163 protein-coding genes, 5 tRNA genes and 5 pseudogenes (2 of these 173 running past the window's edge) are annotated in these 230,686 nt (G+C 70.6%); 67 read left to right on the forward strand and 106 right to left on the reverse strand.

Annotated elements, in window-relative coordinates:
* Together EV375_RS07785 and EV375_RS07790 are read left to right on the forward strand one after the other, a co-directional pair.
* Positions 1 to 1,078: the final stretch of an ATP-binding protein gene (locus tag EV375_RS07785; protein ID WP_130298801.1), read on the forward strand. 1,499 nt of this gene lie to the left of the window's left edge; only the last 1,078 of its 2,577 coding nucleotides appear in the window; its start codon lies beyond the left edge, outside the window; its stop codon occupies positions 1,076 to 1,078.
* Positions 1,075 to 1,752, forward strand: coding sequence for a response regulator (locus tag EV375_RS07790; RefSeq protein WP_130298802.1), 678 nt, complete (start codon positions 1,075 to 1,077; stop codon positions 1,750 to 1,752). The genes EV375_RS07785 and EV375_RS07790 overlap by 4 nt, the downstream gene beginning before the upstream one ends.
* 223 nt (positions 1,753 to 1,975) lie before the next feature.
* On the opposite strand, the gene EV375_RS07795 is transcribed toward EV375_RS07790, so the two are convergent.
* On the reverse strand, positions 1,976 to 3,895 hold the full coding sequence (locus EV375_RS07795; protein WP_130298803.1) for an AMP-dependent synthetase/ligase: 1,920 nt from the start codon (positions 3,893 to 3,895) through the stop codon (positions 1,976 to 1,978).
* A gap of 260 nt (positions 3,896 to 4,155) precedes the next feature.
* Positions 4,156 to 6,033 carry a translation elongation factor 4 gene (gene lepA / locus EV375_RS07800; protein ID WP_130298804.1) on the reverse strand — a complete coding sequence of 626 codons (1,878 nt, stop codon included), beginning with the start codon at positions 6,031 to 6,033 and terminating at the stop codon, positions 4,156 to 4,158.
* A 329-nt stretch (positions 6,034 to 6,362) separates the two neighbouring features.
* On the opposite strand from lepA, the gene rpsT reads away from it, so the two are divergent.
* On the forward strand, positions 6,363 to 6,629 hold the full coding sequence (gene rpsT, locus EV375_RS07805) for a 30S ribosomal protein S20 (protein WP_130298805.1): 267 nt from the start codon (positions 6,363 to 6,365) through the stop codon (positions 6,627 to 6,629).
* Between the two features lie 392 nt (positions 6,630 to 7,021).
* Here the strand turns inward: rpsT and holA are convergent, their stop codons facing one another.
* A complete protein-coding gene (gene holA / locus EV375_RS07810; RefSeq protein WP_130298806.1) occupies positions 7,022 to 8,011 on the reverse strand; it encodes a DNA polymerase III subunit delta in 990 nt (329 codons plus the stop codon).
* Between the two features lie 55 nt (positions 8,012 to 8,066).
* Between holA and EV375_RS07815 the strand changes: the two genes are divergently transcribed.
* The gene (locus EV375_RS07815; protein WP_130298807.1) at positions 8,067 to 8,315 is read left to right on the forward strand and encodes a hypothetical protein; all 249 of its coding nucleotides are present in this window, start codon (positions 8,067 to 8,069) and stop codon (positions 8,313 to 8,315) included.
* Positions 8,316 to 8,777: 462 nt separating this feature from the next.
* On the opposite strand, the gene EV375_RS07820 is transcribed toward EV375_RS07815, so the two are convergent.
* The 6 genes from EV375_RS07820 to EV375_RS07845 all read right to left on the reverse strand — a co-directional run bounded on the left by EV375_RS07820 (position 8,778) and on the right by EV375_RS07845 (position 18,264).
* Positions 8,778 to 11,483 (reverse strand): ComEC/Rec2 family competence protein, encoded by a 2,706-nt coding sequence (locus EV375_RS07820; RefSeq protein WP_165434696.1) that lies wholly within the window; start codon positions 11,481 to 11,483, stop codon positions 8,778 to 8,780.
* Positions 11,480 to 12,145, reverse strand: coding sequence for a ComEA family DNA-binding protein (locus tag EV375_RS29615; RefSeq protein WP_486588354.1), 666 nt, complete (start codon positions 12,143 to 12,145; stop codon positions 11,480 to 11,482). The genes EV375_RS07820 and EV375_RS29615 overlap by 4 nt, the downstream gene beginning before the upstream one ends.
* Positions 12,146 to 12,992: 847 nt before the next feature.
* Complete coding sequence (locus EV375_RS07830) at positions 12,993 to 13,850, reverse strand: DegV family protein (protein WP_130298809.1); 858 nt, start codon at positions 13,848 to 13,850, stop codon at positions 12,993 to 12,995.
* Positions 13,851 to 13,870: 20 nt separating this feature from the next.
* Positions 13,871 to 14,530, reverse strand: coding sequence for a hypothetical protein (locus EV375_RS07835; protein ID WP_207228014.1), 660 nt, complete (start codon positions 14,528 to 14,530; stop codon positions 13,871 to 13,873).
* A gap of 215 nt (positions 14,531 to 14,745) precedes the next feature.
* Positions 14,746 to 17,616, reverse strand: a complete 2,871-nt coding sequence (leuS, locus tag EV375_RS07840; protein ID WP_130298810.1) for a leucine--tRNA ligase — start codon at positions 17,614 to 17,616, stop codon at positions 14,746 to 14,748.
* 575 nt (positions 17,617 to 18,191) lie between these two features.
* Positions 18,192 to 18,264 (reverse strand) — tRNA-Ala (locus EV375_RS07845).
* A 207-nt stretch (positions 18,265 to 18,471) separates the two neighbouring features.
* Between EV375_RS07845 and EV375_RS07850 the strand changes: the two genes are divergently transcribed.
* Positions 18,472 to 19,860, forward strand: coding sequence for a glycosyltransferase family protein (locus tag EV375_RS07850; RefSeq protein WP_486588355.1), 1,389 nt, complete (start codon positions 18,472 to 18,474; stop codon positions 19,858 to 19,860).
* An 18-nt stretch (positions 19,861 to 19,878) separates the two neighbouring features.
* On the opposite strand, the gene EV375_RS07855 is transcribed toward EV375_RS07850, so the two are convergent.
* From EV375_RS07855 to EV375_RS29060, 7 genes are all read right to left on the reverse strand, one after another.
* The gene (locus EV375_RS07855) at positions 19,879 to 20,112 is read right to left on the reverse strand and encodes a hypothetical protein (RefSeq protein ID WP_028435094.1); all 234 of its coding nucleotides are present in this window, start codon (positions 20,110 to 20,112) and stop codon (positions 19,879 to 19,881) included.
* 892 nt (positions 20,113 to 21,004) lie between these two features.
* Positions 21,005 to 21,077, reverse strand: a tRNA-Ala gene (locus EV375_RS07865).
* A 137-nt stretch (positions 21,078 to 21,214) separates the two neighbouring features.
* Positions 21,215 to 21,889: a histidine phosphatase family protein gene (locus EV375_RS07870; RefSeq protein WP_130298812.1), complete on the reverse strand. Its 675-nt coding sequence runs from the start codon at positions 21,887 to 21,889 to the stop codon at positions 21,215 to 21,217.
* Positions 21,886 to 22,395 (reverse strand): RsfS/YbeB/iojap family protein, encoded by a 510-nt coding sequence (gene rsfS / locus EV375_RS07875; RefSeq protein WP_486588356.1) that lies wholly within the window; start codon positions 22,393 to 22,395, stop codon positions 21,886 to 21,888. Before rsfS ends, EV375_RS07870 begins: the two co-directional genes overlap by 4 nt.
* Before the next feature lie 77 nt (positions 22,396 to 22,472).
* Complete coding sequence (locus EV375_RS07880) at positions 22,473 to 24,194, reverse strand: LCP family protein (protein ID WP_130298813.1); 1,722 nt, start codon at positions 24,192 to 24,194, stop codon at positions 22,473 to 22,475.
* The gene (gene nadD / locus EV375_RS07885) at positions 24,191 to 24,820 is read right to left on the reverse strand and encodes a nicotinate-nucleotide adenylyltransferase (RefSeq protein WP_130298814.1); all 630 of its coding nucleotides are present in this window, start codon (positions 24,818 to 24,820) and stop codon (positions 24,191 to 24,193) included. Before nadD ends, EV375_RS07880 begins: the two co-directional genes overlap by 4 nt.
* A gap of 133 nt (positions 24,821 to 24,953) precedes the next feature.
* On the reverse strand, positions 24,954 to 25,121 hold the full coding sequence (locus EV375_RS29060; protein WP_165434697.1) for a hypothetical protein: 168 nt from the start codon (positions 25,119 to 25,121) through the stop codon (positions 24,954 to 24,956).
* Positions 25,122 to 25,498: 377 nt separating this feature from the next.
* On the opposite strand from EV375_RS29060, the gene EV375_RS07890 reads away from it, so the two are divergent.
* The gene (locus tag EV375_RS07890; RefSeq protein ID WP_130298815.1) at positions 25,499 to 26,602 is read left to right on the forward strand and encodes a M48 family metallopeptidase; all 1,104 of its coding nucleotides are present in this window, start codon (positions 25,499 to 25,501) and stop codon (positions 26,600 to 26,602) included.
* 180 nt (positions 26,603 to 26,782) lie between these two features.
* On the opposite strand, the gene EV375_RS07895 is transcribed toward EV375_RS07890, so the two are convergent.
* Positions 26,783 to 27,820 carry an NAD(P)/FAD-dependent oxidoreductase gene (locus EV375_RS07895; RefSeq protein ID WP_486588357.1) on the reverse strand — a complete coding sequence of 346 codons (1,038 nt, stop codon included), beginning with the start codon at positions 27,818 to 27,820 and terminating at the stop codon, positions 26,783 to 26,785.
* Between EV375_RS07895 and EV375_RS07900 the strand changes: the two are divergent.
* A pseudogene (locus EV375_RS07900) lies at positions 27,786 to 28,038 on the forward strand (leucine zipper domain-containing protein); the annotation flags it as partial. The gene EV375_RS07895 and the pseudogene EV375_RS07900 overlap by 35 nt on opposite strands.
* A gap of 12 nt (positions 28,039 to 28,050) precedes the next feature.
* On the opposite strand, the gene EV375_RS07905 reads toward EV375_RS07900, so the two are convergent.
* From EV375_RS07905 to proB, 6 genes are all read right to left on the reverse strand, one after another.
* Positions 28,051 to 29,214 (reverse strand): SCO2583 family membrane protein, encoded by a 1,164-nt coding sequence (locus EV375_RS07905; RefSeq protein ID WP_130298816.1) that lies wholly within the window; start codon positions 29,212 to 29,214, stop codon positions 28,051 to 28,053.
* Between the two features lie 168 nt (positions 29,215 to 29,382).
* Positions 29,383 to 30,249: an SCO2584 family spore wall biosynthesis protein gene (locus EV375_RS29345; protein WP_207228424.1), complete on the reverse strand. Its 867-nt coding sequence runs from the start codon at positions 30,247 to 30,249 to the stop codon at positions 29,383 to 29,385.
* Between the two features lie 105 nt (positions 30,250 to 30,354).
* Complete coding sequence (locus EV375_RS07915; protein WP_130298817.1) at positions 30,355 to 31,617, reverse strand: glutamate-5-semialdehyde dehydrogenase; 1,263 nt, start codon at positions 31,615 to 31,617, stop codon at positions 30,355 to 30,357.
* Positions 31,618 to 31,837: 220 nt separating this feature from the next.
* Positions 31,838 to 32,806, reverse strand: coding sequence for an IS481 family transposase (locus EV375_RS07920; protein ID WP_130298818.1), 969 nt, complete (start codon positions 32,804 to 32,806; stop codon positions 31,838 to 31,840).
* A 103-nt stretch (positions 32,807 to 32,909) separates the two neighbouring features.
* Positions 32,910 to 33,317, reverse strand: a complete 408-nt coding sequence (locus EV375_RS07930; protein WP_486588709.1) for a hypothetical protein — start codon at positions 33,315 to 33,317, stop codon at positions 32,910 to 32,912.
* Between the two features lie 378 nt (positions 33,318 to 33,695).
* Positions 33,696 to 34,823: a glutamate 5-kinase gene (gene proB / locus EV375_RS07935; protein WP_130301691.1), complete on the reverse strand. Its 1,128-nt coding sequence runs from the start codon at positions 34,821 to 34,823 to the stop codon at positions 33,696 to 33,698.
* A 534-nt stretch (positions 34,824 to 35,357) separates the two neighbouring features.
* Here proB and EV375_RS07940 point away from each other — a divergent pair.
* Positions 35,358 to 37,466 (forward strand): hypothetical protein, encoded by a 2,109-nt coding sequence (locus EV375_RS07940; RefSeq protein ID WP_130298819.1) that lies wholly within the window; start codon positions 35,358 to 35,360, stop codon positions 37,464 to 37,466.
* Positions 37,467 to 37,613: 147 nt separating this feature from the next.
* On the opposite strand, the gene EV375_RS07945 is transcribed toward EV375_RS07940, so the two are convergent.
* Positions 37,614 to 37,784, reverse strand: coding sequence for a response regulator transcription factor (locus tag EV375_RS07945; RefSeq protein WP_486588710.1), 171 nt, complete (start codon positions 37,782 to 37,784; stop codon positions 37,614 to 37,616).
* 636 nt (positions 37,785 to 38,420) lie between these two features.
* On the opposite strand from EV375_RS07945, the gene EV375_RS07955 reads away from it, so the two are divergent.
* Positions 38,421 to 39,140 (forward strand): type 1 glutamine amidotransferase domain-containing protein, encoded by a 720-nt coding sequence (locus EV375_RS07955; protein WP_130298820.1) that lies wholly within the window; start codon positions 38,421 to 38,423, stop codon positions 39,138 to 39,140.
* Between the two features lie 333 nt (positions 39,141 to 39,473).
* On the opposite strand, the gene EV375_RS29620 is transcribed toward EV375_RS07955, so the two are convergent.
* The gene (locus EV375_RS29620) at positions 39,474 to 39,809 is read right to left on the reverse strand and encodes a DUF1206 domain-containing protein (protein ID WP_486588711.1); all 336 of its coding nucleotides are present in this window, start codon (positions 39,807 to 39,809) and stop codon (positions 39,474 to 39,476) included.
* A gap of 78 nt (positions 39,810 to 39,887) precedes the next feature.
* Positions 39,888 to 39,962 (reverse strand): annotated as a pseudogene (locus EV375_RS29625) (hypothetical protein); the annotation flags it as partial.
* Here EV375_RS29625 and EV375_RS07965 point away from each other — a divergent pair.
* Positions 39,944 to 40,108, forward strand: a pseudogene (locus EV375_RS07965) (RNA polymerase subunit sigma-24); the annotation flags it as partial. The pseudogenes EV375_RS29625 and EV375_RS07965 sit on opposite strands and share 19 nt — an antisense overlap.
* 146 nt (positions 40,109 to 40,254) lie before the next feature.
* Here EV375_RS07965 and EV375_RS07970 read toward each other — a convergent pair.
* The gene (locus EV375_RS07970) at positions 40,255 to 41,553 is read right to left on the reverse strand and encodes an erythromycin esterase family protein (protein ID WP_130298822.1); all 1,299 of its coding nucleotides are present in this window, start codon (positions 41,551 to 41,553) and stop codon (positions 40,255 to 40,257) included.
* Between the two features lie 282 nt (positions 41,554 to 41,835).
* A complete protein-coding gene (locus EV375_RS07975) occupies positions 41,836 to 42,747 on the reverse strand; it encodes a hypothetical protein (RefSeq protein ID WP_130298823.1) in 912 nt (303 codons plus the stop codon).
* Positions 42,748 to 42,901: 154 nt separating this feature from the next.
* Between EV375_RS07975 and EV375_RS07980 the strand changes: the two genes are divergently transcribed.
* A complete protein-coding gene (locus EV375_RS07980; protein WP_130298824.1) occupies positions 42,902 to 43,123 on the forward strand; it encodes a hypothetical protein in 222 nt (73 codons plus the stop codon).
* Between the two features lie 62 nt (positions 43,124 to 43,185).
* Here EV375_RS07980 and EV375_RS07985 read toward each other — a convergent pair whose 3' ends face one another.
* The 3 genes from EV375_RS07985 to EV375_RS07995 all read right to left on the reverse strand — a co-directional run bounded on the left by EV375_RS07985 (position 43,186) and on the right by EV375_RS07995 (position 45,589).
* Positions 43,186 to 43,947 (reverse strand): hypothetical protein, encoded by a 762-nt coding sequence (locus EV375_RS07985; RefSeq protein WP_130298825.1) that lies wholly within the window; start codon positions 43,945 to 43,947, stop codon positions 43,186 to 43,188.
* A 25-nt stretch (positions 43,948 to 43,972) separates the two neighbouring features.
* Positions 43,973 to 44,485, reverse strand: coding sequence for a DinB family protein (locus EV375_RS07990; protein WP_130298826.1), 513 nt, complete (start codon positions 44,483 to 44,485; stop codon positions 43,973 to 43,975).
* Positions 44,486 to 44,593: 108 nt separating this feature from the next.
* Positions 44,594 to 45,589, reverse strand: coding sequence for a chitinase (locus EV375_RS07995; protein ID WP_130298827.1), 996 nt, complete (start codon positions 45,587 to 45,589; stop codon positions 44,594 to 44,596).
* Between the two features lie 180 nt (positions 45,590 to 45,769).
* Between EV375_RS07995 and EV375_RS08000 the strand changes: the two genes are divergently transcribed.
* From EV375_RS08000 to EV375_RS08010, 3 genes are all read left to right on the forward strand, one after another.
* The gene (locus tag EV375_RS08000) at positions 45,770 to 46,216 is read left to right on the forward strand and encodes a hypothetical protein (protein WP_130298828.1); all 447 of its coding nucleotides are present in this window, start codon (positions 45,770 to 45,772) and stop codon (positions 46,214 to 46,216) included.
* Positions 46,217 to 46,231: 15 nt separating this feature from the next.
* Entirely contained in the window at positions 46,232 to 48,388 is a 2,157-nt protein-coding gene (locus EV375_RS08005; protein ID WP_130298829.1) for a bifunctional polysaccharide deacetylase/glycosyltransferase family 2 protein, read from the forward strand.
* Between the two features lie 218 nt (positions 48,389 to 48,606).
* Positions 48,607 to 49,365, forward strand: a complete 759-nt coding sequence (locus EV375_RS08010) for an ArsR/SmtB family transcription factor (RefSeq protein WP_130301692.1) — start codon at positions 48,607 to 48,609, stop codon at positions 49,363 to 49,365.
* A gap of 153 nt (positions 49,366 to 49,518) precedes the next feature.
* On the opposite strand, the gene obgE is transcribed toward EV375_RS08010, so the two are convergent.
* The 6 genes from obgE to EV375_RS08040 all read right to left on the reverse strand — a co-directional run bounded on the left by obgE (position 49,519) and on the right by EV375_RS08040 (position 59,398).
* Positions 49,519 to 50,961, reverse strand: coding sequence for a GTPase ObgE (obgE, locus tag EV375_RS08015; RefSeq protein ID WP_130298830.1), 1,443 nt, complete (start codon positions 50,959 to 50,961; stop codon positions 49,519 to 49,521).
* Between the two features lie 235 nt (positions 50,962 to 51,196).
* Complete coding sequence (rpmA, locus tag EV375_RS08020) at positions 51,197 to 51,454, reverse strand: 50S ribosomal protein L27 (protein WP_055484987.1); 258 nt, start codon at positions 51,452 to 51,454, stop codon at positions 51,197 to 51,199.
* 14 nt (positions 51,455 to 51,468) lie between these two features.
* Entirely contained in the window at positions 51,469 to 51,795 is a 327-nt protein-coding gene (gene rplU / locus EV375_RS08025; RefSeq protein WP_055484988.1) for a 50S ribosomal protein L21, read from the reverse strand.
* A 446-nt stretch (positions 51,796 to 52,241) separates the two neighbouring features.
* Positions 52,242 to 56,897 carry an Rne/Rng family ribonuclease gene (locus EV375_RS08030; RefSeq protein WP_130298831.1) on the reverse strand — a complete coding sequence of 1,552 codons (4,656 nt, stop codon included), beginning with the start codon at positions 56,895 to 56,897 and terminating at the stop codon, positions 52,242 to 52,244.
* 269 nt (positions 56,898 to 57,166) lie between these two features.
* Positions 57,167 to 57,916 carry a TIGR03936 family radical SAM-associated protein gene (locus EV375_RS08035; protein ID WP_486588358.1) on the reverse strand — a complete coding sequence of 250 codons (750 nt, stop codon included), beginning with the start codon at positions 57,914 to 57,916 and terminating at the stop codon, positions 57,167 to 57,169.
* 192 nt (positions 57,917 to 58,108) lie between these two features.
* Entirely contained in the window at positions 58,109 to 59,398 is a 1,290-nt protein-coding gene (locus EV375_RS08040) for a hypothetical protein (RefSeq protein WP_207228016.1), read from the reverse strand.
* 301 nt (positions 59,399 to 59,699) lie between these two features.
* On the opposite strand from EV375_RS08040, the gene EV375_RS08045 reads away from it, so the two are divergent.
* A complete protein-coding gene (locus tag EV375_RS08045) occupies positions 59,700 to 60,512 on the forward strand; it encodes an arsenate reductase/protein-tyrosine-phosphatase family protein (RefSeq protein ID WP_486588359.1) in 813 nt (270 codons plus the stop codon).
* A gap of 2 nt (positions 60,513 to 60,514) precedes the next feature.
* Positions 60,515 to 60,907, forward strand: coding sequence for a VOC family protein (locus EV375_RS08050; RefSeq protein ID WP_130298834.1), 393 nt, complete (start codon positions 60,515 to 60,517; stop codon positions 60,905 to 60,907).
* Positions 60,908 to 60,985: 78 nt separating this feature from the next.
* On the opposite strand, the gene EV375_RS08055 is transcribed toward EV375_RS08050, so the two are convergent.
* From EV375_RS08055 to EV375_RS08100, 10 genes are all read right to left on the reverse strand, one after another.
* Positions 60,986 to 62,911, reverse strand: coding sequence for a TIGR03960 family B12-binding radical SAM protein (locus EV375_RS08055; protein WP_130298835.1), 1,926 nt, complete (start codon positions 62,909 to 62,911; stop codon positions 60,986 to 60,988).
* Positions 62,912 to 63,078: 167 nt separating this feature from the next.
* Positions 63,079 to 64,278 carry a rod shape-determining protein RodA gene (rodA, locus tag EV375_RS08060; protein WP_130298836.1) on the reverse strand — a complete coding sequence of 400 codons (1,200 nt, stop codon included), beginning with the start codon at positions 64,276 to 64,278 and terminating at the stop codon, positions 63,079 to 63,081.
* A complete protein-coding gene (mrdA, locus tag EV375_RS08065; protein ID WP_130298837.1) occupies positions 64,275 to 66,437 on the reverse strand; it encodes a penicillin-binding protein 2 in 2,163 nt (720 codons plus the stop codon). Before mrdA ends, rodA begins: the two co-directional genes overlap by 4 nt.
* On the reverse strand, positions 66,434 to 67,186 hold the full coding sequence (mreD, locus tag EV375_RS08070) for a rod shape-determining protein MreD (protein WP_130298838.1): 753 nt from the start codon (positions 67,184 to 67,186) through the stop codon (positions 66,434 to 66,436). Before mreD ends, mrdA begins: the two co-directional genes overlap by 4 nt.
* Positions 67,187 to 67,189: 3 nt before the next feature.
* Complete coding sequence (gene mreC, locus EV375_RS08075; RefSeq protein ID WP_130298839.1) at positions 67,190 to 68,128, reverse strand: rod shape-determining protein MreC; 939 nt, start codon at positions 68,126 to 68,128, stop codon at positions 67,190 to 67,192.
* 143 nt (positions 68,129 to 68,271) lie between these two features.
* Positions 68,272 to 69,291 carry a rod shape-determining protein gene (locus EV375_RS08080; RefSeq protein WP_028431807.1) on the reverse strand — a complete coding sequence of 340 codons (1,020 nt, stop codon included), beginning with the start codon at positions 69,289 to 69,291 and terminating at the stop codon, positions 68,272 to 68,274.
* Positions 69,292 to 69,594: 303 nt separating this feature from the next.
* Entirely contained in the window at positions 69,595 to 70,008 is a 414-nt protein-coding gene (gene ndk, locus EV375_RS08085) for a nucleoside-diphosphate kinase (RefSeq protein WP_055484998.1), read from the reverse strand.
* 120 nt (positions 70,009 to 70,128) lie between these two features.
* Entirely contained in the window at positions 70,129 to 70,479 is a 351-nt protein-coding gene (locus tag EV375_RS08090; RefSeq protein WP_130298840.1) for a DUF4233 domain-containing protein, read from the reverse strand.
* Complete coding sequence (folC, locus tag EV375_RS08095; RefSeq protein WP_486588712.1) at positions 70,479 to 71,951, reverse strand: bifunctional tetrahydrofolate synthase/dihydrofolate synthase; 1,473 nt, start codon at positions 71,949 to 71,951, stop codon at positions 70,479 to 70,481. The genes EV375_RS08090 and folC overlap by 1 nt, the downstream gene beginning before the upstream one ends.
* Before the next feature lie 347 nt (positions 71,952 to 72,298).
* Positions 72,299 to 74,950 (reverse strand): valine--tRNA ligase, encoded by a 2,652-nt coding sequence (locus tag EV375_RS08100; protein ID WP_130298842.1) that lies wholly within the window; start codon positions 74,948 to 74,950, stop codon positions 72,299 to 72,301.
* A gap of 156 nt (positions 74,951 to 75,106) precedes the next feature.
* On the opposite strand from EV375_RS08100, the gene EV375_RS08105 reads away from it, so the two are divergent.
* Both EV375_RS08105 and EV375_RS08110 read left to right on the forward strand, forming a co-directional pair.
* Positions 75,107 to 76,060: a hypothetical protein gene (locus EV375_RS08105; protein ID WP_130298843.1), complete on the forward strand. Its 954-nt coding sequence runs from the start codon at positions 75,107 to 75,109 to the stop codon at positions 76,058 to 76,060.
* 74 nt (positions 76,061 to 76,134) lie between these two features.
* Positions 76,135 to 76,863 (forward strand): hypothetical protein, encoded by a 729-nt coding sequence (locus EV375_RS08110; RefSeq protein ID WP_130298844.1) that lies wholly within the window; start codon positions 76,135 to 76,137, stop codon positions 76,861 to 76,863.
* 279 nt (positions 76,864 to 77,142) lie between these two features.
* Here EV375_RS08110 and clpX read toward each other — a convergent pair whose 3' ends face one another.
* From clpX to EV375_RS08135, 5 genes are all read right to left on the reverse strand, one after another.
* The gene (gene clpX, locus EV375_RS08115) at positions 77,143 to 78,426 is read right to left on the reverse strand and encodes an ATP-dependent Clp protease ATP-binding subunit ClpX (RefSeq protein ID WP_130298845.1); all 1,284 of its coding nucleotides are present in this window, start codon (positions 78,424 to 78,426) and stop codon (positions 77,143 to 77,145) included.
* Between the two features lie 151 nt (positions 78,427 to 78,577).
* Positions 78,578 to 79,240: an ATP-dependent Clp protease proteolytic subunit gene (locus EV375_RS08120; RefSeq protein ID WP_130301693.1), complete on the reverse strand. Its 663-nt coding sequence runs from the start codon at positions 79,238 to 79,240 to the stop codon at positions 78,578 to 78,580.
* A 118-nt stretch (positions 79,241 to 79,358) separates the two neighbouring features.
* Positions 79,359 to 79,961 carry an ATP-dependent Clp protease proteolytic subunit gene (locus EV375_RS08125; protein WP_107097596.1) on the reverse strand — a complete coding sequence of 201 codons (603 nt, stop codon included), beginning with the start codon at positions 79,959 to 79,961 and terminating at the stop codon, positions 79,359 to 79,361.
* 247 nt (positions 79,962 to 80,208) lie between these two features.
* The gene (gene tig, locus EV375_RS08130) at positions 80,209 to 81,675 is read right to left on the reverse strand and encodes a trigger factor (RefSeq protein ID WP_130298846.1); all 1,467 of its coding nucleotides are present in this window, start codon (positions 81,673 to 81,675) and stop codon (positions 80,209 to 80,211) included.
* Positions 81,676 to 81,786: 111 nt separating this feature from the next.
* Positions 81,787 to 81,863 (reverse strand) — tRNA-Pro (locus EV375_RS08135).
* Between the two features lie 513 nt (positions 81,864 to 82,376).
* Here EV375_RS08135 and EV375_RS08140 point away from each other — a divergent pair.
* Together EV375_RS08140 and EV375_RS08145 are read left to right on the forward strand one after the other, a co-directional pair.
* Entirely contained in the window at positions 82,377 to 83,255 is an 879-nt protein-coding gene (locus EV375_RS08140) for a serine hydrolase (protein ID WP_130298847.1), read from the forward strand.
* Between the two features lie 282 nt (positions 83,256 to 83,537).
* Positions 83,538 to 83,608, forward strand: a tRNA-Gly gene (locus EV375_RS08145).
* Between the two features lie 178 nt (positions 83,609 to 83,786).
* Here the strand turns inward: EV375_RS08145 and EV375_RS08150 are convergent.
* Positions 83,787 to 83,981: a hypothetical protein gene (locus tag EV375_RS08150; RefSeq protein WP_055485007.1), complete on the reverse strand. Its 195-nt coding sequence runs from the start codon at positions 83,979 to 83,981 to the stop codon at positions 83,787 to 83,789.
* A gap of 611 nt (positions 83,982 to 84,592) precedes the next feature.
* On the opposite strand from EV375_RS08150, the gene EV375_RS08155 reads away from it, so the two are divergent.
* A complete protein-coding gene (locus EV375_RS08155) occupies positions 84,593 to 85,906 on the forward strand; it encodes an acyltransferase family protein (RefSeq protein WP_130298848.1) in 1,314 nt (437 codons plus the stop codon).
* Between the two features lie 254 nt (positions 85,907 to 86,160).
* Here the strand turns inward: EV375_RS08155 and EV375_RS08160 are convergent, their stop codons facing one another.
* Entirely contained in the window at positions 86,161 to 87,318 is a 1,158-nt protein-coding gene (locus EV375_RS08160) for a PP2C family protein-serine/threonine phosphatase (RefSeq protein ID WP_130298849.1), read from the reverse strand.
* A gap of 148 nt (positions 87,319 to 87,466) precedes the next feature.
* Here EV375_RS08160 and EV375_RS08165 point away from each other — a divergent pair.
* Positions 87,467 to 88,704: pseudogene (locus EV375_RS08165) on the forward strand (GNAT family N-acetyltransferase).
* A 104-nt stretch (positions 88,705 to 88,808) separates the two neighbouring features.
* On the opposite strand, the gene EV375_RS08170 reads toward EV375_RS08165, so the two are convergent.
* The 3 genes from EV375_RS08170 to EV375_RS08180 all read right to left on the reverse strand — a co-directional run bounded on the left by EV375_RS08170 (position 88,809) and on the right by EV375_RS08180 (position 90,881).
* Positions 88,809 to 89,642 carry a DNA-formamidopyrimidine glycosylase family protein gene (locus tag EV375_RS08170; RefSeq protein ID WP_130298850.1) on the reverse strand — a complete coding sequence of 278 codons (834 nt, stop codon included), beginning with the start codon at positions 89,640 to 89,642 and terminating at the stop codon, positions 88,809 to 88,811.
* A 4-nt stretch (positions 89,643 to 89,646) separates the two neighbouring features.
* Positions 89,647 to 90,132: a ribose-5-phosphate isomerase gene (locus tag EV375_RS08175; protein ID WP_130298851.1), complete on the reverse strand. Its 486-nt coding sequence runs from the start codon at positions 90,130 to 90,132 to the stop codon at positions 89,647 to 89,649.
* Between the two features lie 131 nt (positions 90,133 to 90,263).
* Positions 90,264 to 90,881 (reverse strand): biotin transporter BioY, encoded by a 618-nt coding sequence (locus EV375_RS08180; protein WP_130298852.1) that lies wholly within the window; start codon positions 90,879 to 90,881, stop codon positions 90,264 to 90,266.
* 492 nt (positions 90,882 to 91,373) lie between these two features.
* Between EV375_RS08180 and EV375_RS08185 the strand changes: the two genes are divergently transcribed.
* Positions 91,374 to 92,870, forward strand: a complete 1,497-nt coding sequence (locus EV375_RS08185; RefSeq protein ID WP_130298853.1) for an amino acid permease — start codon at positions 91,374 to 91,376, stop codon at positions 92,868 to 92,870.
* Positions 92,871 to 93,008: 138 nt separating this feature from the next.
* Positions 93,009 to 93,650, forward strand: coding sequence for a superoxide dismutase (locus EV375_RS08190; protein WP_130298854.1), 642 nt, complete (start codon positions 93,009 to 93,011; stop codon positions 93,648 to 93,650).
* A gap of 163 nt (positions 93,651 to 93,813) precedes the next feature.
* Here EV375_RS08190 and EV375_RS08195 read toward each other — a convergent pair whose 3' ends face one another.
* The gene (locus tag EV375_RS08195; protein ID WP_130298855.1) at positions 93,814 to 94,446 is read right to left on the reverse strand and encodes a mycothiol-dependent nitroreductase Rv2466c family protein; all 633 of its coding nucleotides are present in this window, start codon (positions 94,444 to 94,446) and stop codon (positions 93,814 to 93,816) included.
* 227 nt (positions 94,447 to 94,673) lie between these two features.
* Here EV375_RS08195 and pepN (EV375_RS08200) point away from each other — a divergent pair, with 227 nt between their 5' ends.
* Positions 94,674 to 97,373 (forward strand): aminopeptidase N, encoded by a 2,700-nt coding sequence (gene pepN, locus EV375_RS08200; protein ID WP_130298856.1) that lies wholly within the window; start codon positions 94,674 to 94,676, stop codon positions 97,371 to 97,373.
* A gap of 52 nt (positions 97,374 to 97,425) precedes the next feature.
* On the opposite strand, the gene EV375_RS08205 is transcribed toward pepN (EV375_RS08200), so the two are convergent.
* A complete protein-coding gene (locus EV375_RS08205) occupies positions 97,426 to 98,430 on the reverse strand; it encodes a LysR family transcriptional regulator (RefSeq protein ID WP_130298857.1) in 1,005 nt (334 codons plus the stop codon).
* Between the two features lie 206 nt (positions 98,431 to 98,636).
* Here EV375_RS08205 and snpA point away from each other — a divergent pair, with 206 nt between their 5' ends.
* Positions 98,637 to 99,302 (forward strand): snapalysin, encoded by a 666-nt coding sequence (gene snpA / locus EV375_RS08210; RefSeq protein WP_130298858.1) that lies wholly within the window; start codon positions 98,637 to 98,639, stop codon positions 99,300 to 99,302.
* 283 nt (positions 99,303 to 99,585) lie between these two features.
* Here the strand turns inward: snpA and pepN (EV375_RS08215) are convergent, their stop codons facing one another.
* Positions 99,586 to 102,165 (reverse strand): aminopeptidase N, encoded by a 2,580-nt coding sequence (pepN, locus tag EV375_RS08215; protein WP_130301694.1) that lies wholly within the window; start codon positions 102,163 to 102,165, stop codon positions 99,586 to 99,588.
* A gap of 583 nt (positions 102,166 to 102,748) precedes the next feature.
* Here pepN (EV375_RS08215) and EV375_RS08225 point away from each other — a divergent pair.
* From EV375_RS08225 to EV375_RS08235, 3 genes are all read left to right on the forward strand, one after another.
* Positions 102,749 to 104,494: a TIGR03767 family metallophosphoesterase gene (locus EV375_RS08225; RefSeq protein WP_130298860.1), complete on the forward strand. Its 1,746-nt coding sequence runs from the start codon at positions 102,749 to 102,751 to the stop codon at positions 104,492 to 104,494.
* A gap of 63 nt (positions 104,495 to 104,557) precedes the next feature.
* On the forward strand, positions 104,558 to 105,892 hold the full coding sequence (locus tag EV375_RS29630; protein ID WP_486588360.1) for a DMT family transporter: 1,335 nt from the start codon (positions 104,558 to 104,560) through the stop codon (positions 105,890 to 105,892).
* A gap of 10 nt (positions 105,893 to 105,902) precedes the next feature.
* Positions 105,903 to 107,027, forward strand: coding sequence for a serine hydrolase domain-containing protein (locus EV375_RS08235; RefSeq protein ID WP_207228018.1), 1,125 nt, complete (start codon positions 105,903 to 105,905; stop codon positions 107,025 to 107,027).
* A 42-nt stretch (positions 107,028 to 107,069) separates the two neighbouring features.
* Here EV375_RS08235 and EV375_RS08240 read toward each other — a convergent pair whose 3' ends face one another.
* From EV375_RS08240 to EV375_RS08250, 3 genes are all read right to left on the reverse strand, one after another.
* Positions 107,070 to 108,188, reverse strand: a complete 1,119-nt coding sequence (locus EV375_RS08240; protein WP_130298861.1) for a hypothetical protein — start codon at positions 108,186 to 108,188, stop codon at positions 107,070 to 107,072.
* Between the two features lie 273 nt (positions 108,189 to 108,461).
* Positions 108,462 to 108,719 (reverse strand): hypothetical protein, encoded by a 258-nt coding sequence (locus EV375_RS08245; protein WP_130298862.1) that lies wholly within the window; start codon positions 108,717 to 108,719, stop codon positions 108,462 to 108,464.
* A 111-nt stretch (positions 108,720 to 108,830) separates the two neighbouring features.
* The gene (locus EV375_RS08250) at positions 108,831 to 109,124 is read right to left on the reverse strand and encodes a hypothetical protein (RefSeq protein WP_130298863.1); all 294 of its coding nucleotides are present in this window, start codon (positions 109,122 to 109,124) and stop codon (positions 108,831 to 108,833) included.
* Positions 109,125 to 109,833: 709 nt separating this feature from the next.
* On the opposite strand from EV375_RS08250, the gene EV375_RS08255 reads away from it, so the two are divergent.
* On the forward strand, positions 109,834 to 113,109 hold the full coding sequence (locus EV375_RS08255; protein WP_486588713.1) for a glycoside hydrolase family 84 protein: 3,276 nt from the start codon (positions 109,834 to 109,836) through the stop codon (positions 113,107 to 113,109).
* 114 nt (positions 113,110 to 113,223) lie between these two features.
* Here EV375_RS08255 and EV375_RS08260 read toward each other — a convergent pair whose 3' ends face one another.
* Positions 113,224 to 113,763: an HNH endonuclease gene (locus tag EV375_RS08260; protein ID WP_055485022.1), complete on the reverse strand. Its 540-nt coding sequence runs from the start codon at positions 113,761 to 113,763 to the stop codon at positions 113,224 to 113,226.
* Positions 113,764 to 114,106: 343 nt separating this feature from the next.
* On the opposite strand from EV375_RS08260, the gene EV375_RS08265 reads away from it, so the two are divergent.
* The 4 genes from EV375_RS08265 (at position 114,107) to EV375_RS08280 (ending at position 119,008) form a co-directional block, all read left to right on the forward strand.
* On the forward strand, positions 114,107 to 115,303 hold the full coding sequence (locus tag EV375_RS08265; protein ID WP_130298864.1) for a mechanosensitive ion channel family protein: 1,197 nt from the start codon (positions 114,107 to 114,109) through the stop codon (positions 115,301 to 115,303).
* 161 nt (positions 115,304 to 115,464) lie between these two features.
* Complete coding sequence (locus EV375_RS08270; RefSeq protein ID WP_130298865.1) at positions 115,465 to 116,709, forward strand: ROK family transcriptional regulator; 1,245 nt, start codon at positions 115,465 to 115,467, stop codon at positions 116,707 to 116,709.
* Between the two features lie 23 nt (positions 116,710 to 116,732).
* Positions 116,733 to 118,025 carry a 6-phospho-beta-glucosidase gene (locus tag EV375_RS08275; protein ID WP_130298866.1) on the forward strand — a complete coding sequence of 431 codons (1,293 nt, stop codon included), beginning with the start codon at positions 116,733 to 116,735 and terminating at the stop codon, positions 118,023 to 118,025.
* Positions 118,016 to 119,008, forward strand: coding sequence for a BadF/BadG/BcrA/BcrD ATPase family protein (locus EV375_RS08280; protein WP_130298867.1), 993 nt, complete (start codon positions 118,016 to 118,018; stop codon positions 119,006 to 119,008). The genes EV375_RS08275 and EV375_RS08280 overlap by 10 nt, the downstream gene beginning before the upstream one ends.
* A 100-nt stretch (positions 119,009 to 119,108) precedes the next feature.
* Here the strand turns inward: EV375_RS08280 and EV375_RS08285 are convergent, their stop codons facing one another.
* From EV375_RS08285 to EV375_RS08310, 6 genes and pseudogenes are all read right to left on the reverse strand, one after another.
* Positions 119,109 to 120,713, reverse strand: a complete 1,605-nt coding sequence (locus tag EV375_RS08285) for an FHA domain-containing protein (RefSeq protein WP_130298868.1) — start codon at positions 120,711 to 120,713, stop codon at positions 119,109 to 119,111.
* A 62-nt stretch (positions 120,714 to 120,775) separates the two neighbouring features.
* Positions 120,776 to 120,984 (reverse strand): annotated as a pseudogene (locus tag EV375_RS08290) (hypothetical protein); the annotation flags it as partial.
* 178 nt (positions 120,985 to 121,162) lie between these two features.
* The gene (locus EV375_RS08295) at positions 121,163 to 122,485 is read right to left on the reverse strand and encodes a PP2C family protein-serine/threonine phosphatase (protein ID WP_486588361.1); all 1,323 of its coding nucleotides are present in this window, start codon (positions 122,483 to 122,485) and stop codon (positions 121,163 to 121,165) included.
* A gap of 357 nt (positions 122,486 to 122,842) precedes the next feature.
* Positions 122,843 to 124,210 carry a hypothetical protein gene (locus EV375_RS08300; protein ID WP_486588362.1) on the reverse strand — a complete coding sequence of 456 codons (1,368 nt, stop codon included), beginning with the start codon at positions 124,208 to 124,210 and terminating at the stop codon, positions 122,843 to 122,845.
* 523 nt (positions 124,211 to 124,733) lie between these two features.
* Positions 124,734 to 125,468, reverse strand: a complete 735-nt coding sequence (locus tag EV375_RS08305; RefSeq protein ID WP_130298870.1) for a sulfite exporter TauE/SafE family protein — start codon at positions 125,466 to 125,468, stop codon at positions 124,734 to 124,736.
* Positions 125,469 to 125,664: 196 nt separating this feature from the next.
* On the reverse strand, positions 125,665 to 126,633 hold the full coding sequence (locus EV375_RS08310; RefSeq protein ID WP_130298871.1) for a methyltransferase domain-containing protein: 969 nt from the start codon (positions 126,631 to 126,633) through the stop codon (positions 125,665 to 125,667).
* A gap of 71 nt (positions 126,634 to 126,704) precedes the next feature.
* Between EV375_RS08310 and EV375_RS08315 the strand changes: the two genes are divergently transcribed.
* From EV375_RS08315 to EV375_RS08325, 3 genes are all read left to right on the forward strand, one after another.
* Positions 126,705 to 127,433, forward strand: coding sequence for an ABC transporter ATP-binding protein (locus tag EV375_RS08315; protein WP_130298872.1), 729 nt, complete (start codon positions 126,705 to 126,707; stop codon positions 127,431 to 127,433).
* Positions 127,430 to 128,509 carry an ABC transporter permease gene (locus EV375_RS08320; RefSeq protein ID WP_130298873.1) on the forward strand — a complete coding sequence of 360 codons (1,080 nt, stop codon included), beginning with the start codon at positions 127,430 to 127,432 and terminating at the stop codon, positions 128,507 to 128,509. The genes EV375_RS08315 and EV375_RS08320 overlap by 4 nt, the downstream gene beginning before the upstream one ends.
* A gap of 276 nt (positions 128,510 to 128,785) precedes the next feature.
* A complete protein-coding gene (locus EV375_RS08325) occupies positions 128,786 to 129,199 on the forward strand; it encodes a globin (protein ID WP_130298874.1) in 414 nt (137 codons plus the stop codon).
* A gap of 82 nt (positions 129,200 to 129,281) precedes the next feature.
* Here the strand turns inward: EV375_RS08325 and EV375_RS08330 are convergent, their stop codons facing one another.
* From EV375_RS08330 to EV375_RS08360, 7 genes are all read right to left on the reverse strand, one after another.
* Positions 129,282 to 129,944: a DUF8185 domain-containing protein gene (locus tag EV375_RS08330; protein WP_130298875.1), complete on the reverse strand. Its 663-nt coding sequence runs from the start codon at positions 129,942 to 129,944 to the stop codon at positions 129,282 to 129,284.
* A complete protein-coding gene (locus EV375_RS08335; RefSeq protein ID WP_486588363.1) occupies positions 129,913 to 130,356 on the reverse strand; it encodes an acyl-CoA thioesterase in 444 nt (147 codons plus the stop codon). The genes EV375_RS08330 and EV375_RS08335 overlap by 32 nt, the downstream gene beginning before the upstream one ends.
* Positions 130,357 to 130,375: 19 nt before the next feature.
* Positions 130,376 to 132,040, reverse strand: a complete 1,665-nt coding sequence (gene ettA, locus EV375_RS08340) for an energy-dependent translational throttle protein EttA (RefSeq protein WP_130298876.1) — start codon at positions 132,038 to 132,040, stop codon at positions 130,376 to 130,378.
* A 147-nt stretch (positions 132,041 to 132,187) separates the two neighbouring features.
* A complete protein-coding gene (locus EV375_RS08345) occupies positions 132,188 to 133,690 on the reverse strand; it encodes a thioester domain-containing protein (protein ID WP_486588364.1) in 1,503 nt (500 codons plus the stop codon).
* A gap of 210 nt (positions 133,691 to 133,900) precedes the next feature.
* Positions 133,901 to 134,383 (reverse strand): single-stranded DNA-binding protein, encoded by a 483-nt coding sequence (locus EV375_RS08350; RefSeq protein WP_130298877.1) that lies wholly within the window; start codon positions 134,381 to 134,383, stop codon positions 133,901 to 133,903.
* 277 nt (positions 134,384 to 134,660) lie between these two features.
* Positions 134,661 to 136,622 carry a GTPase gene (locus tag EV375_RS08355; protein ID WP_486588714.1) on the reverse strand — a complete coding sequence of 654 codons (1,962 nt, stop codon included), beginning with the start codon at positions 136,620 to 136,622 and terminating at the stop codon, positions 134,661 to 134,663.
* A 416-nt stretch (positions 136,623 to 137,038) separates the two neighbouring features.
* Positions 137,039 to 138,787, reverse strand: a complete 1,749-nt coding sequence (locus EV375_RS08360; RefSeq protein ID WP_486588365.1) for a P-loop NTPase family protein — start codon at positions 138,785 to 138,787, stop codon at positions 137,039 to 137,041.
* 341 nt (positions 138,788 to 139,128) lie between these two features.
* Between EV375_RS08360 and EV375_RS08365 the strand changes: the two genes are divergently transcribed.
* A tRNA-Arg gene (locus tag EV375_RS08365) sits at positions 139,129 to 139,201 on the forward strand.
* A gap of 174 nt (positions 139,202 to 139,375) precedes the next feature.
* Here EV375_RS08365 and ggh read toward each other — a convergent pair.
* Genes ggh through EV375_RS08390 form a run of 5 tightly spaced genes read right to left on the reverse strand, consistent with a single transcriptional unit; the run spans position 139,376 to position 144,910 of the window.
* Positions 139,376 to 140,710, reverse strand: coding sequence for a glucosylglycerate hydrolase (ggh, locus tag EV375_RS08370; protein ID WP_130298879.1), 1,335 nt, complete (start codon positions 140,708 to 140,710; stop codon positions 139,376 to 139,378).
* A 1-nt stretch (position 140,711) separates the two neighbouring features.
* Positions 140,712 to 141,815, reverse strand: coding sequence for an ABC transporter ATP-binding protein (locus EV375_RS08375; RefSeq protein ID WP_130298880.1), 1,104 nt, complete (start codon positions 141,813 to 141,815; stop codon positions 140,712 to 140,714).
* A gap of 8 nt (positions 141,816 to 141,823) precedes the next feature.
* Positions 141,824 to 142,711 carry a carbohydrate ABC transporter permease gene (locus EV375_RS08380; RefSeq protein ID WP_130298881.1) on the reverse strand — a complete coding sequence of 296 codons (888 nt, stop codon included), beginning with the start codon at positions 142,709 to 142,711 and terminating at the stop codon, positions 141,824 to 141,826.
* Positions 142,708 to 143,589 (reverse strand): carbohydrate ABC transporter permease, encoded by an 882-nt coding sequence (locus tag EV375_RS08385; RefSeq protein ID WP_207228020.1) that lies wholly within the window; start codon positions 143,587 to 143,589, stop codon positions 142,708 to 142,710. Before EV375_RS08385 ends, EV375_RS08380 begins: the two co-directional genes overlap by 4 nt.
* 1 nt (position 143,590) lies before the next feature.
* A complete protein-coding gene (locus tag EV375_RS08390) occupies positions 143,591 to 144,910 on the reverse strand; it encodes an extracellular solute-binding protein (RefSeq protein WP_130298882.1) in 1,320 nt (439 codons plus the stop codon).
* 210 nt (positions 144,911 to 145,120) lie between these two features.
* Here EV375_RS08390 and EV375_RS08395 point away from each other — a divergent pair, with 210 nt between their 5' ends.
* Positions 145,121 to 146,221 (forward strand): ROK family protein, encoded by a 1,101-nt coding sequence (locus EV375_RS08395; RefSeq protein ID WP_165434698.1) that lies wholly within the window; start codon positions 145,121 to 145,123, stop codon positions 146,219 to 146,221.
* Between the two features lie 332 nt (positions 146,222 to 146,553).
* On the opposite strand, the gene EV375_RS08400 is transcribed toward EV375_RS08395, so the two are convergent.
* The 14 genes from EV375_RS08400 to EV375_RS29640 form a co-directional block, all read right to left on the reverse strand.
* On the reverse strand, positions 146,554 to 146,892 hold the full coding sequence (locus tag EV375_RS08400; RefSeq protein WP_130298884.1) for an MbtH domain protein: 339 nt from the start codon (positions 146,890 to 146,892) through the stop codon (positions 146,554 to 146,556).
* A gap of 67 nt (positions 146,893 to 146,959) precedes the next feature.
* Positions 146,960 to 147,175: an MbtH family NRPS accessory protein gene (locus EV375_RS08405; RefSeq protein ID WP_130298885.1), complete on the reverse strand. Its 216-nt coding sequence runs from the start codon at positions 147,173 to 147,175 to the stop codon at positions 146,960 to 146,962.
* Positions 147,176 to 147,298: 123 nt separating this feature from the next.
* Positions 147,299 to 147,910, reverse strand: coding sequence for a 3-isopropylmalate dehydratase small subunit (gene leuD / locus EV375_RS08410; protein WP_130298886.1), 612 nt, complete (start codon positions 147,908 to 147,910; stop codon positions 147,299 to 147,301).
* A gap of 16 nt (positions 147,911 to 147,926) precedes the next feature.
* On the reverse strand, positions 147,927 to 149,330 hold the full coding sequence (gene leuC, locus EV375_RS08415) for a 3-isopropylmalate dehydratase large subunit (RefSeq protein WP_130298887.1): 1,404 nt from the start codon (positions 149,328 to 149,330) through the stop codon (positions 147,927 to 147,929).
* Between the two features lie 45 nt (positions 149,331 to 149,375).
* A complete protein-coding gene (locus EV375_RS08420) occupies positions 149,376 to 150,767 on the reverse strand; it encodes a beta/alpha barrel domain-containing protein (RefSeq protein ID WP_130298888.1) in 1,392 nt (463 codons plus the stop codon).
* A gap of 47 nt (positions 150,768 to 150,814) precedes the next feature.
* Positions 150,815 to 152,266, reverse strand: a complete 1,452-nt coding sequence (locus EV375_RS08425) for a pyridoxal phosphate-dependent aminotransferase (RefSeq protein ID WP_130298889.1) — start codon at positions 152,264 to 152,266, stop codon at positions 150,815 to 150,817.
* 121 nt (positions 152,267 to 152,387) lie between these two features.
* Positions 152,388 to 153,509, reverse strand: coding sequence for a 3-isopropylmalate dehydrogenase (gene leuB / locus EV375_RS08430; protein WP_130298890.1), 1,122 nt, complete (start codon positions 153,507 to 153,509; stop codon positions 152,388 to 152,390).
* Between the two features lie 93 nt (positions 153,510 to 153,602).
* On the reverse strand, positions 153,603 to 154,880 hold the full coding sequence (gene fes / locus EV375_RS08435) for an enterochelin esterase (RefSeq protein WP_130298891.1): 1,278 nt from the start codon (positions 154,878 to 154,880) through the stop codon (positions 153,603 to 153,605).
* A gap of 59 nt (positions 154,881 to 154,939) precedes the next feature.
* Positions 154,940 to 164,635 (reverse strand): non-ribosomal peptide synthetase, encoded by a 9,696-nt coding sequence (locus EV375_RS08440; protein ID WP_130298892.1) that lies wholly within the window; start codon positions 164,633 to 164,635, stop codon positions 154,940 to 154,942.
* Positions 164,628 to 175,487, reverse strand: a complete 10,860-nt coding sequence (locus tag EV375_RS08445; protein ID WP_486588366.1) for an amino acid adenylation domain-containing protein — start codon at positions 175,485 to 175,487, stop codon at positions 164,628 to 164,630. The genes EV375_RS08440 and EV375_RS08445 overlap by 8 nt, the downstream gene beginning before the upstream one ends.
* 1,332 nt (positions 175,488 to 176,819) lie before the next feature.
* Positions 176,820 to 177,746 carry a mycothiol conjugate amidase Mca gene (gene mca, locus EV375_RS08450; protein WP_130298894.1) on the reverse strand — a complete coding sequence of 309 codons (927 nt, stop codon included), beginning with the start codon at positions 177,744 to 177,746 and terminating at the stop codon, positions 176,820 to 176,822.
* A 393-nt stretch (positions 177,747 to 178,139) separates the two neighbouring features.
* Positions 178,140 to 179,555: a metallophosphoesterase gene (locus tag EV375_RS08455; protein ID WP_130298895.1), complete on the reverse strand. Its 1,416-nt coding sequence runs from the start codon at positions 179,553 to 179,555 to the stop codon at positions 178,140 to 178,142.
* Positions 179,537 to 179,812 carry an SCO4848 family membrane protein gene (locus EV375_RS29635; RefSeq protein ID WP_486588367.1) on the reverse strand — a complete coding sequence of 92 codons (276 nt, stop codon included), beginning with the start codon at positions 179,810 to 179,812 and terminating at the stop codon, positions 179,537 to 179,539. The genes EV375_RS08455 and EV375_RS29635 overlap by 19 nt, the downstream gene beginning before the upstream one ends.
* Before the next feature lie 57 nt (positions 179,813 to 179,869).
* Entirely contained in the window at positions 179,870 to 181,192 is a 1,323-nt protein-coding gene (locus EV375_RS29640; protein ID WP_486588368.1) for a M23 family metallopeptidase, read from the reverse strand.
* A gap of 1,031 nt (positions 181,193 to 182,223) precedes the next feature.
* On the opposite strand from EV375_RS29640, the gene EV375_RS08465 reads away from it, so the two are divergent.
* From EV375_RS08465 to EV375_RS08485, 5 genes are all read left to right on the forward strand, one after another.
* On the forward strand, positions 182,224 to 183,420 hold the full coding sequence (locus EV375_RS08465; RefSeq protein WP_130298896.1) for a S8 family serine peptidase: 1,197 nt from the start codon (positions 182,224 to 182,226) through the stop codon (positions 183,418 to 183,420).
* 762 nt (positions 183,421 to 184,182) lie between these two features.
* Positions 184,183 to 185,151: an ABC transporter ATP-binding protein gene (locus EV375_RS08470; protein WP_207228022.1), complete on the forward strand. Its 969-nt coding sequence runs from the start codon at positions 184,183 to 184,185 to the stop codon at positions 185,149 to 185,151.
* On the forward strand, positions 185,132 to 185,869 hold the full coding sequence (locus EV375_RS08475; RefSeq protein WP_130298898.1) for an ABC transporter permease: 738 nt from the start codon (positions 185,132 to 185,134) through the stop codon (positions 185,867 to 185,869). Before EV375_RS08470 ends, EV375_RS08475 begins: the two co-directional genes overlap by 20 nt.
* 412 nt (positions 185,870 to 186,281) lie before the next feature.
* On the forward strand, positions 186,282 to 186,866 hold the full coding sequence (locus EV375_RS29065; RefSeq protein ID WP_165434699.1) for a hypothetical protein: 585 nt from the start codon (positions 186,282 to 186,284) through the stop codon (positions 186,864 to 186,866).
* A 6-nt stretch (positions 186,867 to 186,872) separates the two neighbouring features.
* Positions 186,873 to 187,889, forward strand: a complete 1,017-nt coding sequence (locus EV375_RS08485) for an SRPBCC family protein (RefSeq protein WP_130298900.1) — start codon at positions 186,873 to 186,875, stop codon at positions 187,887 to 187,889.
* A gap of 171 nt (positions 187,890 to 188,060) precedes the next feature.
* Here EV375_RS08485 and EV375_RS08490 read toward each other — a convergent pair whose 3' ends face one another.
* From EV375_RS08490 to EV375_RS08500, 3 genes are all read right to left on the reverse strand, one after another.
* Positions 188,061 to 188,768, reverse strand: a complete 708-nt coding sequence (locus EV375_RS08490; protein WP_130298901.1) for a hypothetical protein — start codon at positions 188,766 to 188,768, stop codon at positions 188,061 to 188,063.
* A 61-nt stretch (positions 188,769 to 188,829) separates the two neighbouring features.
* A complete protein-coding gene (locus EV375_RS29350) occupies positions 188,830 to 189,531 on the reverse strand; it encodes a DUF6114 domain-containing protein (RefSeq protein ID WP_207228024.1) in 702 nt (233 codons plus the stop codon).
* A complete protein-coding gene (locus EV375_RS08500) occupies positions 189,522 to 190,142 on the reverse strand; it encodes a DUF6230 family protein (RefSeq protein ID WP_130298902.1) in 621 nt (206 codons plus the stop codon). Before EV375_RS08500 ends, EV375_RS29350 begins: the two co-directional genes overlap by 10 nt.
* Positions 190,143 to 190,660: 518 nt before the next feature.
* Here EV375_RS08500 and EV375_RS08505 point away from each other — a divergent pair.
* The 12 genes from EV375_RS08505 to qcrB all read left to right on the forward strand — a co-directional run bounded on the left by EV375_RS08505 (position 190,661) and on the right by qcrB (position 208,164).
* The gene (locus EV375_RS08505; RefSeq protein WP_130298903.1) at positions 190,661 to 191,755 is read left to right on the forward strand and encodes a LacI family DNA-binding transcriptional regulator; all 1,095 of its coding nucleotides are present in this window, start codon (positions 190,661 to 190,663) and stop codon (positions 191,753 to 191,755) included.
* Positions 191,756 to 191,923: 168 nt separating this feature from the next.
* Entirely contained in the window at positions 191,924 to 193,174 is a 1,251-nt protein-coding gene (locus EV375_RS08510; RefSeq protein ID WP_130298904.1) for a sugar ABC transporter substrate-binding protein, read from the forward strand.
* A 4-nt stretch (positions 193,175 to 193,178) separates the two neighbouring features.
* Positions 193,179 to 194,177, forward strand: a complete 999-nt coding sequence (locus tag EV375_RS08515) for a carbohydrate ABC transporter permease (RefSeq protein WP_130298905.1) — start codon at positions 193,179 to 193,181, stop codon at positions 194,175 to 194,177.
* Positions 194,174 to 195,049 (forward strand): carbohydrate ABC transporter permease, encoded by an 876-nt coding sequence (locus EV375_RS08520; RefSeq protein ID WP_130298906.1) that lies wholly within the window; start codon positions 194,174 to 194,176, stop codon positions 195,047 to 195,049. Before EV375_RS08515 ends, EV375_RS08520 begins: the two co-directional genes overlap by 4 nt.
* Before the next feature lie 195 nt (positions 195,050 to 195,244).
* Positions 195,245 to 197,101, forward strand: coding sequence for a GH39 family glycosyl hydrolase (locus tag EV375_RS08525; RefSeq protein WP_130298907.1), 1,857 nt, complete (start codon positions 195,245 to 195,247; stop codon positions 197,099 to 197,101).
* A 67-nt stretch (positions 197,102 to 197,168) separates the two neighbouring features.
* Positions 197,169 to 198,572, forward strand: a complete 1,404-nt coding sequence (locus tag EV375_RS08530) for a glucoamylase family protein (protein WP_130298908.1) — start codon at positions 197,169 to 197,171, stop codon at positions 198,570 to 198,572.
* 441 nt (positions 198,573 to 199,013) lie between these two features.
* Positions 199,014 to 200,462, forward strand: coding sequence for a sulfatase family protein (locus EV375_RS08535; RefSeq protein WP_486588369.1), 1,449 nt, complete (start codon positions 199,014 to 199,016; stop codon positions 200,460 to 200,462).
* Positions 200,463 to 200,686: 224 nt separating this feature from the next.
* On the forward strand, positions 200,687 to 201,511 hold the full coding sequence (locus tag EV375_RS08540) for a formylglycine-generating enzyme family protein (RefSeq protein WP_486588715.1): 825 nt from the start codon (positions 200,687 to 200,689) through the stop codon (positions 201,509 to 201,511).
* A 211-nt stretch (positions 201,512 to 201,722) separates the two neighbouring features.
* Complete coding sequence (locus EV375_RS08545) at positions 201,723 to 204,293, forward strand: beta-galactosidase (protein ID WP_130298910.1); 2,571 nt, start codon at positions 201,723 to 201,725, stop codon at positions 204,291 to 204,293.
* Between the two features lie 153 nt (positions 204,294 to 204,446).
* On the forward strand, positions 204,447 to 206,150 hold the full coding sequence (ctaD, locus tag EV375_RS08550; protein ID WP_130298911.1) for an aa3-type cytochrome oxidase subunit I: 1,704 nt from the start codon (positions 204,447 to 204,449) through the stop codon (positions 206,148 to 206,150).
* Positions 206,147 to 206,530 carry an aa3-type cytochrome oxidase subunit IV gene (ctaF, locus tag EV375_RS08555; protein ID WP_130298912.1) on the forward strand — a complete coding sequence of 128 codons (384 nt, stop codon included), beginning with the start codon at positions 206,147 to 206,149 and terminating at the stop codon, positions 206,528 to 206,530. Before ctaD ends, ctaF begins: the two co-directional genes overlap by 4 nt.
* Before the next feature lie 32 nt (positions 206,531 to 206,562).
* Complete coding sequence (gene qcrB / locus EV375_RS08560) at positions 206,563 to 208,164, forward strand: cytochrome bc1 complex cytochrome b subunit (RefSeq protein WP_130298913.1); 1,602 nt, start codon at positions 206,563 to 206,565, stop codon at positions 208,162 to 208,164.
* A 67-nt stretch (positions 208,165 to 208,231) separates the two neighbouring features.
* Here qcrB and EV375_RS08565 read toward each other — a convergent pair whose 3' ends face one another.
* From EV375_RS08565 to EV375_RS08580, 4 genes are all read right to left on the reverse strand, one after another.
* Positions 208,232 to 208,849 (reverse strand): SAM-dependent methyltransferase, encoded by a 618-nt coding sequence (locus EV375_RS08565; protein WP_130298914.1) that lies wholly within the window; start codon positions 208,847 to 208,849, stop codon positions 208,232 to 208,234.
* A 132-nt stretch (positions 208,850 to 208,981) separates the two neighbouring features.
* Positions 208,982 to 210,091 carry a non-homologous end joining protein Ku gene (ku, locus tag EV375_RS08570; protein ID WP_130298915.1) on the reverse strand — a complete coding sequence of 370 codons (1,110 nt, stop codon included), beginning with the start codon at positions 210,089 to 210,091 and terminating at the stop codon, positions 208,982 to 208,984.
* Between the two features lie 224 nt (positions 210,092 to 210,315).
* Complete coding sequence (gene gad / locus EV375_RS08575; RefSeq protein WP_130298916.1) at positions 210,316 to 211,776, reverse strand: glutamate decarboxylase; 1,461 nt, start codon at positions 211,774 to 211,776, stop codon at positions 210,316 to 210,318.
* 238 nt (positions 211,777 to 212,014) lie between these two features.
* The gene (locus EV375_RS08580) at positions 212,015 to 212,857 is read right to left on the reverse strand and encodes an SAM-dependent methyltransferase (protein WP_130298917.1); all 843 of its coding nucleotides are present in this window, start codon (positions 212,855 to 212,857) and stop codon (positions 212,015 to 212,017) included.
* Between the two features lie 272 nt (positions 212,858 to 213,129).
* Between EV375_RS08580 and EV375_RS08585 the strand changes: the two genes are divergently transcribed.
* From EV375_RS08585 to EV375_RS08595, 3 genes are read left to right on the forward strand one after another with little or no spacing between them, the layout of a single operon-like run.
* Complete coding sequence (locus EV375_RS08585) at positions 213,130 to 213,654, forward strand: (2Fe-2S)-binding protein (protein WP_130298918.1); 525 nt, start codon at positions 213,130 to 213,132, stop codon at positions 213,652 to 213,654.
* Between the two features lie 25 nt (positions 213,655 to 213,679).
* Complete coding sequence (locus EV375_RS08590; RefSeq protein ID WP_130298919.1) at positions 213,680 to 214,675, forward strand: FAD binding domain-containing protein; 996 nt, start codon at positions 213,680 to 213,682, stop codon at positions 214,673 to 214,675.
* The gene (locus EV375_RS08595; RefSeq protein WP_130298920.1) at positions 214,672 to 216,897 is read left to right on the forward strand and encodes a xanthine dehydrogenase family protein molybdopterin-binding subunit; all 2,226 of its coding nucleotides are present in this window, start codon (positions 214,672 to 214,674) and stop codon (positions 216,895 to 216,897) included. Before EV375_RS08590 ends, EV375_RS08595 begins: the two co-directional genes overlap by 4 nt.
* Here the strand turns inward: EV375_RS08595 and EV375_RS08600 are convergent.
* Both EV375_RS08600 and EV375_RS29070 read right to left on the reverse strand, forming a co-directional pair.
* Positions 216,887 to 217,366 carry a hypothetical protein gene (locus EV375_RS08600; RefSeq protein ID WP_486588370.1) on the reverse strand — a complete coding sequence of 160 codons (480 nt, stop codon included), beginning with the start codon at positions 217,364 to 217,366 and terminating at the stop codon, positions 216,887 to 216,889. The two genes, EV375_RS08595 and EV375_RS08600, sit on opposite strands and share 11 nt — an antisense overlap.
* Positions 217,356 to 217,493: a hypothetical protein gene (locus EV375_RS29070; RefSeq protein WP_165434701.1), complete on the reverse strand. Its 138-nt coding sequence runs from the start codon at positions 217,491 to 217,493 to the stop codon at positions 217,356 to 217,358. Before EV375_RS29070 ends, EV375_RS08600 begins: the two co-directional genes overlap by 11 nt.
* 207 nt (positions 217,494 to 217,700) lie before the next feature.
* On the opposite strand from EV375_RS29070, the gene efeO reads away from it, so the two are divergent.
* From efeO to EV375_RS08640, 8 genes are all read left to right on the forward strand, one after another.
* Complete coding sequence (gene efeO, locus EV375_RS08605) at positions 217,701 to 218,840, forward strand: iron uptake system protein EfeO (protein WP_130298922.1); 1,140 nt, start codon at positions 217,701 to 217,703, stop codon at positions 218,838 to 218,840.
* A gap of 10 nt (positions 218,841 to 218,850) precedes the next feature.
* On the forward strand, positions 218,851 to 220,233 hold the full coding sequence (gene efeB, locus EV375_RS08610) for an iron uptake transporter deferrochelatase/peroxidase subunit (protein ID WP_130298923.1): 1,383 nt from the start codon (positions 218,851 to 218,853) through the stop codon (positions 220,231 to 220,233).
* A 24-nt stretch (positions 220,234 to 220,257) separates the two neighbouring features.
* Entirely contained in the window at positions 220,258 to 221,130 is an 873-nt protein-coding gene (efeU, locus tag EV375_RS08615; RefSeq protein WP_130298924.1) for an iron uptake transporter permease EfeU, read from the forward strand.
* Positions 221,131 to 221,841: 711 nt separating this feature from the next.
* A complete protein-coding gene (locus tag EV375_RS08620) occupies positions 221,842 to 222,492 on the forward strand; it encodes a response regulator transcription factor (protein WP_165434702.1) in 651 nt (216 codons plus the stop codon).
* 294 nt (positions 222,493 to 222,786) lie between these two features.
* Positions 222,787 to 226,158, forward strand: coding sequence for a GH92 family glycosyl hydrolase (locus EV375_RS08625; protein ID WP_130298926.1), 3,372 nt, complete (start codon positions 222,787 to 222,789; stop codon positions 226,156 to 226,158).
* A gap of 191 nt (positions 226,159 to 226,349) precedes the next feature.
* Positions 226,350 to 227,105: a beta-phosphoglucomutase family hydrolase gene (locus EV375_RS08630; protein ID WP_130298927.1), complete on the forward strand. Its 756-nt coding sequence runs from the start codon at positions 226,350 to 226,352 to the stop codon at positions 227,103 to 227,105.
* Complete coding sequence (locus EV375_RS08635) at positions 227,102 to 229,447, forward strand: glycosyl hydrolase family 65 domain-containing protein (protein WP_130298928.1); 2,346 nt, start codon at positions 227,102 to 227,104, stop codon at positions 229,445 to 229,447. Before EV375_RS08630 ends, EV375_RS08635 begins: the two co-directional genes overlap by 4 nt.
* 394 nt (positions 229,448 to 229,841) lie before the next feature.
* Entirely contained in the window at positions 229,842 to 230,597 is a 756-nt protein-coding gene (locus EV375_RS08640; protein ID WP_130298929.1) for a snapalysin family zinc-dependent metalloprotease, read from the forward strand.
* Positions 230,598 to 230,634: 37 nt separating this feature from the next.
* Here the strand turns inward: EV375_RS08640 and EV375_RS08645 are convergent, their stop codons facing one another.
* Positions 230,635 to 230,686, reverse strand: partial view of a GNAT family N-acetyltransferase gene (locus EV375_RS08645; RefSeq protein WP_130298930.1) — the 3' portion only. Its footprint extends 596 nt past the window's final position; the window shows 52 of its 648 coding nt (coding positions 597-648); its start codon lies off the right edge, out of view; its stop codon occupies positions 230,635 to 230,637.

Here is a 230,686-nt window from a genome sequence, read left to right on the forward strand (position 1 = left end):
CCCGATGGCGCACGACCGCGGGCTGCGCTTCTCCGTCACGTCCGCGGACGATGCTCCCGGCGAACTCCACGTGGACGAACGGCGGTTGCAGCAGGTGCTGCGCAACCTGCTGTCCAACGCCGTGAAGTTCACCTCCGAGGGCGGCATCGAACTGCGCGCGGAGCCCGCGCCGGAGCGCGGCAAGGACGGCGAGGCGCTGATCGCCTTCCGGGTCAGGGACACCGGCATCGGCATCGAGCCGGAGCAACTGCCGCGCATCTTCGAGGCGTTCCAGCAGGGCGACGGATCCTCCCACCGCACGTACGGCGGCACCGGGCTGGGCCTCGCCATCAGCCGGGAGCTGGCCGCGCTGCTCGGCGGGAGCATCACGGTGGAGAGCACCCCGGGCACCGGCAGCACCTTCACGCTGTACGTGCCCGCCTCGGCGCCGGCCGCCGTGCCCGGCGCCGAGGCGGGCACCCCGCCGGTGCACGAGCCCCCCGCCGCGCTCGTACCCGCCCAGCTGCCGCCGTCCCGCAGCGAGGGCCACGCCGCGGGCAACGGGCGCGCCACCTCCGGCCGCGGCGGCGCGCGGCGCGCCGAGGGCGCCGGTGGCGTTGCCCGCACGGAGAGCGTCCAGACCGCGGCCCAGGCGCCGGAGTCCGGTCTCGCGGCCTGGCAGAACGGGCACTCCGCGCGCGTGCTGCGGGAGAAACGGGTGCTGATCGTGGACGACGACATCCGCAACGTCTACGCCCTGACCCATCTCCTGGGCCGGGTCGGGATGTCCGTGCGCTACGCGGAGAACGGAGCCGAGGCGCTGACCTCTCTGGCCGGCGGCCCTGGCGTCGACATCGTCCTCATGGACATCATGATGCCGAAGATGGACGGTTACGAGGCCATCCGCAGCCTCCGTGCCGATCCGCGCTTCGAGGCGCTGCCCGTCGTCGCGCTCACCGCACAGGCCATGCCCGGTGACGGCGAACAGTCGCTCTCAGCGGGAGCCTCCGCGTACGTGCCCAAGCCGGTGGCCGTCGAAGCGCTGCTCGGCACGCTGCTCTCCCTGCTCGACCCACACTCCTCACCGAGGCCGCGATGACATCCGAACTCCACACCCGCGTACCGCCCTCCTCGTACACGGGCCGGGCCGAGGAGGCCGGGGTCCTGCTCGTCGACGACCGCGAGGACAACCTCGTCGCGCTGGAAGCGGTGCTGAGCTCACTGGAGGTGCCGCTGGTGCGGGCGATGTCCGGCGAGGAGGCGATGAAGGCGCTGCTGCGGCAGGAGTTCGCCGTCATACTGCTGGACGTGCTGATGCCCGGCATGGACGGCTTCGAGACGGCCGGCCACATCAAGCGCCTCGACCAGACCCGGGACGTGCCGATCATCTTCCTGACCGGAGCGGACGCCGCCGCCGAGGCGGGCTACGCCTTCCGGGGATACGCGACGGGCGCGGCCGACTACCTCACCAAGCCGTTCGACCCGTGGATGCTGCGCTCCAAGGTGTCCGTCTTCCTCGAACTGCACCGCAAGAACCAGCAGTTGCAGCGGCTGCTGGCGGGGGAGCGCGACCGGCTCGGTGAGTTCGCGGTGCGGCTCGAAGCGCTGGAACGCTCTCTGCGCCCGGACGGCGGCACCGCGTCCGGCGCGGCGGACCCTGCTGGGACCCCGGAGGCAGGAGGCGCGGCGGCGGCCCCGGACGTGTCCGAACTCGCACGGCGCATAGGCGAGTTGGCGGAGGCGCTGCACGAGATGCGCGGCGAGCTGCCCTGAGCACGCCGCGCACCCGGCAAGGGCCGGAGGACCCGGCGAGGCCGCCCCGCGCGGAAGACGCGTGGAACTCCGTCGCGGAAACCCCGGTACGGGATCCCGGGTACGGGACTCCGTGCACGGGAACGGCGTGGGCCGGGCGGCGTCGCGTACCCACCGCCCGGCCCACGCCGTCCGTATCGGCCTCGCGGGGTCCCCTCGACCTGGCCTCGCGCGGACCGCTCCCTCAGCCCTCGCGCGTCCCCGCGTACATCTCCTCGATCAGATGCCCGAACTCCCGCTCCACCACGGGCCTCTTGAGCTTCAGGCTGGGCGTCAGCTCACCGTGCTCGATGTCCAGGTCGCGGGGCAGCACGCGGAACTTCTTGATCGTCTGCCAGCGCTGGAGCATGCCGTTGAGCTCCTCCACGTAGCCGTCGACCATCTGCCGCACCTCGTCGCTGGTGACGACCTCGCTGTACGGCTTGCCCTTCAGCGACTCCTGCTCCTCCGCCCACGCGGTGAGGCTCACCTCGTCCAGCGCGATGAGGGCGGTGCAGAAATTGCGATCGGCGCCGTGCACGAGGATGTTGGAGACGTACGGGCACAGGGCCTTGAACTGCCCCTCGACCTCGGCCGGCGCGATGTACTTGCCGCCGGAGGTCTTGATCAGGTCCTTCTTCCGGTCCGTGATCCGCAGGTAGCCGTCCTCCGACAGCTCGCCGATGTCACCGGTGTGGAACCACCCGTCCGACTCGAGGACTTCGGCCGTCTTGTCGGGCAGCCCGTGGTAGCCCTCCATGATGCCGGGGCCGCGCAGCAGGATCTCGCCGTCCTGGGCGATGCGCACCTCGGTGCCCGGCAGGGGCTTGCCGACGGTGCCCGTCCGGTACGCCTCGCCGGGGTTCACGAAGCTGGCGGCGGAGGACTCGGTGAGCCCGTACCCCTCCAGGATGTGAATGCCGGCACCGGAGAAGAAGTAGCCGATGTCGGGGGCGAGAGCGGCCGAGCCGGAGACGCAGGCGCGCAGCCGCCCGCCGAATGCCTCGCGCAGCTTGGCGTAGACGAGCCGGTCGGCGACGGCGTGCTTGGCCTTCAGACCGGCGGGCGCCGTGGCGTTGCCGGTACGGCGGAAGTTCTCCTGCGTGACCTTTGCGTACTCGCGGGCCACACCGGCCGCCCACTGGAAGATCTTGAACTTTGCTGCACCGCCGGCCTTCGCCTTGGAGGCGACACCGTTGTAGACCTTCTCGAAGATCCGGGGCACGGCCGCCATGTACGTCGGCTGCACGACCGGCAGATTCTCGATGATCTTGTCTATGCGGCCGTCCACGGCGGTCACGTGACCGACCTCGATCTGTCCGGCCGTGAGCACCTTGCCGAAGACGTGAGCCAGCGGCAGCCACAGGTACTGCACGTCCTCGTTCGTCACCAGACCGGACTGGGCGATGGCCTTGGCCATGTACGACCAGCAGTCGTGGGGCAGCCGCACACCCTTGGGCCTGCCCGTCGTGCCGGAGGTGTAGATGAGCGTGGCGAGCTGATCCGAACGCAGCGCCTGCACCGTCTTCTTGACGCAGCCGGAGTTCTGCAGGAGGTGTTCGTTGCCGCGCCTGGTCAGCTCGTCGAGGCTGATGACCCAGCCCTCGGGGTCGCCGTACTCGGGTCCGGCGCCGGAGATGCCACCCGACTCGGAGACGTCACCGGCGTCGATGAGGACGACGTGCTTGAGACCGGGCAGCTCCGAGCGGCGCTGGCGCACCTTTGCCAGCTGCTCGGCGTCCTCCGCGAAGAGGACGCGGCTGTCGGAGTCCGCGAGGATGTACGCGGTCTCCTCTTCGTTGGTGCTCGGGTAGACCGTGGTGGTCGCGGCGCCCGCGCACAGGATTCCGAGGTCGGCGAGGATCCAGTCGACGCGGGTGCCGGAGGCGATGGCCACGCGCTCCTCGGGGACGACACCGAGGGTCATCAGGCCCGCCGCGATCCCGAAGACGCGCTTCGCCGCCTGGGCCCAGGTGTAACTGCGCCAGTCGTCAGGTCCTTCACCGGCGGCGGAGGGCACCGGATAGCGGTACGCCTCGGCGTCCGGGGTGGCCTCGACCCTTTCCAGGAAGAGGGTCGCCACGGAGGGCGGCCGGTTCTCGATCAGGGGTTGTGTGTCGCTCACGACATCCTCCGCTGGCCCGCACCTTGAGCTCGGTGTAGTTGCGTGGGGTGAGTGCTTGTTGACTCACGAGTAACTAGAAACAGCGGCCAGCCTAGAGGCCGTCACCCTCCCAACGTAAGGGGGCCGCGACGCGTAATGTCCCGATCACCTCGCGATCGTCACAGGCTCCCCAGGAAACACAGAGAGACGGGCCGCGAACGGCCCGTCTCACCCTGTTTCTTCGTCTTTTCCGGGCAGCTCGAGTAGCCCTTTCGTTATTTTTATTTCTTCGCTTTGGCGCCCTCGGCCCCGGGCCCCGCGCTGTCGGTCGAGAGCGCGGCGATGAATGCCTCCTGCGGCACCTCGACGCGGCCCACGACCTTCATCCGCTTCTTGCCTTCCTTCTGCTTCTCCAGAAGCTTCCGCTTGCGGGAGATGTCACCGCCGTAGCACTTCGCGAGCACGTCCTTGCGGATCGCGCGGACGGTCTCACGCGCGATGACGCGGGCCCCGATGGCCGCCTGGATGGGCACCTCGAACTGCTGGCGCGGAATGAGCTCGCGCAGCTTGTTCGCCATGCGGGAGCCGTAGGAGTACGCCTTGTCCTTGTGGACGATCGCCGAGAACGCGTCGACCTGGTCGCCCTGGAGCAGGATGTCGACCTTGACCAGGTCGGCCGTCTGCTCGCCGGTCGGCTCGTAGTCGAGCGAGGCGTAGCCGCGGGTACGGGACTTCAGAGCGTCGAAGAAGTCGAAGACGATCTCCGCGAGCGGGAGGGTGTACCGCAACTCGACGCGGTCCTCCGAGAGGTAGTCCATGCCCTGGAGGCTGCCGCGCCGGGACTGGCACAACTCCATGATCGCGCCGACGAATTCGCTGGGCGCGATCAGCGTGGCCCGTACGACCGGCTCGTGCACCCTGTCGATCTTGCCGGTGGGGAACTCGCTGGGGTTGGTGACCTGGTGCTCGGTGCCGTCCTCCATCTCCACTCGGTAGACGACGTTGGGAGCGGTGGCGATGAGGTCGAGATCGAACTCCCGCTCCAGACGCGCCCGGATCACCTCCAGGTGCAGCAGCCCGAGGAAGCCCACGCGGAAGCCGAAGCCGAGCGCGACGGAGTTCTCCGGCTCGTACGTCAGCGCCGCGTCGTTGAGCTGGAGCTTGTCCAGAGCGTCGCGCAGCTCCGGGTAGTCGGAGCCATCCAGCGGATACAGGCCGGAGAAGACCATGGGCTTCGGGTCCTTGTACCCGGGCAGCGCCTGCTCGGCTCCCTTGGTGAAGCTGGTCACGGTGTCGCCGACCTTGGACTGGCGCACGTCCTTCACACCGGTGATCAGATAGCCGACCTCACCGACGCCCAGGCCGTCGGCCGCCGTCATCTCCGGCGAGTTGGTGCCGATCTCCAGCAGCTCGTGGGTCGCGTTCGTCGACATCATGCGGATGCGCTCGCGCTTGCCCAGCTGACCGTCGACGACCTTGATGTACGTAACGACACCACGGTACGCGTCGTACACCGAGTCGAAGATCATCGCGCGGGCGGGCGCCTTGGCGTCACCGACGGGCTGCGGCACCTGCCGGACCACCTCGTCCAGCAGCTCCTTCACACCCTCGCCGGTCTTCGCGGAGACCTTCAGCACGTCCTCCACCTCGCAGCCGATGAGGTGCGCGAGCTCCGCGGCGAACTTCTCGGGCTGGGCCGCCGGAAGGTCGATCTTGTTCAGCACGGGGATGATCGTGAGGTCGTGCTCCATCGCCAGATACAGGTTGGCGAGCGTCTGCGCTTCGATCCCCTGAGCCGCGTCGACCAGCAGGACGCACCCCTCGCACGCGGCGAGCGACCGGGAGACCTCGTAGGTGAAGTCGACGTGGCCCGGGGTGTCGATCATGTTCAGGATGTGCGGGGTGTCCTCGGCCCCCGTCGGCGCCCAGGGCATGCGCACGGCCTGCGACTTGATCGTGATGCCGCGCTCACGCTCGATGTCCATGCGGTCGAGGTACTGCGCACGCATCTGCCGGTCGTCGACGATGCCGGTCAGCTGGAGCATGCGGTCGGCGAGCGTCGACTTGCCGTGGTCGATGTGCGCGATGATGCAGAAGTTACGGATCAGCGCCGGGTCGGTGCGGCTCGGCTCCGGCACGTTCGAAGGGGTCGCGGGCACGCGGGGTCCTGTCGGGTCTGTCGGGGGTCGGCGGGAAGGGCCTCCGTGAGGCTCTTCGGGAAGCTCTCGTACGATTTCGCAGCCCCCATGGTCCCATGCGCGCGCGGTACGGACCGGATTGGGAGGCCACGGAGCCTGCTGGTAGCCTGACCGACTGTGCCTCGTGCGCTCTGCGGCCGGCCGGGCTGATCACTCTCATCACGCGGATCACGCCGGTCCCGGCCTCCGCGAATGTTCCGGACGCGGTGCCGGGTCGAAGCCGGCGCCCGCAGCAGAAGCTCACGGTGGCACTGAAGGCACCATCACCGAACCCGTAAAGGCTCTTTTTCGTGGCGAACATCAAGTCCCAGATCAAGCGGATCAGGACCAACGAGAAGGCGCGTCAGCGCAACAAGGCGGTCAAGTCGGAGATCAAGACGGCGATCCGCCGCACTCACGAGGCCGTCGCCGCCGGCGACGCGGCGAAGGCCACCGAGGCCCGCCGCACCGCCGACCGCAAGCTCGACAAGGCCGTCAGCAAGGGCGTGCTGCACAAGAACAACGCGGCGAACAAGAAGTCCGCGCTCGCCAAGCACGTCTCCGCCCTCAAGGGCTGACAGCCTCACCGCCGGTGCGGGTCCCACGGGCCCTCTCACTCCGTTCCGCACCGGCTGCTCACAGCGTGCACGGGCTCCGCGGACGTTCTACTGCGTCCACGGACCTCACGGTGTGATCCACGCGCCGCACGCGGCCTGCGTTCGCCACGCGGGTGCGGCGCGGAGATCGCTTCGCGATCACGTACTGAACCGACGAAGGTCCCGCGGACGCTTTCCCCGGCGTCCACGGGACCTTCGCGGCGTTTCAGCGGGGTTCGGCGGCGCTCGGCGGTGTTTCGGCGGCGTTCAGGGTGTGTACGGCAAGGGGCCGGTGCGGGCCGGAGAGCCGGGCGGTGGAAGCAGCCAGGCGGCGAGCGGTGGAGCGCCCGCACGGCTGGGCGCACGGCGGCGGGTCAACGTGAGCGGGCGGCCTCGGCGACGGCGAGCACCGCCTGCTCCAGCGCGTACTCCGGGTCGTCGCCGCCGCCCTTGACCGCCTCGTCGGCTGCCGCAACCGCGCGCAGTGCGGTGGAGACTCCGTCCGCCGACCAGCCGCGCATCTGCTGACGGACCCTGTCGACCTTCCACGGCGGCATGCCCAGTTCCCGCGCCAGGTCGCCCGCGCGCATGCCGCGAGGCGCGGAGGCGAGCTTGCCGATGCCGCGCACACCTTGCGCCAGCGCGCTGGTGATCAGCACCGGGGCGACGCCGGTCGCCATCGCCCAGCGCAACGTCTCCAGCGCTTCCGCCGCACGGCCCTCCACGGCACGGTCGGCGACGGCGAAGCCGGAGGCCTCGGCCCGCCCTGTGTAGTAGCGAGCGACGACCGCCTCGTCGATGGTGCCCTCGATGTCCGCCACCAACTGGGAGCAGGCGGAGGAAAGTTCACGCAGATCGCTCCCCACGGCATCCACGAGAGCCTGGGCCGCCTCCGGGGTCGCCGACCTGCCGAGCCCGCGGAACTCGCCCCTTACGAACGCGAGCCGGTCGGCCGGCTTGGTCAGCTTGGCGCAGGCAACCTCGCGCGCACCGGCCTTGCGCGCCGCGTCGAGCAGCCCCTTGCCCTTGGCGCCGCCGGCGTGCAGGAGGACGAGCGTGATCTCCTCGGCGGGGGAGGCGAGATACGCCTTCACATCCTTGACGGACTCCGCGGAGAGGTCATGCGAGCCGTGCACGGCGACGACCTTGCGCTCCGCGAAGAGGGACGGGCTGGTCAGCTCGGCGAGCGTGCCCGGCTGGAGGTCCGCGGAGGCGAGCTCGCGCACATCGGTGTCGGGGTCGGCCGCGCGTGCCGCGGCCACCACCTCCCGCACCGCACGCTCCAGCAGCAGCTCCTCCTGCCCCACCGCGAGCGTGACAGGGGTCAGGGGGTCGTCCGTCGTCTTCTTCCGCGTGCCAGCCATCGCCGAACAGCATCCCACGGCGCACCGACACTCCTGTCCGGAGCAGAATGCCGGTGTGACGGACGTACGACACATCCTGGTGCTGCCCGACCGCGACGCGGCCGAAGAGGTCGCTGAGGAGGTGACCCGGCGCTTCGAGGGACCGCACGGGGAACCGCAGCTGGTGCGGGAAGCGCTCGCGGGAGAGGACGACGCCGAGGACGCCCAGTGGCTGGTGGTGCTCGAGGCCCCGCAGGGCCGGTACGACCCGAAGCTGCTGGACGTGCTCGCGGACGAGTACGACGGCTGGCTGGAGTGGGACTGACCGGCCTCTCAGACGGAAGGCCGGACGGGCAGGCACAGACCGGGGCCCGGAGGCCGGACGGACAGGGACCGGTGGATCGGGGCCGGTGGATCGGGCCGGTGGATCGGGCCGGTGGATCGGGACCGGTAGTCGGGGGCCCGGGCCGGTGGACCGCTCCGGGTCCGGTGAGGCGGTGGACCGGGGCAGGTCCGGTGAGGTGGGTGGACCGGGGCAGCTCCGGCGGACCACTCCCCGGGCCTGCCCCTCCCCCGCCGGTTTTCTTGGCCGGGTCCGGGGACCGGTGGCCCCCTCCCCGCCCGTGAGCGGACCCCTCCCCCGCCCGGCGGTCCGCTCACGGGCGGGTGGTCCAGGGCTGGTGTGGGGCCGGTCGTCCGGGCCCGGTGATCGGCCCGGAGGCATGCGGGGACCGCGCCCCGCGCCCCGCTGTCGGGGCGTGCGGCGCTCCGCACCCGGTCCCGCAGGTCACCCGCCGGGCAAGGGAGGCGAACGGGGCACCGCAGGTGCGTCGTCCGTCGCGCGCTCCGTCACCACGGCCGTTGTCCCCTCTTCGCCCCCGCCGGCGCCTCCTCGTATTCGCGAGCCCGTCACCGCCAGCGCGCCACTGCGGTCCGTCCGGCGCACCAGGGCCCCCACGGCGCGCAGCGCGGCGACGGTACGGGGCGCGGGGTGGCCGTACGGGTTGTCCGGGCCGCAGCTGATCAGGGCGATGCGGGGGCGCAGCCGCGCCAGCAGCCGGGGGTCCTGATAGGCGGAGCCGTGGTGGGCGACCTTCAGCACGTCCACGGAGGGAAGCGCCGGGTACGCCGCCAACAGACCGCTCTGCGCGGCTGGTTCGAGATCTCCGGGAAGCAGCAGCGACAGGTCGCCGCTGCGGAAGAGCAGGGTGATGCTGGCATCGTTGGCGCCCTCGGACTGGAGGGCGCCCGGCGCGGGCCCCGGCGGCCCGGGCCACAGGGCCTGCCAGGACAGCTCCCCCACGCGCCGGCGTTCACCCGCCGTCGAGCCGATGACGCGGACTCCGGCACGCGCGGCCGTGCGGCGCACGAACTCCGCTTGGCCGGGCGGTTCTTCGAGGGTCGTGGTCTGGATCGCTCCGATGCTCCTGCCCTTGAGTACACCGGGAAGTCCCGCGACGTGGTCCGCATGGAAGTGGGTCAGTACGACGAGCGGAACCGAGGTGACACCGAGCGTGCGCAGGCACCGGTCGACCGCCGCCGGATCCGGGCCCGCGTCGACGACCACCGCCGTGTGCGCCTTCCCCGTCGCCAGCGCGAGCGCGTCGCCCTGTCCGACGTCGCACGCCACGAGCCTCCACCCGGACGGCGGCCAGCCCGTCAACGGCCGTACGAGCGGCACCGGACGCACCACCGCCAGCAGCATGAGCAGCACGCACGCCGCGCACAGCCAGGGATGTCCCAGCGGCGTCGGCAGCTCTGCCCTCCTGCCCAGCAGCAGCACGGCGGCGGTGAGCGCCGCGAGCAGCAGCGCACCCGTCCAGCTGCCGGGCCAGCCGATCTCCGCCCCCGGCAGGCCGGCTCCCGTGCGTGCGAGGGCGGCGATGCCCTCGGCGGGCCAACCCGCCAGCCACGCCAGCGACTTGGCGACCGGCATCGCGACCGGGGCCGCGGCCAGGGCCGCGAAGCCGAGCACGGTCGCGGGAGCGACGGCGAACTCCGCGAGAAGGTTGCACGGTACGGCGACGAGGCTGACGTGCGACGCCAGCACCACCACCACCGGCGCACATACGACCTGTGCGGCGGCGGCCGCCGCGAGAGCCTCCGCAAGGCGCCCGTTCATCCCCCTGCGCCGCAGCACACAACTCCAGCGCGGAGCGAGCGTGAGCAGCGCGCCGGTGGCCAGTACCGACAGCAGGAAGCCGAAGTCGAGCGCGAGCCGGGGGTCGTGCAGCACGAGCAGCAGCACCACGGCGGCCAGCGCGGGCAGCAGGGTGCGCCGCCTCCCCGTGACGAGGGCGACCAGAGTGATCAGCCCGCAGCCGGCCGCCCGTATGACGCTCGGCTCCGGACGGCAGACGACGACGAAGGCCAGCGTGACCAGCGCACCGAGGACGGCGGTGACCCGCAGGGAGACGCCCAGTCGCGGTGCGAGGCCACGCCGCTCCGCGAGATGGGCGGTCCCCGGCGGTCCGATGAGCACCGCGAGCATGATCGTGAGGTTCGCGCCGCTCACCGCAAGCAGGTGCGTCATGTCCGTGACGCGGAAGGCCTCCTCCAGGTCCGGCCGCAGCCGTGACGTGTCGCCCACGACCAGTCCCGGCAGCAGGCCGCGCGCGTCCCCGCGGAGGTCGTCGGCCGCTTCCCGCAGGCCCGCGCGGAGGTTGCCCGCTCCGCGCTGAAGGTCCGTGGGGCCGCGGACGACGGGTGGCGGCCCGTCGGCCCGCAGACGGACGACGGCGGCGACGTCCTCCCCGTGCCCCGCGTTCAGGGGCGCCGCGAGCCGCGCCTCGGCCCTCAGGCCCGTCGAGGGCAGAAGCCGTTGCCACCGCTTGGGCGGCGGCCCGTCCCGCTGCTGGACGATGACGAGTACCGGCGTGCGCACGGTGCGGTCGACTGGCCCGGGCGGCGTGCCGCGGACCGGCCCCGCGGAGGGCCGGGCCGTGACGCGGGTGGCCTCGGCCCGGAAGAGCAGGGCTCCCGGGGTCTGCTGGGCGCCACGCACCCGCGGCCGGAGCCGCCGCGGGTCCTCCTGCACGGTCAACTCCACTGTTGCCGTGACGTGTTGCTCGGCCAGCCGCGGCAGTGGTCCACGGCGCAGGTCCGCCGAGTGGAGCGCCGCGACCCCTCCCCCGGCGGCCGCGCAGAGCAGGGCCCCGGCGGCGGTGACGAGGACGGGAGAGCGGCTGCCCGGCCCCTCGCGGAAGCCGTTGCGGAGCCGCGGCAGACCCCCGGAAGGGCCCCCGGGGCTCCCGTGCCTCCGCCGCCCGCACCCCGCCCGCAGGAGCAGCAGAGCCGCTGCCAGCACGCATGCCGCCACCCCGGCGACGGACACGGCACCGGGCACGCCCCACGCCAGTGCCGCGGCGGCCCACGCGGCCAGCGCGAGCGGAACGAGCCGCAGGTCCGCGGCGTCCTCCTGCCGCCTCCGGGCCGTGATATCCCCAGCCGCCCCCGCCGCCCGGCTGCCGGTCGCGCAGAGGCCGCCGGTCATGGGCTCACCTTCGGCCGGATGTCGGCGAAGCGGCGGTCGCCGATGCCGTTGACCTCCTTGAGCTGGTCGACGGAGGTGAAGCCGCCGTGCTGCTCCCGGTACTCCACGATGTGCTGCGCGAGGACGGGACCGACGCCGGGAAGCGTCTCCAACTGCTCCGACGTCGCCGAGCTGAGGCTCACAAGCCCTCCCGGCGGAGCGCCACCGGCACCCGCCCCGGCTGCCGGCCCGCCGCTCACGTCCCCGCCGGTACCACCACCGCCCGGCCCGGGCCGGGCGCCGCCTCCCGCGGAGGGGCCCCCGGCGACGATCTGCTCCCCGTCGACGACGCGCCGGGCCCGGTTGAGCCCGCTGACGTCGGTGCCGGGGCGGACGCCGCCGGCAGCCTTCAGCGCGTCGGCGACCCGGGCACCGTTCGGCAACTTGTAGATGCCGGGCCTGCGTACCTTGCCGGCGACGTCCACCACGAGCCGCCCGCCGGGCAGTTGGCCCCGGACTCTCGCCGCCTCCCCCGCACGTCCCGCGGGGCCCTGCCCGTCCGGCGCCGTGCCGGTGGGAGCCCGCTCCGCCGCAGGTGCCCGCACCGCCGCGGGGCGGCCCGTCCAGAAGTGGTGGACGGCGAATCCGACGGCGACGGCGAGCACGACAGCGAGGGCGAACAACGTCCTCGGCTCGATCCCGCAGCGCAGACGCACCCACAGCGGGAGCCGTTCGCACAGGGCGAGCCGGACCCTCCCCCACGCCCCCGGCGTCCCGGCCTCCCCCGCGGGCTCAGGCGCGTCCGCGGGCTCAGGCTCGGGCGCGGGCTCAGGCGCGGAGACCCCCGCCCCGGGCGCCGGCCGGTCACCCCCGAGCCCGCCGTCCCGGGCTTCCCGTGCGGCAGCGGCACTCGGGGCAGGTGACGAAGGACGCATGGCCGCGCGCCGGGCCCGGCTGCGCCGTACGGACTCCCGCGCGCTTGCCATGGCGGCGGCACGCGGCAGAACCACCGCGCCCGGCGTGCCGCAAGCGCCGGGCGCCGGAGGATCGAGACCCGTGCCACCGCCGGGGCCGCTGCTCCCGGACACCGTCTCGCCCTTCGCCGCACCCTCCGTGCCGGCATCGGCGAGCAGCGAGGCGGCCCGGGCCCCGGGCAGGCAGGGCAGCGCGTCAGCTGTGGTCGTGCCCCCTGCCCCCGGCCGGGCGTCGCCCGCGCGTCCGGCCCGCGAGGCATGACCCCCCGGGCCGCCGGGTCGCCGAGTGGAATCCGATGAAGCTCCTGCACCTGCCGGGAAGCCCGGCCGGCTCCGGGACCGGTGACGGGCTCGCCGACGCGCCCGGGCGCCGGCGTCCGCGGGAACAGGAGCCCTGCGCTGATGACGGCCGGCCTTGTGACGGGAAGCAGGACGAGGACGGGGGACGAGACGAGATCGGGCGCTCATGCCGTCAGACGCTAGAGACCGTCACCGCCCGCATGTGATCTTGCTCAATTCCCGGGGACAACCTGCCAGTTGTGGATACCGGCGTCACTCACTTCAGCGACACGACCGTGCCCAGCAGCCCCGGCCCGGTATGCGCCCCGATCACGGCGCCCACCTCGCTCACATGCATCTCCCCCAGCCCCGGCACCCGTTCACGCAGGTGCTCGGCAAGCTGGTCGGCGCGCTCCTGCGCCGCGAGGTGGTGCACGGCGATGTCGACGTTCGCGTCACCCGCCCTCTCCACCACGATCTCTTCCAGCCGGGCGATCGCCTTCGAAGCCGTCCGCACCTTCTCCAGCATCTCGATCCGTCCGTCCGCCAGCTGAAGGAGCGGCTTGACGGCCAGCGCCGAGCCCAGGAGCTTCTGCGCGGCACCGATACGGCCGCCGCGGCGCAGATAGTCGAGGGTGTCGACGTAGAAGTAGGCGGAGATCCCCTCGGCCCGCTTCTCCGCGGCCGCCACCGCCTCGTCGAGGGAGCCGCCACCCTCGGCGGTACGGGCCGCCTCCAGCGCGCAGAACCCCAGGGCCATGGCCACCACGCCGCTGTCCACCACCCGCACCGGCACCGGCGCCTCGCGGGCGGCCACGACGGCCGCGTCGTAGGTCCCGCTGATCTCGCTGGACAGGTGCAGCGAGACGATTCCCTCCGCGCCCGCCTCCGCCGCGGCCCGGTACCGCTCCGCGAAGACCGCGGGGCTCGGCCTCGACGTCGTCACCGGGCGCCTCTCGCGCAGCGCCTCGGCCAGCGAACGCGCCGAGATCTCGTTGCCCTCCTCCAGGGCCCTGTCCCCGAGCACCACGGTCAGCGGCACGATGTCGATCCTGTGCCGCGTCAGGGCCGACGCCGGGAGATAGGCCGTCGAATCGGTGACGATCGCGACCTGGCTTGAGGTGGTGCGGGACATGGAGGGAGGCTACCGCCGTCTCAGGAGGCGCTCTGCGGACGGCCCTTCTCGATGCGCCCCTTCTCGATGCCGGGCGGCGCATCGCCGCGCTGCGGCTCCGCACCCGCCTCGACCTCACGGCCGGCGGGCGTGCCCTCCCCGTGCCAGTGGCGCAGCGCTCCCGACTCGATCTCGATCTGCTCACGCAGCGCACCCAGGGCCTCGGAGTCGTACCGGCTGGCACGCTCCTGCGCCGCGAAGCGCAGCGAGTCCGCGGACTCCTTGATCCGTGCGACGCGTTCACGGACTTCCGGCATGAGGGCGGCGGTGCGTGCCTTGTCGGGCTCACGCTCCATCAGCAGCTGCATCTCTCCGTCGAGCTGCCGCGCGTGCTCGTGCAGACGGTCGAGGAGACCGAGCGCCTCCTGGAGGGACGGGTCGCGCGAGATGTCCGACTCCAGGGCCCGGCGCGTGCCGTCGATGGATGTGCGCAGCTCCAGTCGCCTTCGCGCGAGCTCGCCGACCGGGCCGGGCTGGGCGCTCCTCGCCCGCAGCGTCGTCTCCTCGACCGTCCGGCGCACCTGGGTGCCCGTACGTTCGACGCCGCGCTGCACGGCTCGCGTCATGCGCACCGCGGCGATGACGCCGAAGGTCACGAAGAGCACGAAAAGCAGCGCCAGAACGCCGATGACGAATTCCACGAGCGAGCTCCTTCATCCGTCCACCACGGTCCGTCTTTCTCCAGCCTAAACGGACCCGCCGGGCCGGGCGTTCCACGAGTCCCTGACCCACCCCTCGCCCGGCCCGTAGGGGACGGCCGTGGAGGAGGCTTGCGAGGCGGCCGGACGGGACAGCCGCGGGGCCCGATACGACGCAGACGCGTCTTGCCGCCCGGGCCCCGGGGTGTGGAACGGGCTCAGCCCGGAACCACGTTCACCAGCTTCGGTGCCCGCACGATCACCTTCCGGATTCCCGCACCGCCCAGCGCACCGACGATCGCCGGCTCGGCCAGCGCCTGTGCCTCCAGGTCGGCCTCCGAGATGGACGGGGAGACCTCCAGCCGCGCCTTGACCTTGCCCTTCACCTGCACCACGCAGGTCACGGTCTCGTCGACCAGGTAAGCGGGGTCGGCGACGGGGAAGTCCTCGTACACGACGCTCTCTTCGTGACCCAGCCTCCGCCACAGCTCCTCGGCGACGTGCGGCGCCAGCGGGGCGATCAGCAGCAGCATCTGCTCGGCCACCGAGCGCGGCACCTCACGCACCTTGGTGACGTGGTTGTTCAACTCGGTGATCTTCGCGATGGCCGTGTTGAAGCGCAGCGCCGCCATGTCCTGGGTGACGCCGTCGATCGCCTTGTGCAGCGCGCGCAGCGTCTCCTCGTCCGGCTCCGCGTCGACGACGGTGACCTCGCCGGTCGCCTCGTCGACCACGTTGCGCCACAGGCGCTGCAGCAGCCGGTACTGGCCGACGACGGCGCGCGTGTCCCAGGGCCGCGACACGTCCAGGGGGCCCATCGCCATCTCGTACAGACGCAGCGTGTCCGCGCCGTACTCGGCGCACATCTCGTCCGGTGTGACCGCGTTCTTCAGGGACTTGCCCATCTTCCCCAGCAGCCGGCTCACACGCTCGCCGCCGTGGAAGTACTCGCCGTCGGCCTCCTCCACCTCGGCGGCCGGCACGGCGATGCCGCGGCTGTCGCGGTAGACGTACGCCTGGATCATGCCCTGGTTGTACAGCTTGTGGAACGGCTCGGCCGACGAGACGTGCCCCAGGTCGTACAGCACCTTCGACCAGAAACGCGCGTACAGCAGGTGCAGCACCGCGTGTTCGGCTCCGCCGACGTACAGATCGACACCGCCGTGCGGCATCCCCTCGCGGGGGCCCATCCAGTAGCGCTCGACTCCGGGGTCGACCAGCTGCTCGCGGTTGTTCGGGTCCAGGTAGCGCAGCTCGTACCAGCACGAACCCGCCCAGTTGGGCATGGTGTTGGTCTCGCGGCGGAAGCGGCGCGGGCCCTTGCCGTCGCCCAGGTCGAGGGTGACGTTGACCCATTCCTCGTTGCGCGACAGCGGCGTCTCGGGAACGGTGTCGGCGTCGTCGGGCTCGAATGTCCGCGGTGAGTAGTCGTCGACCTCGGGCAGTTGCAGCGGCAGCATCGACTCGGGCAGCGAGTGCGCGACGCCTTCCTCGTCGTAGATGATCGGGAAGGGCTCGCCCCAGTACCGCTGGCGGCTGAACAGCCAGTCACGCAGGCGGTAGTTGACGGTGCCGGCGCCGATGCCCCTGCTCTCCAGCCATTCGGTGATCCTGGCCTTGGCCTCGGTCACGCCCAGACCGTCCAGGGAGACTTCACCGGACGAGTTGACGATCCTCGCGTCGTAGGAAACGAATGCCTCGTCCCACCGGTCGGTGTCCGTGCCACGGCCGTCGGAGGGCTCCACCACGCACCGCATGGGCAGTTCGAAGGCGCGCGCGAAGGCGAAGTCGCGGTGATCGTGCGCCGGGACGGCCATGATCGCGCCGGTGCCGTAGCCCATCAGCACGTAGTCGGCGATGAAGACGGGCACCCGCTCGCCGTTGACGGGGTTCGTGGCGTAGGCGCCGGTGAAGACGCCGGTCTTGTCCTTGGCCTCGGCCTGCCGCTCGACGTCGGACTTCGAGGCGGCCTGCGCACGGTAGGCGGCGACGGCAGCGGCGGGGTCGGCGTGACCGCCGGTCCACACCTCGTGGGTGCCCTCGGGCCATTCCACGGGCACGACGCTGTCGACCAGGGGATGTTCGGGAGCCAGCACCATGTAGGTCGCGCCGAACAGGGTGTCCTGCCTGGTGGTGAAGATCTCGATCTTCTCGTCGCCCAGCGGGAATTCGACGCGGGCGCCCTCGCTCCGCCCGATCCAGTTGCGCTGCTGCAGCTTGATCGCCTCGGGCCAGTCCAGGCCGTCCAGGTCGTCCAGCAGCCGGTCCGCGTAGGCGGTGATGCGCATGTTCCACTGGCGCAACTCCGCCTTGAAGACGGGGTAGTTGCCACGCTCGGAGCGCCCCTCCGCCGTGACCTCCTCGTTCGCCAGCACGGTGCCCAGCCCGGGGCACCAGTTGACGGGAGCGTCGGATGCGTACGCCAGCCGGTACTCGCCCAGCACCTCGGCCCGCTGCACATCGTTCAGTTCGTCCCAGCGCCCGAATCCCTCAGGCGTCTCGCGCTCGCCCGACGCGAACTGGTCAATGAGTGTTCCGATCGGACGGGCCTTGTCCGCCTCGGGGTCGTACCAGGAGTTGAAGATCTGCAGGAAGATCCACTGGGTCCACTTGTAGTAGTCCGGGTCGATCGTGGCGAAGCCGCGTCGCTGGTCGTGGCCCAGGCCCAGGCGGCGCAGCTGCGCCTTCATCTGGACGATGTTGGCCTCGGTCGACGTCCGCGGGTGCGTGCCGGTCTGCACCGCGTACTGCTCGGCGGGGAGGCCGAAGGCGTCGAAGCCCAGCGTGTGCAGGACGTTGTGCCCGGTCATCCGCTGGAAGCGGGCGAAGACGTCCGTGGCGATGTACCCCAGCGGGTGACCCACGTGCAGGCCCGCACCCGAGGGGTACGGAAACATGTCCATGATGAACTTCTTGGGCCTGGCCACCGTCGCGGGGTCGCCGGCGAGGTCACCGTCACCGGGATTCGGCGCCTCGTACGTGCCCTGCTTCTCCCAGAAGTCCTGCCAGCGCGCCTCGATGTCGGCGGCCAGCGCCGCCGTGTAGCGATGGGGAGCCGCGCTCTCCGCGGCGTTCGTCGTCTCGGTCATCGTCCTCAAAGCTCCATCGGTCGTCTCTGCCGAGCACAAATGAAAAATCCCCTCGCACAGGAGGGGACGCCGCGCCGATTCCGGTCCTTCCGGTCTTCTGACCCGGGGACAGGGACTGATCAGCGCGGCCGGCTAAGCAGAAGGCGTACGGCACGCATGCGGTCAGGGTACCGCAAGGCCTGTGCCGCGTCGTCCGCGATTCCCCCGGGCCCCTGGGCAGCGGTGACGTGTTTCACGGGCCCTTTCCGCCGCCGCCACGAAGTCCCGGCCCGAACCTTTGAGTTGTCGCCCGCCACCCTGGGCCCACCACGCCCTGGACCCCGAACCCCACCGACCCACGAGCCTCAACCAACGCTGCGCCGAGCTCGCGACCCCGCAAGACACCCACCCACCGCAACCACAACCGGGGGCACAGGGGGTGCCGGGGGCGAAGCCCCCGCCGGGGGGTGCCGGGGGCGCAGCCCCCGTCGGGGGTGCGGGTGGCGGAGCCCCCGCCCCGCGAGGCGAAGCCTCGCAAAAACAACGAGGGCGACCCGGTCCGCGCTTTCCGCGGACACAGATCACCCTCGAACTCGTGGAGCTAAGGAGAATCGAACTCCTGACCTCTTGCATGCCATGCAAGCGCTCTACCAACTGAGCTATAGCCCCAATACTGGTCCGCCGGGGGTTCGCCCCGCGGCGGCGTCGCCAACCTTACACGGCCTCTGCCACGTTCCGCCAAATCCGATTCCCGCCGCTTCTCGCGGTCCGACCGGCCCGTCCTGCCGCCGGGTACTGTCGACGCTCTCGCCCGTCATCCCGCCGCCGTCCGCCCGTGTTCCCGATGATCACGACTCCGGGGAGCCCGCACCCGCCGTGAGCGCACTGCAGCAGTCCGCACAGAGCCGGTCCCGTGGCCGCACCCCGCTGCCGGCCGCCGTACTGCGGCGTCCGGTGCTGATCGCTTGCGGTGTCTGCCTGGTCTCCTTCGCCGCGTTCTGGACGGCTCAGCGCGTGAGCGGGGTCTCCATGATCGACCTCATGGTCTACCGGGCGGAGGGCTGGACCGTCCGTACCGGTGGCGATCTGTACGCGATGCGCGCCACCTACGCGGATCTGCCCACTACGTATCCACCTTTCGCGGCACTGCTGTTCGTGCCGTTGACGCTGCTGGACGTCGCGCAGATGCGGACGTTGGGGACGGCGGGGAACCTCGTCCTGCTGGTGGCGGTGGTCCACCTGTCCGTTACGACCCTGCGCATGAGCGGGGGCCAGGCCGGTTCCTCCCGCTTCGCCGGTCTGCCGCGCCCGGCTGCCGTGCTGCTGATCTCGTCCGTCGCCGTGTGGTGCGAACCGGTGTGGACGACGCTGCGCTACGGGCAGATCAACCTGCTCGTGACGGCACTTGCGCTGTGGGACCTCTCGCGCCGCCCCGGTCACCGCTTCGCGGGCGCGGGCATCGGCCTCGCCGCGGGGATCAAGCTGACGCCTGCTCTTTTCGCGGTCTTCCTCGCGCTGTACGGAACGGTCCGGGCGATACGGGGCCTGCGCGCCGGCAGCGGGCCGGCGGCAGCCTGGAATCGCCAGCTGCGGCAATCCGCCGTCGCCGCGGGGTCGTTCGCAGGGACCGTGCTGCTGGGCGCGCTGGTCCTGCCGTACGACTCGCGGCGGTTCTGGTTCGACGTCCTCTTCCGGTCGGACCGCGTCGGGCATGCGGAGATCACCGACAACCAGTCGCTGCGCGGGGTCGCGGCCCGGCTGCTGCACACCGGTGATCCGGGGTGGCTCTGGCTCGCGACCGCTGCCCTGGTCGCCCTCTTCGGGCTGGCCGTCGCCGTCGCGGCGGCCTCGGCGGGGAGCCGGCGGCTGCCGTTCGCACCTGCGTGGGCGGCTCTCGCGTGCGCCTTCACCGCCCTGCTGGTGAGCCCCGTCTCGTGGTCGCACCACTGGGTGTGGTGCGTGCCTCTCGTGATGCTGCTGGGTGCCGAGGCGCTGGCGCGCGAACGGACCGCGTTGTGGCGGGCGTCGGCCGGGGCCGCGACGCTGCTGTTCTGTTCGTACGCGCTGTGGTGGGTGCCGCACGGCGAACCCGGTCCGGTGAAGCCGGAACTCCACCAGACGGCCGGGGAGATGGCTCTCTCGGCGCTTTATCCGGCCGGGGGCGTGGGCTTCCTGGTGCTGGCGGGCGTGCTGTCCGTGCGGGCGCTGCGCAGGCCGGCCCCGTACGAGCCGGAGGCCAACCCCGCCGCGTCACGGACAGGTTGATTGTCGGAGCCGGTGCCGTCAGGCGGTGACGAAGGAGTAGAAGCGCTTCAGGGTGCAGTGCTCGTCGAGCAGGCGGCCGTAGATGGGCTCTCCGTCCAACTCCCTGTAGGTTTCGATCGGATCGCCCTTTATGATCAGCGCCCGCGCGCAGTCCTCACACCAGAACTGGAACTCCGGGTTGACCGGCTCCATGTCGCGGACGACCGGCGTGCCGCTGCCACACCAGTCGCACTTCCGGCTGTGTGCGCCCATCAGTCATCAGCCCCAGCTGTGGCCGCAGGTCGTGCACACGTAGGAAACTCCTCCATTGTCGCCGAGCATCTGGGCAACGTCCGATGAACCGCATGCCGGACACAGCAACGTACGTGACGACGCCACTGCCGGGCCGGCATCGGGACCTGTGCGCGGGTGGACCGTTTGCCGACTGTCCTCGATGAGGACCTCTGCCGACATCGCACACGTCCCTCCCCTCGGCCTTCCCCCTCCGGCCATCACGATTCTGCCACGTTCTCCCACTGCTCAGGAGCCCTGGTCGGCGATAGTCGACGGACCGCGTGGTGGGGCCGAGCCTCGCAGAATCGACGGAGCCGGCTTCATTCCGGTTCCGGCCTGCGCCTCAACGCACATGCCCGCGGTGACGAACCTCGTAACCAAACACCCCGCAGGCCCCTGGATATTCCGGGTACGAACCCCACGGAAACCCCACATCTGTGCCCACGGCCGCCGCGAACCCCTTGTCCACCACCCGCTGTTGCGGACGACGAAGCCCCGCAACGCCGCAGAAGCCCCGGACCACCGACCCCTGCCACAACGGAGCAGCAGGGCCCCGAAGCCCCCGCCGAAAGAGCGCCCCAACCCCAACGGGGCCCGGGTACGAGGCCCGCAAGAGACCCACCCACCGCAACCACAACCGGCGGCGCCGGGGGCGAAGCCCCCGCCGAAAGAGCGCCCCAACCCCAACGGGGCCCGGGTACGAGGCCCGCAAGAGACCCACCCACCGCAACCACAACCAGGGGCGCCGGGGGCGAAGCCCCCGCCGGGGGTGCGGGTGGCGCAGCCCCCGCCCCGCGAGGCGAAGCCTCGCAAAAACAACGAGGGCGACCCGGTCCGCGCTTTCCGCGGACACAGATCACCCTCGAACTCGTGGAGCTAAGGAGAATCGAACTCCTGACCTCTTGCATGCCATGCAAGCGCTCTACCAACTGAGCTATAGCCCCGGGCAGTTCACGCACCCCCGGACGTCACGTACATCCGGCGGCCCCGCGAACGGGAGGAAGCGTAACCCGTGACCAGGCGGGATGGGAAATCAGCACACGACAACCTGCCGGGCCGCCGGCCGGGCAGGGCCCAGTCGTCAGTCGTCGTCCCCGAGGACCGGCTGCGGAAGCGTCCCCGCGTTGTGCTCCATCAGCCGCCAGCCGCGCAGGCCCTCACCCAGCACGGACCAGCAGCAGTTGGAGAGCCCGCCCAGCGCTTCCCATGTGTGGGGCACGAGGCCGAGCAGCCGTCCGATGGTCGTGCGGATGGTGCCGCCGTGGCTGACGACGACCAGCGTGCCTCCGGGCGGCAGCTTCTCCGCGGTCCGCTCGACGACGGGCGCGGCCCGGTCGGCGACCTCGGTCTCCAGTTCGCCGCCGCCGCGCCGCACCGGCTCTCCGCGCTTCCATGCCGCGTACTCGTCGCCGTACCGCTCGACGATCTCCTCGTGCGTGAGCCCCTGCCACGCGCCCGCGTACGTCTCGCGCAGCGCTTCGTCGTGTGTCACGTCGAGCCCTGTGATGGAGGCGAGTTCGGCGGCGGTGTCGGCGGTTCGGCGCAGGTCGGAGGCGAGGATCGCGTCCGGTCGCAGGCCGGCGAGCAGCCGGGCGGCGCGGCGCGCCTGTTCCAGGCCCTCCGGGGTCAGCTCGATGTCGGTGGAGCCCTGGAACCGGCGCTCGAGGTTCCACGCGGTCTGCCCGTGCCGCCAGAGGACGATCCTGCGGTCGCGGCGCGCGGTCTCCGCGGGGGTGACGGCCGGCTGCGCCGTCACCGCGTTCCTGCGCTTCCGTCCTGCCCGGACGCGGGCCCGCCCGGCGCGGAGGCGTCCGACCGGCCGTCGCCGGGGCCGTCACCGTCGGTCTCGCCGGCGGCCTCCCTCACCGCGTGCTCGCGGCCCTTGCCGTGCGTCGCCTTGGCGTCCTCCGGCAGGTCGATCTCGGGGCAGTCCTTCCAGAGCCGTTCCAGCGCGTAGAAGACCCGCTCCTCGCTGTGCTGAACGTGCACCACGATGTCGACGAAGTCGAGAAGGACCCATCGCCCGTCACGTTCGCCCTCGCGGCGGGCCGGCTTGACGCCCTCCTCCTTCAGCAGCCGCTCCTCGATCTCGTCGACGATGGCCTTGACCTGCCGGTCGTTGGGCGCGGAGGCGAGGAGGAAGGCGTCGGTGATGGCGAGGACATCGCTGACGTCGTAGGCGACGATGTCGTGCGCGAGCTTGTCCGCGGCCGCCTGGGCGGCGGCGTCGATCAGCTCGATGGAACGGTCAGTGGCGGTCACAGGCAAAGCTTTCGAATCGGGAAGCAGCGGTCATCTGTACGTATCAGCACCAGGATCTCACGACCGGCCGGGCGCTCTCACTCCTTGTAGTCCCGGCCCAGCACGACGCTCACATCCGCGTTCGCCGCACCCTTGCCCTTGCTTACCGCGTTCCCGGGCAGACCGAGGGTCTTGGCCACTTCCTGCGCCTTGGCCTTGAACTTGCCGTCGGAGTACGTGACCTGGGACCTCGCCTGCGCCTTGCTGCCGGCCCCGCCGTTGACGACGGTGTAGCCGCTGTTGACCAGCGCCGCGTTGGCCGTGTCGTCGCTGCCGCGCTTGCCGCTCGCGTTGACGATCTTCACCCTGGGTGCCGCGTCCGGGTCGGTGTTCTTGACCGTGCCGCCGAGTACCTGCTTCACCAGGCCGTCACTCGTGCGCTCGCTGAGCGTGCCGTTCGCCCTCACGGGCAGCACCTGCGTCCTGTACGCGCCGCCCTTCGCCTGGCTCGCCAGCTTCGCGAGGGACGCGCCCAGCTCGGGCTCCGGCAGCGACGGGTCGGGGATCTGGCCGAGGGTCTCCACGGTCCTCGTCGCCGCCTCGGGGTCGCTGGAGAGCTTCCGCAGCGTCTGGTGCATGACCTCGCCGAAGCGTTCCAGCTGACGCGTCTGCGGCTCGCCCCTGCCCCGGTGGGTCGCGTAGGCGACCGCGGCGCGCCCGTCGAGCGTCTGCGCTCTGCCACGCTTGACCAGCGGTTTGTCACCCTTCTTCTCACCGGGGACGGTGGCGTTCGCGTCGATCTTGATGCCGCCGACCAGCTCGACGAGGTTCTCCAGGTACGGGGTGTCCAGCCGCCAGCTGCCCTTGATGTCGGCGCCCAGGAGCGTCCCGAGGGCCTCCCTGGTCGGTGCCGTCCCCTCGTCCTCGACGGCCTTCGCCAGGGTGGTCGTGGTGCCGTTCTCGCCGGACACGGCGAGGGAGTTGGGGAGCAGCACGGTGTTGCCGCGCTTGGCGTCCGCGTTGTCCACGAGGAGCGCGGTCGAGCTGCCGCCGCCGTTCAGCGAGCGCAGATGCACGACGATCACGTCGCGCTGCTGGCCGGCCGCCGTGGCGGCACCGCCCCGGTCGCCGCCCAGGCCGGGCAGCTTGCCCGCGTACCAGAGGTATCCGACGCCGCCGGACGCGATCATGACGAGGACCACGACGAGGAGGACGACGCGGTTGCGGCCGCGGCGCTTGGCCTCCTCGCGGCGCTCTGTGCGGCTCTCACTGAACTTGAGCCAGTCGATGACGTCCTCGGAGTCGTCCGTGGGCTCCTCGACGAAGGAGAACTGCTCCGTGCGGTATCCCCCGTCGGGGGCCTGGCCCTGGCCGCCCGCCTGGGTGCCGGTGCCGGTCGCACCCGCACCCGCGCCCGCGCCCGCGCCCGCGCCCGCGCCCGCGGAAGGCTGCTGCTGCGGGATCCACTCCTGGTGGGTCTGCTGCTGCGTGTGCTGCTGGGTCTGCTGCTGCGGCGCCGGATTCTGCGGGTACGGCTGCGGCGCCCCCTGCTGCGTGCCGTACGCGCCGTAGCCCTCGTGCCCGCGGTACTCCTCGTGCCCGCCGCGTCCGTCGTAGCCGCCGCGCCCGTCATAGCCGTCGTATCCGTACCCTTGCGGCTCGGGCTGCCCCGGCTGTGCGGACTGCTGCCCGTACGGTCCGCTCTCCTCGTAGCCGTAGACGGGCTGGCCGTGCTCGTCGTAGCCGAGGAACCGCGGCTCTCCGGGCCGCTGCCCGCCCTGCTGCTGCCCGTACGGGTCGTATCCGTAGCGTTCGTTCATGTCCGGGACGCCTCCTCGTCCCCGTACAGCCCCCGCTTGTTGATGTAGCGCACGACGCCGTCCGGGACCAGATACCAGACCGGGTCTCCCCGACTGACCCGCGCACGGCAGTCCGTCGAGGAGATGGAAAGCGCCGGGACCTCCACCAGCGACACCCCGCCGTCCGGCAGGCCCGGGTCGGTCAGCGCGTGCCCGGGCCGCGTGACGCCGATGAAGTGGGCCAGGGAGAACAGCTCGTCGGCGTCGCGCCAGCCCAGGATCTGGGCGAGGGCGTCCGCGCCGGTGATGAAGAAGAGATCCGTCTCCGGGTTGGCGGCTCTCAGATCACGCAGTGTGTCGATGGTGTAGGTGCGGCCGCCGCGGTCGATGTCGATGCGGCTGACCGAGAACTGCGGGTTGGAGGCCGTCGCGATGACCGTCATCAGATAGCGGTCCTCGGCCGGCGATACCTGCTGGTGACTCTTCTGCCACGGCTGTCCGGTCGGAACGAAGACGACTTCGTCGAGGTGGAAGCGCGTGGCCACCTCACTGGCGGCGACGAGGTGCCCGTGGTGGATCGGGTCGAACGTCCCGCCCATCACTCCCAGCCGCCGCTTGCCGGTGCCGGGCACTATGTCCTCTCCCATGCGAGCCGACCTTATCCCCTCGGTCCGCGCTCCGCTGCTCCGCCTGTACGACGCACAGGCCGCGGCCGCACCGCCGCGCGGCGGCGTCCCGGGGGCCACCGGAGCTCCGGGACGGCGGCGAACCGCGTGGAGGTCAGCGGTCCCGGTTGAAGCGGGTGGTGATCCACAGCAGCAGAAGCAGAGCCAGCAGCGCCCCGCCACCGGTGATGAAGGGGAGCACGGGGTCGTGGTCGCCTCCGTGCTCGCCGCCCTCGGAGGCCAGGACGGCGAAGGCGTGGTGGGCGGTGCTGGGAAGCGTCATCTCGGCAGGACCTATCCACGTGTGGGCCGGACAGTACGTTGTGTGCTGCACATCGTATGCGGGGGCCGCCGGCGCTCCGACGCCACCTCTCGGTTCCCCTCCCGCGCCCGGATCCGCTCCGCTCACGGTTCCGTCCGCGGCTGGGCAACTCGGCCCGGATCCCCGCAACTCCGGCCCCGCGTCCCGGTGTGTCCCAGTCGTCCCTCCGGCCACGCAACCTTCCGGAGCCCGGTGACGTCTCCTCCCGACATCCGGGGTTTCCCGCAGGGCGCGTTCGCCCCGCGATTCCGGTTCCGATCGCCCGGGCCCATTCCCGGACAGGCCCTAGGCTGACCTCAATCCACCGCGAACGGTGACGAAGCGACAGGGGGAACGCGATGAGCGACACCACAGGCACCGAGCGGCTGCCCGGCCGCAACCGGCGCCGCTTCCCCGGGATCTCCTCCCGGGCGTACGAACACCCCTCGGACCGCTCGGCGCTCGTCGCGCTGCGCAGGCTGAGCGGTTTCGACTCGGTATTCAAGGCACTGAGCGGCCTCGTGACCGAGCGCAGCCTGAGGCTGCTCTTCCTCGCCAACTCGGTGCGCGTCAACGACGACCAGTTCGCGCATCTCAACTCGATGCTGCGGGACGCCTGTTACATACTGGACCTGGAGAAGGTCCCGCCGATGTACGTCAGTCAGGACCCGAATCCGAACGCGATGTGCATCGGGCTCGACGCGCCCGTCATCGTCGTCACCACCGGCCTCGTCGAGCTGCTGGACGAGGAGGAGATGCGGGCCGTCATCGGCCACGAGGTGGGCCACGCGCTGTCGGGGCACTCGGTCTACCGCACCATACTGCTCTTCCTGACCAGTCTCGCGGTCAAGGTCGCGTGGATCCCGCTGGGCAACGTCGCGATCATGGCGATCGTGACGGCGCTGCGCGAATGGTTCCGCAAGTCGGAGCTGTCGGCGGACCGTGCGGGGCTGCTCGTCGGGCAGGATCTGCAGGCTTCACTGCGGGGGTTGATGAAGCTCGCGGGCGGCAACCACCTGCACGAGATGAACGTGGACTCCTTCCTCGCGCAGGCCGAGGAGTACGAGTCGGGCGGCGACATCCGCGACTCCGTGCTGAAGATCATGAATGTGCTGCCGCGCAGCCACCCCTTCACGGCTGTGCGTGCGGCCGAGTTGAAGCGGTGGGCGGAGAGCCGTGACTACCAGCGGATCATGGACGGCCACTACGACCGGCGTGAGGACGACAAGCAGACATCCGTGTCCGACTCGTTCAAGCAGTCGGCCGGCCACTACACCGAGTCGTTCAAGAACAGCAAGGACCCGCTGGTGGGTCTCGTCCGCGACATCGCCGGCGGTGCCGGCGACCTGGGCGGCAAGCTGCGCGACACCTTCACCGGAAGGAACAGCGGAAGCAGCGACGGCAACGGCAACGGCAGCAGCGGTGGCAGCAACGGCAACTCCGGCGGCGACAGCCCCGGTTAGGACGACGCGGGCCGGAGCCTCCGCCGGCACGGGCCGGCCCGCGGAGGTCCGTACTGGCCCTGCCCGTCGTGAACGCGACCGGCAGGGCCAGGGCGCCTCTCCCGGACCTGCGCGGTTCGGGCTGTGATTCTCGCGCTCACCTAACGCGGCGGCGTTGCCCTCGGCGCCGTCGTCACCTGGCTACGTGCTTTGCGGGTCGCGCCCCTGGAAGCGGTCGAGACGGCAGCCCGCCAGCGCCGGATCGACGGCGCCGTCGACCAGCTCCCGCGCGACCAGGCGGCCCACTGCCGGGGCGAGCGTGACCGCGGAGTGCAGCACCGCCGCGTAGAGGCCGGGCACCGGGGCGACCGGGCCGACGATCGGCTCGCCGTCGGCCGGCATGGGGCGTACGCCGACCCTGGTGCTCAGCAGGTCGGCGTTCTCGGCGCCGCGGAAGGTGGACCGGACGGCGGCGAGAGTCCGTTCGGGCGAGTCTGCGGCGGCGAGCAGCCGGTCCGCGGCGACCTGCCGGAGATCGAAGTCCCGGTTGTTGACCACGGTGCGGACCAGACCGGCCGGAGCGCGGAACTGGAAGAGCGTCGCCGGCGACGGGTCGACCGGGACGCGTATGCCGAGGGGCGCGCCCAGCGCGGCCGTGGCCGCCCCCGCCGCGAGCACCACGGTCTCTCCGGAGAGGGGACCTGCGGCCGTCTCCACCCCGACGACCCGACCTGCGGCGTCCCGGCTGACCGCGGTGACGGGGGTGTCCGGACGGACCCGGGCGCCGTGGGCGCGGGCACCCTCGACGAGCCGCTCGGTCACGCCCACCGGGTCGACGGCGCCGTCACCGGGTGCCCAGACGGCCCACTCCGGGGGCTGCCGCAGGGCGGGCTCGAGCGCCGCCACTGTGGCCGCGTCCACAATCTCCTGCCCGGGCGCCACCTCCGGCGCACCGTCCGCCGCCCCCCAGGACAGAGAGCCGGACCAGGTCACCGGGAGTCCCGGCAGCTCGGCCTCGAGCCGGTGGTACTCCTCCGCCGCGGTCACCCGCAGCGCGGCTGCTGGACCGCTGCGTACGCCGGACGGCCCGAGCCCGATCCAGGCGAACGAGTCCGCCGTCACGCCGGCGCCCGGCCGGCCGGCGTCGACGAGGGTCACGACGGCTCCGGCCCGGGCGGCGTGATAGGCGACCGAGGCGCCGACGATGCCGGCGCCGACGACCACCAGGTCCCTGCTCACCGCCGGCTCAGCACCTTTGACGACGTTTCTGCCCTCTCGACGCGTCCTGTCCGGCTGCCCGGTCGCGCACGTGGCCGCGGCGATGGGGATCTCCCGCGCTGCGGCGCACAAGTGGGCCGCAGCCGGCGCCAGGAGGGCGAAGCAGGATCGCACGACCGCTCCAGCCGCCGCATGCGACACCGCACCGGACTGCTGCCGTCGTGGAAACCCGGGTGTGCATCCAGTCGCCCCTAGTCGTCCTTCTTCGCGGCCGGGCTCGGCTGTGAGCTCGTGGAGAGCAGACCGCACAGCGAGGCCGAGGACCGGCCGCGCGCGTACGGGTCGGTGCCGGCCGCACCGTCGTCCTTGGCCTTCTCACCGGCCAGCAACGGGGCCAGCGCGTCCGACATGTCGGCGGAGCACGGCAGCGGCCCGGCCCTCATCGAGACCTGGAGCACGCTCAGTTGCTGGCGCCGCAGGTCCTCGCGGTCGACCTGGAAACGCACTTCGCGCCGCACCGTGAACAACGACGAATTGTCCGCCGCCTTCTCGTCCTTCCCCTCGTCCGCCGCCCGCACCGCGTAGACGAAGACGTGGTCCGCGACGACTTCCAGTGCGTCGGGGCCAGCCTCCTGAACGGTCATGGAGCCGTTGACCCGGATCCGCGCGTCGGCGAGCGCCGTCTTCGACGGGTCGAAGCGGACCATCCAGCCCGTCGCGGAGTGCCGCCCGTCGTTGCGCGGGTGGTCCATGCTCTGGTCGAACTGCTCGTGCTGCACCGGGTCGAGCAGTATCCGCACGTCCCGGAAGGTGTTGCCGCTGAGCACGGACGGGTCGAGCGAGCTGGTGACGATGTACTCCTTCGCCGCCGTGAGCGCCGAGAGCACTTGGCTGTCGGAGAAGTGCCGCGTGCGGCGCGCGGGCGGCAGCGTCACACCGTCGGCGCCGGCGCGGAACTGGGCGGCCGGACTGTGCTCGAAGAGATCGGCGGGCGCGGCGCCCGGCACCGCGTCGCGGGGCGCCAGGGGAAGCAGCGCGTTGCGCATGGGTTCGGCGGGCGGATCGGGCGGCGCCTGGTACGGGTTGCGGATTCCCATGTAGATCGCCGTGCCGAAGGCGAGGACGATCAGCAGCACCAGGACGATGCCCTGCCGTGAGGCGGTGATGGAGCCCCGCTGGTAAGTGCCGCCGTGGTCCTCGTCGGTGGCCTCGCCCGCGGACGGGAGGACACGGTTGCGTACGGCCGCGTGCTCCTCGTCCTCCATGCGCTCACGCGCGGAGAACTCCTGGAGCCGCGCAGCCTTGATGAACGACTCGTCGAAGACGACGGATCGGTAATCGTCTCGGTACTCGTCGTCGCCGCCCCCGGAGGCGTCGTCGGGGGTTCCCTCTGGGGGATTGCCTCGCCCGGCCATACCAACAGAGTAGGTCCGCCCGGCTGTACGTAAACGCTCCCGTGCGGCGACAACCCGGCGGATACGCGTGTTCGTGAACGCCTTGTCGCCCCGGCGTGACGAGCCGGTGACCATACGGCCCGCACGGCGTGCACCCTCGACGCAGCCGCGGCCTCGCCGCGGGTGACCTCAGCCCGGTCTCGACTGCGCGGGTATGTCCGGAGTCCGCTGCGCGCCCTCGTGCTCCTTGGCGGAGGAGCCGACACCGGTCGTCGCGGGCGGAGGCGAAGGGTCCTGCCGCTGCTGCGAGGTCCCGCGGTAGACGGCGCCGAGCGCGAGGGCGACCATGCCGATGCCCATCACCAGGGCGAGCAGCCAGGCGACGGGACGCTGCCACCGCATGTGGCCGCGGTAGGGGCGGCCGCGCGGGGCGGCGCCGTGCTTGCCGCGGCCGGGACGGCGGTGGTCGGAGCCGTGCTCCTCGCCCAGGTCGAAGCGGGGGTCGTAGCGGCGGTTGACGCCGAAGCGGATGTACTGCCCGTACTGGTCGTGCCGGCCGAAGTCGACGAACCGGCCGTACTGGTACGGGGCGTAATGGCCGCTGTCGCCGAAGGAGTTGGGGTTGTAGCCGTACGGCGCGTACGACTCGTGCGGCCCGTAGTGGTCGTACTCGTCCCCGTCGGCCGGGTCGAGGTATTCGGTGTAGTCGGAGCGGTCGAACCGGCCCTCGTCGTCGTCCGGGTCGTCCAGGTCCCCCACGCCGGCGAGTCCGTCCGGATCGCCGGTTCCGTCCGGGTCGTCCTCGTCGAAGCCGAAATCGCCCTCGGTGCCCGGCCCGTACACATAGCCGTCCTCGAAGCCGCGCACGGTCTCGCTCTCGGCGTGCGACTGCGCGGCGGCCAATATGCGTTCGGCGGCGGTGGGTTCGTGAATGGCCGCGGACCGCACGAAGTCCTCGTCGAGCACCAGGGCGGCGAACTCCTCGTCCGCGGCCCCGTAGCGGTACTCGGGCTCCTCGCCGTCCGGGAACGGCTGGCCCCCCACGTCGTCCGGCACGCTGTCAGCGTAGACCTTTGTGGTCAATAAGGGCAGGGAGAAGCGGGATTCCGTCAGAACCGGCGCAACAGCTTCAGAGACGCCCCGGCATGTGCCGGGCGCGGGTCAGCCGCGGGTGTGCCCGTCTCCCGTGACCACGTACTTCGTGGAGGTCAGCTCCGGCAGGCCCATCGGGCCGCGTGCGTGCAGCTTCTGGGTGGAGATGCCGATCTCGGCGCCGAATCCGAACTGGCTGCCGTCCGTGAAACGCGTCGACGCGTTGACCATCACGGCCGTCGAGTCGACGAGCGACGTGAAGCGGCGGGCGGCCGCGGTGTCCCGGGTGACGATCGCCTCCGTGTGACCCGAACTCCACTCGCGGATGTGCCGCACCGCTGCGTCCAGCGTCGGCACGACGGCCGCGGCGATGTCGTACGAGAGGTACTCCGTGCCCCAGTCCTCGTCGGTGGCGGGAACCACGTCCGCGCCCGCCTTCTGCCACGCCTCGTCGCCGTGCACCGTCACACCCGCCGCGGCGAGAGCCTCCACGGCGCGCGGCAGGAACTCCGCCGCCACGCCTTCGTGCACGAGGACCGTCTCGGCGGCGTTGCACACACTGGGGCGCTGCGCCTTGGAGTTGACGAGTACCGCGACGGCGGTCTCCAGATCGGCGGCCTCGTCGATGTACACGTGGCAGTTGCCGACGCCGGTCTCGATGACGGGAACGGTGGACTCCTCGACCACGGAACGGATGAGCGAGGCCCCGCCGCGCGGGATCAGCACGTCCACCAGGCCGCGGGCGCGCATGAGTTCACGCACGCTGTCCCTGCTCTCCCCCGGCACGAGCTGCACGGCGTCGGCGGGCACTCCGGCACCGGCAACGGCGTCGCGCAGCACCTCGACAAGGGCGCCGTTCGAGGCGTACGCGGAGGACGAGCCGCGCAGCAGCACCGCGTTGCCGGACTTCAGGCACAGCGCGGCGGCGTCGACGGTGACGTTGGGGCGGGCCTCGTAGATGATCCCGACGACGCCGAGGGGCACGCGCACCTGGCGCAGTTCGAGCCCGTTGGGCAGCGTCGAGCCGCGCACGACCTCGCCGACCGGATCGGGAAGGGAGACCACGTCGCGCACGTCGGAGGCGATCGCCGCGATGCGCTCCGGCGTGAGCGTCAGACGGTCGACGATGGCGTCCGGCGTTCCGGCGTCGCGGGCCTTGCCCACGTCGGCGGCGTTGGCGGCGACGATCTCGTCCGTACGGGCGGTGAGCGCGTCGGCGACGGCGAGCAGCGCCGCGTCCCTGACCGTGCGCGGCAGGGGGGCGAGCTCGGCGGCGGCCTCCTTCGCGCGTCGTGCGGTGTCGGTCACGGGCGAGTTCTGCGTTGCGCTCATGTCTCCGAGCTTAGCCACGGCGGCACCGCCGGTGCCCGGCCGTCCACCGTGCGGGACGACCGCCCCGTACTCACGAGGAGTGCCGCCGCTTCGTGGCCCGGACCGGGCTGCGAGCCGGGCATGGCCTGAAACGGGCCTGGCCTGAAACGGCCTTGCGGTGCCACGCTCAGGCAGGGGCCTGGAGCTGGAAGGGCCTGACAGGGCTTGGAAGTGGAGGGCCCTAGATGTATTGACCTGATGCGTTGTTCACACGGCTGATCGGTGGCTTGCCTTCGAGTGCGGTGTGGCAGCGATGGTGGTTGTAGCTGTGGAGGAAGTCTGTCAGCGCTGTGGCGCGTTGGTCGTTGGTGGCGTAGGGCCGCAGGTAGGCCCATTCATCGAGCAAGGTGCGGTTGAAGCGCTCCACTTTCCCGTTGGTCTGCGGCCGGTAGATGCGGGTGCGCTTGCCGACCGCGCCGAGATCGGTCAGGGCTTGCTTCCACAGGTCGCTCTTGCGGTAGGACCAGGCGTTGTCGGTCAGCACCCGTTCGATGCGGTCGATGCCCAGCGTGGCGAAGTGGGCTGCCGCCCTGCGCAGGAAGGCAGCGCACGTGGTGGCCTTCTCATCGGGATGGATCTCGCTGTAGGCGAGGCGGGTGTGGTCATCGACGGCGGAGTGAATGTAGTCGTAGCCGGTGCGGCGACGGCTTTGCGGCCGGGCCGCCCGGGCCGCCTCCCGGCCGTGGATGCGCCAGCCACCGCCGTCGGGGATGCGCCCGAGCTTCTTCACATCGACGTGGACAAGTTCGCCGGGCCGGCTGCGTTCGTAGCGGCGGATGAGCCGGCCGGTGGGCCGGTCCAGCCAGGACAGACGGTGCAGGCCATGGCGGGTCAGGACCCGGTGGACGGTGGAGGGCGGCATACCCAGGATCGGGCCGATGCGAGCAGGCCCGAGTTTGCGCTCGGCCCGCAAGGCGCAGATGCGGGCCTCAACGCCCGGCGGTGTGCGGTTCGGCAGGTGGTGCGGGCGGCTGGAGCGGTCGGCCAGGCCGGTATCGCCCTCTGCAGCGAACCGGCGTATCCACTTGTGCGCGGTGGTGCGCGAGACGCCCATCTGGGCAGCCACATGCGCTACCGGAAACCCCGAGCGGACACGTTCGACCAGCAACCGCCTGCCGTGCACGGTCAGCCGGGCATTACGGTGGGACACGAAGACCTCCGTTGTGCGGTGAAGCCTAGACACCTCCACCACACCGGAGGTCTTCGCCATGATCAAGACCTGCGGGCGTCAACAACGCTCATGATCAATACACCTAGAACGGGTGGACGCCCATGGAGGCGGCGGGCGGCGGGCCGTATCCCTCGGCCACCCGCTGGTGGTACGTCTCGCGGCCGATGACCTCGAGACCGACGATCTCCCACGGGGGAAGCTGTGCCGAATTGCGGTGCTCCCCCCACAGCCGCAGCGCGACAGCGGCGGCGTCGTGCAGGTCGCGGGCCTCTTCCCAGTAGCGGATCTCGGCGTGATCGTTCGCATACCGGCTGTTCAGAAGGAACGGATGGTCGTGGGCGAGCTGTTCCAGCGCGCGCCGTACCTCCTTGAGCGGCGCCTCCTCGCCGGCGACGCTCAACGTGATGTGCCAAAGCCTGGCTTGCTCACGCCTTTCGGCACCCGCGCCCGCACGTGATTCGGCCCGCTGCTCCGGGTCAACGCTGACCAGCCGTCTCACGGGTGGCCTCCTCGTCCGGTGGGATGCTCTCGGTTCCGGGCGCCGCTCACCTGCCGCACGACCCCCTCTACAAAGTTGACCAGCCCGCGACCGGCCGCGTGGCCGTTTTCGGGAAGCTGTCCGTGGAAAGGCTGGTCTTTTCTCCCGGCCGATGACGGTTCGGACACCACTCCCCCGCCCTCTGCACGAACATTTCACGCCAAGGCGCCGAGCGAGGGCTGACGCTCGCTCGCTCGCAGCAAGGGCATCACTCGCGGTCCACGGGCCGGCCCCGGCGCGGAGGTCCGACGCGGAGGTCCGGCGCGGAGGTCCGGCGCGGAGGTCCGGCTCGCGTCCTTCGAGGCGGGGCGCACGCACGTGCGAACGGCTTCAGGAGTCGAGCAGCACCAGGTCGTCACGGTGCACGATCTCCCGCTCGTACGCGGGGCCCAGCTCGCGGGCCAGCTCCGGCGTGGACCGCCCGAGCAGCTGCGGGAGCTCCTTCGCGTCGAAGTTGACCAGGCCGCGGGCGACGGCGACGCCGCGCTCGTCGCGGAGTTCGACGGGGTCACCGGCCGCGAACTCACCCTCCACGCCCGCGATTCCGGCCGCCAGCAAGGAGGTGCGCCGCTGGACGACCGCCCGCACGGCACCCTCGTCCAATGTGAGCGCGCCCCGCGGCGTCGAGGCGTGCGCGAGCCACAGCAGCCGCCCGGCGGTGCGGCGGCCCGTCCGGTGGAAGTACGTACCGGTGCCGCGGCCCGCCAGCGCGTCGGCGGCGTGCGTCGCCGACGCGAGCACCACCGGCACACCCGCGGCGGCGGCGATGCGGGCGGCCTCGACCTTCGTCACCATTCCGCCGCTGCCGACGCCCGCGCTGCCCGCACTGCCGATCTCGACGCCCTCCAGGTCCCCGGGACCCGTGACCTCCGTGATGCGTGACGTGCCCGGAGAGGCAGGATCGCCGTCGTAGAGACCGTCGACGTCGGAGAGCAGCACCAGCAGGTCGGCCCGCACGAGATGGGCGACCAGCGCGGCGAGCCGGTCGTTGTCGCCGAAGCGGATCTCCTCGGTGGCGACGGTGTCGTTCTCGTTGACGACCGGCACGGCGCCCATCGCCAGAAGCTGCTCCAACGTGCGGTAGGCGTTGCGGTAGTGGGCGCGCCGGCTGGTGTCGTCGGAGGTGAGCAGCACCTGGCCGACGCGGCGTCCGTAGCGCGCGAACGAGGCGGTGTAGCGGGCGACCAGGAGCCCCTGCCCCACGCTGGCCGCGGCCTGCTGGCGGGCCAGGTCGCGGGGCCGCTTCGGCAGGCCCAGCGGTGCGAGGCCCGCCGCGATGGCACCGGAGGAGACGAGCACGATCTCCCGCTGCGGGGCGCTCGTCCGGCCGTCGGCCGGTCCTGCGTGCTTGGCCAGCACGTCGACGAGGGCGTCGACGCGGTCCGCGTCCAGGCCGCCGGCCGCCGTCGTGAGCGACGAAGACCCGACCTTGACGACGATCCGCCGCGCACCCGTCACCTCGGTGCGCTCTGTACGCGCCGCGCTCCGCGCTCCGTGCGGCGCGCCGGGGGCGCCCGTCGCGGAGTCCCTGCCGGTGTCGTCCCTGCCGGTGTCGTCCCTGCCGGAGTCGCCCGAGCCCGCTGCCGTACTGGTGCCCACGTCCCGCTGCCTGCCTGTTCCCTCTGTCACGCCCGCGTGTCGTGCCTCGCCGGCGGAGCCGTTCCTTTTGCTCCCCGTGCGCCCCGCCCGGTGCGGGTGCGTCCGTACTGTTCCGGTGTGCCGCTGATGTCGCGGCGCCCGCACGGTGCCGCCTCACGCGCGTCCCGGGGGCCTCCTCTGCAATCTACGGGAGTACCCGCCGGGGCCGCTCGTCCGTTCCGACCAGTGGACGGGTGGGGATAATGACCTTTGTCCGCGTATCGACTCAGGACACCCCGACGCAGATTGTCACCGGCCCCGTGCCCGGCATACGGTCAGTGGTCATCCACGGCCGCCATCCCCACCGGCCGGTACACAGCCCGACCCCCGACCTCCTGCCAGGAGCCCAGTCCCGTGCCCTCTGCCGGTCTCTCATCACGACGCGCCGTCCAGCTGACCGCGCTTCTCGCGCTGACGGTCTTCTACGCCGCACAGCTCGCGGGCGCGCTGCTGCCGAACGTGCCCGTCTTCATCGTCGCCTCGTTGGCGGGGATCACGCTCGACATCTACCTCACGCACAAGCAGCCCGGCCTGCTCGCCCTGCTCGGCAAGGTCCGTTTCGACGTCACGACCCGCCAGCTTCTGCGCGACATGCTCATCGTCATCGGCCTTGTGCGCATCCCCGACGTCCCGCCGGACATCGAGCGCCCCCTGACACTTCTGCTGCTGGCCGGCTACGCCGCCCACTTCCTGTGCCAGGCCGTCGCCCAGTTCGTGCGGCGCAGCCGCACACTGCCGATCCTCACCCGCAACATCGACGCCTCGGACCTGCGGCTGACCGTCGCGCCGCCGCGTCTGCTGGCCCGCCAGCCCAGCCGCCGCCTGCTGCGGTTCTCCATCCCCGCCACCGTCGGACTGATGCTGAGCGCCGCCCTGTCCACCGAGGTCTGGGGCATCCTGGGCCTCGGCCTGAGCATCGCGCTCTCCCTGGGCGGTGCGTTGTACCTGGGCACGTGGATGCTGCCGAAGAAGCGTCACGCCAACGAGCAGCAGGCGCTGCAGTGGCTCGACCGCTGGCTGGCGAAGTACCAGCCGACCGTGGGCATGTACTTCTCCGGCGGCACGACTTCCGCCTACCAGGCGAACATGTGGCTCTCCACGCTCGCGCAGCTCGACGGCAACCCGATCATCGTGCTCCGGGAACGCTTCATGGTGCAGAAGATCGAGGCGACGGACGTCCCGATCATCTGCATCCCGAAGGTCGCGCACCTGATGCACCTGGAGCACTCGACGCTGAAGGTGATGCTGCACCCGGCGAATTCGGGCAAGACCTCGCAGGTGCTGCGCATCCCCACGATCAAGCACGCCTTCATCAACCACGGGGAGAGCGACAAGCTCTCCTCCTGCAACCCCTACGCGAAGGCCTACGACGAGGTGTGGGTCGCCGGTCCCGCCGCCCGCGAGCGCTACCAGCTCGCCGACATCGGCGTGGACGACCGTGACGTGGTCGAGGTCGGCCGCCCGCAGCTCTCTCCCATCGAGCCGTACGCGGGACCGCCGGCGGGGAAGTACACCACCGTGCTGTACGCCCCCACGTGGGAGGGCTGGACGAACGACCCCGGCAACACGTCGATCATCCTGGCCGGCGAGAACATCGTCCGTGCCCTGCTGGCCGACCCGGGTGTGCGGCTGCTGTACAAGCCGCACCCGATGACCGGTTCCGTCGACCCCCGTGCGGGCGCCGCCGACGTCCGCATCCAGGAGATGATCGCCGCGGCGAACTCGAAGCGCTCCGGTGAGCGTCCCGGCGCCGAGACCGCGGTTGAACTGGAGCGCCGCGTACGCGAGTTGGACGAGCTGACGACCACCGCCTTCCGCCGAGGCGCGGACGAGGTGGAGAAGATGATGCTCCAGTCCACGCCGGAGTCGGACAGGGCCGAGCGGGTCGCGGCCGCGACCGCCGCCTGGGAGGCCGCCAACTGGGCCTCGCTCCCCGAGTGGGAACACCAGATCATCACCGGCCCGCGGCCGACGATCTACACCTGCTTCAACGAGTCCGATCTGCTCATCTCCGACGTCTCGTCCGTCGTCTCGGACTACCTGTCGAGCGAGAAGCCCTACGCGGTGGCCAACACCAGCGGTCTGAGCGAGGACGACTTCCGGGCCGGGTTCCCGACGGTGCGTGCCGCCACGATCCTCTCCCCCGGAGCGGACGAGGTGCCGGCGCTGCTGGAGTCGGTGCGCGACCCTGCCAAGGACACCCTCACCAAGGCCCGTGGGGAACTGAAGGTCCACCTCCTCGGTCCTTCCGACCCGCCGTCGATGGCTCGCTTCAACAAGGCCGTGACCGACCTGTGCGAAGCCACGGCGGCCCGCAACGAGCGCGTCGCCCGCCGCACGGAGGAGATCCCGGGCCAGCGCGAGACGGAGGCGCAGGAGACCGCCGAAGAGGCGGACTGGGAGGCCGCGCCGAACGGCAACGCGCTGTCCGACTCGGAGGAGACCGACCAGGTCACCGCCTGACGGACGGGAGCGCGGGCCTCGCCCGCGCACGCAGCACCCCGACGGTCCCGGGAGGCACACCGCCTCCCGGGACCGTTCTCGTTTCCCTCCCCGGACCGGGGGCCGGAGCTCCGGCCCCGTCCCCCGTCCCCCGTCCCCGGTCCCGCGCTACAGCCAGTCGTGCTCCCGTGCGTACCGTGCCGCCTCGTGCCGGGTCCGGGTCTGGGTCTTCTGCATCACGTTCGAGAGGTAGTTGCGCACGGTGCCCGGCGCGAGGTGGAGCTGGGCGGCGATGTCGGCGGCCGAGTAGCCTTCGCCCGTCGCCCGCAGGGTGTCGATCTCCCGGTCGGTTCCCTTCCGGCCTGCGCGCCGGCGCTACCACTGCCCACGGCGGGCGGGAGCGACGGGAAACTCCTCGTCGAGACCTTCGACCTGCAGCGGGACCTGCACGTCCTGCTCCGCTGGGCGGGACGAGAACGCGGTGGATCTGACGGAACTCGAAGCCGGGCCGACGCGGCTCGACGACGTCTTCCGCTCCGTCGGCAGCGAAACGGCCACTCCCGCAACCCTCCGAGAAAAGGACCTCCACCATGCCCTCGATCACTCTCAGTGAGTTGGTCCAGATGTTCCACCCGGCTGATCGCTTGCCGACCCGGCGGCCGCCGGGCCGGGCCCGCCCCGCGCGGGCCGCCGGAGGCAGGCTCTTCGGCGGGCGGCCCCGGCACCCGCGTCGCGCCTCCGGGGAGCCCCGACGCGGGTGTCCCGTTCCGGTTCCCGCTTCCGGTCCCGGTCCCGGTTCCGGTTCCGGTTCCCGGTTCCGGTTCCGGGTTCCGTGAGATGGCGAGGCAGCAGGGACGGCACGGGCAGAGCGGATTAGCGAAAGAAATCCGAGGGACGCGGGTGTTGAAGTGAACGACGGACCGACGGGAACGACGGACCGACGCCGACACAGCGAAAGTAAGGAAGCTCTGCGCCATGGCAAAGATCCTGATGGTCGTCTCCGCCGCCGACAGGCTCACGCTCGCCGACGGCACGACCCACCCCACCGGCTACTGGGCCGAGGAGGTCGCCGTCTCGCACCGCGTGCTGCGTGAGGCAGGCGTCGACGTGGACATCGCCACTCCCGGCGGCGTGCGGCCCACGGTCGACCCCATCAGCCTCGATGAGCGCGGCAACGTGGACGAGGCCTCCGCGAAGGAGTTCCGCGCCTATCTGGACTCCCTCTCCGGCCAGTTGGACAAGCCGCTCGCCCTCGGCGACGTACGGGCCACGGACTACGACGCGATCTACATCCCCGGCGGTCACGGACCCATGGAGGACCTGGCACAGGACGCCGACCTCGCCCGTCTGCTCAGGGAAGCCGACAGCGGCGGCAAGGTCGTCGCGGCGCTGTGCCACGGCCCCGCGGGAGTGCTCAGCACCAGCGGCGGCGAGGCCGGCGACGGCTTCCCCTTCGCGGGCCGCAGGCTCACCGTCTTCACGGACGAGGAGGAGCGGCAGGGCGGACTCGGCGAAGCGGTGCCGTACTTCGTGGAGAGCAGGCTCCGCGAACTCGGCGCCCTCGTCGAGACCGCCCCCGCCTGGACGAGCAAGGTCGTGACCGACGGCAACCTCGTCACCGGGCAGAACCCGCAGTCCAGCGCCGACACGGCCCGGCAGGTGCTGCAGACGCTCAAGGAGAGGGGCGTCGCCTGACGGCGCTCAAGGAGAGGGGCGTCGCCTGACGGCGGATCGCCCTGACGAGGCGGGCCGCGCCCGCTGACGAACGAGGCCCCGGGAGGCGTGCTGCCTCCCGGGGCCGCTCTCGTCCGGGCGGCCGACCGGCCACTTCCTCGTCCCTTCGGGTCTTCCCCACCCCGGTCCCGGCGGCCGGCGGGATGTCGCAGGCGGTGCGGCTGCGGCGATCGCGTACGTCGGGCATCCGGCTGCGCAGAGGCCGCCGCTGAGGAGGACCGGCCGGGGAACGGCCCGCGCCCTCACGGCAGCAGATCGCCGACCGGCACGTACCTTCCGCTCAGGAGGCCGGCCTCACGGTAGGCGGTCTGCTGCTTCGACAGCTGCCGTGTCTCGGTTCTGAGCCCGGGGTCCTCCCGGCCAGACGCGACGCCAGCGAGCCTGCATGAAGGAGAAAAGGCCGTACAGGGTGACGCCCACGGCGATGGCCACGAGCAGCCACGGGCCCACGGGAGTGTCCGCGAACGACGGCAGCGCGCCGTCCATGCCCTTGGCTTCGTCGGCGTCCGAGGACCAGGCCGCTTCCGTCGCGAAGATTCCCAGGGCCACGAGGACCGCTCCGCGGGCGACGCCGCCGCTCACGCCCAGCAGTTCCACCCACTTGCGGCTCCGGCGAGGAATGCGCGACATCTTCAAGTGGTCGTGATACTTGCGCCGCAGTGCCTGTATGCCGCCCCAGGCCCCGAACACCGCGATGACCAGTCCGACTCCGCCGACCAGCAGCTCCCCCGCCGGCAGGGACAGCGCCCGGGCGGTGACACCCCTTGCCCCGCCACGCAGCAGCGGCGGCGTACCTCCACGAGCGCGACGGCGACCTGGCCACGGCGGCACGGCTGCACGCCGAGGCGGCCCGTAAGGCCCCCGACCACGCCGAGCGGGACCACCTCACGCGCCAGGCCGCCCGGCTCAACGCCCGTCTGCGTCACTGACGCAACGCACTCTGCCCCCGCCGCTCACGATCGCGGGGAGCAGAAGGGCCGAGAAGCCGCCAACCGGCCTGATGCGACGGTCCGCGGCCACGGAGAACGGTGGCCTTCCGCATGGCCGGCCGGGCGGGCAGGGCGGAGGAGAGCCGTCAGAACCGCACCGTCCGGTCGCGGGTGACCTCCGGGACGGCGAGCACGGCGTCGAACGCCTCCGGCACCGGGGTGGACAGGACGGAACTCTGCGTACGGATCCGCTGCAGCAGCGGCTTCCGCTCCGCGTCATGCGGCGAGGGCCGCAGATCGGTGAGCGTGATCTCGTCACCGACTCCGGCATCGACGAGTGCGGCCTCGACGCTGCCCGCCCCGGGATCTTCGAGATCGGCGTCGGCGAGGGTGAAGCCCACCTCCGCGCCGGGGTCCGGATACATCTCCGGGACGTTGTCCGAGGTGTGGACGAGGGCCACCGACCTGTAGTCCCGGCCGAGCATGCGCCGCAGGTGCTGTCCCATGGGGAGCGCCGTGAGCACGCCGTCGAACTCCACGGCCGTCTTCTGGATGTGATTGTTGTGCGAGGCGAGCACGATCCGGGCGTCCGGTCCGGCGTGATCGAGGTGCCAGCGAACGGATTCGGCCATGAAGATCTCCCGCACCGACAGGTCCGCGGCCATGACCTGTCCGGACATGAGCCCGTTCATCGCCCGGAACATGTGGTCGGTGTGGCATGCGGCTTCCACCCTTCGCAGGGCGATGTCGAAGGGTCTCCGGCCGGCGCGGGAGACACGGAGCGGTTCACCGGCTCGCAGCCGGAGCCGCAGACGCGCCAACGAGGCTGTCAGAGCGTCCTGTTCGGCGGAGGAGAGAGCTGCCCACGCGGGCGCCGCCGCGGCGCCGGAACCCGCACCGTCGAGGAAGCGGTCGCTGATCTCCAAGGCAGCGTCCACCAACGGGAGTGCGTCGGGGTCGGCCTCTCGCAGGTAGTCGGCCACCCGCTCCAGGGCGGGACGAAGGGCACCGCCGGCCTCGGGGAGGTCGATGCCGGCGAACCGGAGCGGGTGCCCGCTGGCGCGGTTGTGACGTCGTAGCCAGTGCATGAGGTCCGCCGAGCCCCACTCGGCAGCGCTCCGGCTCACGTTCGCCAAGTCGGCGTCGTCGCCCTCTCCTTGGAGCCACCGGTCGAGGGAGAAGGCTTCGCTGAAGCCGAACTCGAAAGCGAGGACTGTGAATCCGCACCGTTCGGCGAGGAAGCGCAGCACACGTCGGCGGGCCCGGGAGAACTCCTCGACGAAATGGGCGTTCTCCCCCACGGCCACGACGCGGGCGTCGCCCACGATCTCGCGCAGCGGCTCCAGATCGTCGAGAGGCTGCCGCGGATCGAGGGTCGTCAGAGTGGAGGCGTGCTCGCGGAACCAATCCGCGAGCACATCGCGGGACGGGGTCTGGTCAGGCATCGGTGGGACCTGTCTTCCGGCTCTGGGGTCGGGAGGCGCCGCGCGCCCGCACGGCGGGACGCGGCAACGTGACGATGCGCAGGGGCAACCGGCGCCGGTGCGCTGCACACGGACGCCGCGGATGCCTCGACGGGCCCTCAGAGGAAAAGACTGCCTACTGCCATGGTGACAACGTAGCGCCGAAGACCGATCCGCACATCTGAATACCGCCCTCGCCACCCCAAGTTCCCTGCCGTGTCCAGCCGTTGGGGACCGCAAGCCCGGCACGGCAGCCCGTTCCGCTCAGTACGGGCCGTTGTCGAACCTCGCTGCGACTGCCTCTTCCAGAGTGAGGCCGCTCTCGTCCCCCTCCGGCTCCAGGAACGCGTGGACGATCGCGAGAGCGACCGAGCCGAAGAGGGAACGGCGCCTCTCGTGGTCCAGGACGTCTGCTCCGGGGTCTCCGACGGCTCGGAGAATCATGCCGTCGGTGGCGGCGGACAGCGCGTTCGCCAGGTCGTCCAAGGTCAGCCCCGGACGCAGACGCAGGCCGCGTTGGCGTAAGACGTCCTCGTACAGCATCTTCCACGAACCGAGATAGTCCTCGTACATGCGGGAGATGGCACGCTTCACCTCCATGTCGCCGTCGGCCGACGTCATCAGCGCGAGGGCCAGGCGGACGGACGGCATCTCCACACCCTCGGCGGTGTGCTCGTAGGCCATCTCGTGGATGGCGCGCACGAAGTCCGGGCCCTTCACCAGTTTCTTGGTGTTCGCGGCACGCTGCCGCCGGTATTTCGGCCGGTAGTTCTCCTCCCACACCGCGAAGTTGATCAGGTCGGCGACGAAGTCCGACTGCGACCTCCACGCGTGCCGCAGTGACCGGGGAGTCCCCCTCCGCGGAAATGGACGGGGGTTGTTGGCGACTTCGTCGGCAACACCGCGCTGGGAGAGGAAGCTGACAAGGTACGGCTTGCCGTGGGGGCCGCGTTGCGCACCGGGGCCGAGGTTCCGTTCCAGCAGCCGCATCCCTGCCGCCAAGTACGCCGCCGTGAAGGGATCGTTCGCAAGCCGTACGCGGGATTCCGGCCTGCTGCGGTCGAGATGACGCAGCACCCCGGACAGGTCCTGGTTGTAGGGGAAGGGCAGCAGGCGCTTCCCGGGCCGGAATCTGGCTCTGCCGCCCGGAGGCCGCGGCTCGTTCTCATCTGTCATGCCCGCATGATTGCCGAGTCCCTTTCAGGCCGACAGGGGCGCAGGTGCGCCGTAGTCGGGCGGATCCACGGATGCGGCGCACCTGCGCCGCAGCGGGCTCACCCGCCGCCGGGCTACACATGCATCCTCCGACCGGTGAAGGGTGTGACCGAAGATGCTCACCACTGGAATGACCGCCGCGGACGCGGCATGGGTGCCGGCGTCCGTCGTTGTCAGCGGCGCGCTGGTCCGACTGGTTCTGGCCCTGGTGGCGGCTCACGCGGCGCGCAAGGCGCTCGGGCCGTCCGCCGGCTCCAGAGCCGCCGACCGGCTGCGCGCCCACCGCCTCGCGGTGCTGCGCGCGGTCCTCAACGGCCTCCGGGCGCCGCGGCGTTGAGCGGTGCGAGCCGGCACCGGCACCGGCACGAGGTGTCGTGCGGCCCGCCGGTCCGGCCACGCTCATGCGGGGCCGCCGCCCCGCCCCCGCATGAGCAGTACGTCCTCGCCCCACGAATCCAGCACATGCCCGTGCCCGGCCGCACGGGCATGCGGCTCCAGCTCGTTGAACAACTGCCGTACCGCAGCGGCGCACCGAGGCGAGACCACGTCCGAGAGAAGCCCGAGGAGATGGTCGTGAGCGAACTCGGGCCGGGTGAGCGGGTGGTGTTGCAGCTCCCAGCTCAAGTACTTGTTGTACGGACGCACCCGCGAGTGCAGAGCGAAGACGTAAGCGAGATGAAAGGGAAGACTCTCGGCGGCGTCGAGGCGTGCGGCGACGGTGTTGCCGTCCCGGTCGTTCTTCAGGCAGCGGTAGACGCTGTTCAGGAACGCGTCGAGGTGGCCCGGCGCCAGTTCCGCAGCCTCGTCGGGCTTCAACCTCCCCTTCTCCCGGACGAGTTCGGCGACGAGGCCCGCTGCCGTGTCCTTGAGCACCTTGGCACGGGTGAAGGCCGCCCGGTTCCACTCCGTACCCGAGCCGGGCAGCGCGTGCCCGCGGAACTCCGTCAGCGGCATCACCGCGACATCCAGGCGTGCGTCCCGCCGTGCTTCGCCGGCCACCCGGTCTCCCGCGTCGTCGCTCACAACGAGCAGTACGTCGTGGTCGGAGCGGGAAGTAGCCGCGCCCTCGCGGGACTGCGAGCCGCTGAGGACCACGCCGAGCACCCGCGGGTCCGTGGCCGCCCGGGCCACCAGCGCGGCGAACTCGTCCTCCGGTCTCATCGCGCCTTACCCTCGGCCGCCCTGGTCAGTAGTACCCCTTCGTCCCGTCGAGCAGTTCGCGGACGATGTCCGCGTGCCCTGCGTGGCGGGCCGTTTCCTCGATCATGTGGTGCAGGATCCACCTCAGGGACGTCTGGTCCGCGTTGTAGCCGGGGTGCCGGCCCACGGTTTCGAGCTCGTGTGACGCGGTGATCCGGTTCGACACCTCGCACTGCCGCTCGTACTCGTCCAGCAGCCGCGCAAGGGGAACGCCCTCGACCATCATCTCCGCGTCCTCGGGACCGTCCTCGAACAGTGGTCCTTCGGCGGGCGCTCCGGTCAGCAGGACCTCGAACCAGCAGTGCTCGACCCAGCGCATGTGCGAGACGAGCCCGGCCATCGTCATGTGCGGCGAGGCGGGCAGCACGGACCGGTGCGCGTCCACGCCCGAAAGCCCCTCGCACTTCCAGTGGAGGACGGCGCGCTGCATGTCGAGCCATGCGACGAGCTGCGTCCGCTCGTCGGCGTCGGAATGTGGGCGTACGCGAGGAGGCGGCATGCCGGAACGCTAGTCCTTCCGCCCGCCGCGCCGCACCGCAGTTTCGGCGCACCTGCCGGTGGTGCTTCCGGTGCGGTCGGAGACTTCCCCATCCTCACGGCCGCGCGCTCACCCCGACAGGGCGGCGGCGAAGTCGCCCCTTTCCTGGGCGACGCCACTGCAGGTTTCGTCCACCTCGGCCTTCGCTCCGCCCGCGCACTCCCGGTCACGCGCGGAGGACCACATGGACAGCCCGCCGAGGGCCCGCTTCGAAGCGAACGCGGTCAACTGCCTGGCGTCGTCCAGGGTGAAGGTCTCGGTCTCGATGTCGTTGACGCCGATCATCACCGTCAACCGCAGCGTTCGCCATGCTTCCGCGTCGGACAGACCGAGCAGCCCGGTCAGCTCGTCGTGCGCGGCCCGCGCCGCCGCCATGGCATAGTTGCCCATGTCGCCCGTGTGGGAGGGGCTGTAGCTCATCGCCATGACGTTCACGGCGGTGATCTTCACGTCCTGGTCGAGGGCGCTGCCGAGCAACTCCTTGCCCTGCGACGTCAGTCCGTCGGGCATGACGGGAAGCGTGAACGACACGTCCAGTCCGCCGCGCCGGCTCTGAAGGAGCTCGATCGCCTTCGCCCGGCGCGTGTTGGCCGCGGAGTCCTCGAGCGTGCCCCCTTCGATGTCGAAGTCCGCCGCCTTCGCGCCGGTCCGGTCCAGTACCTGCTCGTAGGCGGTGGCGAGTTCGGCCGGACTGCCGCAGGCCACAGCGAGTTCGGTGCCGGTTGCTCCGCCGAACGACACCCGGATGTCCGCCCCGGTCTCCCGCAGCTCACTGATCCGCCTCTTAGCGGCCGTGTCATCGATGGCGGTCCCGTCGTCCCACACGGGGGTGCACTCGTCGCTTCCTGACGCGACGGCGAAAGCGACGTGGTACGCCGACGGGGTGCCGGCGGTTTCCGTGGCGGCGGCCGTGGTGGCGCTCACGTACGGAGCGAAGGGGACACCGGAGCCGGCTCCGTCACGGCCGGCGTCACCGGGCGGTGCTGCCTCCGGTGAGCATCCGGCGCCGACGACCGCGAGAACGGCTCCGAGAACGGCTGCGAACCGCACGAGCAGGTGCCGCATGCCGGTCGCCCCTTCCCGCGTCGTTGCGCGTCGTTGCGCGTCGTTGCGCGTCGTTCGAAGTCGCCGTCGCAGTACGGCAGTTCGCGAGCGCGCCCGGTTCAGCAGCAACCATCGCACCGAACCTGTGCGCCTGACGGGGTCACAGAGAAATCACAAGAAAGGTCTCCAGGATGCCCGGCCATGACTCTCTCGCCTGGCGACGTGCCTCCCCACGACCACGAACGGCACCGGAGTACGGAACAGCACGCGGAAGCGGACAAGCTCGTCTTCGTCGACTCCACAGGCCGCCGGGCTCAGCTTCTGCGCCGGGCAGGGATCGTGCTCGGCGCCGCCTTCCTCGTGTACGGGGCGATGGTCGGCGTGTCCTTCATGGGAGGTCCCTCGCTCGCTCCTTCGGAACTCACACCCTTCGACAGCGTCGGCAACACACAGGAGCCGGGCACCGAACGTGTGCGCAAGGACGGATCACCCGCCACGCGCAACGCGAACAGGCCGTGCCGCAAGCAGTGCCGCAAGAACTGCAGGAAGCACCCCGGAAAGCCGTGCGGAGGAGGAGCGCCGGGAAGAACGGTCGACGGACCCGACGGTGCCAAGCCCGCGCGCTCCGCCCCTTCCACCGTCCGGTGAGGCCCACGACAGCAGATGACCTCCCCCGCCGCACCTCCCAGGCACGCCAAGCCGCGCCGGACGTCCGCCGTGCGCCGTCCCGCCTTCTTCGGGTCGCGCGCCGTCCTGGCCTTCCTCGCCCTGTTCGCGCTCGTCGGCGTCATGCTCTTCAACGGGTATCTGCACGCCGAACTCGGAGACGACTCCCGCGTGCGCGAGGACGCCTCCTCCGACCGCGTTCCGAAGAGGGTCCTGAACGGCGGGTCCACGTTGTCGTTTCCCAATGGCAAGGCGCGCAGCCGGCCCGTCCCGCGCAAGACAGTCGCTCTCACCTTCGACGACGGACCCGACCCGGACTGGACTCCGAAGGTCCTGGCCATCCTTGAGAAGTACGACGTACCGGGCACGTTCTTCGTGGTCGGCTCGATGACGGCCCGCTATCCGGACACCGTCCGCGACGTCGTCGACGGCGGCAACGAGGTCGGCATCCACACCTTCACGCATGTCGACCTCTCGTACCAGAGCGCGGAGCGTGTCGACCGGGAGTTGGCACAGACACAGCTTGCCCTCGCAGGCGCCGCAGGGATCAACACGTCACTGTTCCGGGCCCCTTACTCCTCCACTCCCGACGCCGTCGACGACTACAGCTGGCCCGTCTACCGGCGGCTGGGCACCAACGGCTACACGAGCGCCTTCATCGACACCGACAGCGAGGACTGGCAGAACCCCGGGGTGTCGAAGATCGTCGAGAACGCCACCCCTGAAGGCTCCAAGGGCACTTCCGTCCTGTTCCACGACTCGGGAGGCGATCGTTCCCAGACGCTCGAGGCGCTGCCCGAGTACATCGAGAACATGCAGGCCCGCGGATACGAGTTCGCCACCGTGAGCGAGGCGATGCGACGACCGAGCGCACACAGGCCGGCCTCCGGACCCCCTTTGTGGCAGGGCAGGGCACTCGTCGCGGCCACGGCGGTCGCGGAGTTCACCATGCCCGGACTGGTCGTCGGGCTCACCGTCGCGGGCGTCGCCGTGCTCGGCCGCTCCGCGCTCATGCTGGTCCTCGCCCGCCGCCATCACAGGCAGCGCAACCGCCCCGGCTTCTTCTGGGGCCCTGAGGTGGTGGAGCCGGTGAGCGTGATCGTCCCGGCGTACAACGAGAAGGAATGCATCGTCGCCACGGTCAGCTCGCTCGCCCGGAGCACACATCCGATCGAGATCATCGTGGTCGACGACGGTTCCACCGACGGCACTCCTGAGATGGTCGAGGCGCTCGCCCTGCGCAATGTCAAAGTCGTCAGGCAGGAGAACTCGGGCAAGGCCGTGGCGCTCAACAGGGGGATCGCGCATGCCCGTTGGGGCATCGTCGTAATGATGGACGGTGACACGGTCTTCGAACCGGACACGGTCCACAGACTGGTGCAGCCCTTCGGCGATCCGGCCGTCGGAGCGGTCGCCGGCAACGCCAAGGTGGGAAACCGCAGGACGCTCATCGGGGCCTGGCAGCACATCGAATACGTGATGGGCTTCAACCTCGACCGCCGCATGTACGACCTGCTCCGGTGCATGCCCACCATCCCGGGGGCCGTCGGCGCCTTCCGCCGCGAAGCACTCGCGCGCACGGGCGGCATGAGCGAGGGCACCCTCGCGGAGGACACGGACATCACCATCGCCCTGCAACGATGCGGCTGGCGGGTGGTGTACGCCGAGCACGCCATCGCCTGGACCGAAGCGCCGGGGTCCATGCGGCAGTTGTGGCGGCAGCGTTACCGCTGGAGCTACGGCACGATGCAGGCGCTGTGGAAGCACCGCCGGTCAGTTCTCGACCGCGGGCCCTCGGGACGGTTCGGGAGGGTCGGGATGCCGATGGTCGTTCTCTTCCAGATCCTCACGCCGCTCCTGGCGCCGCTGATAGACCTCTTCACCATCTACGCGGCGGTGTTCATCGACCCCCTCAAGTCGCTGGCGGCGTGGGGGCTCGTCCTGGCCGTTCAGCTGATGTCCGCCGCCTACGCGTTCCGGCTGGACGGCGAGAAGTACCGCTACCTGCTGATGCTGCCGCTCCAGCAGATCGTGTACCGGCAGCTGATGTACCTCGTGCTGATCCAATCGTGCGTCACCGCCGCAACCGGTGGCCGCATGCGCTGGCAGAAGCTCAAACGCACCGGAGAGGTCGGCGCGGCCGGGGCGGGCTGAGGACGTGCGCCCACGGCGGCCCCCGGCCGGTCGTCCGCCTTCACAGCTGTGACCACCGGCGTTGCCGCAGTGCCCGGTGCGGGGGGTGGCAGCGGCCTCCCTCGCACCCCCTCTGACCTGGGAACGGAAGCGACAGGGCCCCAGGAAGGCCGGTCCCGCCGTCGCACGGGCTTGAATATGCAGGTATTTACTTGCACGATTGAGCCGTGAGCACAGACGTGGACAAGGTCTTCAGGGCCCTGGCCGACCGGACCAGGCGGCACCTGCTCGACCGTCTGCACGAACACAACGGGCAGACCCTGGGCGAACTGTGCGGGCGCCTCGAGATGACCCGCCAGGCGGCGACGCAGCACCTGGCGATTCTGGAGGCCGCGAACCTGGTCAGCGCCGTGCGACGGGGCAGGGAGAAGCTCCACTACCTCAACCCCGTCCCCCTTCACACGATCCAGGAACGGTGGATCGACAAGTTCGAGCGCCCGCGCCTCCGGTCGCTGAGCGCACTCAAGCAACGAGCGGAGAACGCCATGACCGACAAGCCGCGATTCGTGTACGTCGTCTACATCGAGAGCACCCCGGAGAAGGTGTGGAACGCCCTCACCGACGCTGACGTCTCCGGCGCCTACTGGGGCCACCGCAACGTCTCCGACTGGCAGGAAGGCTCCTCGTGGGAGCACCGGCGCACGGACGGCTCGGGCGTGGCCGATGTCGTCGGCACGGTGGTGGTGAGCGAGCCCCCCACGCGCCTCGTGACGACCTGGTCCGACCCGGCCGCTCAGCCGGCGGACGAGCCCTCGCGGGTCACCTTCGACATCGAGCCGCACGGAGAGATCGTCCGGCTCACCGTGACCCACGAGGACCTCAAGGACGACAACGAGCGGGACGAGGCGGCCTCCGGCTGGGCCGCCGTGCTGTCCAACCTCAAGTCGCTCCTGGAGACGGGCAGTCCGCTGCCGCGGGAGCCCTGGCTGGTCCCCTGAGGCGGGCCGGTCGGCTCACTCGGGACGGTCGAACGCGGTTCCAGCGCGGTGCGGCCACTGATCGGCATGCCTGACGGGGATGGCCACCCGGTCGTCGACATCGACACAGTTGTCGTCGGCCGACCGGTTCCCTCCGGATAAGGGGCAGCCGGTCTACTCCTCGAACGGGTCGAAGTCCTCGTACTCGCCCAGGGCCTCGTCGCGCTCCGCCTCGCGGTCGCGCCGGCGCTGGGCGGCGGGGCGCGGGGCCTCCATGCGGTGGTCCTCGCCGCGGCGGCCGAGCATCTCCGCGCCGGCCATCATCGTCGGCTCCCAGTCGAAGACGACCGCGTCGTCCTCGCCGCCGATGGCGACGCCGTCACCCTCGCGTGCGCCCGCCTTCATCAACTGCTCCTCGACACCGAGGCGGTTGAGGCGGTCGGCCAGGTAGCCGACCGCCTCGTCGTTGTTGAAGTCGGTCTGGTGGACCCAGCGTTCGGGCTTCTCTCCCCGTACGCGGAAGAAACCGTCGGCCTCCTTCGTGACGGTGAACCCCGCTTCGTCCACGGCCTTCGGGCGGATGACGACCCGCGTGGTCTCCGCCTTCGGCTTCGCGGCACGCGCCTCGTCGACGACCTTGGCGAGCGCGAACGAGAGCTCCTTCAGCCCCTGCCGGGAGACGGCGGAGACTTCGAACACCTGGTAGCCGCGTTCCAGGAGGTCGGGACGGATGATGTCGGCGAGGTCCTGGCCGTCGGGAATGTCGACCTTGTTGAGGACGACGACGCGCGGCCGTCCCTCCAGGCCGCCGTACTGCCCCAGTTCCGCCTCGATGACGTCCAGGTCGCTGACCGGGTCGCGGTCGGATTCGAGGGTTGCGCAGTCCAGTACGTGCACGAGGACCGAGCAGCGCTCCACGTGCCGCAGGAAGTCCAGCCCCAGGCCCTTGCCTTCGCTGGCCCCGGGGATCAGGCCGGGGACGTCGGCGATGGTGAAGACCGACGAACCGGCCGTGACCACACCGAGGTTGGGCACGAGGGTGGTGAAGGGATAGTCGGCGATCTTCGGCTTGGCCGCGGAAAGCACGGAGATCAGCGACGACTTGCCCGCCGAGGGATAGCCGACGAGGGCCACGTCCGCGACGGTCTTCAGCTCCAGCACGATGTCGCGGGCCTCGCCCGGCTCACCGAGCAGCGCGAAACCGGGCGCCTTGCGGCGGGGCGAGGCGAGCGCTGCGTTGCCGAGGCCGCCCCGGCCCCCCTGGCCCGCGACGAAAACGGTGCCGTCGCCGACCATGTCGGCGAGCACCTCGCCCTTCCCGTCGAGGACGACGGTGCCGTCCGGGACGGGCAGAACCAGGTCCTTGCCGTCGGCTCCGGAGCGGTTGCCGCCCTCCCCCGGCCTGCCGTTGGTGGCCTTGCGGTGCGGGCTGTGGTGGTAGTCGAGGAGGGTCGTCACGTCGGTGTCGACGACGAGGACGACGTCACCACCACGGCCGCCGTTGCCCCCGTCCGGACCGCCGAGCGGCTTGAACTTCTCCCGGTGGACGGAGGCACAGCCGTGGCCTCCGTTACCCGCGGCGACGTGAAGCTCGACGCGGTCCACGAAGGTGGTCATGTGAAGTGCCTCCAGGCTGAGGATCGTTGCGTGGTGTGCGGTACGGGGCTGACGTGGCTCGGGGAGCGACGAGGAACGTGGCGCCTACGGCGGCCGGCCCGGGGGCGGGCCCACGAGAGTCCCAACGCACCGAGGGCGGACCCGCTTCCCGTACGTACGAGCGATGCGTACGCACGGGAGCGGCCGTCCGCCCTCGGTGGTGATGCGTGCTGCGATGCGCTGCTGGCGCGGCTGATTACTCAGCGGCAGGAACGATGTTCACGACCTTGCGGCCGCGCCTCGTGCCGAACTGCACCGCACCGGCGTCCAGCGCGAACAGCGTGTCGTCGCCGCCGCGGCCGACACCCGCACCGGGGTGGAAGTGCGTGCCGCGCTGGCGGACGAGGATCTCACCGGCGTTGACGAGCTGACCGCCGAAGCGCTTCACACCCAGGTACTGGGGGTTGGAGTCGCGGCCGTTCCGGGTGGACGATGCGCCCTTCTTGTGTGCCATCTCTAGCTCAGTCCTTACTTCTTCTTGGCCGGCGTGGGGATGTCGGTGATCTTCAGCGCGGTGTGCAGCTGACGGTGGCCGATCCGCTTCTTGTAACCGGTCTTGTTCTTGTACTTCTGGATGCGGATCTTGTCGCCCTTGTGGTGGTCCACCACCTCGGCCGAGACCTTGACCCCGTCCAGCACCCACGGGTCGCTGGTGACCGAGTCACCGTCCACGACAAGCAGGGTGGAGAGCTCGACGCGCTCGCCGGCCTTGCTCTCGGAAATACGGTCGACCTCGATGACGTCGCCCACAGCCACCTTCTGCTGGCGGCCGCCGGTGCGCACGATTGCGTACACGCGGAACTCTCTCTCGCTAGTCACGGAACCCCCGACGCCAGCCGCCCGGCGCGGATCCGGCAGACGGTGAAGACACCGCAGCCGAGCCCCACGATCTGATCCGAGTGGATTGAGCGGCCTCTCCCGCACTGGTGCCGCGGGAGGGAGTTGCTCAGGAGCGTGGCGCATCCTGATCGACACGCCAGCGGTCAAGGTTACGGGGCGCCGCACACGCTGGTCAAACCGGTGCCCGCGGCCCTCGACGGTCCGCGTGGGGGCCGCACGGCGGGCCGAGTTCCCGTACGGGTGAAGGCCGTTGCTGTGGACGGCCCGCGAGGGCTGGAGTCCGGCCGGTCTTCGCGGGCTCGCGACGGCCGAGGGCCGCTCACAGCGCGTGTGCACCATGAGCGGCCCTCTCCGCTTCGCTTCGCTTCGGCGTTTCGCCGAGGCCCGCCGCTTCCCGCCGGTCAGTCCGCGGGACGCTCCTCCTCCGCAGGGGCTGAGACGGATGACGGTGCGTCCTGCTCGGCCGCGGCCGTCTTCCGGGATGTGCCCGTCTTCCGGGCGGTGGCGGCGGCCTTCTTCGCCGTCGCCTTCCTGGCCGTCTTCTTCGCCGCGGACTTCTTCGCGACGGGCGTTCCGGACGGATCGTCCGCCGTGCCGTCCGCGTCGTCGCCCCCGGCGCCCGAGGGCCCGGACGGCCCGGACGGCCCGGACGGCCCGGACGGAGATTCCGCCGCTGCCTCGTGCGACGTCGAGGGCGGCGGCCCTGCCGGCGCGGAGACACTACGGGTCACCCTCCGCCGACCGCGCACCGGAGGAGCGGCCTCCGGAGCAGGTGCCTCCGGCACCGCCTCGACCGGCGGCTGCTGCTGCGCGGCCGGGAGTTCCGACGAGGGCAGCACGATCGCACCTGCCTCCTCGGAAGCCGAAGGCGATCCCACCGGGGCGGACACGCTGCGGCTGACGCGGCGCCGCGCACGCGCCGGCGGAGCCGCCTCCGGCGCGGGCGCCTCCGGCACCGCCTCGACCGGCTGCTGCTGCTGCGCAGGCTGCTCGTCCGCCTTCGGCGCCACCACGGTGACCACCGCCTCCTCGGAAGCGGGCGGCGACCCGGCAGGAGCCGAGACCTTACGTGCGACCCGGCGCCGGCCCCGCGCGGGGCGTTCGGCTTCCGGCCGGGCGGCCGGCTCCGGGTGACCGGCGTCCTGCTGAACGCCGCCCGCGTCGCTCACGTCACCGGCGGCGGCCCTGCCACCAGCTTCGGAGCCTTCCCGCGAGCGGCCTCGTCCGTTTCCCGGGCCGGTGGCCCCCTTCGAGGTGCTCTCGTCGGTGCCGGCGGGGCTTTCCGTTCTCGGCTGCGCGGATTTCTCGCGCTCCGTGCTCCCCCGCCCGGCAGGCTCGGACTCGGGCTGGGTCTGCTCCTGGGGCTGCGTCCGGCTCGGGGTCCGGGTTTCGGGTGCCGACGCGGAGGCAGCGGCCACCGGAACCGGCTCCCTCTCCGCCGGCTCCTCCCCGCCCTGCGCCGGTGCGGGCTGCGGGGCACCCTGCGGTGCCGTCGCCTTGCGGCTGCCCCGGCGGCGGGTGCGGCGTCCGGACGCCGCAGCGGCCTCCGCCTCTGCGACCGAGCCGTACAGCTCATCGTCCGGCGCGAACTCCTCCTGCCGGGACGCCTTCCCGCCCTCGGCTGCCGCCTTCCCGGCCTTCCGGCCCTTCGCGCCCCTGGAGTCCTCCGCCTCCGCGGCGGCCTCCGGCTCGGGCAGGGAGGCGGGCTCCGCCTCGGACGGGGCCTTGGTCTGGAGCTGCGCCTGCTTCTCGCCGCCGCTCCTGCCGCCCCGCTTCTTGCTCTTCTTGCCGCCGCCGACGGCCGCGGGCTGCTCCATGTGTACGTGCACACCGCGCCCGTTGCAGTGCACGCAGGGCTCCGAGAAGGACTCCAGGAGTCCCTGCCCGACGCGCTTCCGCGTCATCTGCACGAGGCCCAGCGATGTCACCTCGGCGACCTGGTGCTTCGTACGGTCCCGGCCCAGGCACTCCAGCAGACGCCGCAGCACCAGGTCCCGGTTGGACTCCAGCACCATGTCGATGAAGTCGATCACGATGATGCCGCCGAGGTCGCGCAGCCGCAGCTGGCGGACGATCTCCTCCGCCGCCTCCAGGTTGTTCCTGGTGACCGTCTCCTCCAGATTGCCGCCCTGACCGGTGAACTTGCCGGTGTTGACGTCGACGACGATCATCGCCTCCGTCCGGTCGATCACCAGCGAACCTCCGCTCGGCAGCCACACCTTGCGGTCCAGCGCCTTCATCAGCTGCTCGTCGATGCGGTACGTGGCGAAGACGTCCACGTCCGACGTCCACTTCTCCAGCCGCTCGGCGAGGTCCGGCGCCACATGGGAGACGTAGCCGTGGATGGTCTCCCACGCCTCGTCGCCGCTGACGATGACCTTCGAGAAGTCCTCGTTGAAGATGTCGCGCACGACGCGCACCGTCATGTCCGGCTCGCCGTACAGCAGCGTCGGGGCGTTGCCCTTCTGCGCCTTGCGCTGGATGTCCTCCCACTGCGCCTGCAGCCGCTCGACGTCGCGGCGCAGCTCGTCCTCGCTTGCTCCCTCGGCGGCGGTACGGACGATGACGCCCGCGTCCTCGGGGACGACCTTCTTCAGGATCTGCTTCAGACGCGAACGCTCGGTGTCGGGCAGCTTGCGGCTGATACCGGTCATCGACCCCTCGGGGACGTAGACGAGGTAGCGGCCGGGCAGCGAGACCTGGCTGGTGAGACGGGCACCCTTGTGCCCCATCGGGTCCTTGGTGACCTGCACCAGCACCGACTGGCCGGACTTCAGCGCGGTCTCGATGCGGCGCGGGCCGTTGGCCATGCCCAGCGCCTCGAAGTTGACCTCGCCCGCGTACAGCACGGCGTTGCGGCCCTTGCCGATGTCGACGAAGGCGGCCTCCATCGACGGCAGGACGTTCTGCACCTTGCCGAGGTAGACGTTGCCGACGTACGAGGTGGCCTGCTCCTTGTTGACGAAGTGCTCCACCAGCACGTCGTCCTCGAGCACACCGATCTGCGTACGCTCGCCGCTCTGCCGGACGATCATCTCCCGCTTCACGGCCTCACGGCGCGCCAGGAACTCCGACTCGGTGATGATCGGAACCCTGCGGCGGCCCTGCTCGCGTCCCTCGCGGCGGCGCTGCTTCTTCGCCTCGAGACGCGTCGATCCCTTGATCGCCGTCACCTCGTCGACGGGCTCGTCCTTCTTGCGGCGGGGCTCGCGGATCTTGACGACGGTCCGCTCCGGGTCGTCGCCCTCATCCTCGCGGGGCGCTCCGGAATCACCGGAGTCGCCTCCGCGACGGCGACGACGGCGGCGACGGCGGGAGCTGCTGGAGGAACCGGAGGCACCTCCGGGACCTTCGCCGTCCTGCGTCTCGTCGGACTCCTCGTCGGCCTCGGCGGATTCCGAGGTGTCCTCGCCCTCGCTCTCGGCGGCGTCGTCGCGCTGCTGCCGCCGCTCCTGGCCCTCACGGCCGCCTGCACCGGACTCGGCGGCACTCTCGTCCGACGACTCGGAGCTCTCACCGCGGCGACGACGACGCCCGCCACGGCGACGACGGCGTGCGGGACGCTCCTCCTGGCCCTCGTCGGACTCCGCGTCCGCGCCGGAGTCCTCGGCCTCATCGTCGTTCTCGTCGATCTCGGCGCCATCGGCACTCTCGTCCGCACCCTGTCCGTCGCCGGAAGAGTCCTGGAGGCGGCGCCGGCGGCGGGGACGCTCGGAGGCTGCGGGGGCCTCCTCCTCGTCCTCGTCCGGCTCGTCCGCCGCTTCCGCGGACGCGGCGGCGGCAGCCGCGGCCGCGCTCTGCGGGGTCTGGAACTCCGGCTCCGTGAACACGGGCGGCTGGAAGAGCGCCATCGGCGCCGGTGCCTGCTTGCGCTGCGCGGCCGACTCTCCGCCGTCCGTCTCCGTACCGGCGCTCTCGGCAGTGCCGCGGGCCGTGGACTCCGTCGTCTCCGCGGCCTTGCGGGCGGAGCCGCGGCGGCGCGTGCGCGCGCCCGAACCGGCGGGCTCGTCCGCCACAGCCGCTGCCGCCTTCGGCGCCTCAGCCTCCGCCGGGACTTCGGTGCCGCTCTCCGCGGACTCCTTGGCCGTTTCCTTGGCCGGTTCCCGGGCCGTTTCCTTGGCCGAGCTCTTCGCCTTGCGCGCCGGGGAACGCCGCGACACACGCGCGGGCGCCCCGGCCGCGGCCTCCTCACCGTCGGCCTGCTTGTCCTGCTTCTCGCGGCCTTCACCCTCGGCCTGCCTGCCCTGGGCCTCGGCCTGCTGGGCCTGCTCGTCCTGCTGGGTCTGCTGCGTGGCGTCCTCAGCGGCGGCAGCCGCCTTGCGCGTCGTCCTGCGCCGGGTACGCGCGGGCTGGGCGGGCTCGTCACCCGCACCGGCCTGTACGCCCTCACCGTCGCCGGCCCCGCCCGAGATGCCCGGCGCGGTCGGCGCGCCCTCGGGCGCTGCGGCCCTGCGGCGCGCCCGCGGCGGCGGCGCCGGATCGGCGACGGCCTCGGAACCGGAACCGGCGGCCTCGGGTACCGACGCGTCCGTACCGGCGGGCGCGGAGTGTTCCGACCCGGCGGGCGCGACCTGTCCGTCGGCCGCGGACCCGCTCACGCTGGGGGCACCCTCGGGAGCGCTCGCCCTGCGGGTGGCCCGTCGCCGCGGAGGCGGAGACACGGGAGCCGGCTCCGCCGCGGGCTCGGCGGCGGCCGGAGCCCCGGCCGCGCCGGACGAGACGGTTACATCGCTCGTCGCGATCACCTCGGGAGCCGCCGACGGCTGCGCCGGCGGACCGGCGGGCCGGCTGGCGGCACGGCGGCGACGCGGCGGAAGGGTGTCACTCGGAGAGGCGGGGTCTTCCCCGGCCTTCTCCTTCCCCTGCTCCGGTGCCGTCACCTCAGCAGGGGTGTGCGCGGACTGGTGCGGCTGCTGCGGCGCCGGCTGCACGGCAGATCCCGCGCTCCAGGCGCCGGCACCCTCCGGGTTCCCTGCGCGCTGCGCGCTCTCCGCGTTCGCACGGTTCTCGCCGCTCTCCGCGGCTGCGCTTTCATTCTCGTTGTTCGGTTCGAGCATGCGGGCGTTTCTCCCGTCACGCTCCCGGGCGCCGCGCCTCATCGTTTCGGCCACGGCCACGCTCTGGGCGGGCCGTGCTCCAGGGCGCGGGCGCCACACGGGAGCTTGTGTCTCACTCGCCGGTTCCGGTCTGTCTTCCGTACAGACGGCCCGGCTACGGCGAAAGTCTTCTGGTCAGTGCGCCTGCCTGCCATGACACGGACCCGGGTGGCTCCCTGGTGCCTGCATCGGCGGTGGCGCTTTCAACGCTGATCCTCCAGGCTCTGGGCCTACGCGCTGCCGCCCGGCGCCGTCGCGACGAGGGGTGCGTCGCGGTCGGGCGCCAACGGGTCGGTCACCGTGCCGGTCTCCTCATCGAGCGGCCCCTGCGCCAGCCTGGTCACCGCTGCGGGGACCGGCGGCGCCAGGTCGGCCGTAGCTCGGAGGCCGGACAGGACGTCGTCGGGTCGCACGGCAGGTGTCAAATGCCGTACCACCAGGCGCAGTATCGCACAGGCACCCTCCCCCCGACCATCGGGCCCCGCGCCGGACGCCTCTTCCGCTGAGGTCAGCGACGTCACGGCGGCCCGTGCGTCGAACGTGCGCAGCCCCTTCTTGGTCTGCCGCTCGACCTCGACCGCCTCCGCCGAGAGGAACGCCTCGACGGCCCGTTCCGCCTCGGCCGGCACGACCCCGTCCAGACGGAGTTCCCACTCGGAGGCCTCCAGCCGGTCGGTGAAGTCGGACGTGCGGGCCTCGACGGCCTCGACGATGTCGAGGCCGGGCGGCATGGACTCGTCGAGCCGTGCTCTCAGCTCTTCCGGATCACGCCGCTCGACGAGGGCGATCTCCAGGAACTCGGCCTCGCTGCCCGTACCGGTGGGTGCGGCATTGGCGTAGGAGACCTTCGGGTGCGGGGTGAAGCCGGCCGAGTACGCCATGGGCACCCCGGCCCTGCGCAGCGCCCTCTCGAAAGCGCGCTGGAAATCTCGATGACTGGTGAACCGGAGGCGGCCGCGCTTGGTGTATCGCAGTCGCACACGCTGTACGGCGGGTGCGGGCGGCGGGCCTTCGGGCTGTCGCTTGCCCAGTGGTTCTCTCCTCAGTGCTGGTGCGGGGCGGCGACGCGTGGGGGACGGCCACTCTCCGCTTGCGTAAAGATGCGAGCTTCTGTTGTGACTTCGGACGCTTCCGCCGGCCGGCGGGCCGGTGCCCGCCGGTACCGCGGTGCTTCAAAAGGTGCGGAAGTCCGCATCGTCGCGCTTCGCGCCGAATGCGTCCGGCTGCGTCGCGCTGTTGTGCGGTGATCCTGCGACCCAGGGTACGCGCCCGCGCTCGGGCAGCGCCCTCCTGTGCGGCGCGGGGCCGGCAGGGGGCTCCGGGACCGGCTCGCTCCCCGGCTTCCCCGCGGGCGGCCCCCCGAACAGCGCCCGCCGCAGCTCCGCACGGGTCTGCCGCACGGAAGCGCGTGCCGAGGCGAGGGCCGCGCGCACTCCGCGCCCGGCTTCCCGCACCGCCTGGGCGACCGGGCGCCACACCGCGTCGCGCAGCCCACGGCCCACTGGCCGCACGACGTGCCGCCACACCCACACGGCCGGGTCGACGAAGAGGAAACGCAGCACACGGCCGACGGCCCGGAACACCGTTCTCGAAACGTATCCGGCCACGCGCCACGCGTGCGCCACGGCGTCCGCGACCTCCCGCGCGACGACGGCGACGGCGCGTCCCGTGGGCCTGAGCAGCCTGCGGAGGACGAAGCCGCATGGCACGACCACCAGGTACCGCCACAGCCACGCCAGCCCCGCACCGGTGCCGCGCACCCCGGCGAGCACCCCCCGCCAGGCCGGGCTCAGCACGTACCGGTGCAGCAACCCGCACGGCGCCACCACCAGGTACCGCCACAGCCATGCGAACCCGGCGCCGACCGCGGCCATCACGGCAAGCGCGGCCAGCCCCACCGGCTTCAGCACCCAGCGGTGGAGGAAGCCCAGCGGCACCCCGATCATGGTGCGTCCCAGCCAGGCCAGCCCGGCGCCGACGGCTCCGGCCAGGGCCAGGGCACCCCGGCCCAGCGGCGCCAGCACATGGCGGTACAGGAGGGAGAGTGGCTCGACGACGAGATGCCGCCCGAGCCACGTCAGCCCGGCCCACAGGCCGCGTCCGGCCCGGGCGGTGCCCGCTCCGACGGTCCTCGCGAGCCAGAGCAGTCCACGTCCCGCCGGCGCCAGCACGTACCTCCACAGCGCGAGCCACGGCCACACCAGCAGCGCGTAGAGGACGGGAGCGAGGAGGCGCCGCCAGACCCACTGCGAAGCCCGCGCGAACGGCACCCACAGCACGCGCCTGAGCGCACGCCCGCAGACGGTGAGCGCGTCCCACAGCAACCGCACGGGGACGATGAGCACCAGCGTCACGATCCGCACCGGCATCCGGACCGCCCTTGCGAGCCACCCCTCGAAGGGCTCCTCCGCGAACGGGGCAGGGGCCGGGCCGGCTGCCTCCGGCGTGGGGCCGTCCTTCACGAGGGGCACCTGCCGCGCGGGCACCGAAGCCGCGGCCGGTTCCCCGGCGGCCGCCGGTCTTGCGTCATGTCCGGGCTGACAATCACTCACACCAGTGGGGACGCCGTTGTGCCCCCACCGGTTCGCCCCACGGAACCCTGTACGGAAAAGCCGCGCGCAGCGCCCCATTCGGCGACGGCCGGGGCGGCGCGCCCGTTTCCCCGGCTCGTCCGGCTCCGTGGCCCGCGCCATGCTCCACAGGCTCGTCACAATCCAACAAATCAGTTAGATCAATCTATCTTGTTTGATGTATTCTGCGAACGTGACTTCAACTGTCCCCCGGGACGAACCGTCAGCAGGCCCACCGGGAGTCCTGTCCCTCACCGGGCACCCGGTGCGGTGGCAACTGCTCAGTGAACTGGCCCGCAGCGACCGCCAGGTCCGGGAACTCACCGCTCTGGCCGGTGTGCGGCAGAGCCTGACCTCCTACCATCTCGGCCAGTTGCGCCAGGCCGGGCTGGTGACCATGCGGCGCAGCTCCGCCGACAAGCGCGACACCTACTACAGCCTCGATCTGGCCGTCTGCCGTGAACGGCTGGCCGAAGCCGGTACCGCACTGCACCCCGGCCTACGGCTGGTTCCGGCAGAGCCGGCAGAGCCGGTGAGCGGTTCCGGCCGGCGGAAGGCACGACGGCCGCACGTCCGGGTGCTGTTCCTGTGCACCGGCAACAGCGCCCGGTCCCAGATGGCTCAGGCGATCCTGGAGCAGCAGGCGGGCTCCCGGGTCGAAGCCGCCAGCGCCGGAAGCCATCCCAAGCCCCTGCACCCGGAGGCCGTGCGCGTGATGCGGGAACGCGGCACCGACATCGGCGGCCGCCGCTCCAAGCACCTCGACGAGTTCTCCGAGCAGCGGTTCGACCACGTGATCAGTCTTTGTGACCGCGTTCGTGAAAGGTGTCCGGACTTCCCCGGCCCTCCCACCGTGGCGCATTGGAGCATCCCCGACCCGGCCGCGGCGACGGCCGAGGAGCCCAGCCATCAGGCGTTCGTCCGCACCGCGGACGAATTGAACACCCGTATCCAGTTCCTGCTCCATGCGATCGAACGCGCCCCGACGCGTTCGGAGAGGGTCTAGCTATGTCCGACAGCCTCACGGACCTGGTCAGCGTCCGGTACATGGTCGACGACGTCGACACCGCGATCGACTTCTACACCTCACACCTGGGGTTCGCCCTCAGGATGAGCGCGGCCCCTGCCTTCGCCGACGTCGTACGCGGCAATCTGCGGCTCCTGCTGAGCGGCCCGGCCAGCTCGGCGGGCCGGCCGATGCCGGACGGCACACGGCCCGCGCCGGGGGGCTGGAACCGGATTCACCTCATCGTGAGCGACATCGACGCCGAGGTGGGCCGGCTGCGTACGGCAGGTCTCTCGTTCCGGAACGACATCGTCACCGGACCGGGAGGACGGCAGATCCTGCTGGAGGACCCGTCCGGCAACGTGGTCGAGCTCTTCCAGCCTGCTGGCACCTGACCCGGCCCGGCGGGCGTCGACCGCCGGGCCGGCGTCCCTCGACGGCTGCGAGAGTGCCGAACTCCTCGGCTGCGCCCGCTACTTGACGACGGTCAGCGGCAGCAGCTTCTTCCCGGTGGGACCGATCTGGATCTCGGTGTCCAGCTGAGGGCACACTCCGCAGTCGAAGCAGGGCGTCCAGCGGCAGTCCTCGACCTCGGTCTCGTCCAGGGCATCCTGCCAGTCCTCCCAGAGCCAGTCCTTGTCGAGGCCGGAGTCCAAGTGGTCCCAGGGCAGGACCTCTTCGTACGTACGCTCACGCGTCGTGTACCAGTCGACGTCGACGCCGAAGTCCGGCAGCGTGCGGGCGGCGGCGTCCATCCACAGCTGGTAGCTGAAGTACTCACGCCAGCCGTCGAACCGGCCGCCGCGGTCGTAGACCTCGCGGATCACGGCACCCACGCGCCGGTCGCCCCGCGACAGCAGTCCCTCGACGATGCCGGGCTTGCCGTCGTGGTAGCGGAAGCCGATGGAGCGGCCGTACTTCTTGTCGGCGCGGATCTTCTCGCGCAGCTTGCCGAGCCGCTGGTCCGTCTCCTCCGCCGACAGCTGCGGTGCCCACTGGAAGGGCGTGTGCGGTTTGGGCACGAACCCGCCGATGGAGACGGTGCAGCGGATGTCGTTGGACTTGGCGACCTCGCGGCCCTTGGCGATGACGTTGACGGCCATGTCGCCGATCTGCAGCACGTCCTCGTCGGTCTCGGTGGGCAGCCCGCACATGAAGTACAGCTTCACCTGACGCCAGCCGTTGCCGTAGGCGGTGGCGACCGTGCGGATCAGATCCTCCTCCGAGACCATCTTGTTGATGACCTTCCGGATGCGCTCGCTGCCGCCCTCCGGCGCGAAGGTCAGCCCGGAGCGGCGGCCGTTGCGGGTCAGTTCGTTCGCGAGGTCGATGTTGAAGGCGTCGACGCGGGTGGAGGGAAGGGACAGGCCGATCTTGTCGTCCTCGTAGCGGTCGGCCAGGCCCTTGGCCACGTCGCCGATCTCACTGTGGTCCGCGGACGAGAGGGAGAGCAGCCCGACCTCTTCGAAGCCGGTGCTCTTCAGCCCCTTCTCCACCATGTCGCCGATCCCCGTGATGGAGCGCTCCCGCACCGGACGGGTGATCATGCCCGCCTGGCAGAAGCGGCAGCCACGCGTGCAGCCGCGGAAGATCTCCACGGACATCCGCTCGTGCACCGTCTCCGCAAGCGGCACCAGCGGCTGCTTCGGGTACGGCCACTCGTCGAGGTCCATCACGGTGCGCTTCGAGACCCGCCACGGCACGCCCGAACGGTTCGGCACGACGCGGGAGATGCGGCCGTCCGCCAGGTACTCCACGTCGTAGAACTTCGGGACGTAGACCTCCCCTGTCTTCGCGAGACGCAGCAGGAGTTCGTCCCGGCCGCCGGGCCGACCCTCGGATTTCCAGGCGCGGATGATGTCGCTGACCTCCAGCACGGCCTGCTCGCCGTCGCCGACGACTGCGCAGTCGAGGAAGTCGGCGACGGGCTCGGGGTTGAAGGCCGCGTGCCCTCCCGCCATGACGATCGGGTGGTCGTCGCCGCGGTCCTTCGCCTCCAGCGGGACGCCGGAGAGGTCGAGTGCCGTGAGGAGGTTGGTGTAGCCGAGTTCGGTGGAGAAGGAGACACCGAGCACGTCGAACGCCCCGACGGGACGGTGCGCGTCGACGGTGAACTGCGGGACGTCGTGCTCCCGCATCAGCTTCTCCAGGTCCGGCCAGACGCTGTAGGTGCGCTCGGCCAGTACGCCCTCACGCTCGTTGAGCACCTCGTAGAGGATCATGACGCCCTGGTTGGGCAGCCCCACCTCATAGGCGTCGGGGTACATCAGCGCCCAGCGGACGTCGCAGGAGTCCCAGTCCTTGACGGTGGAGTTCAGCTCACCGCCCACGTACTGGATCGGCTTCTGGACATGGGGAAGGAGGGCCTCCAGGCGCGGGAAGACCGACTCGACTGACATTGGGGTTCCTCGGCTCGGGGCGCGTTCGCAGTGCAGGTGACCATTCAGCGTAACGCGGACGCGGGTGCGGGCTCGCTCCCGTCTCAGATCTGCCCCTTCAGGCGGGGGACACCGCGCACAGGACGGCAGCGGCGTCCCTGAAACGACCCCGGCAACGGCTACTGCCGCTACGCCGAGACGGGACGCTGCACTCTGATCGACTGCAGCAGCCCCAGCGCGATCCACACCGCGAACATCGACGTACCGCCATAGGAGACGAACGGAAGCGGAAGTCCCGCGACCGGCATGATCCCCAGCGTCATCCCGATGTTCTCGAACGACTGGAAGGCGAACCAGGCGATCACTCCGGCAGCGACGATCGTGCTGTAGAGCTCCGAGGCCTCACGGGCGATGCGGCATGCACGCCAGATCACGACACCGAGCAGCAGAATAATCAACGCGCCGCCGAGGAAGCCCAGTTCCTCACCCGCGACGGTGAAGACGAAGTCCGTCTGCTGCTCGGGCACGAACTGGCCCGTGGTCTGCGACCCCTCGAACAGCCCCTTGCCGACGAGCCCGCCCGAACCGATGGCGATGCGCGCCTGGTTGGTGTTGTAACCGACGCCGGACGGATCCAGCGCGGGGTTGGCGAAGGCCGCGAAGCGGTCGATCTGGTACTCGTCCAGCAGCCCCAGCGCCCAGACCAGCACGGCCCCGGCGGTGCCCGTGACGCACAGCCCGACGATCCACCGGTTCGAGGCGCCGGAGGCGAGCAGCACTCCCAGAACGATTATGACCATGACCATCACTGAACCGAGGTCGGGCATCAGCATGATGACCACGATCGGCGCCGCCGCGAGGCCCAGCGCCTGGAGCACGGTGCGGTGGTCGGGATACTCCCGGTCCCCCGCGTCCACGCGCGCGGCCAGTAGCATGGCCATGCCGAGGATCACGGTGATCTTGATGAACTCGGCGGGCTGCAGCGAGAATCCGCCGCCGAGATGGAGCCAGGCGCGCTGCCCGTTGATGGTCGCGCCGAGCGGGGTGAGGACGAGGAGCGCGAGCAGCAAGGACGCGCCGTACAGGAACGGCACCGCCCCCCGCACCCTGCGATGGCCCAGCCACACCATGCCCGCCATCAGCAGCAGCCCCACGAGGAGGCCGACCACGTGACGGGTGAGGAAGTAGTACGGGTCGCCCTGGTTGAGGTCGGTGCGGTTGCGCGTGGCCGACCAGACCAGGAGCGAGCCGACGATGGAGAGGCTGATGCCTGCCAGCACCATGACCCAGTCCAGCCGCCAGACCGCCGAGTCGCGTGCCGTGAGCCTGCCCCACGCCGACTTCTTCTGCGGTCCGTAGCCGCTGAGGGAGTAGGAGTGGGTGCTCATCCGGTCGCTCCCTCGGCGGGCGCGCCCTTCACCGCGCGTTCGGCACGCTTCTTGAAGTCCTCGTCCTCCCGGGCCTCGATGTTGCCGTGGCCGTCGACCTTCGGGAGTTCCTCCTCGGGGTTCGGCAGCAGTGCGGCGTTCTCGTCGAGGTTGCCGTCCGAGTCGACCCCGTAGATGGCGTTGTAGATGTTGCGCACCGCCGGACCGGATGCACCGGATCCGGTACCGCCCTGGGCGATCGTCATGACGATCGTGTAGTCCTTGGTGTACGTCGCGAACCAGGACGTGGTCTGCTTGCCGGCGACCTCGGCCGTACCGGTCTTGGCGTGCATCTTGATCTTGTCCTGGGGCCAGCCGGCGTCACCGAAGCGCCAGGCCGCGGTGCCTCGTTCGGCGACACCGGCGAGGGCCTTGTCCATCTTCTTCAGCAGGCTCTTCTTCACGGGCAGCTTGCCGTGGGACTCCGGCTCGATCTCCTTTATGGTCTTGCCCTTCGGCCCGATGGTCGCCTTGCCCAGGGTGGGGTTGTACAGGGTGCCGCCGTTGGCGATCGCCGAGTAGATGGTGGCCATCTGGATGGGCGTGACGAGGGTGTCGCCCTGCCCGATGGAGTAGTTGACGCTGTCACCGGCCCGCATCTTCATGCCGGAGACGCAGTTCTCCTTGGCGATCTTGTCCGCGTACGACTTGGGGTCCTTCGCCTGCTTGCACCAGGCGTCCTTGTTGGCCTTCCAGTAGTCCTTCTTCCACTGGCGGTCCGGGACGCGGCCTTCGACCTCGTTGGGCAGGTCGACTCCGGTCTTCCCGCCGAGGCCGAACTCGTGTGCGGCCTTGTAGAAGTGGTCCTTGGCGTTCTTCTTCGGGTTGTTGCCGCCGTCCTTGAGCCACTGCTTGTAGGCGAGGTCGTAGAAGACGGTGTCGCAGGAGACCTCCAGCGCGCGGCCGAGGTCGATCGTCCCGTAGCTCTTCGACTCGTAGTTCTTGAAGGTCTGGCCGCCGACGTTGTACGAGGAGGAACAGTTGTAGTTGCCGCCGAACTTGTTGCCGGCCTTCACCGCGGCGGCGGTGGAGATCACCTTGAAGACGGAGCCGGGCGCCGAGAGGCCCTGAATGGAGCGGTTGAGCAGCGGGTAGTTGGACTTCTTTCCGGTGAGCTGCTTGTACTTCTTGCCGGAGATGCCGCCCACCCAGTCGTTCGGGTCGTACTCGGGGTTGGAGGCCATCGCGACGACCCGCCCGGTCTTGTTCTCCATCACGACGGCCGCTCCCGCGTCCGCCTTGTAGTTCCTGTTGGTGTTCTTGTCGTGCTGCTTGCGCGCGTTCTTCATCGCCGTCAGCAACTCGTTCTCGGTGACTGCCTGCACGCGTGAATCGATGCTCGTGACGAGGCTGGAGCCCGGCTCGGCCTTGTCGCTCTTGGCCCGGCCCATCACACGCCCCAGGTTGTCCACCTCGTACCGCGTCACGCCCGAACTGCCGCGCAGTATGGCGTCGTACGTGCGCTCCAGCCCCGAGCGTCCGATCTCGTCGGAGGAGAGGAAGGGCGAGTCGGTGTTCTTGGTCTTCCTGATCTCCTCGTCGGTGACCGGCGAGAGGTAGCCGAGCACCTGCGACGTGCGGGAGCCGTAGGGCGACGGGTAGCGGCGCAGAGCGGTCGGTTCGGCGGTGATGCCGGGGAAGTCCTCGGCCCGTTCACGGATCTGCAGGGCCTGCTGGGTCGTGGCGTCGTCCGTGACCGGGATCGGCTGGTAGGGCGAGCCGTTCCAGCACGGCTGAGGGGTCTTCGCGTCGCAGAGCCTGACCTTGTCCCGCACGGTCTTCGGCTTCATGTCGAGGACGTTGGCGAGCCTGGTCAGCACGGCCTTGCCGCTGTCGTCCATCTTCATCAGTTCGGTGCGGGAGGCGGAGACCACCAGACGCGTCTCGTTGTCCGCGATCGGCACGCCACGCGCGTCGAGGATGGAGCCGCGGCTCGCGGGCTGCACGACCTGCTGCACGTGGTTGCCCGCGGCTTCCTTCTGGTACTGGTCGCCGTTGCGGACCTGGAGATACCAAAGGCGGCCCCCGAGGGTGAGCAGCAGTGACATCACCAGGATCTGGATGGCGACGAGCCGGATGGTCACCCGGGGACTGCGCCCGGTCTCAGGGATGTTGCTCACAGCCGCTTGACCCCCTTGATCTTCCCGGACCTGCCTTTGCGGGACGACCGGTCCAGCAGACTGCCCCGCTGGATGCCCATCCGGACGGCCTTGCCATTGCGGGCGTTGCGCACCGGGCCGCCGCTGCGACCCTTGTTGAAGAGGCTGCCGCCGACTTGAAGTCCCGTACCCGAAGTGAGCCAGCCGTAGGCGCCTTTGTCACTTCTGCCCATACTTCCGACCCCCGACGCGTCGGAGGTGATCACTCCGCGCTCGGTTCGGCGGGCCGCCCACATGACAAGCGGCACGACGAACGGCGCGAGCAGCAGGTCGTAGAGGGTCGCGGTGAACAGCAGCAGCAACAGCCCCACTTGGCCCGCCGCGGTGTCGCCGACGAGGGTGCCGACGCCCGCGTACAGCAGCGTCGATCCGACGGCGGTACTGGCGACGACGAGCATCGGCACCGTCGCCGAGCGGTGCTGCGTGCCCTCGGGCTTGGTCAGGCCCGCCGCGTAACCGATGATGCACAGCACGAGCGCGTACCGGCCCACCGCGTGCTCCGCGGGCGGCGCGAGGTCCGCGAGGAGCCCGCCGAGGAAACCCGTCACAGCTCCGGCGGTGTGCCCGTAGACCATGGCCAGACCGAGGATGACGAGCAGCAGCAGATCGGGCACGGCACCGGGCAGTTGAAGCCGCGCCAGCACGCTCACCTGCGCGATCAGGGCGCCGACGACGAGGACGGCCGAGAGCAGGATCCGGTTGAGGTACATCGGTCAGCTCCTGGATTCCGAAGCGTCGGGCTTCGGCGTCTTGGTGACGGTCACCGTGGGCGCGGGCTTGGGCTTCGGCGGCTTCTTCGCCCGGAGCACGTCGTCACGCGGGTCCGTACGCGGCGGCTTGACGACGACGCCCACGATGTCGAGCTTGCTGAAGCTGACGAACGGACGGACGTTGACGCTGCGTGTGAGATCCCCCGCCGTCCTGTCGACCTTGGAGACCGTCCCCACGGGCACACCCGGCACGAACGGCTTGTTGTTCCGCGAACCGAAAGTCACTATCCGGTCGCCCTTCTTCACGTGCGCCTTGCCGTTGAGGAGCTGGACCGTCATGGCGTCGCCGCCGTGGCCCGTGGCGAAGCCCAGTTCGCTGCTCTTCTCCATGCGGGTGCCGACGGAGAAGTCGGGGTCGTTGGCGAGCAGCACGGTCGAGGTGGAGGAACTGACGGTCGTGACACGGCCCACGAGGCCGTCGCCGTTGATGACCGTCATGTCCCGCGTGATCCCGTCCCGGGTGCCGGCGTCGATGGTGACCGTCCAGGAGAAACCCTGTGCGGATCCGATTCCGATGACCTGGGCGCCCTTGAGCCCGTAGCCGCCGGCGCCGGCGGTCTTCAGCAGCCTGTCCAGCTCCTGGGACCGTGCACGGTGCCGGTCGCTGGAGCCGAGCCGCTGCTTCAGCTTCGCGTTCTCGGCCTCCAGACGGCTTATGCGGTCGTGCCGCACGCCGGAGTCGCGGACGGCGGCGATGGAGTTCCCCACGGGATCGACAGCGGCCGACACCCCGTTCTCCACAGGCCCGAAGGCGGAAGCGGCCACATGCCGCGCGCTGTCCATCGGAGACTGCTCGCCCTTCCTGATGTCCACCGTGATCAGTGCGAACGCGATGGCGATCAGAAGGACGAGCAGCAGCCGGCTCTCTCGGGTGTCCCTCACGTGCGGCGGCCGTGCCTTTCCTCAGTCGGTCGGACCGTGTCCGTTCCGGAGCAGTTCTGCGGTGTCCCGGAACTGTCAACGATCCACAGGCGGACTGGTGGTCGTACATGCGGCAGACCGCACGGCGGATCGCTCGTTTCAGATCATCGCCTGGGCTGGGAATCGAGGACCTGCTGAAGCGCCTCGAATTCCTCCACGCACTTCCCGGAGCCCAGCGCCACGGAATCCAGCGGGTCCTCGGCGATGTGGATCGGCATCCCCGTCTCGCTGCGCAGCCGTTCGTCCAGACCGCGCAGCAGTGCGCCGCCGCCGGTGAGGACGATCCCGCGGTCCATGACGTCGCCGGACAGCTCGGGCGGGCACTTGTCGAGCGTGGTCTTCACCGCGTCGACGATCGCGTTGACCGGCTCCTCCATGGCCCGGCGGACCTCCGCGGCCGAGATGACGACCGTCTTGGGGAGGCCGCTGACCAGGTCGCGGCCACGGATCTCGGTGTGCTCGTCCTTGTCGAGGGAGTGCGCGGAACCGATCGTGATCTTGATGCTCTCGGCGGTGCGCTCGCCGAGAAGCAGGCTGTACTCCTTCTTGATGTGCTGGATGATCGCGTTGTCCAGCTCGTCGCCGGCGACGCGGATCGACTGTGCCGTGACGATGCCGCCGAGCGAGATCACCGCGACCTCGGTGGTGCCGCCGCCGATGTCGACGACCATGTTGCCGGTGGCCTCGTGCACGGGAAGTCCGGAGCCGATCGCGGCGGCCATCGGCTCCTCGATGATGTGCACCTGGCGGGCACCGGCCTGCGTGGACGCCTCGATGACGGCGCGACGCTCGACTCCGGTGATGCCGGACGGAACGCAGATGACCACACGCGGACGCGCAAGATAACGACGCTTGTGGATCTTGAGGATGAAGTAGCGGAGCATCCGCTCTGTGATCTCGAAGTCGGCGATGACGCCGTCCTTCAGCGGACGCACGGCCACGATGTTGCCCGGGGTGCGGCCGATCATCTTCTTCGCCTCGGCGCCTACCGCGAGGATGCCGCCGGTGTTGGTGTTGATGGCGACGACCGACGGCTCGTTGAGGACGATCCCGCGACCCCTGACGTACACCAGCGTGTTGGCGGTCCCGAGGTCGACAGCCATATCACGGCCGATGAACGACATGTTGTTCGCCATAGGATGCGTCTGGCCTTCCAACTGGAGCGATTTGTGTGGGAGGACGGCAGGAGAGGGTGATCCGCGCTAACACTGTGGAGACGCGAGGTTCCATCGTAGACGCGGACTCGAACACGTAGCGAGGGTGTCCCGCCATTGTCGGCGCAACAGCCGTCGTCCCTGCAATCAGTGACGTCGTGTCGGGGTGATGAGTTCCCCCGAAACCGGGTGCATATGCCGAGGGGCGACCGGAAAATGTCGGTCGCCCCAGGTCATCCAGGCTCTGACGACTGATGACGCGTCAGCTGGACCCTAACTGAAGTCCGGGAAAAAAATCTTCATCTCGCGCTCGGCAGACTCCGCGGAGTCCGATGCGTGAATTAGGTTCTCCCGCACAATCGTGCCGAAGTCCCCCCGAATGGAGCCGGGCGGCGCGGCAATCGGGTCCGTCGGACCGGCGAGCGCACGCACTCCCTCGATGACGCGCTCACCTTCGGCGACCATCACGACCGACGGCCCCGAAGCCATGAATTCCACCAGCGGCTCGTAGAAGGGCTTTCCGACGTGCTCCGCGTAGTGCTGCTCCAGCGTGGAGCGGTCGAGCGTGCGCAACTCCAGTGCTGTGACGGCCCAGTTTGCCTTGCTCTCGATCCGGCCGATGATCTCACCGATCAGACCGCGGCGTACGGCATCGGGCTTGAGCAGTACCAGGGTGCGCTCGCTCATGGGGGGGCTCCTCGGGATCGTGCGCCCTGCCGTCGGGGACGTCAGGCGTCGGGGAGGTCAGGGTCGGGGATGTGGCTGCTTACGGATGCCCAGAGGCTACACGGGCGGCGACGGTCACCGTCACGCAGTGTCAGGCCGGGTCTCCAGGCGGGCACGCTCCGCCTTCGCCTCGTCCACCTTCCGGCCGAAGTGGACGGACGCCCACCACAGTCCCGCGAAGCAGGCGCCCAGGAAGAACATGGCGGGAACGACGAATCCCGAGGCGATCAAGCCCAGTTGGAGCGCCCAGCCCAGCGGGATGCCGCCCGGGCGGGTCAGCACGCCGCACAGCAGCAGGCACAGGGCCATCGCCACGCCGCACACCGTCCAGACGGTGCCCGCCGGCAGATCGCTGGTGCGCATGGCGACGAGACCGGCGAAGCCGATGACGAAGAACTCACCGAGCAGCGTGCTCGCGCAGAGAGTGCGCACTAGCGCTCCTTCCCCAGCAGCAGCCGGGCCTCGCCGGCCGTGATGACGGAACCCGTGACCAGGACGCCCGCGCCCGCGTACTCGCCCTCCTCCTCGGCGAGCGTGATCGCCTCCTCCAGCGCGCTGTCGAGCCGGGGTTCGACCTGCACACGGTCCTCGCCGAAGACCTCGACGGCGACCGCTGCCAGGTCGTCGACGTCCATCGCCCGGGACGTGGAGTTACGGGTGAGTACCACTTCCGCGAAGATCGGTTCGAATGCCTCGAGCAGACCCCGTACGTCCTTGTCGCTGCTGGGACCGACCACGCCCACGAGGCGGCTGAAACTGAACGCCTCGGTGATCGCCTCCGCGGTGGCGCGGGCCCCCGCCGGGTTGTGCGCGGCGTCGAGGAGCACCGCCGGGCTGGTGCGCATCAGCTCCAGACGGCCGGGCGAGGAGACGGATGCGAAGGCCTGCCGGACGATGTCGGCGTCGAGTGTGCGGCCTTGGTCCGTCTGCCGCGTACCGACGCCGAAGAAGGCCTCGACGGCTGCGAGCGCGACGGCGGCGTTGTGCGCCATGTGCGCGCCGTGCATGGGCAGGAAGATCTCCGGATACTCACCGCCCAGTCCGCGCAGCGTGAGCAGCTGCCCGCCGACGGCGACCTCGCGCGAGACGACGCCGAACTCCAGGCCCTCCCGCGCGACCGTCGCCTCCTCCTCGGCGGCCCGCTTCAGCACGACGGAGGCCGCTTCGACAGGCTGCTGGGCGAGAACGACGGTGGCGTCCTTCTTGATGATCCCGGACTTCTCACCGGCGATCTTCTCGGGGGTGTCACCGAGACGTGCCACGTGGTCGAGCGAGATGGGCGTGACGACGGAGACGCCCGCGTCGATCACGTTCGTGGCGTCCCAGCTGCCGCCCATGCCGACCTCGACGACGGCGACGTCGACGGGGGCGTCGGCGAACGCCGCGTAGGCCATGCCCGTCAGCATCTCGAAGAAGGAGAGACGGTACGGCTGCTGCGCGTCGACCATCTCCGCGAACGGCTTGACGTCCTCGTAGGTCTCGATGAAGCGCTCCGCGCTGACGGGGGCTCCGTCGACGCTGATCCGCTCGGTGATCGACTGCACGTGCGGCGAGGTGTACCGGCCGGTGCGCAGCTCGAAGGTGCTCAGCAGCGCCTCGATCATGCGTGCCGTACTCGTCTTGCCGTTCGTGCCTGTGATGTGGATGGACGGGTAGGCCCGCTGCGGCTCCCCCATCACGTCCATCAGCGCCCGGATGCGGTCCAGGGAGGGGTCGAGCTTGGTCTCGGGCCAGCGGCCCATCAGCTCCGCCTCCACCGCCCGCAGCGCGCGGTCCGTCTCCGGGTCCTCGGGCCGTCCCGGAACCACGTCGGCCTGCGGAGTGCCGGCCTGGGCGCGGAGGGTGCGGCTGCCGGCCTCGATGACCGCGAGGTCCGGGTCGCGGTCGGTCTCCGCTCCGACGATCTCCTCGAACTCGGAGGGCGGGGTGCTGCCGTTCTCCTCGTCCGGGTCTTCGCCGGGACCTTGCTCGGGGGGCTGGGGCTGGTCACTCACGGCGCCCAGTCTACGTAGGGCGGCGGGGCCGCCTTCCCGGCGGTCCTCCTGCGGCGGCCGTACCGGAAGCGCTCCCCCGGAGACGCTCCCCCGGACGCGGAAGACGAGGCGGTCCGGCAGCGGGGGCGCTGCCCGGACCGTGACCGCGGTGATGGCCCTCTGCGGCCCGTCGGGCGGGGAGCCGCGGGACGCGCCGGCCGTGACCCGCGCGCCCGCAGCCCCAGGTCCTTCCCTGCCGGGCCGTCCGTCGTGGGGCGTTACGCGCCGGGCAGCCGCTCGAGCTGCTGCCGGAGGCGTGCGATGTCGGCCTCGGCGGTGGCGCGGCGTTCCCGGATCTTCGCGACGACGTGCTCGGGCGCCTTCGCGAGGAAGCCCTCGTTCTCCAGCTTCGCCGTCGTCTGCCGGAGCTCCTTCCCTGCGGCGTCCAGGTCCTTCGTCAGGCGCTTGCGCTCCGCGTCGACGTCGATGACGCCGGAGAGGTCCAGCTCCACCGTGCCGCCCGCGACAGGCAGCGACGCCGTGGCCTGGAAGCTCTCGCCCTCGGGCTGGAGCCGCAGCAGCTGCCGCATGGCGTCCTCGTGGGACGCCAGCGGGGAAGCCGCCACCGTGAGCCGGGCCGGGACCCGCTGGCCCGGCTGGAGCCCCTGGTCGGCGCGGAAGCGCCGGACCTCGGTCACGGCGTCCTGGAGCGTGGCGATCTCCCGCTCGGCCTCCGCGTCGCGGAATCCGGAGTCGTCGGGCCATGACGTGGTGACGAGGGATTCGCCGCCAGTGAGCGTCGTCCACAGCGCCTCGGTGACGAACGGGACGACCGGGTGCAGCAGCCGCAGCATCACGTCGAGCACCTCGCCGAGGACTCGGCGCGAGACCTCGGCGGGCCGGCCGCCCGCCGCGAAGGTGGTCTTGGACAGCTCGACGTACCAGTCGAAGACCTCGTCCCACGCGAAGTGGCGCAGTGTGTCGGAGAGTTTGGCGAACTGGTAGTCGTCGTAGTAGCCGTCGGCCTCGGTGACGACGGAGTTGAGGCGGGAGAGGATCCAGCGGTCCGTGGCGCCCAGTTCGGACGGCTCCGGCAGTGGGCCCTCGACCGTCGCACCGTTCATCAGCGCGAAACGCGTGGCGTTCCAGATCTTGTTGGCGAAGTTGCGGGACGCCTTGACCCAGTCCTCGCCGATCGGCACGTCGGCGCCCGGGTTGGCACCGCTGGTGAGCGTGAAGCGCACGGCGTCGGCACCGTAGGCGTTCATCCAGTCCAGCGGGTCGACCGAGTTGGGGTTGGACTTGGACATCTTCTTGCCGTGGTCGTCGCGGACCAGGCCGGTCAGCGCGATCGTGTGGAACGGGGCGACGCCGTCCATCGCGTAGAGCCCGAACATCATCATCCGGGCGACCCAGAAGAAGATGATGTCGTGCCCGGTCAGCAGCACGTCGGTCGGGTAGAACTTCGCCAGGTCCTGGGTCTGTTCGGGCCACCCGAGGGTGGAGAAGGGCCAGAGGCCGGAGGAAAACCAGGTGTCCAGGACGTCCGGGTCCTGCGTCCAGCCCTCGCCCGTGGGCGGCTGCTCGTCCGGGCCGACGCAGCGGACCTCGCCGTCCGGCCCGTACCAGACGGGGATGCGGTGGCCCCACCACAGCTGGCGCGAGATGCACCAGTCGAGCATGTTGTCGACCCAGTCGAAGTAGCGCGCCGACATCTCCACGGGGTGGATCTTCACGCGCCCGTCGCGCACCGCGTCGCCCGCGGCCTGAGCGAGCGGGCCGACGCCGACCCACCACTGCATCGACAGCCGCGGCTCGATGGTCGTCTTGCAGCGCGAGCAGTGCCCGACGCTGTGGGTGTACGGGCGCTTCTCGGCCGTGATGCGGCCCTGTTCGCGCAGTGCGGCGACGATCGAGGACCGCGCCTCGAAGCGGTCGAGGCCCTGGAACGGGCCGTGCGCGGTGATGACGCCCCGCTCGTCCATGACGGTCAGCGCCGGCAAGTCGTGCCGCTGCCCGATCGCGAAGTCGTTCGGGTCGTGGGCGGGAGTGACCTTGACGGCACCGGAGCCGAACTCCGGGTCCACATGCTCGTCGGCGACGACCGGGATGGTGCGGTCGGTGAGCGGGAGCTTGATGTGCCGGCCCAGCAGGTGTGCGTAGCGCTGGTCGTCGGGATGGACGGCCACGGCGGTGTCGCCGAGCATCGTCTCGGCGCGCGTGGTGGCCACGACCAGGGAGTCGTCCTCGCCGTCGCCTCCGCCGTACCTGATGGAGACCAACTCGCCGTCGTCCTCCTGGTATTCCACCTCGATGTCGGAGATGGCGGTGAGACAGCGCGGGCACCAGTTGATGATCCGCTCGGCACGGTAGATCAGCCCGTCGTCGTACATCTGCTTGAAGACGGTCTGGACGGCGCGGGAGAGGCCCTCGTCCATGGTGAAGCGCTCGCGCGTCCAGTCGACGCCGTCGCCGAGGCGGCGCATCTGGCCGAGGATCTTGCCGCCGTACTCGTCCTTCCACTGCCAGACCCGCTCGACGAACGCCTCGCGCCCCAAGTCCTGCCGGGACTTGCCCTCTTCGGCGAGTTGCTGCTCGACCTTGTTCTGCGTGGCGATGCCCGCGTGGTCCATGCCCGGCAGCCACAGCGACTCGTAGCCCTGCATGCGCTTGCGGCGCGTGAGGGCGTCCATCAGCGTGTGCTGGAAGGCGTGGCCCAGGTGAAGCGATCCCGTGACGTTCGGCGGCGGGATGACGATGGTGTACGGCTGCTTGTCGCTCTTGGAGTCCGCCTCGAAGTAACCGCGAGCCACCCAGCGCTCGTACAGCTCCTCCTCCACCTCGGACGGCGCGTACTGCGTCGGAAGGTCTGCGGGGGCTGCTGCTTTCGGCCCTCGGGAGTCGGGGCGCTGCTGAGAGTTCTCGGTCACGACGGCAGTGTACGGGCGTCAATGTCGCAGTCTCGAATCGGTTTGGGGACCGGTGAGGTAGGCACTCCGGGCGTCCGCCAGGATGTACTCACAGCGCGTGAGCGCGAGCGCGACCGCGTCGTACGCGACGCACATCAACGGAGGGGAAGCGCCGCCATGAGTCAGAACCAGCCGGGGCCGTACGGACAGCAGCCGCCCCCGCCCGGACCGTACGGACAGCCGCCGCAGGGCCCGAATCCGTACGCCCAGGGCGCTCCGGGCGGGGCACCGGGCCAGCCCGGCTACGGCTATCCGCAGCAGCCGCCCGGCCAGCCCGGTTACGGCTATCCGCAGCAGCCGGGACCGTACGGGCAGCCCGGTCCTTACGGTCAGCCCGGTCCTCCCATGCCCCCGCAGGGAGGCGGCGGCATGGGAGGCAGGACGGTCGCCATCATCATCGGCTCGCTGGTCATCGTGGGTGTCGTCATCGGCGGAGTCTTTCTCTTCGGCGGACTGGGGGGCGGCGGCGGTTCCGTCGCCGACGACGGCAAGAAGTACAAGCTGACGTCGCCGCAGACGGTCGCCGGCGAGTACGAGAAGAACGACGGTTACGGCACCACGAACCCGATGACGCAGTCCGAGCTCTCGGAGTTCGAGAAGGCGGGCGTCGGCGGCCCCAAGAGCGAACACGGCTCGTACAAGTCCGGCAGCGGCACGGCCGTGAAGCAGCTCAACTTCCAGGGTGTCTGGGGCGAGGTAGAGGACCCGGAGGCCACGGTCGACACGGCCTTCGCGAAGATGGCCGAGGACAGCGAGAAGAACGCGGAGCGCTCCGGCGGGAAGGCCGAACTCGAGGGCAGCCCCGAAAAGGTCGAGCCGGCCGGTCTTGAGGACGACGCCGTGATGAAGTGCCAGATCATCAAGGTCAGTCTCGGCGCGTCCACGTCCGCGGGAAGCGGCGGTCCGTCCGAGATCAAGGCGCCGCTGTGCATGTGGGGCGACCACAGCACGGTGGCGATGGTCTCCGCTCAGGACTCCGCCGCCGTCCTGACCGGCAGGAGCATGACGATCGATGACGTCGCCGAGCTGTCCACGAAGCTGCGCGACGAGGCACGGGTCGAGATCAAGTAGCCCACGGGGCTGCGGTACCGGGACCTCCGGCCGGTGTGCCGGGGGTCCCTCGCCTGACGGAGGAGACGCAAGCGATGAGTGACAGTCAGCCGGCCGTGCACGGACAGGCGGAGTCGGCGGCGCCCGGCGCACCGGTGCCCCCGGAGGGCGGCGGCGCCGGCCAGGACGGCACGGGCACGACGGGCGGTGGCAGGAGCGGCTTCACCGGCCCGGCCAAGGCGGTGGCCGCCGGCGCGGCGCTCGTCGTGTGCCTCGTGCTCGGCGCGTACTTCTACATGGGCGCGGACGACGCTCCCGAATACAGGCTGACGACGCCGAAGACGGTCGCGGGCGAGTACCAGCGGGACGGCAAGGGCGAGAAGGGCGACGGCGAGGCCTTCGACAACAAGAAGGTGCCCGGGATGACCTCCAACGCGGACGTCAGCGCCGAGTACAAGACCGGAACCACCAAGAAGCTGCAACTCGGCGGCGCCTACGGCTCCGTGGCGAACCCGGAGAAGGCCGTCGACTGGGTCTTCGAGCAGACGGGCAAGTCGCTGAAGACGGAGACCGGTGCCAAGGCGGAGGGCGACCTCGGGAAGTTCTCCCCGTCCGGCTTCGACGGCGACGTGCTCAAGTGCCAGGAGTACAAGATCTCCAGGATGAGCCTGGTGATGTGCAGCTGGGCCGACTCCAGCACCGTGGGCACTGTCTCATCCATGATCCTCACCAACGACGGCACGTCGACGAAGCCCGTGGACCTGAAGGAGACCGCCGAACTGACGGCGAAGGTACGCAAGGACGCACTCGTCGAGGCCGGCTGACGACTGGGTCTGCGGCTGCGGCTGCCTCTGCGGCTGAACGGCCGCGCTGCGAGGACCGAGTCGGCCGGCACGGGCAAGGGACACCGCAGGAGAACGGCACAGGAATCACAGCACGACGAGAGGGGCGCCCGGCCTCGTGCCGCGCGCCCCTCTCGGGCTTGTCTCGTCGTGCTTGTGTCTCATCGTGCTTGTTGGCTCAACTGCCCTTACTTCAAAGGCAGTTGAGCCAACAAGTTGAGCCGGGGCCCGCGGCCGAGCGCGGGCAGAAGCTCATGCGCCTTACGCGCTCTTCTCGTGCCGCTCCTGCTCGTTGCGCGAGCGGGGCACGAGCGTCGGGTTCACGTTGGAGTGGACGACCTCTTCGGTGATCACGACGCGCTCGACGTCCTTGCGGGACGGCACCTCGTACATCACCGACATCAGGACTTCCTCCATGATGGCGCGCAGTCCGCGCGCCCCGGTGCCGCGCAGGATCGCCTGGTCGGCGATCGCCTCGAGCGCGGGGCGGTCGAAGTCCAATTCCACACCGTCGAGTTCGAAGAGGCGCTGGTACTGCTTGACGAGTGCGTTGCGCGGCTCCATGAGGATCTGCAGCAGCGCCTCACGGTCGAGGTTGTGCACACTCGTCATCACCGGCAGCCGGCCGATGAACTCGGGGATCATCCCGAACTTCACCAAGTCCTCGGGCATGACGTCCTCGAACTGGTTGCTGTCCTCGATCTCGCGCTTGGAGCGGATGGTGGCGCCGAAGCCGATGCCCTTCGCACCCGCGCGGGCCTCGATGATCTTCTCCAGCCCGGCGAAGGCACCGCCCACGATGAACAGCACGTTCGTCGTGTCGATCTGGATGAACTCCTGGTGCGGATGCTTCCGTCCGCCCTGCGGCGGCACCGAGGCCGTAGTGCCCTCCAGGATCTTCAGCAGCGCCTGCTGGACACCCTCGCCGGAGACGTCACGTGTGATCGACGGGTTCTCACTCTTGCGGGCGACCTTGTCGATCTCGTCGATGTAGATGATCCCGGTCTCGGCCTTCTTGACGTCGTAGTCCGCCGCCTGGATCAGTTTCAGGAGGATGTTCTCGACGTCCTCGCCGACGTAACCCGCCTCCGTCAGTGCCGTGGCGTCCGCGATGGCGAAGGGGACGTTCAGCATGCGGGCGAGGGTCTGCGCGAGCAGCGTCTTGCCGGAGCCGGTGGGGCCGAGCAGCAGGATGTTGGACTTGGCGAGCTCGATGCCGTCCTCACGGCCCTGGGGGCCGCCGTTCTCACCGGCCTGCACGCGCTTGTAGTGGTTGTAGACCGCGACGGAGAGCGCCTTCTTGGCAGCCTCCTGGCCGACCACGTACCCCTCGAGGAACTCCGAGATCTCGCGGGGCTTGGGCAGTTCGTCCCAACGCACCTCGGAGGACTCGGCGAGCTCCTCCTCGATGATCTCGTTGCACAGGTCGATGCACTCGTCGCAGATGTACACGCCTGGCCCTGCGATGAGCTTCTTCACCTGCTTCTGGCTCTTCCCGCAGAACGAGCACTTGAGCAGATCGCCGCCATCACCGATGCGTGCCACGAGGTGCTTCCCCTTCGCCTGGGACCGGTCCATCAGCCGTCGGACCGAGGTACGTGCGTGTACGACGGTACCCTGCCGGGCCGTCGAATTGGGCCCCCCTTGGGACGACTCGATGGAGGCGCCCCAAGGGGGAACGTGACGTGCGCCGGAGTCAGACTCCCATGCCGACGGACGACTTGCGGGTGGAGACGATCTGGTCGATCAGCCCGTACTCGAGCGACTCCTCAGCCGTGAGGATCTTGTCGCGCTCGATGTCGTCGCGGATCTTCTCGATCTCCTTGGTGGAGTGCTTCGCCAGCATCTCCTCCAACTGCACACGCATGCGCTGGATCTCGTTCGCGGCGATCTCCAGGTCGGAGACCTGACCGCGGCCCGTCTCGCTGTAGGGCTGGTGGATCAGGATGCGTGCGTTGGGAAGCGCCATCCGCTTGCCGGGGGTGCCGGCCGCGAGCAGCACGGCGGCAGCGGAGGCCGCCTGCCCCATGCAGACCGTCTGGATGTCCGGCTTCACGAACTGCATCGTGTCGTAGATGGCCGTGAGCGCCGTGAAGGAGCCGCCGGGCGAGTTGATGTAGAGCGAGATGTCCCTGTCCGGGTCCATCGACTCCAGGCAGAGCAGCTGCGCCATGATGTCGTTGGCGGAGGCGTCGTCGATCTGGACGCCGAGGAAGATCACGCGCTCCTCGAAGAGCTTCGCGTACGGGTCGTACTCGCGCACGCCCTGCGAGGTGCGCTCGACGAACCGCGGCACGATGTAGCGGGAGTCGGGCTGCGGGCCCGTGTAGCGGCCCTCGGAGGCGTACGTGCTCTCCATGCCGGGGCGTCCGCCGGGGGCGGGGAGTCCGGAAAGATTGGTCATCGGAGCCTTCTCCTGGTGATGGGCTGACTGCGGTCGCTGCGCTGCTGCTGAGCCTGCTGTCCTGCGGCGCGGCTCACGCGCCCGTACCGCCGCCTCCCGGAACCTGCGACGCCCTGCCGTACACCTCGTCGATCAGGCCGTATTCCTTGGCCTCCTCGGCGGAGAACCAGCGGTCGCGGTCGGCGTCACGGGTCCACTGCTCGATCGTCTGACCGGTGTGCTGGGCGGAGAGCTCCGCCATCTTCTTCTTCGTACGCAGCAGTTGCTCGGCGTGGATCTTGATGTCCGAGGCGGAGCCCGCCAGGCCGGCGGAGGGCTGGTGGATCAGGATGTCCGCGTTCGGCAGCGCGAAACGCTTGCCGGGGGTGCCGGCGCTCAGCAGGAACTGGCCCATCGAGGCGGCGAGGCCCATGGCGATGGTGACCACGTCGTTCTTGATGTACTGCATGGTGTCGTAGATCGCCATGCCGGCCTGGATCGAGCCACCGGGGCTGTTGATGTAAAGGAAGATGTCCTTGTCCGGGTCGGCCGCCAGGAGCAGCAACTGAGCGGTGATCTGGTTGGCGATCTCGTCGTCGACGGGCTGGCCGAGGAAGATGATCCGCTCGTTGAGCAGCCGGTTGTAGACCTGGTCGCCGAGGCCACCACCAAGGTGCTCAGCGGCGGCGGAAGGCATCGGAAGCGTCACGTGTCCACCTGCTCGTGTCCGGACGGTAGCCGAGGGCGTGCCGTCTCTGGGGTCTTCATGCACTTGGGACCCTAACGCGCGGCACCGACGGAGCCATCCCGCATCGGGAGCTGTTCGCTGTCAGCGCAGGTCCCATGGGCCCTCTGTGCAGCCCCGGGGCCCGCGCACGGGAGAGGTGCGCGGGCCCCGGCCGTGATCTTCCGGTGCGGGCTGCGGGAGGGCGGGGAGAGGGCGGTCAGCCCTCCGACTTCTTCTCCTGCCCGTCGTCGGAGCTCTTGTCCGAGGCGTCCTCGGAGGCCGTCGCGGCGGCCTGCCCGGACTCGTCGCCGGCTTCGGCGCCCGCCTCGGCCTCGGTGGCCCCGGCCTCGACCGTCTCGGCGGTCTCGTCCTCCTCGTCGTCGAGGTCGACCGTCTCGCCGTTGGTGTCCTTGACGGTGGCCTTCTCGACGACGGTGGCGAGCGCCTTGCCGCGCGCGACCTCGCCGACGAGCATCGGCACCTGGCCGCCCTCGACGACGGCCTGCGCGAACTGGTCGGGGCTCATGCCGGAGGACTGGGCACGGCGCATGAGGTGCTCGGTCAGCTCTTCCTGGCTGACGTTGAGCTTCTCCTTGTTGACCAGCTCGTCGAGCACGAACTGGGTGCGGATGCCCTTCTCCGCCTGCTCCTTGAGCTCCGCGTCGAAGTCCTCCTCGGACTTGTCCTGCATCTGCAGGTACGTCGCGAGGTCGAGGCCCATCTGGCCGAGCTGGTTGTTGACGAGGTTGTCCTTGCGGGTGTTGACCTCGTCCGCCAGCAGCTTGTCCGGGACGGGGACCTCGACGAGGCCGAGGAGGGCATCGAGCACTTTCTCCTGCGCCTCGGTGGCCTGCTCGTACTTCTTCTGCTGGCCGAGGCGCTTGCGGCTGTCCTCGCGCAGCTCCCCGAGGGTGTCGAACTCGCTGGCGAGCTGCGCGAAGTCGTCGTCCAGTGCGGGCAGTTCACGCGAGGAGACCGTCTGCACCTTGACCGAGACCTCGGCCTCCTTGCCGGCGGCGGAACCGCCCTTGAGCTCGGAGGTGAAGGTGGCCTCGCCGCCGGCCTCGAGGCCGGTGACGGCGGCGTCGATGCCGTCGAGGAGCTCGCCGGAGCCGATGGTGTAGTCGACGCCTTCCGCGACGCCGTCCTCGAGGACCTCGCCGTCGACCTTCGCCTGAAGGTCGACCTTGACCACGTCGCCCTCGGCGGCGGCCCGCTCGACGACCGTGGTGGAGGCGAAGCGCTCACGCAGCTGCTCGACGGCCTTGTCCACGTCCTCGTCGGAGACCTCGGCGGCCTCGACCTCGACCTCGATGCCCGAGTAGTCGGGGATCGTGATCTCGGGGCGGATGTCCACCTCGGCGGTGAAGGACAGCAGCTCGTTGTCCTTCAGGTCCGTGATGTCGACCTCGGGCTGACCCAGCGGGTTCAGCTCGCCCTCTTCGACAGCCGACTGGTAGAGCTTCGGAAGCGCGTCGTTGACCGCTTCCTCCAGCACCGCGCCGCGTCCGAACCGCTGGTCGATCACCCGGGCAGGGATCTTCCCCTTGCGGAAACCGGGGACGGTGACCTGCTGGTTGATCTTCTTGTACGCCGCGTCGAGGCTGTCCTTGAGCTCCTCGAAGGGCACCTCGACTGTGAGCCGAACCCGGGTGGGGTTCAGGGTCTCCACGGCGCTCTTCACGGTCGGTCTCCTTGGGGCTGACTGCTTGGGGAATTCGCGCTCTGCCGGGTGTCCCGCAAACCGCTCGGAATCCGGACACGACACAGGCACGCGCGCGTCTTGCATAGTACGTGGTCGGGGTGGCCGGATTCGAACCGACGACCTTCCGCTCCCAAAGCGGACGCGCTACCAAGCTGCGCCACACCCCGTCGGTGCGACACGTAGAGTACATGCCCTTCTACCGGGCCGCCCCCGGCTCTTGCGCCTCCCCCGGCCTCCCCCTCCGGGCGATATCCGCTGTCCGCCCGTCCCCTTGTTCGCTCCGTCCCGGCACTCGGGATGTGATCACAAGCCCGCCCCCTCGGAGGCGAGGGCGGGTGACATCGCCCACGGCAGGAGAGCGGCGGTAGTGGGTGACACTGGGAAATGTCCAGCGCGACGCCCACGGGCCGGGCCGACAGGCCCACGGTCGGCAGCCCCGGGCATTCCCGGCAGCGGGACGGCGGCGGGACGCCCGCGGAAGCCTCCCTGGCACCGCCCCGCCCGCGGTTCTCACCGTCCGTGCGACACAAGCCCGCGGAAGACCTCGACTGCCACCCGAGGGCCTCCAGCACATGTGACATTCTTCGCAGAATGAACAACCCGGACCGCCGGCCGCCTCCTTCGTGACCGGAGCCGGGAGGTCACCACCACAGAGCAACCCAGACCGGGACGGAACCTCCATGTTCGGATCGCACACATCGGGCACCGGGAGACGGGCGGCAGCGGCGGCCGTTGCCGCCGCGTCCGCGCTCAGCGTCCTGACGTCGGCCGGCCCCGCCGCGGCGAGCACAGCACAGGCCCGGGTGGGGGGCTCGCAGGTCGTGTGCACCTCGGCCCAGCCGGGTCTGGCCTCGCGGCTGGCGCAGGACGTCGCCGGCGCGGTCCGCGACCGCAAGGACAGCCCGGCGCTCGCCGTGTACGACCGGCGCACCGGGAGCAGCTGCGAGTTCAGGGCCGACGCGCGCTACGACTCGGCCAGCGTCATCAAGGTCTCGGTGCTCGCGGCGCTGCTGCGCAAGGCCCAGGAGGAGCACCGAGCGCTGACGCCCCGCGAAGTGCGCCTGACCACCGCGATGATCACCAGGTCGGACAATGCGGCGACGTCCACGCTGTGGCGCCGGATCGGCCCGGACCGCTTCGCGCAGTTCCTGTCGCTGGCCGGCATGCGGGACACCGCTCCCGGCCGGAAGATGTCCTGGGGCCTCACCCAGGTCACCGCCCGGGACCAGGTGAGGCTGCTGCGGCTGCTCACCGCGCCCAATCCGGTCCTCGCGCCGGCGTCGCGCGCGTACGCCCTCAGACTGATGAACCGGGTTGTGCCGAGCCAGCGTTGGGGCGTACCGGCCGGAGCACCCGGCTCGGCCACGGTCCACGTCAAGAACGGCTGGCTGCCGCGCAGCACGGGAGCCTGGCGCGTGCACAGCGTCGGGGCGTTCACCCACGGCGGCAACGACTACGGCATCGCCGTTCTCTCGCAGGGCAACAGGACGATGGGTTACGGCATCGCCACCATCCAGGACGTCGCAGAGGCGGTCCACCGGGACCTCCGCCGGCGCTGAGCGCCCTGGTCCGGGCCGGGGCGGGCCGGGAGAACGGTGGGGTCGAACGAGTTGGGAGACCGGGCGCAGGGCCGCCGCCTCCCGTTCGCCGGGGACGCGTACCGGCAGGTCGGCGGTGCCGGGGCCTGCTCGTCGGCTCCCCGGCACCAGGTCACGATCGTGAGCCGGGTGAGGATGCACTACGATGCAGTGCGTACCGCTTCGACGGACGTACCGGCCGAGGCCGTGACGGCGTCGAGCAGACGCCGGGATCGTGCGGCGGACGTACGGAGCGGGGTACTTGCGGGCGTAGCTCAATGGTAGAGCCCTGGTCTTCCAAACCAGCTACGCGGGTTCGATTCCCGTCGCCCGCTCGGAACGCGAAGGGCCGGCCCTGACAGGGCCGGCCCTTCGGCGTGCTGCGGGACCCGCGCTCCGCGCGGAGGACGATGTCCGCCCCCAGGTGCTCGGCGGGGCCCCGTGCCTGTGTGCTGTTGTGCCGCGGGCGCGCGAGGGGTGCGCGGCCGTGGAACGCGCGGGGGTGCGGCCGCGCTAGAAGCTGATCTGATTGACCATGTCCGCAAGGGAGTTCATGAACCGGTTGACCGACGGCGCGATGTCGGTCGAGGCCAGGAAGAAACCGAAGAGCACCGCCACGATGGCGGGCCCCGCCTTTATCGAGCCGCCCCTGATCATCACCACCAGGATCACTGCCAACAGCAGCACCACAGACAGTGAAATGGCCACAACTGATCACACCCTTGCGGTCGGAACGCGTCACCGGTCGAGGGGCCGTCGCCATCGCTCCCCCGCCGCGGACCATCGTGCCACCAAGTCGCGTGTGCGTGGAGTTGAGTGACGAATCGTCGGCCGTGGGACCCTCCCCGGTCGTTGCGGTTCTCCCCCGTGCGCACATGCTCTACACGCTCCGGACACACCCGTGACGCATCTCCCACGGCGTGCCGGACGCCAATACGTACGGTATTTCGGGACGCACCACACCGATCATTGCGCTGCGCAGCGATAATGCAACATGTGCAAGAGCGGACATGGCTCCGCGGCGACTCCCGTGACGAATTGCCGCCGTATCGCCGGGTGTTGTGGAGTCGATCACAACGGGTTCCGGATACGGTCCGTCCGGGCGGGAAACAAGCCCCGTTGAGGCGACGTGGCGACCACGGTAGCCTCGTCCGAATGTCCGGGCATGGCAGACATGTCCACCCAGAACGACGGCCTGAGCGGGCATCGGTGCAGGAAATCCCTCCCCGATGACGTGGGTCGAAATCTGTTCCGGGTAGGCCTGTTGGATTCTCGCCAGGAATTTACTCCTCACAGGTTTGAGGACTAGGGTGCGACAGATGTTGCACGCTGGTTATGAGCGGGCACCGCTCCCCCCGGTCCGCCAGGAGCCCCACTCCGCGACGCCTGACGCGTCGGCGGAGCCTCCGGCCAAGGTCAAGAAAAAGCCCGCAGACCAGCGGGACCCCTTTCTCGACAACGCGAAGTACCTCACGATCCTGCTCGTCGCTGTCGGCCACGTATGGGATCCGCTGCGCGACGACAGCCGCATGGCGGGCGCGCTCTACTTCGTGCTGTACGCCTTCCACATGCCGGCGTTCATCATCGTCTCCGGCTACCTCTCCCGCAGCTTCGAGGGCAAGCCCCGGCAGATCAAGCGGCTCGTCACCGGCGTGCTGGTGCCGTACCTGATCTTCCAGACGGTCTACACCTTCTTCATGCGGTGGGCGAGCGACAACCCCGACCGGGAGTTCCACTACCAGGAGCCCGGCTTCGCGCTGTGGTTCCTCGTGGCCCTCTTCCTGTGGCGGCTGACGACCCCGCTGTGGAAGAGCATGCGCTGGCCGCTGCCCGTGGCCCTGGCCGTGGCAGTCGCCGCCGGTGTCACCCCCAGCATCAGCAACGACTTGAACCTGATGCGGGTCGCCACCTTCCTGCCGTACTTCGTGCTCGGCCTCCAACTGCGGCCCGAGCACTTCCAGATCGTCACGCGGCGCAGGTTCCGGATGCTGGCGCTGCCGGTCTTCGCCGGTGCGCTGCTGGTCGCCTACTGGGCCGTGCCGCGGATGTCCAAGGGCTGGTTCCTGCACGACAAGGCCGCGCAGGACCTCGGGGCGCCGGCCTGGGTCGGCGGCGTGATGACCCTCGCCACCTTCGGCTGCGGACTCGTGCTGACCGCGGCGTTCCTCTCGCTGGTGCCGCGTCGCCACATGTGGTTCACGGCCCTCGGCGCCGGAACGCTGTACGCGTACCTGATCCACGTCTACCCGATCAAGATCTCGCGTGAGTTCGAGTGGTACGACATGGACTGGGTAGACCACCCCGTCAGCCGTGTCGTGATCACGTTGATGGCCGCGGTGATGATGACCCTCCTGTGCACCTCGCCGGTGCGCCGCGTCTTCCGCTTCGCCATGGAGCCGAAGATGGAGTGGTTCTTCAGGCGCGACGCGGGCGAACAGGCACGCGCACGTGAGAAGGCCCCCGCGCCCTCACGGACGCCGGCCCGGACCGCCTCCGCGCACGCCGGCGCTCCGGCTCCCGCTCACGCCGAACCCGGCGCGTCCGCTCCGGATGCCGCGGAGTACGCGCAGTCGGGTTCGGGTTCGTCGTACGGGACGGGCGGCGCCCGCCGCGGCGGCAAGCACGCGAGGTAGGCCGAGCAGCAGACTGGACGGGCGGGGAGAGCACCGGCGCCGCGGACCTCGTCGGCGGGCGGCTCCCGCGCCTGTCATGCCGGGCCGCGCCGCCGCGGCCATCGGGCAGGCGGGCCGGGCGCTTCAGCGCACCGGCCCGCTTCCGCGTGAAGCGGCGCCCGCGACCGGTACGGCCACACCGCGCCCAGGCGTGCGTCGGTCGGCCGTTTCGGGGTTCAAGTCCCGGGATTCGGCCCCGGGGGCAGACCCGGGGTTCAGCCCCTGCAGAGCAGGAGCAGGGCTCGGTCGTCGTTGACGTCCCGCGCCACCGTCTCTATCAGGTGCCAGGCGGCACCGCGGAAACCCGAGGCGACGTGCCGGTCGGCCTCGCCCGTGAGCCGGTCGAGGCCGTCCGAGAGATCGCGTTCCGAGGTCTCCACGAGGCCGTCCGTGAAAAGCATCAGCACGTCGCCCTGGAGCAGCGTCCCCTTCACCGGGTCGAACTGGGCGCCCTGGTAGACCCCGAGAAGCGGGCCGTCGCCCGACTTCTCCTCCCACTTGCCGGTGCCGGCGCCCCGCTGGAGGGCGGGGACGTGCCCGGCCGAGAACAGTTCGTAGTCGCCGCTGTCCAGGTCGAGAACGAGATGGACGGACGTGGCGAAGCCCTCTTCCCAGTCCTGCCGCAGCAGATAGCCGTTGGCGGCGGGCAGGAAGGCGTGCGGCGGCAGGGAGCCCAGCAGACCGCCGAAGGCGCCGGAGAGCAGCAGCGCGCGTGAGCCTGCGTCCATGCCCTTGCCGGACACGTCCGTCAGCACGACCTCCAGGGTGCGCTCCCCCGGGCCCGTGCGCGCGGCGACGACGAAGTCGCCCGAGAACGACTGCCCGCCGGCCGGGCGCAGCGCCATCTCTCGGTGCCAGCCCCGCGGGAGCCTGGGCAGCTTGCTCTGTACGCGGATGCGCTCGCGGAGGTCGAAGAGCATGGTGCCGCCGCGGCGCCACGGCACACCGACGCGGCTGCGGAACTGCGCGACGAGCAGGCCGGCGAGCCCGGCCGTTGCCACGACAAGGATGGTGCCTGGCGTGACGCGTCCCGCACCGTCCTGGTACGGGCCGAGCATCGCGGACTCGACGATGAGGGCCGCGGCCGCACACGCGTAGAGCGCCAGCAGGCTCGCCGGACGCAGCAGCAGACCGCCCGCTATGAGCGGCAGTACGAGCGCCTCCGGGGCGGCCCACAGCGGCATGAGGACCGTGAGGACGGTGAGGAGCGGAACGACGAGAAGCAGCGCGGCGAAGGCGAGCCAGTCCGAGACGCCGCCGCGGAAATAGTCCACGGCGCTGCGGCGCAGCCTCGTCCGGGCCCGGTGCAACGCTCTTCGCGTTTTGTGCAACCGGGCCTTCGGGGGTGTGAGGCTCGGACGAGGTACAGCCATGCAGATGGACCTTATCGAGCCTTTGACCAGTGCGTCGATTCCGTTCACGACGTGCAAGAACGACGGAACGTGCGTATGCACGTGCACGGGTGGCCGGGGGTGGGGATTCAAGTTGGCTGCTTCTCAAAACCCCTGCTAGAGAGAGCGCATGGAGACAGAGTTGCGCACGCTGCGCCGTTCCGAATGGGACTCCTGGTTCGACGGAATTCTTCGTGCTTTCGGAGCAGCCGGAGGCCTTGACCGAGAGCTGTACCGGGAACTGACCGAGATCGACCGGTCGCTCGGTGCGTGGGACGGGGGCGAACTGGTCGGCTCCGCAAGCCTGTTCTCATTCCGGATGGCCGTGCCGGGAGGCGCGCTGGTGCCCTCGGCGGGTCTGGCCATGGTGCACGTGGCGCCGACGCACCGCCGTCGCGGAATCCTCCGCTCCATGATGCGGCGCCAGTTGGACGAGACCCGGGACGCCGGCGTGGAACCGCTCTCCCTGCTCACCGCTTCCGAACCGGGCATATATGGACGCTTCGGGTACGGAATGGCCACGCGCCGGCTCGATGCCGACATCGACACCACTCGCGTCACCCTGAAGACCCCGCCCGGCTCGGACCGGCTGCGGATGCGCCTCGTCGACGACGCCGCGTCCGTGAGCGACGCGTGCGAGAGCGTCTACGCGCGGCGGGTGCCCGAGCGCGCCGGAATGCTGGAGCGCGCCCCCGGGTGGGAGCGCATGCCGCTGATGGACCCGCCGGAGGGACGGAAAGGCGCCGGTGCACTCGCCTGCGTGCTGGCGGAGGACGAGGCCGGGGAGGTGCGCGGCTATGCGCGCTACGCCCTCAAGCACGGCTCGGACGAGACCGGCGTGGCGCGGGGCACCGTTCTGCTGCGTGACATGGAGGCACTGGACACCGCGGCGTACGGAGCGCTGTGGCGCTACCTGTTCGACCTCGACCTGATGACGGAGCTCAGCGTGCGGGACCGCCCCGTGGACGATGCGTGGCTGCACATGGTCGGGGACAGCGTGCGGCTGTGCAGACCACGGTGGCGGGACTCGCTGTTCGCGCGGCCGGTGGAGGTGGGAGCCGCGCTGGCGGCCCGTGCCTACACCGCGCCGGTCGATGTGGTCCTCGACGTCGAGGACGTCTTCTGCCCCTGGAACGAGGGGCGCTGGCGGCTCTCGGGGACGCCGGCGGCGCGACGTGCGAACGCACCCGGGACGCAGCCGATCTCGCTCTGTCCGTACGGGAGTTGGGCGCTGCTTATCTGGGCGGCACGGCCCTGCGGACACTCGGTTCGGCAGGTCGCGTGCGGGAGTTGCGGCCAGGTGCGCTGGGCGCGGCCTCCACCGCCTTCACCACGGACCAGGCTCCGTGGCTCTCCCACGAGTTCTGAGCACGGTTCCGGCGCAGAAGTACGGCGTACAAGCCCGGCGCACCAGTCCGGCGCCGGGCGTGCTCCGGGAGGGCGTGACGGTCCGGCGGGTCAGTCCGGGCGGGTCAGGCCGGCTGACAGGCAGGGCACCAGAAGAGGTTCCGCGCCGCCAGTCCCGCCGTGCGCACCGGCTCGCCGCACACGTGGCATGCCATGCCGGCCCGCCGGTAGACATACACCTCGCCGCCGTGGTCGTCGACGCGCGGGGCGCGCCCCATGGCCTCCGGCGTGTGCTCGGGGCGCACGGTGTCGATGCGGTTGTTGCGCACACCCTCGTGCATCAACTCGACGAGGTCGGCCCAGATCGCGTCCCACTCCGTGCGGCTCAGCCCGCGTCCGGGGCGGTACGGGTCGATCCCGTGCCGGAAGAGCACTTCTGCCCGGTAGACATTGCCCACGCCCGCGACGACCTTCTGGTCCATCAGCAGCGCCGCGACGGTGGTGCGGCTGCGCGAGACGCGGGCCCAGGCGCGCTCGGGATCGGCGTCCGCGCGCAGCGGATCGGGGCCCAGCCGTTCCTCGACGGCCGTCTGCTCGTCCTCCGTGATCAGCTCGCAGCGGGTCGGCCCGCGCAGATCCGCGTAGACGCCGCTCGCCTCGCCGCCGCCGTCCCCCTCGGCGACGAGCCTGAGCCGCACCTGTCCCACGGGCGCCGGGGCCGACCCAGTGCCGAAGGTGAACTTGCCGTAGAGGCCGAGGTGTACGTGCACCCGGCCCGCGCCGTCGAAGCCGAGGAACAGGTGCTTGCCGTGGGCCTCGGCCCCCGCGAGGACCTGCCCGTCGACAAGGGCCGCCCCGGAGGAGAACTTCCCCTGCGGGCTGGCGGCCCGCACCTTGCGGCCCCCGAAGCTCTCCCGGAAATCCCGGGCGAGCCGGTGGATCGTGTGCCCCTCGGGCATGCGGTCAGGACTCCGGGTGGTGTGCGGGCACGGGCGGCAGCTGCCCCGTGTCCTCGTACGCGGAGAGCATCCCGATGCGGCGCTCGTGCCGGTCATCGCCCGAGAAGGGCGTGCTCAGGAAGGTCTCCACGAACCTCAGCGCCTCGTCGAGGGTGTGCATCCGCGCGCCGATGCTGACGACGTTGGCGTTGTTGTGCTCGCGCGCCAGCGACGCCGTCTCCTCGCTCCAGGCGAGCGCGCAGCGCACGCCCTTCACCTTGTTCGCGGCCATCTGCTCGCCGTTGCCGGAACCGCCGACGACGATGCCCAGGGCCTCGCTGTCCTCCGCGGTGCGCTCGGCCGCACGGAGGCAGAACGGGGGGTAGTCGTCGGCCGCGTCGTAGATGTGCGGGCCGCAGTCGACGGGGTCGTGCCCCGCGTCCCGCAGCCATTCGACGAGGCGGTTCTTGAGTTCGTAGCCGGCATGATCGGAGCCGAGGTACACGCGCATGGCGCAGAGTCTATGACGCCGCGCGGCACCGCCCGGCACCGGGCGTGACCTCGGACGACGCGGTCCGCGCCGGTACCGGGCGGACCTGCGGGCCGCGCCCTCGGGAACGCCCGGTGAACCGGCTCCGTGCGTCAGCCGCGGCGGCCGGCCAGCTTCCATGCCCCCGGCAGCGCGACCATGGCGAGCGCCGCCTTGAGCAGATCGCCGACCAGGAAGGGCACCAGACCGGCCGCAACAGCCTCGGACGCAGACATGCCCGTGGCGACGGCGAGGTAGGGCACGCCGACCGCGTACGTGAGAGCCATGCCGACGGCCATCGTGCCGGCCGTGCGCAGCGGACCGCGGTCGCCGCCGCGACGTGCCAGCGCGCCGACGACGGTGGCGGCCAGCAGCATCCCGAGGACGTAGCCGAAGGACGGCATCGCCACGCCGGACGACGCCTCCGCGAACCAGGGCATGCCCGCCGCCCCCGCCAGCGTGTACAGCGCCATGGCGAGGAAGCCGCGGCGCGCGCCCAGCCCCGCACCGACGAGGAGCGCCGCGAAGGTCTGCCCGGTGACGGGGACCGGCGATCCCGGTACCGGCACGGCGAGTTGGGCGGCGACGCCGGTCAGGGCCGCGCCGCCGAGCACCAGGACCGCATCGCGTACATGCGCGCGGGGGCCGGTGACGGTTGCCGTCCCCCGCGTCAGCAGATCGGCGAGGACAGCGCCGGGACGGGGATCGGCGGCGGGTGTGAGGGCGCTCATCGGGCGGCTCCGGGTCGTGTGGGTGGGTACGGGGTCTGCTGCTCTGTCCGCGAAGGTGTCCGCGGATCTGTCCGCGACCCGCGGTGTGCGAACGATTGGGTGTGCGAACCGTCGGGTGTGCGAACCGTTCGACGCTAGCCGAAACCGGCACAGGCGGCAGTGACGGATCGGACAGAACCGGGCCCGGTCCGCTTGAGGGGTCCGCGCGAGGGGTCCGCGCAAGGGTCCGCGCGAGGGGTCCTCGCCTGAGCAGTCCTCCCCACCTGAGATGTCCTCGCACGAGTGGTCCCCCGGCTTGTCCTCGCGCAGCCGCTCGGTGACGCCGCGGGGAGGTGGCGGCATCCCGGCGTGTGACGTCCGCAACACCCCCGGCGCGGCATGGCGTTGGCGTGGCCGTGCTGTTCCGGGCCGCTTGCGGCACGTCCGGGGCCCGCTGCGAGACTGGTTTGCCGTTACAACGACCACCCGAAGTCTTCTCAGGAACGGCCTTTCATGACGCGCACCGAGCTGTCCGACGCGCCACCTCCCAGCTCAGGGGATTCCAGAACCGAACGGGGGCAGTCCGAGCTGTCCCACGGCCTCAAGCAACGCCATCTGTCCATGATCGCTCTGGGGGGAGTGATCGGAGCGGGGCTGTTCGTGGGCTCCGGCGCGGGCATCGCCGCGGCGGGCCCCTCGATCGTCCTCGCCTACGCGGCGTCCGGTCTGCTCGTGATGCTCGTGATGCGGATGCTGGGCGAGATGTCGGCGGCGAACCCGGCGTCCGGGTCCTTCTCCGTCCACGCGGAGCGGGCGCTCGGCCCGTGGGCCGGATTCACCGCGGGCTGGATCTACTGGGTGCTGCTGTGCGTCGCGATCGCGACGGAGGCCACCGCGGCCGCGGACATCGTCATCAAGTGGATGCCCGGCACCGAGCCGTGGATGTGGGTCGCCCTCTTCATGGCTCTCTTCTGCCTCACGAACCTCGTGGCCGTGCGGAACTTCGGTGAGACCGAGTTCTGGTTCGCGGCGCTGAAGGTCTTCGCGATCACCGCCTTCCTGCTGCTGGGGGCCCTCGCCATCGTCGGGCTGCTGCCGGGCGTCGACGCCCCGGGCACGGCGAACCTCACCGGTGAGGGCGGCTTCCTGCCCGCCGGTACGAACGGTCTCGTCATCGGCCTGCTCGCCTCCGTCTTCGCCTACGGCGGACTGGAGACGGTGACCATCGCGGCCGCCGAGTCCGAGGACCCGGTCAGGGGCGTCGCGAAGGCAGTGCGCACCGCGATGTGGCGCATCGCCGTCTTCTACGTCGGCTCCATGCTGGTGATCGTCACGCTGATCCCGTGGGACGACAAGTCGGTGGTGGCGGGCCCGTACGCGGCCGTGCTGGACCACGTCGGCATCCCCGGCGCCGCGCAGGTGATGAACACCGTGGTGCTTGTGGCACTGCTCTCGGCGATGAACGCCAACATCTACGGGGCCTCCCGCATGGCCTACTCCCTCATCGCCCGCGGGCAGGGTCCGCGTTTCCTGGGGAGGGTCAGCGCGAGCGGCGTGCCGCGTCCCGCGGTCGTCGCCTCGTCCGTCTTCGGCTTCATCGCGGTGCTGCTGAACTTCTGGTGGCCGGACACGGTCTTCCTGTGGCTGCTGAACATGGTGGGCGCCGCGACTCTCGTGGTGTGGGGCTTCATCGCCGTCTCCCAGCTGGTCAGCAGGCGCCGCCTGGAGCGCGAGGCGCCGGAGAAGCTCGTGGTGCGGATGTGGGGCTTCCCCGTGCTGACGGTCGTCGCCCTGCTCGGCATCCTCACGGTGCTGCTGCTGATGCTGCGCGAGGGGGACACCCGTACCCAGCTGGCCTTCACCGGATGCCTGACGGTCGTGCTGATCGCGACGGGACTGGCACGTCAGAAGGCGCAGCGGAAGGCGCTGCCTCAGGACCCGGACGCCGTCGGGCGCGCCGGCGACGCGGCCGGGTCCGGCGGCGCGAAGTCGGGTGACGGTCCGGCCTGACCGTCCGGAGGCCGAGACACCGGCCCGCGAGCACTCCACGGAGCGGTCCCGCACTGCGGGGCCGCTCCGTTTTCCGTGCCGCTGTTGCTGCTAGCGTCCTCTTGCAAGTAATGTGCAATAAGCGGAGGAGAGAATGCCATGGCCCTGTATTCGCTGCCTGAACTGCCATACGACTACTCCGCGCTGGAGCCGGTCATCAGCGGCGAGATCATCGAACTGCACCACGGCAAGCACCACGCCGGTTACGTGAAGGGCGCCAACGACGCCCTGGAGCAGCTGGCCGAGGCCCGCGAGCGCGACCAGTGGGGCCCGGTCAACGGCCTTGAGAAGAACCTCGCGTTCCATCTGTCCGGGCACATCCTGCACAGCATCTACTGGCAGAACATGACCGGTGACGGCGGCGGCGAGCCCCTGGAGAAGGACGGGACGGGCGAACTGGCCGACGCCGTCGCCGAGTCCTTCGGCTCCTTCGAAAGGTTCAAGGCGCACCTGACCAAGGCGGCGGCCACCACGCAGGGCAGCGGCTGGGGGGTCCTGGCGTACGAACCGGTGACCGGACGGCTCATCGTGGAACAGATCTACGACCACCAGGGCAACGTCGGCCAGGGCAGCGTGCCGATTCTGGTCTTCGACGCCTGGGAGCACGCCTTCTACCTCCAGTACAGGAACCAGAAGGTCGACTTCGTCGAGGCGATGTGGCGCGTCGTGAACTGGCAGGACGTCAGCCGGCGTTACAGCGCGGCGAAGGAGAAGGGGAACACCCTGCTCACGGCGCTGTGAGCGGCCCCGGCAAGGACCACCTGCCCTCGTGATCGTCTTCTCACCTTTCACCGGGCAGGCGGAGAAAAAGGGAGGGCCCCGTACGGATGTGACGTACGGGGCCCTCCTGTTCGTGCGGCTCCCGCCCCGGGCGGGCAGGGGCCAGGGGCCAGACGCCCGGGTGTCAGTCGTCGAAGACGGGCCCGACGTCGCGGGTGCGCTTGATCTCGTAGAAGCCGGGCGTGGAAGCCACCATCAGCGTGCCGTCCCACAGCTTCGCCGCCGCCTCGCCCTTGGGCGCGGGGGTCACGACGGGCCCGAAGAACGCTATGCGCGACCCGTCCGCCCCGGGGACGGCGATGACGGGGGTGCCGACGTCCTGGCCGACCAGGTCGATGCCCTCCTTGTGCGACGCCCGCAGCGCCTCGTCGTACTCCGTGGAGTCAGCGGCGTCGATGAGGCCGGAGGAGAGTCCCGCCTCTTCCAGCGCATCGGCCAGCAGCTCACGGGACAGCTCCTGCCCCCGGTTGTGCAGCCGGGTCCCGAGCGCGGTGTAGAGGGGGCCGAGCGCCTCGCTCCCGTGCTTCTGCTCCGCCGCGATGCACACGCGTACCGGCCCCCAGGCCGCGGCGAGCATCTCCCGGTACTGCTCGGGCAGCTCGTCCAGCTTGTCCTCGTTGAGGACGGCCAGGCTCATCACGTGCCAGCGGACCTCGACAGGCCGTACCTTCTCGACCTCCAGCATCCACCGGGAGGTCAGCCAGGCCCACGGGCACCTGGGGTCGAACCAGAAGTCGGCGACCGTCTTCTCTGTCATGGCACGTTCTCCTCGGCTCTCCTGAGCGTTGCGCACTGTCCGGCCTCAGCGGCAACGCCCTGCCCCGCGCCGCAATTCCCGCGTGTGCGGCGCACGTGCCGCGTGACATGCTGAACGCCGTCGCCGGAGCCCCGATGCGGGAAGCAGCGCGCCGGGGCCGTTGCCCCGCCCGGACCGCGGCAGGGCGAGAAGCCGGGATTCGAGAAGACGAGAAGAGGAGCCACGCCGTGCCCGGAGAGAACCTGACCCAGCACGAGGCACAGCGACGGGCCGGGCTGCTGACCGTGGACAGCTACGACGTGGCTCTCGACCTGCGCTCGGCGACGGCCCCACCGCCCGCGAAGGGGCCCCGTACCTTCCGTTCGACGACGACGATCCGGTTCCGGTGCTCGGAGCCCGGCGCATCCAGCTTCGCCGATCTCGTCGCACCCCAGGTGCACTCGGTGACCCTCAACGGCCGCTCCCTGCCCGTCGACACCGTCTTCGACGGCACGCGCGTCGCCCTCGACGGCCTGGAGGCGGAGAACGAGCTCCTCGTCGACGCGGCCTGCGCGTACAGCCGCACCGGTGAGGGCCTGCACCACTTCCTCGACCCCGAGGACGGCGAGGTCTACCTCTACACGCAGTACGAACCGGCCGACGCCCGGCGGGTGTTCGCCAACTTCGAGCAGCCCGACCTCAAGTCCCGCTTCACCTTCACCGTCACCGCTCCCGCCCGGTGGACGGTGCTGAGCAACGGGCGGCAGCAGGGCGAACCGGAGCCGCTGGACGAAGGGGCGGCCGCCTGCTGGCACTTCGCGCCGACCGAGCCCATCTCGACGTACATCACCGCCGTGGTCGCCGGGCCCTACCACTACGTCACCGACACCTACCGCCGTGCGGCCGGGGACTCCGGGGAGGAGCTGGAGATCCCGCTCGGGGCGCTGTGCCGGAAGGGGCTGGCCAAGTACTTCGACGCCGAGGACATCTTCACCGTCACCAAGCAGGGCCTGGACTTCTTCCACGACCACTTCGGCTTCCCGTACCCCTTCGGCAAGTACGACCAGGCCTTCGTCCCCGAGTACAACATCGGGGCGATGGAGAACCCCGGACTGGTCACCTTCCGCGAGGAGTTCGTCTTCCGCGGGAAAGTCACGGAGGCGTCGTACGAGCACAGGGCGAACGTCATCCTGCACGAGATGGCGCACATGTGGTTCGGCGACCTGGTCACCATGCGCTGGTGGGACGACCTGTGGCTGAAGGAGTCCTTCGCCGACTTCATGGGCGCGCTGGCGCTGGTGGAGGCGACCCGCTTCAAGGACGGCTGGATCACCTTCGCCAACCGCCGCAAGTCCTGGGCCTACCGGGCCGACCAGCTGCCCTCCACGCACCCCGTGACCGCGGACATCGGCGACCTGGAGGACGCCAAGCTCAACTTCGACGGGATCACCTACGCCAAGGGCGCGTCCGTCCTCAAGCAACTCGTCGCGTACGTGGGCCGGGAGACCTTCCTGGAGGGCGCGCGGCGCTACTTCCAGCGGCACGCGTGGGGCAACACGACGCTGGCGGACCTGCTGGCCGTCCTGGAGGAGACCTCCGGACGGGACATGGACGAGTGGTCGCGCTCCTGGCTGCAGACGGCCGGCGTCAACTCGCTGACCCCGCAGGTCACTTGCGACGCCGAGGGCCGGATCACCGAACTGGCCGTCATCCAGGAGGCCCCGGAGACGCATTCCGTCCTGCGACCCCACCGCGTCGCGGTGGGGCTCTACCGGCGCGAGGACTTCGACCGCCGGCTCGTCCGCTACGCCCGCGCCGAGACGGACGTCAGGGGCGCGCGCACGGTCGTCGCGGAACTGGCGGGGGCGGAGCGGCCCGACCTGGTACTCGTCAACGACGACGACCTCACGTACTGCAAGACCCGCCTCGACGAAACCTCGCTGGCAACGCTGCGGGACCACCTCGGCGAGCTCGCACCTCCCGGCCCGGCAGGCGGGCGGGGCACGGCCCCCGAGGCGGACGGCGCGCACAACCCCACGCTGTCGAGGGCGCTTTGCTGGTCCGCGGCGTGGAACCTGACGCGCGACGCCCTGATGCCCGCCCGGGACTTCGTCTCGCTGGTGCTCTCCTTCGCCGGCACCGAGTCGGACGTCGGCGTGCTCCAGACGCTGCACGGCTGGAGCCGTGCGGCGGTCGTCCACTACGCGGCGCCGGAGTGGCGTGCGGAGGGCCGCCGCGCCCTGGCCGAGGGGGCGCTGAGCGGCCTGCGGCTGGCCGAGCCCGGCAGCGGGCACCAGCTTGCGTGGGCCCGGTTCTTCGCCGCGGTCGCCTCGGACGAGAGGGATCTGCGGCTGGTGCGGGGGCTGCTCGGGGTGCCCGGCCCGGACGGTTCGAAGGCCGACGGCGCCGCACGGATCGACGGGCTCGTCGTCGACCAGGAGCTGCGCTGGACGTTCCTGGAGACGCTGGCCGCACACGGCGAGGCCGGCGCGGACCTCCTCGACGCCGAACTCGCCCGCGACGACACGGCATCCGGCAAGCGGCACCATGTGCGCTGTCTCGCGGCGCGCCCCTCGGCCGAGGTGAAGGCGCAGGCGTGGAAGGCCGTCATGAGATCCGACCGGCTCTCCAACGCCCTGGTCGAGGCGACCATCGCGGGCTTCGCGCAGCCCGGCCAGGAGAAGTTGACTGCCCCGTACGTGCAGCCGTACTTCGACAGCCTGGAGGAGGTCTGGCGTACGCGGTCGATCGAGATCGCGATGGCCGTCGTCCGCGGCCTCTTCCCGGACCTGCAAGGTGACCGGGCCACGCTGGAGGCGGCCGACGCATGGCTCTCCGAGCACGAGGACTCCGCTCCCGCGCTGCGCCGGCTCGTCCTGGAGGCACGCGACGACCTCGCCCGCGCCCTGCGGGCCCAGCGCTGCGACGGGGCTGCCGCGAAGTCCTGACGGCCGGACCGCCCGGGCCGTACTGCCGTACGTGGAGCGGCCGCGGTGATGCCTACGCGACGACGGTGAACGGCAACGACGTGCTGTCGTCCTGCTGCTGGTACCAGTAGCGGTAGGTGTCGCTCGCCCACGCCACCTCGCGGTAGGCGACCTTCAGGTCCGCGAGGAGGGCCGCCGGTTCGATCGCCGGTGCCGCACCGAAAGTCCCGCCGGAGGTCTTCCCGCGGGTCGCCAGCAGCAGCCGCACCGCCAACGGGTCGCCCAGCAGCGGCCGTACGACCCGTCCGGGACGCGCGGGCGCGGTGGGCTGGCAGGGCGCGACGACCTCGCCCGCGGCCACGAGATCGGCGGCGGCGAGATTGTCGCCGTGCACCACGCGGGGGCTGATGCCGGCCTCGGCGAAGACCCTGCGCAGGCCGGTCCATTCACCGTCGGCCGCGGGGTCGACCATCCACCGCTCGTCCGCGAGTTCCCCGAGGCTGAGCACCGCACGTGCGGCGAGCGGATGAGTCGCCGAGAGGGCCACGAACTGCGGTTCGCGCTCGAGGAGTACGTACACCTCGAGTCCGTCCGGTATCCGGAGCGGCGAGCCCTCGACCTCGTGCACGAAGACGGCGTCGAGCTGGTTCGCCACGACCATGCGCAGCAGCGTGTGCGCGGAGGCGTCCATGTGGAAGGTGGTGTCGGCCTCGGGGAACCGGGCGCGCAGCCTGCGCAGCCAGCCCGGCACGGCGGGACTGCCGGTGCTTCCTATGCGCAGGTACTCGCCGCCGGCGCGGTCGGCGGCGGCCCTCGCCTCACCTACGAGCGCGGTCATCTCGGCCACGAGCGGCCGGGCCCGGCACAGTACGAACTTGCCGAGCGGTGTGGGGACGCTCCCCGTACGCTCGCGGGAGAACAGCTGACCTCCCACGGCCTGCTCGATGCGGCGCAGCTGAGTGGTCAACGACGGCTGGGTCATGCCGAGTTGACGGGCCGCCTTGTGCACGCTGCCCGTGTCGGCTATCGCGCACAGCGCACGAAGATGCCTCACCTCGAGCTCCACACGGCGGAGCATATCCAAGCGGGTGTTCGTCACACCAGACACCGAGGAGCCGGGAGACGTCCTGCGTATCGGGTGATGTGACGGAGTTATCGCCACTTGCCATCATCCCCCGGACCTGACTCTCCAACAGACTCTTCGTCGGCAGGAGTTCTTCCGGCAGCACACGACCGCACCCCACCTTGCAGCGGCTCGGCGCTTCGGACCGAAGGAGACCCCCCATGAAACACCGCACCATGGCCATTTCAGCGGCGCTCGGCCTCGGACTGGCCCTGGGACTGGGTGCGATGCCCGCCTCGGCAGCGACGCCGGACGACGGCGGCAGCACATCGAAGAGCAGCGCGACCCGTGCCGGGTACATCGGAGAGTCGAACAAGGCGACCGAGGCGTTCTTCAACGCCGTCGTCAAGGACGCTCTCAAGAAGCAGGCCGCCAAGCCCGGCATCCAGGCCGTCACCGTCCGCTACGACGCGAGCGGGGCACCGACGTTCGCCGGCGAGATTGCCAACAGCACGGCCGTCTGGAACGCGGCCGTCAACAACGTCACGCTCGCCGAGGGCAGCGGCGCCAGCTTCGACTACCGCGAGGGCAACGACCCGCGTGGTTCGTACGCCTCCACGGACGGACACGGCAACGGGTACATCTTCCTGGACTACGCCCAGAACCAGCAGTACTCCTCCAACCGCGTCGTCGCCCACGAGACCGGGCACGTTCTCGGCCTCCCGGACCACTACGAGGGACCGTGCAGCGAGCTGATGTCGGGTGGCGGCCCGGGCACGTCCTGCACCAACGACCGTCCCAACGCGGCCGAGGCCGCCCAGGTCGAGTCGCTGTGGGCCAACGGTGTCGCGAGCGCGGCCTTCGACCAGGCGGCGTTCGCCAAGTAGCGGTACCGGCCCCGTAGCCGGAAGCAGCATGGAGAAGCCGGCAGGACACCACGCCGGAACAGCGTGAAGAGGCGCGGACGACCGTGCACCACGCTTGAGGAACAGCGCAGTTGTCCGCACCACGCCTGAGAGACGTACGGCCCGAACCCCCCACTCGGAGGCCCCCGGCGCATGCCGGGGGCCTCCGAGGTTGCTGCACGGCGGCCGGGCGGAAGTGACGGGCCCGTGCCCGGTGGGTGCCGGGGTCACCGCGGCGGTACCGCGGCTCCCCCGGCACCGTGGCTCATCCGGCCGCCGCGTCCGCCGCCTGCGCACGCAGGGCCCGCTCGACCCCCGCGCGCGACTCGGTCACCAGCCGCCGCAGTGCCGGCGCGGGCTGGGCCCGCTCCAGCCACGCGTCCGTGGCGTCGAGGGTCTCCTGCGAGACCTGGAGCGTCGGGTAGAGGCCGACGACGATCTGCTGCGCCATCTCGTGGCTGCGCTGCTCCCAGATGTCCTTGACCACCTCGAAGTACTTCTCGGAGTACTGGGCGAGCAGTTCCCTCTGGTCGCTCTGGAGGAATCCGCCGATGACCGCCTCCTGCACGGCGTTGGGAAGCCCCGCCTCCCCCGCGGCCCCGCTGCCGACCACCGAGGCCCACGCCTCCGTCTTGGCCTCCTCGGTGGGCCGCGCGGCGCGCGCCATCGCCGCGTACCGCTCGCCCGCCGAGGTCGCGTCGCGCTCCAGCTCCGCCGCGATCTCCTTCTCGCCCGCCCGTCCGGTGGCGGCGAGCCGATGGAGCAGCGCCCAGCGCAGTTCCGTGTCGACGGCCAGGCCCTCCACCGACTGGGCCCCGTCCAACAGGCCCTCCAGCAGCGACAGTTGCGTGTCGGTACGCGCCGCGGAGGCGAAGGCCCGCGCCCAGGCGAGCTGGTGGTCGCTGCCGGGAGCCGCCGCGCGGAGCTGCTCCAGCGCCGCCTCGGCCCAGCGCAGGAGGCCCGTCTCGCGCCACTGCGGGTCGGCGTACAGGTCGAGGGCGAGCTTCACCTGCCGCTGGAGCGACTGGACGACGCCGATGTCCGACTCCTTGGTGATGCCGGAGAGGACGAGACCGAGGTAGTCGCGGGCGGGCAGTTCGCCGTCGCGGGTCATGTCCCACGCGGACGCCCAGCACAGCGCGCGCGGCAGGGACTCCTCGAAGTCGCCGATGTGCCGCGTGACCGCCTCCAGCGACTCGGCGTCCAGACGCACCTTGGCGTAGGAGAGGTCGCCGTCGTTCAGCAGCACGACGTCCGGGCGCTTGCGGCCCACCCACTGCGGCACCTCGGTGAGTTCGCCGGTCACGTCCATCTCGACGCTGTCCGTACGGACCAGCTTGCCGTCCCGCAGCTCGTACGCCCCGACGGCGATGCGGTGCGGGCGCAGCGTCGAGGTGCCCGTGGCGCCGGGCGGGAGGGACGGCGCCGCCTGACGCACGGCGAAGGACGTGAAGCACCCCTCCTCGTCCGTCACGAACTCGGGCCGCAGCACGTTGATGCCCGCGGTCTCCAGCCAGTCCTTCGACCAGGCCGTCAGGTCACGGCCGGAGGTCTCCTCCAGCGCACCGAGCAGGTCGCTCAGGCGCGTGTTGCCCCACTCGTGCCGCTTGAAGTAACGCTGCACGCCGCTGAAGAACTCGTCCTCGCCGACGTAGGCGACGAGTTGCTTCAGCACGGACGCGCCCTTGGCGTAGGTGATCCCGTCGAAGTTGACCAGGACGTCGTCCAGGTCGCGGATCTCGGCCATGATCGGGTGGGTGGAGGGCAGTTGGTCCTGCCGGTAGGCCCACGTCTTCATCTGGTTGGCGAACGACGTCCATGCGTGCGGCCAGCGGGAGCCCGGGGCGGCGGCCATGCACGCCACGGAGGTGTAGGTGGCGAACGATTCGTTCAGCCACAGATCGTTCCACCACTCCATCGTCACGAGGTCGCCGAACCACATGTGGGCCAGCTCGTGGAGGACCGTCTCGGCGCGTGCCTCGTACGCGGCGTCCGTCACCTTCGAGCGGAAGACGTACTGGTCGCGGATGGTGACCGCGCCCGCGTTCTCCATGGCGCCCGCGTTGAACTCCGGCACGAAGAGCTGGTCGTACTTGGCGAACGGGTAAGGGTAGTCGAACTTCTCCTGGAACCAGTCGAATCCCTGCCGGGTCACCTCGAAGAGCGCTTCGGCGTCGAGGTGTTCGGCCAGCGACGGCCGGCAGTAGATGCCCAGCGGGACGGAGCGGCCCGCGCCCTCCCACGTGCTGTGCACCGAGTGGTACGGGCCGGCGATGAGCGCGGTGATGTAGGACGAGATCCGGGGCGTCGCCTCGAAACGCCACAGACCGTCCTCGGGCTCCGGGGCGGGCGAGTTCGAGATCACCGTCCAGCCCTCGGGGGCGCGCACGGTGAACTGGAAAGTGGCCTTCAGGTCCGGCTGTTCGAAGCTGGCGAAGACGCGCCGCGCGTCGGGCACCTCGAACTGGGTGTACAGATACGCCTGCTGGTCGACCGGGTCGACGAAGCGGTGCAGGCCCTCACCCGTGTTGGTGTACGCGCAGTCGGCGACGACCAGCAGTTCGTTCTGCCCCTGGGCGAGACCGTCGAGCGAGATGCGCGAGTCGGCGAAGGCCGATGCCGGGTCGACGGCCCGTCCGTTCAGGGTGATCTCGTGCACCGCCGGTGCCACCAGGTCGATGAAGCTGGAGGCTGCCTCGGCGGCCTCGAAGCGCACGAGCGTGCGGGAGCGGAAGGTACCTCCGTCCTGCGCGCCGCTCAGATCCAGCTCGATCTCGTAGGAGTCGACGCGGAGGAGCCGCGCACGCTCACGGGCCTCCTCGCGTGTCAGATTCGTGCCAGGCACCTGGTGCTCTCCCATGCTCTCGCGGCTCACGATGTCGTAGTTCGGCCATCCTTCCACGTGGCGGCGGCGCGCGGTCCCCACCCGCCCGGCGAACCCGGCAGAGCGGCGGGCGCGCCCTGCGCGGAGGCGACGGGCGCGCCCTGCGCGGAGGCGACGCGGGCGCCCCGCGCGGAGGCGACGCGGGCGCCCCGCGCGGAGGCGACGGAGGCGCCCCGCGCGGAGGCGACGGAGGGCGCGGCAGGGCCGGACCGCCGCGCGCCGCAGCGGCCTCGTGAGCGCGGCGGCCGCGGCCGGCTCCGTGGACACCACCGCGTGTGCGCGGCACGGGCCGCGGCCGCAGGTGAACGGCGGATGAGCAGCAGACCGACGCGCGGACGGCGCCGGGCTACGGGGAGAAGGCCCGGGTCCCGGGTGGTGATCGATGAGTGGGGATGGGTGTCCGGCGTTCGGCCGTCGTTCAGACGCAGGTCACTCCGGATGCCAAACATCCCTGGTGGGCGGGTGTTTCCCGATAGGTCCGCGCAGGCGGCGCGGTGCGGGGCGCGCTCCGCTCCGCGTCCGTCCACCAGGAGAGGCAGCCCGCATGGACCGCAGCAGCCTGAGGCAGACACGTCTGCCCCACCGCCGCACCCTCCTCACGCTCGGCGCCGCCGGCGCAGCCACCGCACTGGGCGCCGGACCGGTGTTCAACGGCAGTGCCACCGGCGCCGGTCAGCCGCAGAAGGCGGCGATGTCCCCTGCGGCCGCGGCCCGTTCACGCGCGGCCCGCGCACGCGCACACGCTCCCGTCACCCGCGACAAGCCCGTCGAGCCCTCGCCCGAGGGCACCACTCTGGAGAGCGTCGCCACACCACGCCGGGACACGGGAGGCTACCGCCGGCTCGGCGACGGCCCGGGTTGGAAGCGGCAGGTGCGCACCGACCTGGCCTCTGCACGGCCCGGACGGGCGGAGAAGCGCCGCACGCTGGCCGCGTTCGTCCAGTTCACAGACCTGCACCTGGTCGACGTGCAGCACCCGCTGCGCTACGAGTTCCTGCGCGCCGAGACCACCAGCGCGTGGCGCCCGCAGGAGGCGCTCTCCGTCGCGGGTGCCGTCTCCATGATCGAACGCGTCAACGGGCTGCGGGGCGGCCCCGCCACCGGCGAGCCGCTGGCGTTCGCCGTGACCACCGGTGACAACACCGACAACAACTGCCGTGCCGAACTCGACTGGTTCCTCACGGCGATGACCGGCGGCCGCATCACCCCCAACACCGGCGACGTCGACCGCTACGAGGGTGTGCACAACAGCGGGCTGAAGCTGTACTGGCACCCCGAGGACGAACTCCGCGACGACGACAAGGCGTTGGGCTTCCCCCGCATCGACGGCTATCTGCGGGCGGCCATCCGGGAGGTCAACAGCCCGGGTCTGGCGCTGCCCTGGTACTCCACCTCCGGCAATCACGACGCCCTGCCCGGCGGCTGCTTCTCGGGCAGCGCCTTCTTCGCGGACTTCGCCGTCGGCGGCAGGAAGCTGATGGAGCTGGGCAGCAAGGCGGAGGCCGCACGGCTGTGGAAGACGGTGGAGGACGGCGGCGACCCGAAGGGCGAGCAGTTCGCGGAGGCCCTGCGCTCCCGGACGGACTCCCGGCAGATGCGGCGGGTCACCCCGGACCTGGAACGCGCCCCCTTCTCCAGGAAGGACTGGGTGCGGGCCCACATGCGCCGCCGCCACGCGGGGGCCGGCCCCGTCGGCCACGGCTACACCGAGGCCAATCTCGCCGAGGACCGTCTCTACTACACCTTCCGCGTCGCGGAGGGCGTGACGGGCATCAGCCTGGACACGACACGGCACGACGGGGGCTACAAGGGCAAGGTCGGCGACGCCCAACTCGACTGGCTGGAGCGGCGGTTGCGCGAGGAGCGTTCGAAGGGCACCTATGTGCTGATCTTCAGCCACCACACCAGCACCACGATCCCGGACGGCGGCGACAGGCTCATGTCGCTGCTCAACCGCAATCCGCACGTCCTGGCCTGGATCAACGGCCACAGCCACAAGAACCGCATCAGATCGCGGCGTACGTTCTGGGAGATATCCACGGCGTCCCACATCGACTTCCCGCAGATGGCACGGACACTGGAGCTGGCCGACAACGGTGACGGGACACTGTCGCTGTTCACCACGCTGATCGAGTCCTCGGCCCCGGCACGCACCGACTTCCACGACCTCTCACAGACCGGCCTGGCCTCGCTCTACCGCGAACTCGCCCTCAACTCGCCCGGTGCGCGCACCGACCTGGCCGGTGAACCCGACGACCGCAACACGGAACTGCTGCTGCGCAAGCCGTAGTCGCGGCGGAGCCCGCTGAACGGTCACTGTCGTTTCCTCGCCCGGTGGAGCAGAGTGGCGGGCATGGCGAGCACGGAGAAGGCCGGGGCGGCAGCGGCGCGGGCAGCGCGAGGAGAGGCGGGGGAACGCAGGTGGCGCGGGGTCCGGCCGGGCCCCGCGCTCATGGTCGTCACGGGGGCTGCGTGTACGTCGTCGTCGGGCATGTTCATCAAGCTCTCCGAGGTGAACGCCGGTACCGCAGCCTTCCTGCGGTGCGCGCTCGCGCTCGTGGTGCTGGCGCCGATGGCGTTCGTCGAGTACCGCCGCGTCGGGCCCCGCCGTCCACGTCTGCTCGCCCTGGATCTCGCGGCGGGCACGCTGCTCGGTCTCGACTACGTGTGCTGGGTGCAGAGCATCCACGATCTCGGCGCATCCATCGCGACGCTGCTCCTCAACATCCAGCTCGTCGTCTTCCCGCTGCTGGCGCGGTTCCTGACCGGTGTGCGGCTCGCGCGGCGGTTCTGGCCGACCGCGTCCGTGCTGCTGGCGGGGCTGGCGCTGGCCGGCGGTGCGATCGGACGGGCGGAACCGGGCAGCGACCCCCTCTCCGGGGTGCTCTTCGGGACCGTCGCGGGCATGGCGTTCGCCGGGTATCTCTTCCTGATCCGGCTCGGCGGGGAGGGACGCCCGGCCGGCACCTCTCAACTGCCGTCCGCCGCAAGCCCGGAGGAGACCGGCCGCACGTCCGGTCCGGCTAGGGGCTGTCCGGCGGATCTTCGTGGATCAGCGAGCGGCGTCCGGCGCATGGGGCCTCCCCCGCGAAAGCGAAGGGACGCATCACAAGGCGGAGGGGCGCCCTCATACTGGGGTTCCCCATGCCGAGGGCCAGGGGAGTATTCGGGTGATCCCGACAACGCTGGGGGCACTTCCCCTGGCTTTGCCGGGGAGATCCCACCCCGGCAAAGCCAGGGGGAGAGGTGCGGTGCCTGGGGGCACCCCCGGACGAAGTCCAGGGGGAGTCGCGAGCCCGCGAAGATCCGCCGGACAGGCCCTGGCACATCCCGCGGGGCGGGCGGTCCGCACACGGTGACGCCCGTCTGCGCGGCGACGTCCGCGGCAGCCGTCGCGGCGGGAGTGCTCGGTTCGCTGTGGACGGGCGTGGACCTCGACCCGGGCCCGGCGGCGTGGGGTTGGCTGATACCGATGGCGTTCCTCGGTCAGGTGCTGGCCTGGCTGCTCATCAACCCCGCGCTGCCGCGCCTCTCCCCGGACAAGGGCGCCACGCTGCTGCTTCTGCAGCCGATCCTCGCGCTCCTCTTCGGTGTCGGATTCCTTGCCGAACGTCCCACTCCAACCCAGTACGCGGGCTGTGTACTTGTCGTTCTCGCGGTATGGCGCACCACGCGCACCGATCATTAGAGTCGGGCGCATGTCGCTGCGCTCCACCGCCGTGGCCATGGCGGTCGCCGCTTTGGCGGCGTTCCCCGTGGCGTCCTCGGCGGCGGCCGACCAGGGTCACTCCGCCACGCAGGACGCGATGGACGCCCTGGTGCAACAGGACGACGTGCCGGGCGTGTTGGGGCAGGCCCGGGACGGCGGCGGCGTCTGGCACGGCTCCTCGGGGATCGCGGACCGGGCGACGCACCGCCCGCCGATGTCCCAGGACAAATTCCGCATCGGCAGCCTGACGAAGCCCTTCATAGCCGCCGTGGTGCTTCAGCTGGAGGCGGAGGGCAGGGTCGATCTGGACGCGCCCGTCGAGCACTGGCTGCCCGGCACCGTACGGGGTGGCGGGCAGGACGGCCGCCTAGTCACCGTTCGCCAACTCCTCGGCCACACGAGCGGTCTGTACGACTTCACGGCCGACCCCGGCATGCAGCGCGACTACTTGGGCCCGCGCTTCGCCACCCACAGGTACGAATCGCACGACGCGGCGTCGCTCGTACGCACCGCTACGGCGCACCGGCGCGCCTTCGAACCGGGCACCGACTGGGGCTACTCCAACACCAATTACGTCCTGGCCGGCATGGTCATCGAGAAGGTGACGGGGCGTTCCTACGCGCACGAGGTCGAGCGCAGGATCATCCGGCCCCTGAAGCTGCGCGACACCTCGCTTCCGGGCACCTCCCCCGGCATCCCGGAGCCGCACGGGCGCGCGTACTCGAAGCTCGCGCCTGCGGGTTCGGGGGCGCGCGTGCACGACGTCACCGCTCTCGATCCGTCACTCGCGGGCGCGTCGGGCGAGATGATCTCCTCCACCGGCGACCTGGTCCGCTTCATGCGGGCGCTGCTCGGCGGCGACGTGCTGCCGGCCCGGCAGCTCGCTCAGATGAAGTCCACCGTCCCCGCCGACGGGGGCGACCGCTACGGGCTCGGCCTCACCCGGTACCGGCTCTCCTGCGGGACCACCGTGTGGGGTCACGAGGGCACGATCCAGGGCTCGCACTCCACGGCCGTCACCACGGCGGACGGTTCACACCCGGCCGCGTTCAACGTCAACGCCGACTGGTCGGGCGGCATGGCCGACATGATCGAGGCGGAGTACTGCGGCTGACGCGGCGGTCGGTCCGGCTCCGCCGCGCTGTCCCGCACGGGTCTAACGCGGCGTCACGATCACGTACTCGGCAGGCTCCCGTTCGACGGCTGTCATCAGGGCCGTGCGCACGATCGCGGCCTGCTGCTGGAGCGATTCGCGCAGCTTGCCGGGGGTGAGGTGGACCACGGTGATGCCGAGCCCCTCCAGCGCCTCGCGCTTGCGGGCGTACTCCGACCACTGCGCGTCCTGGTCGAGGTGCGGACGGGGCGCGCGGGTGTCCAGTTCCAGGGCCACTGCCTGTTCGGGCCAGTAGGCGTCGACCCCGCCCAGGTGCGGGCCGCCCGGGAGACGGAGGTCGACGTTCCAGCAGGGGTCGGGGAGCCGGTGCCGGAAGACCATCTCGTAGAGCATGCCTTCGGCCAGCGCGCGGCCCTCGGCGACCAACGCGTCGACAGCGTCCCGCACGTGGGGCCGTCCGAGAAGCCGCGCCCTCAGCAACTCCCCGACCACCGCACCCGATTCGCAGTAACCCCCGCGCACCGACTCCACGAGCAGCCGCCGTACGACCCCGGCGTCCGTCAACTGCCCGACGGTGTCGGCGAGGGCGCGTGCCACTGGCGCGACGGGCAGCCCGGTGATCTCTTCGGGGTCCGGCACGCTCTGGCCGCGCACGATGTGGACGCAGCCTGTGGAGCGCAGCCGCGTGGTGCGGGGCACGAGTACGTCGATGCGGTCGAGGGCGCGCAGTGAGGGGGAGCCCGCGAAGCCGTGCAGGGTCAGTGCGGCAAGGCCGGTGATCATCGCCCTGGGCGGGTGCGGAGGCGGGCAGTGTCCGGAGGCGGACAGGCCGGAGGGCATTCCGGACGGGGCGGCCGTCCCGGCGGGTCCGTGGCAGGACGTGCGGCCGCCGCTGCCCTGCTGGGCGGGGATGGGCGGGCACTCGCCGCCCGCGTAGAGCAGTGCGGCGTGCAGCCGTTCGTCGCTGGTGGGAGGGCCGGGGTGGAGCAGGTAGACACCGGGGAGCAGCAACTGCCAGGGGCCGCCGGGCCGGCAGCGCTCGTCGGCGACGGCGGCGGTGATGCCGTGCCGGCGGAGGGCGGCCGCGGTCAGCACGCGATGCTGCGGCGCTTCGGTGAGGTGGCTGAGAGGGCGAGGGGAGAGCGGGGTGTTGTGCGTCATGTCCGGGCGATTCCCAGCCGCGACCCGCCTTCCAACCTCTGTTACGAGCTCGTCGACAAAGCCGGACAACCCTGCCCTAAAGTACACGCGTTCGAGTGTCGAGCAAGCCGCCGCCCGGGGAACGTTCCACACAAGCGGCGGTCAACTGCCGTGGGCAGCAGTCGAGTTCGAAAGGCACGGACGCGGGCGGACGCGCGGACGAGGCAATGGCCGCGGCGGCCGCCCGGGAAGCACGAAAGGCCCCGAGGCGAAAGCCGCCGGGGCCCCGGCGGGTCAGCGCTGCTGCTTGCCGCTGCCGGTCCTGCCGCCCAGCATCACCAGGGCGGAGATCGCGAGGAAGATCGCGACGGGAAGAGCGACGTACAGCCCGAGGGTCTCGGCGACGCTCAGCCCGGGGCCCGGGTCGTCTCCGTCGTCGGGGGTGACGGCGAAGGCGGGGAGGGAGACGAGCATCATCAGCGCCGAGACGGCGGTGACCGTGCCGGCCCGCAGCGCGCTCTTGCTGACCTTCGAATTGACGTTGTCGTTCACGTCGTCAACATAGCCGACCGCTCGGAGCGCCACTCATCCGGGGCACTCCGGGGCGCCGGCCGCCCCGCAGGAGCGGGGCGCGGCCCTCGGAAGACATTCGGGTCAGCCGGATCAGATCTCGGTGCTGTCGGCGCTGAAGCCGTTGCCGGTGGGCTCACTGGTGAGCGGCAGCTCGGCGAGGGGCGGTTCGGAAGTGAGGGGCGCCACGTCGGCGAGGGGCGGTTCGGAGGTGAGCGGTACCTCGAGGCACTCGCAGGAGCACGAGCCGTCAAGTCCGGAGTCGGGGTGGGACACACCGGACAGGTCTACCGGCTCGTGCCCGTGTTTGGAGAGGACTCGGTGTTTCGAGATCACCTGTCGCGGGAGCGGGTTCAGGACGGCGAGAAGTTCAGCGGACGCGGCCACCGTGGGCCTCCGTTCGTTGACGTCGGATGGTCAGATGGATTGCCTTACCCGGTCGAGCGGGCCGCAGACGTGATCGGGGGGCGAACGTGGCCGAGGTCACGTTCACGCCGACAGGCGATTTACCTGCGGGCGGCCTCGGGGGGCGAACGGTCGACGGGTTTCCGGGCTGTTGCGCCCAAAATTTTACAGGCCCCTCACCCAAGGTCACCACCTGACGGGATGATTGCGGTCCTTCTCACCTTCCGTACCTCGGCGACGGGAAGACCGCGTCACGTTCCGTCACCGTGGGTGTACGGCAGACGTGTGCCCGGCGGCCGCGGGACCGGCCGCGACGCACCGTCACGGCCCGCACCGCAGCGTGGCGCCTCCCGGAAACCGCCCCGCCCGCGGTGGGCCGGCCCCGTGAGGCACGGGAACCGGTACGGCAGCGCTCCGCGTCCGGACTCGGTGGACGCGGACGGCCGCATGCCGTCGGCGAACCGCACGCGTTTCCGTGCGCGTTGACACGTCCGACGGGACGGTGATGGGCTCGCTCCGCGAAGTGTGCCCCGCGCGCCGGGTGTTCGGCTCTGGTGAACAATGTGACCGATGTGAGCGAGCCGGACGGCGTACGGCCGGAGGAGGCCGTACGGGCGGCGCGGTGACACAGCGACGCGGCAACGTCGCGAGAACCGCGGGCGGTTCCGGCACGGGGAGGACGGAGGACGTCGTGGGCGCAGCGGCCCAGGGGGACAGAGCACGCAGACGGGCGGGAGCGACGGCACTCACCGCGGCCGTCATCGGCGGGCTTCTCGGTGGTGTGCCCGCGGCGCACGCGGCTCCCGGACCCGGCCCCGGAGGACACTCCGCGGGCGCCGCCGGCCAGGAACGGGACACCGGGACGAAGGCCCGGGACTCCTCCGTACCGCCGGTGTGGCCGCGCCCGCAGTCCATCCGGCAGCAGGGCTCGTTCGTGCCGGTGGGCCGGAACGTGACGCTCGTCGCTGACGAGGACACCGACGCACCCGCTCTCGACGCGCTGAGAGCCGCGCTGCGCGGTGCCGGCGCGCGCGACATCACCGAGGTGCGGCCCGGGCAGCCGCTGCCCGACCGGGACGACCTGGTCGTACGCGCGGACGCGGCGTCGGCGGCCACTGCCCTCCGTGCGCTGAACGCGCCGCCGCGCGGTGATCTGCCGCGCGGCGGCTACCGCCTCGCCGTCGGCCGGACCGACTCGCGCGACACCGTCGCCCTCGAAGGGGCCGACGGCGAGGGCCTGTTCCACGCCGCGCAGACGCTGCGGCAGCTGGTGTCCGGGGAGGACGGCAGCCGGGGCTTCGCCGGCGTGACCGTCCGGGACTGGCCCACCGCGCCCGTGCGCGGCATCGCCGAGGGCTTCTACGGCGGTTCCTGGACGCAGCAGGAGCGCCTGGAACAGCTGGACTTCCTCGGCCGCACGAAGCAGAACCGCTATCTCTACGCCTCGACCGACGACCCGTACCGGCAGTCCTCCCGCTGGCGCGACCCCTATCCGGCCGCGCAGCGCGAGGAGTTCCGCGCGCTGGCCGATAGGGCACGCCGCAACCATGTGAAGCTCGGCTGGGCCGTGGCGCCCGGTCAGGGCATGTGCTTCTCCTCCCGCGACGACCGCCGGGCACTGCTGCGCAAGCTGGACTCGATGAGGGCGCTGGGCTTCCGGGCGTTCCAGCTCCGCTTCGAGGACGTCAGCTACAGCGAATGGCACTGCGACGAGGACGCGCGGTCCTACGGCACCGGCCCGAAGGCCGCGGCGCGTGCCCACGCCGAACTGGCCGGCGACGTCGCCCGTCATCTCGCCGCGCGCCACCCGGACGCCGAGCCGCTCTCCCTCATGCCGACGGAGTTCTACCAGGACGGCGACACCGACTACCGCACCGAGCTGTCGAAGAGGCTGGACCCGGGCGTGCAGGTCGCCTGGACGGGCGTCGGCGTGGTGCCGCGCACCATCACCGGGGGTGAACTGACCGCGGCGCGCTCGGCGTTCCACCAGCATCCGCTGGTCACGATGGACAACTACCCCGTCAACGACTACGCGCAGGACCGGATCTTCCTCGGCCCCTACCGCGGCCGCGAACCGGCCGTCGCCGCCCGCTCCGCGGCCGTGCTGTCCAACGCCATGAAGCAGCCGACGGCTTCGCGCATCCCGCTGTTCACCGCCGCCGACTACGCCTGGAACCCGAAGAGTTACAGCCCCGAGGCGTCCTGGCAGGCGGCGATCGCCGACGTCGCCGGCGGCTCCGGGCGGTCGCGCGAGGCCGTGCACGCGCTGGCGGGCAACGACGCCTCCTCGGTCCTCGGCGGAGAGGAATCGGCCTATCTGCGGCCGATGTTGAAGGACTTCTGGGACGCCTACGACGCGGCCGACCCGGAGGACGACACCTCCATGAAGCGGCTGCGACGCAGCGGGGAGCGGCTGCGCGACGCGTTCCGTGCGATGCGTACCGCCCGGGAGCACGTACCGGACGCCCTCGCGCGTGAGGTGCGCCCCTGGCTGGACGAACTGGCACGCCACGGCGAAGCCGGAGAGCACGCCGTGCGGATGCTCACGGCACAGGCGCGCGGCGACGGCGGCGCCGCCTGGGACGCACGGCTGGCGGCCGAACGCCTCCACGCGAAGGACCCGGAAGGGCGGGAGGGCGCCGAGCCGGCCGTGACCGTCGGGAAGGGCGTGCTGTCCGACTTCGTGAAGCGTGCGCTGAAGGCCTCCGACAGGTGGACGGGCGCCGATCACGCGCCGTCGGGACGCCACCGGGCGACGGCTCAGGGCGGCCCCGCCGCCCGTCCCGACTCCCCCGCGGAGGCCGCCGTCGACGGCGACCCGGACACCGCGTACCGGGCCGAAGCGGCCCCGTCGACAGGCTGGTTCGCACCGCGCGCCGCGCTGCCCGGTGCTTCGCTGCCGGGCGGCCTCGACCAGCGGGACGCCCCGGGCGGTGGCCCGTCCGGCGGGCACGGGCCGGACACCGGCGAAAGCAGCCCTCACGCCCCCGCCCTCACCGTGCAGCTCCCAGAACGCCGCCCCCTGGAGGCGGTGACCGTGCAGACAGGTCCCGGCTCGGGCACCCGCGCACGCGTCGAGGCCCACGTGCCGGGCGAAGGCTGGCGGCGTCTCGGCCCGCTCTCCGGCAGCGGCTGGACCCAGCGGGACGCGCACGGCCTGCGGGCAGACGCACTGCGCCTCGCCTGGTCCCCCGGTTCCGACGAACCGGTCGTGCACGAGATCACCCCCTGGTACGCGGACCGGCCGGACGCCTCCCTGTCGCTGTCCGAGGACGACGTCGACGCCTCCATCGGAGGCGGCAGGGGCGAAGTGACCGCGGAGCTCCACGGGCACCGCCCCTCCGACCTGCACGGCAGGATCACCGCCGAGGCGCCCCGGGGGTTCACGGTGCGCACCCCGGAGCGGACCGTCGTGCCGCGCGGCGGAACGGCAAGGGTGCCCGTCGAGATCGAGGCCGACTCGTCCGTGCGGCCGGGCAAGCACCGCATCCGGCTCTCCTTCGGTGAAGAGAAGCGGACGCTGACCGTGCGGGCCTTCCCCCGCGCCGGCGGGCCGGACCTGGCACGGGACGCGGAGGCCTCGTCCTCCGGCGACGAGACGGACGAGTTCCCGGCGTCGGCCGTCGTCGACGGCCGCAAGGACACCCGCTGGTCCTCCCCGGCGAAGGACGGCGAGTGGGTGCAGCTCAAGCTGCGGCATCCCGTGCGGCTGGGCGAGCTGGTCCTGAACTGGCAGGAGGCGTACGCGAAGCGCTACCGCGTGCAGGTCTCCCCCGACGGCAAGCGGTGGCGCGACGCGGCGACCGTACGGGACGGCAAGGGCGGCAGGGAGACGGTCCGCATGGACACTCCCGACGACACCCGCTACGTCCGCATCCAGGGGGAGGAGCGGGCAACGAAGTTCGGATACTCGCTCTGGGAGCTCCAGGCGTACGCGGTCCTCGGGGAACCCGCACGGGACCGCTGAGCGGCCGGCGCCCGCGTGCTCCGGCGGGCACCGCGAGGGGCGGGCCCGGCGGCGGCCCGCCCCTCGCGGTCCCACGGCGGCGGTCCACGGCCGTGAGAACGACGAAGCCCGGTCTCAGGCAGTCGCTCTGCCTTCGATCCGGGCGAGTGCGTCGTCCGCGCCGTACGGCTGTAGGTACGGCATCCAGCGCGGGTCTCGGTGTCCCGTGCCGATGATCCGCCAGGCCAGGCCCGACGGCGGCGCGGGTTGATGGCGCAACCGCCAGCCGATCTCGGCGACGTGCCGGTCGGCCTTGACGTGGTTGCAGCGGCGGCAGGCCGCCACCACGTTCTCCCAGGTGTGCTGTCCGCCGCGGCTGCGCGGGATGACGTGGTCGACGCTGGTTGCGACACCACCGCAGTACGCGCACCGGCCGCCGTCGCGCGCGAAGAGCGCCCGGCGGGTCAGCGGAACAGTGCCCCGAAAGGGAACCCGCACGAAGCGCTTCAGCCGTACGACGCTCGGAGCGGGTATGACGCGGGTCGCGCTGTGCATCAGGGCGCCGGACTCCTCAAGGCTGACGGCCTTGTCGTTGAGGACGAGGATGAGGGCGCGACGTAGCGGTACGACACCGAGCGGTTCGTACGACGCGTTGAGGACCAGGACATGCGGCACGGTGCCTCCTTGTACGTCTGCGGCGCGTGGCTCGCGCCGGGACGATCTGTTCTCAGTGTGTCCCGCGCCCTGGCCATTCCGCCACCACGACCGGGTAACGCCATGAAAGTGTTTTCAACCACACCCCCTGACTCCACTTTGAACTTCTGCCCCGCTTCCGATCAGTCAAGACGTGGCGAACCCCGCCGCGGACCCGGCCTCCCGCGGCCGGATGCTTTCCCTCGGCAGCCGCTGCCGCCACTTGTGAAGGCCGTGCGCCGTTAGTGTGGTTGCCGCGTTCGGGGCACGCATCTGCGGGCCGCCGGCGCTTGGTTGGTCATGGCCCCGCTCGGAAGGTTCTGCTGTGTTCTGGCTGATCGGCGCTGCCACCCCGTCCGCTCTCGTGGGACCCCACCGTGCGGGAGCCGGAGCGGGGGACGGCGGGCAGAGCACCCCGTCCCTCGAGGACGCGCACGACTCGGCGTCCGAGGCGGCCGGATGGATCGAACAGAACTGGTCGGAGTGGGTGGCCGCCGGGCTGCGCATTCTGCTCATCGGGATCATCGCGATCCTGCTGCGGCATGTGATACGCCGTGCCATCAGCCGGCTCATCAAGCGCGTGAACCGCCGCGCGGAGGCCGCCGACAGCGCCAACGCGCTGCGCGGGCTGCTGGTAAGCGGCGAGCGGCGGCGGCAGCGCTCCCAGGCGATCGGTTCGGTGCTCCGGAGCATCGCCTCCTTCGTGATCATCGGTACCGCGCTGCTGATGGTGCTGTCCGATCTCGGCATCAATCTGGCTCCGCTGCTGGCCAGCGCCGGTGTCGCCGGTGTCGCGCTGGGCTTCGGCGCCCGCGACGTCGTCACGGACCTGCTGGCGGGGATCTTCATGCTCCTGGAGGACCAGTACGGCGTGGGCGACCGCGTCGACGTCGGTGAGGTCTCCGGCACGGTCCTGGAGGTCGGGCTGCGTGTGACGCAGCTGCGCGGCGAGAGCGGCGAGATCTGGTACATCCGCAACGGCGAGATCAAGCGCGTCGGCAACCTGAGCCAGGGCTGGGCGACGGCCGCGGTGGACGTCCGGGTGGCCCCGGGCGAGAACCTCGACGAGGTGCGCAACGCGATCGTCGCCGTCGGTGAGGAGCTGGGCAGGAGCGAGCCCTGGGACGAACTGCTGTGGGAGCCCGTCGAGGTGCTGGGCCTGGATTCGGTGACCCTCGAGGAAATCGTCGTACGGGTCACGGCGAAGACCATGCCGGGCAAGGCGCTGAGCGTGGAACGCGAGCTGCGCTGGCGCATCAAGCAGGCGCTGGACCGCAGGGGCATCGAGAGCGCCGGTGAGGAGCCGCGTTCCGTCGAGGCGGCCGGCGTCGTCGAGCAGGCGGCGCAGGAACACCCCGGCGGCGGCGAGGCGGGCGCGGAGAAGAGCGGCAAGGGCGCCCCCGGCGGAGACCGCGCCGCGGGCCGCGAACGCGACGCCGAAGTGGCCGCTGCCGCGCATGTGCGGCAGGAGTCCGGGAAACGCGGCGGCGGGGACGTGCCGCTTCAGAAGACCCCCAAGTAGCGGGTTCCGGGCCACCAGTCGTGGCGTCCGGCCTGCGCGGTGCCGATGCGCCGTCGCCGGCGCTTCCATTGACGGGACCGGGGCCGGGGCTCTACGGTCCGACGACTGGAAGGCTTCCTAACAGTGGGAGGCTGCGGGCCGGGGCCGGAGGCAGAGCACAGATGGCCGGTACGAGGCCGGGGACTCCACGCGTCCTGCGCGCGATGAACGACCGGGCCGCCCTCGATCTGCTGCTCGCCGAGGGGCCCCTCTCCCGTGGGCGCATCGGCGAGCTGACCGGCCTGTCCAAGCCGACGGCCTCACAACTGCTGGCGCGGCTGGAGGCCGCGGGTCTCGTCGTCGTCACCGGTAGGAGCGAGGGCCGCCCCGGTCCCAACGCGCAGCTCTACGCCGTCAACGGGCAAGCGGCTCATGTCGCCGGAGTCGACGTCACCGCGGCCCGCGTCCTCGCCGCCGTCGCCGACATCACCGGCCGCGTCACCGGCACGTTCGAGCTGCCCGCCCCCGCCCGGCCGCGAGAAGGGCCGGCTCCGCCCGAACTGGTCCGGCGGGCCGTCGACGGAGCCGCCGGGGCCGCGGGCGTCGACCCGTCCACGCTGCACCGCACGGTCATCGGCACCCCCGGAGCCTTCGACCCGGGCACGGGGCGGCTGCGCTACGCCTCGCATCTGCCCGGATGGCACTCCCCCACGCTGCTGGAGGAGATGGCCGCCGCGCTGCCGATGCCCCTCGGGTACGAGAACGACGTCAATCTCGTCGCCGTCGCGGAGCAGCGGCTCGGAGCGGGCCGCGGGCACGACGACTTCGTACTGCTGTGGAACGAGGAGGGCATCGGTGCCGCCCTCGTCATCGGAGGCCGCCTGCACCGCGGGCACACGGGCGGCGCGGGCGAGGTCGGTTTCCTCCCGGTACCCGGCACGCCCCTCGTCCGCGACCCGGCGCGGTACAACAGCGGCGGCTTCCAGGAACTCGCGGGGGCCGGCGCCGTACTGCGCTGGGCACGTGAACTGGGCCTGCCCCACGAGCACGACGGCTCGCTGCACGCCGACGCCGCCGCTCTGGTCACGCGCGCCGCGTCAGCCGCCCCGGCCGCGGACGGTGCACCCGGCGAGGGAGGCGGGAGCGGCCCGCACGCCGAACTGCTGCGGAGGCTGGCCACGGGAACGGCCGTCGGGCTGGCGTCCATGGTCGCCGTGCTCGATCCGCAGCTGATCGTGCTCTCCGGAGGCGTACTCGCGGCCGGCGGGGAGCGGCTGCGGCGGCTCGTACAGGACGAACTGACCGAACTCGCCGTGCCCGGACCGGCGTTGAAGCTGGGCACGGTCACCGGCGAACCCGTGCTGCACGGGGCGCTGGAGAGCGCGCTGGCAACGACCCGTGACGAAGTGTTCGACACCTCGCGCTGAAGCTGAAGGGACTGCAGGACGACATGAGAATCGCAGTGGTCGGCGGTGGCTCCACATACACCCCCGAACTCGTCGACGGCTTCGCACGGTTGCGGGACACGCTCCCCGTCAGCGACCTGGTGCTCGTCGACCCGGCGAAGGACCGGCTGGAGCCGGTGGCCGGCCTGGCACGCCGGATCTTCGCCCGGCAGGGCCACCCGGCGACCGTCACCGCCACATCGGACGTCGAGGCCGGCACGGCCGGTGCCGACGCGGTGCTGCTCCAGCTGCGCGTCGGAGGGCAGGCGGCACGGCACCAGGACGAGACGTGGCCCCTGGAGTGCGGCTGCGTCGGGCAGGAGACGACGGGGGCGGGCGGGCTCGCCAAGGCCCTGCGGACCGTTCCCGTGGTGCTCGACATCGCGGAACGTGTGCGGCGGACCAGTCCGGACGCCTGGATCATCGACTTCACCAACCCCGTCGGCATCGTCACCCGCGCCCTGCTCAGGGCCGGGCACAGGACGGTCGGGCTGTGCAACGTGGCGATCAATCTCCAGCGCAGGTTCGCCGGGCTGCTGGGAGTGGCCCCGGAGGAGGTCCACCTCGACCACTACGGGCTCAACCACCTCACGTGGGAGCTGGGCGTGCGGCTCGGCGGCCCGGGGGGCGCGGACGTCCTTCCGCGGCTGCTCGACGAGCACGCCGACGCCTTCGCCCTGGAGCTGAAGATGCCGCGCCGCCTGCTGGAGACGCTCGGCGTCTTCCCGTCGTACTACCTGCGCTACTACTACGCGCACGACGAGACCGTCGAGGAGCTGCGTACGAAGCCGTCACGGGCCGAGGAAGTCGCGGCGATGGAGCGGGAGCTGCTGAAGATGTACGACGATCCCGCCCTGACCGCGAAGCCCGCCCTGCTCGGCAAGCGCGGCGGCGCCTTCTACTCCGAGGCGGCGGTGGCGCTGGCCGCGGCGCTGCTGGGGACGTCCGGCGGGCAGGACGGGGACGAGGCACCGAGTTCGCACGTCCAGGTAGTCAACGTGCGCAACGACGGCACGCTGCCGTTCCTGCCCCGCGACGCTGTGATCGAGGCACCGGCCCGGGTCGGCCCCGACGGCGCCGTGCCGCTGGACTCGCCCGGTGTCGGCCCGCTCCAGGCCGGACTGATCTCGCACGTCCACGCCTACGAGGAGCTGGCGCTGGAGGCGGCGCTCCACGGCGGACGCGAGCGGGTCTTCAAGGCGTTGCTGGCGCACCCGCTTGTCGGTCAGTACGACCGCGCCGAAGCGCTGACCGACCGGCTTCTCGCCCACAACCGGGAGCACCTGACGTGGGCCTGAGCACCTCGGCCTGCCTCGCGATCGACGCAGGCAACACCAAGACGGACGTGACGGTGGTCGACGTCGGCGGCGCCGTGCTGGGCAGAGGGCGCGGCGGCGGCTTCCACCCGCAGGCCACGGGCGTGAGGGCCGCGCTGGACGCACTCGGGGTACCGGTCGGCACGGCACTCGCGGAGGCGGGGGCCGAGCCCGCGCAGCCGGTCGCGCATGTCTCGGCCTGTCTCGCCAACGCCGATCTGCCGCGTGAGGAGAGCGAGTTGACGGCGGCCCTGACGGCGCGGGGCTGGGGACGCACCACGTACGTCGCGAACGACACCTTCGCCATCCTGCGGACCGGGCTGCCGGACGACGGTTCCGTCCGGCACGGGGTGGCGGTCGTCTGCGGCGCGGGCGTCAACTGCGCGGGCCAGGACGGCGAGGGCGGCACGCACCGCTTCCTCGCCCTGGGCCGGCTCTCGGGCGACTTCGGCGGTGGCGGGGGACTCGCCGCGGAGGCCGTCTGGTTCGCGGCGAGGGCCGAGGACGGACGCGGCGAGGACACGACGCTCGCGCGGGAGGTGCCCTGGCACTTCGGACTGACCTCGATGCACGCGCTCATCGAGGCCCTGCACCTGGGCGACCTGCCCCGTACCCGCATGCACGAGATCACGCCGATCCTCTTCGAGGCCGCCTCCGCCGGTGACGCGGTCGCCCGCGCCATCGTGGAGCGGCAGGCGGACGAACTCGTCTCGATGATCGGGGTCAGCCTGACGCGTCTCGGGCTGCTGGAGACCGCGACGCCGGTCTTCCTCGGCGGCAGCGTCGCCGCGGCCCGCCATCCGCTGCTGCACGACCACCTCGCACGCGGACTGGCCGTGCGCGCGCCGAAGGCCACGCCCCAGGTGGTCACGGCACCGCCGGTCCTGGGCTCGGCGCTGCTCGGCCTCGACGAGGTCGGCGCACCGCCGCAGGCCCACGCCCGCCTGCGGGCCCACTACGCGTGAGTGTGCGCACTCTCCCGCGCGGGAGAGTGCGCACACTCGGACGGACAAGACGGACAAGACGGGCAGCACGGGCCCGGCGGACCGGCCCCGGAGGTGCCGGTCAGGTGAGGTGGAGCGTGATCGTCGTCCATGCCCCCACGTGCACGCGGTCGCCGCTCTTGAGCGGAACGGGGACGAAGGGCTGGATCGGGTCCTCGGCGCCGTTGATGGTGGTTCCGTTCGTCGAGTCCTGATCGACCACCGACCAGCTGCCGTCGGGCTGCTGCACCAGCACGGCGTGCTGGTGCGAGACGCCCGGGTCCTCCGGCGTGCGCGCCAGATCGATGTCGGGCGCCTCGCCGGTGGAGTGGCGGCGGCGGCCGATGGTGACCTGGTTGCCGGTGAGCGGGAGTTGCTGCTCGGGCGAGTACGCGGGCAGGTTCAGGTTCGAAGCCTCCGGACCGCTGCGGTCCATCATCGCCGCGAAGTACTGGCGGTCGGGCGCGATGACGGCCACCCACGACCCGGACAGCCCGGACGACTGCATCTGCTGACCCTGATCGTGCCCACCCGTCCCGGGCTGCTGCGGGTACTGGTGGTGCGGCTGCTGCGGCGCACCCGGCGGCTGCCCCTGACCGGGGGCCTGCCCCTGGCCGGGGGCCTGTTGCTGGCCGGGAAACGACGGCGGTCCGGGCGGCTGCGGCTGCTCCTGCTGCGGGGCGACGGGCGGCGGGATCGACCAGTCGCCGCTCGGCGACGAGGGCTGCTGCGGGCCCCCGGACGCGGGCGGCGCCATGGGCCCGCCCTGGCCCTGGCTCTGGCCCGGACCAGGACCGGGGCCAGGGCCGCCCGGGCCGGAGCCCGGACCCTGGCCGAAGCCCTGGCCGAAGCCCTGGCCGGGACCTTGTCCTGGCCCCTGCCCGAAGTCCTGACCCGGCCCCTGTCCGGGGTATCCGCCGAACCCCTGCGGCGGCTGATCCGAAGTGAGCGGCTCCGCGGGCCGGTTGACCTCGGAGGGACGGTCCGCGCTGTCGAAGTCGTACCGCTGGTCCGCGCCGGACGACGGAGCACCGGGAAACGGCGGGGGCGGGGGCTGACCCTGCTGGCCCAGCTGGCCCGGCGGCGGAGGGGGAGGCGGAGGGGGCCCCTGCTGGCCCTGCGGTCCGGGGGGCGGCGGAGGCGGACCGGGCTGGCCCTGCGGGCCGGGGCCGTTCTGGACGCCCGGCCGGGAGAAGGCATCCGGCTGCGGCGACTGGTCCGCCGGTACGTACGTCATCGGCGAGTTAGTCAGGAAGTTGTAGCGGCAGTTGTCGCAGAACGGCGCCTGCCCCTCGCGGGGCTTGCCGCACTGGGGGCACGTCTCACCCTGGGCCTGAGGCCCGGGGCCGCCGGGAGGCGCCGGAGCACCGGCGGGAGCGGGACCACCAGGGCCACCGGGACCCCCGGGACCGCCGGGCGCAGGACCGCCGGGGCCGTCGCTCACAGGTCCCGGGTAGCCGTAGCCCTGAGGCGGAGGGCCGGGAGGGACCGGTCCGCCGCCGGGCGCGCCCTGTCCGCCGGGTGCGGCAGAGGGGCCGGGGTAGCCGTAGCCGCCTCCGGGCACCGGCGGCGAGGGCGACGGCGGAATCGCACCGGCGGGTGCGGAGGTCGATTCGGCCATGCGGTGACCGCATACCTCGCACCAGTCGTCGGCGGCCGACTGGTGTCCGTTCGGGCAAGTCGGCATGATGAGTGCCTCCCCCTTGTGCTCTCGCTTCCGTACCTGCGGTACGGCCCTCGCGGGCTCTGTCACCTCTTCACACGGACCGTCTTCGTGGACCGCGTCCCAGTGTCATTCCGTCGGCGTCGGCAACCTTCGCCTTCAGCCGAACAGTACCGTTCGCGGCGTCGACGACGTCCACCACCTTCGAAAGCAGCTTCGAGCTATCTGCGTCACCGGAACCATCGACCGACCGCACCGCGCGCCCCAGTTGTACGGTTGCGCCCTCTTTGCACCCCAGCCCTGTGCCGCTCCGGTCCGTCCTCCGCCGCCTCGGTGAGCCCGGCCGCCCATGCGGACCGAAGGAGACCGGGCACCGGCCGGGCCGCATGGACGGACGGCTCGTGACGACGGCCGGCCGCCCCATCGCCCGCCTCCTCCGTCCCTGCGGCGGCCCAGGAGCGGTCCCCGGTCCCTTACGACGGGCCGGGGAAGGGGATGACGGCCACGGTCGCGTTGTCGTGTCCGCCGCCGTCCAGCGCGAAACCGACGAGACGCTGCGCGGCCTGCAGGGGACGTGCACCGCTGTCCGCCGGTACGGCCGCCGCCATCTGTTCGGCGGACTCCGCGTAGTTCCAGAGGCCGTCCGTGCAGACGATCACGACTCCGGCGCCCTCCGGCTTGTACGAGGCGGTGTGCGGTTCGACCTCGTAGGCGTCCGCGCCGAGCCATCCCGTGATGGCGTGCGCGCGCGGGTCCGCGTAGGCCTCGCCCTCGGTCATCAGTCCTGCCGCGACCATCTGCGCCGCCCATGAGTCGTCCTCGGTGAGGCGCGCGGGCGGCGCACCGTGCGCCTCGGGCACCCAGTAGGCGCGGCTGTCCCCGATCCAGCCGACGGTCAGGATGCCCTCGGCGGTCAGGGCACCCACGATCGTGCATGCCGGTGCGTTCTTGGACGGCTCGTTGGGGCCTTCGGCGGCGAGGGCGGTGACCGCCTCGGAGGCGGCGATGAGCGCGTCGTGCATGGCCTGCTGCGCGGGTGTGCCGCGCGGCACGGCTTCGCTCATCGAAGCGCCCGCGGCGAGGGCCGCCGCAGCGGAGGCGTCGTCGGGCCGCGTGGCCGAGGAGACGCCGTCACAGACCACGGCGATGGTCACCGGGGCACCCGACGGCGTCGCCGCCTCGTGCAGCGAGAAGAAGTCCTCGTTGCGGTGGTGACGCAGCCCGCGGTCGCTGGCGGCCGCCACCGAGGGCAGCGCGCCTTCCATGTGGTCGCGTTCACGCGGCTGCTGGTGACCGCAGTGGTCGCAGTAGCCGTCGCCGTCCACGGCTCCGGTGCCGCATGCGACACAGCGCGCCGAGGCGGCAGCGGGCGTTCCCGCGGGCGCCGTGGAGTGCGGCGGCGGCCCGTCGTGCGGCGAATCGTCAAGTGTGAGCCGGGGGTCTGCGGCGCGCGGATCAGGAGCCGGCACCGACGACGGTTGCGCCGGCGCCGACGGATGCGGCGGTACCACCGGCGGCTGTGCCGGTGGCGCGGGCGGCTGCGGCGGCGCCACCGGGCCGTCCGGTGTCCCCGGGGGTGGCTGCTCGTGCGTCGACGACGCGGGCACCGCAGGCGGAGTCGGCAGCGGCGGGCCCTGGAAGGAGGGGCCGTCGCCCTGCGGTCCCGGAACGGGCGGCCCCTGCACATCCAGCCGCCCCCGTACGCCCGGCCCCGCATACCCGGGCCGCGCGCCCGGCACCGGGTTGTCCGCCGGCGCCAGCGTGAAGTCCGGTTCGCCCGGAGGCCGGGCCGGCATGCCCGGTGGCGTGGCCCCTGCCCAGCCGCCGGGTGCGGCCGGCCGCACGCCACCGGGGACTCCCCCGGTCCCGCTCCCGGGACGGGCGGCCCCCAGATCTGCGCCGCAGACTCCGCAGAAGCGCTCCCCCGCCGCCAGTGGTTCGGAGCAGCGAGGACACGCGGACAGTTGATCAAGCATGGTCACACCCACGTCCTGGGGCGGAAGGGGCAGGCCCGTTCCGCCGGTTCGATCCTCTCGGTGCCGGACTGCGCGAGCCGGACACGTAAGCGGCACACACATGTGCGGCACCTGTGGCACGCACCGTGGCGGCACGTGCGCCGTCGCGGCCGGGGCGTGCCGTTCCCCGGACTCCGCTCACGCGTCCGTCACCCCTTCCACCCGTGCGGGACCGCCTCCACCGTCCTGCCGCGACGCCGTCAGAACCTCCTGCGCCGCGTGCTGATAACGCAGCACCGCGTCCTCCGCGGCCCGCAGATCGCACGGCGCGCTCCACAGCATGCGCCGTGCCGCGTCGTAGCGCTCGGTCAGCATCCGGTCCTCCCCCATGCCTTGCTGTGCCACCTTCGCCTTGTACGCGTCCAGACGCCCGCGCAGTTCCGCCCGTACCGCCAACGGTGCGGTAACGGCGGCGAGCTGGGCGCGTGCACGGTCCAACTCGTCCTCCGCGCGCTGCTCCAGACTCTCCAGCAGGGGCGAGAGCCGGTGCCACTGGGAGCGGCGCCTGTACTCGGCCGCGGCGGACAGCTGCTCCTGAAGGGCAGTCGCGGGGCCGCTCACCGCGGGGACCTCGGAGGCCGCGATCTTGGCCAGCACCTCGCCGCGAGCCGCGCGCGCCTCCGCCAGTGTGCGGTCCGCGCGGGAGAGGACGTCACGCAGCCGCATCAACCGCTGTTCGGAGTCCTGGCGGACGTTGAGCACGGCGTCGATCTCGCGCCGGATGTCCTCGAGTTCACGCGCGGCGCGGTCGTAGCGGGAGGTGTCGGGCCTGCCCCCACCGGGTGCGCTGCTGCCGCCCGCCGGTGTCCAGAAGGCGAGCGGGTCGGAGACCACTTCGGCGCGCAGCGAGGTCAGTTCCTCCGTCGTACGCTCCAGGTCGTCGCCCGAGGGATGCTCCCCCGGGCGTACGCCGACGGAGTGCGCGAGGGAGCGCACGCGGCGCAGTTCGGCGGCGAGCATGTCTATGCGGGCGGGCAGCGCGGACCAGACCGAGTCGGCCGCCGCCACGACGTCGAGGGCCTGCGCGTACCAGCCGTTCATCCACTCGACGAGCGTGCTGAGGGTCGCCTCCTCCTCCGGCTGCGGGCCTCCGCCGCCCCCACCGGTGCGCTCGAAGCCGCCCTCGGGGCCGTCGACGCGGCCCGCGGGGCCCTCGACGTCGCCCGCCGGGCCGTCCGTACCGCCGCCCGCGGCGCTGCCGGGAAGTGTGTGGGACCCGCGCAGCAGCTGCGTCAGTTCGGCGAGATCCTCGCGGCTGGGCCAGCGGCGGCGCTCGCGCACCTCCTGTGCCTTGGCGAGCGCACCGCTGTAGTACTCGAAGACGTTCCACAGCCTGGTGACGGCCTCCTCGGCCCGCGCCCAGCGTCCGGCCGTCGTGCCGGTCAGCTGCGCGCCCTCGAGCAGGCGGCGCCCCGCGTGGTCCTGCAGCGCCAGCAACGACGACTCGACCGCCTCGTGTTCGGCGGTGAGCCGTTCCAGAGCGCGGTCGGCCTCCTCCCGGCTCATCACCGGTCCCGTGGGTCCCGCGGGCCCCATCGATCACCTCGCTGCTTCCGTCGTGGTCTGCTGTCCGTGCCGGGCGGGATCGCTACCGGCCGGCGGTCGGGGCCGGTTCAGGGCCGCCCCTCAACGGGCCGGCCGAAGGGAGTCGCACACGTCGTCGTACCCATCCTCGCCCCACCCCGACGGCATCGGCGACGACGGCGTCGGATGTGACCGTGACGGTGAGAACCGCGGCACACGGGTCGAGCACGGAGTCCCCCGCCGGACCCGAGTACAGCTCTGTCACCGATCGCCGCCCTCCCCCTGGTCGTTGCCGGGCCGTCTGCCACGCCTACTTTGTGCGATGTGTCTGTCGCAACGCGTTGAGGCCCACGGCCAGAGTATGGCCACGCGGAACATCAACCACACTGTTTCCACCGGGATCTTGTTCGGATCGGGATCTGCGGTGGCCGCCGGGAACCCCCGGAACACGCCGGGGCCCGTGGTTCCTTCCGGGAACACGCCGCCCGTACGGTGCCGGTTCCCGTCACACCAGCAGCCACAGGCCCTTCGCCGCCGTTGCGACTCCGCCGGCGAGCGCGAGCCCCAGGATGATGCGGCGCGCCCCCTTCTCCGGAGTACGGGCCGCGAGCAGATGCCCGAGCACGATGCCCGCGGCCATGGTTCCGGCAACCAGCAGCCAGGCGGGGCGCGTCAGTTGGGGAAGTCCCTTGACGGAGGCCGACATAAGGTTGACGACGAGTCCGTAGAACTGGGCGTTGGGCACGAACTCGGCAGCTCTCCAGCCGGCGTTGACGGCGTAGAGGGAGAGCGCCGGACCGCCGGTCCCAGCGGCCGAGTTCATGAATCCGCTGGCCGCGCCGGCCGCCACCGCACCGCCCCTTCCGTGCAGGGCCCTGATGCGGGCGCCGCACATCACCAGCAGCACGGCGGCGGTGATGAGTCCGCCGAACGCGGTGAGCAGCACGGGCTCCGGGAGCCGCAGCGCGAGCCACGCGCCCAGGGGCACCGTGAGGGCCGCAGCGGCGACGAGCGGGACCATCGTCGCCAGTCGTACCTGCCGCCAGCTCGTCGCGAGCCCCGCGATGCCGATGACGACGCCGGCACAGTTGACCAGGGCGACACCCTGCACCGGCCCCATGAGCAGCACCAGCCCGGGTGACGCGAGGAGCCCGAAGCCGATGCCGGCCAGCCGCTGGACCGACGAACCCAGCAGCACTACGCCGCCGAGCAGGGTGAGGAAGGACCAGCTGCTGAGCACCCCCCGAAAGTAGATGCCGGCGCCGGAGGACTGTAGAGCGAGGCGCTCAAATTCCTTCCGGGGTGCGGAAATTCACATCCGAAAAACGAAGTTCCAGCCGGAAGTGCACACTCGGGGCCCTCGACCCGTGGAAACTTCCCCGACCACCTCCCCGACCACCTCCCGGAGCCTGGTCCGTGGGCCGGCTCCGCGGGCCTCACGCGCCGCCGCCGAGGAGCCGGCCGAGAGACCACGTGTGCGGCCCGTACGGATCGTCGAGCCACGCCCACTGGAGCCCGTCCCTGACGGTCACTCCGTAGCGCTCCCGCCCGGGCAGGCCGGCGTCGCGCCACAACTCGTAGGCGTCGTACGGCTCCACCGAACCGCCGGTGAGGCTGAGGAGGAAGTGGAAGGAGTCCTGCCGCCGCGCGTGCGGTGGGACTGCGCACGCGGTCGGCACCGGGTGAGCCTTCTCCTCCTGCGAGGCGCCGCCCCTGAGCGGCACGAAGTGCGCGGGCGTGGACAGGAAGCGGCCCTCGCCGTCCCGCGGCCCCTCCACACGCAGCGGTACGAGCCCGGTGCCCACCGGCGCGAGGACCAGCGCCCCCGGCACGCTCTGCGCCAGCCAGGCGGGCGGCACCGCCCGCACCGCACACGTGGCGATGACGCGGTCGTAGGGGGCGTACGCGGGAGCGCCGAGCACACCGTCCCCCGTGACGATCCGTGGCCGGTACCCGGCGGCGGCAAGGTGCTCCCGGGCGGTGCCGGTGATGCCGGGGTCCAGGTCGACCGTGGTGACCCGCGCACCGCCCAGCCGGTGCGCGAGCAGAGCGGCGTTGTAGCCGGAGCCGGTGCCGATCTCCAGCACGCGCATGCCGTCCCGCACATCCAGCGCCTCCAGCATGCGGGCCGTCAGCGAGGGCTGGCTGCTGGAGGAGATCAGCTCGCCGTCGCGCACCCGCGTGGCCAGCGGCAGGTCGTCGTAGACGCCCGAGAGCCAGCGCGCGCGGCGCACCGGGTCGGGGTCGTCCCGCCACAGCCGCTCCCGGCGCCCGCCGGAGACGGTCACGTAGTAGTACGGCACGAAGACCTCGCGGGGCACCTCGGCGAAGGCCGCCTGCCATGCGGGATCGGCGAGCGCACCGCAGGCGACCATCCGCCGCACGAGATCCGAAGCAGCCGGCATGCCTCCACTGTGCTGCTCATGTGCGGTGCTCGCGAGGCTTGAACGTGACGTTCCGCCGATAACCTCCGCGCATGTCATCGAAAGCGATCACGGTCGAGGGACTGCGCAAGCGCTACGGGGAGACCCGGGCCGTCGACGGCGTCTCCTTCGAGGTGGAGCGGGGGGAGTTCTACGGCATCCTCGGGCCGAACGGGGCCGGCAAGACCACGACTCTGGAGATCGTCGAAGGGCTGAGGGAGCCCGACCAGGGAAGTGCCCGGCTGCTGGGAGAGTCCTCCTGGCCACGCAAGCCGGAACTGCTGCGCCGGATAGGCGTGCAGTTGCAGGCGTCGGCGTTCTTCGAACGGCTCAGCGCACGCGAGCAGATACACACCTTCGCCTCCCTCTACGGCGTCCCGGGAGCCCGCGCCGACGAGATGCTGGAGACCGTCGGGCTCACCGACAAACGCGGCACACGCGAGAACAAGCTCTCGGGCGGGCAGGCGCAGCGGCTGTCCATAGCCTGCGCGCTCGTGCACGACCCCGAACTGGTCTTCCTGGACGAACCCACCACCGGCCTGGACCCTCAGGCGCGGCGGAACCTGTGGGATCTGCTCCGCACGATCAACTCCGAAGGCCGCACCGTCGTGCTGACGACGCACTACATGGACGAGGCAGAGCAGCTGTGCGACCGCGTGGCGGTGATGGACCACGGCCGGATCCTGCGGGTGGGCGCCCCCGCGCAACTGGTCGAGGAGCTGGGGGTGCGGTCGCTGGAGGACGTCTTCCTCCAGCTCACGGGGAGGGAGTACCGGGAATGAAGAGCTTCCTCAGCCTGTCGAAGGCCATGGCGCTAGGACTGCTGCGGGACCGGGCCGCCGTCTTCTTCATGCTGGTCTTCCCGCTGATGTTCCTGGCGCTGTTCGGCGCACTGTTCGACAACGACTCCACGCCCGGGGCGAAGATCGTCCAGGTCGGCGACGTGAAGGTCCTCGACGACATCCCCGACCAGCAACGCGCGGAACTGCGCGGCGTGTTGAGCATCGAGAAGACGGACGGCTCGGCTGCCGCACGTGCGGAGGCGCTGCGGAAGGTGCGTGAGGGCGACACCGACGCCGCCGTCTTCCAGGACGGCAAGGGCGAGATCGCGCTGCGCTACTCGGCAGCCGACTCGGTGCGTTCGGGCAACGTACGCGGCATCGTCGACTCCGTCGTCCAGCAGGCCAACCAGGCAGCGACGGGCAAGCCCCCCGCGTACCGTCTGACGACGCAGCGCGTCGAGGACAAGTCGGTCAAGCCCATCCAGTTCCTCACTCCGGGGCTGCTCAGCTGGGCCGTGGCGATGGGCGGCGTGTTCGGTTCGGCGTTCAACCTCGTCAGCTGGCGCAAGAAGCGCATCCTGCGGCGGCTGTGGCTGGCGCCCATCGCGGCGGGTTCGGTGGTCGGCGCACGGGTGGGCGTGAATCTGGTACTGGCGTTCGCGCAGACCGGCATCTTCATCGGGCTGGCGACGCTCCCCTTCTACGGGCTCCAGCTGGCCGGGAACTGGTGGCTGTGCCTGCCGCTGGTCGCGTGCGGCACGCTGGCGTTCATGTCGATCGGCCTGCTCATAGGTTCGTGGGCGAAGACGGAGGAGGCCGCGAACGGTCTCGCGCAGATCATCGTGCTGCCCATGGCCTTCCTGTCGGGGTCGTTCTTCCCGCTGGAGATGGCGCCCGCCTGGGTGCGCGACGTCTCCGACTTCCTGCCGCTCACCCACCTCGCCGAGGCAATGCAGGCGGTGCTGAGCAGAGGCGAGTCCTGGGGCGCGGCGCTGCCCGTGATGGGCGGACTGCTGCTGTTCGCGGCCGTGGTCACGCTGATCGCCTCCCGGCTCTTCCGCTGGGACGACGCGTAGCGGCAGACCGGGCGCGCGGCCCCTCCGGTGCGCAGCGGCAGACCACACACGCGGCGCCTCCAGTACGCAGCGACAGACCAAGCACGCGGCGCCCGTTCCCCGGCGGGGACGGGTGCCGCCGCGTGTGGTGGCCGAACGGGAGCGCGGAGCACCGGCAAGGCACGACCTCGCGCTTCCCTCGTCGGAAAGCCGTCCCCGCCCGCCCCCGGGCGCCCGGCCGCCCGGACCGAGGAGGCCGGAACGACGCCACACGACGGCACGGAGCAATCTGCGACCATGGGGGACGTGATGGAGATTCCGCGCGGCAGCTTGCAGACGCAGACCTTCTACGAGCAGGTCGGAGGCGAGGAGACCTTCCGGCGGCTCGTGCACCGCTTCTACCAGGGCGTCGCCGAGGACCCGCTGCTGCGGCCCATGTACCCGGAGGAGGACCTCGGCCCCGCCGAGGAGAGGCTGACCCTCTTCCTCATCCAGTACTGGGGCGGCCCACGCACTTACAGCGACCAGCGGGGACATCCGCGGCTGCGCATGCGGCACGTACCGTTCAAGGTCGACCGCGCCGCCCACGACGCGTGGCTGAAGCACATGCGGGACGCGGTCGACAGCCTCGACCTCGCACCCGAGCACGAGCGTCAGCTGTGGAACTACCTCGTGTACGCGGCCGGGTCCATGGTCAACTCCCCCGACTGAGCGCCCCGTTCACCGGAAGCCGCGCACGAGCGGAGCGGACAGGCGACCGGGACGCACCGGCCGGCAGCGGCCGCGGACGGGATCAGACGGGGGTGACGCTCAGCCCCGGCGCCTTGTCGCCGCCGCTGCGCACCGCCACCGAACCGGCGGGCGTGCGCAGCCGCAGCCATGAACCGGCCCGGAGAAGCTTCAGCGGCCCCTCGCCCGTGAGGAGACCCAGCGCGTGCGCCGCGTGCGCGGCGCGCAGCGGCATCTGAGTCCTGCCCAGCGGCCGCGACCAGATCTCCTCGGCGAGCGCGTCGAGCGTCTCGCGGGTGCGCTCCCGCGGGCCCAGCTTCTCGGCACGCTCGCGGAATTCGCCGACAGCGGCCGCGGCGACCGCCCGCACCGCGTCCGCGGGGACCTCGCCGAAGACTTCCCAGCCTCCGCGCGGCGGCAGGACGCCCGCCCACGGCGGGCCGGTCACCGCCGCGGGCACCGTGAAGGCCTCGGCCGACTCGTCGACGCCTTCCAGGAGTTCCCCCGCCGAGACGGTCGTGTCGGCCTCCGCCGACTCCAGCAGCCGGGCCGTGCGCACCGCCAGCACCTCGAACCGGGCGGGCTTGGCGAAGAAGCCGACGACGCCGTTCCAGGCCTGGATGCGGACGGCGGCGGCCTTCTCCCAGCGCAGCAGCCGCTTGAGAAAGGCGTCGAGGCCCGCGGCCTCGCCCGGGTCAGCGAATACGAGGCGCGGCCGCGCTGTCATCGAAGTAGCCCTCCAGGAACGCCCGTTCGCCGGCGGTGAGCCGGCGTGGGTGCTCCTTCTCCAGGTCGTAGGGGACGATGACGGTCTCGGCCCGCACGTAGACCGTCCCCGCGTCCTTGATCTCGTAGGCGATGGTGGCCGAGGCCGCGTTCAGCTTCGTCACCCAGGTCTCGACCGTGACCGGCTCGTACCGGTGGAAGAGCGGCTTCAGGTAGTCGATCTCGTGCCGGGCCACCACGCATCCGGCCTTGAACGGTGCCGACTCGTCCTTGGCGGCCACCGCCTCCCCCGCCAGCCGGAACATGAAGTCGATCCGCGCCTCCTCCAGGTAGCGGAGGTGGACGACGTTGTTGACGTGCCCGTAGGCATCCATGTCCGACCAGCGCAGGGGGCACTGGTATGTGTGACGCACGTGAACCGATCAGCCTGCCTCAGCCGCGGGTGAGCTTCTTGTACGTGGCGCGGTGCGGGCGCGCGGCGTCCGGGCCCAGCCGCTCGATCTTGTTCTTCTCGTAGGCCTCGAAGTTGCCCTCGAACCAGAACCACTTGGAGTCGCCCTCGTAGGCGAGGATGTGTGTGGCGACGCGGTCGAGGAACCAGCGGTCGTGGGAGACGACCACGGCGCAGCCGGGGAAGTCCAGCAGCGCGTTCTCCAGTGAGGAGAGCGTCTCGACGTCGAGGTCGTTGGTCGGCTCGTCGAGCAGGAGCAGGTTGCCGCCCTGCTTGAGCGTGAGTGCCAGGTTCAGCCGGTTGCGCTCACCGCCGGACAGCACACCCGCGGGCTTCTGCTGGTCGGGGCCCTTGAAGCCGAAGGCCGACACGTACGCGCGTGAAGGCATCTCGACCTGGCCGACGTTGATGTAGTCCAGCTCGTCGGAGACGACGGCCCACAGCGTCTTCTTGCCGTCGATGTTCGCCCTGCTCTGGTCGACGTAGGAGATCTTGACCGAGTCGCCGACCTTGATGACGCCGGAGTCCGGCTCCTCGAAGCCCTGGATCATCTTGAACAGCGTCGTCTTGCCCGCGCCGTTCGGACCGATCACCCCCACGATGCCGTTGCGCGGAAGCGTGAAGGAGAGGTCGTCGATGAGGACCTTGTCGCCGAAGGCCTTGCTCAGGTGCTCGACCTCGACGACGACGTTGCCCAGGCGCGGGCCCGGCGGGATCTGGATCTCCTCGAAGTCCAGCTTCCGGGTCTTCTCCGCCTCGGCGGCCATCTCCTCGTAACGGGTCAGCCTGGCCCGGGACTTCGCCTGCCGGCCCTTGGCGTTGGAGCGGACCCACTCCAGCTCGTCCTTGAGCCGCTTCGCGCGCTTGGCGTCCTTCTGGCCCTCGACCTTCAGGCGGGACTGCTTCTTCTCCAGGTACGTGGAGTAGTTGCCCTCGTAGCCGATGGCGCGGCCGCGGTCGAGCTCCATGATCCAGCCGGCGACGTTGTCCAGGAAGTACCGGTCGTGGGTGATGGCGACGACGGTGCCCGGGTACTGCGCGAGGTGCTGCTCCAGCCACTGGACGGACTCGGCGTCCAGGTGGTTGGTGGGCTCGTCGAGGAGGAGCAGGTCGGGCTGTTCCAGCAGGAGCTTGCACAGCGCGACGCGGCGCTTCTCACCGCCGGAGAGGGTGGTGACGGACCAGTCGCCGGGCGGGCAGCCCAGGGCGTCCATGGCCTGTTCGAGCTGGGACTCCAGGTCCCACGCGTTGGAGTGGTCGAGCTGCTCCTGGAGCTTGCCCATCTCCTCCATGAGCTCGTCCGTGTACTCGGTCGCCATCTGCTCGGCGATCTCGTTGAAACGGTCGAGCTTGCCCTTGGTCTCGGCGACGCCGGCCTCGACGTTCTCCAGAACGGTCTTCGACTCGTCGAGCGGCGGCTCCTGGAGCAGGATGCCCACGGTGTAGCCGGGAGCGAGCTGTGCGTCGCCGTTGGAGGGCTGGTCGAGCCCCGCCATGATCTTGAGCACCGTCGACTTGCCGGCGCCGTTCGGTCCCACGACACCGATCTTCGCGCCGGGCAGGAAGCTCAAGGTGACGTCGTCAAGGATCACCTTGTCTCCGTGCGCCTTGCGCGCCTTGCGAAGGGTGTAGATGTACTCAGCCAAGAGGAACCGTCCGGCAGTCAGTAGTTTTCGGTGTGCGGCTGCGCCGCATGGGCATACGGCACCCATCTTGCCGCACAAGGGCCCGCACCCCGAAACGGGGCGGAATGATGCACAAGCTTGCGGCTGCCGCCATGGGCGGGCGCCGGCTCACATTGGGTGAACGCCGCCGTCGTCCGGATTCTTCCTGCGGACCGCCAGCACGCCCAACGCGCCGAGCACCACGAGGCCGACCGCCGTGCCGGCCATCAGCACGGTGCCGCTCGCGCCGGTCTCGGCGAGATCGCCTCCCGCGGCCCCGCCGACCGCCGTCCCGCCGCCCACCGTGGCCGTCCGCAGCTGCGACGCCCCCTCGGCGTCCGTTCCGGCCGCCGCGACGGGCACCGAGCTCTTGGTGGCGCAGTCCAGCACGCCCGTGAAGTACCTCGTCACGCCGTGCCGGCCCTTGAGCGGAATCCGGTACGGCTGGTCCTCCCCCACCGGCACCGTGAACGTCCGGCTGCTCGCCTCCGCGACCGCGTGCTCGCGGCCGGCGAGCCGGAAGCGGAACGAGCGCTCACCGGCGTTGGCGACGGTGAAGGTCACGCCCTCCCCGGCACAGCTCTTCTCCGCCTGCACGGCGGGTATCGCTCCGCCCTTCGACCACTTGACCGTTGCACTCGCGGAGAGCGCCGACCGGCTGGACCCGGCGAGGATCTGCGCCTGGCTCGCGACATGACCGCCCACGCCCGTGAACGCACGCCCGACCGGCACCTTCGTAGCGGCCTGCACCGTCAGCGAGCCCTCACCGTTCCGCCGTTCCTCCGGCACTTCGAGGTACAGCTCGGCGCCGTCCCGCACCGAGGTCACCGGCTTGCCGTCGCGGCCCACGATCCGGGCGCCCGGCGAGTCGGAGCCGGGCGTCTGCGAGACGGAGACCCCGGGCGCTCCGGTACGCACCGTGAAGGGGCCGAGCCGGCTGCCGCTTCGCCGGGCCAGGCTCTCAGGGCCGAGGGACAGCGACGCCTCGGGCTCCGCCATCCGCCGGGCCGACCGCTCCAGGTGATCGGCCAGCTTCGCGGCGGCGGGATCGACCGCGTCGATGCGGACGCCGCCGCTCTTGCCGGGGCCTTCCGCCCGGCCGTCCGTGAAGCGCCATATCGCCACCTGCGTGCCCGCGGCCGCAGTCTGCGGCGACAGCTTCCCCGCGCGGGACGTCTTCGCGAGAGCCCCCAGGTCGTCCACCTGCGGGTAGGAGTGCCTGAGTATCCAGAGGATCTTGCCGGCGTCGGGGTTGTCGTACAGCGACGTACGGCCCCAGTCCGTCTCGCCGTAACGCGCGTGCTGCTGCGTGGGGTTGTCCACGTCGAGACCGTAGGTCTGCAGCCTGCCGCCCCCGTCGACGGCCATCTCGAAAAGCCCGGCGCCGGTGGTCAGCTCCTCGCCACGCTCGTGGACGACTGCCTGGCCGTAGGTCTTCAGCCCCTCCAGAGTCGCAGTGGCACCACCCTGCCGTGACGGCTCGTCACCGGTCGCCGCGGCGGCCGGAGCAGCCGTGGCCGTCACGCCTGCGGCAAGCAGAACGGCGGTCAGCAGTGCGGCGGCAGAACCTCGCACCGCACGTGCGGCCCTGTGCCCGCCCATGACGGTCACGACTCCGCGCACGAACCTCATGAAATTCCCCTCCGGGCGGCACTGGCACGACAGTTGAGCGGTCACCGCAGTGACCGGATGGTCGCGTCGTGCTGTCCCGCCGCAAGCACTGAAACCCCGTCAGCCACGCGGGGGATCGTAGGGAGCGGATGGCGCCCGGTCCCCGCAGATCCGGCCGTTCAAGCGTTCCGACTCGCAATCGTTATCTGCGAATCCGGCGGACCGGGACGATCAAGGCCCGGCCGACTGACCTGGAACATTGGGCTCCGCTACGTCCGCGGCAGGCTCCGGAACGCCGGGCAGGGACTCGTCGCCCGCAGCGCTCCGGCCGTTGCCGGTGAGACCCCGCCGGGCCGGTGAGACCCGCACGAAGGCCGATGTGCCGCGCGAGAGATCGTGCCCGACCGACGAGGCGGAGAGCTCCGCGGAGACGTAGTGCTGCCCGTCGCGCGCGGACTCCTGGATGCGGAACTGACCGGTCACGATGACCGGTTCACCGACCATCACCGAGGAGGCCACGTTCTCGGCGAGCCCCCTGCGGGCCCAGACCGTGTAGAAGCTCGTACCGGCGTCGGACCAGACGCGCTCCTGCGGGTCGAATCGCCGCACCGTGCTGGCGAGCCTGAACCGGGCCAGCGGCACGCCCGACGCCGTCGTCCTGAACTCGACCCGCGTCGCGACGTTCCCCACGACCGTCACATGCGTCTCGTTCATACGCCCCCTCTTCAGAGCCTTCCGCGCCGGCATGACTGCATTTCACCGGCGGCTGGTCGCCCCCGGATTCCACCGGCAGCTGGTCGCCCCCGGCGCTCGTTCCGCCGGGGTGGATCCAGCTTGCACCGATCACGGAAAGCACGGAAAAAACAGCTCTGATCTGGGGAATACCTGAGAGTTGTGGACAACTGGGTCACCCGCACGAGGTTTCAACCGGCTCTGGAGGCCGGTTTGCCGGGACTCGTGCGGCGGCCCACCGGGCCCGGCCCCGGCCCCGCTACAGCGCCGTGCCCTCGCCCGCGGCGATGACGTACTGCTCGCGCACCTCCCGGTAGCGCAGCAGCTCCGCGGCGACGGGTTCCAGCACATGCACCTGACCGCACCCCGTCACCAGCCGCCTCAGCCGCCACTCCTCACGCCTGCCGTGCTCGGCCGCGGGACCGCGGGCGGCGAACCTGCATCCCCACGACAGGAGAGAACCGGCGAGCACACCTCCGAGGAGGAGCGCAACGCCCACCCACTGCGCGACGAGGTCCACTCCCAGCGTCGTTCCCGCCAGACACGCCGCGCCCGCCAGCTGGGCCAGCAGCAGGACCAGTTGCGCCACGAGCGCGAGGTTCCACCAGAACGGGCGGCGGGGCGCCGCCGGGCCCACCGCCTCCGGGGCAGCCGCCTCCGCGTACTCGGCCCTCCTGCTTCCGGACGCCCCGCCGTGGGAGCTCCAGCCGTCCGGCTCGGTCCCCTCACGCAGCATCTCGTCCAGCGCCTCGGGCAGTCCGGCGGCGCCGCGCCAGGCGGCGTCCCGCACCGACCTTCGCCAGGTCTCGGGCAGCCCGGACGCTGCCTGGTCGACCACCGTGCGCACCGCATGGGCCACCACGGGCCGCGCCACCCGGTGCGGGGCGCCACCGTCCGCCGGCGCCCCGTGCACGGCCGAGGCGTCCTCGTCGGCCCCGTACTGCTCGAGCACCTCGCTGGGCACGTCGAGGTGCTGGTCACCGTGCGCCTCACCGGCTGTGCCGCCGGAGACGCCGCCCGGAGCCTCACCGGAGACGTCGCCGCCGTCGGCCGCGGACTCCGCGGCAGGGCCGGCGGTGCTCCCGGCCGCCGCGAGGGCAGCGGCCTTCTTGCGGGAGCGGCGTGCCTCGCAGCGGTGCCGCAGCTGCGCCCACGGGGTTCCGCAGGCCCGTTCGGCGTGCCGCAGCCACGCCCGTTCTGCGGCCTGTCCTGCGACCACCGCGCCTGCCGCGCGGGCGAGTTGGTCGGAGAAGACCTCCCGCACGTCCTCCGTGAGGCCCGTCGGGGAGTTCGCCGCCGTCACGGGTCCCGTCGTCTCGTACGACGGCCTCAGCCGCTGCACCACGACGTCCAGGTCGGCGCTCAGCCGCAGCGAGGCGGCCCTGCGCTCGGCCACGAAAGCTGCGAGTTCCTTGCGGAGTTCGTCGATCCCCTCCCCGGCCAGCGCCGAAGTCGCCAGCACGCGCGCGCCCGGCTCGCCGTGCTCACCGAGGGCCATCCCGTCCTCGTCCAAAAGCCGCCGCAGGTCGTTGAGGACGGCGCCCGTCGCGTCGCCGGGCAGCCGGTCGGTCTGGTTCAGGACGATGAATGTGACCTCGGCGTATCCGGCCAGGGGGCGCAAGTAGCGCTCGTGCAGCACGGCATCCGCGTACTTCTCGGGGTCGACCACCCACACGACCGCGTCGACGAGCCGCAGCAGCCGCTCCACTTGTTCCCGGTGGCCCTCCGCCGCCGAGTCGTGATCGGGGAGGTCGATCAGGATGAGCCCTTCCAGCTCGCTGCGCGCCCCCTCGTCGATCCGCCCTCTCCAGTCGGACTCCGGGCGCATCAGGCGGCGCGTGGACGGCGGGATGCCGAGACGGTCCAGGAGCCCGTCGGCGGGGCCCGCTCCGGGCACCTCCCAGGAACAGGCGACGGGTGTGGCCGTCGTCGGCCGGCGCATGCCGGCCTGCGAGAGACGCGTTCCGGCAAGGGCGTTGAAGAGGGACGACTTGCCGCTTCCCGTGGCTCCCGCGATCGCGACGGTGGTGTATCTGCGGGAGAGCCGCTCGCGCGCGTCGGCGGCGTCGAGTACGCGGTCGGCCTCTGCGAGCAGCTGCCTGGGAAGGCGCGTTCTCGACAGGTCGACAAGTCTCCGCAGGGCTGCCATACGGCGGCCCAGTTCGCTCTGCACGCCCGACGCCTGGCTCTCGTACAACTCGTGGGGGTGTGTGTCCCTCATCGGCCAACCCGTCATGGTCTGGTCCGGCAGCTTCCCCCTCAGGGAAGGCTCCCGGGTCCCGGCGGCGGCGCCCGTGTCACCACCGCGGCCTGCGGAGCTCCGTCCGCCTGCCAGGTCCTCCGGCGGTTCCGGCTCGGGTTCCGTTCCCCACAGCGCGGCGGCCCTCGACCGTCCCTGCCGCTCGCCGGGGGCCCGGCGGGCGATCAGCCCGTCGTCCCAGGCCCGCTCCTCGCCCGCGCCCGCGGACTCGTTGCCCTCGCCCGCTTCGCCGGAGCCGTGGGGTCCGCCGGCCGGTGCGGGTTGCGTTCCCTGTTGGGCGCCGTGTCCCGGACCGCGGTCCGGGGCGTGAGACGCGGGAGCGGTCTGTTCCTCATCGCACGTGCCGTCGGCCCGGACATCCGCTGTGGACACTTCGGTCACCTCTCCGTCTGCGACTGCGACAACTTCCGTGCTTCGGGTTCCGACCGCGCCGCCGCCTCCGCCTTGCGCAGCACCGACAGCGCGGCGATGAGATCGACCTGCGGTTCAGGCCCGGCCTCGAGCGCGTCCAGCGGTGCCAGACGCCTGTCGCGCTCCCCGTACAGCGCCCGCTCGACGTACGTCGCCAGCAGCCGGATGCCGCACTCGCGCAGGCGCCGGGCGCTCGGCTCCCCGAAGGCGCCCGCGAGGCTGCGGTACGCGCCGGCGGCCCGGCCTCCGCCCACGAGCGCCGTCGCCAGCATCGCCGCGGCCTCCTCCGCGTCGCGCCCGAACCCGTGGTCCACGGCGCGCGCTTCCTCCTCGCACAGTTCCTCGAGGCAGCGGCGCCAGCGCCGTACGAGCAGGTTCATCCGGCCCCGTCCGTCGGCGGCGTCCTGACCGGCTCCCCTGCCGCGTACCGCCTGTCCGGTGGCGATGGCCGTGATCTCGGCGCCGGGCGTGGCCGGGTCCTGGCGCCACGCGTCGGCCACGCGCTCGTCGGCCGCGGCGACGGAGGAGGCGAGGAGCGTGGTCAGCGCCGTCTCGAAGGCGTCCAGGACTTCCTCGGCGCGACTGTCGACGGGGAATCCGCGCCAGATCGCGGCCGCGTCGCCGGCGAGGAGTTCACCGACCGCGATGTTCCGGCGCACCCGCACCCGGGCTGTCTCGTAGGCCTCGTCGATGTGCCCGGTCAGCCGCATCGCGGCGGCGTGCTGCGCGGCCGAGGCGTTCGCCAGCGACGCGACGCGCGAGCGCAGCGATGCGAGTGCCCCCGCCGCGGTCCGGCGCCCCGCCACCGCGCGCGCCGCCGGGTCGAGGGCCCGCTGCGTCAGCCAGTTGCGCAGGCCGGCGACGGCGGTGGCCGGGAGCAGGCCCGAGCCCGCCGCGGATTCCGGCAGTTCGGGGACGGTGAAGCGCGGAACGTCGGCCAGGCCCTCGCGGATCAGCAGCGACCCGTACTGGCGTGCCACGTCGGAGGCGATCTGGTGCGGCACCCGGTCCAGGACGGTGACGAGCGTGACGTCGTACTCCCGCGCGGTGCGCAGTAGATGCCACGGCACCGCGTCCGCATAGCGCGCGGCGGTCGTCACCAGCACCCAGATGTCGGCGGCGCAGAGAAGTTCGGCCGCGAGGTCGCGGTTGGAGGCGATGAGGGAGTCGATGTCGGGAGCGTCGAGCAGCGCGAGGCCGGGCGGGAGGGCGGTGTCGGTCTCGATGCGCAGGGGGCGCTCGTCCTCCCCCTCCCGGCCGTCGTCGGTGCCGAGCAGCTCCTCGGCCGAGCAGCCCAGCACGTCGTCGTCGGGGCCGGCCGCGGGCCCGTCCTGGCGAGGCATCCATACGCGGCTGAGGCGGGGCAGGACACGCTGCCCCGCGAACCAGTGCTCGTCCTCGGGGTGGCAGACGAGCACGGGCGTACGCGTCGTGGGACGCAGCACGCCCGCCTCGCTGACCCTGCGCCCCACGAGCGAGTTGACGAGTGTCGACTTCCCGGCGCCCGTGGAACCGCCGACCACCGCGAGCAGCGGGGCCTTGGGGGCACGCAGTCGCGGCATGAGGTAGTCGTCGAGCTGGGCGAGGAGTTCGTCCCGGCAGCGGCTCGCGCGGTCTGCGCCGGGGAGCGGCAACGGAAAGCGTGCGGCGGCGACGCCATCGCGGAGCGCCGACAGTGCGTCGAGCAGTTCAGGCCGTACGTTCAAGATCGCCACATGGGCAGAATGCCCAAACTTGGTTCCTTTTTGAAGCGTATCCACGGTTCTGCGCGGCAAAAACAATCGGTTTCGGGCGCGAAGGGAGCCATTCGCACCATGTGACCCACAGGTCGAGCCCGTCCCGACCGGCGCAGCCATAACGACTGAGCAACACCCGTGCGGCTCACAGCGAAAACCGCTGCACGAATCGCACCAGCCTGCGATTATCGGGAACGCTTCACTGAACCTCCACAAGGTGTCGCGGACGTGAAGCACGCAGCGCCAGCCACGGGGGCCCCTATCCTTGACCGGGCCACGGTCGCCCTGAGGCACGCCCACCCTCCGCGACCGAGAGACCGGCCCCCGTAGCTCAGTGGATAGAGCAGGCGCCTTCTAAGCGCTTGGCCGCAGGTTCGAGTCCTGCCGGGGGCGCACGCGAACGCCGTCCTCTACGCACGTAGAGGACGGCTTTTCACAGGTCATGTGCGGTGGCGGGACCCCTTCGACGCGCTCCGGCCGATCAGACTCGCCGCGCCGGCGGACCGAAGCGCGGGCACGGGCCGTCGGCGCGTGACGGCCTCGCCGCCCCGGATTCCGGCCGGCGTGCTACTCCCGGCCCAACCAGCCCAGCGCCACCGCGGCGGTCCAGGACTGGTTGAAGCTGCCCAACGGCTCACCGGTGAACGGCTCGTAGTACTCCCCGAAGGTCAGGTCACCCAGCTGGCGCAGCGACTCGGTGCGGATGGCGTCGGCCAGAGCGGTGGCGCCGTGCCGCGACAGCGCCCAGTACATCAGCCAGTTGATCACCGGCCACTGCGGGCCGCGCCAGTAGGAGCGGGGTTTGAAGTCGGCGCTGTGAGGGGCGGTGGAAGGCGGGACGGCGTACCGCAGCCGGGGGTGCCCGCACCACTGCTCACCTGCGAACAGGTCGAGTTGGCGGCGCATCACCTCCTCGTCGCCGCCGCTGATCAGGGGGGCGAAGCCGGCGATGGTCCGGGTGTCGACCCACTCGCCTGTCGCGACGTTGCGGTCCCGGGCGAGTCCGGTGCCGGGGGAGACGGAGGACAGCACGCCCGTGCGGAACCTGGCGGCCAGCGAACGCAGTTCGGCGGCGTCGTCGCCGCGGCCGAGTCCGTCGCCGAGTTCGGCGAGGACGTCGCTGGCCACCGCCATGATGGCGGACATGAACACATCGGACATGCGGAAGTCGACGGCCTCGCGCACCTTCTCGTCGTCGTAGTCGACCTCCCGCATCTGCCGTACCAGCCACAGGTAGCGTTGGTACTCGGCGTCCGTCGGGCGTTGGTCGGCGTCGGTGACGTGCGCGAGGTCGTGACGGCGCAGCACCAACGGGTCACCCGTGGGCTGGATCGCGGAGTACGCGGCGTCCCAGCGGGGGGAGTTGTCCATGCCGGACTCCCAGCCGTGGTGGATCTCCAGCAGCCCGCGCTGCCCGGGGTCGCGCACCCGGGCGAGCCAGCGGTGCCAGGCAAGCCATTGGTCGAAGGTGCGGGCCACGAACGCCTCGGCCTGCTCGCGGGCGGGTCCGCCGAGCCGCCGCCCGGCCTGAAGCACCTGCTGCACGGCGATGGCGTGCACCGGGGGCTGGCAGATGCCCGAGGTCTCAACGCCCGTCGGTGCTGCGGCGGCCCTACGGGTGTCCCAGACCTCCGGCCCGGGAAAGTAGTCGGTGCCGGGGGCGAACACGATGTGCGGGACCATGCCGGTGGACCACTGGGCGGCCAGCAGCACCTCGAGTTCGGCGACAGCGCGTGGGACGGAGACCGTGGCCAGGCCGATGGAGATGAACGCCGCGTCCCAACTCCACTGATGGGGATAGAGCTTGGGAGCCGCTGTGGTGAGCGTTCCGGTGTCGTTGGCGCGCAGCACGTAGGCGGCGTGCGCGGCCAGCCTGGGCGCGGATTCGTTCGGGGCAGCCACTTCAGGCGTCCTCCAGCAGTAGTGAACTCTCGGGGTCGTACGCGCGCAGGTGCGCGGGGCGCAGGGTCAGGAACACCCGCGAACCTGGTTCGGCGCGGAAGGTGGCGGGGGCCTGGACCTTCACCTCGTGTCCGGCCAGCCGGACGGTGAGCAGGACTGCGGAGCCAGTCGGCTCGACGACCTCCACCTCGGCGGGAAGCGCGCCGCCCGTCCCCGGGTCGGCGGTGATCCCGATGTTCTCGGCGCGCACGCCCATCAGCACCGGTCGGCCGGCGAAGGACGCGAGGTGGCCCGGGGCGGGCCAGCTCAGGTCGCCGAGCGTCAGCCGGGACGTCGCGCCCGCGCCGGGCGGGCCGTCCGCCACCTGGACCGGGAGGAAGTTCATCGGGGGCGCGCCGAGGAACCCGCCCACGAAGCTGTCGGACGGCCGGTCGTAGACGTCGATCGGGCTGCCCAGCTGGGCGATGCGGCCCTCGCGCATCACCGCCACCCGGTCGCCGAGTGAGAGGGCCTCGGCCTGGTCGTGGGTGACGTAGACGGTGGTGGTGCCTATCTGCTGCACGATCCGCTTGAACTCGGACCGGAACTGGAGGCGGAGCAGGGCGTCGAGGTTGGACAGCGGTTCGTCCATGAGCAGCACGTCGGCGTCGACGACGATGGCGCGGGCCACCGCGACTCGCTGGCGCTGCCCGCCGGAGAGCTGGGAGGGGTAGCGGTCCAGGTAGTCGCCGAGGTTCAGCAGTTCGGCAGCACGGGCCACCCGCTTCGCGATCTCCGTCTTGGGAACTTTGGCGATCGCGAGGCCGAAGCCGATGTTCTGCCGGACCCGCATGTGCGGAAATATGGCGTAGGACTGGAAGACCATCGAGATGTTGCGCCGGCGGGCGGGCACCTGGGTCACGTCCCTGCCGCCGATGCTGATGGTGCCGGCGTCCGGGCTCTCCAGTCCGGCGATCATGCGCAGCAGGGTGGTCTTCCCACAACCGCTCGGACCGACCAGGACCAGCAGCTCGCCGTCGGCGATGTCCAGGCTGACGTCGTCGGTGGCGGGCCGGCTGGTGCCGGGGTAGGTCTTCCGGATGCCGCGCAGGTGTATGTCGGTCATGTCGTTCCTTAACGGAGGGTCGTGCCCCACATGTTCAGCAGGTACCGGCGCATCAGCGCGATGAACAGCAGCGCGGGGATGACGAGGGCGAAGCCGCCGGCGTACCGGTACGTGAGAGGTGAGTTGTTGAGCGCGCTGAGCACCTGGGCGGGCAGTGTGCGGCGGTCGAGGGTGAGGATGGAGGCGCCGAGGACCTCGTTCCAGGAGGTGACGAACGTGAACAGCGCCGCCGCAGCGATGCCGGGCAGAGCCTGCGGCAGCACCACGCGGGCGAAGCCCGCGAGCGGTGAGGCCCCGAAGACGGTCGCCGCCTCTTCGTGGTCGCGTGGCACCGCGACGAAAACCGAGGTGGTGATCAGCACCGTGGTGGGCAGCGCCAGTGCGGTGTGCAGCAGCGTCACGGCATATGTCGAGTCGTACAGCCCGGTGTTGAGGAACATCTGCGCCAGCGGGACCGAGAGCACCACGATCGGCAGCGCCCGGGTCAGCAGCATGAACAGCTGGTACGCGTCGCGCCCCCGGAAGGCGTAGCGGGCCAGGGCGTAGCCGGCCGGAACGCCCAGCACCAGGGACAGCGCCAGCGAGGCCAGACCGACCTGGAGGGAGTTCGTCAGCCCGGCCACCACGCCGGTGGAGTTGAGGAACGCCTGCATCGTGGCCGTCGACAGGTCGGTGGGCAGCAGCGAGAGCGGGAACGCGTCGAGCGTCTCGGGGGTCGAGAACGCGGCCAGCGTGATCAGATAGAGCGGTGCCGTCATCGCCAGCGAGACGAGGACGCAGGCCACGTGCAGGGCGACCCGGGGACGGCGCCGCGGCCGTCCCGGCTCGGCCGTGGTCCGCGGACCGGCGGCGGACCAAGTGGCTTCGGCTTCGGCTTCGGAGTGCTGAACTGTCATCGGGCGCTCCCCCTGGGAGTACGTTCGCGCAACGCCCGCAGGTAGACCACCGAAGTCACCATGGACAGCGCCAGGACCACCAGGGCGATGGCCGCCGCCACGTCCGGGTTCTGGAGCGAGGTGTACCAGTGGTAGGTCTCGCCCACGAGCAGCGGGAAGTTGTCGCCGGTCAAGGCCTGCGCCACGGCGAAGGTCTGGAAGGCGAGGATGGTGCGCAGGATCAGGGCGACCTGGAGGCTGGGACGCAGCTGCGGCAGCAGCACGTAGCGCAGCCGCTGCCAGTACGTCGCGCCGAACACCTCGGCGGCCTCCTCGTAGTCCCTCGGGATGCCCTGCATCCCCGCCACCACGATGACCAGGACCAGTGAGGTGGCGCGCCAGACCTCGGCGACCAGGATGCACAGGAAGACGGTCAGCGGGTGCTGGTAGGAGAGCCAGGAGTAGGTCGGCAGCCCCAGGTCGTGCAGCACCGAGTTGAGGTAGCCGCGGTCACTGAAGATCGACAGCCAGACCAGCCCGGCCGCCAGGTCGCTGATCGCCAGCGGGATGACCCAGGTGTAGAACCACAACTGGGAGAACCGGGGCCGGGCACGCAGCATCAGGGCCATCGAGATGGCGAAGGCGAACTGGAGCGGGATCACCACGGTGATCAGCAGTACGGTGTTGCGCACCGACGGCCAGAACTGCGAGTCGCCGGTCATCGTCCGCAGGTTGTCCAGGGTGAACCCGTCCGGCCCGTGCACCGCCTGGCCGATGCCGACGATGAGCGGCCAGACGAACAGCGCGAGCATGAACAGGGTGGAGGGGGCGAGGAGGGAGGCCACCGCTCCGCGCGGACGGCCCGAGCCGCGGCGGCGCTTCAGGAGCGTCGTGGCCACCTCACGCCACCTGGCAGGTCTTGCCCTCGACAGCCTCGTCCGGTGCCCAGCACTCCGCCTTCACCTCTGACAGCAGGCTGTTGAGCTTCTTGGCCCGGCTGTCGAGTACCGGCTGGATCGGCTTGTCCTGCAAGCAGATCTGGGTGAAGCACTCCTTGAAGGCCTCGGATATCTCGCCGTCCTTCGCCCCCACGCCGACGGGCGGCAGGGCGGTGATGGCGTCCTTGGCGTCCTGCTGGCGGGAGAAGGCGTCGGCCCCCAGGGCGATGGCGGCCGGAAGACCGCTGGGCATCTTGCCGCCGACAGTGGGGGCGAATCCGTTCTTCTTCAGGACGTCGCCCTGCGCGCCGGGGGTGCACAGCGCTTTGATCACCTTGCGGGCGTCGTCCTGCCGCGGCGCGCCCTTCAGGATGCCGAGGCCGGCCACCACCAGCATGAAGCCCAGGCCCTTGGGTCCGCGCGGCGCCGGCACCATCTGCCAGTCGTCCGGGTTCTTCGCCGGCGCGCCGAGCAGCCGTGCGAGGTGATCCCAGGCGACCAGTACCTCACCGCGTGCCAACGGCTCCTGCATGTAGGCGTAGTTGGTCGACGCCGGGGCCGAGACCGACCACAGGTCCTTCATGTACTTCCATGCCTGCACCGCGTCCGGGCTGCGGAACGGCACGACCTGGCCGCCCGTGAAGCTGGGCAGCAGGAAGCCCTGGAAGAACCGGTGGTACAGCCCGTTCGGCCCGGCCGGCATGCCGAAGATCGGCCGTCCGGCGCCGCGCTTGCCGGCGGTCATCCAGTCGAGGAACTGGTCGTAGGTGAGGTCCTGAACGTCGGCGCCCTTGGGCAGCCATTGCAACGCCTTCTTGTTGACAGCGAGTACGTACGAGGTCTGCATCCACGGGACGTACTTCGGCTTGGAGCCGCCGAACGCGGCGATGTCGGTGAGCCGTTGCGGGATACCGGCCCCCGACAGCTCGCCGAGCAGGTCGTCGGTGTCGGCCAACTGGTCGGCGTACGGGGCGAGATCGCCGTGGAGCCCGCCGAGTAGGCTGACGGACAGCTTCTTGGCCTTGAGCTGGGCGGTGAGGGTGGTCGCGAAGTCGCCCGCCTCGACGGCGGTGAAGGCGACCGAGGTGCCCTTGACCCGGTCTTTCAGGATCGCTTTGAAGCGCTGCTTCTCCTCGACCGGACTGAACTGGGTGGACAGGAAGCTCAGGGCTCCATTGCCGGCCCCGGTGGTGGACGCCCCGCCGCAAGCCGAGAGCAGGGCGGCGGCGGCGCCGCCGAGACCGGCACCGAGCACGGAGCGCCGGGAGGTGTGGACAGCCATCATCGGCCTCCATGGGTAGCTGAGAAGGTGAGAAGCGCATAACGTAAAATGCACTTACGTAAATCGAGGTTGCGTTAGTAACACCTGCGGGCCACGGGCTCGTCAAGAGGGGGGACGAGATTGGATACTCCGCAAGGAGACGGAACGGGACAGAGCACCCCATATCGAGCATCCGCTGCAACCTCCGGAAAGCTCCTGTCCGTTATCAGATTGGGCGACGGCTGGACTCGCCAGCAGCTGCTCGAGACCACCGGCATGTCCCGGCCGACTCTTCTGGCGCGGCTCGGCCCGCTCGCTGCAGCCGGACTGATCTACGAGACCGGAGCCCGCGCCGCACCCCGGGGCCGTCCGGCCCAGCTCATCCGGTTCGACGACCGCCACCTGCGGATCCTCACCGTCGACGTCGGCCACACCCGGGCGCGAGTGAGCGTCACCGACATCTACGGCGGCGAACTGCGGTCCCGGCAGCTGCCGGTGGACATGTACGAGGCGGATGCCGACACAACTCTGGGGCTGCTGCTGGATCTCGCCACGGAGTTGCTGGACGGCGGCGCCCCGGAGGAACGGCTGGTCGGCATCGGCATGGGCCTGCCCGCACCGATCGACCCCGGCACCGGGCTGCCGAAGCGTGCCTGGATCATCCCGAAGTGGAGCGGTCACCCCGTCAAGGCGCGCATCCAGGAGCGGTGGAACGTCCCGGTGCTGCTGGAGAACGACGCGCGGGCACTGGCCCTGGGCGAGTCGACCGTCCACGACGCAGGCACCCTGCTGGCGGTGAAGTGGTCCAACGGCATCGGCGCCGGCCTCGTGGTGGACGGCCGGCTGCACGGCGGAGAGGACGGGGCGGCCGGCGACATCGGGCACATCAGGATCCCCTCGTCACGGCAGCCCGACTGCCGCTGCGGGCTGCAGGGCTGCCTGGCCGCGTACTCCTCCGGGCACGCCCTGCTGCGCGAACTCGACCTGCCCAGCCTGGACGAGATCGTGCGGCGGAACGAGGCCGGCGACCCTCGGGTGGGCAAGGCCCTGGACGCCGCCGGTGGCCATGTCGGCGACGTGCTGGCCATGTTGATCTCCATGCTCAACCCCAAGGTGCTGGTGCTCGGCGGCATGATCGGCCGGATCCCCAAGGTGGTCGACGCGGTCAGCCACCAGGTGCGCACCACCGCCCTGAGCCACAGCACCGCCGGCCTGACCGTCGTGCCCGGAACACTGGGCGAGCAGGCCGTCCCTGTCGGCCTGGCGCGCCTGGTCGCCGATCACGTGCTGGACCCGGCGCTGGTCGACGCCTCGCTCGAAGGAGGCGCATGATCCGGCGCCGAGGGCGGGCTCGCACGCAACAGGCCGGCCGGGCCGGTGAGGCCACACCGCAGCGTTCCCTGAGCAGCGTCACGGGTCGCCGGCCCGTATGAGGGCTCCGTGGTGGTGCGGAGGCGTATTCCCGGGCGGAGCCCGGTCCCCCGGCGCTCTGGCTCACCCAGGCCCGGTGGAACGCCGGGCGGGTCCTGCGGACGGCGGACGAGGACGGAGACCCGTCGTCCGCCGCCACGAGGACCCACCTCCGGCCGGAGCAGCGGCGTCACCGGCGGAACTCGTGAGCGCCCGGCATGCCGGGCGGATGCCGGGCCGGGAACGGGCGGCGGCTACTCGGCGAAGACCTCGTCGAGCGCCACCACATGACCGGTCCCGCTGAGCGACGACAGCTCGATGTCGGCCACGCAGCGGACCTTCACGTAGTTCAGCGTCAGCGTCCCTTCCAGGTGAACGCTTCCGGTGGCGTTCGCGAAGTCGGCGTTGCCGAGGTCAGTGGCGGTCTCGTCGACGCGCACACCCAGATTCGTACCTCCACGCGAATCGGGGAACTTGATGAAGACGTACCCCATCTCCGTGATGCGCTGCTGAAGCTCCCCCGCAGACGGGGAAGGGCCGCCGACGACGACTTTCCGCCCCTCGACCGAGAGACGTTCGACGAGCTCGTCCATGAATTGCTCCTTCGTCACTGCTACGGGCTTCCTGACGGGTGGCCATTTCGCTTGCGTGGGACGGCCCCTACGCGCTGGGGACCTTGCCCGCGGACTCCTCCATCTGCTTGCGCAGGCTCCGGGGGCGCATGTCGGTCCAGGACTCCTTCACGTAGACGAGGCATTCCTCCTTCGTGCCGCTGATTCCGGTGTCCCGCCAGCCCGCGGGAATCGCGAGGTAGCCCGGCCACAGGGAGTACTGCTCCTCGTCGTTGATGAGGACCTTCATCTCGCTGCTCTCCATCGCAATCTCCAACTTCTCTTCTCAGGGCGAATCTTGACGAAATGTGTTCTTGCGGGTCTTCTCGCGGGTTCCTCGTCACCCCGCCCGACCGGGGGCCGTGCACGGACCTGCCGCCGCGCTCCTTCAGGGAAAGAGCCAGGGCACCTCCTGCCTGCGGCGCTCTTCGTAGGCGAGGATTTCCTCCTTGTGGGAGAGCGACCAGCCGATGCTGTCGAGGCCCTCCATGACCGAGTTCTTCTTGAAGGGGTCGATCTCGAAGCGGAAGGTGCTTCCGTCCCCGGTCGTCACGGACTGCTCCGGGAGGTCGACGTGGAGGGTGGAGGTGCCCGGCTCCAGCGAGCCGAGGAGGGCGTCGACCTCGGAGGACGCCAGCACGATGGGGAGGATGCTGCTGTTGAAGCAGTTGTTGTGGAAGATGTCCGCGAAGCTCGGGGCGATGATGCAGCGGAATCCGTACTCCCTCAGCGCCCACGGGGCGTGCTCGCGCGAGGAGCCGCAGCCGAAGTTCTCGCCGGCCACGAGAATGCTCGCGTCCCCGTAACCCGGCTGGTTCAGCACGAACTTCGGGTCGGGCGTGCGACCGTCCTCCAGGTACCGCCAGTTGGCGAACAGGGATATTCCGAAGCCCGTGCGGCGAACCGACTTGAGGAAGCGCGCGGGAATGATGTCGTCCGTGTTCACGTTGGTCCGCGCCAGCGGCACGGCAATTCCGTCATGCGTGATGAACTTCTCCACGGAGGAGGTCCTTTCTCTACAGGTCGCGGACGTCGGCGAAGCGGCCGGCTATCGCCGTTGCGGCGGCCGTGCCGGGGCTGACGAGATGGGTCCGTCCTCCGCGTCCCTGACGCCCCTCGAAATTGCGGTTGCTGGTGGACGCGCATCGCTCGCCCGGCGAGAGGCGGTCGCCGTTCATGGCGATGCACATGCTGCAGCCGGCCTCGCGCCACTCGAAGCCCGCCTCGCGGAAGATGTCCGCCAGCCCTTCCTCCTCGGCCTGGCGGCGGACGCTCATGGAGCCGGGGACGACGATGGCGCGCACGCCCTCCGCGACCCGCTTCCCTGCGGCGTATCCCGCCGCGACGCGAAGGTCCTCCAGCCGCGAGTTGGTGCAGGACCCGATGAAGACCGTGTCGACACCGACGTCCTGGATGCGCTGACCGGGCTCAAGTCCCATGTATTCCAAGGCCTGTTCGAGCCCGGCGCGAGTCGCCGGGTCGCTCTCGGCCGCGGGGTCGGGGACCGTTCCCGTGACGTCGGCGACCATGCCGGGGTTGGTGCCCCACGTGACCTGTGGGACCAACTCGTCGACGCTCAGGTGGTGTTCGGCGTCGAAGCGGGCGCCCGGATCGCTGGCGAGCTGCTTCCACTGCTCCGCGGCACGCTCGAAGAGCTCGTCCGAAGGTGCGAACCGCCGCCCGCGCACGTAGTCGATCGTGACGTCGTCGGGCGCGACCATGCCCGCCCTCGCTCCGGCCTCGATCGCCATGTTGCACAGCGTCATGCGGCCCTCGATCGTGAGGGAGCGGACGGCGGAGCCGCTGAACTCGATGACGTGGTGCGTCCCGACGTCCGTGCCGAGCTTGCGGATCACGGCAAGGGCGATGTCCTTCGCCGTCACGCCCGGTGAGAGAACACCGTCGATCTCGATGTTCATCGTCCTGGGCTTCTGCTGGAGGAGGCACTGCGTGGCCAGTACGTGCTCGACCTCGCTGGTGCCGATGCCGACGGCGAAGATGCCGAGGGCGCCGTGCGTCGACGTGTGCGAGTCGCCGCACACCACCGTCATGCCGGGCAGTGACAGGCCCAGTTCGGGCCCGACGACGTGGACGATTCCCTGGTCCTCGTCGTTCATGTCGAGGAGCATGACTCCGAAGTCACGCGCGTTCTCCTCCATGGTCTCGATGCACATGACGCTCTGGTCGTCCACGACATCGATGAGCCTGCGGCCCGGCACCGTGGGGACGTTGTGGTCGATCACGGCGACCACCGTCTCCGGGCGGTGGACCTGGAGTTTCCGGGCCCGCAGGCCGGCGAACGCCTGCGGTGACGTCGCTTCGTGCGTGAGATGCCGGTCGATGTAGAGCATCGGCACCTCTCCGGGCTCGTCACGCACCACGTGCGCGTCCCAGATCTTTTCGAACATCGTTCGGGGCATCGTGCGGTCTCTCCAAACGTGCCTGTCGTGGCGTGGGAGGAGTGCTCAGACTCCGTGGGGGGCGTACGCCTCCGCGTAGCTCTCTTCCAGCTCTTCCGGGGTCAGTTCGCGGCCCAGTTCGTTCGCACGGGCGAGGACCCTCTCGACGGTCTCCGCGGACAGCTGCCGCGGATCGCGCCCGCTGTTCATGTACGCGAGCTTCACGGCGCTCTGACCGCTCCACGGGCTCACGCTCACGGACTGGGTGCCGCCGACAGTGGCCGGGTCGACTGCCGAGTACACGGTGCGGGCCATCTCGCGCAGCCGGGCCTCCAGCGCGAAGTCCTCGGCCTCCCGGGCGCGGTCGGCAAGTCCGTATGCCTTGAGAATGGCGTCGGTGTGGATGCCCGAGGAGGTGTGGCTGTAGCGCTTCCCGAGCACGCCGTGCTCAGGCGTGCCTACGCCGACCATGTCCTCGTAGAACGAGATCAGGCCGAGCAGCCGGCGCATCTCCCAGCGGAGGGGAAGACCCGCCTCCTCCTCGATGGCGGCGAAGTTCAGCACGACCTCTTCCAGCGAGGCGTTGCCCGAGCGCTCGCCGACACCGCGCGAGACGACGTGGATGCGGTCGACGCCGGCGGCGGTCGCCATCATGGCGTTGCCCAGCGCGTTGCCGGTGTCGCGGTGTCCGTGCCAGTCCAGCTTCACCTCGGGGGTGCCCAGGGCTTCGAGCTCCTCACGGACGAAGTGCACGAGGCGGTAGGCGCCGAGGGGCCGGATGGTGCCGATGGTGTCCGCCAGGGCGATGCAGTACGCCCCGCTCTCGACCTGCGTACGGATGATCGCGCGTACGTCCTCGGGTGAGGTCTGGGTCGTGTGCTCGGTCCCCGCGATGACGGGGATGCCCATCTCCACGGTCTTCTTGATGAACGTGTCGAGCTTGTCCCGGATGAAGTCCAGGTCCCAGCCCTGGACGAGCCTCCGGGACGGAGCGCTGCCCATGAACACGAGGGATTCCAGGGCCGGATGGATCTCCCTGCACTCGACGGTCCACTTCAGGGAGTCCTCGGTGCACATGGAGAGCACGGACGGGACGATGGAGGGGACCTCGTCCCTCATCCGGCCGAGAAGCTCCTTCATCGTGGCGTTGAGCGTGTCGGCGTTGCCGGGGTAGATGCCGACGGTGGCGTACTTGATTCCGAAGTCGTCGAGGAGACGCAGGTACTGCATCATCCTGTCGACCGACGGATAGCCGGATATCCCCTGCAGCCCGTCTCTCAGGCACTCCGAGAGGATCTCGGTACGGGAGGTCCGCGAGGCCGGTGGCTCACCGGGGATGTCCTCCGGGATCGGGGAGTGCGGACTCCCCTCGCTGTTCCAGTTGAAGTTCATCGGGACGTCGGCGCAGCTCATCTCCGAATTCGCTGCGTCTTCGGACCTGGGTGTTTCCTTCAGCATGATCTCTCCTTGTCGGAAAAGCGATCATTCGGCGGCCGGGCCGTGCATCAGTCCATGACGACGGGAAGGATGCCGACCGAAAAGCGGATGTAGTCGTCGGAATAACCGAAGGTGGAGCCGGGAATTCCGGCGAGGCCGGTCTTCTCGAGCACGGAGAAGCAGTCCTCGCCCGCCCTGAGCCGGCTCCAGTTGTAAATGGTCGCGTCGTCGTCGAGATAGATGTGCTCAAAGAGTTGATGCTCCTTGTCGAATCGCTCCAGTTGCTGCCGCAGCCGGGAACGACGCAGCCGGTAGAACTCGCGGATCTTCTCGATCAGCCGGGGGTTCTCGCGGAAGAGGTCCTGATAGGCCATGAAACGCAGCTGCCACTCGCCGGGCAGCGAACCCACGCTGTTCGTCCAGCTGGACCCCATGTCCGCGGCGAATTCCTGGTCGCCGAAAACGACCCAGCCGAACCTCTCCCCTGTCAGGGTGTGCGTCTTGGAGAAACTGCTCACGTAGATCATCTGGCCGGCCACGTCGTCGGCTGACGTGAGGCCCCGCATGCGCGCCCGGTCCTCGGCGGGCCGGCCCGTACCGACGTACGCCAGGTCCGCGAGGACGTGGACGCGACGGCCCTTCCGTGCGAACCGCCGCAGAACGTCCTGCATCGCGGAGAGTTCGGCGGGCGAATACGCGAACGTGGTCGGGTTGTTCGTCACCGTCAGGTAGACGACGTTGATGTCCGGGTTCTCTTCGAGGTGCCGCTCGAGCAGCGGGCCCGTCAGTTTGAAACCGTCCTCCGCGCGGGTGCGGACCATGTGCAGCCGGTACCCGTAGGACGCGGCCTGGAGTTCCGGCATGTTGAATCCGGGAGCGGCGAAGAGGACCGCTCCGGGAGGCCGGGAGCGCAGCCCGGCGAGGTGCGCGAGGCCGCGGAGGACCTTGTCGATGCAGTCCGTCGCCCCCAGCCCGAGGGCCACATGCTGTGCGGAGACCGACAGCCCCCACTGCCGCATCTCCTCCGCCAGCCGGCCGCGCAGGAGCGGATTGCCCACGCCGTGGATGTCGTAGATGCGCGGGTCGTAGCCGGAGGCGAGGAGCTGTCGTTCCGCTTCCAGCATCCGCGCCCGGAGCCAGTGGTAGCCCTCACCCGAAGCGGTCCATCCGTTGAGGTCCTCTCCCGGCAGGGCGATGCCGAGTTCGTCGCCCAGAGTCCGGAAATCCGCGGGGCCGCCCTCTTCCCCTTCGCACTCGGTTATGAGGCGCACATTGACGTCGCCGATGGTCCGGTTGACGATCTCGAGCCGAATGGCCCTCGGGTCGAAGTCGCGCTCGGCGCATTCCCGTTCGAGATCCTGGACGATCCGCGCCATGACCCTGATGGGCGGCTCCGCGCCGATACCCAGGCGGCCTCTGTGCCGGTGCAGGATCTCCTTGCGTGCCCCGCGGACGAGCAGGCGCTGCTCTTCGAGGCCGGTCCCGGCCCCGTTCCCGGGGGAGGAACTCTGCAGCATCATCAGTGAAATACCTCCAGCTACCGATTCGTCGGACAGCGCGCACGTGAAGGGGGTGGTGGCCGCTTCTTCCCGGGGGGCCGAGCGGGACGGCCGGGTTCAGGGCCCACCGGGACGGCCGGGTTCAGGACCGCGTCAGCCGCTGCCGGATGCGCTGCCCCATCTCGCGGGTCCCGACGACCGTGCATCCCCCTTCGTGGATGTCGACGGTCCGGTAGCCCTCGCGGAGCACGTCCTCGACGGCCTCTTCGACGGCGGAGGCCTCCCGGTCCAGGCCGAGGGAGTGACGGAGGAGGAGCGCCGCGGAGAGGACCGCGCCGATGGGATTGGCCTTGTCCTGGCCGACGATGTCCGGGGCGGAGCCGTGAATCGGTTCGTACAGACCGAACATCCCGGCCTCGGTGCGCCGGACCCCGAGGCTCGCCGACGGCAGCATCCCGATGGAGCCCGTGAGCATCGACGCCTGGTCGGTGAGGATGTCGCCGAACAGGTTCTCGGTGACGACGACGTCGAAGTCCCCCGGATTCCGGATCAGTTGCATCGCGCAGGCGTCGACGAGCATGTGCTCCCAGGTGACCGTGGGGTGGTCACGTGCGACGCGCTCGACCACCTCCCGCCACAGGACGGAGGAGCTCAGCACGTTGGCCTTGTCGACCGAGGTGACCTTCCTCCGGCGGCCGGCGGCCATCTCGAAGGCGACCCGCACGACGCGCTCGATCTCCTGCTCCGTGTAGAGCAGGGTGTCGACGGCCTCCGTCTTCTGCTCCGTGCGGCGGATCTCGCTGGGCTTGCCGGGGACCGTCTCCAGGTGCCCGTAGTAGAGGCCCGCCGACAGCTCCCGTACGAAGATCATGTCCGTGCCCTTGAGGTACTCGGGCTTGAGCGGGGAGGCCTCGTACATCGCCTCGACGGGCCGGACCGGCCGGAGGTTCGCGAAGAACCCGAATTCCTTGCGCAGGCGGAACAGCGCCTGCTCCGGGCGGGGGCCGCCGGCGCGCTTCGCTCCGGCGGGCAGGCTGCCGACGGCGCCGAAGAGGACGGCGTCGCTCTGTGCGCACGTCTCGAACGTGGCGTCCGAGATCGCGACTCCCTCGGCCTCGATGGCGTCCAGGCCGACCAGACCCCGGTGGACGGTGAAGGTGTGGCCGTACAACTCCTCCACGGCACGCAGGATCTGCAGCGCCTGCGCCGTCACCTCGGGCCCGACACCGTCTCCCGGCAGCACAGTTATCGTGGCATTGCTCATCGGGTCAGCACCTTTCGCGGACTGTTGCGGTTTCGAGTGCGAATTCGTCGCCGGACGCCCCGCTGTCGGCGGCTCCGGGGCGGTTTCCGGGCATCACGCCTGCCGCTCGGGAGTTGAGCCCTTCGGCCTGGGGTGGAAAGAAATCAGCCGGTCGACGATGGTGCCGCGCCAGCAGACCATGTCGTGTCCGCCGGTGTATTCGAAGTAGTCGACCTCGTAGCCCTTTTCCTGGAGGGCGTCACGCATGTTCCGGTGCGTGGTCATCGGGTCGTACTCCATGATGGCCCGCTCCAGGCTCCCGATGTCCATGGAGAAGCGGATGGGCAGCTTGGGGCTTTCCTTGAACTGCTTCGTCATCCACTCGTCTTCGAAGTCGGGATTGTCCTTGCCCGGCCACCAGAACGAACCCGACTGTGAGATCACGTTCCCGAACCGCTCGGGCGACTTGAATGCCGAGTACGCCGCGGCCAGACCGCCGAAGCAGGAGCCGCCGAGAACGGTGCGCGCGGGGTCCGAGGTGATGTGGTAATTCTCGTGGACCCACGGCATCAGTTCCCGGTTCAGGAATTCGTTGAACGGCTGGTGGCAGGGCAGTTCGCGGGCACGGATCTGCTGGTCGGCGTTCGTGTGCATCACCAGGACGTACGGGGGGATCCGGCCGGTGTAGACGAGGTTGTCCATGACCGTGGTGATGGACGCGAAGTTGTAGTACGACCACCCGTCGAAGAGGAGGAAGACGTTGTACTCCTCGCCTTCCGTGTCGTAGCCGGGCGGTACGTACACGCTGATGTGGTGCTTGGTCCCCAGGATCTCGCTGTCCATGGAGTGCATGCGGGTCTTGCCCTTCGGCACCCCGCGGCGGGCGATGTTCCACGGCTGCTTCGGAGCTCCGGGCAGTTCGAGCACCGACACCTTGAAGGTGTCCGGATTGCCCAGCAGCGTGTAGTCCTTCGGGTTCAGCGGATCGGTCCGGTAGGCCGGCAGGCGCCCGAGGACCTCCGCGTACGACTTGAACGGCACCATCGGGTCGTTCACCGAGAACAGATAGGTCGTCCGCAGATCCGACGGCAGGAAGTAGGACTTGTACCACAGGTCGGTGCCCGGAATGTTCTCCATCCGGTACTGGCTGAAGTCCTCGTTGCTCGGTGCGCTGAAGAAGAGCACGAGGACGTTCTCGGTGTCCCCCGGGTCCCGCCACAGAAAGGTGACCAGTGTCCGGGACTCGTCGTCCCCGACCTGTTCCATCAGCGGTGAACCGGACTCCGCGACGTCTTTCCACAGCTCGTCGAGGGCGTCGTGGTCCCCGGCCTCGGCGGCTTTCGCCACACGGGCTATCCGGGGGCTCACGATGGATGTCTCCAGAGCGAACATCGTTGTTTCTCCTTGTCCCTTGCGGGTGCGATGGCGGTGAGTGACGCGTCGGAGATTCGTCAGAGCAGATCGAACAGCTCGTCCGCGTCCAGCTCTTCGCTGTCGCCCTCCTCGACGCTCCGGTCGATGACCTGCGCGAGTGCCTCGATCGTCCGGTTCTGGAAGACCGTGGGAAGCATCAGCGCGATGCCCCACCTCTCCTGAACCTCGGTCGCCATGGAGGCCACGAGGAGCGAATGGCCGCCGAGGTTGAAGAAGTCGTCCTGGATGCCGACGCGCTCCACTTCGAGGAGGCTCGCCCACAGTTCCGCGAGGACCTTCTCGGTCTCGGTGCCGGGCGCGACGTAGCTTTCGCCGGCCTGTGCCTGCTGTATGACGTCCGACAGAGCCGGCAGCGCCTTCCGGTCCACCTTGCCGTTGGAGGTCAGGGGGAATTCGTCCAGCGTCACGAAGTACGTGGGCACCATGTATTCCGGAAGCCGTTCGAGGAGATGCGCCCTCAGATCGTCCTGCGGCGCCTCGTGGCCGGGCTTCGTCGTGAGGAAGGCCGTCAGCCGCTTGTCGGACGGCGTGGCCTCGTGGACGACGACCAGACAGGACCGGACGGCCGGGTGATCGGCCAGCACGGCCTCGATCTCCTCGATCTCGATGCGGTAGCCGCGGATCTTGATCTGGTGGTCCTTGCGTCCCGCGTACTCGATGACGCCGTCGGCCCGGTACCGGGCCAGGTCACCGGTGGCGTAGAGCCGGCCCGCGCCGAAGGGGTTCGCGACGAAGCGCTCGGCCGTCAGGTCGGGGCGCCCCAGGTAGCCGCGCGCCAACTGGACACCGCCGATGAACAGTTCGCCGATGACACCGTCGGGTACGGGCGACATCGCGTCGTTCAGGATGTGCAGCTGCGTGTTGGCCACCGGACGTCCGATGGGGACCGTGGTGGCGCCAGGGATGTCCCCGCACTCCCAGAAGCTGACGTCGACCGATGCCTCCGTCGGCCCGTAGAGATTGTGCAGCCGCGTGTCCGGCAGGGTCCGGAGGAACTGCTCCTGCACCTCCAGCGGAAGGGCCTCACCGCTGCACACCACGTGCCTCAGGTCCCGGCACTGCCGGCCCACGGTCTGCTGCTGAAGGAACGTCTGCAGCATCGAGGGGACGAAGTGCATGACGCTGATGCCCTGTTGCTCCGTCAGCTCCGCGAGATAGGCCGGGTCGCGGTGGCCCTCGGGGCGTGCGACGTGGAGTTGCGCGCCGGTGATGAGCGGCCAGAAGAACTCCCAGACCGACACGTCGAAGCTGTACGGGGTCTTCTGCAGGACGCGGTCGTGCTCGTCGAGCCCGTAGGCGTCCTGCATCCACAGCAGGCGGTTGCAGATGCCGCGGTGCGAGAGCATCGCGCCCTTGGGCCTGCCCGTCGAACCCGAGGTGTAGATGACGTAGGCCAGGTTGTCCGGGCTCACGCCGGCGTCGACGGGTTCGGGGCTCGCGTCGAGCCACGAGGTGTCGTCACCCCCGAGCTCGACGAGCTCGATGCCCTGTCCGCCGAGGAGGCCGGCGACGTCCTTGGTTCCGGGCTGCACCAGGGCGAGCCGCACCTGGGCGTCCTCGGCCATGAACTTCAGCCGCTCCGGCGGGTAGTCCGGGTCCAGCGGCACGTAGGCACCGCCGGCCTTGAGGATCGCGTAGAGGCCGGTGACGAGGTCGAGCGAACGGCGCATGCAGATGCCGACCGGGCTCTCGGGGCCCACCCCGTGCTCGCGCAGGGTCCTGGCCAGGCGGTTGGCGCGCCGGTCCAGCTCGGCGTAGGTGACCTGCCCGTCCTCGTAGGACAGCGCGACGCGGTCCGGGGTCCGGCGCACCTGCTCCTCGAAGAGCCGGTGCAGGCACGCGGGCCGCAGTGCTTCCTCGTCGTGCGTGGCGTTGCGTGCCTCGACGATCTCCGTCCGCTCCGCGGCCGCCAGCAGCGGAAGCCGCTTGACGGGTGTCTCCGGTGCCGCGAGTGCCTCCTCGGTGAGGATCCGCAGGTGCTCGCCCATCCCGGCGACGGTCCCCTGCTCGAAGAGGTTGGTGCTGTACTCGAAGTTGAACCGCAGTTCCCCGTCGCGCCGCTGGATGCTCAGACCCAGGTCGAACTTCGCGACGCCGATGCCCGATTCGGTCACGTCGTGGATCCACGAGGGCTGCGCCTGGTCCTCGGGGGCGGACTCGAAGAGCTTGTCCAGCCCCGTGAACATCACCTGGAAAACGGGGTTGTAGCTCAGGCTGCGCTCGGGCTTGAGTTCCTCGACGATGCGGTCGAACGGCACCTCCTGGTGGCTCTGCGCCTCCAGGAGCTTCCACCGGACCTGCTGGAGCACCTCGGAGAACGCCGGATCGCCCTCAAGGTCCACGCACAGCGCCACGGTGTTGACCAGGAATCCGATCAGCGGCTCGGTCTCGACCCGGCTGCGGTTCGCGACCGGAATGCCGATCACCACCTTGTCCTGCCCGCTGTAGTGCGAAAGCAGAACCGCGAAGGCGCTCAGCACCGTGATGAAGTCCGTCGTGCGGTGCTCGCCGCTCACCTTCCTCAGCCGCTCGACGAGCTCCGGCGGCACGGAACATGTGTGGTTCGCGCCCTGGTAGTTCTGCACCGCGGGACGTGCGTGGTCGGTGGGCAGCGAGATCAGCGCCGGTGCGTCGGCCAGCTGCTCCTTCCAGTACTCCAGGTGCGGCTTCAGCCGCTCCTCCTGGAGCCACTGCTGCTGCCACACCGCGTAGTCGGCGTACTGGACGGCCAGCGGGGCCGGCAGTTCCGAGTCGCCGGTCGCGAGGGCGTCGTAGATCCGCAGCAGCTCCTCGTTGAGGATCCGCACGGAGTAGCCGTCGAATATCGCGTGGTGCGCGCTGAACGCGAGGAGCGATTCGCCGTCGGAGAGGTGGACCAGCAGCGTGCGGAACAGCGGCCCTTCGGCGAGGTCGAAGGTACGGGTCCACAGCTCGCGCGTGAGCGCCCTGACCGAGTCGGGCTGCCGCTCGGCGGGCTCGGAGGACAGATCTGCCTCCGCGAGGACGACGGTCCCGGACTCGGCGATGGTCTGCCACACCCGTCCCCGGTCCTCGCGGAACGTGGTCCGCAGCGTCTCGTGACGCGCGATCAGCACTCCGAGCGCCTTCCTGAGCCGCGCCGGGTCGACGGCGGCGTGCCGGTGCAGAAGCCAGCCCACGGTGTAGAGGGCGCTGTCGGGGTGCAGGCGGTCCATGTACCAGAGCCGCTGCTGGTTGAACGTCGCCGGAATCGGCTCGTCGCGTCCCACGGGAACCAGGGGGACGATGGCCTGCGGGTCCTTCTCCCGCAGCAGAGCGTCCAGTTCGACGGCCATCTGAGCGACGGTGGGCTGCTCGAACAGGACTCGGACCGGCAGGTCGGCTCCGAACGTCTGCTGAACGCGGGCCACGACCTTCACCGCGAGCAGCGAATGCCCGCCCAGGGTGAAGAAGTCGTCGTGGACGCCGACGGGACGGCGGTCCAGCACCTCCTCCAGGATCGTGACCAGCAGCGCCTCGGTCCTCGTCCGCGGAAGCGCGCTCTCGGAGAGCGAGGGCGCCGAGCTCTCCTCGGGCAGCGGAAGGACGCGGCGGTTGAGCTTGCCGTTGCTGTTGAGGGGCAGTTCGGCCATGTGGACGAAGGCCGACGGCACCATGTACGACGGCAGTTGTTCCTTCAGGTGTGCCCGGAGCACCTCGGTGGCGTCCGCGGACGCCTCGTTGAGCACCACGTAGGCGACCAGTCGCCGGGTCGATCCGTCCGGCTGTGCGAGCACGGCGCAGCTGTGCACCAGCTCATGCTGGTCGAGCACCGATTCGATCTCGCCGAGTTCGATCCTGAAGCCCCGGATCTTCACCTGGTTGTCGATGCGCCTGACGAACTCGATGTTGCCGTCCGGGAGATACCGGACGAGGTCTCCGCTCTTGTAGAGGCGGCTGCCCGGCTCGCCGCTGAACGGGTCCGCGACGAAGTACTCGGCGGTCAGCTCGGGGCGGTTCATGTAGCCGCGGGTGACGCCGATGCCGCCTATGTACAGCTCACCGGGGACGCCGACGGGCACGGGCTGCATGCGGGAGTCGAGCACGTAGGCCCGCACGTTGGTGATGGGGCGGCCGATGTGGATGGTTTCGAGGTGCTCGTCGGTGTGCGTTCCGGAGGCGAAGATCGTCGTCTCGGTCGGCCCGTAGACGTTGAAGAAGGTGCGGCCGGGCGCCCATGTGCGGATGAGGTCCGCCGAGTACGCCTCACCGCCGACGACGAGCGTGCGCAGGTGCGGCAGCGAGTCCGTCGGCAGGGTGGCCAGCGCGCCCGGGGTGAAGTTCAGGCTCTCGATGGCGCGTTCGGCGAGTATGTCGTGCAGATCGGTACCGATCATGCGCGTGCCGCTGCTCGGTATGTGGAGCGTGCCGCCCGTCACGAGCGGCAGGATGATCTCCCAGACGGAGAAGTCGAAGCTCAGCGACGCGACCTGCAGTACGTTCTGGCGCTGGTCGAAGCAGCCGTTCCGGCGGATCCACGGCACCACGTGATGGATGCAGCGGTGGGCGACCATCACGCCCTTCGGCTTTCCGGTCGACCCCGACGTGTAGATGATGTAGGCGAGGTTCTCCGGTGTGAGGTCCGTCGACGGAGCGTCCGCCGGCTCCGAGGCGACGGAGGACCACTCGGAGTCCAGGCACAGGGTCCGAAGGTCTCCGCCCGGCAGCTTGGGCAGCAGGTGCGACTGCGTGAGGAACAGGTGCAGCCCCGCGTCCTCCACGACGTACGCCATCCGGTCGAGCGGGTAGCGGGGGTCGACCGGGACGTACGCCCCGCCGGCCTTGAGGATGCCGAGCAGGCCGACGATGGCCTCCAGCGAGCGCTCCAGACACAGCCCGACCAGGACCTCGGGGCCGACGCCGTTGGCCTTCAGCCAGTGCGCGAGCTGGTTGGATCGGGTGTCGAGCTCGGCGTAGGTGAGGTGTCCGTCCTCGTGGACCACCGCGACCGAGTCGGGCGTCAACCGTGCCTGTTCGGCGACGAGTTCGTGCAGGTACGTGTTCTCGGACTCCGACGTGGACTCGGTGCTCCACCCGTCGAGGATGCGGGTGCGCTCGCCTTCGGTCAGCATGGAGATCTGCGCGAGGGGCTTGTTCGGCGAGGCGGCCAGCTCGCGGCAGATCTGCCGCATGTGCCCGAAGACCGCCTCGACCGTGTCCTCGTCGAACCATGCGGTGTCGTAGAAGACGTTGACGCCGAGACGCTCGCCCACCGTGATCACGACGTTGAGCGGATAGTGCGTCTGTTCCTGCGAGCTGGCGTCCGTGAAGCGCAGGGTTGCCTCGGTGTTCTCGTCCTCGGGGTAGTTCTCGAATACGAAGAGGCTCTCGAACAGCGGGGCGCCGGCGGGCAGTTCGCTCCACTGCTGGACGTGGCTCAGCGGGCTGTAGTCGTACTGGCGCATCTGGGCGTTCTGTTCCTGAAGGCCCCGGAGCCATTCGACTGGGGAGCCGTTCTCGGGCAGCTGCACGCGCAGAGGGAGCGTGTTGATGAACAGGCCGACCATGCGCTCGACGCCCTCGACCTCGGACGGGCGCCCGGAGACAACCGTCCCGAACACGACGTCGTCCGTGCCCGCGTAGCGGCCCAGCAGAAGCGCCCAGCAGCCCTGCAGCACGGTGTTGAGGGTGAGGCGGTGCTGCTGCGCGAAGTCCTGGAGCTCCGTCGTCTCGGCCTCGCTGAGGAAGAAGGCCGTCCTCGCCTGTGCGGCGGGCTCCGCGGAGTTGTCGCTCTCGGCCTCCGGCCGCTTCCCCGTCGTCAGGGGGGTGGCCTCTTCGACTCCTTGCAGGGTCTCGCGCCAGTAGGTCTCGGCCTGTTGCATGTCCTGGCCCTCGAGCCAGGCGACGTAGTCGCGGTAGGGCCGGGTCGGCACGGGCTCGATGTGACGGCCCTCGGTGAGGGCGCCGTACCACTGGACCGCGTCGTTCAGGATGAGGCTGATGCTCCAGCCGTCGAGGATCGCGTGGTGGGCGCTCCAGACGAGCTGGTAGCTCTCGTCGGCGGTACGGGCCAGCAGCATCCGCCACTGCGGGGCATCGTGGGGCGCGAAGCCCTCGGCGCGGTCGTCCTGGAGGTACTGCTCCAGGCGTTGCTGCTGATCCTCGGACGTGTGGGACCGCCAGTCCTCCACCCGGAGCGGCACGGGAAGGTCGGCCCACACCAGCTGGAGGGATTCGCTGTCCTCCGTCGCCCAGAAGCTGGTGCGCATGATCGGGTGGCGGCGCATCACCTGCGCCCAGCTCCTGCGGAAGGCGTCGACGTCCAGGTCCTGGTCGATCGAGAGGATCTGCTGGACGTGGTAGATGCCCTCGCCCTGCGCGTACTGGCTCTGGAACCACAGACCCTGCTGGATGGGAGTCTGCGGATAGCAGTCCTCCAGCGGACGCGGCAGCGTGCTCTCCCGCCACTCCGGCCGTGAACGCAGCTGCCCGACAAGGTCGTTGATCTGCGACTGCGACAGACCGCTGAGCGGGAAGTCCGACGGGCTGTAACCCACCACATCGGAACGCCTGGACTCCCCGGCAAGCTGCCGCAGCACCTCCAGCGTCTGCTCGGCGACCTGCTGGACCGTCTCCTGGCGGTGCGCCGCCTCGCTGTAGGTCCACTCCATGTGCAGACGCCCGTCCTGCACCCGGCTGACGATGTCGATCAGATACGGACGCCGGTTGTCCGGGTGGGTGTCGGGGCCCGTTCTGCCGGAGGCCGCCGTGAAGTTGCCGGTGAGATTCCCGTCGAACTGGCCGAGGTAGTTGAAGCTGATCTGCGCGGTGGTCGGCCCGCCGAGGGCTGTGGGCTCGCAGCAGTCGGTGCCGTTTTCCGTGGGTCCGTGGGCGAGGAGGCCGTAGCCGATGCCCTGCCGCGGACGCTCCCGCAGCACCTCCTTGACCCGCTTCAGCCCCTCAGCCAGACCCTCCCGGGAAGGCACCGGCAAACGCACCGGCGAAATCGTCGTGAACCAGCCCGCCGTACGCGACACATCAACGTCGTCGAACAACTCCTCACGGCCATGCCCCTCGACATCGACACGCACATGCGCATCCTCACTCCACGCACCCACCGCCGACGCAACCGCCGTCAACAGCACATCATTGATACGCGTGTTGAAAGCAGCCGGAACATCCTGCAACAACGCACGCGCCTCAGCCGCAGAAAGAACCGCCTCATACACACCACTACGGCCCACCGTGTTCTCATCCGCCGGCCCGTCCATCGGCAACGCACACACCGCACCAGCCTGCTCACGCCAGAAAGCAGACTCCCCCACCGTCTCCGGACTACGCGCCTCCCGCGCCAACCGCGCAGCCCACTGCTGCCACGAACTCGACTTCGCCGGAAGAACCAGATCCCGCCCCTGACGCACCTGCTCCGCCAAAGAACCAAGATCCTCCAAAATCACCCGCCACGACACCACATCAACAACAAGATGATGCGCAACCAGAAGCATCTGGGATCTGCCGTTCCCGGCTCCGGTGAAGAGGACGGCGCGGAAGAGCGGGGGCCGGGACAGGTCGATGCCGGACTGGGTCCGCTCGGCGACCTCCAGCAGCCGCTCCTCACGCCCGGCCGCCGGATACGAGGACAGGTCGTACACCTCGAACGGCACCGACTCCGGCAGACCCGCCACCTCGCCCCGCCACTCACCACCCTCCTGGAAGAACCGGGTACGCAGACCGTCGTGCTGCTCCAGCACACGCCGCACCACCAGCTCCCACTGCCGCGACGAGACCCCACCGTCCACATCAACCAGCACCGACTGATTGAAATGACCCGGCCGCACAAACTCCTGCGCAAAGAACCACCGCTGAATCGGAGTCAGCTCAACCGGCCCCGACACCACACCCTGCTCCGCCACCACAGCCGGCACATCCTGCCGCTCCACCACCGGAGCAAGCTCAGCAACCGTCTGATACTGGAAAAGCTGCTTCACCGTGAAATACAGACCACGCTGCTTCGCCCGGAAAATCACCTGAAGACTCAGAATCGAATCCCCACCGAGCGAAAAGAAATCATCGTGCACACTCACCGGCGCACTCAGACCCAGCACGTCCTGCCAGATCTCAGCCAACGCCTCCTCAACCACAGTCCGCGGCGCCGCATACTCCCGCCCAGCAGCAGCATGCTCCTCCCACGACAACCCCGCCAAAGCCCTACGATCCACCTTGCCGTTCGGACTCAACGGCAACGACCCCAACGGAACAAAAACCCCCGGAACCATGTAACCCGGAAGCCGCTCCCCCAGAAACTCCTGCAACTCCCCCGAATCCACCGGCTGCTCACCCGAAGCCACAAAGGCCACCAGCCGCTTCGAAGCGCCGTCCGCATGCAGGAGCACCGCCGCACTGCGCACCCGCGGATGCTGCGCCAGAACAGCCTCGATCTCACCCAACTCGACCCGGAAACCACGGATCTTGACCTGATCGTCGACCCGCCCCAGCAACTCCACGTTGCCGTCGGGGAGCAGGCGGGCGAGGTCGCCCGTCCTGTAGAGGCGGCTGCCGCGGGCGTCACCGAACGGGTTGGCGATGAACGCGTCGGAAGTCAGGTCGGGACGCCCGAGATAGCCGCGCGCCAGCCCCGCCCCGCCGATGTACAACTCACCGGCGACGCCCACCGGCTGAAGCTGGTGCCGCGAGTCGAGGACGTAGAGCTGTGCCCCGGGAATGGGCCGTCCGATGTGAACGCGCTCGAGGTCGGGCTCGTACCGGGCGAGACACACGCCGACCGTCGCTTCGGTCGGGCCGTACCCGTTGAAGAACGCCCGGCCGGGTGCCCAGAGGCTGACAAGGCTGAGCGGACACGCCTCACCGCCGACGGTGATGCACCGTACGAACGGCAGCTCATCCTCCGGCAGCGTGGAGAGCGCTGCCGGCGTCAAGCTCATGTTCTCGACGCCCTGCTCGATCAGAAGACCGGCAAGGTCGGAGCCCATCATCTGGAGATCGGGAAGCGGCAGCACCAGAGTGCCGCCCGACAGTAACGCCGCCGACATCTCCCACACCGAGATGTCGAAGCTGAGCGAAGTGCCCTGAAGCACCCGCTGCGGCGTCTGAAGACCGTAGTTCTCGTACTGCCACTGTGCGAGGTTGCGGAAGCCGCGATGAGTGACCTGGACACCCTTGGGCCGGCCCGTGGAGCCGGAGGTGTAGATCACGTATGCCAGGTCGTCGACCGTGGCGCCCGTCACCGGAGGCGTGTCCGGCCACTTCTCCAGCTCGGCCCAGAAATCCTCGACGGCCAGCACGAGTGCGTCCGACTCGGGCAGCACCCCGAGCACCGAACGACGCGCCAGCACCACCGGCAACCGGGCGTCCGAAACCATGTAGGCCAGGCGCTCACGCGGGTACGTCGGGTCCAGCGGAACGTACGCACCGCCGGCCTTCATGATCGCGAGCAGTCCGACGATCATCTCCGCGGAACGGGGCATGGACAGCCCGACCAGGGTCTGCCGTCCGACGCCGCGGTCCCGCAGCAGATGCGCGAGCCGGTTGGCCAGTCGGTCCAGACAGGCGTAGCTCAGCTGGCTGTCGCCGAAGGAGACCGCGATGCGATCGGGACACCGGCGGACCCAGCCCTCGAAAAGCTCGTGGAACGACGCCGGCTGCGCTGCCTGCTGCTTGATCTGCTGGAGCCGGAGACGCAGCATCGCTTGCTGCTCCGCAGAAAGGTTCTCAAGCTGAGGAAGAAGCTCACTCATGATTCTCACTCGTCTCCGTAGCCGGTGAAGCACTCAGATGTGGGGCCTGAAGATCGTCGGGCGACATTCCCTGAACCTCTGCGACGAGTTGTTCGAGGAGTTCGCGCTCTTCGGCGGTCTTGATTCCTGCCGCGAAGGCCGACAGGTCGAAGCCGGCGTCGATCACGGTCTCTTCGGGCGCGGAGTTCCCGTGCCGGAGGATCTGCCGGCGTTCCTCCTCGCTGAGGACGGTGATGTCACTCAGCCGCACGCCCGGGTCCCGGGCGATCTGCGAGCAGATGCTTTCGAGGTGGCCGAGCATGCGTTCCACCGCTGCCCGCTCGAAGCGCCCGCTGTCGTACTGGACGGAGATCCGGAGCCGGTCGTCGGGCACCGTCGCCACGACGGACAGCGCGTAGTTGCTGCGTTCCTCGGAACGTGTCATGTCGAAGCGCAGCGCCGCCGAGTCGTCCTTCTCCACGGGGTAGTTCTCGAAGACGAAGAGGCTCTCGAACAGCGGGGCGCCGGCGGGCAGTTCGCTCCAGCGCTGTACGTGGCCCAGCGGGCTGTAGTCGTACTGGCGCATCTGCACGTTCTGCTCCTGAAGGCCCCGGAGCCATTCGAGCGAGGAGCCGTCCTCGGGCAGCTGCACGCGCAGAGGGAGCGTGTTGATGAACAGGCCGACCATGCGCTCGACGCCCTCGACCTCGGACGGGCGCCCGGAGACAACCGTCCCGAACACGACGTCGTCCGTGCCCGCGTAGCGGCCCAGCAGAAGCGCCCAGCAGCCCTGCAGCACGGTGTTGAGGGTCAGCCGGTGGGCGTGGGCCAGCTCGTGCAGCCGACTGGTGTCCTCCTCGCCGAAGGAGACGCCGGCCTCTTCCTGGCCGCGCCCCCCGGCAGGTGCCGTGCCCGGCGCGATGTGGCGTTCGATGCTCAGCGGCACGGCCTGCTCCACGGCCTTCAGGGTCTCGCGCCAGTAGGCCTCGGCCTGTTGCAGGTCCTGCCCCCCGAGCCAGGCGACGTAGTCGCGATAGGGCCGGGTCGGCACGGGCTCGATGTGACGGCCCTCGGTGAAGGCGCCGTACCACTGGACCGCGTCGTTCAGGATGAGGCTGATGCTCCAGCCGTCCAGAACCGCGTGGTGGGCGCTCCAGACGAGCTGGTAGCTCTCGTCGGCGGTACGGGCCAGCAGCATCCGCCACTGCGGGGCATCGTGGGGCGCGAAGCCCTCGGCGCGGTCGTCCTGGAGGTACTGCTCCAGGCGTTGCTGCTGATCCTCGGACGTGTGGGACCGCCAGTCCTCCACCCGGAGCGGCACGGGAAGGTCGGCCCACACCAGCTGGAGGGATTCGCTGTCCTCCGTCGCCCAGAAGCTGGTGCGCATGATCGGGTGGCGGCGCATCACCTGCGCCCAGCTCCTGCGGAAGGCCTCGACGTCCAGGTCCTGGTCGATCGAGAGGATCTGCTGGACGTGGTAGATGCCCTCGCCCTGCGCGTACTGGCTCTGGAACCACAGACCCTGCTGGATGGGAGTCTGCGGATAGCAGTCCTCCAGCGGACGCGGCAGCGTGCTCTCCCGCCACTCCGGCCGTGAACGCAGCTGCCCGACAAGGTCGTTGATCTGCGACTGCGACAGACCGCTGAGCGGGAAGTCCGACGGGCTGTAACCCACCACATCGGAACGCCTGGACTCCCCGGCAAGCTGCCGCAGCACCTCCAGCGTCTGCTCGGCGACCTGCTGGACCGTCTCCTGGCGGTGCGCCGCCTCGCTGTAGGTCCACTCCATGTGCAGACGCCCGTCCTGCACCCGGCTGACGATGTCGATCAGATACGGACGCCGGTTGTCCGGGTCCCAGTCCGGGCCGGCCTTGCCCGACGACGACGCGAAGCTTCCCGCGAAGCTGCTGTCGAACTGGCCGAGGTAGTTGAAGCTGATCTGTGCGGGCGTGGCCCCCGTCAGAGGTGTCTCCGTGGGTCCGTGGGCGAGGAGGCCGTAGCCGATGCCCTGCCGCGGACGCTCCCGCAGCACCTCCTTGACCCGCTTCAGCCCCTCAGCCAGACCCTCCCGGGAAGGCACCGGCAAACGCACCGGCGAAATCGTCGTGAACCAGCCCGCCGTACGCGACACATCAACGTCGTCGAACAACTCCTCACGGCCATGCCCCTCGACATCGACACGCACATGCGCATCCTCACTCCACGCACCCACCGCCGACGCAACCGCCGTCAACAGCACATCATTGATACGCGTATTGAAAGCAGCCGGAACATCCTGCAACAACGCACGCGCCTCAGCCGCAGAAAGAACCGCCTCATACACACCACTACGGCCCACCGTGTTCTCATCCGCCGGACCGTCCATCGGCAACGCACACACCGCACCAGCCTGCTCACGCCAGAAAGCAGACTCCCCCACCGTCTCCGGACTACGCGCCTCCCGCGCCAACCGCGCAGCCCACTGCTGCCACGAACTCGACTTCGCCGGAAGAACCAGATCCCGCCCCTGACGCACCTGCTCCGCCAAAGAACCAAGATCCTCCAAAACCACCCGCCACGACACCACATCAACCACAAGATGATGCGCAACCAGAAGCAGCCGCTGCTTTCCGTCCCCCGAGCCGGAGAACTTGTGATTCTCCGGCCCGGAGAACTCCTCATCCTCGGAGCCGGAGAACTTCTGATTCCCCGGCCCGGAGAATTCCTGGTCGTGCAGCCCGGTGAAGAGGACGGCGCGGAAGAGCGGGGGCCGGGACAGGTCGATGCCCGACTGGGTCCGCTCGGCGACCTCCAGCAGCCGCTCCTCACGCCCGGCCGCCGGATACGAGGACAGGTCGTACACCTCGAACGGCACCGACTCCGGCAGACCCGCCACCTCGCCCCGCCACTCACCACCCTCCTGGAAGAACCGGGTACGCAGACCGTCGTGCTGCTCCAGCACACGCCGCACCACCAGCTCCCACTGCCGCGACGAGACCCCACCGTCCACATCAACCAGCACCGACTGATTGAAATGACCCGGCCGCACAAACTCCTGCGCAAAGAACCACCGCTGAATCGGAGTCAGCTCAACCGGCCCCGACACCACACCCTGCTCCGCCACCACAGCCGGCACATCCTGCCGCTCCACCACCGGAGCAAGCTCAGCAACCGTCTGATACTGGAAAAGCTGCTTCACCGTGAAATACAGACCACGCTGCTTCGCCCGGAAAATCACCTGAAGACTCAGAATCGAATCCCCACCGAGCGAAAAGAAATCATCGTGCACACTCACCGGCGCACTCAGACCCAGCACGTCCTGCCAGATCTCAGCCAACGCCTCCTCAATCACGGTCCGCGGCGCCGCATACTCCCGCCCAGCAGCAGCATGCTCCTCCCACGACAACCCCGCCAAAGCCCTACGATCCACCTTGCCGTTCGGACTCAACGGCAACGACCCCAACGGAACAAAAACCCCCGGAACCATGTAACCCGGAAGCCGCTCCCCCAGAAACTCCTGCAACTCCCCCGAATCCACCGGCTCACGGCACACCACGAACGCCACCAGCCGCTTCGAAGCGCCGTCCGCATGCAGGAGGACGGCGCCATCCACGACCTCGGGATGCTGCGCCAGAACAGCCTCGATCTCACCCAACTCGACCCGGAAACCACGGATCTTGACCTGATCGTCGACCCGCCCCAGCAACTCCACGTTGCCGTCGGGCAGGAAGCGCGCCAGGTCCCCGGTCCTGTAGAGGCGACTGCCCCGGCCGTCACCGAACGGGTCGGCGACGAACCTTTCAGCCGTCAGGTCGGGACGCCCCAGATAGCCGCGCGCCAGCCCCGCCCCGCCGATGTACAACTCACCCGCGACACCTGAGGGGACCGGTTGCATCGACCCGTCCAGCACGTACACCTGCATGTTGTCCAGGGGCCGGCCGATCGGCACGACGGCGGGCACCTCGGCGTCCGGCTCGATGCGGTAGCTGGTGGCGAACGTCGTCGTCTCCGTCGGCCCGTAACCGTCGACCACGACGAGACCCGGGCAGGCGGCGCGCACGCGCCGCACGGCATCCGCCTGCACCGCGTCCCCGCCGGTCCACACCTCGCCCAGAGCGGCAAGGCAACCGGGGTCCTCCTGCGCGAACAGATGGAACAGCGCCGCCGTCAGCCACACCGCCGTGATCCCGTGAGCGGGCACGACCTCGCGCAGCACCCCGGGCGTCACCGCGCCCGGCGGGGCCACCACGACCCGGCCGCCGGAGAGCAACGGCACCCACAGTTCGTACGTCGACGCGTCGAACGCCTGCGGAGAGTGCAGCAGTACGCACTCGTGCCCGTGCGTGAAGCGGCTGTCCAGTGCCAGTGCCGCCACGTCGGCGTGGGTCACGGCCACGCCCTTGGGGCGGCCCGTCGAACCGGACGTGTACATCACGTACGCCAGGTCCTCGTTCGTCACGCCTGCTGCGGGAGGCGTCTCCGGCCAGTTCTCCAGGTCGTGCCAGAAGTCCTCGACGGCCAGCGTCACCGCGCCGGACGCGGGGAGCACCCCGAGCGCCCGCCGCTCGGCCAGCACCACCCCGATTCCGGCGTCCTCGGCCATGAACTCCAGGCGCTCGCGCGGGTACTCGGGGTCCAGCGGGACGTAGGCACCGCCGGCCTTCAGGATGGCGAGCAGCGCGACGACCATCTCCGGGGAGCGCGGCACGCACAGGCCGACCAGGCTTCCCCGCCCGACACCGCGGTCCCGCAGCAGATGCGCGAGCCGGTTCGAGAGGGCGTCGAGTTCCGCGTAGCTCAGGCGGCGTTCACCCGACTCGACGGCCACGTCGTCACGGGACCGGCCGGCGGTGCGCCCGAACAGCTCGTGCAGCGACCCCGGTTCGAGGGCTTCGTCGTTGCGGGCGCCGCGGCCCGTACCGGCGAGCTGCGCGCGCTCGGCCTCGTCCACCATCGGCAGATGCCCCAGCGGCCGCCCGGGCTCCGTCAGCGCGGAGTCCAGGAGCACCTCGAAGTGGTCGGCCATGCGCCCGACCGTCTGCTCCGTGAACAGGTCGGTGCTGTACTCGAACGCGAAGTGCATGCCTTCGGGGTCTGCCTGGATCATCAGCGTGAGGTCGAAGCGGGCGACGCCGACGCTCATCCCCTGCTCGATCAGGTTGTGCATCCACGGCTTCGGCCGGCTCAGGGCCGATTCGTGTTCCAGCAGCGGAAGACTCTCGTCCGCGAACATCACCTGGAAGACGGGGTTGTAGCCGAGGCTGCGCGCCGGGCTCAGCGCCTCGACGAGCCGCTCGAAGGGCACTTCCTGGTGGATCTGGGCGTCGAAGAGCTGCTTGCGGACCTGAAGCAGCACGTCCTCGAAGCTGGGCCCGTCCCGCAGATCCACGCACACGGCAACGGTGTTGACCAGGAACCCGACCATGGATTCGAGCTCGACGCGGTTGCGGTTGGCGATCGGTACGCCGATGACGACGACGTCCTGCCCGCTGTGCCGGGAGAGGAAGACCGCGAAGCTGCTGAGCATGGTGATGTAGTTCGTCACCTGGTGCTCGCGGCTCAGCTGCGCGACCCGCTCGGTCATTTCGGGAGACAGCCGCCGCCTGAGGAAGTCGCCCTTGTAGCTCTGCTCGTCCGGACGCGGGAAGTCGGTGGGCAGCGTGAGCAGTTCAGGGGCGCCGGCGAGCTGCTTCTTCCAGTAGTCCAGGTGGAAGGCGAGCCTGTCCTCCTCCAGCCAGCTCTGCTGCCACACCGCGTAGTCGGCGTACTGCACCTCGAGTTCGGCCAGCGGAGAGGGGTCACCGTCCGCCAGGGCCCGGCAGATCCGGAGGAACTCCTGGCCGAAGACGCCGATGGAGTAGCCGTCGAAGACGGTGTGGTGGGCGCTGAGCGCCAGAACCTGCTCCGTCCCGGACAGCTTGACGAGCCGGGCGCGCAGCAGCGGCCCCGTGGCCAGGTCGTAGGGCTGGTCCCACCACCTGCGGATCTCCTCCTGCGCCAGCTGCTCGGACTGCTCCTCCGGCAGACCGGAGAGGTCGTACGTCGGCAGCGCGACGTCCCATTCGTCCGCGATGATCTGCCAGACCTGGCCGTCCTCTTCGCGGAAGGTCGTGCGCAGCGGTTCGTGGCGCCGCATCATCTCGTGCAGGCCGTCCCGCAGCACCGTCTCCTCGACGGATGCGGGCAGCGGGATCAGCCAGTTGACGGTGTACGACGTGGTCCCGGGGCTGAGCCGGTCGATGAAGAAGAGCCGCTGCTGGTCGAACGTCGCCGGCAGCGGTACCCCGCGGGGCGCGGGGCTGAGCGGCCGCTGCTCCAGTGGCTGCATCTCCTCCTGCCGGCGCTGGAGTTCGCGGGAGACCTCGGCGATCGTCGGAAGGTCGAAGAAGAGGCGGACGGGCACCTCCAGCGAGAACACCTGCCGGATACGCGCCACCAGCTGCACGGCGAGCAGCGAATGCCCGCCGAGCTCGAAGAAGTTGTCGAAGACGCCGACGGGTGAACGGCCCAGGGTCTGCTCCCACACCGACACGAGCAGCGCTTCGGTCGTGTTGCGCGGCGGTACGCGGGCCCCCGGCCCCGTGGCCGCGGTCTCCTGCGGGAGCAGCAGTGCACGCCGGTCGAGCTTGCCGCTGGAGGTGACGGGCAGGGCGTCGAGCGCGACGAGGTCGGACGGCACCATGTAGCCGGGCAGCCGCTCGGCGAGGTATGCGTGGAGCTGAGGCATCAGAAGGTGCTGGATCTCCGCCTTCAGCGGGTGGTTGGCGTACTCCGACCACTCACGCGCCTCGCTCCCGGGCTCCGCCGGCGTGACGAAGTCGTCCTCGTCGGCGCAGGGTTCGGCCCCGGTACGGCTCAGCAGCACGGAGAAGGTGCCGTCCGCGCCGTGGCGGCTCCAGTCGAGGACGGCGCGGTAGCCGGCCTGTTCCGCGAGTTCCCGTACGTCCTCGGGGTCGACGCCCGTTGCCTGCCGCTCCTGTGCGCGCCAGGCCTCCACCGTCTCCAGCCCGGACCCGCCCTTGAGCCAGCGGAGAGTCCGAGCCGCCTCCTCGACACGGGAGTTGGGGACGCTGCGCAGCCGCAGCCGGTCGGGACCGTCCGCCTCCAGCCTCTCGCGCAGCGCCGGGAGCGTGAGGCGTCCGGCGTTCCAGTCGAGCTCCGGGGTGCCCTGGCCCGCACGCCCGGCGGCGTCCCGGGGTTCGCCCCCGACGTGGAGCACCACCTGGTAGCGGAACATCGACATCTCGTTGAGGTGGCGGCCGCGCTTGGGCCGGATCTCGACCCGGGAGACCAGGCCGGTGGCGGCGGCCCAGTCCCGGAAGAACCGCGGGTCGAGGGTCAGCTCCTCTTCCTGCCGCACACGGTGCTGGACGCGCTGCCATAGCTGCTCGCGTGTCATGGAGTCGGGGGCACGGTTCGCTTCGACGCTCGCGTGGAAGGCGTCGAGCAGCGGGAAGCTGCGGACGTCGCCGACGATGACCCGCCCGCCGTCGGCGACCCGGGACACCGCTCCTTCGAGGACCCGGACCAGGTAGTCGATGTCGGGGAAGTACTGGATGACCGAGTTGATGACGACGGTGTCGACCGGCTCCAGTTCGAGGTCGCCGAGGCCGTCGGCCTCCCGCTGGTGCAGGACGACCGACTCCCGCAGCCCCGGTTGCGAGTCGAGCCGGCCGCGGACGGACTCGAGTACCGAGGAGGAGAAGTCCGTTCCGTAGTACCGCCGGCATCCCGGGGCCAGAGGGAAGAGCAGCAGGCCGGTGCCGCAGCCGACCTCCAGGACGGTGCTCGGCCCGTAGCTTCGCACCAGCGCCACAGTGTCGTCCTGCCAGGCCCGCATCTCCTCCAGCGGAATGGGCATGCCGGTGTAGCTGCTGTTCCAGCCCGAGAAGTCGTTGCCGTCCTCCGACGCGTGCGCCGCCTCCGGGTCGAAGGCGTCGTAGACCTCGCGCCAGCGGTCGATGCGCCTGCCCGCCAGCGAGTCCCCGTGGTCCTGGACGGCCGAGTGGGCGAGCCGCGGGTGCGGCACAACGTACGAGACGAGGGACCGGTCGCCCGGCCTGTCCTCACGGACGATGGTCGCCGCGTCCTGGACGACGGGGTGCTCGCTCAGCACGCTGTCGATCTCGCCGAGTTCGATGCGGTAGCCGCGGATCTTGACCTGGGAGTCGGTGCGTCCGAGGAACTCCAGGTTGCCGTCGTCCCGCCACCGGGCCATGTCGCCCGTCTTGTAGATGCGTTGGCCGGGCGCGGAGTCGAAGGGCGACGCGATGTACTTGCTCGCCGTCAGCTCCGGCTCGTTCGCGTAGCAGGAGCTCAGGCACGTGCCGCTGATGTAGAGGTCGCCCGGTACGTCGACCGGGCACGGCCGCAGGCTTTCGTCCAGGACGTAGTAGGCGGAGTTCTGGATCGGCTTTCCGTACGGAATGCTCGTCCAGGCCGGGTCGACCACGCCGACGGGGAAGTAGTTCGACCAGACCGTCGCTTCGGTGGCGCCGCCGAGGCCGACGACCTGGACGTTCGGGAACGCCGCCTTCATCAGGTCGGGCGAGTGCACGGGGATCCAGTCGCCGCTCATGAAGATCAGGCGCAGCGAACGGGAGACGATCTCGTTCGCCCCCTCGCTGTCCGTGGGCAGGAAGGGCACGAGCTGCATGAGGGCCGCGGGCGCCGAGTCCCAGAACGTGATGGGTTCGTCCGCGATGTAGGCAAGCAGGTTCGCCGGCTCCTGGATGTCCTCGCTCGTGGCCACGCGGAGCGAACCGCCCGCGGCGAGGACACCGAAGACGTCGTAGACGGACAGGTCGAACGTCAGCGAGGTGACGAAGAGGACGCGGTCCTCGGGGCCCACCGAGAACGAGTTGTTGACCCACTCGATCAGGTTCACAGCCGGGAAGTGCGCCACCGTGACGCCCTTGGGCGTCCCGGTGGAGCCGGAGGTGAAGATGATGTAGGCGATGTCCTGCGGAGTGCCCTGACGCGGCAGGTTGTCCGGGGACATGCTCGCGAAGTCGGCCGGGGAGTGGACCGAACACGGCGTGCCGGCGGGGGCGGCACCGTCCTCACCGGCCGGGTCCATGCACACGATGTGGGCGAGCTCCGGCAGCGGGTCGGTGGCCATGAGCCGCGGCAGCAGCGTGTGCTGCGACAGGACGCACGTGATCTTCAGTGAGTCGATGATCCAGTGCCACCGCTTGACGGGGGCGTTGGCGTCCAGGGGGACGTAGATCGCCCCCGCCTTCAGGATGCCGAGCAGCGCGGGGATCATCTCCGCGCTGCGCTCCATCACGATCGCGACATGGTCGCCGCGGCCGAGTCCGAGCAGCTTGAGGTAGTGCGCGATCTGGTTGGCCCGCTCGTTGACCTCCCGGTACGTCCAGCGCTCGTCCCGGAAGAGCAGCGCCAGGGCGTCTGGGGTCTCCTCGGCCCGCCGCTCGAACAGCTCGTGCATGCAGAGGTCCTGCGAGTACGGCGCGTCCGTGTCGTTCCACTCGTGGACGAGCCGGGTGAACTCGGCGGGGGTGAGGACGGCCAGTTCCCCGAGGCGTGCCTCCGGCTTCCGCACGAGTTCCGTGAGCACTTGGCGGAGGTGTCCCGCGATCCGCTCGACGGTCCCCGCCGCGAAGCGCCGCGTGTCGTAGTGGATCGTGAGCGCGAGGTGTTCGCCGGGTGTCACCACGACGCTCAGCGGATAGGCGGCGTGGCTCTCCTCCCACGTCCTGACCATCCGGAACGAGCCGGACCCGGCCACGGGTTCGTGGTTCTCGACCGTGAGCACGGTGTCGAAGAGCGATTCGCCCGAACCGATGCCGCTCCACTGCTGAACGAGCAGAAGCGGGCTGTACTCGTGCTCCTGGATCCGGGCGTACGTGTGCTGCAGGCCCTGCATCCATTCCGCCCAGCCCATCGAGGCCGGCACGGCGGCGCGCATCGGGAGCGTGTTGATGAGGAGCCCCACCATGCCGTCGATGCCGGGCAGTTCGGCGGAACGGCCGGGGGTGGTCACGCCCATGACCACCTCGTCGGTGCCGCGGTAGCGGCTGAGCAGGAAGGCCCAGGCTCCCTGGACGAGGGTGGTGAGCGTCAGGTCGTGCCGATCTCCGGCGGTGCGCAGTGCGGCGGTCTCCTGCTCGTCCAGCACGACGGGGACCTGGGCGTATTCGGCGGCCGGTGCCTCCGCCGCAGTGTCGTCGGCGGCCGGTTTGAGCTCGAAGGGAAGCGGACTGACGGACGGGACGGAATCCAGCTCGTCACGCCAGAAAGCCTCGTCCCGGCCGGCGTCCTGCTGTTCGAGCCACTCGATGTAGTGCTGGAACGGCGTCACCGTCCGCCCGCCGACCGGCTGTTGCGAGGTCAGGCACTCGTAGGCCTGCTCGACTTCGCGAAGAATCTCCGTCTGACTCGCAGCGTCCAGAATTATGTAGTGAAAGCTCCAGACAATCTGATATTTCGCTTCGGCGCAGCGCGACACATGGAGACGCCACAAGGGCGCCTGGTCCAGTGCGAAACCCTGCTCGCGGTCGCGCCTCAGCAGGGCGTTCAGCCCGTCGGCCTGCTGCTCGTCGTCCAGCGAGCGCCAGTCCTCGCACTCGAAAGGGAAATCCACGAATTCCCGTACGGTCTGCACCGGTTCTTCACCGGACTGCTCGTGGAAACCGGTCCTCAGGGCAGCGTGCCGCTCCATGACGTGCGCCCAGCTCCGTCGAAATGCCTCGACGTCGAGATCTTCCGCAACCTCCAGCACAACCTGCGCGTGGTAGAGCCCGTTCGTCTCCCCGTGGCGGGACTGGAACAGAATTCCCTGCTGCGCGGGTGCCATCGGGTAGGAAGTCTCGGCGCTTCCGCCGCCTGAAAAGGCAAGCGAGTCTTCCGTCGAGTCATGAAAAGTACTCAAGGCTGCAGTCCTTTTGAATCATGAAGGATGATTGCGCTTCCGGCCCTGATCAAGGGAAACGTCGAGCTGTGGAGCGGGACTGAATTCCGTTTCCCAGGACGGCCGGCACCGGCCGTTCTCTGAGCGGTGCGCACGGACGTAACCGATGCGTTGGGCCCGGACCGGGCCCGGTGATTCCTCGTCAGGGACCTGCGGGAGACCCGGGCCCGAGGGCGTCGGGCCGGTCATGTGACTGACGGGGTGGAGCGGTGGCCCAGGATCCGCGCGTCAGATGTGCGCTTCGGGAACCGGGAGGCTCGATGTCCGGCCCGGGACGGGCCTTGCCGCGGTCCGGGGCGGGGAGTCGCAGGAACCGGCTTCGAAGGTCTTGCGGCAGGGCGGCGAGCGGGTGCTGCCTGTCACCTTCTTCGCCCTGAGGGCGCCGAAGCGCCTGTCGCCCTGATCGCGTCGAGGGCATCGAGAGTGTCGACGCCGGCTGGGTCGGTGACGCCGCTGGAACCGGTGGGTCCGCCGGCCGGGCCGAGCGAGGGGACACCGGAAGAGCTCCGCGGATCTCCGCCCCCTGGGAGACCACTTCGACGGCTAAGGAGCGTGGGGCCGATAACCCCCGCGCCCGGCCGCTTTCGCCCGGGATCTGCGGGCACCTGTCGGAAAACGCTCGGGGTGCCGGTGAGGAATGCTTACGTCGCTTCGGAGCGGTGCTGCATATTCCGCGCGCCGGGCGGACGGCCGGCCTGCTGGAAATTTTCAACCCACTCGGGTTCTCGGCCGGTATCGCCACTCGGGTGCGGACCAGAACGACTTCGCCGCCGGCTAAGCCGCTGACGCCACAACCGCTGACATCAGAAGAGTCACCGGATTTGCGTCTGACCCGTCTCTCCATTTTCAGTCCCCCGACCGGGAAAAGTCCCTGTGGAAGTCACAGGCGACGTACCTCGCTTGCGAGAGGCCCTTCTGAGCCGAGCCCGTTCACAACCTGTTCACACGAGGGGAATGTTTATACGCGTACTGCTGCGTCCGTCAACGGTCGGGGTCGACCCGCCGGAGCCATCGGCGCCTGACTTCCCGCTTTCCGCTGCTCCGGCAGTGATTCGATGACATAAGTCATGTCCGGCATGATCATGTATGTCATGCCGGGTCGGCTGGTCGTCAAGGCCGCCCCCGACAGGCTCCGGGCGTCCCGCGGCGCTCACCCGGGCCCGGTGGCACCGCCCTCGCGGGCGCTCCGGAACCGGTGGGCCACCGGGCGCGGGTGAGCTCCTCCGCTCTTCCGGATGCGGACGCACGGGACACCGGCGGCCGCACCGCAGTTGCTCGTACGACCGCGTCGGATCAGGCCGCTTCCACGGAGCTGATCGCGAAGCGGTCCCGTACGGGCGGGACCGGGGGCGGCGGCCTGAGCCCGGAGAACAGGTCGTTCTCGGGGAGGCAGGTGTCCACGAGCGACTTCACGAGCTCGTACTCCTCCGTCGGCCAGATCTGCTTCTGGATCTCCAGCGGGACACGGAACCAGGCCCCGTCCGGGTCGATCTGGGTGGCGTGGGCGGCCAGCGCCCTGTCGCGGACCTCGAAGAAGTCACCGCAGGTCACAAAGGTCGTGAGCTTCCGCTCGCGGTGGCCGCACTCCACCATCGTCCGCAGCCAGTCGGCGCAGGAGGACTGCGGGCCGCGCTTCAGCATCGCCTCGTGCAGGGCGCGAGTGCGTCGCGGGTTGAGGGTCTGGTTGTAGTAGATCTTCCGCGGCTGCCAACTCGGACCCTCCTCCGGGTACTTGACCGGGTCGCCCGCCACTTCCAAGGCCGCCATGGAGATCTTGTGCGTCATGACGTGGTCGGGGTGCGGGTAGCCGCCGTCCTCGTCGTACGTGGTGACCACGTGCGGACGGAACTCGCGGATCAGCCTCACCAGCGGCGCGGCCGCCGTCGCAACGTCCTGACGTGCGAAGCAGCCCTCCGGCAGCGGCGGCAGCGGATCACCCTCTGGGAGCCCGGAATCGGCGAAGCCGAGCCACGCGTGCCTCACACCGAGGATCCCGCAGGCCTCGTTCATCTCCTTGCGGCGAACCTCGCAGATGTTCTCCCCGATGCCGGGGTCGCCCTGGTGTTTCGGGTTGAGGACGGAGCCGCGCTCGCCGCCGGTGCACGTCACCACCAGCACGTCCACTCCCGCGGAGGCGTATTTCGCCATGGTCGCGGCGCCCTTGCTCGACTCGTCGTCGGGATGCGCGTGCACGGCCATCAGCCGCAGCTGCCGGCTCACGGCCGCACCTGCCGCGGCACCGGGCGCGTCGGAGCACCGACCGAGACATCGTCGGATAAGAGGCAAGAGTGCATAAGGGTTCCTCGGACTCGTCGTTGACTGCGGCGGATGGAGGCGGGTCCATGCGTGGACCGGCGCGCGCCGCTTCGAGAGCGAAGGTTCTTACCGGCCGGTTTCACCGACGGTCAATCGCATCTCCGAGTGGCAGAAATCACGATCAGTGGTCGTTCAACCGGCCATGTCGGACTGCCGGTCGGGATCACCGGCAGTCGAAACGCCTGATGGGCCCCGGGCGCGACGACGGCGCGCCGGCCCCGGTCGGAGGGTGCACGGTCAGCCGGCCGGACGCGGCGGAAACCCTGGGGAAATCCCTAGTGTTGTGCCCCCGGACCGTCAGGCGAGGGGGGAGGCGAGGGTGACGACGGTGATGTCGGACTCGGCGCCCACGCGGACGGGCGGGCCCCAGGCACCCGCGCCTCGTGTCACGTAGAGCTGGGTGTCTCCGTAGCGTTCCAGGCCGGCCACCGTGGGGTTGTCCAGCCTGGCGAGGTAGGGCCCCGGCCAGAGCTGACCCCCGTGGGTGTGGCCCGAGAGCTGGAGGCCCACGCCGTGGTCGACGGCGTCGTGGATCTGCACGGGCTGGTGCGCGAGGAGCACGGACGCACGGGCGGGGTCGCGGTCGCCGAGCGCGGCCTCGAAGTCGGGCCCCTGGCCGATGGGTTCGCCTCCGAGGTCGTTGACCCCCGCGAGGTCGAAGCCGGGCAGTTCGCGGCGTTCGTTCTCCAGCGGGTGGATGCCGATGTCGCGGAAGTGGCCGACCCAGGACCGGGCGTCGCCGAAGTACTCGTGGTTGCCGGTCACGAAGTAGGTGCCGTGCCGGGAGCGGAGCCGGGTGAACGGTTCGACCGCCGGGCCGAGATCCTCGACGGTGCCGTCGACCACGTCGCCGACGACGGCGACCAGGTCGGGCTGAGTGGCGTTGATCGCCTCGACGACGCGGACGGTGTGACCGCGTCCCAGTACGGGGCCGAGGTGCACGTCGCTGACCACCGCGATGCGGTAGCCGTGGACGCGGCGCGGCAGCTTGGGGAGGGTGACCGTGACGCGCCTGGTCGTGGGGCCGTCGAGGACGCCGACGGCGCCTGTGGTCACGGTGCCGGTGGCGACGGCGGTGGCGCTGATCGCGATGGCCCGGGCGACGAAAAGCCTGCGAGAGGGCCCGGCGCCCGTCGTCTCGTCGCCGGAAACCACACCTCCGGAACCGACACCGGCACCGGCACCGGCACCGGCACCGGCACGGGGGACGACGGACCCGCGTCTTCGTCCGCAGCCCTTCCCGCTTCTGTCCGGCACATCGCGCCCGAACTCCTCTTCGGCTCTGGGGCCGCGCTCGGCACCGGCGCCGACCAGGACCTCGTCCGCCGGTTCGGGCTCCGCTCCGGGCTCCTCCGGCACTCGCGGCACGGGGGCGCTCCCGTCCCGCTGCCGAGCAGCACGGCGGGCGAGACCCCGCTGGAGGAGCGGCCTGAGGAACTCGCCCAGGAGCAGGGCGCAGCTGAGATACAGCAGCAGCGCCATCCAGAGGAAGCCCGGCCAGGCAATGACGCGAAGGAGCCCGAAGGGCGCCCCGGCCGGCCCGGCGATCAAGGTTGCGACGGTAGTCGCGGCGAGAGTCCACACCAGCACGGTGCCCGTACGCCGCCACGGGCCGCCCTTGCGTGAGACGTCCTTGACCAGGCGCCTCCACAAGTACCAGTGCACGGTGGTCAGGAGGGGGATCGCGACGAGGTTCAGGAGCAGGAGGGCCATCTCGGCGCGCCCCCGTCCCCGCCCCTGCGGGCATCGCGCAGCTCTCGCAGACCGATGACGCCGGGCGCCGCACCGGCCAGGAGGGCCGTGCCGGCCGCGGCCGGCGCGGACGAGGCGTACGCACAAGCCCCTGGCCCCCAACCGCTCGTGTGCTTCGCGAGGTTATGGACGAGGCGGATCCGGACGAACCAGGACCACGGACCGGAGGCGAGCGGCAACCACGAGACGCGACGGGTCGTCAGACATAAGCGGGACATGCGCAAAGTATGTCCGCACGCGGAAGCCCGTGGCGGGCCTGGGCGCAAACGCCGCCGTCAGCGGACCGGCAGTGCCTCGACCACCACGCGCTCACCCGGGACCGCCCGCTCCCTGACCCGGTGCTCCCGCGGACCGGACGGCCATTCGCGGAAACGGCGGAAGAGCATCGGCACTCCCCGGGCCACGGACAGGTCCGAGCTGTCCATGGCCTGCATGTGCACGTGCGGCTGTGTGGAGTTGCCCGAGTTGCCGCAATTCGCGATGTGCTGGCCCTCCTTCACCTCGTCGCCCGCGGACACGCGGATCGAGCCGGTCTGGAAGTGCGTCAGCGCGACGTATGTGCCGGTCCCCCGCAGCGAGATGATCACGTAGTTACCGGCGACGGCCCCTACGCCCTGGCGGAGCCGTGCACCCTGGCCCAGCGCGTACGGCACCAACGCCAGCTGCGAGCGCCTCCCTTCGTGATCGTGCTCGCCGTCGTGCACGTGGACCACGGTGCCGTTCCCGGGAGCCAGGATCGGCTGTCCGAAGGCGAAGTAGAGCTCGGGCGGTTCGGTGGCGAAGAAGGTGCGCCAGCTGCGGCTGCCCGCCGAGCGGTGACGCTCGTCAACTCCGACGAAGTCGATGGCGTAGCGCCCGCCGAACAAGTCGGTCCCATGGCTCGGAACCCGTCTGGCCGGGCTGTTCTCGACGCGCCACCTTCCCGTGAAGGGCAGCGAGACCTCGATTCCCCGCACCCCCGGGCCTTGTGACGGAGACTCATCACCCATCGCCTCATCATAGGTGAGCGCCGCACCGAGGGCAGTCGCACCGATCGCGACGGTACGGGCGACGAAGAGCCTGCGGGAGGAGTCGGCGCTCCTCACCTCCGGGCCCCCGGAGGTCTCCCCTCCTCGGCCTTCGCCCTCGGAACCGGAAGCCGGCCTACGCCCCTCCCCGCGACCGTCCCCGTCACCGGTTCCGCCGCCCGTCCGCCCGTCCGCCGCGGAACTGCCCGGGTCCGGAGCGGCGGTGGGCGCCCCGCCTGCAGCCGCCTCGGCGCCGCGCTCGGCCGTGCGGGCGGCACGATGCGCGAGGAGACGGCGGAGCAGGGGCCGGACGAGCTCGCCGAGGAGCACGGCGAGGGCGAGGTAGAGCAGCAGCGCCGCCCACAGATCCGCCCAGGCGAAGACGCGCAGGGACTCGAAGGGCGGGCCCTCGGGTCCGGCGACCAGGATGCCGACCGAGACCGCGGCGGACAGCAGCACCAGCGCGGTGCCGGCACGGCGCCAGGGACCGGCGTCGCGGGAGACGTCCTTGACCAGCCGCTTCCACAGGTACCAGTGCACGGCGCCCACGAGGCACAGGATCAGCACGGCGCTCAGAAGTGAAAGGAACACGGCGCTCCCCTGTGCGTCCGGGCGCCGGGCAGCCCCCGCAGGACGTCGGTCCCCGGGGATCCCGGGCTTCGTGAGGATAACTCTCCGGCCATGGGCTCACCTTAGGTGAGCGGCACCGCGGCAGGCAGCGGCCGCTCCATCGCCCGCGCTCCGCCTCGTCCTGCTTCCGGGCAGGGTGTACGCAGGGCACGCGGCGTGACGTCCAGCGGACCGCCGGCGCTCCGCTCCGGAGGCGGTTCGCTCCGCCAAGTCCTCGTGTTCGCACAGGTGTTGGCAGGTCAGGGACGCCGACGAGGGAGGCGGATAAGCCCGCGGTCCGACCGCCTCCCGGGCAAGGAGCGGCGGCGGACACAATGTCGCCGTCACGATTTCAGCATTTGTCTTACGTGGCGTGAGATCGATGAGACATGATGCCGTGTCATGCGTGATGGACTGTCACAGCGGTCGGCTCCCAGCCAACTTCCTTCGCTGGATGGGGCGTTGGTTTCACCGTCGTCCCGTCGGACGGCTCCGGTGGATGGCACCGCGGCTTCGGTGGCCGTGGTGAGGGTGCTGATCACCGGCTGTGCCGGTCCTCGCCTGCTCAAGACGCGCGGCATCGTCCGCGTGGGTGCGCACCGGCGTTCGTCGGCGCGGACCGGGGCCGGCACCGGTCCGCCGCCGCGAGCGGAACGGACCGCCCCGGACGCGTCCCGGGTCACGGCCGGTTCCACCGGACCTCGGGGATCGTGGGCGCGGTGCCGTCCACTCGCCGCAGCTCAGCGGCCCCCTTCTCCGTGCGGAGCGGCCCGGCTGCCGTAAACCCCGCGGGGGGCCGAGGACCGGCCGAGTACCTGACCGGCCGGCGCTGCCCTGCACGCTGCAGTACAGCTCTGCCGCCCCTGCCCGGGGCCAGCACCACCACGCTCACGTACAGCTCTGCCGCCCCTCTCCGGGGCCCGTACCAACGGCCTGCTCCGGCGTGGCCGCGCGCGCTGTCATGCATGCAACAACGACAACCGGCAACAGACCTTTCACCCGTGGGGAGAACAATGCGAACCGTCGCTCTGACCATCAACCGCAAGAAGGCCGTCACCGCCCTGGCCGCCGGTGCGCTGCTGAGCATCGGCTTGGCCGCGGCCCCGGGCCACGCCGAGGAGTCCGGGACAGTCGTCAACGCCACAAGTGCCAAGGCTGTGAAGGGCAGTTACGTGGTGGTGTTCAAGAAGGGAGAGAAGCCGGACGTCGCCGGAGAGTACGGCGTGAGAGTGCTGGAGAGATACGACAGAGCGCTCGACGGGGTGCTGATCAAGGCCGGAAAGGAGGAGGCGCAGCGCATAGCGGCCGATCCGTCGGTGCGGCTGGTGGAGCAGAACACCGAGGTGCAGAGGCCGACTTCGCGCAGGACGACGCAGAGGGGGGAGCTCTCCTGCGGCCTGGACCGCATCGACCAGGCCTCGCTTCCGCTCGACGGTTCCTACACGTACCCGTCGAACGCGGGCGCCGGCGTGGACGTCTACATGATCGACACCGGCATCGACTACGACCACCCCGACCTCGAGTCCCGAGCCAAGCCCGGGTTCGACGCCTTCGGCGGCGACGGCCGGGACGAGAACGGCAACGGCACCCACATGGCCGGAATCGTCGGCGGCACGGAGTACGGAGTGGCCAAGAAGGCCACGCTGATCTCGGTCAAGGTGCTCAACGCGGAGGCCGGCGGCACCGTCGCCGGGGTGCTGGACGGAATCGACTGGGTCACCGAGCACGCCTCCGGACCCTCGGTGGCCAACTTCGTCATCGGCCTCCCCGTCAGCGACGCGCTCGACGAAGCGGTGCGCAACTCCATAGCGTCCGGGGTCACTTACTCGCTCGAAGGCGGTGCCGACGCGGACGACGTCGCCAACTCCTCGCCGGCACGCGTGGCCGAGGGCATCACCGTGGGCGCCTCCGACTGCGGTGACCGGGTCGCCTCGTTCAGCAACTTCGGCAAGGGGCTGGACATCTACGCACCCGGCGTCGACATCACCTCCGCCTGGCCGGGCGGAGGGACGCAGACCATGTCCGGCACCACGGTCTCCGGAGCGCACGTCACCGGTGCCGCCGCCCTCCATCTCGGCCGGCACCCCGAGGCGAGCCCGAGCGAAGTGGGCAAGGCACTGGACCGTGCGGCAGCCGACGGCGTTCTCACCGGCGTCCCGGACGACGGCACACCCAACAAGTTGCTCCAGGTGAAGCGCTCCCGCCGCTGACCTCCGCCGCTCCCCCGGCACCGGGGGGCGGCGGAGCGTGGTTCCTGCCCGGAGCCTCGCCGGACATCCGGCCGGTCACGGCCGGGGGGCCGGGGCCGTCACGGCCGAAAGCGAAGGGAATTCGCCACACGCATGGCGACACCTTCCTGACGAGGCTGCCGGGCGGGGCCCGTGACCGAAGTCCGGCCATTGGCCGGTGCCGCCGGAGCGGTTCAATTCCGGTCACGTTGCAAGCAACTCCGGTCAACGGTCCGATCGGCCTTCCGGTGACGGCCCCCGGCCGCCGGGACGCCGCACGAAGTGCGGAACTCCGAGGTTTTCCCCGGAGAAAGCCGTGCGGCGGATTTCCAGGAGCGAGGGGTCGGACGGAGGCGACGGCACCGCGGCGGCGGAGGACCGCCGGCCCCGCGGGGGTGACCTCGAAGGACCGGCCCCCATCAGGCGATTCACCGTCACACGGCCAGGGAGGGGTCGCCCCGGAGACGGCGCGCGGCGCGGCTCCACGTGGCCGCTCGGACGGAGAAGCGATCAACACAACGGGACTGAAGGGACACACAGCGCAATTCGTCTGATATCCGCGCGAATTTCTCGGTGCCGCCTTACTGCCGAATGTTCTATGTAATGTTTTGACAGGGAAAACTCTGCTTTCTCCGTCTCCATATTGACATGCGTACCGACGCTCGGGAAACTGTCACGCCGCAGAACCTTCACTGTCAGAGCACAGAATCCTCAACCGAATCCCAAATAAACGGGTGGGAAGATTTGTTACGCATCGAAGATCTTGTGAAGTCCTACAAGCGCGGCAAACGCGCCAATGACGGCATCGACTTGCACGTCGACGCGGGTGAGGTCGTCGGCCTCCTCGGACACAACGGCGCCGGCAAGACGACGCTCGTCAACCAGGTCGCCGGCCTCGTACTACCGACGTCCGGGACCATCCGGGTCGACGGATGCGACCCGGTGGCGGAACCGGCGAGGGTTCGCCGCATGGTCGCCGTGATGCCCCAGGCCCACGCACCCCTGTCCGGTGTGACGCCCCGGCAGGCCATCAGGTCGATGGCCCGTATCCGCGGGCTGAGCAAGCGCGACGCCATCACACGGACCGGCGAACTGATCGAGGCGCTGGATCTCGGCGAGTGGGCCGACACCATGGGAGAGCGGCTGTCCGGCGGCGTCCGGAGGCTGACGGGGTTCGGCATGGCCGCCGCGTCGCCCGGCAAGGTCGTCATGCTGGACGAGCCGACCAACGACGTGGACCCGGTCCGCCGGCGGCTGCTGTGGGACCAGATCCGCGAACTCGCCAACCGCGGCTGTGCCGTTCTCCTCGTCACGCACAACGTTGTCGAGGCCGAGCGGAGCGTGGACCGCATCGTGGTGCTGGACTCCGGCAAGGTGATCGCGGAGGGGACGCCTCCGCAGCTCCGCTCCCGCGCGGTCGGCGAGCTCAGGCTGGAACTGACGGCTGAGAGCGTCGACAGCCTCCCGCCCGTCCCCGACCACATCCGGACCGCGGGCCCGCCCCTGCGCGCCTCCCGGCGGCTGGTGGTTCCGCTCGGCTCCGATGCGGCGTCCGAGGCGCTCGCCTGGGCGCAGCAGCTCCGCGAGGCCCGGGCCATCGAGGAGTTCGCTCTGCTGCCGGTCGGCCTGGAGGACGTGTATCTGGAGCTGGCGGGCGGGGAGTCCGGCGACGAGACGGTGAAGGGGGAGCAGGGTGAACCACTGGCTGCGTAGCTACGGTCTGCTGCTGACCTGGACCGGGTTGCGCAGCCGCGCGACCCTGCCACTGAACCTCGTCGTCCAGACGTGTCTGGCGGTGGGCATCATCGTCGGATTCGCATACCTCGTGCCCGAGATGGACGACGCGACGGCTCTGTACTTCGCGACGGGAGCGCCCGTGCTGGGCCTCATCACCGTAGGAATGGTGATCGGGCCTCAGGAAGCCGCCTCCGCTAAGCAGGAGGGCATCTTCGAGTTCAACCGGTCGCTGCCCGTGCCCCGGAGCGCTCTCATCGCATCCGATGCGACGGTGGCGCTGGTCACCGCCCTGCCCGGGATGCTGGCCGCACTGGTCGTCGCCGAGCTGCGGTTCGATCTGACCCTGAACATCAGCTGGCTGGTCGTTCCGGCGATCCTGCTGACCGCGTTCGCCGCGATCGGCATCGGATACGGCATCGGATACGGGATGGCGCCGCCGGCGGCCCGGATGATGTCGCAGCTGGTCGTGTTCGTGGCCCTGATGTTCTCACCGATCACGTTCCCGGCGTCCCGGCTGCCCGACTGGTTCGCGTCCGTGCACACGGTGCTGCCGTTCCAGTACATGGCCGAGAGTGTCCGCGACACGCTCAGCAGCCCGCCCGGGGGCGTCGCGACGCTTCCGTTCGCCGTCCTCGCGGTCTGGTCCCTGATCGGGTTCATGATCACTTTCAGGGTGATGGCCCGGAGGCCCTGAGCACGGTCCGCTCCGGACCACGCCGTCCGAGACGCCCCCCACGTGAGGGCGCTGTACGGCGTGGTCGTCCGCACCACCCGTGAACGGGGTGCGGCGGGAGACAGCGGTGGCATACGCCGCCCCGTCCCGCCGCACCCCGTTCGGCTCGTCCGGGGCCCGGCCGGTGCGGCAGCCCGTACGCCGGAGCCGCCGTAGGGCGGGACCGTCCGGCCTGCGCGTGACCGCACCCGCGCGCGCACCCGCGCGCTCCCTCTCGCGCGCACCCCGGCGGCTCCACCCGCACAGATGAACCGGCCGGGCGCCGACGGGACTTCTGTGCCTACATGGAGACAGGACGTCTGCCGCAGGTCACCGGCCCCGAGCGGGCGTGCGGCCACGAACCACGACGCAGGGCAGAACGGGATGGGTGCGCATGAGTGAGAGCACGAAAGCTGCCCTGGCGGCGGGCCTCGCCGCCGGCTACGTACTCGGACGCGGCCGCAAGGCGAAGCTCGCCATGGCTGTCGCCGCATACCTGGCGAGCAAGAAGATGCAGGCCAAGCCGCAGGAACTCCTCACGGCGGGAGCGGAACGGCTCGGCGACTCGGGTCAGCTCTCCCAGCTCGTCGAACAGCTGCGGGGTGAGGTACTGACCGTGGGACGCGAGGCGCTCAGGTCGGTTGCCGACCGGCGGCTGGGCACCTTCGCCGACGCGCTCGCCGACCGGACGAAGTCGCTGAACGAGGTGATGGAGGCCGCGCGGGGCGAAGCGGAGGCGCCGCAGGACGAAGAAGAGGGGGGCGAGCGGGAGGCGGGTGCCGAGGAGGAAGAGGCACAGGCGGGCCGTCAGCGCCGCGTACCGCGTACGGGGGAAGGCCGCACGAGACCCCGCAGGCCACGTCGCGAGTCAGAGGGGCAGCAGGCGCCGGCGAAGAAGACGGCGAAGAAGGCGCCCCCCAGGAAGGCGGCCGAGAAGTCCGCCCGGAGTACTGCCGAGCCGTCCCGACGCCGGAGGTAGAAGCACATGCCCGTGAAAGACAAGCAGGACACCGGCGGGCACTCCGACGGGTCGGGTATCGACCGGGTGCGCGAAGAACTCTCCAAGTACCTGATGGCGAAGGCCAACAGCGTCGTCAGCTCGGCCGGGAAGAAGACGGGCGAGCTCGCGGAGAAGGCCGTCCCGGGAGGCGACGGCGGCGGCCTGGCCGAGCCGGTGGCGAAGGTGCTCAAGGGTGAGGAGTCACCGGCGAAGGCGCTCGGCGGGCAGATCACCGAGGCCGCGAAGGAGAAGACCGCGGGCAAGGTGAAGGAGCTCTTCGGAGGCGGCGGCAAGGCCGGGGAGAAGAAGGTCACCAACATCATCGAGACGCTCGACGTGGGCCTGCCGCTGCGCCGTGTGTACGACCACTGGACCGAGTTCGAGGAGTTCAGCGGCTTCATGAAGGGCGTGGTCGAGGCGTCGCGTTCGGAGGACGACGCCACCGTCTCCGACTGGACCCTCAAGGTGGGGCCGTCGAAACGCAGTTGGCAGGCAACGGTGCTGGAGCAGGTGCCCGACAAGCGCATCGTCTGGGAGACCAAGGGCGAGACCAAGACGCACGGGGCCGTCTCGTTCCACGAACTGGCTCCCAGCCTCACCCGGATCGTGGTCGTCGTCGAATACACCCCCGGCGGCTTCCTCGAGAAGACGGGCAATCTGTGGCGTGCCCAGGGCCGCAGGCTGCGGCTCGACCTCAAGCACTTCCAGCGGTACGTGACGCTGGGCGTCCAGGAGGTGCCCGAGGGCTGGCGCGGCGAGGTCCGCGAGGGCGAACTCGTGCGAAGCCACGAGGACGCGCTCGCCGCGGAGGAGGCAGAACAGGGGGAAGAGGGGGAGGCGGAGGATCGCGAGGAGCCGGAGGACCGCGAGGAGCCGGAGGACCGCGAGGAGCCGGAGGACCGCGAGGACGAGGAAGAGGAGGGGGAGGAGTACGAGGACGAGGAAGAGGGGGAGGACGAGGACTTCGAGGACGAAGAGGGCGAGGACGAGGAGGGCCGGTAGCCGCTGCCCCGCAAACCCCTCCGGCCCCCCGACGCCCCGGCACGGGGGCGAAGGAGGGCCGGAGGCCGGACGGCCGTTGCCCCCGCGGCGGCACCGGCTTGGGGGGCCGCCCCTGCGGCTCCCCGGTGAAACGCACGGGGTCAGGGGCGGGGCCGGGCCGCTGCCGCGGGGTCAGGAGTTCACGGCCACGTCCGCGCCGGGGTCGGTCGTGTCGGTGATCTCGTACACCGCGCTGAACTCGGAAGTGGTGGCGCTCGTCGGGCAGCCGAAGCCGCCCTCGACCTTCACGGGGACCTCGGCGGCGTCGAACGTGAGCGTCGACGGCGAGCCATTGGCCCAGTCGCCGGTGGCGGTGGCCGCGCCGTCGGGTGCGGCGGTCACGGTGCATTCGGCCAGGCCGCTCGTCTTCAGCACGAATCCGCCTGCGGGCATGGTGAGTCCGGCGGTGCTGGGATCGCCGTGCTGCATGGAAACGGTCCAGTCGCCGCTCGTCGTCACGGACGCCTCGACGCCGGGCAGACTCGCCGTGCAGGAGTCGTACGTCGGCGCGCTCACGGCGGACTCGACCGGTCCGGCGTCGTTGTGGTTGCCGGGGGCGGCCGGGATCGTGCCCGACGCCTCGGAGACGGTGCAGGTCACGGTCACCGAGCCCGCGGTGAACGAGGCGTCGCCGGAGAGTCCGGCGGTGTACTCGTCACCGGCGGGCGTGACGGTGGTCGAACCTGCTGACGCCCTGTCACCGGCCTGTGCCGGTGTGTCCGGCAGGCCGGTGACGGTGGCGTTCGCGTTCGCCGAGCCGGCGAGCAGGAGCGCGGCTGCGGCCGTGGCGGCGGTGACCGCGACCCGTAAGGACAGGGTGTGCAGGGAACGGGTGCTCATCTTGGGCTCCTTCACTGCATTCGTGGGGGTGGTGCAGGGGGATGCGATGGCACTCGTTCGCTCAGTCCTGCCCCCGCCTCCGCGCCGTGCTGTCGCGGGGCGACGGGAAGGGATCGTCGTCGACTCCGAAAGCCGCCGCGAGGGACGAGTCCGCGGAGTCTTCCTTGCCGGACGTGCCCGGCGGGCCCGGGGCCCCGGGCCCGCCGGAGGTACCGGCCGTGCCCTGGGTCCCGGACGTGCCGACGGCTGTCGCGGTGGCCCCGGTGCTGGTGGCGCCACCCGTCTCCGGGAGTCCGGAACTGCCTGACGTGGCACGGGATTCGGGCGCCTCGGAGCGGAAGGACGCCGGCTCGGCGGAAGCCGGTGCCCGCGTCGCGCCGCCGTCCCCGCCCGCCGGCTCGCCGTCCGGTTCGGCCGGCGCCGGCCGCCAGGCGAACATCAGGGCGCCCCCGACGACGCCCAGAAGCGTCCCGATCATGAACCCGCCCAGGTTCGACATCACCAGGGCGGCGGCCGCGAGCAGGACGGTGATGATGCCCGCGAGACTCCGGTACTGGGGTGCGAACCAGCCGCTGAGCCCCAGCACGATCATGACGGCGGCCATGACGACCGACGGGATGCCGGCCGTTCCCTCGTGGAGCATCACCTTCATCGGCGCCAGGGGCAGCACGCCGATCTCCACACCCGACACCACGGTGAACAGGCCGCCCCAGAAGGGCCGTCCACGGCGCCAGCCGCGCCACTTGCGCCAGATCAGAAGCATTCCTTGGTGCCCTTGTTCACTTTCATGCTCAGGTTGTTGAGGGTGAACTTGCCTGCGTTGGTCGCCCAGGCCGTCTGCTGCAGCTTGGTGATGCGGACGTCGTCGGCCTGCTGTCCGAACAGGTCCTGAAGTCCCTGGCCGCCCTTGGGGCCCTTGTCGAGGGTGGAGGCGTCGCGTCCGATCTCGATCTTGTTGAAGGACGCGTTGCCGGAGAGCTGCGTCGCGTCGACGAAGAGGTCGCTGGCCTGAACCGGCTTGCTGCCCGTGCCCGCGGTGAGGTTCAGCGAAATGCTGCCGATGACGGGCAGGTCCGTGACGACCGACTGGCACAGGTCGTTCATCTTCGCCGTCTTGATGGCGGTGACCGCGACGGGTATCAGCTTGCCCCTCGCGTTGCGGTCCACGCTGCCGTACTGCGCGAAGCCGTCTCCGTCCAGGCTGGACGCGGACACCTTGAACTGCTGTCCCGAAACGGCGAACGACGCGGCGAGCGCCCCGTTGGCCAGTGCGATCGCGAGCGCGGCGGTCGCGGCGAAGCCCGGAACGCACAGGACGGCGAATCTCCGCCAGCTCGTGCGTCCCGTCAGCTTCCTGCCGTGCGCATCCTTCATGGTGTGTCCCCTTGTGGAATGACTGGCGTGGTGACCCTTGCGTGGGGGATGTGAAGCACGTGCGTGGTGCGAGGGGGGATCGCACAGAAGGAGACCCTGCTGTGCGGAAGAGTTACTGGCGAGTCAGGTTATGGACACCCGGCCCGCACGGCAAGGTTTCGCGCAGTCAACTTTCCGCCGAAACCGTAGTTCTTCGGTGACCGCCGGGTTCCCCACGTCGCACAGCTGCAGCAGGCCCGGCCGTCCGCATGCCCTGAGCTGGTCGGCACGAGCCGGGGTTACCGGGAGTAGGCACGCGCTTTCCGGCATGCGCGCACCACGTCGCGGCACCGGACGTGCCCGGAGGGAGCCGGAAGAGTGCGGAACGGTGGCCGAAAACAGTCCCACCACAGGTGAGTTGGGGCGGGGCGAGAGCCCGGACGACGCCTTCTTGCCGCGGCTTCCGCGGGCGGCGTACGATGAATGCGCTTTCAATCCAGCGGCCCCACGGCCTGAACCAGGCAGGAGAGCACGGTCGCGTGAATGCTCCCACCGTGTACGACGTCGCCGGGCAAGCAGGCGTCTCGATCGCGACGGTTTCGCGAGTCTACCGGGCACCGGAGTCGGTGCGCGCCGGTACGCGGGAGAAGGTCCTCGCCGCAGCCCGGGAGCTCGGCTACGTACCGAGCGGCAACGCCCGGGGTCTGGCCAGCCGCAACACGCGCGTGCTCGGCCTGTGCTTCCCCGACTACGCGGACCCGGACGCCGAGGACCCGGACGCGGACCTGGGTGACGACGCCGAGCTGATGCTCTACTCCGACGAGATAATCCGCGGCATGGAGCGGGCGGCCCGCCGCCACGGCTACGCCCTGCTCATCGCGGCCTCCCTCGCCGAGGGCCCCAAGAGCCTGGTCGCCGACGTCGCGGGACGCGTGGACGGCTTCGCGGTGCTGGCCCGGACCGTCCCGACGGAGGAGCTCGAGGTCATCTCGCGGCGGCTGCCCGTCGTGATGCTGGCGGGCCCGCGCGAGGACGCACCGCTGGATCACCTGGACCATGTCGAAGTGGCCAACTTCGACGGCGAACTCGCCCTCACCAGGCATCTCATCGCCGATCACGGCCTCACCCGGCTCGCCTTCGCCGGCAGCACGGAGTACTCCCCCGACGTCGAGGCCCGCTTCCGGGGCTTCCAGGCGGCACACCTCGAGGCCGGGCTGCCCGTCCCCGACGGCCCCGACGTACGGTCCGACCTGACGCAGGCGGAGGGCGAGCACGCCGCGGCGCAGCTGCTCGACCGCGGGGGCGAGCTGCCGCAGGCGGTGGTGTTCGCCAACGACCAGATGGCGGTCGGCGCACTCTCGGAGCTGCGCCGCCGCGGCGTGCGCGTTCCGGAGGACCTGGCCGTGGTCGGCTTCGACGGGATTCCCCTCGGGCGTCTGGTGACGCCGGCGCTGACGACCGTGCGGCAGCCGATGCGGCGGATCGGCGAGGAAGCGGTGGAACTGCTTGTCGCGAGGCTCGAGGACCGCACCCGGGAGCCGGTGTCGCAGGTGCTGCCGGTCTCGGTGGTCCGCCGGTCGAGCTGCGGATGCCCGCCCCGGAAGACCTCACCGGCCCCCGCCGGCACCCCGTGAACACTTCCGTTACACAGTCGTAATCTTCCCGGCCCTTGCACGGCCGGACCTTCACTCACAGAGTATGTATGCGCTTACAGCCAGGCTTCCGGGCCCGGCCGTCCGGCCCGTCACTTCAGGCCACGTCAAGGCGCCACCGCCGCTCCGTGAACGAGGAGGAGATCCTCCATGCAGCCTCTACCCCGCATCGCCGCCGCCACCGCGGCAACGACCGCCCTCGCGCTGCTGCTCTCCGCCTGCGGCAGCGGCGACGAGAAGCAGAGCTCCGCCAAGGACAAGCAGACCCTCACCGTCTGGGGCATGGGTGAGGAGGGCAAGCACCTTGCCGCGATCGGCAAGGAGTTCAACAAGAAGCACCCCAACATAACCGTCAAGGTCACCCCGGTCGGCTGGGACGTCGTGCACCAGAAGCTGAAGTCCGGCGTCGCCGCCGGGGAACTCCCCGACATGTCCCAGATGGGCAGCACCATGCTGGGCGAGTTCATCGAGCTGGGCGCCCTGGACCCGGTGGACGAGAAGACGTTCAAGAAGGACGACTTCTTCCCCGCCGCCTGGAACGGCGCCGTGAAGGACGGCAAGACCTACGGAGTCCCCTGGTACGTCGACACCCGCGCCCTCTACTACCGCACGGACCTGGCCGAGAAGGCCGGCATCGACGAGCCGCCGGCCACCTGGAAGGACCAGATGGCCCTCGCCCAGGCCTACAAGGACAAGGCCGGCACCAAGTGGGGCACGTACAACCAGCCCGCCAACACCGGCGCCTGGCAGACCTGGCTCCCCTTCCTCTACTCCGCCGGCGGCGACTTGGTCGACGGCTCCGGCAAGCCCGCCCTGGACTCCCCCGAGTCCGTGAAGGCGCTGGAGGAGTACGCCTCCTATTACGACAAGGGCCTGTCCCGCAAGAGCTCCCCGCCCGACTACGACGTGGTCAAGGACTTCGGCACCGGGGACGCCCCGATGTTCATCTCCGGCCCCTGGATCGTGCAGGTCATCAAGGACCAGCAGCCGCAGCTGAAGGGCAAGTACGCCACCGCCCCGCTGCCGTCGGGCGAGTCGAGCACCTCATGGGTGGGCGGCGCCAGCCTCGTGACCTTCAAGGACAGCAAGCACAAGGCTGCCGCGAAGGAGTTCACGAAGTACCTGACCGGCGCGAAGCAGCAGGCCGCCTGGTACGAGCGGGCCCGGTCGCTGCCCGCCAACACGGCGGCCTGGGACGAGCCGGCACTGAAGAACGCGCCCGAGCAGCTCGCCGCCTTCGAGAAGCAGCTCAAGACGGCGAAGACCGTTCCGCCGCTCGCTCAGTGGGAGGAGTTCGCCGCCAAGATCGACGAGGGTGTGGCGCGCGTCTCGCAGAAGGGCGAGTCCCCGAAGAAGGCAGCTGCCTGGATGCAGAAGGCCACCGAGGGCCTGGTGGGCTGACTCGATGGCGACCACGACCCCATCCCGGCGGGGGGCCCCGGACCGCACCTCGAAGGTGCGGCCCGGGGCCGGGGCCGGAGTCCTCACGGGCCGGAAGCGGGGACCGGGTCCCCGCCGGGACCGGCTCAGCGTGCAGAACGGCCCGGCGTGGCTGTTCTCCACGCCCTTCCTCTTGCTGTTCCTGACGTTCATGGCCGTGCCGATCGTCGCGACGTTCGTCATGAGCTTCACCGAATTCGAGCTGCGGAACGTCGCGGATCCCTTCTCCGCCGAGTTCATCGGCCTGGACAACTACACGCGCCTCTTCGAGGACGAGAAGTTCCTGACGTCGCTGTTCAACACGTTCTACTTCGTTCTCCTGGGCGTGCCGCTCACCGTCGGCGCGGGGCTGTTCGCGGCAGTGCTGCTCAACCGTGGCGTCGGCCGCATACGGACCGTCTTCCGCGTCGGCTTCTACGCGCCCGTCGTCACCAGCATCGTCGCGGTGGCCGTCGTGTGGCGCTTCGTGCTGGACCCGGCGGACGGCCTCATCGCCGGGCTCGCCTCCGAGGTCGGCCTGCGTTCACCGGACTTCCTCGGCTCGAACGTTCTCGCCATGCCGTCCCTCATCGTGATGGCGGTCTGGCGCAACCTCGGCAACGCGATGGTCCTCTTCCTCGCCGGTCTCCAGGGCATCCCCACAGAGGTGCGGGAGGCCGCGCGGCTGGACGGAGCCGGCGTGTGGCAGGAGTTCCGCAGCATCACGGTGCCGCTGCTGCGCCCGACGATGCTCTACGTCAGCGTCATGACGACCATCGGCTTCCTCAACGTCTTCGAGGAGCCGTTCGTGATGACCGAGGGCGGCCCCGACAACTCGACGCTGACCGTCTCGCTGAACATGTACAAGGAGGGCTTCAGCTACTTCCACATGGGTTACGCGAGCTCCATGGCGTACGTGCTGTTCACGGTCATTCTCGCCGTCACCCTGCTCCAGCTCCGCCTGCTGAAGGACAAGACGAAATGACCGCGCCCGCCCTGCCGACCGAAAAGCCGGCGCCCCGCCTGCACAAGGGCGAGGCCCCGCGCCGCAGGCTCCTCCTGGCCGTGCTGTGGGCCGGGATGATCGTGATGGTCGCGCCGTTCCTCTGGATGGCGCTGTCCGCCTTCAAGTCGGAGAAGGACCTGGGCGCGACGCCCACGGTGTGGATCCCGGAGGACTGGACGCTGATCCACTTCGAGAAGCTGGTCAAGCTGCTCGACATCGGCTCCCACTTCTTCAACTCCACGCTGGTCGCCGGCGTCGTCACGGCCTGCAACCTGGTCTTCTGCTCGATGCTCGGCTACGCCCTGGCGAAGCTGAAGTTCGGGGGGAAGCGGCCCATGTTCGCGGTGGTGATGTGCGCGCTGATGGTGCCCGGCAACCTGATGCTGATGCCGATGTTCGTGATGGTCAGCAAGATGGGCCTGGTCGACTCCTACGCGGCGCTGATCCTGCCGTTCGCGGCCGGCGCCTTCGGCGTCTTCCTCATGCGCCAGTTCATGACGGCCATACCGGACGAGCTGCTGGAGGCGGCCCGCATCGACGGCGCCGGCGAGTGGTTCATCTTCTGGCGGATCGCGATGCCGCTGGTCAAGCCCGCGCTGGCGACGCTCGCCATCTTCACGTTCCTCCAGTCCTGGAACAACTTCCTGTGGCCGCTGGTGGCCACCAACGACCCCGGCAAGTACACGCTTCCGGTGGCCCTTGCCACTTTCGCCATCGACCCCACGAAGACCAACGGCTCCAACGGGGTGCTCATGGCAGGCGCGTTCCTCGTCGTGCTGCCGGTGCTGCTGGTCTTCATCCTGTTGCAGCGCTACTTCACGCAGGGCATCGCCACCGCGGGCCTCAAGTAGGCCCGTACGACCGCAAGCAGGCCCGTACGACAGGGCGTTGCACGACAGCACAGCAGCACCGCAGCACCCGCTGAACTGTTCGGACCGCAGCACCCGCTGGACCGCAGCACCGTCCGTCACACACGAGCGAGCACCACGGCAGTGCGCCACTTCGGCGCACCCGTGTATGCGCATCCATCGAGAGGTGACCCCGACATGACCGAGAAGAACGCCGCTCGCGTCGACTGGGAGCAGCGCATCGGCCTGCCCAGCGACCAGCCGCTGACCGGCACCGCCGACCTCCCGGCGCCGTCGCGGCTGCGCTCCGAGGACGGCACCGGCCATGTGCTGCTCGACTGGCAGCCGGTGAAGGGCGCCTTGGGGTATCTCGTACACCGCGCGGACACCGTGGACGGCCCGTACGAACCGCTCGACCACCGCGGCGGCGACGTACTGGCCGTGCCCGCGCCACCGTACGCGGACTCGCTCATCGAGCCCGGACAGGGCTACTGGTACAAGGTCGCCACCTGGACGGACGCGGGCCCCGGCCCGCTCACCGCCGAGCCCGTCCGCGGCTGCCCCAGGGCGCCCGGAACGAAGCCGCCCACCGTCACCGTGAGCGTCGACGCCGCCGCCGCGCCCGTGCCGCTCCCGCCCGTGTGGAACCGGATGATCGGCGCCGAGCACCTGTCGATGCTGCTGTGGGACGAGCCGGGTCCCGGCGGCGCGGACGTCGCGCGGGAGTACGCGGACGCGCTCGGCACCGTCCGCGACGAGCTGGGTGTGCGTACGGTGCGGGCGCACGGCACGTTCCTGCCCGAGTGCGTGAGCGTGCGCGAGGACGGGTCCTTCGACTTCTCCGGTCTCGACGAGGTCTACGACCGCTTCCTGGCCACGGGCCTCAAGCCCGTCGTCGAACTCTCCTTCATGCCGGCGGAGTTGGCGCTCGACCCCGAGTACACGATCTTCGAGTACAAGGGCATAGCCTCCGTGCCGCGCAGCTGGGACCGGTGGGGCGCACTGTGCCGGGAGCTGACGGTGCACCTGCGGGAGCGCTACGGCGCGGACGAGGTCGCCACCTGGGAGTTCGAGGTCTGGAACGAGGCGAACCTGAAGGTGTTCTGGAACGGCACCCAGGCCCAGTACCACCTCCTGTACGAGACCGCTGCGCGCGCCGTGAAGAGCGTCGACCCGCGCATCAGGGTCGGAGGCCCGGGCTCGGCCGCCGCGAAGTGGGTGGGTCCGCTGCTGGAGCACTGCCGCGAGCACGACGTGCCCATCGACTTCGTCTCGACGCACACCTACGGCAACGCCCCGCTGGACTTCCGTCCCCAGACGCGCTCCTTCGCCGAGGCGACGGGACGACCCGAGCCGGAGATCCTGTGGACGGAGTGGGGCGTGACCCCGACCCACTTCCACCGCGTCAGCGACTCCGTCTTCTCCGCACCGTTCGTGCTGCGCGGCATGAAGAGCGCCCTGGCCTCGACGGACGCACTGGCCTACTGGGTGGCCACCGACCACTTCGAGGAGCTGGGCCGCCCGCCGAAGCTCTTCCACGGCGGATTCGGGCTGCTGACCGTGGGCAATCTGCGCAAGCCGCGCTTCTGGGCGCTGCGCATGCTCTCGCAGCTCGAGGGCGGCCGCATCCCGGCGTCGGTCACCGGCGACGGCGCCGAGGCGCTGGTGGAATGCCTCGCGACGCGCACCGACGACGCCGCGAGCGTCGACGTGCTGTGCTGGAACGGCACGCTCGACCAGACGAAGACCGACGGTGCCGCATCGCTGAACCGCAACGCACGCGTCGAGGTGAACGGGCTCGCTCCCGGAGCGGGTTACGCGGTCACCGTACGCCGCGTGGATGAGAAGCACTCCAACATCAAGGCCGTGTGGGACGCCGTCGACGGCGGCCACAGCAACTGGCCCGACGAGCGGCAGTGGGCCGAACTCCGCGCCGCCGACGAGCTGTTCGAGGAAAGCGGCGGCACCGTGACCGCCGACGGCGACGGCTCGCTCTCCCTCACCCTCGACCTCCCGATGCCCGGAATCCGGGCGCTGCGCCTCGTCAGGAGCTGAGCCCCGGCCCCCGTCCCGGCGTCCGCACGACTGCACGTCCACCGAAAGACGAAGGAGTCCCACCACCATGAAACGACGGACGATCCTCACGGCAGGAGCGGGCGCCACGGCCGCGCTCGCCCTCGGCGGCGCCACGGCCACCCCGGCCTCGGCGCGCAGCCGCACCACCACGGCCCTGCTGCACCGCTGGTTCCGTGACACCTACGCCTCCATCGAGGCCATGCACACGGACTTCGGCCTCGCCACCGACAAGATCGACGTCAGCGGCGCCAAGCCGAAGCGCAGCGTGCAGACCTCGCCGACCAACATCGGCTGCGGGCTCTGGTCGACGGTCGCGGCGGCCGGCCTCGGCGTGATCAGCCGCACCACCATGCGCAAGCGGCTGGCGGGCACCGTCTCGGCGGTGGAGAAGCTGGAGCGGGCCAAGGGCTTCTGGTTCAACTGGTACGACGCCAGTACGGGCGAGGTGCTCACCGAGTGGCCGGAGAGCGGCGACGTGGTGCGGCCGTTCCTCTCGTCCGTCGACAACGCCTGGCTCGTGACGGGCCTGCGGATCGCCGCCGCCGCCGACCCCGCGCTGGCGGGGCGCGTCAAGGCGCTGCTCGCCGACGCCGACTGGTCCTTCTACTACACCCCGTACGACGAGAGCGACCCCGCACAGCACCCCGGCCAGATCAAGGGCGGCTACTGGACGGACGACAACACCTTCACCGGTCACTGGTACGGAGCCCTCAACACCGAGCCCCGCATGGCCAGTTACCTCGGCATCGGCGACGGCAGCCTGCCGGGCGAGCACTACTGGCGCACGTTCCGCACGATGCTCCCGGAGTGGGAGCAGGAGCAGATGCCCGAGGGCGAGTACGTCACGGTCGACGGCGTGCGCCTCTTCCGCGGGCACTACACCTACCGCGGCCGCAAGCTCATTCCCACCTGGGGCGGCTCGATGTTCGAGGCCCTGATGGTGCCGCTCTTCGTGCCCGAAGGCGATTGGGCGCCCAAGGCGTGGGGGCTGACGCACAAGCGCTTCATCCGCAGCCAGATCGAGCACGGCCTGGAGGAGGAGAAGTACGGCTACTGGGGCTTCTCCCCCGCCAACATTCCGTCGGGCGGCTACAGCGAGTACGGCGTCGACGCCATCGGCATGACGGTGGACGGCTACTTCTCCAAGGGCGTCGTCACGCCCCACGCGTCCTTCCTGGCAATGCAGTTCGAGCCGGAGGCGTCCGTGCAGAACCTGGTGAAGATCGCCCGCGACTTCGGCGCCTACCACGACGGGCTGGGCTTCCGTGACTCCGTCGACGTACGCGAAGGGACCGTCAGCGACTACATGCTGGCGCTGGACCAGGGCATGGTCGCCGCCGGCCTCGCGCAGGTGCTCAGCCCCGGTCTGCTCCAGCAGCCCTTCCGCTCGGGCGGCTTCGCCAGGAACGTCCGGCCGCTGCTGGCCAAGGAGGACTTCGGCATAGCCTGATCCCCAGGGGGTGTCTGCCAGATGGCGTCGTCCGCCCGTCAGGGCGGGCTCCACGGTGGCTGGTTCGTGCGATTGCAAGGCGGAGGGTGGGGGTACCTCCCCGGGCCGCCAGGCCCAGGGGGAGAGAGCGCTGGGGTACTTCCCCTGGCTCCGCCGGGGAGACCCCACCCCGGCGAAGCCGGGGGGAGGGCTGCGCCGACGACCGACAACGCCGCGTGGGGGCACCCCCGGCCGAAGGCTGGGGGAGTGCGTGCAAGCCACCGTGGAGCAGACGGGATTTGTTCAGACACCCCCTGGCAGCACACGCGGCTGCCCGCCGCCCCGGAACGCCGGGGCAGCGCCGCCGGCTCATCCCCGGCGCTGTCCCGGCCCTCTCCCGCCCACAGCGGCGGGGCGGCCGCCCCGCACCGCCGCGCCCGAACGTCTCAGGGAAGGATTCCGTTGACCCCGCCCACGCATCCCCCTGAACAGCACGAGCGCCCCAACATCGTGCTGTTCATGACGGACGACCACGCCGTCCCCGCCATCGGCGCGTACGGCAGCGAGATCAACCGGACGCCCGCGGTGGACCGACTGGCCGCCGAGGGCATGCGTTTCGACAACACCTTCTGCACCAACGCGATCTGCTCGCCGGCCCGGGCGACGCTGCTGACCGGCACCTACAGCCACGTCAACGGGATGACATCCCTCGAGGGGCCGGACCACACCTTCGACGCGACGCAGCCGAGCTTTCCCGAGATGCTCCGCGAGGCCGGCTACCGGACGGCCATCGTCGGCAAGTGGCATCTGGGCCACGGCGGGCGCAGCGATCCCCGCGGCTTCGACCACTGGGAGATCCTCCCCGGGCACGGCGTCTACAACGACCCGACGTTCCTGACCGCCGAGGGCGAGCGCACATACCCGGGCTACGTAACGGACATCATCACCGACCTGGCACTGAAGTGGCTCGACGGGCGGGACCGGGACCGCCCCTTCGCGCTGCTCGTCCAGCACAAGGCGCCCCACCGTCACTTCGAGCCGGCCGAACGCCACAAGAACCTCTACGCCGGCGAGGACATCCCCGCTCCCGCGACCCTCCACGACGACCTGCGCAGGCGGGCCTCCGCGGCCGCGGAGGCCCGCCTGCGGATGGCCGACCTCGTTCCCGAGGACCTCAAGGAGCCGGTGCCGGAAGGACTTTCGGAGGCCGAGGAGCGCGAGTGGCGCTATCAGCGGTACATCAAGGACTACCTGCGGGTCGTCGCGGCGCTGGACGAGAACGTCGGCCGCGTCCTGCACTACCTGGCGATCTCCGGCCTCGCCGGGAACACCGTCGTCGCCTACACCTCCGACCACGGCTTCTTCCTCGGTGAACACGGCTGGTTCGACAAGCGGTTCATGTACGACCCGTCGATGCGCATTCCGCTCGTGATGCGCTGGCCAGGCGTGGTCGCGCCCGGCTCCGTCAACGACGACCTCGTGGCGAACGTGGACTTCGCGCCGACGCTGCTGGACCTCGCGGGAGTCGAGCCCCCGGAGCGCATGCAGGGCCGCAGCCTCGTACCGCTGCTGCGCGGCGAGACGCCGGACGACTGGCGCAGCGGCGTCTACTACCGCTACTACATGCACCTCGACCACGACCACAACGTGCAGGCCTGCTACGGCATCCGGACCCGCACGCACAAGCTGATCCACTACCCGGGGCACGGTTCCGGCGCCTCGGGCGCCGCAGCGGAGCGGCGCGAGCCGGAGTGGGAACTCTTCGACCTCGTACGCGACCCGGACGAACTGCACAACCGCTACGGCGACCCCGAATACACGGCCGTCGCCGAGGAGTTGACCGAGCAGCTCGCGCGTCTTCAGCGCAGCTACGGTGACACGCCCGAGGGTGCGCTCCCGGCTCGGGAGTGAACTCCGGGCGGAGGGAGGGCACTTCGGTGACGGACACGACGGACGCAACGGAAGCGGGAGCACCGGACGCGGACGCGACGGACGCGGGCACGCCGCAAGCGGACGCGACGGGCAGGGACGCGCCGGACGCGGACGCGACGAGCGCCGGCACGACGGCGAACCGGGCGCCGCGGGCCTGCTGCACGCCCTCCCGCCCGGCCTCCGTCCGCCGGCGTCCCACCCGGCTGCCCCGCGCCGGCGGCGTTCAGGATCCGCTTGGCGGCTGGCGTCCGCTGTCCGGCGGCACCTTCCTGATGGGCTGCGAGGACGCCCCGTACCCGGCGGACGGCGAAGGCCCCGTGCGTGAAGTGACGCTCCCTCCGCTGCTGATGGCGGCGACCGCTGTCACCGCCGGCGAGTTCGCGGCCTTCACCGCGGAGACGGGCCACCGCACGGACGCCGAACGCTTCGGCTGGTCCTTCGTCTTCGGTGGCTTTCTGCCGCGCGGTTTTCCGCCGACGCGCGCCGCGGCATCCGCGCCCTGGTGGCGGCAGGTGCACGGAGCGGACTGGCGGCACCCGGAGGGCCCGCAGTCGGACGTGGAGGGCCGCGAGGACCACCCCGTCGTGCACGTCTCGCACAACGACGCGCTCGCATACTGCTCCTGGGCGGGCGCTCGCCTGCCCACCGAGGCGGAGTGGGAGTACGGAGCGCGCGGCGGGCTGAGCGGCATGCCGTACCCGTGGGGCGAGGAGCGCGACCCGGGCGGTGAGCACAGGATGAACATCTGGCGCGGCTCCTTCCCCGGCCGCAACACGGCCGCGGACGGTTACGCCGGCACCTGTCCCGTCGACGCGTTCCCGCCCAACGGGTACGGGCTGTTCAACATGACGGGCAACGTCTGGGAGTGGTGCGCCGGCCCCTTCGCCCACGGTTCCGACGCCCGTGCCCTGCGCGGCGGTTCGCACCTGTGCCACGAGTCGTACTGCCTGCGCTATCGCACCTCCGCACGCATGGGGAACACACCGGACTCCTCCTCCGGGAACACCGGCTTCCGCGTGGCGCTCTGACGGGGCGTCGGTCCGGCGCCGGTCCGCGAACTGCCTTGTGCCGACCTCTTGTATGCGCTTCCTGTAAGCGCATACAGTCTCGGCGCACCGGTGCCCGGGCAGCCGCCCCGTCTCCCGTCCGCACACACCGGCACGTCGCACTTCGCACCGCGCACCACACGTCGGGCACTGCACGCCGAACGCCACACCCCCACCGACTCACGGAGCCGTCATGACGTCACATCCGGCAGACATGCGCCGCCGCGCCGTACTGGGCGGCGCCGGGGCCGTCGCCGTCGCCGCCGCGGGAGGCACCGGTTTCGGTGGCACGCCCGCGTTCGCCGCTCCCTCCACGCAAGGGGCGCACCCGGGCCGGCCCGCCGCCTCCGGACCGTCCGTGTCGTACGAGCGCAAGCGGCTGCTGATCGACGGCGAGCCCGTGCTCGTACTGGCAGGCGAGATCCACTACTTCCGCCTCAAGCGCTCCGACTGGCAGTCCCGCCTCGACCTCGCGAAGGAGGCCGGACTCAACACCATCGCCACCTACATCCCCTGGATGTGGCACGAGACGGCGGACGGCTCGATCGACCTCACGGGCAGGACCCGCAAGGAACGCGACCTCGGCGCCTTCCTGGACCTCTGCACCGACAACGGCTTCCATGTCATCGCCCGCCCCGGCCCGTTCACCATGGCGGAACTCAAGGGCGAGGGCATTCCTCCGCGCGTGCGCAAGGAGCACCCGGAGATCGTCCCCAAGGGCTGGGACGGCCAGAAGGACACCGCTCAGACCATCGACTACTTGGCGCCCGCCTACCTCAAGGAGGTGCGGCGCTGGTACGACGCGGTGATCCCGGTGATAGCCGAGCGCAGGCACCGCAAGGGCAAACAGGGTGTCATCGCCTGCCAACTCGACAACGAGATCGGCATGCTGCCGTGGGTCAGCAACCATCCGGCCCTCACGGACGGCACGCTCAAGGCGTTCAACTCATGGCTCGATGAGACCTACGGCTCGAAGCTCGGCGAGCGCTACCCCTTCGCGGACAAGCCCGCCGACGAGCGCGACAAGGCCATCCGCGCCCCGAAGGACGCCTACGCGCCCGCCCTCATGCACGACCTCGGCGCCTTCACACGCGGCCGGTTCGCGCGCTACGTCCGCGCACTGCGCAAGGCCGCCGAGGACAACGGGCTCAAGGGCATCCCGTTCCTCATCAACATCCACGGCACGTCGGACGGCGGCGCGAAGAAGTTCCCCATCGGCATCAGCCAGTTGATGGAGACCTGGTCGGGCGAGCCCGGGATCTTCGCCGGGTCGGACTTCTACCTCGGCGGGCTCACCGTCAAGAACGTCACCGACCTCTACCTCATCAACGCCTTCACCGAGTCTGTCCAGGACGCCGACCAGCCGCTGAGCGCCCTGGAGTTCGACGCGGGCCACGCCGACTACGGCGACAACCTGGACAACCAGGAGGACGCCGAGAGCGGCGACCTGAAGACGCGGCTCTGCGTCGCGCAGGGCGTGAAGATGATCAACTACTACCTCTTCGCGGGCGGGTTCAATCCGAAGCTGGACGAACCCGCCGGCGACGGCAACGACCGAATCGGCATCACCGGCGAGCGCCACGGATTCTCGGCGCCCGTCGATCCGGAGGGCCGGCGCAACCTCAGCTACGAGCCGCTGAAGAAGACCGTCCACGCGGTCGGCGGTCTCGCCGGCGTCCTCGCCGGCATGGTGCCCGAGTACGACGACGTGGCCCTGGGCTTCGTCCCCGACCACTACCTGACGGAGTACCACCCTCCGGGGCGTGCGAGCGCCGACGCGATCCTCTCCGACATCGAGGAGATCCGCGGCTTCGGCCCGCGCGGCGCCCTCTCCCGCGCCATGCTGCTCGGCGGCTTCCGCTACCGGGCCCTCGACCTCCAGTCCGGGCGGCTCGATCCGGAACGTACGCCCGTACTGGCGCTCGCGACGGGCAGGAACCTCGCGACGAAGGTGCAGCGCGAACTCGTCCGGTATCTCGGGGCGGGCGGGAAACTGCTGCTCTCCGGCCGGGTTCCGGAAGAGGACATGGCCGGCAACGCCAGTACGGAACTGCGCGACGCGCTGGGCCTGAAGGTCGGCAGGACGCTCACCGACGCCGACCGGTTCTGGCTGTCGGTCACGTCGCACGGGTGGGCCGCACCGCGTGCCGAAATCCGCGTGGGCAAGGCCCAGTTGTGCACCCCGAGCAAGGGGGCGAAGGTGCTGCGCGAGGTCTCCACGGGCAAGGGCTGCGGCTTCGACGTCCCCGTCGGCAAGGGACGGGCCGTCGTGATCACGACGGACTACCGCTGCGATCGGGACTTCTGGCGCCGTTCCCTCAAGGCGCTGGGTGCGAGCCCGGCCATCACCCACAGCGCGGTCGACCCGGGTCTCTTCCTGCTGACCACGCGCACAGTCGACGGCGGCGACGGCGCCGCCGGGCGCCTTCTGCACGCGCTGAACGTCACATCGGGGCTGGACCAGGAGTTCACGGTCTCCGAGAAGGGCAGGGCGCTCTTCGGGGGCGAGAAGCTGCACGTCCGGGGGCGCAGCGGCGCCATGCTGCCGCTCGGGCTGAAGGCGGGCGGCGGGCGGATCGCGTACGCCACGGCCGAGATCACCGGTGTGGAGAGGGGGAGGCTGACCTTCCGCGCGGTGAGCGGTGCGGACTCAGTCGTCGCAGTCGACGGGAGCGCCAGGTGCGAGGGCGCGAAGTCCTCCCGTGAGGGTGGCCGCACGGTTCTGCGCGTCCGACGGCCGGAGTTCACCGTGCACCTCGGCTGAGGGCCCGTCACCCGGCCCCGCGTCCGGGTGACCCCGCCCCGCCCACCGGCGTGGCAGCTCAGCCCGCCCGCGCCCTGTCCCCATGGTGTTCCAGCATGGATCGCACCTCTTCGGGCACTCGGCGCCGCGGACGTTGGGCGGGGAGGCCGACCGTTGAGCACAGCAGCTGAGGACCAGACGGTACGGAGTCCGGAAACCAAGCCGCCGGCGACCAGCCGGCGGCTCAGCTTCGGCAAGAGGCTGCTGAACTATCTGAGCACCACCGATCACAAGGTGATCGGGAACATGTATCTGGCCACGTCCTTCGCGTTCTTCCTCGTGGCCGGCCTGATGGCGATGATGATGCGGGCCGAACTGGCGGGGCCCGGCCTGCAGATCCTCTCGGCCCAGCAGTACAACGAGCTGTTCACCACGCACGGCACGATCATGATGCTGCTCTTCGCGACGCCCACGTTCACCGGGTTCGCCAACGTCATCATGCCGCTGCAGATCGGCGCGCCGGATGTGGCCTTCCCCCGGCTGAACGCCTTCACGTACTGGGTGTTCCTCTTCGGCGGGCTGATGGTCCTCAGCGGATTCCTCACACCGGAGGGGTCCGCGGCCTTCGGCTGGTTCGCCTACGCGCCGCTCAACAGCTCGACGTTCTCGCCCGGTTCGGGCGGCGACCTGTGGACGATGGGGCTCGTGGTTGCGGGGCTGAGCACGATCCTCGGCTCGGTCAACTTCATCACCACGATCATCTGCCTGCGCGCCCCGGGCATGACCATCTTCCGGATGCCGCTGTTCACCTGGAACGTGCTGTTCACCTCGATCCTGGCGCTGCTGGCCTTCCCCGTGCTCACGGCGGCGCTGCTCGCCCTGGAGGCGGACCGCAAGTTCGGGTCGCACATCTTCGACTCGGCCAATGGCGGGGCGATTCTGTGGCAGCACCTGTTCTGGTTCTTCGGGCATCCCGAGGTCTACATCGTGGCGCTGCCGTTCTTCGGCGTCGTCACGGAGATCCTTCCCGTCTTCAGCCGCAAGCCGGTCTTCGGGTACATCGGGCTGATCGCGGCGACGTGCGCCATCACCGGTCTGTCGGCCACGGTCTGGGCGCACCACATGTTCGCGACGGGCGCGGTGCTGCTGCCGTTCTTCTCGCTGATGTCGTTCCTGATCGCTGTGCCCACGGGCGTGAAGTTCTTCAACTGGATCGGCACGATGTGGCGCGGGTCGCTGTCGTTCGAGACGCCGATGCTGTGGTCCGTCGGCTTCCTCGTGACGTTCCTGCTGGGCGGGATGACGGGGGTCCTCATCGCCTCGCCGCCGCTGGACTTCCATCTCACCGACAGCTATTTCATCGTCGCGCACCTGCACTACGTGCTCTTCGGCACGATCGTGTTCGCGACGTTCGCCGGCTTCTACTTCTGGTGGCCGAAGATGACCGGGAAGATGCTGGACGAACGCCTGGGGAAGATCCACTTCTGGACTCTCTTCGTCGGCTTCCAGGGCACGTTCCTCGTCCAGCACTGGCTGGGCGAGGAGGGGATGCCCCGCCGGTACGCCGACTACCTGGCGGCCGACGGCTTCACCACGCTCAACACCATCTCGTCCGCCAGCTCCTTCGTTCTCGGCCTCTCCACGCTCTTCTTCCTCTACAACGTGTGGCACACCTCCAGATACGGCGCGCGCGTCACCGAGGACGACCCCTGGGGCTGGGGGCGCTCCCTCGAGTGGGCGACGTCGTGCCCGCCGCCCCGGCACAACTTCGAGGCGCTTCCGCGCATCCGCTCCGAGTCGCCGGCCTTCGATCTCCACCATCCGGAGACGGCACGGCCACTCTCCGGACAGCGGGCGTCGCAGGAGGCACGGCGATGAAGGTCGAGGCGCTGCTCTTCACGGGCGTGGCCACGTTCTTCGCCGTCGTCTCGGCCTGCTACATCCCCTTCTCCGAGGACGCCGCCGGGAACACGGCTCTGCTGGTCTCCTTCCTGATGTCCGCGCTGATCGCCGTCTTCCTGTGGGTGCAGCACTCCCGGAACGTCGGAGGCCCGCAAGGACGCAAAGACGCGGACATCCACGAGGGCGCCGGGCCGCTCGCGTTCTTCTCACCGCGCAGCTACTACCCCGTCTTCACCGCCCTGGGCACAGCGGTGTCCGGGCTCGGGGTGATCTTCGGCCTGTGGCTCTTCCTCATCGGGATCGGGATCACCGCCCCCGGCATCGCCGGATTCGTCTTCCAGCACAACGACCGCTGACCCGCCCGTACGAGGAGAGAGGAGGACGGCGGATGCTCCCGCAGCGCAGGAAGGTGGAACCCGGCGCCAGGGCGGGCCGTGCCGCGAGGAGCGGCTTCAAGTACCTCGACGACCGGCTGCCGGCCGGCGAGGGCGGCTCGCTCGTGCGCAAGGCGTTCCCCGACCACTGGTCGTTCCTGCTGGGCGAACTCGCGCTCTACAGCCTGATCCTGCTCCTGCTGACGGGCGTCTTCCTCACCTTCTTCTTCCACCCCGGTGAGATGGAGATCCGCTACACCGGCTCGTACGCGCCGCTGAGGGGGCAGCTGGTCTCCGAGGCGTACGACTCGACGCTGCGGCTCAGCTTCGACGTGCGCGGCGGTCTGCTGATCCGTCAGGTGCACCACTGGGCGGCGCTGGTGTTCGTCACCGCCATCGGCGTCCACATGATGCGGGTGTTCTTCACCGGTGCCTTCCGCAAGCCGCGTGAGATCAACTGGGTCGTCGGGGTCACCCTGTTCGTGCTGGCGGTGGCGGAGGGCTTCTGCGGCTACTCCCTCCCCGACGACCTGCTGTCCGGCACGGGGCTGCGGGTCGTGCAGAGCCTGCTGCTGTCGATCCCCGTCGTCGGCACGTACCTGAGCTTCTTCCTCTTCGGCGGCGAGTACCCGGGCGCGGAGATCATCCCGCGCCTGTACACGGTGCACATCCTGCTGATTCCGGCTCTCATCGTCGCCCTGGTCGTGCTCCACCTGATCCTGGTCGTCTACCTCAAGCACACGCACTGGGGCGGGCCGGGCAGGACCAACAAGAACGTCGTGGGGCAGCCGATGTTCCCCCAGTTCGCCGCCAAGTCCACCGGCCTTCAGCTGATCGTCTTCGGCGTGATGTTCGTGCTGGGAGGCGTCGTACAGATCAACCCGGTCTGGAACTACGGCCCTTACCGCACCGACCAGGTCAGCACCGGCTCCCAGCCCGACTGGTACGTGGGCTTCCTCGAAGGGTCGCTGCGTCTGATGCCGCCGTTCGAGACGACCGTGTGGGGCCACACGTTCATGTGGAACATCCTCGTCCCCACGGTGATCCTCCCCGCGCTGATCTTCCTGGGCATCTACCTCTATCCCTTCCTGGAGAGGTGGCTGACCGGGGACGACAGGGAACACCACGTGTGCGACCGGCCGCGGGAGCGCCCCGCCCGCACCGCGCTCGGCGTCGCCGGCATCACCTTCTACGCCGTACTGCTGCTGGCCGGGGGCAACGACGTGATCGCCGCGGTCTTCGGCGTCTCCCTGAACGCTCTGACCTGGACCTTCCGCACGGCACTCGTGGTGGCCCCGGTGATCGCCTTCATGGTCACCAGGCGGCTGTGCCTGGCGCTGCGCGCGCACGACCTCGAACGCGTGCGGGAAGGCGTCGAGACGGGCGAGGTACGGCAGACCGTCGAGGGCGGCATGGAACCGGAGCACCGTCCGCTCCCCGTCTCCGAGCGCTACACGCTGCTGATGCGGGAGATGCCCCGTCCCCTCGAGCGGGCACCGGGACGCGCGGACGGGCACGATGCGGACGGGCAAGGGGCGGACGGGCACGATGCGGGACGGGTCGAGCGGCTGCGCGTCGCGCTGAGCCGCTGGTACCTCGGGGACCGCGTCGAGTGACGGACCGCCACGGGCATCCGCCCGGCCGGGCCGGCGCGCCCGTCATCCGCGGCGCAGCACGGAGCTCTCACACCAGCCCTTCGCGGGCCGCCGTCGAGTAGGGGCCGCGGCCGACGTCGTCGGGCCGCCCCAGCACGTGCAGCGTGAAGTCCGGGTCGCGGCAGTCGGTCAGCAGCGTCAGGCCGGGGACCGCGCTGAGGACGGGGGCGAGGGAGCGGCCGGTGCGGTGGTGTTCGGGCGCGGGGTGGTTCCAGTGCACCGTGACGAGGGTGCCGCCGGGTTCGAGAGCCTCGACGGTGCGGTTGAGCACGTCGCGCAGCGTCCGGTCGTCGAAGTAGTAGAGGAGCTCGGAGAGCACTATGAGCTCGAATCGGCCATCGGGCCACTCGTCGGGGACGGCCAGCTGCCGCACCTGCACGTGCGGCAGGTGCCGGGTACGGGCGGCGGTGCGCTCCGCCGCCGCGGCCACACGGTCGGTGGCCAGGAGGCTGTCGCAGCGTTCGGCGAGTGCCGTGGTGAGGAGGCCGACCGAGCAGCCGGGCTCGAAGGCGCTGCGGTAGCGGCGCTGCGGCAGCGCGGCGAGCGTGTGGTCGTACTTCCGCTGCACGTACCACTGGCCGGAGAGGCTCCAGGGGTCCGCCGAGTCGCTGTAGAGCTGCTCGAAGTACGCGGCGGGAGTGTTCATCGCGGGACCACCTTGCGTGCTCGGCCGGAGATGTCCGTCCCCCCGGCAGACGCACGGCGGGTTCTCCCCAGAGCTTCGCATCGCGTGATGAAAGGTGCATCTCGGACTCGTACGGGCAGTGGACCGTCCGGGTCAGGAGGCCGCCTTCCCGGTCCGCGTCCCGCCGAGGGCGCGGATGAGCTCCTGCCGGTTCATCCGGGAGCGGCCCTGGATGCCCCGGTCGGTGGCGCGCTCGTACAGGTCCTGCTTGCTCAGCTCGGACAGCCGCCGCCCTCCGCCGCCGCTCCCACCGCCGGAGGCGGACCGCTGCCGGGAGCGTTCGGCGGCGGGCCGCCCCCTCGGCGGGGCCTTCCCCGCATCCTTCCGCGCTCCGTTCCCCGAGCGTGTCCGCGAACCCTTCCCCGAGCGCTGCCGCGAGCCCGCGCCCGAGCGCTGCCGAGAGCCCTTTCCCGGGCCCTTCCGCGAACCGGCCCGGTCGACGCTGCGACGCAGGGCGTCCTCCAGGTCGACCACGTTGGTGGCCTCGGGCGGTTCCTCCTCGGCGACGACCTCCTTGCCGTCGCGTTTGGCCTCGACGAGCCGGCGCACCCTCTTCTCGTAGGTGTCCTCGTAGTCCTCGGGACACCAGTCGACCGACATCGCGTCGATGAGCTGCCTTGCGCTCTGCAGCTCCTGGCTCCCGGCCTGCTTCCGTGCGGGCAGCCGGGGGAGCTCACGCTCCGGGTCGCGCACCTCGTCGGCCCAGTGCAGGGTGTGCAGTTCGAGCACGTCGTCGCCGGCCCGCAGCGCGACGAGGTACTCCCTGGCGTGCATCACGAAGGTCGCGACGCCGGCCTTGCCGGATTCGGCGAGGGCGGTGCGCAGCAGCCGGTAGACGTTGGAGTACTCGTCGCTCCTCGGCGCCAGGTAGTACGTGCGGCTGAAGAAGGCCGGCTCCACCTCGTCCAGGTCGACGAACCCGCTGACCTCGATCACCTGCGACCTGCCCGGCGCGATCTCCTCGAGCTCCTCCGGCTCGACGACGGCGTACTCCCCGTCCCCGAGGTCGTAGCCCTTGACAATGTCGTCGTAGTCGACGCGCTTGCCCGTGCGTTCGTTCACGCGACGGTTGCGTACCCGGTCACCGGTGCCGCGCTCGAGCTGGTGGAAGTGGACCGTGTGGTCCTCCACGGCGGCGAACAGCTGCACGGGAACGGTCACCAGACCGAAGGTGATCACTCCGCTCCAAATCGGGCGGGCCATGTCGCGGCCCTCCTTCCGTACGCGCGACCCCGTCTTCTCCGTCACTCGCCGGGGCGGGTACCCCGTGGGCGCGGTTCACGCCGTCGCGGCCCGGCGGTCCTCGCAGGCGTGCCAGTACCGCGTGCCAGTACCGCATGCCAGTACCGCGCCCGCTCCCGGCTCCGCCGGCGGGTGCCCGGCGGCAGCGTCCGTGCGGTCTCCGCCCGGTTCTCCCCGTCCGGCGTTCAGTGGTGGAAGGCCGTCGCCTCCGACACGGGGCGCGCCAACGGGCCGCTCTGGCTTCGCAGTTCCGGCAGCAGCGACGTCAGGTCCTCCAGGAACTGGTCGGAGAGGTCCGCCGTGAAGCCGTTGCGGCACACGATCCGCAGTACGGACAGGTCCTCCCGGTTCGGCGGGAAGGCGTAGGCGGGCACCAGCCAGCCCCGCTCGCGCAGCCGCCGGGAGACGTCGAAGACGTCGAAGTTCGTCACGTCCGGCGCCGTCGTGAAGGCGAAGACCGGGAGCTCGTCGCCGTGGGTCAGCAGCCGGAAGTCTCCCGTCTCCCCGATGCGGGCGGCCAGCGACCGGGCCACGTCACGGGCCGTCTGCTGCACGGCGGTGAAGCCGCCGTGCCCCAGCCGCAGAAACGTGTAGTACTGCGCGGCGACCTGAGCGCCGGGCCGGGAGAAGTTGAGCGCGAAGGTGGGCATGTCGCCGCCGAGGTAGTTCACGCGGAACACCAGGTCCTCCGGCAGCGCTTCCTGCGAGCGCCACAGGGCCCAGCCGACACCGGGGTAGACCAGTCCGTACTTGTGCCCCGAGGTGTTGACCGAGGCGACCCGCGGCAGCCGGAAGTCCCACAGCAGGTCCGGGTCGAGGAAGGGCGCGATCATCGCGCCGGACGCTCCGTCCACATGCACCGGTACGTCGGTGCCCGTGCGCTCCTGAAGCTCGTCGAGCGCCCGGCACAGCTCGGCGACCGGCTCGTACGACCCGTCGAAGGTGGAGCCGAGGACGGCCACGACCCCGATGGTGTTCTCGTCGCACAGCTGCGCCGCGGCCTCCGGGTCGAGGTGGAACCGCTCGCCCTCCATGGGGACCTGACGGGCCTCCACCTCCCAGAAGTTGCAGAACTTCTCCCAGCACACCTGCACGTTGGAGCCCATCACCAGGTTCGGCCTGGCAGCGGCGGGGTAGCGGTCGCCCATGCGCCTGGTCCAGCGGCGCTTGAGCGCCAGGCCGGTGAGCATGCACGCCTCGCTGGAGCCGGTCGTGGAGCATCCGACGGCCGCGGCCGGATCCGGGGCGTTCCACAGGTCGGCGAGAATCGCCACGCAGCGCCGCTCCAGCTCGGCCGTGCGCGGGTACTCGTCCTTGTCGACCATGTTCTTGTCGCGGCACAGGGCCATCAGCGCGCCTGCCTGCGGCTCCATCCACGTCGTCACGAAAGTCGCCAGGTTCAGGCGGGAGTTGCCGTCCAGCATCAGCTCGTCGTGCACGAGCTGGCGGGCCGCCTCGGGTGCCATGGGGCCGTCGGGCAGCCGGTGGCGGGGCGGCTCCGTCGCCATTCCGCTGACGGGGTCGGCCTCGCCGTAGAAGGGGTTGACGGAGACCGCGCGGGGTTCCGCGGGGGACCGTCCCCTGCCGCCGGTGCCGTCACCGGACTCACCGGGGCGGTTGCCGTTACGGCCCTTGTGCAGCGACATGTGTCAGCGCCTCCCGGGCGGCGGTCGCGGATGGCCTCTGCCGCGAACCTACGGGCACCCGGCGCCCGGGGCGCGCCGGGCTGGGCCGGCCGGGGCCGGGTCAGGAGAAGGTCGGGGCCCGGTCCCGACCCCGCCCTGATCCGGCCCGACCGAGCCCCGGCCCGGCCCTGATCCGGCCCGGCGCTGATCCGGCCCGGCGCTCGTCCCGCTCAGGGGCTTCGAGCCGGAGACCCCGGGTTCAGGGCTTGAGCGCCAGACCCGCCCAGAGCCCGACCTCGGCGTCCGCGACGTCCTGCTCGCCGCCGATGCACGCGCCCGAATGCCGGTACGGGCGCCAGCGGTGCGGCATCACGATGCCGGGCTCGACGAGTTCGAGGCCGTCGAAGAAGCGGGCGAACTCCTCCCGGCTGCGCGTCCGCGCCCGCGCCACGCGGTCCGTGTACACCTGCCCGGCCCTGCCGGCCTCAGCCGCGAAGTCGCCGGTGCCGTGGGTGAGGACGAGAGCGGAACCGGCAGGCAGAGCGGCGGCGAAGCGCCGCACGACGCCGTACGCGACCCGGTCGTCGGGCACGAAGTGCAGCAGCGCCAGCACGCTCAGCGCGACGGGACGCGTCAGGTCCAGGACCCGTCCGAGCTCCGGCGACCCGAGGACGGAGTCGGGGTCGGTGAGATCGCCCCGCAGGCAGGCGGTGCGCCCCTCCGGCGAACTGCTCATCAGTGCACGGGCGTGTGCGAGCACGAGCGGATCGTTGTCGACGTACACGACGCGGGCGCGCGGATTGTCCCCCTGGACGATCTGATGGAGATTCGGCTCGGCCGGTATGCCCGCCCCGATGTCGAGGAACTGGGCGAACCCCAGCTCTTCGGAGAGCACGCGGGCCGCGCGGTGCATGAACGCCCTGTTGGTGCGGGCGGCGGTGCGCACGCCGGGCCAGGCCGCGAGCACATGGTCGCCGGCCTCGCGGTCCGCCTCGTAGTTGGTCTTGCCGCCCAGGTAGTAGTCGTAGACGCGGGCCATGTGCGGCCGGTCCATCGTCAGGTCCCCGGGAACCCCGGTACCGGACGTGCTCTCGTCCCCCATGCACGGGCCTCTCGTCGGCGCCAGCGGATCTCCCGCGTCCGGGGTTCTCCCCAGCACGCCTCTGCGTCACACCCGGTCACGCACCGCAGCCGGCGACGGCCCGGCCCGCCGTTCGGCCTTCCGTTCACGGCGTCACCCGGTTCCTCCGCCGCCACCCGGGGCTATTCCGCGCCGGGGTCCCTCACAGGCCACAACACAGCCGCAATTGATCGGCATTGACCTAATATGTGCCCTTCGCGCCGATATTGAACAGAGCCCTCCCGGAGGTGCACATGTCCGTACGCGGCCCCTCGATCACCGAGCGCGGTCCGGGTCTCGGAGAACGCGGCCCCGGGCCGGTGCAGGTGACGCTTTCGGTCAACGGGACCGAGCGTCCGCTGGAGATCGAACCGCGGGTCAGCCTGCTCGACGCGCTGCGCGAGCACCTCGCCCTGACGGGCTCCAAGAAGGGCTGCGACCAGGGCGCCTGCGGCGCCTGCACGGTCTGGGTGGACGGGCGCCGCGTGCTGGCGTGCCTCACCCTCGCGCTCTCCTGCGAAGGACGCGAGGTCACCACCATCGAGGGACTGGCCGGACCGGACGGTCGACTGCACCCCATGCAGCGGGCGTTCATCGCCGAGGACGCCTTCCAGTGCGGCTACTGCACCCCCGGCCAGATCATGTCCGCCGTGGCGCTGACGGCCGAGGGCCACACAGGAGACGACGAGATCGGGGAATGGATGAGCGGCAACCTCTGCCGCTGCGCCGCCTACCCCCACATCCGGGCCGCGGTCCGCGCCGTCCGCGACGAGAGCTGAGCACCACAGAAACGGAGTACGTCCCGTGCGGCTCATCACCTACTCCCGCGCCGCCGACGCCGCCGGCGCGATCGCGGCCGTCAGCGCCGACCCCACGAGCGACTTCCTCGCCGGCGGCACCACCGAGCTCGACCTCCTCCGGCAGAACGTGCTCACGCCCCGCCGGCTCGTCGACATCAACGGCCTGCCGCTCACCGGCATCGACCAGGCGCCGGACGGCGGGCTGCGCATCGGCGCCCTCGCCCGCATGAGCGAGGTCGCGGCCTCCCCGCTCGTACGGGAGCGGTATCCCGTCGTCGCCGAGGCGCTGGAAGCGGGAGCGTCGCCGCAGCTGCGCAACATGGCCTCCATGGGCGGCAACCTGCTCCAGCGCGTGCGCTGCCCCTATTACCGCGACGCCGTCTCGCCCTGCAACAGGCGCGAGCCCGGCTCCGGATGCTCCGCGGTCGAGGGCTTCAGCCGCGGCCACGCGGTTCTCGGCACGAGCGAACAGTGCATCGCCGCCCACCCGTCCGACGTGGCGGTGGCGCTCGCCGCCCTGGACGCACGCGTGCACACGCTGGGCACGCACGGTGAACTGGCCTACGGCATCGACGACTTCTTCCTGACGCCGGGACACACCCCGCACCGCGAGCACCCGCTGGAGCACGGCGAGCTGATCACCGCGATCGAGGTGCCGTCCGCGCCGATCGGCCGGCGCTCGGTGTATCTGAAGGTCCGCGACCGCGCGAGCTACGAGTTCGCGCTGGTCTCCGCCGCCTGCGCCCTGTCCCTCGTGGACGGCACCATCGCCGACGTCCGCCTCGCGCTGGGCGGCGTGGCGACCAAGCCGTGGCGTGCCCACCGTGCCGAAGGCGTGCTGCTCGGGGCGCCCGCACACAGGGACAGCTTCGCCGAGGCGGCCCGCGTGGAACTGTCCGACGCCCGCACCACCGCCGACAACGCCTTCAAGACCGAACTCGCGCAGCGCGTGATCGTACGCGCCCTGGAAACGCTCACGGTGAACGGGAGGACCTCATGACCACGGCGATCGGGCAACCGCTCGAACGCGCCGACGGCCGCCAGAAGGTCACCGGCTCGGCGCGCTACCCCACCGAGATCCCGGCGCCCGGCATGGCACACGCCTGCGTCGTCGGAGCACGCGTGGCCGCCGGCCGCGTCAGGTCCGTCGACACCTCGGCCGCGCTGGAGGAGCCGGGTGTGCTCGCGGTGCTCACGCACGAGAACCTGCCGAGGATCGCCACCCAGCCGCCGCTCGTCCCGTCCCTCTTCGGCGGCCCGGCTCCCGGCGAGACCTTCTTCCCCATGCAGGACGACGTCGTGCACTACCGCGGCCAGCACATCGCCCTCGTCGTCGCCGACACCCATGAGCGCGCTCAGCACGCGGCCGCGCTGCTGCGCGTCCAATACGACGAGTCCGAGCCCCTCACCACCATCGGACAGGGCCGCGACCAGGCGTACGAGGCCGAGTCGGTCTTCGCGGGCTTCCTTCCCGGCCGGACGTCGCGCGGCGACATCGGGGCGGGGCTGGAGAAGGCCGACATCGTGGTGGAGGGGACCTTCACCTGCGCCGCCAACAACCACAATCCGCTGGAGACTTCGGGCACCACCGCGATCTGGGACGGCGACGAGCTGCTCCTCCACGACGGCACGCAGGGCGTCAACTCCACCCAGCTCACCGTGGGCGCGCTGCTGGGCGTCCCGCTGTCGAAGATCCGCGTGATCAGCCACTACGTCGGCGGAAGCTTCGGCTCGAAGGCCATGGTCTGGCACCACCCCACGCTCGCGGCGATGGCGGCGCGGGCGGTCGGACGCCCCGTCAAGCTGTCCCTCACGCGCGAGCAGATGTTCACCTCCTGCGGCCACCGCGAGGAGCAGGAGCAGCACATCACCCTCGGCGCCACCGACGACGGCCGGCTCACCGCGCTGCGCCACCACAAGCTCTCCCCCACCTCGCACTTCGACGACTGGGCCGAGCCGTCCCTCAACTCGGCGGCGCAGATGTACGCCTGCCCGAACTACGAGGGCGTCTACCGGCTCATCCGCGCCAACACCATGACGCCCACCTTCATGCGGGGCCCCGGCGACACCTCCGGCATGTTCGCCCTCGAATGCGCCATGGACGAACTCGCGGAGAGGACCGGCCTCGACCCGATCGAGCTGCGGCTGCGCAACTTCGCCGACGTGGACCCGGCCTCCGGGAACCCGTGGTCCAGCAACGGCCTCCAGAAGTGCTACGAGCGGGGAGCCCGCAGCTTCGGCTGGTACGACCGTGACCCCGGCACCCCCCGGCGCGAGGGCGACTGGCTCATCGGTACGGGCATGGCGGCCGCCGGCTACCCGGCGCCGCCTCCCGGTTCGCCGCAGCGTGCCAGAGCCCGCATCTACGCCGACGGCAGCGTCGTCGTGCAGGCCGCGACACCCGAGTTCGGCACCGGTGTGGCGACCGTGATGGCGCAGGTCGCCGCCGACGCCCTCGGCGTCCCCGTGGAGCGCTGCCGGTTCGAGACGGGCGACACCGACCACCCCGGGACCGCCGCGGCTGTCGGCTCGGCGGGCGCAGGGATGATCAGTGCCGCCGTCCACGCCGCCGCGACGGCGCTGCGCGACCAGCTCATCGGGGAGGCCGTCGCGGACAGCGGCTCACCGCTGCACGGGGCCGACCCCGCCGGCGTCGTCGTCACCGACGGGACCATGAGCGCGGGCACGTACTCCGAGCAGTACACGGACATGCTGCTGCGCAACCACCGTCCCGACGCCGAGGCTTCGGGCACGTGGCACCCTCCGGGCATCGACACCCCGTACGGCATGCTCACCTTCGGCGCGCAGTTCGCGGAGGTCGCCGTGGACCCGGAGCTGGGGCTGGTGCGCGTGAGGCGCATGACCGGTGCCTTCGCGCCGGGCCGGGTGCTCAACTCCCGTACGGTGCGCAGCCAGCTGATGGGCGGAATGCTCTGGGCGCTGGGGCAGGCGCTTCTGGAGTCCAACCGGATGGACCCGCGCACGGGCCGCTGGGAGAACAACAGCCTCGGCGAGTATCTGGTCGCGGTGAACGCCGACGCTCCCGACGTCACCGTCGAACTGGTCGACGTCGAGGACCGGATCGTCAATCCGCTCGGCGTGAAGGGCGTCGGCGAGATCGGGCAGGTCGGAGCGAACGCCGCCATCGCCAACGCGATTCACCACGCGACGGGCCGCCGCATCCGCAAGATGCCGATCACGATCGAGGACATCATCCGCTGAATCCGCCGGCCTCCGCGGACCCGACCGGCCCACCGCGGCGCCGCCGGCGCGGCGTCGTGACCATCAGCACCGCCGTGGCGACGACGGCCACGGCCTGGGAGACCAGCGCGACCAACTTGTCCCGGCTCCACGACGGTTCGTACATGTCGGGGAACGGGCCCAGCTCCCCCACGTCGGCGTACCGGTAGATCAGCAGCAGGGCGAGCCCGCCCGCGGCGACGACGAAGGCGAAGAAGTCCGCGGGCAGCCGCCGCCACGCCAGCACCAGCAGTGCCGCCAGCGCCCCCAGCGCGGCCTCGAGCCGGAAGAGGCCGCCCTGGCTGACGGCCGCGACGACCGCGTCGTACGTGGGTGCGAGATCCGCGTGCACATAGGCGTTGAGGGCGAGCCCGGCCGCGGCCAGCACCCTGGCGAGGGCCCGGAGGAAACGGTGCGAGGCGCGCGGCGGGCGCCTGTGGTCAGTAGCCACCACCACCGCCGTCCTTGGACTTCGTGGCCAGGACTGTGACCGCTCGTCCGGGCGCGGGACCGGCACCACCGAGGCGGAGCAGCGAGGCGGCGGCCCCGACGGCCGCCCTCCTGACGCCGTTTCTCATCGGGCCTCCTCCGCGCGGACCGTCCTCCTCACTAGAGCCCAGGCGTCCCGGGGCCGCCATTCCGCGCGGTCCGTTCCACGTACGACCCCCCTCCCGCTCCTTCGCACGACCCCTGTTATCTTCTGCACTTAGGTAAGCCTTGCTTAAATAGATCCGCGTACACCGACACCGTCCGCACGTCCGCCCGTCAGCCCACCGGGAGGCCACATGTCCGCTCTCGCACGAAACCGAACTCTCATAGCGGGTGCGGCAGTACCTCTGCTGGCCGCCGCCGCTCTGACCGGCTGCGCGGAGAAGTCGAAGCCCGGCGGGCACGGCGGGGTGCGGGTCACCGCCGACGACTCGTCGTGCAAGGTCTCGGACGACGAGTTCCCCGCGGGGCACCTGAAGCTCCACGTGGAGAACAAGGGCAGCAAGGTCACCGAGGTCTACGTCTACGCGCCCGGCGACCGCATCGTCACCGAGCGGGAGAACATCGGCCCCGGCACCAAGGCCGAGATCACCACCGAGGTCAAGCCCGGCAAGTACGAGATCGCCTGCAAGCCCGGCATGAAGGGCGACGGCATCCGCCAGAAGGTGACGGCCAGCGGCAAGGGAGCGACCGCCGAGCGCAACCCGAAGCTCGACTCCGCCGTCGCCGAGTACCGCACGTACGTGCAGAAGCAGGCCGACGAAACGATTCCGGCCGCGCAGAAGTTCGCGGACGCGGTCGAGGACGGAGACGTCGAGGGCGCCAAGAAGGAGTACGCGGTCTCCCGCATCGGCTGGGAGCGCACCGAGCCGGTGGCGGAGTCCTTCGGCGACATCGACCCGAAGGTCGACGTGCGCGAGGACGGCCTCGAGGAGGGCCAGAAGTGGACGGGCTGGCACAGGCTGGAGAAGTCCCTCTGGGAGAAGAAGAAGATCTCGGCGGAGGACAAGGAACTCGCCGGCCGTCTGATGAAGGACCTGAAGGACTGGCGGAAGCGCGTCGGCAAGGCCGAGATCACCCCCACCAGCATGGCCAACGGCGCCAAGGAACTCCTCGACGAGGTGGCCACCGGCAAGGTCACCGGCGAGGAGGAGCGCTACAGCCACACGGACCTGGTCGACTTCCAGGCGAACGTCGAGGGCGCCGAGAAGGCGTACGAACTGCTCAGGCCGGTGACCGCCAAGAAGGACGCGCAGCTGGCGAAGGACCTGGACAAGCAGTTCGAGGCGATCGGGAAGCTGCTGGACGAGCACCGCGAGGGCGACGGGTTCGTCTCGTACGACAAGGTCGGCAAGAGCGAACGCAAGAAGCTCTCGGACGGTGTGAACGCGCTGGCCGAACCGCTCTCGCGGCTCGCCGCCACCGTCGCGGCGTGAGGGGCGGGCAGTGACAGCTGAAGCGGAACACTCCGGGGACGCGAAGGCCGGCCGTGACACCGGGGCCCGGCACGGCGAACAGTCCCGCGAGCAGACCCACGAACAGGCCGGGGAACGGCCGGACTCCGGCGGTGCGGAGCGGCGCAGGGCACACCCTGCGCGCCGCGCGCTGCTCGGATGGGGCGGCGCGGGCCTGGCCGTCGGCGCGGCCACGGCGGGAGGCACGGCTGCGGCGCTGGGTTACGGGAGCGGCGCCGAGTCCGTCGCCGCGGACTCCGCCGGTGCCGTGCCCTTCCACGGTGAGCACCAGGCCGGCATCGCCACCCCGGTGCAGGACCGGCTGCACTTCGCCGCCTTCGACGTCGTCACGGACGACCGTGCCGCGCTGATCGACCTGCTCCAGAAGTGGACGCGGGCGGCGGCCCGGATGACGGCGGGCGAGACGGTCGGCACGGGAGCGGTCGGCGGCCCGGCCGAGGCACCGCCCGACGACACCGGCGAGGCGCTGGGCCTCAAGCCCTCGCGGCTCACGCTCACCTTCGGCGTCGGCCCGTCCCTCTTCGAGAACGACAAGGGCGAGGACCGCTTCGGCATCAGGAAAAGGCGGCCGGCCGCCCTGCCCGACCTGCCCCACTTTCCCGGCGACGCCCTGGACGAGAAGCGCAGCGGCGGCGACCTGTGCGTGCAGGCCTGCGCGGACGACCCCCAGGTGGCGGTGCACGCCATCCGCAATCTGGCGCGCATCGGCTTCGGCAAGGTGTCGGTGCGCTGGTCGCAGCTCGGCTTCGGCAAGACCTCCTCCACGACACCGTCCGCCCAGACGCCGCGCAACCTCTTCGGCTTCAAGGACGGCACCCGCAACATCTCCGGCGACGACACGGCGGCGCTGAAGCGTCATGTGTGGGCGGGGAAGAAGGACGGCGCCGAGTGGATGGCGGGCGGCTCCTACCTCGTGGCGCGCCGCATCCGCATGAACATCGAGATCTGGGACCGTACTCCGCTGGCCGAGCAGGAGATGATCATCGGCCGCAGCAAGGGGGAGGGCGCCCCGGCGGGCCGCCGCCACGAGCGCGACCCGGTGAAGCTGTCGGCCATGCCTCCCGCGTCGCACGTGAAGCTGGCACACCCGGAGTCCAACGACGGCATCCGCATCCTGCGCCGCGGCTACAACTTCACCGACGGCACGGACGGGCTGGGCCGCCTGGAGGCGGGTCTGTTCTTCATCGCCTACCAGCGGGACGTGCGGCAGAGCTTCATTCCCTTGCAGCTCCATCTCGCACGGAAGGACATCGACCTCAACGAGTACATCCAGCACGTGGGTTCAGCGGTGTTCGCGGTACCGCCCGGTGTCCGCGACTCCGGCGACTGGTGGGCCCGGCAGCTCTTCTCCTGACCCCGCACCCGGAAGGAACACGGCGTGTTCGGCAACTACTTGATCGGCCTGCGCGAGGGGCTCGAGGCCAGCCTCGTCGTGTGCATCCTCGTCGCCTACCTCGTCAAGACCGACAACCGTGCGAAGCTGGCGCCCGTCTGGGCCGGGGTGGGCATCGCCGCCGCGGTCAGCCTGGCCTTCGGCGCGGGTCTCCAATTCGGCACGCAGGAACTGACGTTCACCGCTCAGGAAGCGATCGGCGGCTCGCTCTCCGTCGCCGCGGTGGCCCTGGTGACGTGGATGGTCTTCTGGATGCGGCGGACCGCCCGGCATCTGAAGGCGGAGCTGGAGGGCAAGCTCGACGCGGCTCTCGCCATGGGCAGGGGTGCACTGGTGGCGACGGCGTTCCTCGCCGTCGGGCGCGAGGGCATCGAGACGTCCCTGTTCGTGTGGAGGTCGGTGGACGCCGCCGGTGACGGCGTCCGGCCGCTGGTGGGCGCACTCTTGGGCATCGTCACCGCGATCGTGATGGGCTGGCTGTTCTACCGGGGAGCCCTTCGGATCAACCTGGCCCGGTTCTTCACGTGGACGGGCGGCCTGCTGATCGTCGTGGCGGCCGGCGTCCTCGCCTACGGGGTGCACGACCTTCAGGAGGCGCGCTTCCTCGGCGGTCTGGAGGACAAGGCGTTCGACGTCAGCTCCGCGGTGCCCGTCGACAGTTGGTACGGCATCCTGCTGAAAGGCACGGTCAACTTCCAGCCGGACCCGACCGTCGTCCAGGCGTGGGTGTGGGTGCTCTACACGGTTCCCGTCCTCTTTCTGTTCCTGCGTCGGCCCAAGCCGGCGCAGGGAGAGGGGTCCGGGGGCTCCGAAGAACGCGCCACGGCGGGATCCGGCCAAAAGACGCGAGTGCGCTGACGGTTCGCCGCGCCCGGTGCGCTGACCGTTCGCCGCGCTCGGTGCGCTGACGGTTCGCCGCGCCCGGTGCGCTGACCGTTCGCCGCGCTCGGTGCGCTGACGGTTGGCCGCGTCCGGTGCGCTGACGGTTCGCGAGGCCGTGCGATCGTCGGCAACCGCACCGGCCGACGCGCCCTCACAGCACGGGGACTTGCCCCAGCGCGACGCCCGCCGCCGGTGCGTTCCGCACGGGAGTCCCGCACGCACGCGCCCGCGCGCCGCACCCGAACCCGCGCCCCCGCCTGCCCTGCGTTCCCCGCCTGGCCCGAGGCGGCCCGCGCGCCGACGCCCCCGTCCGCGGGCGTCGGCGCGCCGCCGGCACCGCCCCGTCACCGGCGGCGACCCGCGGGCCGCCGCATACCCGGCGGTCCGATCCGGATTGCCGACGCCTTCACGGGGAATGACGTCACCGCCCCCGCCCGATTCTTCGATCTTCACAAATGCGGGATCAGGCGCCTTTCGCGGGTTTCAGTGGTATTGACAAGTGAAACCTCAAGGCCACCTCAAAATGTCTTCTCCAAATCGGTCATAAGTACAGAAGCACGCCCCACTCGGGCAGTTGAACGGCTCGTGGCCCATTGACCACGGCCGTTGGGGCATGGAACTCTACGGCCGTTGGGCGACAACCTGTGAAGCCGAAGCGGGGGCTTTGTCGAAATGCACACTCGAATTGTGATCGGCGACGATAGACGTCTTTACTCGGAAGCCATCGCGGCGACACTCAATCTTGTCCAGGATTTTGAAGTGGTCGCGACCGTCAACAACCGCGACGAAATAGTTCCCACTGTTCTGCGCAAGCTTCCCACAGTGACCGTGCTCGGCACCAACACCACCGCACGCAATGGACGTTGCCTGACCGACGAGTTGCGGGCGGCCATCCCCCGGTGCCGGATCGCCGTCATCGGCACCACTCCCGGCTCCCCCGCCAAAAGGCAGGAGGCAGCCGCACCAGGATTACTGAGTGTCGTACCCGACGACGCGGCCCTGCCTCAGCTGGTGAATGCCATACGGGGACTCGTGGTGAACAATACGGGTGTTCCCGCTGGCATCCCCGCCAATTCCGACGGAACATCTCAGCATGCCGGCAGCCCGATGGACGCGGCTTTTATCCGCCAGCCCGGGTGCAGCGGCAGATCGCTCAGCACCAGGGAAAAGGAAGTTCTCCGGCTCACCGCGGGCGGAGCCCCGGTACGCGAAATCGCCGCGGAACTCTTCCTCTCCCCCGGCACGGTACGGAACGTCACTTCCAGCGCCATCAAGAAGCTGGGCGGCAGGAACCGTTTCGACGCCGCGTGCATCGCGAGCAAGCGCGGCTGGCTCTGAACTTCCGGGCGGCCGGGCCGTGCAGCCTTCCGGCCAGGCCGTCCGGATTCCAGCCATCAACCGTCAACCAGGCATCAACCGTGACCAAGCGCACCCTTGACATCACCGTGCGCACGGACATTACTGGTTCTCTGCGCCATCAGTGGACAACGATGTCAAGTATTCCCGGGGAGCGGCCTCGTGCGCCAGAGTCAGGCACGCAGCGGACGAAGCGGCCGCGGCAGACGGACGAGGTCCCGGAGACCCGGCAGACCCGGTGGTTCCGGCGGGCCCGGCAGAGCCTGCGCGGCCCTGATGGTGACGGCGCTGCTCATGGTGACCGGACAAGGAGCTGCGTCCGCCACCCCGCCCCGGCAGCCGCACGCACCGGGCGGCACGGCGGAGGTGTTCCGCTCCTCCTTCGAACCGGAGGACCCCGCGCCCGACTGGAACGACAGCGTCGAGACGACGCCCGACGGCGAGCAGAGGACCCGCGGCGTCCACAGAGACTCCGCTCCCGGCACGCCCGGCATGAGCAGCCACCCGGGCACCGGGCCCGACGACACCCTCACCTCGAAGAACGGCGCGGGCTTCAGCGGTGGGCACTCCCTTCGCTACGCGGGCGAGCACTCCGGGAGCGGCCGCGGCTACTCCTACAACCGCGTCTTCGACGTCGACATCCCTGTCGGGGCCCGCACTTCGCTCTCGTACAAGATCTTCCCGGAACTGCCGGAGACCGACCTCGACTATCCCGCCACGCACGCGTCCCTCGACCTCGCCTTCACCGACGGCACCTATCTGAGCGATCTGGGTGCGAGGGACCAGCACGGCAACGCGCTGACTCCGCAGGGCCAGGCGTCCGCGAAGACGATGTACGCGAACCAGTGGAACAACAGGGAGTCGCGGATCGGCGCCGTCGCGGCGGGCAAGACCATCGACCGGATCCTCGTGGCCTACGACTCCCCCAAGGGCGGCAGCGACTTCCGCGGCTGGGTGGACGACGTCTCGATCGCGCCGAAGGCACCTCACAAGCGCCTCGCGCACCCCTCCGACTACGCCGAGACCACTCGCGGCACCAACTCCAGCGGCAGCTTCTCCCGCGGCAACACCTTCCCCGCCACGGCGCTCCCCGGCGGCTTCAACTTCTGGACGCCCGTGACCGATGCGGGCTCCACGGACTGGCTCTACGAGTACGCGCGCAAGAACAACGAGGACAACCTGCCCACTCTTCAGGCCTTCAGCGCCAGCCACGAACCCAGCCCGTGGATGGGCGACCGGCAGACCTTCCAGGTCATGCCGTCGGCGGCGAAGGGCAAGCCCGACGCGTCCCGCAAGGCCCGCGCGCTGCCCTTCCACCACTCCAACGAGACGGCCAGGCCGCACTATTACGGCGTCACATCCGAGAGCGGACTGCGCACGCAGATCACCCCCACCGACCACGCCGCGATGATGCGCTTCACCTTCCCCGGTGACGACGCGAACCTCATCTTCGACAACGTCGACAACCGCGGCGGTCTCACCCTCGACACGGCCTCCGAGGACAACGCCACCGTCACCGGATTCTCCGACGTCAGGAGCAAGTCGTCGACCGGCGCGACCCGCATGTTCGTCTACGCACGCTTCGACTCCCCCGTGACGGCCGGCGGGAAGCTGGAGGGCGGCGGCGGCAAGGACGTCACGGGCTATCTGCGCTTCGGGGCGGGCTCTGACCGTACGGTCACGATGCGCATCGCCACGTCCCTCATCAGCGTGGACCAGGCGAAGGCCAGCCTGGAACGCGAGATCCCGGCGGACGCGTCCTTCGGCGAGGTGCGGCGGCGTGCGCAGACCGAGTGGGACGATCTGCTCGGCCGCATCGAGGTGGAGGGCGCGAGCCGCGACCGGCTCACCACGCTCTACTCCAGCCTGTACCGCCTCTACCTGTATCCCAACTCGGGTGCGGAGCAGGTCGGTTCGCGCAAGCGCTACGCCAGCCCTTTCTCGGAGCCGACGGGTGAGGACACCCCGACGCACACGGGCTCGAAGATCGTCGACGGGGACGTGTACGTCAACAACGGCTTCTGGGACACCTACCGGACGACCTGGCCCGCCTACTCCTTCCTCACTCCGGAGCGCGCGGGACGGATGGCCGACGGGTTCGTGCAGCAGTACAAGGACGGCGGCTGGATATCGCGCTGGTCCTCGCCGGGCTACGCGGACCTGATGACCGGCACCAGCTCAGACGTCGCCTTCGCCGACGCCTACGGCAAGGGCGTGAAGTTCGACGCGGAGGCCGCGTACGAGGCGGCGGTCAAGAACGCCACGGTCGCGCCGCCGCGTTCGGGCGTGGGACGCAAGGGCATGGCCACCTCCCCCTTCACCGGCTACACCAGCACCGCGACCCGCGAGGGCATGTCCTGGGCGCTGGAGGGATACCTCAACGACTTCGGCATCGCGCGCATGGGCGAGGCGCTGTACCGCAAGACCCACAAGGCGCGCTACAAGGCCGAGTCGCAGTACTTCCTCGGCCGGGCCCGCAACTACGTCAAGCACTTCGACGACCGGGTCGGCTTCTTCCAGGGCAAGGACGCGGACGGCAACTGGCGCCTGCCGCCCGGGGAGTTCGACCCGCGCGTGTGGGGCCACGACTACACCGAGACCAACGCGTGGAGCTTCGCGTTCACCGCACCCCAGGACACCAGGGGCCTGGCCAACCTGTACGGCGGGCGAGCGGGCCTGGCGAAGAAGCTCGACAAGTACTTCTCCACGCCCGAGACCGCGTCGAAGGAGTTCGCCGGCTCCTACGGCGACGTCATCCACGAGATGACGGAGGCCCGCGACGTGCGCATGGGGATGTACGGGCACAGCAATCAGCCCTCCCACCACATCGCCTACACCTACGACGCCGCCGGGCAGCCCTGGAAGACCCAGGAGAAGGTCCGGGACGTGCTCTCACGCCTCTACCTGGGCAGCGAGATCGGCCAGGGCTACCCCGGCGACGAGGACAACGGCGAGATGTCGGCGTGGTACGTCTTCAGCGCACTCGGCTTCTACCCGCTGGTGATGGGATCGCCCGAATACGCGGTCGGCTCACCGCTGTTCACCAAGGCCACCGTCCACCTCGAGAACGGCCGCGAACTGGTGGTGAAGGCGCCACGCAACAGCGAGCGCAACATCTACGTGCAGGGGCTGCGCGTCAACGGCAAGGCGTGGCACTCCACTTCGCTGCCGCACAAGCTGCTGGCCCGAGGCGGAACCCTCGAGTTCGACATGGGCCCGAAGCCGTCCGGGTGGGGCACCGGCGAGAAGAACGCTCCGTCCTCCATCACCGAGGACGACAAGGTGCCCTCGCCGCCCGGTGACGTGACCGTGCCCGCGAAGGACAAGCCGCTGCTGGACGACACCTCCGCCACCAGGGCCGTCTTCTCCGGTGCCGCGATGGAGGTTAAGCCGGGCTCCCGTGACAAGCCGGTGAGGTCCTACACGCTGACCTCGGCGGACAGCGCCGACGCCCCGGAGGGATGGGTGCTGGAGGGCTCCGCGGACGGCAGGAAGTGGAAGGCGGTGGACCGCCGCCGCGGCGAGTCCTTCGCCTGGGACAGACAGACCCGCGTCTTCGAGATCGCCCGTCCCGGCGCGTACCGGCACTACAGGCTCGTGCCCGCCGGGGGCCCGGCGGCGCTGTCGGAGATCGAACTGCTCGGCTGAGCCGGGCGCGGGCCCGGGGCGCCGGTGCCCGGGCCGGGCCGGGGGCGCCGGTGCCCGGGCCGGGCCGGGCCGGGCGCGCCGGTGCCCGGGCCGGGCCGGGCCGGGCGCGCCGGTGCCCGGGCCGGGCCGGCGGCCGCACCCCGCCTGGGCTGAAGAGGCATGGCGGGCCCGCATCGGGGGACCCGGCGCCGATGATGGGCCTGGGTCTGCCGCAGTCCGTGCGCGCCTGCCTGTTCGACCTGGACGGCGTGCTGACCAGGACGGCCGTGGTGCACGCGGCCGCCTGGAAGGAGATGTTCGACGACTTCCTGCGCGGCCGCGAGGGGGAGGGCTTCCGCCCCTTCAGCGCCGGCGACTACGACAAGTACGTCGACGGCCGGCCGCGCGCCGACGGCGTGCGCACCTTTCTCGCCTCCCGCGGCATCGAGCTTCCCGAGGGCGGAAGCGACGACCCGCCGGGCCGGGAGAGCGTGCAGGGCCTGGGCAGCCGCAAGAACGACCTGCTGCTGGAGAAGATCCGCGAGCAGGGCGTCGAGGTGTACCCGGGCTCGGTCCGCTACGTGGAGGCGGTACGGAAGGCGGGACTGAACACCGCCGTCGTGTCGTCCAGCAAGAACTGCCGCGATGTCCTCGTCTCCGCCGGCATCGAGGACCTCTTCGCCGTACGGATCGACGGGCTCGTCGCCGAGGAACGGGGGCTGCCCGGCAAACCCGCGCCCGACACCTTCCTCGCGGCGGCCCGCGACCTCGGCGTGCGAGCGGCGGGATGCGCCGTCTTCGAGGACGCCCTGGCCGGCATGGAGGCCGGACGGGCGGGGCGCTTCGGGTACGTCGTCGGCGTCGACCGCGTCGGCCAGGCGGCGGAGCTGCGCCGGCACGGCGCGGACGTCGTCGTGCGGGACCTCGCCGACCTCACGGGCCACGACCGCCAGGAGGACTCAGCGTGATCACACAGCGTGCGTACGCCTGCGAACCCTGGACACTGCGCGAGACCGGGCTGAACCTGGAGCTGCTGCCGCAGAGCGAATCGGTCTTCGCGCTGTCCAACGGCCACGTCGGCTGGCGCGGCAACCTCGACGAGGGCGAACCCCACGGCCTGCCCGGTTCGTATCTCAACGGCGTACACGAGCTGCGCCCGCTCCCCTACGCCGAGGCCGGTTACGGATACCCGGAGTCGGGCCAGACCGTCATCAACGTCACCAACGGCAAGATCGTCCGGCTGCTCGTCGACGACGAACCCTTCGACCTGCGCTACGGGCGGCTGCGCTCCCACGAGCGGGAACTCGACCTGCGCAGCGGGCTGCTGCACCGCAGCTGCGAGTGGACCTCGCCGGCCGGCAGCACCGTGCGGGTGCGCTCCACGCGGCTCGTCTCCTTCACGCAGCGCGCCATCGCCGCCGTCGCCTTCGAGGTGGAGCCGCTGGACGACGAGGTCCGGGTGGTCATCCAGTCGGAACTCGTCGCCAACGAGCAACTCCCCCACCGCCCCGGCGATCCGCGCGCCGCGGCCGCGCTCGAGTCGCCGCTGGAGCCCGAGGAGCACCTGGCCTCCGGGCACCGGCTGCGCCTGGTGCACAGCACGCGCCGCAGCGGGCTGCGCGTGGCCGCCGCGGCCGATCACGTGGTGAACGGCCCCGATTCCACGCGTACTTCGAGTGAGAGCGGCCCGAACGTCAGCCGTCTCACGGTCACTTCGCTGCTTCAGCCGGGTACTCCGCTGCGGCTGGAGAAGATGGTCTCCTACGGCTGGTCGAGCGTGCGGTCCCTGCCCGCGGTGCGCGACCAGGTCGACGCGGCCCTCGCCGGGGCGTGCAGCACCGGCTGGGACGGGCTGGTCGAACAGCAGGCCTCCTACCTCGACGACTTCTGGGCGCGCTCCGACGTCGAGGTCGACGGAGACGCGGAGATCCAGCAGGCCGTGCGGTTCGGCCTCTTCCACGTCCTCCAGGCCGGAGCCCGCGCCGAGCAGCGCGCCATCCCCGCGAAGGGCCTCACCGGCTCCGGCTACGACGGCCATTCCTTCTGGGACACCGAGACGTTCGTGCTGGCGCTGCTGACGTACACCTCGCCGCAGTCCGTCGCCGAGGCGCTGCGCTGGCGGTACGACACGCTGCCCGCCGCACGGGCACGGGCGCAGCAACTGGGCCTGCGCGGCGCCGCGTTCCCATGGCGGACGATCGACGGATCGGAGTGCTCGGCGTACTGGCCGGCGGGCACCGCGGGCTTCCACGTGAACGCCGACATCGCCGACGCGGTGGTGCGGTACGTGACGGCCACGGGCGACGACGAGTTCGAGCGGGAGACGGGAGTGCCGATCCTCGTGGAGACCGCCCGGCTGTGGCACTCCCTCGGCCACCATGACCACCAGGGCGGCTTCCACTTCGACGGGGTCACCGGCCCCGACGAGTACAGCGCCGTCGCGGACGACAACATCTACACGAACCTGATGGCACGGGCGAACCTGCGGGAGGCCGCGAACGCCATCGACCGGCACCCCGAGCAGGCGCACGCGTTCGGCGTCGACGACGAGGAGACCGCCGCCTGGAGGGACGCAGCCGACGCCATCGTCCTCCCGTACAACCGGGACCTCGGTGTGCACGAGCAGTCGGCGGACTTCACCGGGCACCAGATGTGGGACTTCGCGAACACGCGGCCCGACCAGTACCCGCTGATGCTGCACTTCCCGTATTTCGACCTGTACCGGAAGCAGGTCGTGAAGCAGGCCGACCTGGTGCTCGCCATGTGCCGTCACGGCGAGGAGTTCGACGACGAGCAGAAGGCCCGCAACTTCGCGTACTACGAACCGCTGACCGTGCGGGACTCCTCCCTCTCCGCGTGCTGGCAGGCCGTCATGGCGGCCGAGGTCGGCCATCTGCGCCTGGCCTACGACTACTTGGGCGAGGCCGCCCTGATGGACCTGTTCGACCTGGAGAACAACACCCGGGACGGACTGCACATCGCCTCCCTCGCCGGTACCTGGACTGCGCTCGTCGCGGGTTTCGGGGGCATGCGGCACGTCGACTGCACCCTGGAGTTCGCACCGAAGCTGCCGGAGCGCCTGACCCGTCTCGCCTTCACCGTGCAGATGCTGGGGCGGCGGCTGCGGGTGGAGATGAGCGACTCCACGGCCACGTACACGCTCGTCGAGGGTCTGCCGATGGAGATCTGCCACTACGGCGAACGCTTCACGGTGCTGAGCGGAAAGCCCCGCACGCGCGATGTGGCGCGGGTGCCGCAGCGCCCCGAGCCGAAGCAGCCCCCGGGGCGCCGGCCCGCGAGCCGGCACTGACCGCCAGGAGGGCCCGGCCCGTCCGCGCGTGAGGATGCGCGCCTGTACTCGCCGCTGCAACGTCGTTGCGTGTTGCGGCACGTCGTTGCTCGCCACTGCACGTCGTTGTTTGCCGCTGCTCACCGATGACGGGGATCTGAGCAGGTCAGGGTCGTGGGCTGCGGTTGTGCCGCGGTTGCGCAGATATGACTCGCGGTAAGTTCAGGGCCCCGCACATGTCGTGCCCATCACGCATGTGACGGAGATCGCGGCCAATTCCGTACGCGTGAGTAGGAAACGTCTGCGCGGAGGCCCCGAATCGGGCACCATTCGTACGCCCGCAGGGGCACCTCCCAGACGGAGTCTGGGGGAGGCGCCCCCTCACAACCCTCATCGCTCAGCAGGGAGATGCACCATGCGTATCCGACTCCGGAGATGGGCGGCGGCCTGTGTGCCCCTGACTCTGTTCGCGGCGACAGCCTGCGCAGGTGCGGAGGGTTCCGACGCGGCGGCACGAGTGGACGGGGCAGAGGTCTCCGCCACCAACGACGCGTCCGGGGAGTCGGCGAGCCGGGGCTCCGGCGAGGTCCCCTCGCGGGACTCCGGCCCGCGCGGGGAGGCGGAGGTCGGCGAGTCTGCCGGCCCGGGCGGCCAGGGGCCGGAGGACGGGCCCGTCGCCCCGGAGTGGCCGGAGAACGACGTGACGGGCCCGATACCTCAGGCAGGACCGCGCGCGAGCCGCGAGGGCCCCGTACTCCTGACCTACGACGCGGGCGCCGCGGACGGTTTCGGAGGAGCGGTCCGCGCGGCGGCCGGCTCATGGAACGACAGCGTCCCCGAGGTGAACCTCCGGCCCGCCGCCGCGGGCACCGAGGCGGACATCCGCATCGTCGTCTCGAAGGGCTGGCCTGGCGCCGCCCCCGAGGGGCCCCGTCTCGGCAAGGGCACCGTCACCATCGGCCGCAGGGCGCTGGCCCAGGGACACGATGCGATACGCGTCGTGTCCCACGAGTTCGGCCACATGCTCGGCCTCGAGGACAGCCAGCCCGGCCCGTGCTCCAGCCTGATGTCGGGCAAGTCGGCGGGGCCGGCCTGCACCAACTCGGTTCCGGACGCCGACGAGATCCGCGAGGTGCGCCGCAACTTCAGCTCCACGGCCACCGTCGGCTGAGGGGCGTGACCGCGGCCGGCTCTCGTCGGGTCCGCGGCTACGGACTCCAGACCATCGCCTGCTGGTGGACCCGCCGCCCCTCTTGGCGG

The sequence above is a fragment of the Streptomyces sp. CNZ301 genome, assembly GCF_004217425.1.

Excerpts from the sequence above, each read along its gene's own strand:
- EV375_RS08170 (WP_130298850.1), bottom strand. The coding sequence starts at position 89,642 with ATGCCCGAGGGGCACACGATCCACCGGCTCGCCCGGGATTTCCGGGAG.
- EV375_RS07985 (WP_130298825.1), bottom strand. The coding sequence starts at position 43,947 with ATGAGACCGGAGGACGAGTTCGCCGCGCTGGTGGCCCGGGCGGCCACG.
- fes (WP_130298891.1), bottom strand. The coding sequence starts at position 154,880 with ATGTTCGCTCTGGAGACATCCATCGTGAGCCCCCGGATAGCCCGTGTG.
- EV375_RS07975 (WP_130298823.1), bottom strand. The coding sequence starts at position 42,747 with ATGACAGATGAGAACGAGCCGCGGCCTCCGGGCGGCAGAGCCAGATTC.
- snpA (WP_130298858.1), top strand. The coding sequence starts at position 98,637 with ATGAAACACCGCACCATGGCCATTTCAGCGGCGCTCGGCCTCGGACTG.
- EV375_RS08105 (WP_130298843.1), top strand. The coding sequence starts at position 75,107 with ATGAGTCAGAACCAGCCGGGGCCGTACGGACAGCAGCCGCCCCCGCCC.
- EV375_RS08350 (WP_130298877.1), bottom strand. The coding sequence starts at position 134,383 with ATGAACGAGACGCATGTGACGGTCGTGGGGAACGTCGCGACGCGGGTC.
- EV375_RS08585 (WP_130298918.1), top strand. The coding sequence starts at position 213,130 with ATGTCCGTACGCGGCCCCTCGATCACCGAGCGCGGTCCGGGTCTCGGA.
- EV375_RS07995 (WP_130298827.1), bottom strand. The coding sequence starts at position 45,589 with ATGCGGCACCTGCTCGTGCGGTTCGCAGCCGTTCTCGGAGCCGTTCTC.
- EV375_RS08175 (WP_130298851.1), bottom strand. The coding sequence starts at position 90,132 with ATGCGCGTGTACCTCGGCTCCGATCATGCCGGCTACGAACTCAAGAAC.
- EV375_RS08380 (WP_130298881.1), bottom strand. The coding sequence starts at position 142,711 with ATGACAGTTCAGCACTCCGAAGCCGAAGCCGAAGCCACTTGGTCCGCC.
- EV375_RS08440 (WP_130298892.1), bottom strand. The coding sequence starts at position 164,635 with ATGAGTGAGCTTCTTCCTCAGCTTGAGAACCTTTCTGCGGAGCAGCAA.
- EV375_RS08180 (WP_130298852.1), bottom strand. The coding sequence starts at position 90,881 with ATGAGCGCCCTCACACCCGCCGCCGATCCCCGTCCCGGCGCTGTCCTC.
- EV375_RS08285 (WP_130298868.1), bottom strand. The coding sequence starts at position 120,713 with ATGCCGACTTGCCCGAACGGACACCAGTCGGCCGCCGACGACTGGTGC.
- rpmA (WP_055484987.1), bottom strand. The coding sequence starts at position 51,454 with ATGGCACACAAGAAGGGCGCATCGTCCACCCGGAACGGCCGCGACTCC.
- gad (WP_130298916.1), bottom strand. The coding sequence starts at position 211,776 with ATGTCGCTGCACAAGGGCCGTAACGGCAACCGCCCCGGTGAGTCCGGT.
- EV375_RS08000 (WP_130298828.1), top strand. The coding sequence starts at position 45,770 with ATGACTCTCTCGCCTGGCGACGTGCCTCCCCACGACCACGAACGGCAC.
- EV375_RS08545 (WP_130298910.1), top strand. The coding sequence starts at position 201,723 with ATGACGTCACATCCGGCAGACATGCGCCGCCGCGCCGTACTGGGCGGC.
- mreD (WP_130298838.1), bottom strand. The coding sequence starts at position 67,186 with ATGTACCTCAACCGGATCCTGCTCTCGGCCGTCCTCGTCGTCGGCGCC.
- nadD (WP_130298814.1), bottom strand. The coding sequence starts at position 24,820 with ATGGGAGAGGACATAGTGCCCGGCACCGGCAAGCGGCGGCTGGGAGTG.
- rodA (WP_130298836.1), bottom strand. The coding sequence starts at position 64,278 with ATGAGCACCCACTCCTACTCCCTCAGCGGCTACGGACCGCAGAAGAAG.
- EV375_RS08125 (WP_107097596.1), bottom strand. The coding sequence starts at position 79,961 with ATGCCTTCCGCCGCCGCTGAGCACCTTGGTGGTGGCCTCGGCGACCAG.
- EV375_RS08300 (WP_486588362.1), bottom strand. The coding sequence starts at position 124,210 with ATGAGCCGGGAGGAGGCCGACCGCGCTCTGGAACGGCTCACCGCCGAA.
- EV375_RS07915 (WP_130298817.1), bottom strand. The coding sequence starts at position 31,617 with ATGAGCGCAACGCAGAACTCGCCCGTGACCGACACCGCACGACGCGCG.
- EV375_RS07980 (WP_130298824.1), top strand. The coding sequence starts at position 42,902 with ATGCTCACCACTGGAATGACCGCCGCGGACGCGGCATGGGTGCCGGCG.
- EV375_RS08330 (WP_130298875.1), bottom strand. The coding sequence starts at position 129,944 with ATGACAGCGCGGCCGCGCCTCGTATTCGCTGACCCGGGCGAGGCCGCG.
- EV375_RS08055 (WP_130298835.1), bottom strand. The coding sequence starts at position 62,911 with ATGTCAGTCGAGTCGGTCTTCCCGCGCCTGGAGGCCCTCCTTCCCCAT.
- EV375_RS08565 (WP_130298914.1), bottom strand. The coding sequence starts at position 208,849 with ATGAACACTCCCGCCGCGTACTTCGAGCAGCTCTACAGCGACTCGGCG.
- leuB (WP_130298890.1), bottom strand. The coding sequence starts at position 153,509 with ATGAGCAATGCCACGATAACTGTGCTGCCGGGAGACGGTGTCGGGCCC.
- EV375_RS08630 (WP_130298927.1), top strand. The coding sequence starts at position 226,350 with ATGATGGGCCTGGGTCTGCCGCAGTCCGTGCGCGCCTGCCTGTTCGAC.
- EV375_RS08390 (WP_130298882.1), bottom strand. The coding sequence starts at position 144,910 with ATGGCTGTCCACACCTCCCGGCGCTCCGTGCTCGGTGCCGGTCTCGGC.
- EV375_RS08140 (WP_130298847.1), top strand. The coding sequence starts at position 82,377 with ATGTTCGGATCGCACACATCGGGCACCGGGAGACGGGCGGCAGCGGCG.
- EV375_RS08515 (WP_130298905.1), top strand. The coding sequence starts at position 193,179 with ATGGCGACCACGACCCCATCCCGGCGGGGGGCCCCGGACCGCACCTCG.
- EV375_RS08595 (WP_130298920.1), top strand. The coding sequence starts at position 214,672 with ATGACCACGGCGATCGGGCAACCGCTCGAACGCGCCGACGGCCGCCAG.
- EV375_RS29070 (WP_165434701.1), bottom strand. The coding sequence starts at position 217,493 with ATGAGAAACGGCGTCAGGAGGGCGGCCGTCGGGGCCGCCGCCTCGCTG.
- EV375_RS29630 (WP_486588360.1), top strand. The coding sequence starts at position 104,558 with ATGGCGAGCACGGAGAAGGCCGGGGCGGCAGCGGCGCGGGCAGCGCGA.
- EV375_RS08420 (WP_130298888.1), bottom strand. The coding sequence starts at position 150,767 with ATGCTGAAGGAAACACCCAGGTCCGAAGACGCAGCGAATTCGGAGATG.
- EV375_RS08225 (WP_130298860.1), top strand. The coding sequence starts at position 102,749 with ATGGACCGCAGCAGCCTGAGGCAGACACGTCTGCCCCACCGCCGCACC.
- EV375_RS08030 (WP_130298831.1), bottom strand. The coding sequence starts at position 56,897 with ATGCTCGAACCGAACAACGAGAATGAAAGCGCAGCCGCGGAGAGCGGC.
- EV375_RS07880 (WP_130298813.1), bottom strand. The coding sequence starts at position 24,194 with ATGAACGAACGCTACGGATACGACCCGTACGGGCAGCAGCAGGGCGGG.
- EV375_RS08235 (WP_207228018.1), top strand. The coding sequence starts at position 105,903 with ATGTCGCTGCGCTCCACCGCCGTGGCCATGGCGGTCGCCGCTTTGGCG.
- EV375_RS08110 (WP_130298844.1), top strand. The coding sequence starts at position 76,135 with ATGAGTGACAGTCAGCCGGCCGTGCACGGACAGGCGGAGTCGGCGGCG.
- EV375_RS08325 (WP_130298874.1), top strand. The coding sequence starts at position 128,786 with ATGGGGGACGTGATGGAGATTCCGCGCGGCAGCTTGCAGACGCAGACC.
- EV375_RS08320 (WP_130298873.1), top strand. The coding sequence starts at position 127,430 with ATGAAGAGCTTCCTCAGCCTGTCGAAGGCCATGGCGCTAGGACTGCTG.
- EV375_RS07820 (WP_165434696.1), bottom strand. The coding sequence starts at position 11,483 with ATGACCGGCGGCCTCTGCGCGACCGGCAGCCGGGCGGCGGGGGCGGCT.
- holA (WP_130298806.1), bottom strand. The coding sequence starts at position 8,011 with ATGGCTGGCACGCGGAAGAAGACGACGGACGACCCCCTGACCCCTGTC.
- EV375_RS08465 (WP_130298896.1), top strand. The coding sequence starts at position 182,224 with ATGCGAACCGTCGCTCTGACCATCAACCGCAAGAAGGCCGTCACCGCC.
- EV375_RS08240 (WP_130298861.1), bottom strand. The coding sequence starts at position 108,188 with ATGACGCACAACACCCCGCTCTCCCCTCGCCCTCTCAGCCACCTCACC.
- leuC (WP_130298887.1), bottom strand. The coding sequence starts at position 149,330 with ATGCCCCGAACGATGTTCGAAAAGATCTGGGACGCGCACGTGGTGCGT.
- EV375_RS08155 (WP_130298848.1), top strand. The coding sequence starts at position 84,593 with ATGTTGCACGCTGGTTATGAGCGGGCACCGCTCCCCCCGGTCCGCCAG.
- EV375_RS08345 (WP_486588364.1), bottom strand. The coding sequence starts at position 133,690 with ATGAGGTTCGTGCGCGGAGTCGTGACCGTCATGGGCGGGCACAGGGCC.
- EV375_RS08190 (WP_130298854.1), top strand. The coding sequence starts at position 93,009 with ATGGCCCTGTATTCGCTGCCTGAACTGCCATACGACTACTCCGCGCTG.
- EV375_RS08500 (WP_130298902.1), bottom strand. The coding sequence starts at position 190,142 with ATGAAGGATGCGCACGGCAGGAAGCTGACGGGACGCACGAGCTGGCGG.
- ctaF (WP_130298912.1), top strand. The coding sequence starts at position 206,147 with ATGAAGGTCGAGGCGCTGCTCTTCACGGGCGTGGCCACGTTCTTCGCC.
- EV375_RS08005 (WP_130298829.1), top strand. The coding sequence starts at position 46,232 with ATGACCTCCCCCGCCGCACCTCCCAGGCACGCCAAGCCGCGCCGGACG.
- EV375_RS29060 (WP_165434697.1), bottom strand. The coding sequence starts at position 25,121 with ATGACGCTTCCCAGCACCGCCCACCACGCCTTCGCCGTCCTGGCCTCC.
- EV375_RS07990 (WP_130298826.1), bottom strand. The coding sequence starts at position 44,485 with ATGCCGCCTCCTCGCGTACGCCCACATTCCGACGCCGACGAGCGGACG.
- EV375_RS08640 (WP_130298929.1), top strand. The coding sequence starts at position 229,842 with ATGCGTATCCGACTCCGGAGATGGGCGGCGGCCTGTGTGCCCCTGACT.
- ndk (WP_055484998.1), bottom strand. The coding sequence starts at position 70,008 with ATGAGCGAGCGCACCCTGGTACTGCTCAAGCCCGATGCCGTACGCCGC.
- leuS (WP_130298810.1), bottom strand. The coding sequence starts at position 17,616 with ATGACCGAGACGACGAACGCCGCGGAGAGCGCGGCTCCCCATCGCTAC.
- EV375_RS07830 (WP_130298809.1), bottom strand. The coding sequence starts at position 13,850 with ATGTCCCGCACCACCTCAAGCCAGGTCGCGATCGTCACCGATTCGACG.
- EV375_RS29620 (WP_486588711.1), bottom strand. The coding sequence starts at position 39,809 with ATGTCGCGCATTCCTCGCCGGAGCCGCAAGTGGGTGGAACTGCTGGGC.
- EV375_RS08160 (WP_130298849.1), bottom strand. The coding sequence starts at position 87,318 with ATGGCTGTACCTCGTCCGAGCCTCACACCCCCGAAGGCCCGGTTGCAC.
- EV375_RS08530 (WP_130298908.1), top strand. The coding sequence starts at position 197,169 with ATGAAACGACGGACGATCCTCACGGCAGGAGCGGGCGCCACGGCCGCG.
- EV375_RS08485 (WP_130298900.1), top strand. The coding sequence starts at position 186,873 with ATGCCCGTGAAAGACAAGCAGGACACCGGCGGGCACTCCGACGGGTCG.
- EV375_RS08405 (WP_130298885.1), bottom strand. The coding sequence starts at position 147,175 with ATGGAGAGCAGCGAGATGAAGGTCCTCATCAACGACGAGGAGCAGTAC.
- EV375_RS29350 (WP_207228024.1), bottom strand. The coding sequence starts at position 189,531 with ATGCTTCTGATCTGGCGCAAGTGGCGCGGCTGGCGCCGTGGACGGCCC.
- EV375_RS08425 (WP_130298889.1), bottom strand. The coding sequence starts at position 152,266 with ATGATGCTGCAGAGTTCCTCCCCCGGGAACGGGGCCGGGACCGGCCTC.
- EV375_RS08275 (WP_130298866.1), top strand. The coding sequence starts at position 116,733 with ATGAGAATCGCAGTGGTCGGCGGTGGCTCCACATACACCCCCGAACTC.
- EV375_RS08185 (WP_130298853.1), top strand. The coding sequence starts at position 91,374 with ATGACGCGCACCGAGCTGTCCGACGCGCCACCTCCCAGCTCAGGGGAT.
- EV375_RS08580 (WP_130298917.1), bottom strand. The coding sequence starts at position 212,857 with ATGGGGGACGAGAGCACGTCCGGTACCGGGGTTCCCGGGGACCTGACG.
- EV375_RS07890 (WP_130298815.1), top strand. The coding sequence starts at position 25,499 with ATGAGCGACACCACAGGCACCGAGCGGCTGCCCGGCCGCAACCGGCGC.
- EV375_RS08525 (WP_130298907.1), top strand. The coding sequence starts at position 195,245 with ATGACCGAGAAGAACGCCGCTCGCGTCGACTGGGAGCAGCGCATCGGC.
- efeO (WP_130298922.1), top strand. The coding sequence starts at position 217,701 with ATGTCCGCTCTCGCACGAAACCGAACTCTCATAGCGGGTGCGGCAGTA.
- EV375_RS08520 (WP_130298906.1), top strand. The coding sequence starts at position 194,174 with ATGACCGCGCCCGCCCTGCCGACCGAAAAGCCGGCGCCCCGCCTGCAC.
- EV375_RS07790 (WP_130298802.1), top strand. The coding sequence starts at position 1,075 with ATGACATCCGAACTCCACACCCGCGTACCGCCCTCCTCGTACACGGGC.
- obgE (WP_130298830.1), bottom strand. The coding sequence starts at position 50,961 with ATGACCACCTTCGTGGACCGCGTCGAGCTTCACGTCGCCGCGGGTAAC.
- EV375_RS08050 (WP_130298834.1), top strand. The coding sequence starts at position 60,515 with ATGTCCGACAGCCTCACGGACCTGGTCAGCGTCCGGTACATGGTCGAC.
- EV375_RS08510 (WP_130298904.1), top strand. The coding sequence starts at position 191,924 with ATGCAGCCTCTACCCCGCATCGCCGCCGCCACCGCGGCAACGACCGCC.
- EV375_RS08355 (WP_486588714.1), bottom strand. The coding sequence starts at position 136,622 with ATGAGGGACACACACCCCCACGAGTTGTACGAGAGCCAGGCGTCGGGC.
- EV375_RS08195 (WP_130298855.1), bottom strand. The coding sequence starts at position 94,446 with ATGACAGAGAAGACGGTCGCCGACTTCTGGTTCGACCCCAGGTGCCCG.
- EV375_RS08295 (WP_486588361.1), bottom strand. The coding sequence starts at position 122,485 with ATGCCGGCCCGGCCTCCGGGCGAACCGGACTTCACGCTGGCGCCGGCG.
- EV375_RS08490 (WP_130298901.1), bottom strand. The coding sequence starts at position 188,768 with ATGAGCACCCGTTCCCTGCACACCCTGTCCTTACGGGTCGCGGTCACC.
- EV375_RS08205 (WP_130298857.1), bottom strand. The coding sequence starts at position 98,430 with ATGCTCCGCCGTGTGGAGCTCGAGGTGAGGCATCTTCGTGCGCTGTGC.
- ku (WP_130298915.1), bottom strand. The coding sequence starts at position 210,091 with ATGGCCCGCCCGATTTGGAGCGGAGTGATCACCTTCGGTCTGGTGACC.
- EV375_RS07970 (WP_130298822.1), bottom strand. The coding sequence starts at position 41,553 with ATGCCTGACCAGACCCCGTCCCGCGATGTGCTCGCGGATTGGTTCCGC.
- EV375_RS08315 (WP_130298872.1), top strand. The coding sequence starts at position 126,705 with ATGTCATCGAAAGCGATCACGGTCGAGGGACTGCGCAAGCGCTACGGG.
- EV375_RS08080 (WP_028431807.1), bottom strand. The coding sequence starts at position 69,291 with ATGTCGTTCATCGGCCGTGATATGGCTGTCGACCTCGGGACCGCCAAC.
- EV375_RS07905 (WP_130298816.1), bottom strand. The coding sequence starts at position 29,214 with ATGGCCGGGCGAGGCAATCCCCCAGAGGGAACCCCCGACGACGCCTCC.
- EV375_RS29635 (WP_486588367.1), bottom strand. The coding sequence starts at position 179,812 with ATGTCCCGCTTATGTCTGACGACCCGTCGCGTCTCGTGGTTGCCGCTC.
- EV375_RS07955 (WP_130298820.1), top strand. The coding sequence starts at position 38,421 with ATGGCAAAGATCCTGATGGTCGTCTCCGCCGCCGACAGGCTCACGCTC.
- EV375_RS08120 (WP_130301693.1), bottom strand. The coding sequence starts at position 79,240 with ATGGAGAGCACGTACGCCTCCGAGGGCCGCTACACGGGCCCGCAGCCC.
- EV375_RS08310 (WP_130298871.1), bottom strand. The coding sequence starts at position 126,633 with ATGCCGGCTGCTTCGGATCTCGTGCGGCGGATGGTCGCCTGCGGTGCG.
- EV375_RS29065 (WP_165434699.1), top strand. The coding sequence starts at position 186,282 with ATGAGTGAGAGCACGAAAGCTGCCCTGGCGGCGGGCCTCGCCGCCGGC.
- EV375_RS07855 (WP_028435094.1), bottom strand. The coding sequence starts at position 20,112 with ATGGGCGCACACAGCCGGAAGTGCGACTGGTGTGGCAGCGGCACGCCG.
- EV375_RS08270 (WP_130298865.1), top strand. The coding sequence starts at position 115,465 with ATGGCCGGTACGAGGCCGGGGACTCCACGCGTCCTGCGCGCGATGAAC.
- qcrB (WP_130298913.1), top strand. The coding sequence starts at position 206,563 with ATGCTCCCGCAGCGCAGGAAGGTGGAACCCGGCGCCAGGGCGGGCCGT.
- EV375_RS08455 (WP_130298895.1), bottom strand. The coding sequence starts at position 179,555 with ATGGCCCTCCTGCTCCTGAACCTCGTCGCGATCCCCCTCCTGACCACC.
- EV375_RS08625 (WP_130298926.1), top strand. The coding sequence starts at position 222,787 with ATGGTGACGGCGCTGCTCATGGTGACCGGACAAGGAGCTGCGTCCGCC.
- EV375_RS08375 (WP_130298880.1), bottom strand. The coding sequence starts at position 141,815 with ATGACCGACATACACCTGCGCGGCATCCGGAAGACCTACCCCGGCACC.
- EV375_RS08400 (WP_130298884.1), bottom strand. The coding sequence starts at position 146,892 with ATGGACGAGCTCGTCGAACGTCTCTCGGTCGAGGGGCGGAAAGTCGTC.